The sequence below is a fragment of the Pseudoalteromonas sp. SCSIO 43088 genome (assembly GCF_023650795.1).
Classification (GTDB): Bacteria; Pseudomonadota; Gammaproteobacteria; order Enterobacterales; family Alteromonadaceae; genus Pseudoalteromonas; species Pseudoalteromonas shioyasakiensis.
This window is the reverse complement of the sequence record NZ_CP072675.1, coordinates 1,110,515-1,341,200: the sequence shown is the minus strand read 5'-3', so window position 1 is coordinate 1,341,200 and position 230,686 is coordinate 1,110,515. Positions and strand designations below refer to the sequence as shown.

Genomic DNA, 230,686 nt, shown 5'->3' with positions numbered 1-230,686 from the left:
ATTGAGTAACTTTTACCACCACCTGTAGCTCCTAAAACTGCGCAATGCCTAGCAAATAGCTTATCAGGGGTAACTGTTATGTTGACGGCACAATCGTATGGCAGCTCTGCTAAATTCAGTTTTACTTCACTTTCTTTCGAGTCTCCTTCAGCAAGGATAGATATTAATTTTGGATGAGCTGAATATATTTGGCTCCCTAGTCTAGGGTGATTTTTGATTCCACGGTAAATAACTCCTGTCGCAGGGTTAATACTTGTTAATAATTGAATAATTCCTACAGGATTATTCAAACCATTATCAATAGTCATAGCATCTACCGATAGCCTCTCAGCGCCATCAAGCCAAACTTGAACTAACCGGCCTAGTACTGCTGTTTGACCACAATCAATAAATATAAATTCATTAACTTCACCAGCACCTACGCGATCTCCTAAGTACCACCTTGCTTCTCCAGAACCTGCATCTGATAGATTGACTGTAATTTCTGCTGGCGAAATATTGATAACACTACCAACTCTTCTATTAGTATCAAAGGGTGAAAACCATTCATTAAAACTCATTATCATCCAACTTCTTTGGGTTAATATTTCCAGCAATTGATTCAAAGGTTTTAAATAACTTTTCTTCTGGAGTCTCTTTTCGACGTTCTTGTAGCAATTCGGAAAATTGCCCGAAAGTGCCATCAATTAGTGAAATTCTTTTATCCCCATGCTGAATAGCCTGATCTAACAAATCTCTTATCTCGGGATTAAATGATCCGCTTTCAATAAATAAATCTTTTGTTGCAACTAGAAGGTTAAATTCCGCATTAGTCCTTAAAGCCATCGTCACAGCATTATTAATATGCTTATCATTAAACCCAAAACCAAGGCATATTAATGCCGTTTTAGGTTGTTGGACGCTATTTAGAAATGACGACATCATATCTAAATAAGGTGAATCATAAGAGGTTTGATATTTAGAGCTACTCGGGTAAATAAAAACAGGCTCATCAATTTTTGCTTTATAGTCTACTTTTTTAACTCGTCCATTTTCACGAGTCCAATTAACAGAGCCATGCATTTTATAAAGCTGAATAACATTTGGGATATATGAATTTGGACTTTTAGAGTGCCCACTTCTATCAACAATATCATAGCGATACCAGGCAGGGTTAAAGTAACTAGGGGATGAAAAATCAAAACCGTCTACAACAACAAAACCTGTATTTGAAGCAGAATGTTCGAATGCCAAATCATAATTAGTTGTAAATAATTTAAGTCTTTGCTGCTTTGGACTTCTTCGACCTAAAGTTCGAATGAATTTATCATGAGAAAACCAATCATTTGAATTTATTTTATCCGTAAAGTTAGTTGCGTTTAAGATAACTGTTTTGGATTGATTTAAGAAAGAAGTAAGCTCTCCGGTTTTTGCTGAATCTGGAAACAAAGCAATATATTGATCACACAATGATAATAATAATTCGATATCATTCCACGGCTCATTTGTTTTTGAATCTCTTTTTTTCTGGTTTTCATCATACTTTACTGCATCAAGAACATCTTGAAATTTATCAGGATCTTGTTCTTTACATTTTTCCCATAGTTGCCCCATACTTGGAGCAATACCTTGAAATGTTAATGAGGTTCCAGAACCAGCTAAGATAACTAAGTTATCAAAATCAAGTAAGTTACTAATACTTGAAATTAGTGATAAGTAACTTTCATTTTCACCTTTTTCCGGATCATCAATACTAATTAATTCTGGATTTTTAATTCCATCTGTTCTTTTTATAAATGCCGATAGAAAATTTACTTCACTCATTTATACATCCCTATTCTTATATTTCTATTCAATAAGTAACACAAGTAACTCTAAATTTCATACACTCTATTCATAGCACTTCACTTCTTCAACAACTGACTAATCGGCATCTTGTCAGTAAACTTGGTTGCTATAAACGGATCTTCATCTTGGGCGCTTTCAGGTTTGTATAGTGAATAGCGCTCAACTTCGCTTGCTGTAATTTCTTCAACTGGCAACGTAAATAGGTTTGGTACTTCTGGGTATAGAACATCAAATGCTTTAACTAAATGCTTGGTTGTGAGGGTTTTCGCGTTATCCATTAATGGGCGTTGTTTCCTAAAAGTTTGAACTATCTTGCCAGCCTGTGATCAGATCATCTATATCCTACTAGCCTGTGCAACAACAATGAGCAAAATCACAAACTGGTCTCACTATAATCAAGCCCTCGTTAACCGCGGTAATATTCGCTTCTGGTTTGACGAAAAAGCAACGCGTCATTGGTATAACGAATGTACTCACGGTGGGCGTGGCCGCTCTAATCATTTCTCTGATCTTGCTATTGAAACTTGCTTAACACTCAAAGCTGTCTTTGGCTTATCGTTCAGGGCACTTCAAGGGTTCACACAATCGGTATTATCTTTGATGAAGCTTCCGCTTGAAGCCCCAACCTACAGTTGTCTGTGTAAGCGCAGTGCTGAGTTGAATATTAAATTTCGCAGTAAAGTCCGCACCACTGGATTTGTAGATATTGTAGTTGATAGCACAGGACTTAAGGTGTTTGGCGAAGGTGAATGGCATGCACAGAAGCACCACGTAAAGGCAAGAAAAAAGTGGCGAAAACTGCACCTTGCGGTGGATGCCAACACGCATGATATTGTGGGGGCGCAAATGACGCTCAGTAACGTCACCGACGGCGAGACCCTCCAAGATTTGATAAGACCATTACGTCGGCGTATAGATAGAGTGAGCGCTGATGGTGCTTATGATAGCCGCCGCTGCTATGCAGAAATAACTGAAAAAGGCGCGATACCTGTTATCCCGCCGAGAGAGAATGCACGCCTGTGGACTGATAAGCATCCACGCAATGAGGCTGTCATGTTGTGCAATAAGTTAGGAATCACACAATGGAAAAAGCTCAGTGGATATCATGTTCGCTCATTAGCAGAAACAGCGATGTACCGTTTTAAACAGTTGATGGGGGCTAAGCTAAATGCGCGTGATTACAATCGCCAACTGGTTGAAGCGATGATCAAAGTGAAGGCGCTAAATAAGATCAACACCCTTGGTCTGCCTAAATATCAGTAAGTTAAGTGAATTTGTTAGAGAGTTGCATTTGATCAACAAGGCCCCATTAATGCATAAAGTACGGCATCATCTAAAAAGTATTTTAATGTTCTAAAGCAACCTTTTGAAATTGAGAACAAAGCAAATGCTGTTGCTTGCTCACTTAAATTTGGTTTTTCGGTAAATGGCATTCGGTTGGCTAAGCCAATTATTAACTGCACAAAATACTTTGGGTTTTCTGATAATTTAAAATAAGGCAGCTGCCGCCGTACTAATAAACGCGATGACCATTGAGGCTCGTCTGCTATTTTTTCTACCCACGGCATACCTACCAAGACAATTGATACACCCGCTTCATCGTTAATGTATTTTAATCGATTAGCAATCTCGCGGCGTTTTTTACCTTGGTTGTGTTCAATTAGCTCCTGAAACTCATCAATAATTATAAGCTCTGTGCCACACGTCTTTAGGCATTTTATTAATGAAGTCGTTAACCGAGTACCATTTACTCGCAGTTTCCGCTCTGTGCTACCCGCTTGCCCTAAGTCCTTAAGAAGCTCGGCTAAAGTCGATTCTAGTGTCGGGTTACTAGGTATGCGGCTGACTAATACAGGGTGGTTCATCACACCATTAATAAATTGCGGTAAATAGCGTTCTTTATATTGTTTTATTAGTGCTGTTTTACCTGTGCCTGTATCGCCATTTAAAAGCATGCAGGGCTTTTCACCCACTAATCCATTACCTAGTCTTAACCTGTCGAAGTCGTTAAATACAGTGGTTATTATTGGGTATTCAATAAATACATCGCGAAATTCATTAAGCTTTTCTTCTTGTTTGTCGGTCAGCATAATTAAAATCCATCAAGGTCTGAGATAAAGTCATCCCAGCTGTCAGTTGGTTGCTCTTTAGGTGTAACCTTTTTGGGTTCTACTGGCTCGCTCTGAGCAATTGATTTCTGCGATTCACTATTTACATTTTGATGCTTAGCTAACGCTTTACCCCCTTTTACTTTTGAGTGTTTTGGTCCAGCTTTTAACTCTGCAATTTCTTCTTGTATTTTATTATGAATAAACATACGGGCTTTTGCTAAGCCAACATTATCAATAGAGCCCGAAATAAAATCGCGATGAATACGTATATTTATTTTGTGCTGATTCAAACTTAAATTTTGGGTGTAACCGTTTGGATCTATGCATGGCACTTTTATGTAATGCTCTAGCTTATCGAGGTAAACGTATATATAAGAGATATCATCTGGGTTTAATTTAATTAAAACTTCTTGAGATACCTTGTGGCTAAATTGCTTTCTATAGTCGGCAAGTTCAGTACTGTCGTAGCTTAAGTTTTCTAGCCTTATTCCACCTTTACGAAGCACCCGATGATTTGAAATACTCAGCACTACATCTAGCTGTTGAAGGTCGTCGTTACTAAGAACTGCTGGGGGTAACGTATTAAACCCTTGCTCCCACAACTGACTCGGTACGTAATTAAAGCGACTGTCGGCATCTTGATGGTAAACGTCTACTACCCATTTATGAAATAACTGCATAAAGGTCGTAAAACGCATGATTGCATCTTTTTTGGGATTGTATTCGGCCTTGTTGATCAAATGCAACTCTCTAACAAATTCACTTAACTTACTGATATTTAGGCAGACCAAGGGTGTTGATCTTATTTAGCGCCTTCACTTTGATCATCGCTTCAACCAGTTGGCGATTGTAATCACGCGCATTTAGCTTAGCCCCCATCAACTGTTTAAAACGGTACATCGCTGTTTCTGCTAATGAGCGAACATGATATCCACTGAGCTTTTTCCATTGTGTGATTCCTAACTTATTGCACAACATGACAGCCTCATTGCGTGGATGCTTATCAGTCCACAGGCGTGCATTCTCTCTCGGCGGGATAACAGGTATCGCGCCTTTTTCAGTTATTTCTGCATAGCAGCGGCGGCTATCATAAGCACCATCAGCGCTCACTCTATCTATACGCCGACGTAATGGTCTTATCAAATCTTGGAGGGTCTCGCCGTCGGTGACGTTACTGAGCGTCATTTGCGCCCCCACAATATCATGCGTGTTGGCATCCACCGCAAGGTGCAGTTTTCGCCACTTTTTTCTTGCCTTTACGTGGTGCTTCTGTGCATGCCATTCACCTTCGCCAAACACCTTAAGTCCTGTGCTATCAACTACAATATCTACAAATCCAGTGGTGCGGACTTTACTGCGAAATTTAATATTCAACTCAGCACTGCGCTTACACAGACAACTGTAGGTTGGGGCTTCAAGCGGAAGCTTCATCAAAGATAATACCGATTGTGTGAACCCTTGAAGTGCCCTGAACGATAAGCCAAAGACAGCTTTGAGTGTTAAGCAAGTTTCAATAGCAAGATCAGAGAAATGATTAGAGCGGCCACGCCCACCGTGAGTACATTCGTTATACCAATGACGCGTTGCTTTTTCGTCAAACCAGAAGCGAATATTACCGCGGTTAACGAGGGCTTGATTATAGTGAGACCAGTTTGTGATTTTGCTCATTGTTGTTGCACAGGCTAGTAGGATATAGATGATCTGATCACAGGCTGGCAAGATAGTTCAAACTTTTAGGAAACAACGCCATTGTATTCATGCTTTTGTAAAATGTTAGAAAAGGTTTTACCAGGAACTGGATCTAATAACTCAGTGTTAATTGTGCCGAACATGCGTTCTACAAACGGTTTTAACCAAGGTTTTGCGACAGGGTTATATTGAGTATTAATACCTATTTCTTCACAAGCTAGTTCAAGGCTATTACTCCAAAATTCAGCGCCGTTATCAACAACGAGTGTTTCAATTTTGCCAGCACACTTCCACTCATAAATTGTATCGGGGTATAGTTTTGCTACTTCACTTTTAGGTTTCATCGCATTTAGCATTGCTCGCCTTACTGCGTCGTAGCTAGGCTCACTGAAGCTGAAGTAATATCCAACGATACAATGGCTATACACATCTACTAACATGGTGAGTGTTGGCCGTCCAAGTGGGATATGCAGCTCATCATCTAATAAAATAAGATGCAGCGGTGTATGGTCAATTTCAACTTTTTCGAGTACTCGGGTTGGCCGTGTATGCCCTTCTACTTTATTAAAAGCAATATCAGCAAGTCGCTTACCATAACGAGCAATCATGACTTCATATTGTGGTAAGTTATCTATTCTGTTTTTAAACGCTTTGTATGTTAAAGGTTTTAGTGTGCTACCAACAACGCTGTCGTTTTCAATAGTCACTAAGTCTTTATAGAACTTGTAAGCCGAAGAGACAAAAGGCTTTTCTTTTACTAAGTAACGCTCAAGCGCTTTTTCAAAAAACTTATCAGTGGCTGTATCGCGATCCCTGTTACCCTTTTTTTGGTGGCTTGGTATTAGCGCCATTATATTTTTATCTGCATTGGTATAAGCGCTATACCACCTTGCAGCTGTTCTCCAACTGGGCTTCTTTTCCCCCTCAACTTCGGGCATTAATTTTAATATAGGTTCAAGATTTTTTTGTGTCCAACCGCCTTGAATATTTGCCTCAAGCCATTGAATATATTTAAGTCTAGCAAATGTTGTTGTTTTAATTTTTTCAGGGAGGACTTGTAAATCTTTGGCGTAATTTTGAGGTGGTTTGGTTTCGACTTTTGGTAATGGCTGGTTAAATTCATCATCAAACAGCCCGTCATTAAACATTGTTAGACCAAATTGCTGTTTCTATCGATATTTCATTTGTAGTTAAGTCGGCAAATAACTGCCCTAATGATAATAAGCGTAGCACTGTAGCAAGTAGTTCACCGGCAGTTACTTTTAAAAAGCTAACTAACTGACCCACTTTAATAGAGTCGTATTGCTTAACAAGCTTTAGCACCGATGTTTGCAGCTCTGTTAAAGACTGAAAACCAGAGTAGCGATGCAACAGCTTTAAGTTATTGAGTGTTGGATATACACGGATCTGCTTATCTGTAACCAGTATTAAATCGCGCCCACCTTGCTTAGCTATGGTTTGCTTTTCAATAAAGCGTGCACGAAAGTCTTCGTCAGCAATTTTGCTTTGTGGTTTTACTTCTATATATTTTTGCGTGCCGTCTGTGTGGGTAAGTAAAAAGTCAGGTGTGTAACGGCAAGTACGGTTATCAAACTCATATTCGTAACCTAGTGGCTGTGCTTCAAATGCGGCTATTGATGGTGAAAATTCAAAATGAAAACAAGCATCAAACTCTAAAGAGGATTCAACTAAACAGGTAGATTTATTTTTTTGACTAGCAAATTTATGGAGGTTTTTAACACGAGAGTGTTTGAGTTTTCTTCTGTGCATGTGAGTCAACCATATAACCGTTTGGTTAAATACTAGACTATGCCACCTTATACTTCCAATTTATGCCATCTTTTAGTACAAATATGTCAACTTATACTTCAAACAACACCCAAAGAAGATTTTGGGTGGCAGTCTTACCAGCCACATCTCGGCACACACGTCACACGCTGTGGCTGCTCCCTTCCGGGCCTGACCAGGTTCACCTGCTAGTGTTGCGAGAGGACCAATAAGACTACCATTGAGGGCCTTGTTTGGCGCGGGAGGGATTATCTCTACTTTTAGCCTGTTATTCAAGGGGTATTCGAAAAAGAAAGTGCGATTGCATACTTGGTATACAATCGCACTGTCATTAAGGGGGTTATTGCTTACTTTTCAAGTTCAGCTTTAATGTTGCGCAGCGCAGCTTTCACTTTTTTCATATTTTCTGGACCCATACGCAGCAATTGTTTTTGCGCATCAGGTAGACTTTCCCACTCTGAGTAAGCATATTGATACGTAACTGAGTTACGAATAAGCGGCATATCACCTTTTGGCTCAGGTGTATCAAGCAGTACGTCGATCGCCTCTTCTAGCGTGCCTGTGAATGCATCACCTTCGTAGCCAATTTCTGCATAAGCTTCGTTGATAAGTGGTTTGTATTCATCGTACATACGAATAACTTGAGCAGCGCTTAGGCTAGTAAATAGTTTTACGTACGGCGTGTAACGCTCATAGCTATTTGGGTCGATTGTTAAGATATCGCCCTCAATAACTTTAAACGACTCTTTAGGACGCTCAACAGGGGCATGGCTTAATGCCACTTTACCTTTTGCAATGTTATCAACATACACAACACCACGACGAATAAGATCATCGGTCACCATTAAGCTCATCACTTGGTCGCTTAGTACTTCATCCATACGCGCAATCACCACATCATCGCTTTCATTTAACGTTGGTAGTGGCTCAACGTCTGGAACTGGCTCTGGAGTACGCTCTGGTGCAGTATCTACAACAACGGGCTCTGGCTCAGGCTCTGTCACTTCAGGTTCTGGTTCAGGCTCTTGATACTCAACAACTGGCGCTTGTTCGCTAACAATGTCTTCTACAACTTGAACTGGTTTATCTTCGGGTTTCAATAAAATAAACGCTGCTACACCAGCTACAAGGAGAAGAATAACCACCGCAAAAATCAGGTTGTTATTTGATGAACCCTTTTGTACTTCAGGTTCTGACGAATGCTCTGACATAGACACTCCCTTAAAATAAAACAGATAAAAAATACGAAAAAAACATTTAGCCTTGAGCTAATCTTTGCTTCTTCTAGCTTAAAGACTTACAGTTGATAAATAAAGTAAAGACGCACAAGTATTTAAATGCAACCATGAGCAGTAAGTTAAAAAAAACACAGCACTCTAAAATCGCTTTATTACTAACAGGTGGTGGCGCGCGAGCGGCTTATCAAGTTGGTGTACTTAAAGCGATAACGCAAAGCATGCCTCGCACAGCACCGCTGCCCTTTACTATTATTAATGGGACATCAGCTGGCGCAATTAATTCCGCTGCGTTAGCATGTTATGCATCGTGTGCGCATTTAGCATGCAAAAAACTTGAATGGGTGTGGAAGAATTTTTCGACTTCTCAGGTTTATAAAAGCGACTTTTTAAGTGTGTTTTTGCATATTACTCGCAATATGCTCACGAGCTTTCAATCTGAACATATTAATCACCCACCAGCGAGTTTGCTGAACAATAAACCGCTGCGAAAACTGCTGCACGAAATACTCGATTTATCGCGTATTGAACGGAATTTACATAAAAACTACCTAGATGCAGTCTCGATTACTGCTTCGAGCTATACCACGGGTGACTCTGTGGCCTTTTTTCAGTCACTGACACAAAAGCCCTGGCGCAGAGCAAAACGTGAGGGGCAAGCAACTCGCATTAATGTTGATCACCTAATGGCATCCAGCGCTATTCCTATGGTGTTTCCAAGTGTGAATGTTTATAACCACTATTTTGGCGACGGCTCTATTCACCAACTTTCACCACTGAGCCCGTCGGTACACTTAGGTGCTGAAAAAATCTTTATTATTGGTGTTGATGAACCAAAAGAATTGCACCCACCGGGTTATCAGCCTCATTACCCGGGTCTTTCTAATATTGCTGGTCACTTACTCGATAGCGTCTTTACCGACACGCTACAGTCTGATTTAGAGCGCTTACAGCGTATCAATCGCACACTGAGCCTGTTACCTGCCCGCGACAAACACCAAGAGTTAAAACAAATCGAAACTTGCGTGATCAACCCATCGCAAAACTTTAATGCAATTGCTGCTCAGTTTTATGACGATATGCCCATGGCAATCAAACTGTTATTGCGCATGATCGGTGTGAAAAAACGTTCACAATCAAGTTTAACGAGCTACTTACTGTTCGAAAAACGTTATACCCAAAAGCTAATAGAAATTGGTTACCAAGACGGCCTCAAAAAATTACCTGAAATTCGTAAGTTTTTAGAGCTGGAGTAACTTATTGTTACTCCATACCATCGAGTAAAAACCGCTCGACCCGCTCTACTCGCCGGGGTTTACCTTGCAACACTAAAATATCACCTGCCAATAAAATTGTTTGTGATGAAGGCGCGTCAATTTCGCGGTCTTGTCGGCGCAGCGCTCTAACCGACACACGGCGCTGCTCAAGCTTAAGCTCACTAATTTTCTGATTTACCGCATAAGCGTGTTCTGGCAGCGCTATAACATGTAAATACTCAAGCCTGTCTGAACTTGCCTCTTCGCCATCAAGTTTATCGCCAGTGAAAAAGCCATTTAAAAACTTATAACGGTTGCGCCGCTCTTTACTTACACGGCGAATGATCCGTGTCATTGGCACGCCAGACATATACAGCACATGCGAAACCAACATTAAACTTGCTTCAAGGGTTTCTGGCACCACCTCAGTCACGCCGAGTTCTTTGAGGGTTTCAAGTTCAGTATCATCACGCATTCGTACCAGTATTTTTACTTTGGGCGCAATTTGTTTAATCGCATCAACGACTATTTGCGTTTGTTCAAAATCAGTAAAGGTAATAATGACTAGCCTTGCCCGCTCTACGCCCGCTGATTTTAAAATATCTTTTTGATTTACGTGGCCAAATATCACTGGCTCACCGGCCGCTTTTGCTTCTTGTAATAAGATGGGGTTGCTCTCAACGGCGACGTATTCGATTGCTTCTGGCTTTAAAAAGCGCGCAACAGTTTGCCCAACCCGTGAAAAACCACAAATAACGACATGATTTTGATACAAGGGACTACTAGTAGCAGGCTGTTGCCAATACTGCCCAGCATGGCTTAAAAGGCCGAGTTTTTTAAGAATGAGCGGTGTTTTCTCGATAAGATAAGGCGTTAGCGCCATTGAAAGTACGCCAACTGCAATTAAAAACGAAGCTTGCTCTGAGCTTATCAACAAGTGCTGCGAAGCAAGTGCAATTAAAACAAAGCCAAATTCCCCCATTTGCCAAAGCATAATGCCCGCCGATACGGCATCTTGCTTACGCTCCCCCATCACTTGCGCCGCAATCGCGAGCACCGCAATTTTAAATAGCAATAAGCCAACTAATACGATGATGATCCAATACCAGCTATTAAGCACATAAAGCACATCTAGCTGCATACCGACGGTCACAAAGAATAGCCCCATTAATATGTCGCGAAACGGTCTAATGTCGGCTTCTAGTTGGTGACGATAATGACTTTCACCTAACATCATGCCGGCTAAGAATGCGCCTAACGCCATCGATAAGCCAAATAGGTAAGTCAAGCCTGCGGCAAACAAGGCAACCAATAAAGTCGTTAGCATAAATAGCTCATCGGTTCTTACCAGCGCTATTTCACTAAATACTTTAGGCAAAATCCATTTACCTATACCAAACAATAAAACACACACTAAAGCGCCTTTAGTAAGTGCAAAAGCCAGTGCGCCGACAATTTCTTCAGAGCCACTTTGAGCCAGTAAAGGATAGACAATGAGTAAAGGGACAACGGCAATATCCTGAAACAGCAATACCCCTATTGCCAATTGGCCGCGGCGCTGGTTTAAGTCTCCTGATTCTTTAAGTAACTTAACCACCACAGCCGTTGAAGACAGCGCCATTAAACTGGCAATGGTAAAACTATTTAAAAGGCTGTGCTCTAGCAGCAGTAAAATAAGCATAAATACAATGCTGGTTACCACAACCTGCAAAGAGCCAAGGCCAAATACAATATTGCGCATTGCCATTAAACGCGGCAATGAAAACTCAAGCCCTAAGCTAAACAGTAAAAAGACAATGCCAAGCTCGGCAACAAAGTGCATTTCATGACTTTGTGCCATCCAGCCAATACCATGACTCCCCGCCAGCACGCCGGTGGCAAGATAAGCAAGAATAGGTGGTAAACCAATTCGTTTGAAGAACCAAACAAATAATACGGCAGCGACGAGCAAGCCAAACACTTGAATCAGCACATTTTGCAAGCAATAAACTCCCTTCTACTTGATGATAAAGCTGTACCCTACCTTAAATATAGCAACCATCTGTTTTTCAGCCAGTTTAAAAATGTGGCACAAATCTCGCTATGTAGGAGTATCTAAACACTCCGGGGGGAGAATTATCATGGAAAATGTCCATATTTTGACGCAGCGGGTGTCTGCGCGAGGCGAGTTTCTGCCGTTTTCGGCAGAGCATTACCGAATAAGTGAACCGAATAGTCCACATGACTTGGTCGCGAGGTTACAAACCACGTTATCAATCGAAGGTATTTTGACGATTTTTGCAGAGCACGCAAAGCAATTGATCAATTTATCTGGATTACAATTCCAATCTGCACTCGGAGTGTCACAAAGCGTTGGTAGCGATACCAGTCAAACGCCGTATTCTTTTGATTTAGATATCGAAAGTGAACGACTAGGGCAGCTAATTTATTTTAGCCAATTCCCTATGGGTAAAGCGATTGAAGCGAAATTAAAACAGCTACATACAGCTTTAGTTTATCCACTGCGTAATGCACTTATGTATAACCGTGTTTTACGTTTAGCGACTAAAGATGCTTTAACCGGCTTAAATAATCGTAGTCAATTTAATGACAGCTTGGCACAAAAGCTAGAACGTTGCCGCCGTCAACATCGCCCATTTAGTTTAATGCTGCTTGATTTAGATAACTTTAAACAAGTAAACGATAACTTTGGTCATAAAATTGGCGATGATGTGCTGCAAGAATTTGCCAATGTATTACGCAGTAGTGTGCGCGGTACCGACTCAATTTTCCGCTTTGGTGGAGATGAGTTTGCATTGTTAATTGACGATCCTGAATTTACCACTAATAAAGTAATTGCCGATCGCATTATGAGCTTGGTTTCTCAATCAGGTTTGATGACACAGTATGATGTTACATCAAGTATTGGTTATACACTCGCCAATAACCAAGACTGCGAAAACGAAGTGTTTGCCCGTGCTGACAAAGGGCTTTATAAGGCAAAAGCAGCTGGAAGAAATTGCGCAAGAGCATTTTAATAAAAAGAAAGCCTAGAGCGTGTATATGGTCTCCTCCAACATTGCAAGAATAAACAATGAGTTTTGACAGGGATAGGTTTGCGTTCGTATATCCGGCTTCTTAATTGAAACACTTTGGTTTCGAGCCTCGATGAACTTCGCACATATCGTCCTTATCGTTGACACGAGTTTATCAAACTCACACGCCCTATCAGGTTTTCGATATGTCGGTTTTACCTGTTTGTCATCACTTGATGTTTATTCAGCAATCCTCTGAAGTGAACTCGTTATTCATTGTTAAGCCGTTACCAAATCATCGTTGTAACGACCGCCGTGTTTTAATATCGCCCAACCAACGCGAGCTAACTTATTGGCAAGCGCAACCGCAGCTTTGTTCCTGCCTCGCGTTTGCTCTATTCGCTTTATCCATTTTGCCAGTGGCGTATCTTTGTTCGCACTGACTCGCATAACGGCTCTGGCACCGTGTATCAATAAGGTTCTTAAATACCCATCGCCCCGTTTACTGATACCCAGTAAATTTTGTTTACCGCCGGAACTATGTTGCCTCGGAACTAAACCTATGGAAGCTGATACCGCTCGTCCATTGTTAAATTCACTGCCATTGCCCACATGTTGATAAAACGCACTGGCAATCAATGGGCCAATACCCGGAATACTCTGTAATCGAACACAGGCATCATCTTTACTTAAGTCATGGATTTTTTGAGTATAAACATCCAGATGCGCTTTAAGCTCTGACAACTTTTTATAGTGTTGTTCCAATAATTCCTTGAACAACTCACTCAACCCATTATTTGCTTCTCTATCGTATAACTCAGGCAAGGCCTTATAAACATTATGTACTCCCAATGGAATGACAATCCCATACTCATACAATAAGCCTCGTATTTCATTACTATTCGCTGTTCTGTCTCGCTCACATTTCTTGCGTAGTACATGCAGCGATTGAATATCTTGTTGGGTTTGGGTTTTTGTTCTAACAAAACGCATTTCTGGTCGCACAACAGCTTCGGCTATGGCTAATGCATCATTAAAATCTGTTTTGTTACCTCTGACATAAGCCTTTACGTGTTGAGGCGCTATTTGTTTTACCCGATGCCCCAGTTTTTCGAGCTCTCTTGCCCAGTAATGTGCACTGGCACATGACTCGACTCCAACTAGGCAATCATCTAGTTGAGCAAAATAATTCAGTATTTCTTTTCTTCTCAGGATTTTTTTCTTAACAATTTTCCCTACTTGATTACAGCAAACCACATGACTCACATTCTTTGCTAAATCTAATCCAACTGTTGTAATATTCATCTCGGTCTCCTCGCTTTATTACTTGAATCGTTCAATTCCAAGTTTGGCACATTGCGATGCCGAAAGGGAGGAGACCATTTCATCGTTGATCTTTGCGGTATAAAAAACGAACGGCAAATGAGTGCGTTATAATGGTTTCGCCAAAAAACAAAACAACGAACTCAAATGCCGAGACTAATGCTAACAGATAAAACCTGGGATTTACTATCACGAGTGATGTATTTAACGGGCCGAATTTACAAAAAACCGGAACACCGAATGACCCTTGAGGGGATTTTATATCGAATGCGAACAGGTGTTCCTTGGCGGGATGTTCCGCAGGAGTTTGGTCGCTGGAGTAAGATATTCAGACGTTTCAACCTGTGGTCACGCAAAGGCGTGATGGCTGAAATATTTAAATTTCTCAGCTCTTTACATGACCCAGAGTGGGTTTTTATTGACGGTAGTATTGTCAAAGCTCATCAAGACTGCACAACTATTCGTAACAGCCAAAATGAAGCAATTGGCAGCAGCCGGGGTGGTAAAACGACAAAAATCCACTTAGCTGTTGATAGCGGCGGTTTACCAATTCACTTTGAAATATCAGGTGGCCACGTGAATGATATCGTTCATGGCGAATCACTACTTGATGGCATATCGGGTACAGCAATCGTTGCCGCCGATAAAGGATACGATAGCGAAACGCTAAGAGAATTTATTCGTTGCAGAGGCGCAAAACCCGTTATACCACGGCGAATTAATAACAAGACGGGTAACCACGATATCGATTGGAGCATGTATCACTTGAGGCATTTGGTTGAAAATGCGTTTATGAACATTAAAAAATATAGAGCCATATCAACACGATATGATAAGTTGGCGAGAAATTACCAAGCGATGGTAGCCCTTGCATTTAGCATGATGTGGCTACCAATGTGGGTTGATTGAAAAGTGAACAGCAAAGATCAACACGCTCTAGCATCCCCCGCTAGGCTTTTTTATTCATAAATTTATAACCAAGTAATACCAACCAAAAACCACAGAAAAAGCCACTTAGTAAGTAAAGTAAGGCAGCCATGGTGGTAAGGGGCGATACCATCACTAATGCCAAAGGCGTTAGCACGCCCAATATAAAGAAAATACCGCCTTTACCAGACCAGTAACCGAGTAGCAATAACGAGCAAACAAGGCCGCCAGCAAGCGCATAAAAAAGTGTGTTTATTGTCAGTTCTGTATAAGCAAAACCAGCAATAACAGCCACTAACACCGACAGCAAAAAGCCAAGTGGTGCTTTATTAACTAGTGATAAACCAACATGTGGTTGTTCACTCATAAAGTGTCTCCCATAGGATTCCATCATCAACACTGTGCTGCTCACTAACAAAGTAGCCAACAACTTGCACAAGTTTATCGTTATAAAAAATAAGTGGTGTCTGCGCACGTAACCAAGGAGCTACTTTGGCATCTTTAAACCAATGCTTTAAGGTGTTTGAGCCTGGTTTATGCAATGGTTTGATACGCGCTTGCGGCCTATTAAATTCAACCCGTACCTGCTCATCCTGCCGTGGCTTTCTAATACCCTTGCCCTGTTTCACGGCTAGCGTTCGGCCATCTGTCAGTACAATGCTCTGCAAAGTTATATCCATCGCCTCAGGTATTGCCTGCTCTTTCACAAAGTACCAATGCTGCTGATGACGACGAACATCACCGCTTTGCAGACAAATTTTTAGCTGGGCATCGGCTTTGGCCGTTAAACCTTGCTCAATAATTTGCTGTAGCTGATTTTCTGAAGGCAGTTGATGGGTAAACTGATTCAGCCACGCACGCACAAGGTTTGCTTGTCTAGGCTGGCTAAAGGGCGCAATTGCCAGGCAACTTAACCCACCCTGCGCATTTTGACACTGTGCAAGGTCACTTTGCGTATATTCATCGAGCAGTGATTGCTGCTTTTGTAACAGCCGAATACTGCGCGCTGCACTTTTTTCAAACCCTTGAAAACGCTCCGTTAAAATGGGCAGAACCTGATGACGTAAAAAATTGCGGTCAAAGCGCTCATCAACATTTGAATCATCGGTGATATGGGTAATAGCAAATTCACTGGCAAATTGTTCAATTTGCTCACGAGTGATATTAATCAGCGGTCTAAAACATACACGCCCAGACGCTAACAATCGCGTTTGTGGCATCGATGCTAAACCCTGCAAGCCAGAACCACGCTTTAGACGAAGTAAGAAGGTCTCAAGTTGATCATTTAAGTGCTGACCAAGCAGTATTACACTACCTGGTATACAGTTTTCGTCTAGTGCTTGGTAACGAGCCTCTCTTGCTTGTGCCTCAAGTGATGTACGCGAGCGCTCATAAATTTCAACATGCACCGCTTTAAATGCGACATCGAGCTCTTCACACAGCGATTGGCAAAACCCCTGCCACTTATCAGCATACTTGCTCAAACCATGATTAACATACACAGCTTCAATTTTAAGTTCTGAGTGCTGCTGTTGAGCTTGTTTTATTAAATGTAACAATACAACCGAATCAACACCGCCAGATAAGGCAACGCTAAAGCTACTTTGCTGAGCGTTCAGTAAAGGCTGCAATTGTGCTAAAAAATGGTGGTATAAATCTGATGTTTGCATTTAAAACCAATGAGTATACAAGCGTCTTTGTTATCGGCATTATAAAACAAAAAAAGCCGCAAAAGCGGCTTTTTTCAATTTTAAGCTGTGTTTAGCAATAGCCAAACGACATTAAACGTTTGTAACGCTGATCAAGCATTTCATCTAGTGAAAGGCCTTGTAAGTCAGCTAGGTCACGCTTAAGTTGGTTTTTAAGGTTACGCGCCATCGCATCGTAATTACGATGTGCGCCACCAAGTGGCTCATCAATTACGTTGTTGATTAAATCAAGCTCTTTAACACGTGCAGCTGTTACACCCATGGCTTCTGCAGCTAATGGTGCCTTGTCTGCGCTTTTCCATAAGATTGATGCACAACCTTCTGGCGAAATTACAGAGTAAGTGCTGTATTGCAACATGTTAACGCGGTCGCCCACACCAATTGCTAATGCACCACCAGAACCACCTTCACCGATAACAGTACAGATAGTTGGTACTTTTAACGCAGCCATAACTTTAAGGTTACGCGCAATTGCTTCACTTTGACCACGCTCTTCAGCGCCAACACCTGGGTATGCACCTGGGGTGTCGATAAAAGTCATGATTGGCATTTTGAAGCGCTCAGCCATTTCCATTAAGCGTAATGCTTTACGGTAACCTTCTGGCTTTGGCATACCAAAGTTGCGTTTAATTTTTTCAGCCGTGTCACGCCCTTTTTGTTGGCCAATAACCATCACTGGTTGACCTTCAAAACGTGCAACACCACCTAAAATAGCTGGATCGTTAGCAAAAGTACGGTCGCCTGCTAGTTCGTCAAATTCCGTGAAAATGCGCTCGATGTAATCACGAGTATAAGGACGCAACGGATGACGGGCTAACTGAGAAACCTGCCAAGCACCTAATTCAGAGAAAATTTTCTCTTTCATTTCAGCACTTTTCTCTTTTAATCGACTGACTTCCTCTTCTAATCCAAGGTCTAATTCGCCAGCGCGGCTTACATTTTGTAATTCTTCAATTTTTGCTTCTAATTCTGCGATTGGAAGCTCAAAATCAAGATAATTGAGGCTCATGCTCTAAACTACCTAATTAATTAAATTCTAGTTCTACATCTTGCGCCGCCATCAGCGATAACTTATGAATTAAGTCATCACTCGGCGTAACACACCATTCGGTTCCTAAGGTAATCTCAGCCAACGCATCCGGACGTTGATAGAATACTTTAATAGGACAAGTACCAAACTTATAAGGTTCCAGTACTTTTTGTAAATTATCGAAGAAGTTCGCCTCGATCTGCACCATATTCAAGGTCATTTTAATCGCTTTTATACGTTTTTCTCGCGCCTCAGCGATGGTGCATATGTCTCTAGCGGTCATTGTAATGCCACCAGAGAAGTTATCAAAGCTGACCTGTCCAGATATTACCAAGATATTGTTTACTTGCAGCAAATCTTGGTACATTTCAAACTGTTCTGGGAATAAGCGTACATCAATACGGGCACTCTTGTCATCTAAAGTTACAAGACCCCATCGATTTCCCTTTTTGTTTATCAAGGTACGGGCAGAAATCACTAAGCCTGCAGCCGTTGACTGCACATCGCGGTTAGTGGGTTGTAAATCGACCAGCCTTCCTGATGTATAATGCTTTAACTCTTTACGATACTGATTAATTGGGTGGCCAGTTAAATACAGACCTAAAGTTTCTTTCTCACCATCTAGCCACTCATTGTCGGTTAAATCTGTGGCTTTGATAAATGCTTGTTCAACTTCATCTGGCTCTGTGGCAAGTAATCCAAATAAATCTGCCTGCCCTAATGACTCAGCCTTATGATGCTGATCGGCCGCTCGCATAGCATCTTTTAAGCTTGCTAATAAGGTTGCACGGCCAGGTTGGGTTTTATCTGGGCCAAGTTGATCGAGCGCTCCGGCATAAATGAGCTTTTCAACAACTCGCTTGTTTAAACGCTTTAAGTCAACACGGGCACAAAAATCAAATAAGTCCTTAAACGGGCCACCTTCGCTACGGGCTTCTAAAATAGCTTCAACAGGCGCCTCACCAACCCCTTTAATGGCACCGATACCGTAAACAATTTCACCTTGTAGATTAACCGTAAACTTGTACTCACCGGCATTTACATCTGGCGGTAACAAGGTCAGTTTCATGTTTTCACATTCATCTACCAAGGTAACAATTTTATCGGTGTTATCCATATCCGCCGACATTACCGCAGCCATAAACTCTGCTGGGTAGTGGGTTTTCATCCACAACGTTTGGTACGATACTAAGGCATAAGCAGCTGAGTGAGATTTGTTAAAACCATAACCTGCGAACTTCTCTACCAAGTCGAAGATTTTCATTGCAAGTTCGCCGTCAACTCCGTTATTAACAGCACCTTCTTCGAAGGTTGAACGTTGCTTTGCCATCTCCTCTGGTTTTTTCTTACCCATCGCACGACGCAGCATGTCAGCGCCACCTAGCGTATAACCAGCCAGTACCTGCGCAATCTGCATTACCTGTTCTTGATAAAGAATGATACCGTAGGTCGGTTCTAGAATGGGTATCAAGCTATCGTGTTGCCACTGCACATCTGGGTAAGATAACTCTTCGCGGCCGTGCTTACGGTCGATAAAGTTATCTACCATGCCTGATTGCAATGGACCAGGGCGGAATAGTGCTACCAGTGCGATCATATCTTCGAAGCAGTCGGGCTTTAGACGACGAATAAGGTCTTTCATACCACGAGATTCTAACTGGAATACCGCGGTGGTTTCGGCGCGTAGCAGTAACTCAATACTTGGCTTATCATCAAGTGGAATAGCGTTGATATCAACTGGCTCTTTACCCTCTCGGGCTAAGCGCTCGTTAGTCATATCAATTGCCCATTGCAAGATGGTAAGTGTTCTTAGACCTAAGAAGTCAAACTTAACTAAACCCGCCGTCTCAACGTCGTTTTTATCAAATTGCGTTACCGGGAATTTACCCTCATCATCACAATAAAGGGCTGCAAAGTCAGTGATAGTGGTTGGTGATATTACAACACCACCAGCGTGTTTACCGGCGTTACGTGTACAGCCTTCAAGGATGCGACACATATCAATAAGCTCTTTGACCTCTTCATCACCGTCGTAGGCTTCTTGTAAACGAGGCTCAACATCAAACGCTTTAGCCAAGGTCATACCCGGATCGCCCGGTACTAGTTTAGAAATACGATCAACAAAGCCGTAAGGGTGACCAAGTACACGGCCTACGTCACGGATAACCGCTTTTGCAGCCATGGTACCAAAGGTGATGATCTGAGATACCGCGTCACGACCATAAAGTGCCGCTACGTGATCAATTACCTCATCACGCCTATCCATACAGAAATCGACGTCGAAATCGGGCATTGAGATACGTTCTGGGTTCAAGAAACGTTCGAATAGTAAGTCAAATTCAAGCGGATCAAGGTCGGTGATCTTCAGTGCATAAGCAACCAATGAACCGGCACCAGAACCACGCCCTGGACCTACCGGAATATTGTTATCTTTACTCCACTGAATGAACTCCATTACGATCAAGAAGTAACCCGGGAAACCCATTTGGTTGATTACGTCGAGCTCTATTTTCAGACGCTCATCATACTCGCCACGTTTCTCTTTACGCTCTTGCTCATCTGGGAATAAAAACTGTAAACGCTCTTCAAGGCCATCTTCAGAGACCTTAACCAAGAAGTCTTCAATTTTCAGCGAACCGGTTGGGTAATCTGGTAAGAAGTAAGTCCCGAGCTGTACGGTCACATTACAGCGCTTAGCAATTTCAACGGTGTTTTCTAACGCTTCAGGAATATCGCTAAATAGCTCAGCCATTTGCTCTGCTGTTTTAAGATATTGCTGCTCAGAAAAACGTTTTGGTCTACGTTTATCTTCTAAGGTGTAACCGTCATGGATTGCTACGCGGATTTCATGGGCTTCAAAGTTTTCTGGTTTTAAAAACACCACTTCGTTCGTTGCCACTACAGGTAACTGCTCTTTTGTGGCAAGCTCAACAGCTAGGTGTAAATAATCTTCTTCTAAAGCACGCTCAGTACGAATAAGCTCAATGTAATAATGATCGCTAAAATGTTGCTTATAAAAGCTAACGACCGATTCAATAAGCCCAGGGTTACCTTTTAATAGGGCTTTACCTAAGTCGCCATCTTTAGCGCCAGATAATAAAATCAGGCCATTTTTGTGCTCCACCAGCCATTCACGGTCAACCACAGGGCGGTGAAATAGATGTCCACGCTGGTACGCTTTAGAGATCAATAAAGTAAGGTTTTTATAACCTTCGTTATCTTTCGCTAAGATGGTAATTCGGCTAGGTTCATCTTCAAATTCAGGGCTTCTTAACCAAAAGTCTGCGCCGACAATAGGCTTAATACCAGCGCCATGGGCAGCGCCATAAAAACGCACCAAACCACATAAGTTCATCTGATCGGTGATAGCCAACGCAGGCATTTGCAGCTCTTCTGCTTTAGCGACAATTGGCTTAGTTTTAGCTAGGCCATCCACCATTGAGAAATCTGAGTGAACACGTAAGTGAACAAATTGTGGCGCAGGCATTACAGTTGCTCTCCTTTTAACGCCAAAATGCGCTGAACAGGTTTAAAGCTTTTACGATGCTCTGCAATAGCACCGTATTGTTCAAGTGCTGCAAAGTGTGCTTTAGTTGGGTAACCTTTATGGCCTGCAAAACCATAGTCAGGGTAACGCTTATCAAGCTCAATCATTTCTTCGTCACGAGCAACTTTCGCTAAAATAGATGCTGCTGAAATCTCTTCAACTAGGCTATCGCCTTTTACTACCGCCTGTGCTGGCACAGTTAATTGGCTAGGCACACGGTTACCATCAATAAAGACAAACTCAGGCTTTACGCTTAAGCCTTCAACCGCGCGGCTCATCGCGAGCATAGTGGCATGCAAAATATTTAACTCATCAATCTCGCTTGGACTACAACGACCAATAGCATAGCAAAGGGCTTTTTCTTTTATTTCTGCAGCTAATAATTGACGTTTTTTGTCTGATAACTTTTTAGAATCTGCTAACCCTGCAATAGGCTTATTTGGGTCCAATATTACCGCAGCGGTAACAACATCACCCACTAATGGGCCACGGCCAACTTCATCTACACCAGCAATATAATTAACATTCGGTCGTTCAATTTGCATTTAGTAACTCCGCGACTGCTGCTGCAGCTTGTTCATTGGCATTTAATCTAATGTTTTTATGTATGGCTAAAAAGCGCGCTTTTAGTTCGCTGTTATCGGTATTCAACATAGGTGTTAGCGCAGCCGATAGGTTTTCAACATTACATTCAGTTTGTAAGTATTCTGGAACGAGTTCTTCATCGGCTAATAAATTAGGCAACGAGAAATACTTAATGTTAAAAGTAAATAAGGTTTTGAAAATCCAGTAACTCAGTGGCTTAATTTTGTAGCCCACAACCATCGGCTTTTTGTACAGCATACCTTCAAGCGTTGCGGTTCCTGAGGCAAGTAAAATGGCATCAGCCGCTTGCATTGCAAGGTTTGACTGACCATCCAATAATTGCAGTTTTAGATCAGGGGCTGTTTTTTCTAAAATTTCACAAAACTGTGCTTTTCGTTTTTCATTGACTAACGGAACCACAATTTTAAGGTCAGGGTTTTGCGCTTGCAATTTAGCCGCTGTTTCAATGTAGGTTTCGCTTAAAAGCCCTACTTCAGAACCTCGGCTACCTGGTAACAACGCAAGTACTTTATCAGTTTGTGCTAAACCTAGTTGGTTACGAGCCTCGGTTTGGTCGTGCTCAAGGGCAATATCATCAGCCAAAGTATGACCCACAAAGGTACAAGGTACATCGTGCTTATCGTAAAAGGCTTTTTCGAACGGTAATAATGCCAGCACTAAATTAGTGGCGGCACTGATTTTATGAATACGTTTTTCGCGCCACGCCCACACTGATGGGCTAACATATTGTACTGTTTTAATACCCGCCTCTTTTAACGGTTTTTCGACACGTAAGTTAAAGTCAGGGGCATCGATACCAATAAATACATCTGGTGGGTTGTCGATAAAATGCTGCACCAATTGTTTGCGTATTTTTAGTAGGCGCGGTAATCGGCCTAGTACTTCAACTAGGCCCATTACAGATAATTCGTCCATATCGAATAATGTTTTACAGCCAGCCGCTTGCATACGCGGGCCTGCAATCCCTTCAAATATGGCATCCGGAAAACGGCGTTTAAGTGCTTTTACTAGCCCTTCACCTAAAATATCACCTGATAACTCACCTGCCACCAAGGCAATACGTAACGGCTTTGTTTGTTCTTTCATTCGTTGATAATTCGCAACTTTTGGCACTAATAAAAACGAGTTTACCGTGTTTTAGCAGTCGGATAAATGTCACAGAGTTAATAAATACTAGAAATCGAAATTAGCCTGCCTACTTGCTCATTGGTTGAGCATTTATTTGCGCGTGTAGCCTGCAGGTTTACTCGCTACTATCTAAAAAGAGCTTAAAAAAGAATAAAATAAGCCATAGCAAAACGGCTTTTTATAACGATTAAATATTTGAAACTTTAGAGCTTTATCTCTAATCTGTAGAAAAGGTGAGCAGGATTAATTCATCTTTATTTCGTATTTTCCTATTGACTAAAATGAATACAGGTTTAATATTTGCAAAGTTTCAATAATTACTGAAACTTCATAATCAATATTTGTCGTGTCTACCGCACCCGCTAACAAGGAGCTAAACAATGATAGATGAAACATTTGTGGATCTATCGCGATTGCAATTTGCAATCACTGCCCTATTTCACTTCCTATTTGTTCCCCTTACCTTAGGTATGACGTGGATTTTAGTGATCATGGAATCCGTTTACGTGATGACAGGTCGCGAAATTTATCGTGATATGACTAAGTTCTGGGGTAAGTTGTTTGGTATTAACTTTGCGATTGGTGTGGCAACAGGTCTAACCATGGAGTTTGAGTTTGGTACCAACTGGTCTTATTACTCTCACTATGTGGGCGATATATTTGGCGCACCGCTAGCGATTGAAGGCTTAATGGCTTTCTTCTTAGAATCAACCTTTGTCGGTATGTTCTTTTTAGGCTGGGAGCGTTTGAGTAAACGTCAGCATCTAGGTGCTACCTTCTTAATGGCTTTAGGGACTAACTTATCTGCGTTATGGATTTTAGTAGCAAATGGTTGGATGCAAAACCCAGTAGGTGCTGAATTTAACTACCAAACCATGCGCATGGAAATGACTAGCTTTGCTGAATTGGTATTTAACCCAGTCGCACAGGTTAAGTTTATTCATACCGTATCAGCAGGTTATGTTGCAGCATCTATGTTTGTACTTGGTATTAGTAGCTGGTACATCTTAAAAGGTCGCGACCTTGCTTTTGCTAAGCGTTCGTTCTCGGTTGCTTCAGGGTTTGGTTTAGCGTCTATTCTTTGTGTTATTTTACTTGGTGATGAATCTGGCTACGAAGTTGGCGAGGTGCAAAAAGTCAAACTCGCAACCATTGAAGCTGAGTGGCATACCGAAGAAGCCCCTGCCGCATTTACTTTGGTTGGTATTCCTGACTCAGAAGAACAAGTCACCCACGCCGCTGTAAAAATCCCCTATGCACTGGGTATCATTGCGACTCGCTCTATCGACGAGCAAGTAACGGGTATTAAAGACCTTGAAGAGCAGCACGAAGTACGTATTCGCAATGGCATGATTGCATACGAATACTTAGAAAAGCTTCGTGGCGGTGAAGACACACCAGAAAACATTGCAAAGTTCGATACCTTAAAAGACGACCTTGGCTATGGTCTGCTACTTAAGCGCTATACCCCTAACGTGGTAGATGCAACAGAAGAGCACATTCAAAAAGCAGTGAAAGACTCAATCCCTCAAGTCGGCCCTATGTTCTGGTCATTTAGAATCATGGTTGGCTGTGGCGTGATCATGCTTGGTGTATTCGTCCTTGCATTTTATTACAACGCACACCGCATTATTGAGCAAAAGCGCTGGTTATTATGGGCTGCGGTATGGAGTATTCCTCTGCCTTGGATTGCCATTGAATTTGGTTGGATTGTTGCGGAGTACGGCCGCCAACCGTGGGCAATTTCGGAAATTTTACCGACCTTCTTGGCAACCTCGTCACTCACGGTGAATGACTTATTGATTAGTATTACTGGTTTCTTAGTTTTCTATACAGGTCTTGCTGCTGTAGAAGGCTGGCTGATGCTTCGCTTTATTAAACAAGGCCCAAGCTCACTTCATACCGGTAAATATCACCATGAACTTGCTAAAGCGGATTCACTTGCAAGCCAAGGAGCTCAGTCATGATTTTTGATTACGAAACACTAAAACTAATCTGGTGGCTGTTAATTGGTGTCTTACTAATTGGCTTTGCAGTGACCGATGGCATGGATATGGGTGTGGCAATTTTGCTTCGCCTAGTTGGTAAAACCGATGTTGAACGCCGTACAGTTATTAACACCATTGGTGCTCACTGGGATGGTAACCAAGTTTGGTTCATAACCGCTGGGGGCGCACTGTTTGCGGCTTGGCCTATGGTTTACGCAGCCGCTTTCTCTGGCTTTTACTTTGCTATGATGCTGGTGTTATTTGCGTTATTTTTCAGACCGCTTGGTTTTGATTATCGCTCAAAAATAGATTCACCACGTTGGCGTAATAACTGGGATTGGGGCCTATTTGCTGGCAGCTTTATTCCTGCTTTAGTATTTGGTGTGGCATTTGGTAACTTATTACTGGGCGTGCCTTATCATATCGACGACCTACTGCGTGTCAGTTATCAAGGTTCATTCTTTGCGTTATTAAACCCATTTGCCATTGTAGTTGGCTTAGTGAGTGTACTGATGCTGGTTGGTCACGCTGGTATGTGGTTACAACTTCGTACTGATGCAGAGGTTGCTAAACGCTCAGCACAATATGGTCAATATGCACTGATGGCGTTTATTGTATTGTTTGCCTTAGCTGGTGTGTGGGTATCACAAATTGACGGTTATAAAATCGTTAGCATGGGCGATACTCAAGGGTTTGCAAACCCGCTTGCTAAAACAGTAACGCAGGCACCGGGTGCATGGCTTGATAACTATACAAAAATGCCATTAACCATGCTGTTCCCTGCCCTAGCATTCGTGATGGCGGCACTGGCAATTGTATTATCTAAATTACAAAAACCAGCAATGGCATTGGCTGCGTCAAGCTTAATGCTCGCAGGCGTTATCTTAACTGCGGGTATGTCAATGTTCCCGTTTGTGATGCCTTCGAGCAACAACCCAAATATTAGTTTAACTATGTGGGATGCGGTTTCGAGCCATATGACACTTAACGTGATGTTTATCGCTGCGGTTATTTTTGTACCACTTATTCTTATCTACACAACATGGTGTTATGTGAAGATGTGGCGCAAAGTAACGATTAGTGAAATTGAAAACAACACTCACGGTAGCTATTAAGGAGATTTAAATATGTGGTATTTTGCCTGGATTTTAGGTGTTCTATTAGCCTGTACACTTGGGGTGATCAACGTAATGTGGTACGAATTTCACCAACATAAAGATTCGATTGCTGATGATGAGCTAGAGCTGTACGCGAGACTCAAAAACACCGATGACAACTAAACCCCGACCAAATCGCGCGCAGCAGCAAACGCTGCGCGCTTTTTTAAAGCAGTATAGCCAGTCCGCTTCAGGGCTTCTTAAATTAAGCATTAGTTTGGGCACACTCAACGCCCTATTAATGATTGCCTCTTGTTATCTTCTTGCAAACGCGGCTCATCAAGTCATGTTTGAACAAGCAAACTTGCAAGCCGTAAGCCCATTATTATGGCCGCTGGCTGGGCTAATTTTAGTTCGTGCTTTGTTGGTTACGCTAAGTGAACGGGTGAGTAACCTCGCCGCATTAAAAATAAAAAACGTGATGCGTAATACACTGCTAGAAAAGCTCAACAAACTTGGGCCAGCCTACAGTGAACAAAAAGGTCACGGCGCAACACTTAACACCTTACATAATGGGGTGGAAGCACTGCATCAATATTACGCAAACTACATTCCGAGTGTGGCTTACAGTGCGCTTATTCCATTAGCGATATTGGTGGTGATTTTTCCAACCGATTACAAAGCAGGCCTCATATTCCTTTTAACAGCCCCGCTGATCCCATTTTTTATGATTTTAGTGGGCCATAAAGCGGAGCAGTTAAACCAAGAACGTTGGCAACAACTCGCGGTACTTGGTAATTACTTTTTTGACCGATTACATGGACTGACTCAACTCAAGCTCTTCAATGCAACCAAGCGTGAGCTAAATAGCATCAGTCAGATTTCTGATGATTACCGTGGAGCAACCATGGGTGTATTGAAAGTCGCCTTTTTATCGTCTTTCGCCCTTGAGTTTTTAGCCACCATTAGTGTGGCCCTTGTTGCTGTGATCATTGGCTTTAGATTATTTTTTGGTACGCTCGATTTTGCCACTGGATTTGTGGTGTTACTACTGGCCCCTGAGTTTTACTTACCACTTAGACAAATGGGTACTCACTATCATGCAAAACTTGAAGGGATCAGCGCTGCTGCTGATATGGTCGACATAATCAATCAAAGCGACGCTGATAAACATGTCGGGTCATCTAAGCTTGAGTTACCGATAAAAGATATACAGCTGAGTGCGCTTACCTTTCACTACCCTGAAACAAACGAAGGGGTAACTGATATCAACTTAAGCTTACCAAGCTCAGGCTTAATTGCCTTTGTGGGTGAAAGTGGTTCGGGTAAAAGTACCTTGTTTGATTGCCTATTGGGTTTTCATCATCAGGCCAATAGTGCCATTAGCATTAACGAGCAACCACTGAGTGATACTGCATTAGCTGATTGGCAAGCACAGCTGGCATGGATACCACAGCAAGCCACGTTATTTTATCGAACCGTTGCAGACAACCTGCGTTTAGCTAAACCCGATGCAAGCCAAGCAGAGCTCGATGAAGCAGCAAGTAAAGCTGGAGCACTTGAGTTTATTACTGCACTACCTGATGGCTTTGATACCTTGCTAGGTGAACAAGGAGAAGGCCTCTCTGGAGGGCAAAAACAGCGCATAGCCCTTGCCCGTGCATTTTTGAAGAATGCCCCTGTGCTGATGCTAGATGAGCCTACCGCTCACTTAGACAGCCAAACAGAGCATTTAATCAATCAAGCAATCCGCGATTATGCAAAAGACCATTTAGTACTGGTTATTGCTCACCGACTGAATACGGTAAAACACGCCGATAATATTTACGTTATGCAACAAGGTCACATTGTTGAATCTGGTCAGTACCAGCAACTGACTGAGCAAGCAGGCCTATTTGCTAAACTTGTGAGCCAAGGTGAAAACCATGCATAACTTTATACGTCTATTAAAACTGTGCAAACCTCATACTGGCATGTTGCTTTTAGGGGCTTTTTTAGCAAGCTTAACGGTACTCGCTAATGTGGGCTTGCTCGCTATATCTGGGTGGTTTTTAGCAGCCATGGCAGCGGCGGGCATTGCTGGTGTGCAGATGAATTACTTTACCCCAGCTGGAGTGATCCGCTTTTTAGCTATCGTGCGCACAGCGTCTCGTTACGGTGAGCGGATGATAACTCATAATGCTACCTTTTTATTGCTGAGCGAAATTCGCGTAAACATGTTCAAGACTCTGAGCCAACTGAACAACGTTGACTTAGCAATGAGACGTAGTAGCGATTTATTTAACCGCCTACAGAATGATGTAGATGCGCTGGATAAATTCTACCTCAATGTGCTGCTGCCGATTATTGTCGCCTTGATCAGCATTCCTATAGTAATGGCCTTCATGGCCATGTATTACGCTGAGGTTGCTTTAGTTTGCTTTACTTCACTGATGATTATTGGCGTGCTGCTTCCCGCAATGTTAAGCCATAAGCTTCACCAACAAGCGGATACTGAAACCCAACTTTCAGCCGAGTTAAGGGCTGAACTTGCCGATACACTATCAGGTGCCAGAGAGCTTGCTGTCTATCAAGCACAGGCTGCGCAATTAGCGCATTGTGACTCACTCAGTAAACAATACAACAACCAGCTCTATAATCGCCACAAAGCCGTGGCAAATAGTAATGGTTTAAGCACTTTGGTGATCCAACTTACCATGTTGGCCAGTGTATTTATGATAATTCCACTGGTTGCAATGGGGACTATGAAAAACGTTGAACTGGCGATGCTCGCGTTATTTGTATTAGCAAGCTTTGAAACCGTGCTCACCCTGCCTACGGCGTTTATTGAATTGCCACTTACTTTAAGTGCCGCAAAGCGACTGTTTGATCTTGAAGATAAACACAGCAGCTTAGCCGAAAAGCCAAACAACTTAGATGATCAGCTAGCAAACCAATTAGCGGATCAATCAGGGCTTGGTCTTGAGTTAAGCGAGGTCAATTACCAATACTTGGGGGCAAAAAGTAAAGCCCTTAGCAATATCAATTTTGCGATTACACCCGGCAGTAAAGTTGCCCTAGTCGGTGCTAGTGGCAGTGGAAAAACCACCCTAGTTAACTTACTCACGGGCCTTTGGCCGCTGCAATCAGGCTCATTAAAGCTCACCACCAAACAAGATAGCTTTGAACTTGAAAGCTTGAGCACTGCAACACGCTTTAAGCAGCTAACGATAGTTGCCCAGCAGCATCATATTTTTGATGGCACGCTACGTGAAAACCTTCGCTATGCAGCTTTTGATGCGACAGATGAGAGGCTTATTGAGGCCTGTGAACAAGCTGAACTTGGCTCTTGGCTTAGTAACTTAAAAGATGGGCTAAACACTCGTTTAGGAACCGCAGGCAGAAAGCTTTCTCATGGTCAGTCACGTCGTATTGCTATTGCCCAAGCTCTATTAAGGCAAGGTAATTTAATCATTCTTGATGAACCAACAGAGAGCTTAGATAATCACACTAAGCAAAACTTGCTGACTACAGTTGAGAGAATATGGGCAAATAAAACTATGCTGACCATTACCCATGACCCTGCAATGCTAAGTCGTGTTGATAAGGTTATTTGGTTAGAGCAAGGACAAGTAAGAGCCTTTGCGAGTCATGCTGAATTAGTGGCGAATGAAGCCGACTACGTAGAGCTTATTACCCGTTTTTAATCGAGCTGCTCAACGGTGACGTCAATCACACCTTGCTTGACTGAGGCAATTTGTGAAAACGCCTTTTTTGATAAGTCGATAATACGACCGCGGATAAATGGGCCGCGGTCATTAATAGTAACAATCACGCTTTTATTATTACTAAGATTAGTAACTTTTACTCTGCTGCCAAAACCAAGCGTTTGATGAGCCGCGCTCAATGCCCGTTGATTAAACACCTCACCACTTGCTGTCGTTCGGCCATGATATTTATCAGCGTAATAACTGGCTTTGCCTTTTTCTATTGCTCCTTTAGATACCGAAGGCACACTACTACAACCAGTTATAATTAAGCTTAATAATGCAAAAACGATGAGTTTGTTCATATTAGTAGATCCTTTTTTGCCGTGAAGATAGCAAGCACTGACTTAGCAAAACCTGAACTATATCAAGTTACCTAATTAAGCGAATGAGTATAAAAACAAAAAAGCCACCTTACGGTGGCTTTTATAGAAGTTCGCTTATGATTAGCGAATAATTCCGCGCTCAGAGCTTTTCACGAAGTCTATCATCAGCTGAACAGCTGGGTACTTCGCAGCATCTTCACTTAGCTCAGCGATTGCTTCTTCAACACCTAAGCTCTTACGATAAAGCGTTTTATATGCTCGGCGTGTTGCCATGATTTCATCGCTTTCAAAGCCACGGCGTTTCATGCCTTCAGTATTGATTGCTACAGGGCCTGCCGGTGTACCAATAGTAGTTACAAATGGCGGTACATCTTTATTAACGCCTGAGTACATACCTACAAATGCATGTGAACCAATTTTACAGAACTGGTGAACACCTGAATTACCTGCAAGGATCACCCAGTCACCTACGTGTACGTGGCCAGCAACAGAGGCATTGTTAGCAAAAATAACGTTATCGCCCACAACTGCATCATGTGCAACGTGTGTGTAAGCCATAAATAAGTTGTTGCTACCAATTTTTGTTACACCTTGGTCTTGAATCGTACCACGGTGAATTGTCGCACACTCACGGATCACGTTGTTGTCACCAATGATCAAAGTCGTTGGCTCATTCGCATACTTTTTGTCTTGGCAAGCTTCACCGACCGAAGCAAATTGGAAAATATGGTTACCAGAACCAATCGTCGATGGGCCTTTTACAACCACATGAGATTCGATGATACAGTTATCACCAATAGTTACATCGTTACCGATATAGCTGTAAGGGCCAACTGATACGTTATTTCCAAGTTTTGCACCTGGTTCGATTATCGCCGTAGGATGGATCACTATTAAAACTCTCTTCTCGCACACATGATTTCGGCAGTACACACTACTTTGCCGTCAACTTTTGCTTCTGCTGCAAATTTCCATATATTGCGGCGCTCTTTTACAAACTCTACATGCAAATGCATAGTATCGCCAGGTAATACCGGCTGTTTGAATCGCGCATTGTCGATCGCTGCGAATAAATATAGTTCGTTATCGCTACGATTTTCAACTGTCTTAAAACCAAGTAAGCCAGTTGCTTGAGCCATTGCTTCTAAAATCAACACACCTGGAAAGATAGGTTGATTAGGAAAATGACCCGTAAAAATAGGTTCGTTCACTGTTACATTTTTAATAGCATGTAACGACTCGCCTGGCGTGTAATCAAGTACACGGTCAACAAGTAGCATCGGGTAACGATGCGGAAGTAAACTCAAGATATCCTGGATATCAAGACTATTTAATTCATTTGCCAAAATAGCATCCTTATTTGTCTTCAATATTGAGTGACTTAGTCAGTGACTCAAGTGCTTTAATGCGGTCTTTCATATCGCCAAGGTTACGGATATGGGCAATACTACGTCGCCATTCTTTGTTGGTTAGATGTGGCAAGCCTGAAGAATAAATTCCAGGTTCTGTGATTGCCTTAGTCACCATACTCATGCCGGTGATTATAGCACCATCGCATACGCTAATGTGACCATTAATTGCAACCATACCGCCAATCTGACAATTCCTACCGATCACTGTGCTGCCAGCAAATACCGTACAACCAGCAACCGCTGTACCCGAACCGATCTCGACATTATGCGCTATTTGACATTGATTATCGATAATTACATTACTATGGATGATAGTATCGTCTAGCGCACCACGGTCAATCGTAGTAGACGCGCCTACCTCAACCTTATCACCGATGATTACTCGGCCAAGTTGCGGTATTTTCACCCATTCGCCACGCTCGTTAGCGTAACCAAAACCATCACTGCCCACTACCGTATTCGCTTGGAATAAACAGTCGCTGCCAATCTCTACTTCATGGTAAACGCTTACATTTGCCCAAAGCTTAGTGCCTTGGCCAATTTTTGCGTGCTCACCAATAAAACAGCCTGGGCCAATCTGCACATCGTTTGCAATTACAGCACCCGCTTCGATCACCACATTGGCGGCGATCGCGACATTATCGCCAATAGAGGCTGAATCGTGAATGACTGCACTTGGGTGAATACCGGTCACTGCTGAGCGCGGTGTGGTATCCATTAGCTGAGCAAGTTTGGCGTAACAAACATAAGGATTAGCAACAATGAGCTTATTACCCGAAAAGTACTCAGCATCTGCTGGTGATAAAATCACCGCACTTGCTTGAGTATCTTCTAATTGCGAGCGATATTTCTTGTTCGCTAAAAATGCAATATGCCCATGTTGGGCATTTGCAAGTGTAGATATTTTTTTAATCTCTGTGGCGCCGTCACCTTGAAGGTCAGCGCCCAGAAGATCCGCTATCTGCGAAAGCGTGTAGTTTTGCATATATGATTTCTATTGCTTACTTACTTTTTCAACAACTTTGCTTGATAAGTCATCGACAGTTTTAGGGTTAACATAAATCGTTGTTTCTTTAACTTTAACTTCATCGAATTTGCCAGCTTTCGCTACTTCTTCGATTGCATCTAAGATTAACTTTTGAACTTTAGCTAGTTCTTGGTTTTGACGCATTTTGATTTCTTGCTCTAAAGGACGACCTTTTTCAGCAAGTTGCTGCTGCATACCTTGGATCTTAGTACGTAATTCTTCTTTTTGCTTGTCGCTCATCGTTGTTGCTTCACGCTTGAACTTTTCAGCTTCAAAACGGATATCACCTTGAAGTTTTTCTAGTTCTTGACGACGCTCTGAGAATTCAGCTTCTAAAGTTTGCTCTACTTTCGCCATTTGTGGGATTTGCTTGTAGATTTCTTGCATATCAACGATACCTACTTTGTGCGCGAATGCGTTAGTAGATAGACCCATAGATAAAGTAGCAAGTAGTGCAAAAGCTGTTGATTTAATTGATTTATTCACGAAAAAACTCCTTTAGAATGTATTACTAATGTTAAAGCTGATGGTCTTCGTATCGTCATCTTCTTCTTTTTGCAATGGATACGCAAAACTGATCAGCATTGGACCCATCGGAGAGATCCATTGTAGAGAAAGACCGGTTGAAACCCTAAAGCGCATTGGATCTGAGTAATCATCCAATTTTGCACGTTCATCTGTTGAAAGGTTTTGATAACGGTCAATATTAAACTCTGTATCCCATACATTTGCAGCATCTACGAAGAAGCTAGTACGTACAGAGCTGGTGTTTTCTTCATCTAAGAAAGGTGTTGGAACAATAAGCTCCATCCCTGCTACCGCTTTGGCGTTACCACCAATTCGGCCTGCTGTTTGTAATTGGTCAAATTCTGATGCACCACCAATGCTACCTGTTGTCGTACCATCAGGTAACGGTGTACCAGGAATGCTTTGCGGAAAACGTGATACAGCACGAGGTAAGATCGTATTACGGTCAAAGCCACGTAGTTCCATTTCAGTAATTCTGAAGAACTCTTGGAACGGCAGTGTTTGGTCATAACCATTGGTTGTACCGTAACCATTACCGTAACCAAGTGCCGCACGCGTTGAGAACACCCAGCGGTGGTCATTACTGATTGGCCAGTAGAAACGCGAGTCATAATTTAGCTTAAAGTACTGTAAATCAGAGTTTGGCGTTGTCGCAGTTAAGTTAAGAGATTGGCGCGAACCTGCTGTTGGAAATAAACCACGGTTAACAGTAACACGTGACCAACCTGCGCTTAACTCGTACTTAGTAAAGTCAAAGCCTGCGTCTGGATTTTCAGGGTCTAAGAATGTTTCACGAATAACACGTGTTTGCTCATATTCTGCAATATCAGACAGCTCTTCTTGCACCCAACGCACACCAAAGTTAATACGGTTTACTGCATCGATTGGGAAACCAATGTTTGTACCAATACCATAACTCTTCGATTTATAGTCGATTAGGCTGAATTTACTTGCATCATAGTTACTGTAGAAGATGCTACTACCTTGCGATACACCATCCGGCGTAAAGTAAGGGTCAGTGTAAGACACACTAATACGCTCAGAACCACGTGAAGTATTGATGTTAAAACCAATTTGGTTACCGGTACCTAAGAAGTTTGATTCACTCACACCAATGTTAAATTGCAGACCCAAGTATGAACCATAAGCAAGGCCTGCGTTAAAGCTACCTGCAGATTGTTCTTTAACAGTAAAATCTACATCAACTTGGTCATCTACACCTGGTACTGGTACAACATTAAAATCAACGCTTTCCATGTAAGGTAAACGCTGGATTTGCAGTTTAGAGCGCTCAAGGCTTTGGTTTGATAACCATGCACCTTCAAGCTGTGTCATTTCACGACGAACCACTTCATCAGAAGTATTTTGGTTACCGCCCACAATGATACGACGAACATAAACACGTTTGCCCGGATTAACAGAAAGCGTTAATTGAACTTCTTTGTTTTCGTCATCAATCTCAGGGATGGTACGTACTTCAGCATTGGCATAACCAAAACGTGCTAAGTAGCTTTTGATAAACTCTTCTGATGATGTCACCACAGAGCCGTTATAAAGCTCGCCAGTTTTTAGCGGGATAACGCTCTTAATAAGCTCTTCACGGCCTAACAGGTCACCAATAAAGTCAAAGCCTTTAACTTTGTATTTAACACCTTCGGTGATATTTGCTGTTACATAAACAGAATCACGCTCAGGGCTAACTGATACTTGTGTCGAATCGATATTAAAACGTAGGTAACCACGGTCTAGGTAGTAACTGCGGATTTTCTCTAAATCGCCTTCGATAGTTTGCTTTTGATAACGGTCGCTCGACATGAACTGCCACCAAGGCAAATCTTGTTGAGACTCGGCTAACTTAAGAAGCTCTTCATCTGAGAAAAGCTCGTTACCAACCAAGTTGATTTGACGAATTGACGCTGCGTCACCTTCATCAAATGTGAATAAAAGTTTTACACGGTTACGCGGTAACTTAGTAATGCTTACATCCACTTTTGCATTGTATTTACCAATACTGTGGAAGAATTCAACTAAGCCTTTTTCAATGTTATCAAGGACTGTTTTATCAAGCGGCTCACCAGTACGGATATCTTGCTGGTCTAGCGACTCATTAAGTTGCTCATCTTTGATGTCTTTATTGCCATCAAATTCGATCATGCTGATCGTTGGGCGCTCAGTCACTCGGAAGATAACACTGTTGCCATCACGTAATGCTTTAATATTGTCAAAGTGACCTGAACGATAGAGAGCCTTTATGGTTCTAGAAATTGTGTACTCATCAATATTATCGCCCACGTTGATCGGAATATGCGTTAACGCTGCACCCAGTGCAACACGCTGTAAACCTTCAACTTTTAAATCATCTACAATAAAGGAGTTTTGGCCTAGGGCTGCAAAGCTAGCACCTAATAAACTTGAAACTGCCAAATGTTTTTTTATAGCCATTTTGTTATCTTTATCCTTTACAACTGTATTACCGCTCAACACCTTATAAATTTAACTTTTGCGGTGTTTTACAATCGTGTTCAAATTGGAATTTTTCGCTTACTTGTTATAAACGCGATACATCATTGAACAAAGCGAAACATGTTAAAAACAGAAGCAGCAAGGCCCCCACTTTAAAACCAAATTCTTGCGTCTTTTCAGAGACCGGCTTTTTGCGAAAAAGTTCAATTATGTAATACATTAAGTGCCCACCATCTAGCACTGGCAGCGGTAATAAGTTAAATACGCCAAGGTTTACACTAATTAATGCTAAAAAGCTTAAAAATGCAACCAAGCCATAGCTTACGCTAGTTCCCGCGCCAACTGCAATGCCCACCGGGCCACTTAAATTTTTAACCGACACCTGACCGGTAATTAAATTACCAATCATGTCAAAACTAAGGGTAATTAAACGCCATGTTTCTTGTATGCCCAGCACAATACTATCGACAGGGCCATAATGTCTAGTTTCAATATAGTTTTCTGGCCATGGCTCAACCACTGGAGACACACCTAAAAAGCCCTGAGCAACGCCCGCATCATTGGTTCTGCTTTGTGGCGTCACTGACAGCTCTTTTATACTATCTTGCCTTTGTACACTAAATTGTAAGGATTTGTTAGGTGATTGCTGAATTAGTGAAACTAACTGGGTCCAACTGCTGATATTTTCACCATTTACAGCAAGGATTTTGTCTTTAATCTGTAAGCCTGCAGCTTCTGCCGCCGAGCCTTTACTGATCATTGCCACTTCTAAAAGTGCTTTAGGACGAAACGGCACAATGCCAATCGAGGTTAATGGTGGTACGTCTTGTTGATCTAATTTCCAACCATCTAAGTTAAGAGTACGCACATGCTTTTGATAATTCTGATCACGAAGCGTTACCACAACACTTTGCTCACCTAAGCGGCTCATTAGCGAGAATGTTGCATCTTGCCAAGTATTGATATCGTCTTCACCAATTGTAATAATTTGCTGATTTGGCTGAATATTAGCAGCTGCGGCACGGCTGCCTTGAGACACCTCACCCACCACAGGTTTTAATGACTGAACGCCGACCATATACATTACAGCAAGGGCAAAAATAGCGAATAAAAAGTTTGCCATCGGGCCAGCAGCCACAATCGCAATACGTGCTTTTACTGATTTAGCATTAAATGATAAATGTCGCTGCTCTGGCGGGACTTCGTCAACACGCTCATCAAGCATTTTGACATAACCACCTAGTGGGATTGCTGCAATCACATATTCGGTTTGCTGTTTGTCGTACCACTTGATCAACGGCTTACCAAAGCCAATTGAAAAACGCAGCACTTTCACGCCGGCTTTTCGCGCAACCCAGAAATGACCATATTCATGCACAGTCACTAAAATACCCAGAGCAAGAATAAATGAGCCAAGATTCCAGAAAAAATCAAACATGCTAGTTGATGCCTCTTTTTAAAAACTCAGTCGCTTTTACACGTGCAGCTTGGTCGCAAGCTAAAATCTCATCGAGGGTCTGCACGTTGATATTTTGTGTTGCATTAAGCGTTTCAGCGTTAACTCGATAAATATCTGTAAAGCCGATTTGACCATTTAGAAATGCTGCAACCGCTATTTCATTCGCCGCATTTACTGTGGTGGTTGCACCTTGCCCCATTTCACACGCATCAATGGCAAGTTTTAAATTAGGGTAACGAGCATAATCTGGTTTAGTGAAAGTAAAATCTGCCATTTGTGAAAAATCGAGCGGTTTTACACCCGCATCGACACGCTCAGGAAAAGCTAAAGCATGAGCAATTGGTGTGCGCATATCTGGATTGCCCATTTGCGCAAGCACTGAGCCATCTTGATATTGCACCATAGAGTGAATAATACTTTGTGGGTGGATCACCACTTCAATATCACTGGCACAGCAGTTAAACAGCCACTTGGCTTCTATAAACTCTAGGCCTTTATTCATCATAGTCGCTGAGTCGACAGAAATCTTTTGTCCCATTGACCAGTTTGGATGTGCCACTGCTTCTGCAACAGTCACTGATGGTAGTGTCGATAAATCACGTTTTAAGAAAGGACCACCAGAACCTGTAAGCAAGATTTTACTCACGCCATTGTCGGCAAGTAGGCCAGATGCATTTTGTAATGATGCTGGCATACATTGGAAAATCGCATTATGTTCGCTATCGATAGGCAGTAAAGTGGCGCCATGTTGTTTTACTTTATCAATAAACAACTGACCCGACATAACTAGCGACTCTTTATTCGCTAGCAACACTTTTTTGCCTGCTTCAACTGCACTTAGAGTCGGTAACAGACCCGCTGCACCTACTATCGCCGACATCACTGCATCAACATCGGTATGTGCAGCAAGCTCACACATCGCATCAACACCTGCTAGCACCTGTGTGTTACACGAGCTATTTGCAAGTAAATTTGATAGCGCACTAGCGGCTTGTTGATCAGCCATTACAGCAAACTTAGGCTGATGTGCGACACACAGTTCAGCCATTTGCTCGGCATTTTTACCCGCCGCTAAAGCAAAAACCGCAAAGCGCTCTGGGTTTCTAGAAACAACATCTAAGGTGCTTAAACCGATTGAACCAGTTGCGCCCAGTACGACAAGTTGCTCTACTTTGCTCATAAACTCAGTGTCCATGCGTAGCAAAGTACAAAGATTGGCGCAGCTGCGGTTAAGCTATCGATACGATCTAAAATACCGCCATGACCTGGTAAACATGAACCGCTGTCTTTCAAGCCAACTTCACGTTTAAACATACTTTCGAGTAAATCGCCTACCGCTGAGAATAACGCGATAAATGCCGTCATCACGGCATAGATTGGCCAAACACTCATATCAACATTAGTGAAATGGCAAAAGGCTAAAACAAAAACAACCGAAGCCACTACACCACCTAATAAACCTTCAATTGTTTTATTGGGACTTACCTTTGGCATTAGTTTACGTTTACCTAAGTTCTTACCAGTAAAGTAAGCACCAATATCTGCGCTCCACACAATACCAAGTACAACTAAAATTAACATTGAACCAAAGTGAGTAGATTCGCCATAACCTGCGCTACGTAGTGTATTTAGTGCAAGCCAAAGTGGCACTAGCGTTAAAAAGCCTGCAATGGCACGCATTACAATGCCTTCATTCCAAGCCTTTGCCATAGCTGGGTAGCGCCAAACTAAATAAGTTGCCACAATCCACCATGCAAATGACAAGGTAAATAGGTAGTTTGCATCACCCACTAATTGACCATTTTGCCAAAGTGATTCAATGGGCCAATGCCAGTTCAGTAATGCCAAAAATGCAGCCGTTGCTGCAACAAATCCAAAACGTTTAACTTTATCGCATAGGCCCATAAATGCAGACCACTCCCATGCACCGAGTAAAACAATACCGGCGGCGATATAACTAAATAGTGTTAATGGGGTATAAAAAACCAAAATAAGTGCAAGTGGTGCCAACACGAGCGAGGTTAAAATTCGTTGTTTTAGCAATGTGTGTACCTTCAACTAGTAATTAGGTCTCGGCGAGTAATTGTTTTATTTGTTCGCCTGTACAACCAAATCGTCGCTCTCTGGCAACGTAACATGCGATAGCGTCAGCAAATGCAGCTTCATTGAAGTCTGGCCAAAGCGTATCGGTAAAGTAAAGCTCAGCATAAGCCGCTTGCCATAAAAGGAAGTTACTGATGCGTAAATCTCCACCGGTGCGGATCATTAAATCAAGCTCACCTTGGTCGGCCATACTCATTTGTTCAGCCATTAGCTCTTCAGTAATATCTTCTGCGGCCATTTCACCGGCTGCGACTTTTTTCGCAAGCGTTGTTGCGGCGTTAGTAATATCCCAACGTCCACCATAATTAGCTGCCACGTTTAACTGTAGACCCGTATTATTACGAGTTAATTCATGGGCTGCATCAACTTTATTGCGCAAACCTTCTGAAAAGCGTGATAAATCACCAATTATGTTTAGCTTTACATTATTTTTATGAAGTTTTTTAACTTCTTTGCCCAGTACAAATAAAAATAGCTCCATGAGCGTATTTACTTCGTCTTCTGGACGTCGCCAATTTTCGCTACTAAATGCGAATAGTGTTAACGACTGTATACCTAAGCGAGTACAAAATTGCACTGATTGACGAACCGCATCAACGCCCTTTTTGTGCCCATAAACACGTGGGCGATTTTTCGCTTGTGCCCAACGTCCGTTGCCATCCATGATTATAGCGACATGCTTAGGCAAACTTTGCTGGGAAATTTTATCAGCGTTAAGAACCATAAATATCGAGTATTCCATAAAAAAACGCCGTCTAGTATACCCTAGACGGCGTTTCAAAACTAATAAATTTAGTTGCGCCTGTTTACTTGCAGAATCAATGTCTGAAAGATAAACAGCAGCGATTAGATTTCCATTAACTCAGCTTCTTTTGCAGCTAGTTGTGCGTCCATCTCTTTGATGAACTTATCAGTAAGCTTTTGGATCTCGTCTTCTGCTTGACGTGCTTCATCTTCAGAAATGTCTTTTTCTTTCAATAAGCTCTTAATGTCGCCATTTGCGTCACGACGGATGTTACGTACAGCAACACGGCCGCTTTCAACTTCACCACGTACGATTTTAATCAGGTCTTTACGACGCTCTTCTGTTAGTGGAGGAAGTGGAACACGAATAACAGTGCCTGCAGACATTGGGTTTAAACCTAAATCTGAAGCCATAATCGCTTTTTCTACTGCTTGAGCTAGTGACTTATCGAACACGCTAATTGCAAGTGTACGTGAGTCTTCAATTGTTACGTTAGCAACTTGGTTTAATGGTGTGTCTGCACCGTAGTAAGACACTTGAATACCGTCAAGTAATGCAGGGTGCGCACGGCCTGTGCGAATTTTAGATAATTGACTGCCTAGTGCCGCAACACTTTTTTGCATACGTTCTGACGCATCTTTTTTGATATCGTTAATCACGGTTCAATCCTAATCTATTTGCTAGTTTCATCTGAGGCTTGTGAAGAGATAAGCGTTCCTTCATCTTCGCCCATAATAACACGCTTAAGCGCGCCTGATTTATTCATGTTAAATACGCTTAATGGCATGTTGTGGTCACGCGCCAGCGTAAATGCAGCTAAATCCATAACCTTAAGCTCTTTATCAATGATTTCATTGTAGCTTAAGTGGCGATATAGTGTAGCGTCTGGGTTTTTCACTGGGTCATCAGAGTAAACACCATCCACTTTAGTCGCTTTGATTACAGTATCTGCTTCAATTTCAATACCACGTAAACACGCTGCTGAGTCAGTCGTGAAGAATGGGTTACCTGTACCCGCTGAGAAAATTACAACGCGGCCAGATTTTAATAGGCTGATAGCTTCTGCCCAGTTGTAAGCATCACACACACCGTTAAGTGGGATAGCAGACATTAAACGACAATTTACAAATGCACGGTGCAGTGCATCACGCATTGCTAAACCATTCATTACAGTCGCAAGCATACCCATGTGGTCGCCAACTACGCGGTTCATACCCGCTTCTGCTAATGAACCACCACGCAAGAAGTTACCGCCACCGATAACTAAACCTACTTCTACGTCGAGCTCTACAAGTTCTTTAATTTCTTGAGCCATACGGTCAAGTACTTTTGGGTCGATGCCGAAGCCTTCGTCTCCCATTAATGCTTCACCGCTAAGTTTAAGAAGAACACGTCTAAAAATAGGTTTACGATTGATAGTCATAATATTTGGGCCAGCCTTAGTAATGAGATAAAAAATAACCGCGCTATGGTTACACATAAAACGCGGTTATTTTAAAGAATTTTCATCAGTGACGCAAAAGCTAATAGCAGATTAATTTCATCTTATTGCCCTACGTCACTAAGTTAGAAAATTACTCGCCTTTTGCAGCAGCGATTTGAGCAGCTACTTCAGCAGCGAAGTCTTCTTCTTTACGCTCGATACCTTCACCAACTTCTAAACGGATGAAGTTAGAAACAGTTGCGCCTTTCTCTTTAAGAATTTCGCCAACTGATTTTTTAGGTTCCATGATGAAAGCTTGACCAGTAAGAGAGATCTCACCAGTGAATTTCTTCATACGACCGATAACCATTTTCTCAGCGATTTCAGCAGGCTTGCCTTCGTTCATCGCGATATCGATTTGAACTGCTTTTTCTTTTTCAACAACGTCAGCTGGTACGTCTTCTGGGTTTACGAACTCAGGCTTAGACGCAGCTACGTGCATAGCAACTTGCTTAAGTGTTTCTTCGTCAGCTTCACCAACTACAACAACACCGATACGGTCGCCGTGGCGGTAAGAAGAAAGCTTGTCACCGTCGATGTACTCAACGCGACGAACGTTGATGTTTTCACCGATTTTAGCAACTAGAGCAACACGAGTTTCTTCGAATTGTGCTTTAAGTGCTTCGATGTCTGCTTTAGTTTCTGCAGCAGCGTCAAGAACTTGGTTAGCGAAACCAAGGAAGTTAGCGTCTTTAGCAACGAAGTCAGTTTGACAGTTAACTTCAAGAAGTGCAGCGAAACCGTTACCTTCTTTGATTAAGATTGTACCTTCAGCAGCGATGTTACCTGCTTTTTTAGCAGCCTTTGCAGCACCGCTCTTACGCATGTTTTCGATCGCTAACTCGATGTCACCGTTAGTTTCAGTTAACGCTTTTTTACAATCCATCATGCCAGCGCCAGTACGCTCGCGTAATTCTTTAACTAGGGCAGCAGTTACAGCCATTAGAATATCCTCAATTGAATTCTGTTATAGGGAAGCGGTATAGGCCGCTTAACAAGAATAACAAGTCTTCACCTTAAATAGATGAAGACTTGATGACAGCTAATTACTCAGCTTCTACGAAGTCGTCTTTCTCAGCTTGAGCAACGATGTTGTTCTCACGACCTTCAGTGATCGCAGCTGATACAGCGCCTGTGTAAAGTTGGATAGCACGGATCGCATCGTCGTTACCAGGTACGATGTAATCAACACCGTCTGGGTTAGAGTTAGTATCAACGATAGCAACAACTGGAATACCTAGGTTGTTAGCTTCACGGATAGCGATGTGCTCGTGGTCTGCATCGATAACGAAAAGCGCGTCAGGAAGACCGCCCATGTCTTTGATACCACCAAGGCTCTTTTCAAGCTTTTCCATTTCACGAGTAAGCATTAACGCTTCTTTCTTAGTTAATTTCTCGAAAGTACCGTCTTGGCTTTGCGCTTCAAGGTCTTTAAGACGCTTGATTGATTGACGAACTGTTTTCCAGTTAGTCAACATACCACCTAACCAACGGTGGTTTACGTAGAACTGCTCGCTTTGGATCGCTGCTTCTTTAACTGCTTCGCTTGCTGCGCGCTTAGTACCAACGAAAAGTACTTTACCTTTGTTAGAAGCTGCGTTCGATAAGAACTTAAGTGCTTCGTTGAACATTGGTACAGTTTGCTCTAGGTTGATGATATGAACACGGTTACGAGCGCCGAAGATGAAAGGCTTCATCTTAGGGTTCCAGTAACGTGCCTGGTGACCAAAGTGAACACCAGCTTGAAGCATATCGCGCATTGAAACGTTTGCCATTTGTATAATCCTCTATAATTTAGGGTTAGGCCTCCACATATCCCATAGCACCAACACCGTAGTTAAATTGTAACTTAAGTGCACCCAAGTGTATGTGACGATACGTGTGTGTGTTAAAATAAAATTGTGTTTGCCTTAAATACAAAAAATCAGTTAAGAATTTATTTGTAAAAAGACGGCGCGCTTTATACCATATTAAAATTGAAAACTCAACGTCTAGTGCAAAATTTGTGCACTAAAAACTGACCTGAAAAACAACTTTGGAGCCTCAATGAGTGCTGTGATCAAGACCCCTGAAGAAATCGAAAAAATGCGTGTTGCCGGGCGCTTAGCCGCCGAGGTACTAGAAATGATAGAACCGCATGTGGTGCCAGGTGTAACCACAGATGAACTAAATACAATTTGTCATGATTATATTGTTAATGTTCAAGATGCTATTCCAGCACCGCTTAATTATCACGGTTTCCCAAAATCAATTTGCACCTCTGTGAACCATGTAATTTGTCACGGTATTCCAAATGACAAACCACTTAAAGAAGGCGATAGCGTAAATATCGACGTAACTGTGATCAAAGATGGCTATCACGGTGATACATCGAAGATGTTCCACGTTGGTACGCCTAACATTCAAGGCAAGCGTCTTGCTGATATCACACAAGAAAGCCTTTACCTTGCGATTAAAATGGTAAAACCAGGCGTACGCTTAGGTGATATTGGTGCTGCAATTCAAAAATACGCAGAGGGCTTTAGCTATTCAATCGTTCGTGAATATTGTGGTCACGGCATTGGTGCTGAGTTCCACGAAGAGCCACAAGTAATGCACTATGGTAAAGCAGGTACTGGCGAAGTATTAAAAGCAGGTATGTGCTTAACAATCGAGCCTATGGTTAATGCTGGTAAACGCCAATGTAAGCTACTAAAAGACAACTGGACTGTCGTAACAAAAGACCGTTCACTGTCTGCACAGTGGGAACATACACTGTTAGTGACTGAAAATGGTGTTGAAATTTTAACGCTCCGATCAGATGATACTATTGACAGGATCATCGAACACTAGGAGCCAGCCCCAGTGGCATTACCCAATAAAGTAAAAAAGTTGCTCAGCCAAGCTGAGCAACTTAGCGATTATCGCGACTGTTCTAGTTATTTTTATAAATGGCTACAGAACGAATTCTCAAAACAACCCGTTAGCAACTTAATTAATGCCCGCGCTGAGTTTATCGACCGCTTATTAATTAAACTGTTTCACGATTACGATCTTGCTCACGAAAGTGATCTTGCCCTGATTGCTGTGGGTGGTTATGGTCGTGGCGAACTACACCCCTATTCCGATATCGACTTTATGTTGCTAGTAAGCGAGCAGCCAAGTGAAGCCGTGTGCGAAAAAATTGGCCAGTTCGTTACCATGCTTTGGGATCTAAATTTAGAAATTGGTCACAGCGTTCGCACTATAGAACAAGCATTAGAACAAAAACGCGAAGATGTGACATTTGCCACCAGCTTACTCGAAAGCCGATTAATTTTCGGTAACCATATCGAATTCGAAAAATTAAAAAATCATTTAATAGATACGCCTATTTGGCGCTCAGACGAATTCTTTTTGGCAAAAGTACAAGAACAAAGTTTACGCCATAAAAAATGCCATGGTACTGCTTATAACCTTGAGCCGAATATCAAAGAAAACCCGGGTGGCCTGCGCGACTTACAGACCATTATTTGGGTTGCTAAAAAGCACTTTAGAGCCGAAACATTACAAGAACTCATAAATCACGGCTATCTTACTCACGAAGAATACCAAGAGCTGTCTGAGTGTTTAGAAAACCTATGGAACATTCGTTTTGCGCTGCACATCGCTGCGGGTCGCTCTGAAAACCGCTTATTGTTCGATCATCAACCTAACGCCGCTGAAATTCTTGGCTTTGGTAGTGATGGTAAAGCCTCGGTAGAGCGCATGATGAAACGCTTATTTAGGATCATGAGCCGCGTACGTGAGCTTAACCAAATGCTGCTTTCATACTTTGAGCAAAGCATTTTACCGGGTGCCGGTGAGTTACCTGTGATTGAGCTTGACCGTAACTTTGAGCGTATTGGCCATCAAATTCGTGTTAAGAACCCATCGGTGTTCTTCCGCCGTGATCAGCTATTTGTGTTGTTCGAGCATATTGCTGATAACCCAGAGATCACCCATATTTACCCAAGTACCATACGTACAATGCGCCAAGTTCGCCGTCGTTTATTGGGTGATTTACAAGACTACGCCGCCTGTCGCGAAGCATTTTTGCGTTTAATCAAACACCCTAACGGTATGGGCCGCGCATTTACGCTGATGCACAAGCACGGCATTATTGCTGCCTACTTACCACAGTGGCGTAATATTTTTGGGCAAATGCAGTTTGATTTATTCCATGCCTACACCGTGGATGAACATACCCATAAACTCATCAACAATATTTATAAGTACTTTGATAAATCAAAAGTCAGCGAATTTCCGTTATGTAGTGAAATTGTCACTCGCATGGACAAGCCTGAGTTACTTTATTTAGCCGGTATTTTCCACGATATTGCTAAAGGCCGTGGTGGCGATCACTCTGAGCTTGGTTCAGTTGATGCAATTGCGTTTGCTAAGCTACACCGCTTCCCAGCCTCAGATGGCAAGCTGATTTCGTGGTTAGTGGCTAATCACTTACTTATGTCGGTTACAGCGCAGCGCAAAGATATTAATGACCCAGATGTGATTAAAGACTTTGCCAGTAAAGTGAAAAATGAGCGCCAGCTTGACTACTTGTACTGCTTAACGTTAGCCGATATTCGCGCAACTAACGATAACCTGTGGAACGATTGGAAAAATACCCTACTACGTGAGCTGTATTTACACACCCAGCGCGCGCTTCGTTTAGGGCTTGAAAACCCAATGGACCAACGTGATCAAATACGTGATAAAAAACAGCAAGCCAAACAGCGCTTACTGAACCACGGTTGTAACGAAGATCAAATCGACTTAATTTGGAGTCGCTTTAAAGCCAATTACTTTACCGCTTTTAGCGAGCAACAGATTTCGTGGCACACAGAGCACCTACTAAGCTGTGAAGATTTAAGCCAGCCTAGCGTTGCCGTGTCTAACACCGCAATGCATGGTGGTACACAAGTATTTGCTTATAGCCCTTACTCAGGTGGCTTATTCGCCCGTTTGGTAAGTGTAATTGGTTCGAAAAAAGCACAAATTCAACATGCGCAGGTACTGACCACTAAAGATGGCTACGTGCTATTTAGCTTTGTTATTTTAGAGGTCAATGGTGACCCGATTGCGAGTAACCGTTCGCAAGGCATTAAACGTGCTTTAGATCTTGCAATTAGCGACCCGAAAAAGAAAATTCGCCTTAAAAAGAATCGCTCACAGCGCTTCAAAGACTTTAATATCAAACCAAAAATTGTGCTTAGACCGCATGCCCGTAAAGACCGCAGCTTAATTGAAATTCAAGCGGTGGATATTCCGGGTCTATTAACAAAAATTGCGGAAGTATTTCAAGCGCACTTATTACATATTCATGCCGCACGGATCACCACAGTTGGTGAGCGTGCAGAAGATTTCTTCGTGGTATCAAATAACGAATACCAAGCATTAACAGACGAAGAACAGGCTAAAATTCATCAAGCATTGCGTAAAAAACTCAACGCAGAAACCGAATAAGAGGATCTTATGTCAGATTTAAAAACCATGATCGAAAACGCCTGGGACAACCGCGATAGCATCAGCCCAAGCACGGTATCAAGTGAAGTAAAACAAGCTATTATCGACGCGCTTGAATTACTTGATAGCGGCGCTGCACGTGTTGCTGAAAAAATCAGTGGTGAATGGGTTGTACATCAATGGTTAAAAAAAGCGGTGCTACTGTCTTTCCGTATTCGTGATAACCAACCAATGAGCGATGGTGTTAATCAGTTTTACGACAAAGTACCACTTAAATTTAGCGACTTTACACCAGAGCAATTCCAACAAGGCGGCATGCGTGTTGTGCCTAATGCTGTGGCACGTAAAGGCAGCTTCGTAGGTAAAAACGTAGTGCTTATGCCATCTTATGTCAACATTGGCGCCTACGTTGATGAAGGTACCATGGTTGATACATGGGCAACGGTTGGCTCATGTGCACAAATTGGTAAAAACGTTCACTTGTCGGGCGGTGTAGGCATTGGTGGTGTGCTTGAGCCACTACAAGCTAACCCAACTATTATTGAAGACAACTGCTTTATTGGCGCACGTTCTGAAATTGTTGAAGGTGTTGTAGTTGAAGAAGGCGCCGTTATCTCAATGGGTGTTTACATCAGCCAAAGCACACGTATCTATGACCGTGAAACTGGCGAAATCCATTACGGCCGAGTACCAGCCGGTGCGGTTGTTGTTCCTGGTTCTTTACCGTCAAAAGATGGTTCGCACAGCCTATATGCTGCCATCATCGTAAAAAAAGTAGATCAGCAAACTCGCGAAAAAGTAGGTATTAATGCCCTACTTCGCTCGATTGATGAATAACAAGACTGAGCTTTAAGCCGTCAGCCGTCAGCCGTCAGCCGTCAGCCGTCAGCCGTCAGCTTTAAGTTTTAGAGGTTAAGAAGCGCGATGCTAGCTAGTTTCGCGCTTTTTTATTATCTGTAATGCAATGATTTTTAGCTAGTTTGTTGAGATATACCCGCAAATATGTTTTAGTATAAAAAACAAACAAATCAATAGTGAAAATGTTTAAGTCTTTTCGGAGTTTTACCCACACGGAGTTATTTTATTACACAGGGTTATTCTACCTTGTGGCAATCTTGCTGTTTGTATCACGTAGTTACCTATACGAATTTTTTGTAACTGATATGAATTCACATCGCATAGAAGTTAAAGAACTTGAAGTTGCTTTAACATCGCACGTTAATAAAGATTATGTTTTTGAAGCATTGCAAACAACCTTAGATGGCCTTGCAACCCCAGATCGAGTTGCAGTTAAAATCCAGTGTTATACGGTTTTCTGTGATGTTAGTTTTACGAACCCATTTATCACCATTAACGACCACAATCACTACAGTGCAGAAGTAAAACGTGTGTTTGAGCAAAATGTGGCTTCCCTTAGCCGAAAAGATACTGCTCACTAGTTTCAGGCGCTATTACTTAATGCTTAAAACTTAAAGCGCCTCAGCTAAATTGTTACATCTTATTTCAAATACACATTTTATCGCTTAATTACGGCTATTCAGCGTTACTTCTGAAACACATTTCATTTACCTCACTGGCACTTTTTTTACATCGCACTACAATGCACACAAACTGATTTTGGAACACACACAATGAATCTGACACGTAGTTCGCTGAAAAACCCTGCGAGTGTTATTGTCATCTTGGTGTTGATTATGTTGTTTGGCATGTTGAGCATTTTTAAGCTGCCAATTCAGCTCACACCAGATATTGAGCAACCGCAGATCACTATTTTCTCTGGCTGGCGCCAAGCTGCACCTGAAGAGATTGAATCAGTGATCATTGAGCCGCTCGAGAACGCAGTAAAAAACACTCCGGGTGCTCTAGAGGTTAATACTTACATTAACCGTGGCAATGGCTCTATCACGTTGACTTTTGCTGTTGGGCAAAACATGCAACAGGCCATGCTTGATGTGTTAACTAGCCTTAACCAAGCGCCGCCCCTGCCGTTAGATGCATTTGATCCTGTGGTGTTTGCTGGCGGTAATAATGGTGAAGCCGCAGCAACGTTACTGGTCACCCCAAAAGATTTTAATAGCGACAGCCTTGATTTAGACATGGCGCAGTTCCAAAAACAAATCGATGAATTTGTTGAGCCCCGTTTGGCACGTATTCCTGGTGTTGCCCGCGTTGACTTAGCCAGTGAGCGACCAAAAGAATTACGTATTACCTTTGACCCTCACAAAGCCGCCGCACTTGGCGTCAGCCTTGACCAAATCAGTAACGTATTAGCCAGCTCACGCGATACCTCTGGTGGCCTTGCCAATGTTGGCCGTCGTCAATATACCGTACGTTTTACTGGGCAATATGATTTATCAAGCATGGCACAAATGCGCGTTGGTTATTCAGGCGATAGACCCATTTACCTTGGCGATATCGCAAGTGTAGAACGCACTTTTTCTGACCGTTTAGGAATGAGTGGTCGAAATGGTAAACCCGCGTATTACATTCGTATTTCGCGCGCTAACGAAGCCAATACCGTTGCCCTACTCGACGAAATTAACCTTGCCATTAAAGAGCTAAACGAAGGGCCGCTGGCTGAAAATGGCTTATCGATTGAATTAAGTTTTGATGCCTCAGTGCATATTCGTAATGCCTTGTCCTTGGTTAAAAGTAACTTAGGCCTAGGTGTTTTGCTGTCGTGTTTAATCTTGTGGTTGTTCTTTAGGGGCTTAAAGGCCACGTTTGTCATTGCAGCGACAATTCCTGTCTCTTTGTTAGTTGCGTTTTTAACGTTAAATATTTTTGACCGCAGTTTAAATGTTATTTCACTGGCGGGTCTTGCCTTTGCTGTTGGCTTAGTACTTGATGCCGCCATCATTGTGCAAGAAAACATCGCAAGGCTCAGAAGTGAAGGCTTTGATAGTAAAAAAGCCGCGCTAAAAGGCGCAGCTCAAGTAACTGGCGCTTTATTTGCTTCAACCACCACTAGCGTTGCTATCTTCTTGCCAATTTTATTTATGGCAGGTATTGAGGGGCAGTTATTCTCTGATTTGGCGCTCACCTTATCTATTGCTGTTATTGCCTCTATGATTTGCGCAATTACACTTATTCCGTTGGCTAACCATTTTTGGCCAGACAAAGAGCTAAAAGCGGATCCTTATCGTGAATATTGGCAGAAGCTAACTAACTTCATCATGGCGCTTACCAATACCCGCGTTAAACAAATAGTATGGATAGTGTCGTTATTGGGTGGCTCACTCGTCGCGACCATGACCATGCTCCCGAAAACTGATTTTATGCCGCGCGCACCAACCGATGGCTTTTTCTTTAACTTAAATACCCCGCCTGGCGGCAATGTGCAGTTTATGGAAGAAGAGCTGCTGATGCGTATTAAAAAGCGTTTAATGCCTTATTACACAGGTGAAAAAGAGCCGGGAATTAAAGATTTTAACTTTTATGCTTTTGGTTCGAACGCTGGCGGTTTTATTTATTCTGCCGATCCACAACGTGTTGAAGAATTAATGAAGGTTGCCCGAGAAGAGATCTTCATTGATTTGCCCGACACCCAAGTATTCTTCTTTAGAGGGTCGATGATCCAAGTTGCTAATGGCGGTGATGGTCGCAATATCAATATCGATTTAACGGGTCCGAATATGGACGAGCTAATAGCCGGTGCTAATGTGGCGCTGCAAGCTGTCACTGAAGCAATGCCGAATGCCACTGCAAGGCCACAACCACGACTCGATATGGCAGAGCCAGAACTTAGGCTCACACCTAATGACCGCCGTATAACCCAAGCAGGGCTAACTCGTCGTGATGTATCTCAAGCAGTGCAAGCCTATACAGGTGGGTTATTTGTTAATGAATACTTTGATGGCAACGAACGCATGAACGTGATTTTGCGCGGTATACCGTGGCAAACTCCAGAGGAGCTTAAAGCACTGCCCATTGTGACCCCACAATCAGGTATTCAAACTTTAGGCGAGCTTGCCAATATTGAACGCACCGTAGGGCCAACCCAGCTTAGACGTGTTAATGGCCGCCGTACCGTGAGTATTGTTGTCACGCCACCAGCAGATATGAGCTTACAACAAGCGCAAACCATTCTCTCAGAGCAAGTTATGCCGAAAGTTCGTGCAAGCTTGCCCGACAGCTCTGGCGCAATTTTGGCCGGTAACGCACAAAAGATGAATTCGGCCATGCAAGAAATGACAATCAACTTTATCTTGGCTCTGTTTATTTTATTCTTGCTAATGACCGCATTGTTTAAGTCAGCCAAAGACAGCGCGTTAGTTTTACTGGTTATGCCACTGGCAATTGCAGGCGGTGTACTGGCTTTATTTGTACTTAACTTATTTACCTTCCAATCGCTCGACTTACTGACCATGATTGGCTTTATTATCTTGCTGGGTCTGGTGGTAAATAATGCCATTTTATTGGTTGACCAAACCCGTGTCGCAATGGCCGCTGGGCTCAGTCGAGAAGACGCCGTTCGCCAAGCAGTGCTGCTGCGCGCAAGACCCGTTTACTTAAGTACCTTAACCAGCTTATTTGGCATGCTGCCACTGATGCTAATGCCGGGGGTAGGATCAGAAATTTACCGTGGCCTTGCCACTGTGATTGTCGGCGGCATGGCCATTAGCGCCCTATTCACCCTGATATTAATGCCAAGTTTATTGCAACTTGGCAGACAACTGCCGCCTGTTAATAACAAACAGCAACCAGAAAAAACGCCTTTAAGCTTAGTATCGAATCAATGAGTATTAAAACAATGAACACACCTTTTCGTAAATTAACCGCTCGCTTTTGTGCGCTATTTAGTCTTATCGCATTTAACGCCTTTGCAGTCGTGCCGGTTACTGTAGAAACCGTCACACAAGCTCCGCTGACAAGCGAAATTGAAGTTAGTGGCACTTTGTATGGCAAAGATGATGTAACCTTAACAGCAGGCGTTAGCGGCCGTTTATTATATGTTGTTGAGCCAGGTACTCTGGTTAAAAGTGGCGATACCCTAGTACGTATGGATACTTTGCCGCTTGAACTTGAAAAAGCACGCCAGCAAGAAATGCTCAATCGCGCCAAAATAAACTTACGCTTATATCAACAAGAGCTAGCTCGTTTACAAAAACTCGCCAAAGCCAGCAGTGCAGCAGCAAGCCAAGTTGATGATATGCAAAATAAGCATGACCTTGCGTTATCTGATATCGCACTGGCTAAGGTTGAATTAAAAGTGATAGACGATCAGCTTTCCCGTGCAACCGTTCGCGCCCCATTTGATGGCGTGATCAGCGAGCGTTTTAAACGCGCTGGCCGCGAAATAAATCGTGCTGATGAACTGGTCACCCTTCTCGATATTAATAACTTAGAAGTGCGTTTGTACGTGCCTGTTAAATACTTAAAGTTTTTACACAAAGGCATAGAGTTACCAATTCAAGCCGGCGACTTATCAGCCCCTGATATGACAACAGCTACCGTAACAGCGGTGATCCCATCAACCGATCCGCGTTCACAAACTGTAGAAGTACGCGCCCTACTACCAAGAGACGCCGAGCAAACATGGGCGATTGGCCAACTGGTTGATGTAGCCGTGCCACTAAAAAGCAAAGGGGATGTACTACTGGTGAATCGCGATGCGCTTATCTTACGCAAAAAAGGCACCCATATCGTCAAAATCGACAACGACAACAAAGCCCTGCAAGTTCCCGTAAAAGTAGGTAATGGTAAAGATAAACTTGTTGAAGTCACCCCGACTTCTAACATCGCTTTAAATGCGGGCGATAAAGTTGCAGTGCGCGGCGCCGAGCAACTACAAACCGGGCAAGAAGTCGAAGTTCAGGTAAAGCAATAACAGATAAGCTAGGGAATGACTGCCAGCGATTAAATATGTTGAGAACTGGCAGTTCTGATAAAGGGTAATAATGATTATCAGGTCATGTTTTTTTACTTATTAAAGTAAAAAGATAGAGCAGCCCACTTCATATACGCTTAGTTAAAAAACTAAATAAATTTAGCTGAAGTAAGATCAAATTGTGACAATGTACTTTTTCCTTTTTTATATTCAAGAATATTGCCCTTTGATATAGAAAGCTTGCCTAGATAACTATTAAACAAGAGTTCTCTTGGTAGAGTCTTAGCAATAATTAGTTGATCTGCTAATTTGCAATCCAAATAAACAAATTGAGTTAATTTAAATTCATGCATTGAGAGTGTAGCAATGACTTTAGATTCTATTGATTTCTTGGCCGATACTTTTTCAGATTGAACCCATTCATTCTCATAATTGTTAGCTTCGAACCGTTGCAATATATCCAAGCTTTGTTCAAGAGGAATTGGCATTGCAGATATAGCAGCCGACAAAGCTTTTTCTAATATCCTTATGTAATGCTGTTGAAACTGAGAATCCTTTAAATGGCTTATTTTCTCTAACGGGTAATGAACTACAACTTCGAGGAAAGGCACAACTTTCATTGGCTGCACCCTTATCTCTGTACTGCCATCTGTCACATAAACATTTATTCGTGAGTATTTAGAGGTAAACTTGAGTTTACTGATTTCCCTTTCCCAAAAATTACACAAGCAACGAGACTTAAAAAGAAACACCTTTTTATCTTCTTCCGAATAATTACCGTCAAGGTAAAGTTCTATTTGACTTAACTTTGGCATAAATCTATTGCCTCTTAGTTTTAGACTTTTTAGAAGCCGAAAGGTAGCTCCACCCTCCATTTGCTCTAACCAGTAGAGTAATTTTATTTTTCGAGAGTGGCGATTATATTAATGATTGCTAACTCACCACTTATGAATTCAGAAAGACACCAAACAGATGTATTACCCTCTATTGCAATTGGCTGCAAATCGTCCTGTAAGCTACTCTTAAACAAAGAAAGACTTCTTTCAGATGTTTTTATTTCTTCAATACTTAATTGATTTAACCAACCCTTCGTTGCTTCTTGAATATTGTCACCCCTAGACTGAGATATGAAAGTACCGCCATTCCAATCCATTAAAAATGTATACAACTTTTTACCTGACATTTATCTATTACCTTTAATTTTTTCAATCTATTGGGTTAGATTTTGCTTATGACTTTTTACTCAATAGGCACAAGACCTAAGCCTTCAAAATTAAACAATTCATTATTTTTACCAGCTACAGGGTACTAAAAAGTTAAACCTTACAATTTGTATCACCAAACTTAATTAAGTTGTTTAGTTGATGTTTTGATGCTTGGTATGGTGAGCACAAAACTTTAATGAATTGTGATTTATCTTCCTCATCCATATCAATCCAACTTCTAGTTTCTCGTATCCAATTCTTTATACATTCATAGCCATGCCAATCTTCATTTAGTTTAATTAATGACGACCAACCAATCGCTTCATCGTGCTCGCCGTTTTCTTGCAGAGCATGGACAATATCAGCAAGAATCCTTGATGATAAATCTGCAATAATCCCACTATATGGAATGGCGGAATCAAAGTGCGACTCTTTGAACTTTGCCTCGACAATGGCTCTGTGAAGGGCCATCAACTCTGATGCTTTTGTAATATTCATATTTCCCAACCTAAAGTTTTAAGAGGGCCAAGTCTTGCTTTTGCCTTATGAAAGAAAAAACAAGATCAGGGCCCTTGGGCTTCCTTACTATCCAGAGTACCTAACTTAATTCCGATGACAGTACCAACAATCGCAAAGGCTATACTCAGAGGCACTTCTACAAACCATAAAGGTGGGATAAATAACGTTTGTAATAGTATCGATACAATTACTGTTCCCATTATAAAACTCAGTAAATATACACTTAGGGCATAATTCCAAGCTTTTACAACATTGCGCTTAGCCATTACGGTAAAGATACCTGCGTTCAATAAATAAGATGGTAATAACTGGTATGTAAAATATTTGCCGAATGAGAATGAAGCTAAGTTATCACTTCCAATTATTAGAGTGATAAAAGTACTTAATACGGTATTCAAAACCAGCATGACTAACGTGTATTTTACTATCCTTAAACTATTCAATTTGTCTCCATGTGTTATGTCACAATTATGATTTAGAAATGACCAACTAGATACACTAACGCAGAACTAAGTTAACAGCTACGATTCGCGTTTAAAATACTCGCCTTATAATGCTTTAAAATAGTGAATCATTCTAATAACCTCTTTTATTTCATAGCAATAAAGAGGTTCCCAGCGAAAGCTTAGTGGCAAACACCACCAAAGCATTGAACCTGTGTAAAATTTTGTCTCTTGCTTACTAAATTTAAACTTACACCCTTTGAGGGCTGAACCAAATTTTAAGCTTTTTGGCTTTCTACCTATTGTAAGTGCTTCATTTGCTTGAGAGATAGATAGCATATTTACTTCTAAGTCAATATAACCATGGCTACAGCCAACCTTTCCTACTTTTATTGAAATAGGATCAGAGTTTTCAATATGCTCGATTACTATGTCATCTAATATAAATTTCATTATTCTCTTATGTATGTTACGTGCCTTATATAATCAGTGCCTTGCAAGTAAAACTACAGAACTCACACGAATCGCGCGATTTAATTATTTTGACCATTTCATGCTTTTTAATACAATTCCCCTATCACTTTATTGTAGAGAGCAGCCATGAATACACTAACAACAAATGATGCAAAACGTAATTTTGGTGAACGACTTTTAAACGCCCAACGTAAGCCTATTAAAATTAGTCAAAACAACAAGGACGCTGTATTGGTCATGTCTAATAAGGATTATGAAGAACTAAAAACTAAGAAAGTTGACTATATTAAGCATTGCTTTGAAAACGCAAAAAGAGACTTAGCTCAAGGTAATGTAGTTGATGGTAAAGACTTCTTGGATACTTTATAAAACATTATGCAAAAGAGTAGTAAAAAATCCAAAAATTGGGCGTAGCTGTAATGACATTTATCCAAATGGTTTTTACTTTCCTATTGGTAAACACACTGCTTATTTTATTAAAGAAGATGGTTTTATAATGATTGTTGCCGCGCGAATTCAACTCCGAAGTGCACCACTCGCTAAATTAAGCCGCCTTGCGTAATTCTTCGAATACGACTGCTGGCTGTTTATACCCCAGACATTTTCTCGGTCTGGCATTTAACGCTCGTTCAATCTCAGCAATTTGCTTGTCTGTTACCGTGCGTAAGTCAGTGCCTTTGCGTATGTATTGGCGCAGCAAGCCGTTAAAGTTTTCATTTAATCCACGTTCCCATGATGAGTATGGATTAGCGAAATAGATATCCGTTTTCAGTTTCTTTGCAACCTGTTCGTGGTCACAGAATTCACACCCATTATCTGCCGTTATGGTATGAACGTGACGGCGATAACGCCACAGCATGCCGACCATAGCTCGGCTCACATCAGCCGCGCACTTTGCTGGTACTTTACGTATCAGATACAGCTTACTTTTGCGCTCAACCAGGCTGACTATGGCTCCTGTCCCTTGCTTACCGAGAACGGTATCGACTTCCCAGTCCCCAAACCGCTTTTTCTTGTCAACAATCGCTGGACGGTGCTCAATGCCCACCCGATTCGGGATAATGACACGCTTCGCACGACGACCTTTGCGATATCGTCGATGACCTTGGCGTAAGTGCCTAAACAACTTGCCACCGCTCAATTTATCCCGTTGCACATAGCCGTAAATCCACGCATGACTCACTGAAAGCCCAATAATTCGACCCACGCCTGCAATTTGCTCGGGACTCCACTTTTGTTCTAATCCGAACTCAACAAAGGTGATGGTCTGCTTAGATAGACACGACTTTGCGGCTTGAACGCGCCTTTTGAGTGTCTTAGCCTGGGCGACTTCGGGTAGATAGTGATTTTCCCGGACCCTATTTCGTCTGACTTCTCGGCTGATAGTGCTATGACTGACTTTCAGGCGTTTGCCTATTTCACGATAACTAAAACCCTCGCGTAAGTAGGCTTCTATCTGGTATCTTTGTCCTTCGATCAACTGCTTGTAACTCATGGTAAATACTTCTGTTTGTTTGGCGACGATAGAGTACCACCAACAGGCAGTTGATCTCTTCTCACCGTTTAACCATGAGTGGTGCACTTATTATCTGAATTCGGGCGTACTAAACCAATCTCAGCTTCCTGAAAACCACTTATAATTGCAGCCTCCTTTCACAAAGCCAACACCTCTCACTGCAAACAGCCATACCCTTTTAATGAAATTTCTTGAGTATTCGCGCCGCTTTGGTTTTTATGTTGAATGATCAAACGCGAATCTTGGCTAGTAAAGGTAAAGGTTCCGAGCCAAGGTAGCTGGGCTATTGGTTGCATATGGTAAAAACCATTGGCATCAAAGCATATAAATGAGAACTCATGATGTACCGGAGCAAATACGCCATAATCAGCGGTAAATACAGCAATGTTGTCTTGCAGCATAAAATATTTCGCTTGCGTGCCCGCTACTAAATACCAAAAGCATATTGCTGTCATTATCACCACTTGTAAGCCGCCGAGTAAAAATACTGAAAATTTAAGAATACGAGTCGATTTACTAGCTTCCATATAAAGGCGCTTTGCTTTGAGTAATAACCAAAGCCCAATAGCAACCATAGTGAGCTTTACAATCATCAGTGCTACGCCTATTTGATACATCAGCTTAGGGCTATGCCATTGAATGCCAAATGTTTGCGGGATAAACAAGCTATCAATTAAGGGCAGTAAAATGAGTAGGAATGGCAGAATAAGCGCTTTGTTTTTCATTATTTCTTTTCTAGTGTTCTCGCAAAGATAAGAGTTCAATGTTAATTCTTGGACTCTAAAAAAGCAAAAAGGCGCAACCTGAGGTTACGCCTTTTATCGTTCTGGGCAGAACTTAAAATTTACAGTGCAGCGAATACATCGTCTGTTTTAGCAGCACAGATAAAATCATTTTTGTGTAACCCTTTAATAGAGTGGCTCCACCAAGTAACAGTTACTTTGCCCCACTCGGTTAACAGACCTGGGTGGTGACCTTCTTCTTCAGCCATATCGCCCACTTTATTAGTGAACTCAAGTGCTTGTTTGAAGTTTTTAAACTTGTAAACACGCTCTAATTGCATAATGCCGTCGCGCACTTCAGGAACCCAGTCTGGGATCATTTTGATCAATTCTGCTAATTCAGCATCAGATACTTTAGGCGCATCCGCACGACACGCTTCACACTTTTGTGTGCTTAATGAAGACATTATAAATCCTTAACTTGCTAATTTTTCTTTAGGAGGAAACTTTGGCTCATGTAGCCCTAATTCTTTTGCTTTACTCACCAGCGACATGATATCCATTTGTGAAATATCAAATAAGTCATTGATTGAGTTAATGGTGTAGTACACAGGCTGCATAATATCAATACGATATGGTGTACGTAATACATCAAGCACATTCATCGCATTGATTTCTGGCTTATCTGAATACACATACTGTGTTTCGCCTGGGCTTGATAAAATACCACCACCATAAATACGCAGACCTTGTTCGGTTTGCATTAAACCAAACTCAACGGTAAACCAGTAAAGGCGTGCTAAATAAACACGATCTTTCTTTTCAGCGGCATAACCTAACTGACCATATTTGTGTGTAAACTCAGCAAATGCTGGGTTGGTAAGCATCGCACAATGACCAAAAATCTCGTGGAAGATATCTGGCTCTTGTAAGTAGTCAAACTCTTCACGGCTGCGAATAAAAGTCGCTACTGGGAACTGCTTGTTTGCTAGTAATCGAAAGAACTCATCAAAATCGATCAGTGCCGGAACAGGCGCAACTTGCCAGCCCGTTGTTTCGAGTAACACTTCGTTGAGTTCACTAAGTTGTGGAATACGATCTGTTGGTAAATTAATTTTCTTAAGACCTGCTAAATATTCATCACAGGCTTTACCTTCAATGCAAGCGAGTTGGCGAGCAACTAGCTCAGACCATATTTTATTTTCTTCTTCGCTCCAATGGATAACCCCATTTTCATCAGGTTGCTTGGAGGTGTAATTACTTGCTTTAGCCATAATAACCTTCTTCGTTAAATCTTGATCAGCATTGATCAGAATCTCATTAACTTGTTAAGTCGATACTATGTAAAAGTAAGCGAAATTTTAATAGTTAAGGCTGTTTCTAAGGTTTGCAGAAACAGCCCCATCGTAAAGATATAATTACACCAAAAGATCTAAAAGTTTACATGGCACATTTTTAAAGGGCCAAAAGCAAACGCAACCGTAAACCTAAAATTACAACCTAACCAATGAATGTAAATGCAGTTTTAAGATCGTTAATAATATCGTTAACATCCTCAAGACCAACTGATAATCGAATTAGACCATCACTGATCCCAGCAGCTGCTCTTTCTTCGTGTGTATAAGGCGAATGTGTCATCGATGCAGGATGTTGAATGAGGGTTTCAGCATCCCCTAAACTCACAGCAAGGGTACAAAGTTGGGTGTTATTTATAAATGTTTCGCCATCTTCAAGGCTGCCTTTTATTTCAAAGGCAATAACACCACCAGCGGCTTTCATCTGTGAGCCAATAAATTGATGACCCGGGTGTGATTTAAGCCCAGGGTAATAAACTTGGCTAACTAACGGGTGTTGCTCTAAATATTCAGCAACTACTTGGGCACTTGCACAGTGGCGCTCCATGCGTACAGCAAGGGTTTTTAAACCACGATTAATTAACCATGCATCATGAGGGCTAATCGTTGCACCAATATCTTTTAGCACCGTCATTTTGACTAGGTTGATATGTTCCTCTGTGCCGCATACAAGCCCTGCCACCACATCACCATGGCCATTTAGGTATTTAGTTGCGCTATGAACCACAATATCAATGCCAAACGAGGTAGGTTGCTGGAGCAGAGGCGTTAAGAAGGTATTGTCGATAACGCTTATCAGCTGATGCTGCTTGGCAACATCGGCAATCAAACTTAGATCAAGCACCGCCATGGTCGGATTAATTGGCGTTTCTGCAAAAATCATTTTTGAATTGTCTTTAACCGCGCCGCGAAGTTCAGCCTCGTTGGTCATATCAACAAAAGTAACTTCGATACCAAAGCGCGGCAACATGTGAGCAAAAAATGCAAAGGTACAACCGTATAACGCGCTTGATGCGACTAGGTGGTCACCGTGTTGTAAAAAGCTAAGCACAGACGCAGACACCGCCCCCATACCCGTTGCTGTGGCAGCCGCTGCTTCACAATTTTCTAACTGAGCCACTTTTTGTTCTAGCTCTTGGGTTGTCGGATTACCTAAACGGGTATAAATAAAGCCCTGCTCTTCACCAGCAAATCGGGCTGCACCTTGGGCTGCATTAGCAAAAGAGAAGGTAGAGGTTTGGTAAAGTGGCGCACTCAGTGCGCCATGTGGATCATTTGGTTTTTCTGGACCATGAATACATTGTGTATGTAAGTGATGCTTAGTCATTGTGTGTTCTCGTTTTTATTATCAGTACTTCATACTCATAAATAAAACGTAGATACCCACAATGCACAAGCATGCCGGATGCTCAGATGGCTAAATATCACTCAGCTGTTTTTATTAACTGTACACAAAAGTTGTCATTTTGTATTTTCGGTCTCTTTGTCGCTCGTACGTGAGGCAATTTTACGGGCAATACTATTGGCGGTTTCTTTTAACAAGCTGCGCTTATGCTCTAAGCGAGGTAATGGGCGACTAAGCTCCATCGCTTTATACCCTATACGCGCGGTAAAAATACCTGCACTTAGCCCTTGCGCTGCTCGGCCCGACAATTTCCCCAGTAATTCAGCGCTTAGTGCCGTTGCAGCTAAATCTGAAACTAACTCTGCACTACCAACAAACAATACTTGTTTCACTAATAAGCGGTACAATTTAATACGGCTTGCATAACCAAAACCAATACCGTAAATACGGCCAATTTGCTCAATGAGCTTAGTGCCACGCCATAGCACCGCCATCATATCGACTAAAGCCAACGGGCTTAGCGCAACCAATAAGCCAGACTCAGTGGCAAAACGGTTAATCAGTTTTTTTGCTTGCTGATCTTGGCTTACCAATAAGCTATCGGCATATAAGGTCATGATTTCTTTATCGGTATGGTGACTTGCTATTTGTTGCTTAAACTCTTCAAACCCAGTAAGCGTTTGATGTTCATTAAGCTTTTCAAGCCAGGGTAATGCTTCACCTACTTGCTCGCTATTGAGTAAGCGGTCGGCCTCGGTACGATGCAATTGATTACGCTTTAAACTTCTTAGCATGCGGTACTCGCGCCAAATAACACGGGCAATCAGCAGCACACCACTGAGAACAGCCGTTAAATACACCGAACCTAAAATAATTGATTGCTGAAACGTTACAAACAATGACAGTGCAAACTCAAGTAACACTAACGCTAAAAAGCTAACAACAAACACCCCTTTTAGGGTTTGCCATTTCGACTTTTTATACACAGGCTCAAGCTCAATGCTATCTTGCTGATCTTCTTCAGTGTCGATAAATTCAGCGTTTTCTATGACTTTAGCAACGGTTAACTCCTCTGTAGGAGCTTCGTTACTTGCAGAGCTTGAAATACGGCGACCTGCCTGAAAGTTCATCTCCTTTGGTTGCTCACTCATGTTAGTTTATCTCCTATCAGGTACTGCATGACATGATCTAAACGAATATGCTTTAACCGTTTATCAGGGCATGGCAGTGGCGAAAACGATAAGAACTCAAAGCCCTGTTTTGGCCACTCTTGTTTGTTGAGAAGGCGTGACGGTGGCTGCGGCGGTAAATACGTTAGCCATTCTTGCTCGCCTAAAGGCTTGCCATAAATACAAGCTAACTGTTGGCCTTTCTCAGCCACTTGGCGCGGCTCTGTAGCGCAGATAGATGACATTGCCATGGTTTCGATTTGCACGCCTTCGAACTTTAAATGATTTGATTGGTCATGCACGATTGAATCAAGCAATAGCGCTAAATCTTTATGATATTGCGCACTAATATGATCTGACTTATTGGCCGCAAACAGTAGCTTGTCGATGTTTGGTTTAAACAAACGTTTAAAGAAGCTTGCTTCACCATAATTAAAGTGCGCCAACAATTGGTTAATAACACGGCTTTGCTCATGCAAGGTTTCGCTGCCTTCATTCAAGGCGCTGAGCACATCCACCAGCACAATTTGTCGGTCAAAATGACGAAAATGCTGCTCGTAAAAAGGTTTTACAACCTCTTTTACATAGGCTTTATAGCGCTTTTTAAGATGCGCTAAATTCGACCCTTCGGTTATGTCATCAGGCACATACGCAACCGGGAAAAACTGCAGTAGCGGCGCTCCTTTAAGCTCGCCTGGCATCAGCATGCGACCTGGTTGCAGCATGGCAAGTTTGGTGTCTTTTTTAAGGCCCACTAATAACTGCTGATAAAGCGCAGCGACATCAGCAAGTTTGCTCTCATCAACACTGGCTGATAAATCAAGTTCAGCAAGGGCTGTTAAAAATGGCTTCGCTTTTTCGTTGCGTGCTGTTTGCTGCAAGAGTGAGAATTGTGACTCACACCAATCAGCAAATGATTGCTCTAGCATTGGCAAATCAAGTAGCCATTCACCAGGGTAATCAATAATGTCTAAATAGAGCGTTGATTGCGGTGCGAAGTGACCGCGTAGCCCCGAGTTACTTTGGTACTTAATTGCTAAACGTAGCGTATTTATACGCTCGGTAGATGCAGGCCATGCAGGCTCACCTTCAACAGGTAATAACGCTGATAAAGCATTTGTATATTCAAATGTCGGTATTGTCAGTGCTTGCTGCGGCACTATTTTTGTGGCGATATGACGCTTTTCGCGCATCACATCAAAAAAAGGTAAGTTTTTATCGTCAGCTTGGCTGGTTAAATGTTTAACCAAGGCGGTAATAAAAGCGGTTTTACCGCTGCCACTTAAGCCTGTGACGGCTAATTTCACGTGTTGATCTAAACTACGGTGAAGGGCTTTTTCCGCTTTATTTTTTAACGAATTAAAGGTGTTCTTTGCAAATGATTGGCTCATAAAGTGTCTAGCACCTTATTTGCGCTGGGTATCACGATGCAAACAAGGTGCGTATATATCCTTTAAAGTTTGTTGATTTCACGGCTAACCGTAAATTCTGTTGATGTGACATAGCGTTCCATCTCTTGTAAACGACCATCAACTCGAGCAAGACGATCTTTTAAGTCTTGCAATGCACGGCGAGGTGGTTCCCCTTTTTGCCATACTTTAAATTTTACTTCAAGCGGGTCTTGGTGAATGCTGTCTGTGCTTTTCTCTGTTTTTTCTGCTGGTTTTTTATCTAAAATAAACCAAGCAGCAATGTAAGCAACGACAATAAATGGACCACCTGATAATAGTACTGCTGTCACGACTAAAATACGTACTAGCCAAAGCTCCATGTTAAAGTAATCGCTGATACCTGCGCACACACCTGCTATTTTGCCACGCTCTGCGTCTCTAAATAATTCGCGTTTGGTACTCATACTTTACGTCTCCACTGCGGAGCCTCTTGGTCAAGTAAGGCTTCTAATGTTTCAACACGCTCTGCCATTTTATCTGCTTTTTGTGCAAGCTCTAATAATTGGCGGTGCTCGTGTTCACTTAAACCTTGGCTCACTTGTTTTTTACTACGGTAATGTAAAATTAGCCAAAGTGGGGCAACAACCACCATAAAAACAATAATCGGTGCCATCAAAACTTCTGCGTCGAACATGGTACTCTCCTGTCAATCCGTTATGTGTTTAAGCATTGGGGGACATGCCCCCATTTATTATTTTTTATCTGCTAGTTTTTTCTTAAGCTCAGCTAGTTCATCATCAATCTTTTCGTCTTGCTGAAGACCAGCAATTTCGTCAGCTAATGATTTTTTACCAAGATCATAAGACTCTATTTGTGATTCTAGACCATCGATCTTAGTTTCGTAACGTTCGAAGCGGTTTAAAGCGTCTTCAACTTTCGAGCTGTCGAGTGCTTTTTTAACTTCAAGACGTGACTCAGCAGAGCGTTGACGTAAGATGATTGCTTTTTGACGCGCTTTTGCATCAGCTAGCTTCTCTTGTAACGTGCTGACTTCTTGCTGTAGTTTCTCGATATGAGACTCTACATGCTCAAGCTCAGTTTCAACCGCTGCGACTGCATCTGCTGACTTTTGCTTTTCAATCAGTGCTGCACGCGCTAAATCATCACGGTCTTTATTTAGTGCTAATTCAGCTTTTTCTTGCCAGTCTGCAACTTGAACTTTTAAAGTTTCAACGCGACGTACTAGCTCTTTTTTCTCAGCAAGTGTTTTTGCTGATGTAGAGCGAACTTCTACTAATGTATCTTCCATCTCTTGGATGATCAGGCGAACCATTTTTTCTGGGTCTTCTGCTTTATCTAAGATGGCATTGATATTAGAATTAACGATGTCTGCAAAACGTGAAAAAATTCCCATAACATTTACCTCTTTGGTGTTTTAACTTAATCAGTTGGTATATCTAGTATCAATATGCTTGCCAACTTTTATAAACTTAGAATAACTTAATATATTCAAACAGTTAAACTAAATTTATAAATTTCTTTAGTTCTCATAGATAATGAAATACACTAGATCTTAGTAAAAATGACTAAGAGTTAGGGAATATGAGCCAATTTCGCCAGCAGGATAATTTACTCGGCCAATCTGACAGCTTTTTAAGTGTGCTTGATCAAGTTTCGCAACTAGCCAGTTTAGAAAAGCCAGTCCTTATTATTGGTGAGCGCGGTACGGGTAAAGAACTTATTGCAGCCCGTTTGCACTTCTTATCTAAGCGTTGGGACCAAAACTATATAAAGCTCAACTGTGCAGCGCTCAACGAAAACCTGCTCGAAAGTGAATTATTTGGTCATGAAAGTGGTGCATTTACCGGTGCCAGTAAACGCCACGAAGGCCGCTTTGAACGTGCTAATGGCGGTACGCTATTCCTTGATGAATTAGCCAATACCTCGGCGATGGTACAAGAAAAACTACTACGCGTTATTGAATACGGCGAATTTGAACGCGTTGGTGGTAAGCAAACCGTTAAAGTCGATACCCGATTAGTCTGTGCGACCAATGAAGACTTACCAACCCTAGCTGAGCAAGGCGAATTTAGAAGCGACTTACTCGACCGCCTCGCCTTTGATGTTATTACCCTGCCCCCGCTGCGTGAACGCCAAGAAGATATCATGTTATTGGCAGAACAATTTGCAATTAACATGGCTCGCGATCTTGAGTGGGAGCTATTTAGTGGCTTTACGCGTAGCGCCATCGAAACGCTACAATCTTATGAGTGGCCGGGTAATATTCGTGAATTAAAGAATGTGGTTGAACGTAGTTTATATCGTCATGGTAACGAACATATTCCCGTTCACCAGATTATTTTAGACCCATTTGCGAGTAAATTTAGACCTAAACAGCGCGTTAAAGCTGCAGTTAGCAGTGCCCCTGTTGCAAACGTCGAAGCTGCGCCTATCGCCACGACACAAAATCAAGACGTTGTGACACTCAATAAGCCCGACATTCAATTTCCTTGTAATTTAAAGCAGCTGTCTAACGACTTTGAAATTGATGTCATTAAAAAAGCGCTTGAACATAGCCAATTTAACCAAAAGAAAACTGCAGAACACTTAGAATTAACGTATCATCAATTACGTGGCTATTTGAAAAAATACAATTTATTAGATCAGCAGCAATAGTTAGAGGCTAATCAGGTGTTTAAACCGTTACTTGCTTTGTCTTTGGTGTGCTTAGTAGGCTGCCTAGATAACGAAGAAAAAACCACAGAACAAAAAAACCAGGGCTTAGTCTATTGCGCTGAAGCAAACCCTGTGTCGTTTAATCCGCAAGTGACAACGACAGGTTCGACTATCGATATTATCGCCAATCAGCTTTATGATCGCCTGTTAAGTATTGATCCGGTGTCTGCCGAGTTTAAAGCAGAGCTGGCAACTGATTGGAAAATTAGCCCAGACGGCAAAGCAATTACCTTTACCCTGCGTAAAGGGGTTAAATTTCATACCACAAAATACTTTACTCCAAGCCGTGATTTTAACGCTGATGATGTAATTTTTACCTTTAGCCGCTTATTCGACGTTTATAACCCTTATCACTTTGTTGGCGATGCCAGCTACCCTTATTTTCAAAGTGTGGGTATTGATCAGCTTATTCGTCGCATTGTGCGTGTTTCTGATTACCAAGTACGGTTTGAGCTTTATAATGCTGAAAGCAGCTTTTTAGCAAACCTTGCAACCGACTTTGCCGTGGTGTTATCCGAAGAATACGCCATGCAGCTTAAAGCACGCAATCAAGAAAACTTATTTGACCAATACCCTGTGGGTACTGGCCCTTATGTATATAAAGAATATCGTCGCGACCGTTTAATTCGCTATTACCGTAACCCTGATTACTGGAAACACCCTGTAGTACTTGAGCAACTGGTGTATGACATTACGCCAAACGGCACCACACGCGTTGCGAAAATGCTCACCAAAGAGTGTGATGTTACTGCGCACCCAAGCAGCGCACAGTTGAGTATTTTATCGCAACGCGAAGATATTAAAGTTCAAAAAGAGCAAAACTTAAATATTGGTTATTGGGCCTTTAACACTGAGCGCCCGCCTTTTGATGATGTACGTGTACGCCAAGCACTCGCAAGCGCCATTGATGTCGATAAAATCATGCAAGCGGTATATTACGGTAACGGCATTAAAGCGCAGTCATTACTGCCTCCTGCTTCTTGGGCATTTGAAGCGCAAAAAGCCATGCCTGAATTTAACCCTGCACTTGCCAAAACATTACTCGCAGAAGCTGGCTACAAAAATGGCTTTGATATGAATATTTGGGCCATGCCGGTAAGCCGTATTTATAACCCCAATGCCCGTAAAATGGCTGAGCTGATGCAAAGTGATTTACGCAAGATTGGTGTGAACGTTAATATCGTCGAGTACGAATGGAATACCTTTTTACAACGAATTGGTGAACATAGACACGATAGCGTGTTACTTGGTTGGGCTGCAGATACGCCAGACCCTGATAACTTTATGAGCCCATTATTAAGTTGTACTGCGACTTTCAGTGGTAAAAACCCAGCAAATTGGTGTCACCCTGAGTTTGATTTATTACTTACACAAGCCTTAGATACAACAGATCTTGAAAAGCGTAAACAATACTACAATCAGGCACAGCGGATCATAGTGCAAGAGCTGCCTATTTTACCGATAGCCCATGGTATGCGTTTTCAAGCCGCAAGTAGTGATGTTAAAGGCATCAGCTTAAGCCCGTTTGGTGGCATTTCACTAGCTAACGCGAGGAAAGAATAATGATCCTAGATTATATTCTGCGCCGCTTAGCACTGTTAATGTTTATGATGCTGACACTGAGTATCTTTACCTTTTCATTGAGCTTTTTGTTCCCGGGTGATGCGCTAACTAACTTAAGCGGTATTACCAATAGCACCTTCTCACAAACCAGTGCACTTGAAGAAAAGTTCCACTTTACCGAAAACTATGTGGTGCAATACTTTGCCTTTTTAGACCGTATTTTACACGGCGATTGGGGTGTCTCTTTTGCATCAGGCGAAAGTGTTTTTCAGCATATTCAAGATTTATTTCCTGCAACGCTAGAGCTTAGCCTTTACGCATTGTTTGTCTCGGTTGCTGTGGGCGTACCGGGTGGTATTTTAGCTTCTGCTTACTACAAACGATGGCCAGACAAATTTATAAACTCAGGCACGCTTATTGGCTACTCGATGCCTGTTTTTTGGTTAGCGCTATTGTTGATCATGGTGTTTTCACTACAACTAGGTTGGTTTCCGATGTCGGGCCGTATGGGTCTACTTTACGAAATTGAACCAATTACCGGCTTTATTTTAATCGATATCATATTAGGTGACTTTCCGTATGATGGCATGGCATTTTTAGATGCAATACACCACCTAACCTTGCCTACTATTGTACTTGCCATGTATCCGACCACAGTATTGGTTCGCTTTACCCGCGACTCTATGCTGAAAGTACTCGATCAAAGTTACATTAAAACAGCACGCGCTAAAGGCTTAAACCGTGCACAGCTGATCCTTCACCACGCTCTGCGTAATGCGCTGCTACCGGTTATAAAACAAATAGGTTTACAGTTTAGTACCTTGATCACCCTTGCGATGATCACCGAAGTTATTTTCTCATGGCCGGGCATTGGTCGTTGGCTTATCGATAGTATTTATCAGCGCGACTATCCTGCGATTCAAGGTGGCTTACTCGCTGTTTCTATGTTCGTTATTTTAGCTACCATTATTGCTGAGCTCACTTATACATTATTCGACCCATTATCGCGGAACCAAGCTCATGGCAAAGTTTAATTTATTCTCTGAAGAGTCGAATAAATCGCCGTTAGCGCGATTTTGGAAAAAATTTAAAACCAATCACCCTGCCCTTGTGGGTTTATGGTTGTTTATTGCTTTAGTGTTACTGGCCGTGTCTGCACCACTCCTTGCACCTTATGGCGTGAACCAACAACACAGCGATGCACTGCTGTTACCGCCATCGTGGCATGATGCAGGTGACGTACGCTTTTTATTAGGCACCGACGATTTAGGCCGAGATGTGTTATCGCGCTTAATGAATGGTGCAACCTACACCTTTGGTTTGTCGGTTGTCGCCGCTTTGATCACCACAGTAATTGGGGTGTTAGTAGGTACTTTTGCTGGGATCAGCCGGGGAATTCGCTCAAGCTTTTTGAATCACTTGCTTGATATTACGTTATCTATTCCATCGCTGTTACTAGCCATCATTATTATTGCGATTCTTGGCCCGGGCTTAATGAATACAGTATGGGCGATTATTTTAGCTTTACTGCCTCAGTTTATTCACTCGGTACGTAACTTAATTGTTGAAGAGCTTAACAAAGACTACATCACGGCATTTAAACTGGATGGTGCGTCAAACTGGCATATTCTCGCCCGTGGTATCTTCCCGAATATTTACGAGCATATTGTGGTTATTTTTACCATGGCGCTTTCTACCGCTATTTTGGATATCTCGGCACTTGGCTTTTTAAAATTGGGCGCACAGCCCCCAACCACAGAATGGGGTGCTATTTTGGCTGAAAACCTTGGTTTAATTTACCTTGCCCCTTGGACTGTTGGCTTACCGGGCGTATTATTATTTTTAGCAGTACTGTCTACCAATTTAGTAGGTGACGGTTTACGCCAAGTGCTTAAAGAACGTAAGGCCGACTAATTATGCAATTACTCGATATTCGCAATCTCACGATAGAGTTACGCACCTCAGATACCGTTATTCGTGCGGTTGATAGAGTCAGCATGACCTTAAAAGAAGGTGAAGTGCATGCTTTAGTTGGCGAGTCTGGCTCAGGTAAAAGCTTAATTGCAAAAGCCATTGTTGGGGTTTTAAATAAACGCTGGCATATCACCGCTGATCGCATGCATTGGCGTGGTGTTGATTTAATGCGCTTATCTAACGAGCAACGCCGTAAACTAGTAGGTCAAGACATTGCTATGATCTACCAAGATCCGAGTCGCTGCCTAGATCCAACTGCCAAGATATTCGACCAAATTGCCGAGACCCTGCCTGCGCAAGCAACCAGTGGCTTTTTCTTAAAGCGAAATAAACAGCGTAAAGACAGAGTAAAAGCGTTAATCCACAAGGTCGGTATTAAAGATCATAAAAAGGTGCTCGACAGCTACCCTCATGAGCTCTCTGAAGGGATTTGTCAAAAAGTGATGATTGCCATGGCCATTGCGCGTACCCCAAAACTATTGATTGCCGATGAGCCAACTACCGCCCTTGAAAGCACCACGCGTGCGCAAGTATTTAGACTGTTAAAAAGCTTGAACCAGCTAAAGAACATGTCGATTTTGATGATTTCTCACGAACTTGAAGAAATTGTTGAGTGGTCTCATGGCATGCATGTTCTTTACTGCGGACAAATGGTTGAAGCTGGCCCAACTAATCGTATTTTTAGTCAGCCATATCACCCTTATACTCAAGCACTGTTAAAAAGCTTGCCTGACTACGAGCAAGGTCTGGCTCACAAAGAGCCGTTTTATGCTTTAAAAGGCACCATTCCGACCTTGCAGCATTTGCCAATAGGCTGCCGCTTGGGTCCACGTTGCCCACAAGCACAAAAAGAATGTGTGGTTACCCCAAAATTGACCAAGCATCATAGTCATAGTTATGCCTGCCATTTCCCATTAATTAAGGCGATGAAATAATGCAACCACTGCTCAAAGTTCAAGCGTTATCAAAGAGTTTTAACCTGCGTGCAGGCTTGTTTTCACGCAAACGATTCTCTGTTTTAAGAGATATTTCGTTTTGCTTAGGGCAAGGTGAAACCATTGCAATTATCGGCGAAACCGGCTCAGGCAAAAGTACCTTAGCTAAATTACTCTCAGGAGCCGATAACGCTGATAAAGGGCAAATTTTGCTCGATGGTAATATCATCGAAAATGATGGCTTGCGTGATAACGACTGTCGCCACATTCGTATGATCTTCCAAGACTCTGAGGCGTCGTTGAACCCGGGTTTAACCATTGGCGACATGCTTAACGACTGTTTACAGTACAACACTGACTTAAACAAAGAAGAGCGTGAAGATAAAATAAAACAAACCCTCGCAAAAGTGGGTTTGCTTTTAGATCATCAGCACTATTACCCGCATATGTTTAGTAGTGGACAATTGCAACGTATAGCGCTTGCACGGGCTTTAATTTTAGACCCTAAGGTTGTAGTGCTCGATGAGGCGTTATCGTCTCTAGACCCGTCTGTACGCGCACAAACGGTAAACTTATTACTGCGTCTACAAAAAGATACTGGCCTTAGCTATGTGCTTATTACTCATCACCTAAGTTTGGTGCGTCATATTAGCGACCAACTTGTGGTATTTGATCACGGTGAGATTGTTGAATACGGCCAAACTGAAGCGATTTTCCAAAACCCGCAATCAAGCGTAACGCAGAAACTGTTGAACTGCTGATAGTGAGCTCTCAGCTGTCAGCCGTAAGCTATCAGTTTGATTCGGCGTTAAAACGCCTCCTACGCGAGCGGTTTGATCACTCAATTAACTCTACTCTTGCAGCTTTACTCTTTCCCCTTGTTACTTTTCACTCGTATCAAAACTTTTTATACATCCCTTGGCTTTGTGGTGCGACAAACTTGTAGCCAAGCTTTTCGTAAAAGCCAGGTTTGTCAGCGACCATAGTGACATAACTACCTTCAAAGGCGGCAGATTCAATGTAGCGGTCAACATGTTCCATAATGACACGCCCTAACCCTTGTCCTTGATATTCAGGTGATACTGCAATATCAACCACTTCAAAATTACAACCGCCATCACCAATAACGCGGCCCATGCCAATCAACTCATCGTTTTTACGAATACAAATAGCATAAAGAGAGTTTGGTAACCCCGCCTTTGCAGCCGCTAATGAACGTGCTGATAAGCCAGCTTTGAGGCGCATATCACAGTACTCTTCTGCGCTTGGTAGCTGCTCGATCAGACTGTACTCCATAAATGCTCCTTGTAACTTGCATTACCTTTAACGGTAACAAAAAAGGCGCCAGTAGGCGCCTTTTATTTAACTCAGTTTGCTAATTATTTTATTCAGCAGCTTGAGTCGCTTGCGGTACTTGCACTTCAGCTTGTGCTTTTAGTGCTGCAATAAATACCATGTAGTTTTTATTCACTTGAGCCATAGTGATGTTTTGCTTTTGTTGCTCATTAATCTCAACTTCAGTCGCTGGATTAACTGCTTTTAACGCAACAATTGCCGCATCGCCATTGTTTAGGTCAACAACTTCAACCTCTGGTGCACCTTGTGGGTGAGCCATTTTGAAAGCTTGTTGAACAATAGCTGGTGACACTGTGTAAGCTTGACGAGCAAGTGCAGCTTCTTGGCGTACTGTTAGGCCTTCAGCTTGTGCAACTTCGTTTAGGCTCTTACCAGCTTCGATCTCAGCGTATAGAGTGCGTGCTTTTTCTTTAGCAAGCTCCGATGCTTTTTGTGAAACTAACGTCGCCTTAATTTGCTCAGAAACATCTGCTAGTGCTTTCGTAGTCGCAGCTTTGTGATCGTTTACACGAACAACAACAGCATGCTCATCGCCTACTTCAATTACTTCTGAGTTCATGCGGTCTTCTAACACTTCAGGTGAGAAAATAGCAGTAACAACTTGTGGGTTGTTTAACGGCTCAGGTAATGCATTGCGAGTAACAAGTTCTGTTTTCTGTACTTCAACGCCTGCTGCTTCTGCTGCATCAATTAAAGTATCTGAAATTTCGAACGCAAGCTCACCCATTTGAGTTTGCTTTTCATAGAACGCATTAATTTTCTTAGTACGCTCAAGTTCAGCGCGAAGCTCATCTTTTACGTCAGTATATGGTTTAACTTGCTGTGTTTGAATATCAGTAAGTTTGATGATGTGATAACCAAACTCTGATTCTACAACGTCAGAAATGTCGCCTTTGCTTTCAAGTGCATACGTTGCATCTTCAAACGCAGGGTCCATCATGTCACGTTCAATCCAGTCTAGGTCGCCGCCCATTTCTGCACTCACTACGTCATCAGAAGATGACTCAGCTAGCTCAGCAAAATCAGCACCGTTTTGTAACTGCGCTAGTAGCTCTTCAGCTTTCGCTTTTGCTGCATCGTCGTCTTCGCTGTTATCAATTAAGATGTGCGATACACGACGTTTTTCAGGCTCAACATATTGTGCACTGTTTTGATCATAGTAAGCTTTGATATCTTCTTCTGAAACACTTGAATCAAGCGTTAAGGTAGCTGCATTTAAGTCAATGTAGCTTACAGACACTTGCTCTGGTGCTAAGAATTGCGGTTGATTCAACTCATAGTAATCAGCAATTTCTTGCTCTGTTACTTCGATACCTGCTTGTAATGATTCTTTAGCAACAACTAAGTAATCAATACTGCGCGTTTGCTGTTGTAGAGCAACGCTGTTGTTTAATTCATTTTCTAAGATGAAATCTGTACCAGCAACAGCACCTACTAATTGGCTGCGTGTCATGTCTTCACGTAAATATTCACGGAAAGCATCTGGTTGGAAATTCATTTGACGAATAACTTGTAAGTAGCGGTCGTTGCTAAACTGGCCGCCTACTTGGAAGTAAGGCATTTCTAAAATTGCTTTACGAACACTTTCGTCACTTACACGAAGACCTAATTCTGCCGCTAGTTGAGTTTGCAATTCTTGTTGTACTAAACGGTCGATTACGCCTTGGCGAATTTGTGCCATGTAATTTGGATCAGCAGCGATTTGTGCGAAGTATTCACCAAATTGTTGTTCTAAACGGTTACGTTCGTTTTGGTATGCACGGCTGAATTCGGTTTGGCTAATTTTAACTCCATTTACTTCTGCAACGGGTTGCTCTGTGGTTTGTCCTAAATAACCACCGATCCCAGCTAAAGCAAAAGATAAAATCACCGCGCCTAAAATAATTTTGGCTGCAGGTCCCTGCGAACCTTCTCTGATTTTCTCAAGCATTTATCTATCTCTATTCTGATCAGGTACAAATTAACCCTGCTCATGTAAAAAAAGCGTATCTTACCAGATACGCTTTTTCACTTGAAGTAACTGGTGATAAGTTACCTAAATTCAATTTAAGTGTGATTAGGTATCTCTCACCAACTAATCTTTAATGATTAGTTTACTGCGTCTTTCAGCGCTTTACCTGCTTTGAAAGAAGGAATGTTTGCTGCAGCAATCTGGATAGTCTCACCAGTTTGCGGGTTACGACCTGAACGCGCTGCACGCTCACGTACAGAGAAAGTACCAAAGCCAACTAGCGCTACTGAATCGCCATCTTTAAGAGCGCCTGAAACAGCCTCGATGAATGAATCTAGTGCACGACCTGCAGCCGCTTTAGAAATGTCAGCGTCAGCTGCGATTTGATCGATTAATTGAGATTTATTCACAATATCATCCTCTTTCATTGTTATTATCAAGAGCGATTGTTTTTATAAAAAATAACATCACTGTTTTGAAAATTTATGAGCAAATTAAGTTTATGCTCAGTTTATTATATTTTTCTCAACCCTAGGCCACATAAGGCCTAGGCTTGAAAACTAGTGCTTAACTTATCATACCCTTTGTATTTGAAAAGCCCCTAAATGCACTTTTTTGCGGTTTTTTACTGGTTTTTTTCAGTTTCGACAGAAAAACTCTCAACTGGGTGCTTCAAAGCCAGTTTTAAAACGTCATCAATCCATGTAACTGGGTGAATTTCAAGGCCCTCTAATACGTTGTCTGGGATCTCTTTTAAGTCACGTTCGTTAATTTTTGGAATAATAACGGTTTTAATTCCACCACGATGCGCTGCCAATAGCTTCTCTTTTAAGCCACCAATAGGTAATACTTCACCACGTAATGTGATTTCACCTGTCATTGCAACATCTGAGCGCACTGGGTTACCCGTTAAGCTCGATACCAAACCAGTTACCATGGCAATACCAGCACTTGGGCCATCTTTTGGTGTTGCACCTTCTGGCACGTGAACATGAATGTCACGTTTCTCATAGAAGTCGCTATTAATGCGAAGTTTTTCAGCACGATTACGAACGACCGTCATCGCAGCCTGAATTGACTCTTGCATTACATCACCAAGCGAACCTGTGTAAGTTAGCTTGCCTTTACCTGGTACAGCTGCAGATTCAATAGTTAGTAAATCACCACCTACTTCAGTCCACGCAAGACCCGTTACTTGGCCAATACGGTCACCGTCTTCTGCTTTACCATAATCAAAGCGTTGTACACCTAAGAACTCTTCAAGGTTGTTATCGTCGATAAGGACCTTTTTAGTGTCTTTATCAAGCAGGATGTTTTTAACTGCTTTACGGCATAGTTTTGACACTTCACGCTCTAAGTTACGAACGCCCGCTTCACGTGTGTAGTAGCGGATAATGCCAATAATTGCGCTGTCAGCAATTTCAACTTCATGCTCTTTTAAACCATTGCGCTTAACTTGTTTTGGAATCAAGTGTTGTTTAGCAATGTTTAGTTTCTCGTCTTCGGTGTAACCCGATAAACGAATCACTTCCATACGGTCTAATAATGGACCTGGAATATTAAAGCTATTTGATGTTGCCACGAACATCACATCAGATAAGTCGTAATCAACTTCTAAGTAGTGATCGGCAAAATGGCTGTTTTGCTCAGGATCAAGTACTTCAAGTAATGCTGATGCTGGGTCGCCACGCATATCTGATGACATCTTATCGATTTCATCTAATAAGAATAATGGGTTCTTTACACCAACTTTAGTCATATTCTGGATTAACTTACCAGGCATAGAACCAATGTAAGTACGGCGGTGACCACGGATTTCCGCTTCGTCACGAACGCCACCTAATGCCATACGCACATATTTACGACCTGTAGAACGTGCGATTGACTGACCAAGTGAAGTCTTACCTACACCAGGAGGACCGACTAAACATAAAATTGGGCCTTTAAGCTTATTAGTGCGCTGCTGCACCGCTAGATACTCAATAATACGCTCTTTAACTTTATCTAAGCCGTAATGGTCACTATCTAAAATCTTTTGTGCGCCAGCTAAGTCTTTTTTCACCTTAGAGCGTTTTTTCCAAGGTACATTGATTAACGTATCAATGTACGAGCGCACGACAGTTGCTTCCGCCGACATCGGCGACATCATTTTTAATTTAGATAACTCAGCATTTGCTTTCTCTTGCGCTTCTTTAGGCATACCAGACTCTTCGATGCGTTTTTTAATTGCTTCGAATTCATCGGGTACATCATCAAGTTCGCCAAGCTCTTTTTGAATCGCTTTCATTTGCTCGTTGAGGTAATACTCACGCTGCGACTTTTCCATCTGCTTTTTCACGCGGGTACGGATTTTTTTCTCAACTTGCAGTAAGTCAATCTCACCTTCCATCAGTGCCATTAAGTATTCAAGACGCTCAGTCACATCGGCAATCTCAAGTACTTTTTGCTTTTCAGGTACCTTAAGCGGCATGTGTGCTGCCATGGTATCAGCAAGGCGTGCAGCTTCATCGATGCCAGACACAGAAGTAAGTACCTCAGGTGGGATCTTCTTATTAAGCTTTACGTAGCCTTCAAATTGGCTAATTGCGCTGCGAATAAAGATATCTTGTTCTTGCTCGTCGATATGGCTTGATTCGATGAACTGTGCTTCTGCCACAAAGAAATCATCGTTATCTAAAAACGTTTCAACGCTCGCACGTTGTGTGCCTTCAACAAGCACTTTAACGGTGCCATCAGGTAACTTTAATAACTGAAGTACTGTGGCAATGGTGCCAACACGGTAGATATCATCTTGCTGCGGATCATCAACAGAGGCGTCTTTTTGCGCCACTAGGAAAATTTGTTTGTCCTTGTCCATCGCCGCTTCTAGGCATTTTATTGATTTTTCACGACCAACAAATAGCGGGATCACCATGTGTGGATAAACCACTACATCGCGCAGTGCCAACACGGGGATTTCGACTCGATCTGTTCTCTCAAGCGTCATTATATTCTCTTCGCACTTCATTTATTTTAAAGATTACTCAAGTATATGGGGATATGTAAGGGAAAGTTCAACATATTTATAAAAAAAGGAGCCTTTGGCTCCTTTTTCGTGTTCAACTGCTTAACTTTTAAACTATTACAGCTTTATTCTGATGCAGCTTTGTCTTGGTTACCGCTTTGGTAAATCAAAATTGGGTCTGATTCACCTTTAATAACGGTTTCATCAATAACCACTTTGCTAACATCATCCATCGAAGGTAATTCATACATAGTATCAAGTAATACGCCTTCAACGATTGAACGTAAGCCACGAGCACCTGTTTTACGCTCCATTGCTTTATGAGCAATTGCGCTAAGTGCATCTTCGCGGAACTCAAGCTCAACATCTTCCATCGCAAATAATGCAGAGAACTGTTTAGTTAATGCATTTTTTGGTTCGCTTAAGATTTGAATAAGCGCCGCTTCATCTAGCTCTGTGAGTGTCGCAACAACCGGAAGACGACCGATGAACTCTGGAATTAATCCGTATTTCACTAAATCTTCTGGTTCAACATCTTTGAATGTTTCACTTAAGCTACGGCTACCTGATGATTGCTTAACTTCAGCACCAAAACCAATACCGGTATTTTTATGGCTGCGTTGTTCAATCACTTTATCCAGGCCAGCAAACGCACCGCCACAGATAAATAGGATCTTAGAAGTATCAACTTGTAAGAACTCTTGCTGTGGATGTTTACGGCCGCCTTGTGGTGGCACAGATGCAACCGTACCTTCAATTAGCTTAAGTAAGGCTTGTTGTACACCTTCGCCCGATACGTCACGGGTGATCGATGGATTGTCAGACTTACGAGAAATCTTGTCAATTTCATCAATGTAAACAATACCACGTTGTGCTTTCTCTACATCGTAATCACATTTTTGCAGTAGCTTTTGAATGATGTTTTCAACGTCTTCACCTACATAACCTGCTTCAGTTAGTGTCGTTGCATCGGCCATCGTGAATGGTACGTCAAGTAAACGAGCCATGGTTTCAGCAAGTAATGTTTTACCACTACCTGTAGGACCGATTAGTAGAATATTACTCTTACCAAGCTCAATATCTGCATTGATTGTTTGATTGCGTAAACGTTTATAGTGATTGTATACCGCAACCGACAGCACTTTTTTAGCGTGGTCTTGGCCAATCACGTAATCATCTAAGTGATCACGAATTTCTTTCGGCACAGGCAGTTTATCAGACGCATTATGCTTCGGCGCAATGTCTTTGATTTCTTCCCTGATAATATCGTTACACAGCTCTACACATTCATCACAAATATATACTGAAGGGCCAGCAATTAGTTTGCGAACTTCGTGCTGGCTTTTGCCGCAGAAAGAGCAGTATAACAATTTATTACTTTTGTCGCCGTCTGTAGGAGTGTCAGACATTCAGCTACCTCATTTATTACGTTGGCAGTAGCACTGGGCTACTGCTAATTCACTATGTTTAACTATATCAAAGAATATCAGTTTTCGCATAGTAAAGGGTGATAGCTAACAATACGTTATTATTAGCTATTCAGATTACTTCGAATCGCGGCTTGAAAATACTGAGTCAACTAGGCCGTATTCAACTGCTTCGCTAGCAGTCATAAAGTTATCACGGTCTGTATCACGAGAAACCACATCGAGTGGCTGGCCAGTATGTTCAGCCATTAAACGGTTTAACTTATCTTTAATTGATAAAATTTCACGGGCATGGATCTCAAAGTCAGATGCCTGACCTTGGAAGCCACCTAATGGTTGGTGGATCATTACACGTGAGTTAGGTAAACAAAAACGCTTACCTTTAGCGCCACCTGATAGCAAGAATGCACCCATGCTTGCCGCTTGGCCAACACAAATAGTGCTTACATCAGGCTTGATAAAATTCATTGTATCGTAAATTGCCATACCTGCAGTCACAGAACCGCCTGGCGAATTAATGTAAAGATAAATATCTTTTTCTGGGTTTTCTGATTCTAAAAACAGCATTTGCGCAAGAATCAAATTAGCCATGTTATCTTCTACTTGGCCAGTTAAGAAAATAATGCGCTCTTTTAAAAGACGTGAGTAAATATCATATGAGCGCTCACCTTTAGCTGTTTGTTCAACAACCATAGGGACTAGTGCGTTTAGAGGGTCTATCATACCGCTATTCATTCTTATTTAATTCCTTATCCGCTGCGACTCATCCTTACTATAAGGAAAGCACATTTATACTAATGTAAGTTAAGCTGTCTATTCAATCTTTATAACTATATAGGAACTTATCAGAACAAATTCAATCCTCGCCGAAAAAAGTTCTGAAATAACATCAGTATTGTTGGTTTTTTTGAAACTGATACCACAAACTAAAATGGCCCGAGTACGCTGTATAAATACAGGGTAACACGAGCCATTTAATCGCTAGCGAGAGCTTAAGTCAATGACTTATTAAGCACCTTGCTGTGGATTCATGATGTCGTCGAATGCTTTTTCAACGTCAGTCACGTTTGCTTTAGCTAGGATAGCTTCAACTGCTTGCTCTTCCATCGCTACGTTGCGCATTTGCTGCATAAGCTGATCGTTTGCTTTGTAGTACTCTACTACTTCAGTTGGATCTTCGTATGCAGAAGCTACAGTTGCGATTAACTCTTCAACTTTAGCGTCGTCAACTTTAAGCTCGTTCGCTTTAATTACTTCACCTAGTAATAGGCCAGTCTTAACGCGAGTTACAGCTTGCTCGTGGAATAATTCAGCTGGAAGCTCAGGCATGTTTTTAGCGTCGCCACCGAAACGTTGTGCAGCTTGCTGACGTAGTGCATCAATTTCTTGATCTACTAGCGCTTTTGGCACTTCGATTTCGTTGTTAGCTAAAAGACCTTTGATAGCTTGATCTTTAACGTTAGCTTTAACTGCTTGGTCAAGCTCACGTGTCATGTTCTTTTTAACTTCTTCTTTAAGAGCGTCAACACCGCCTTCAGCTACACCGAATTTAGTTGCGAACTCGTCGTTAAGCTCAGGAAGCTCTTGAGTTTCAACTTTCTTAACAGTGATTGCGAAAGTAGCAGCTTTACCTTTAAGGTTTTCAGCGTGGTACTCTTCAGGGAAAGTTACTTCAGCAACAACTTCTTCGCCCGCTTTTTTGCCAACGATGTTGTCTTCGAAACCTGGGATCATACGACCTTGACCAAGTTCTAGTGGGAAGTCTTCAGCTTTACCGCCTTCAAACTCTTCGCCTTCGATAGAACCAACGAAGTCGATAGTTACACGGTCGTTCTCGCCTGCAGCTGCGTCAACTTCAGCCCAAGAAGCGTGTTGCTTACGTAGAGTTTCTAGCATGTTAGCTAGGTCTTCGTCAGTTACAGATACAGCTGGTTTTTCAACAGCAATTTTATCTAAACCTTGAATTTCAACTTCTGGGTAAACTTCGAAAGTTGCATCGAACTCTAAATCTTTACCAGCTTCTAACGCTTTAGGAGCGAAAGTAGGAGAACCAGCTGGGTTAATTTTTTCAGAAACGATTGCTTCGATGTAGTTGCGTTGCATTAATTCGCCAGCAACTTCTTGACGTACTGCAGCACCGTAACGCTTGTTGATGATAGACGCTGGTACTTTACCAGGACGGAAACCATCGATACGCTGGGTTTTAGACAGTTGTTGTAAGCGTTTTTTTACTTCAGTCTCAACGTTCTCTGCAGGAACGGTGATGGTCAGACGGCGCTCAAGGCCTTGAGTCGTCTCAACAGAAACTTGCATGATTTACCTCAATCTTCAATTTTGGCGACTGTTCGCCTTCCTTACAAACAAGGTGATCTCCATGAGTGATAGCAAGTTTTAACGCTGAATATTTCAACTTAAAACGGCGCATTGTAACCATGAGATACCATTGCTGCTTTGCCCCTATGGGCACTATGTTAAACAATAGACGCGGCATTATAACCTAATATTTATGATAGTCGAGTCTGGGGGGCAATTATTTGGCGTATATAGCAGCAATCAGCGTTTAAATGCGTAAAAAACGAACGCAACAAAATAACAACGGAGAATTAAGCTGAATTAAAGGATGTATTTAGAAATTGAGAAGTGGTCGACGATGCAGGATTTGAACCTGCGACTGAATTGGATATACCCAAACCAATTGTTCTTTGACCATAAATCTTTAAAAGTGGTCGGCGATGCAGGATTTGAACCTGCGACCCCTTGGACCCAAACCAAGTGCGCTACCAAACTGCGCTAATCGCCGATACTGAGAGAAGTTTTGAAAATAAAGACCACTTATTAAAAGTGGTCGGCGATGCAGGATTTGAACCTGCGACCCCTTGGACCCAAACCAAGTGCGCTACCAAACTGCGCTAATCGCCGATATCTTAGAGTAAATTGGGGTGACTGATGGGGCTCGAACCCACGACAACCGGAATCACAATCCGGGGCTCTACCAACTGAGCTACAATCACCACGGCATTTACATATTTTCAAATGGCGCACCCGGAAGGATTCGAACCTTCGACCAACGCCTTAGAAGGGCGTTGCTCTATCCAGCTGAGCTACGGGCGCATCGAAAACTTCATAAGTTTGCCTGTAAGCACCATTTACAAAGAGTAAAGTGGTCGGCGATGCAGGATTTGAACCTGCGACCCCTTGGACCCAAACCAAGTGCGCTACCAAACTGCGCTAATCGCCGATGCTTACCGTTGTTTGCGAGTGACCTCGTTAACAACGGGGTGCATAATAGTGATTTGACCGAGTCAGGTCAAACATTTTTTTAAGAAAATAATTCAATCGGTCACTTTTAGTTCATAATGGTTAAATATTGCAAATATAAGCTAAAATTTGAACTCTTTTTTATAAAGTAGCGCTTTATATAAGATTGCATCTTGGCGCTATGATGCTTTTCTGCGAAAATACGCAACATAAATAAATATGATCAAACAAACATGATTTGTGTATCCACGCCCCCTTTATTGGATAATCATATTTAGATGTATCAGTATCAAGTTAACTAACCCCAATTAAAGGTCACCCATGACGGCAAACATCATCGATGGTAAGGCAATAGCTAAACAAGTACGCAGCAATGTAGCAGAGCGAGTTGCAGAGCGTGTAGCGAATGGATTACGCGCTCCAGGACTAGCAGTAGTGTTAGTTGGTCAAGATCCAGCTAGCCAAGTGTATGTTGGTTCTAAACGTAAAGCATGTGAAGAAGTCGGCTTTGTATCTAAGTCTTACGATTTACCTGGCGACACAACTGAGCAAGATTTACTTGCATTAATAGATCAACTAAACGAAGACAAAGAAGTAGACGGTATTCTAGTACAGTTACCTTTACCTCAGGGTCTTGATGCTGAAAAAATTCTTGAACGCATCACACCACATAAAGATGTTGATGGTTTCCACCCTTATAATATTGGTCGTTTAGCTCAGCGTATGCCGGCACTTCGTCCTTGTACACCGAAGGGTATTATCACCCTACTCGACTCTACCGGTGTCCGCTACAAAGGTATGCACGCAGTTGTTGTTGGTGCGTCAAACATTGTTGGTCGTCCTATGTCACTTGAGCTTTTACTTGCAGGCTGTACAACAACGGTGTGTCATAAGTTTACTCAAGATTTAGAAACGCATGTTCGCCGCGCTGATTTATTAGTTGTTGCGGTTGGTAAACCTGAGTTCATTCCGGGTGATTGGGTTAAAGAAGGTGCTATCGTAATTGATGTAGGCATTAACCGCCTTGAATCTGGCAAGCTTGTTGGTGATGTTGAATACGATATCGCTGAACAAAAAGCACATTTCATTACACCAGTACCAGGTGGTGTTGGCCCAATGACTGTGGCAAGCTTAATCGAAAACACCCTTGAAGCGTGTGAAAAGTACCACAGCTAAGAAGAGCTAAATTATTGCAAAAGGCTGCCAATTGGCAGCCTTTTTTGCTTTTAATTGTTTTGTAGTTTGAACTGCCTAAGCTTTAGCATCTGGGGGAGCACTGAAAACACAATCATCAAAAACATTAATAGGTATTGCCAGTCTTGATATTGTTCGTTTATGAGTAAAACAGCGCATACTATTCCTGCGATTGGGTTAGCAATAGTGCCGAATGAAAACTCAGCCACAGTCATGCGTCCTAATAACCAAACATACAGAATATAGGCGATAGCGGTATTGGGCACGATTAACCAAAATAGCGCAGAATATTGCAGCGCTGAGATAGGCTCAAATATCACTTGGTATTGTTCTGGGTGAAGTAAACTGCCATCAATAAACGCAGCCAATAATAAAATAGTGCCACCAATGATTAACTGCCAGGTAAGCACAACCCACCAATGTATATGCACCGACAAACTTTGTACTAAGGTGCTACCAATCACAATAGTCAGTAAGGCCCCAAATAAAGCGGCCACTCCCAATACATTTAATGACACATGTGCTGGGTCGAACAACAGCCAAGCCAATACCACCAGCGCTATAGCGCAAATTGCTTGAATTTTTGCAGGTCGCTGTCCTTTAGTAAGCCAAGCATATAACAAAGCCACAACTGGCACAGACACCATCCCTACCCCTGCTATAGCTGCAGGAAGATTCACTGCCATGATAAAAATAAAGGCAAAAAATAGCGCGATATTCACCGCACCTAAAGTCAATAAACTTGGCCACTGCGAACGGGTCGGCAAACTAGGTTTAAGTAATAAAAGTAATAACCCTGCAGGTAATGCACGTAATGCGCCTAATAAAAGTGGCGGCCAATCAGGTGTGGCATATTTGGTCACTGCATAGGTGGTGCCCCATAAAAAGGCGGGGATCATGGCAAGTAAAATATTCAATGTCTGTCCTTGTTAATACGAAGAGATGGCAAGGTAAAAGCTCAAGTACAGTTGAGGTCAATAGCTATATTGATTAAAAACAAAAAAGGTTGCCTCGTTGGCAACCTTTTTTATTGAGTTATGCTTCGATGAATAGTTAGGCTTTACGCCATGTTGTTTTTCCAGCTGAATCTTCAAGTACCACACCAAGCGCATTCAATGCATCGCGTGCTTCATCAGCTGCCGCCCAATCTTTGCTTGCGCGGGCTTCGTTACGTTTTGCTATTAACGCTTCGATATGTGCTACTTCGTCGTCAGCTTGGCCACCTTGTAAAAAGGCTTCTGGGTCTTGTTGTGCTACCCCTAATACCTCAGCAACACTGCGTAGTACATAAGCTAGCTTACCTGCTTGCTCTGCATCGCTATCTTTAACACGGTTTAGCTCTTTTGCTAATTCAAATAATACTGGTAGTGCTTCAGGTGTGTTAAAGTCATCATCCATCGCTTTTCTGAATTTAGCCACATATTCATTGCTAGCTAAATCGCACTCGATTGGCGTTACGCCACGCAATGCAGTGTAAATACGTTCAAGTGACGAACGTGCTTGCTCAAGGTTTTCTTGCGAATAGTTAAGCTGGCTACGGTAATGACCTGAAATTAAGAAATAACGAACTGATTCAGCATCGTATTCTTTTAAAACGTCACGTACGGTAAAGAAGTTGTTTAAAGACTTAGACATCTTCTCTTTATTAACCTGAACCATACCTGTGTGGATCCACGTATTAACGTACTTGCCGTTATTTGCACAGCATGACTGAGCAATTTCGTTTTCATGGTGCGGGAACTGTAAATCTGAACCACCACCGTGAATATCAAAGTGCTCACCTAAGTGCTTAGAACTCATTGCCGAACATTCAATATGCCAACCAGGACGACCCTCACCCCATGGTGAAGACCATGACGGCTCACCTGGCTTGGCTTTTTTCCAAAGCACGAAATCAAGTGGATCTTGCTTATCTTGTGCAACTTCAACACGAGAGCCAGCTTGTAGCATGGTTAGGTCTTGTTGTGATAAAGCACCGTACTGCTCAAAGGTTGATACATCAAACAATACATCACCGTCTGCAGCAACATACGCATGGCCTTTGGCAATTAAACGCTCAACCATAGCGATTATTTCATCCATGTGGTTTGTTACTGTTGGCTCAACATCCGGACGCAGCATATTTAAGCTGTCGAAATCTTCATGCATGGCTTTGGTCATACGAGTCGTTAAATCATTAATTGACTCACCATTTTCGTTAGCACGTTTAATGATTTTGTCGTCAACATCAGTGATGTTACGAACGTATTTTAAATCGTAACCGATGTGGCGTAGGTAACGCACAATCACGTCAAAACCAACGAAAGTACGAGCATGACCAATGTGACAGTAATCATAAATGGTGATACCACACACGTACATGTCGATTTTGCCATCAACAAGGGGTTTAAACTGCTCTTTTTGTCGCGTAAGTGTGTTGTAAATTTGTACCATTTATAAAATGTCCTTAACGGTGTTTCGAGATTCTCTATGGTAACACTTGCAAAGCCGCTGCTCTAGCGCTTTATCAATTGAATAAGCACTTTGTTAATCGTTTTAAACAAGCTCTTTGTTAATCAAAGACAACTACTATAAAATAGCCCCATTATTAAACCTGATATAGGAAACCTCATGGTTGTACTACACACAAACTTTGGTGACATCACTATCAAGATGCACGAAAGCGATGCACCAAACACAGTTAAAAACTTCTTAGAGTATGCGAATGCTGGCTTTTACAACGGTACTATCTTTCACCGTGTAATTGATGGCTTCATGGTACAAGGCGGTGGTTTTGAGCCGGGTATGGTTCAAAAAGAAGTAAACAACCCAATCGAAAACGAAGCAAACAACGGCCTTGCAAATAAAGTGGGCACATTAGCAATGGCACGTACGCCGGATCCACATTCAGCAACTGCGCAGTTCTTCATTAACGTTAACGACAATGACTTCTTAAACTTCAGCAGTGAAACATCACAAGGCTGGGGCTACTGCGTGTTCGCAGAAGTTGTTGAAGGTATGGACGTGGTAAACAAAATCAAAGGTGTTGCTACTGGCAGCGCTGGCTTCCACCAAGACGTACCTCTTGAAGATGTAATCATCGAAAAAGTAACGGTTAGCTAATTTAATCGTTTAGTCTTTTTAAGCGGGCCTTTGCCCGCTTTTTTGCGAGTAACCATGAAACAAAGTTATTTTATTGCCGACCTCCATTTAACAGAAAACCGCCCAGACATCACTGCGGCATTTTTTGATTTTCTTGATAGCAAGATTATTAATGATGACGTTGATGCACTGTATATTTTGGGTGACTTTTTTGAAGTATGGGTAGGTGATGACTATCAAACTGACCTTTCAAAGAGTGTTGCCGCACGTTTAAGCCAAGTCAGTGAAAGTGGTACTGAGGTGTTTTTTATTCATGGTAATCGCGATTTCATTATGCGAGAAGACTATGCAAAAAGCGCAAGTATGACTTTACTACCTGAACAAGTTGTTATTGATTTATACGGTACTCCAACAGTTATCTTGCACGGTGATGAAATGTGCACTCAAGATATTGAATATCAAAAGTTTCGTAAAAAAAGCCGTGGTTGGTGGTGGCCAAAACTAATGCTTGCTATGCCGCTTTGGTATCGTAAGAAGATTGCCCGCAACGCCCGCGAAAAATCAAAACAAAGCCAAGCTGGCAAAGCCTTAGAGATTTTAGATGTTACCGAAGATGCGGTTTTAGCCATGTTTGAAAAGCATCAGGTTGCTAATATGATCCACGGTCATACTCACCGCCCTAATGTGCATCACTATAAGCAAAATGGAAAAACACTAACCCGCACTGTACTGGGTGACTGGTATGAGCAAGGTTCATACTTAAGAGCTACTCCAGAGCAGCAAAAACTAGTCCATACGCCCTTTAAATAGCCGATATTTTAACTATGCTTTAACCAGTATTGTCAAAAAATGCATTATCTATGATGAGTCGGTTAAGCCTTTTATGTTGTTGTTTACTATTTAGCTTTTCAATCAATTGCCAAACTTGGCAATTGGTCACAGAGCCGTTTCCTCCTTATTTTATTGATAAGCCAAACAAGCCGGGCTGGCTGCACGAAGTCATCATCGCAGCACTGAAAACACAAAAACATCAAGCCACCATTGAATACACCCACTGGGGACGTGCTCTAAAGCTTGCCAAACGCCATAAACGTGTTGCAGTGCTAGGTGCTTTTTATACCAAGCAAAGAGCAAAAAATTTTACATATTCACCTTCATTAGCTACCGCACATACCGTGTTATTCAAGCGTGTTGATAGCAAAATTACCTACACAGGCTCTTTGTATTCATTAAAGCCATATACAATTAGCAAGGGTGAAGACTATGTGGTTAGTGAGCAATTTGAGCACCACCCAAACCTTAGCGTAGTAACAACGGGTAGCTTGGTTGAGAGCTTATTGCTATTAAAGCATGGTCGTGTTGATTTAGTTGCAGGCACAAAAGAGGTTGCCTTGTATTGGCTCGATAATAGCGAGCGCTTACAGCAAGCAAAGCAAACAGAATTAGAAATAGTTACCCCCTATCTTGCTACTCAACACTTACATGTGATTACTGATAAAAATCACCCTCAGGCTGAGTATTTCCAACAAAATTTATCTTTAGGTCTTAAAGCAATTACGGCGTCAGGCAAGCTTTTAGAGATACTGAAGCATTATGAACTGAATGAAAAAGAAATTAGTCACATTACGCAACTATATGAAAAAACCTATGCTAACTAATTTTGTTCTTTTTCAAGCGTGGCAAGGTTATCTTAAACTGCGTTGCGATTCCTTCAGGTAGGTCTTTGCTTGCAACTAGCTGGATTTTTCCGTTAAGAACACTCGTAACCCATTCATGCACAAGGTACAAACCTAACCCTGTATGACCATGGTTTCTAGATGTAGTCACGAAGGGGTCAAATAAGTTACTACGCAAAGAGTCATCAATCCCACAACCATTATCAGAAACGCTAATACAAAGGTCACCTTGTTGATTTAAATGTACATGCAATTGAATTTGTTTGTTATCAAGCTCGTCAAAGGCGTGAGAAATTGCATTAACGATTAAACTCTCAATAACCTGAGAGATAATCCCAGGGCGACTAACAATGTCTTTTTTGACATCGATTTTAGTTTCTATGGTTACTTTTGAAGCTTTAAAGCGGGATTTTAAACCAAGTAGTAGATCATCGATGACTTTTTCGATATTAAAGCTAATATATTGATCGTTTGACCGATCATGGGCCATTTCTTTAAAGCTCTTCACATGATCAATAGCCTTCTCTAAATTTACTCTTGAAAGCCTTAAATTATCGGCAACTTTTTCTACGCTTGATTCTAAAAACTGCTTAGTAAAGCCTTCATCTATTTTATCTTTGAGTTGTTGATTAATTAATTGTGCATTCGATAGTGAAATAGCAGCACCACCCAGTGGCGTATTCATTTCGTGGGCTACACCAGACACCATTAAACCGAGTGATGACAACCTTTGTGCTTCAATGAGTTCACCTTGTAGTTGATGCTGCTGTTTTATGTAGCGTTGTAACTTACTATTGGCTGTAAGCAGCTCCTGCTGTTCGTGTTCTAAGTGCGCTCTGGCTTTTATAATCTTACGTTGATCTCGATAACTGCGTTTCAGATATAAACCAGAAATTAATATCAAACTAATAGCACAAGCTAAAGCGATAATAAAAGATCGTAAGATAATCTCGTTTTGTACAGAATCATCCGCCTTTACCAGTACAATAATATCGTTTGTACCATTTGCGCTATTATTACCTAAGGTCATTTTTAAAAAACTAGTTGCATGACTGTGCGATGCAATAAGATCCTGATATTTCGGCAGTTGGGCGATTACTTGCCATAATGAGCTATCTTCATTTCTGAGTGTCAGCATAGGTTGCTCCAGCATAAACCCCCACTCTTTATCTTTGTGTGGATGTAACAACCAATAACCTTCGCCATTAATTAATTGTATTTGTGCTTGTAAGGTGCTGAGTGACTTTATTTGCTGTAAAGTTTTCGACAGGTCAAAATTGACAACCACTAACCCATCTAGAATAAAATCATCGCTTGTGGTTCGGTAAGATGCTCTTAATGTTGGTTCATACGGTGTAACAACTGCGCCACGCTCTACATTTAAATCTATTGGCGTGATATAAACTTCACCCTTCCTGTGCTCCATCCCCTCGGTAAAATAATAACGGCTACTTTTATTTTGTAACTGTTTTGTTGGTACTCGCTCCGCTTGCCCTGCTTTAAAGTTAACCCGATACCTTTCTTGGCCTTCACTATCTAGCCAACGTATTTGAGAAATGTTTTCTGCGGCTAAACCAAAGTTCACAAAATGGGTTTGTATTTGATGCTCAAGTAATGCGCTTTCACCACTTTGCTTTAATATATCATCGGCCACCAGCAACTTAACAACTTTACGTACATCACCAAGCTCCCTGCTTAGGGTATTGTGAGCGGCAAGTAAGGTATTATCTTGCAAAAGCATGACACTACTTTTTTGTATTTGGTATTGAATCACATAAACCATCAAGCTAATTAATAAGCTAACAGCAACCATGACCATAAATTTAAAAAGTAGACTTTTTTTCAGTGGCTTATATTGGCTTGTTACTTCTACCATAAAAGTTAATTAGACCTGCCCTTTAGTCACTGCAATGCATCATCATAAAACATGGGTTTTGCGTAATAGTAGCCCTGGCCTATATTACACCCCGCCTCAATAAGCCAGTTGTGTTCGGCTTCTGTTTCAATACCCTCTGCTGTTACTGCAAAGCCAAATTTTTCTGCCAGCAACATTATCATTTCGATAATGTGTTGGTTAGATTTTGACTCTTGAATATCGGTTACAAAGCAGCGATCTATTTTTATTATCTGCGCAGGAATTTCACTAATATGGGCAAGTGACGAATAGCCAGTACCAAAGTCATCAATACTAATTTTTATACCCAAGCCCGCAAAACGACATAAACATGTATTGATCTTTTCATAGTTAAAAATTGCTTGGGTCTCTGTTACTTCAAGCTCAAGTAACGAAGGTGAAATGCCATATTCCTCAATACGTGCCGCAATCTCAACAAAGTAATCATCGGCTAACAAATCAAACGTAGAGGCATTAAACGCGATTGGCAAACTAACGCCCTGCTCTGCAAATTGCTTAATCGTCTGCATTATTTTATCGAAAATAAGTTTATCTAACTCACTAATAAGTCCTGCAGTTTCGGCAAGTTCAATAAACTCATCGGGTCTGACAAATGTTCCATCACCTCTTTGCCATCGCGCCAGAGCTTCAAAACCAATGACTTCATTAGTGGTTAAATTAACCTTGGGTTGTAGGGCTACTTGGAGCTCTTTGTTGCGTATTGCGGTGCGCAGCTCTTGCATCAATTCATAGCGCCGTGTAATCGCTTTGGTATTATCTAACGTATAATAGAGAAGCTCAGCTCTTTGTGTGTTTTCATCATTAAGAGTAGACTCTGCTAAATTGAATATTTGCTCTGCGCTATGATCTTCAAAGGCGATTAATTGCATAACTAAAATACGCACATCTAAATACTGTTTTACCCCATCAATTTCAAAAGATTGACGTTTTAAAGAGTCAACAACGCTTTCATCTTCAAATGCATGGCTTGACACTAAAACACCTAAACAATCACTTTTAAAAACAGCGATACGAGGGTGATACGGCGCTAAGGCTTGCAAAATATTCTCGCGCATTTTTAGATGTGTTTTTTTACAAAATTCATGACCAAACCGAAAAGACTTTTCGTCAAACTGAAGTATCTCAAACACCACTAACTGAGTTTCAGCTTGTTCGTATTTGTTCATGTTATCGATTTCGCGCTGGAGCCAGTTCCTGTTGGGCATGTTTAGCGTTATATCGGTGTAAGCAAGCTCAGTAAGGCGGTTCATCAGTGCAATATTCGAAAAGCCTGTACTGACATTTTCACTAAATACCTTTAGTAAAAATACATTATGCTCGTCGATGGGAACATCTGATTTAACAATCGTGATGTAATAGCTAACATCAACATCAGCGGTATCAAAATAAAAAACACTGTAATGCTCAGAAAACACATGCTCTTTTTTATCTCTTGCTAAAATATACGATTGCTGTGCTTCTTCACTGAGCACATCAGTGCTGAGCTCTTTACCATCAAGCCCTCTGTAACAACCGACACTAGTAAGAACTTTTGGGTGTTTATCAACGTGCTTTTCATTGCCAACGCATAATACGCCGCCTCCCTTAGATAGATGCAAAATTTTACCTATTTCATCTAGCACCGCATGAGAAAATGCACGTATGTCGTGTTTACTATTAATGCTTCTTGCCGCATCAAGTACTAACTGCAGTCCTTGTTTGGCATTTGAGATTTGCGAAATATATTGATACGTACGAAGATGGCTACTAACGATAGATTTAAGTTTATCTACCGTCATGTCAGACTTATTCCAATATTCGTCAATATCAAGCGATTGCATTACTTGTGGTTCGGGGGCAAAGCTTGGCTGCCCTGTTAATAGCACTATGCGTATATCGTTGTTGCCTAATACGTGGCGAATAGTATTCACAAGTCGTAGGCCTGAATCATCTTCTTCCATTACCACATCAAGAAATACAATAGCGATGTCTTTGTGACGCGATAACACAGACGATGCCTCTGACACTGAATTTGCCGTTAATACCTCAAGAGACTCATTGTTATCTAGAGATATGGCATTAAAACTGTTTAGTAATGCTTGTTGATAATTTAAGTCGTCTTCAACCGTTAAAACTTTCCATGTTTTTTGAGTATGCGATTGTTCAGAAGCATCTTCTTTAAACTCGAAAGGCACATTAGAATCACGCATGACTTCTCCTTTTAACAACTTATGATTCTATCTTACGAATGTTAATAGCAACCTAGGTCAAAGGTAGTGCAAGATTTTAAAAGATACAAATTATTTACTAAAACAATAAATGAATAAGTATTAGAAAAGTAATGAGAATTAGTTAATTTGAATAGGGGTAAAACCCACTAATTTGGCAAGATAAATGAACTAGAGCGCCAAACAGGCGCTCTGATTTAATATATTATGCAGGCACACCGCTGTGAAATTTAAAGTCTTCATCTGGGGTTGAAATAAGCTCAGCTTCAAGTTGACCAAAAAATTCAACACGCTCAGTAATATCAAACTCACTGATTTCTTGCGCAAGAGTTAAATAATCTTGGTAATGACGCGCTTCAGAGCGCAGTAGTGAGATATAAAAATCACCTAAGCGTTTATCAACATGTGGGGCTAATTTAGCAAAGCGCTCACATGAACGAGCTTCAATATAAGCACCGATAATTAACTTATCTACCAAGGCATCTGGCTCGTATGTTTTTACATGGCGCAGCATCCCTTTGGCATAACGGCATGGGGTAATACTTTTATATTCAATACCATATTCATCCATGATCTCAAGGACTTGATAAAAGTGATGTAGTTCTTCTTTAATGAGCATCACCATTTTATCAATGAGATCTTGCCCATAAGGTGAGTTAGATTTTGGGATCATTGATTTAGTCAGCTTGTTTTTATCTGCAAGCTCACGCCAATCTCCTTCTCGCTTATATACAAGCGTCTCAAATGGTTTTAACCACTCAAGCAACGCATCACTACTTTCTTTATCAACCGCGTACTTACGAATTAAAAACATGGCAGACTGAGCTGCTTTTAATTCACAGATAAGGTGGTCGATTAAAACCACATCTAAGTTTTCTTTTTTGGTTGCCGCAGCAATCCACTCATCAGGCGTTTCGCACTCTAAAAAAGAATGAATGGGCGCTAATAAATCAGAATAAGGCACTGAATAACTTCTCATCTAAAATCTTAATTGGATTTTATCACATAAATTAGCCCACGTTCCATGACCCACATCAGTGCAAAGTAATTTTCTATATGCACTAAAGAGTTACATTTAATCGGCTATATCGATTATTTCAGCTTCTTGACAAGACTTAATTACTGAACCATAACTTAATCAAAGCTGTACAAAAATAAAACAGCTCATATTCCTTTTTTACAGGGGCAATGATTATGATTCTAAACCACTTATGGGGCTTATACGCTCACCCACTCGAAGAATGGCAAACAATTGATAACCGTCACGAAAGCTTGCGCTATAGCTTATCGCACATTTTATTAATCGCCTGTATTCCTTCATTAATGGGCTACTATTCATCAGTTTATTTGGGCTGGAGTATTGGCGCAGGTGAGGCTGTATATTTAACCCATGATAGTGCATTACTTATCGCGGTTGCGATGTACTTTGCACTAATTGCGGGCGTTTTTGCACTGGCATATTTAGCTCATTGGATGGCAGTGACCTTTGGTGCAAAACCCACCTTTACACAAACCCTAGAGCTTGCAGCTTATACTGCAACGCCGGTATTTATGTCTTCATTTGCGGCATTCTTACCTGAACTATGGTTTGTGGTATGTGTAGGCCTTGTAGCACTGGCCTACTCAGTTTACTTACTCTACACAGGGGTGCCAATTTTAATGCACATTCCTGAAGAGCGAGGATTTATCTATGCCAGTTCAGTAGTCACCTGTGGGCTGATCTTACTGGTAATTATTTTAGCTGCGACAGCTATTTTATGGACTAACGGAATTGTCCACCCTATGTTTACTTAAGTTCATTGTTATTTTCCTTTCTTTCCATAAACAAAAAAGGAGCTGTGAAGCTCCTTTTTTATACCAATCAAATCAAGGCTGATTAATCAGCGCTGTTTTCTTCTTGGTTATGTAACTCTAAACTTGCTGACATCGCATTTTCACGAGTTGATTTCGCTGAATCATTACGTAAACGGTCAATGTGGTTTAGGTAATCTTGGTCGATATCACCTGTGATGTATTGACCATCAAATACTGATGTTTCAAAACGGGTGATTTCTGGGTTTTCTTGGCTTACTGCTGAGATTAAATCATCTAGCGATTGATAGATAAGACCATCTGCACCAATGCTGGCGTTGATATCTTCAACTTCACGGCCATGAGCAATTAGCTCTGCTGCCGATGGCATATCAATACCGTAAACGTTCGGGAAACGAATCTCTGGCGCTGCTGATGCGAAGTAAACGTTCTTCGCACCTGACTCACGAGCCATTTCAACGATTTGCGCTGACGTTGTACCACGAACAATTGAGTCATCAACAAGTAATACGTTTTTACCTTTGAACTCACGGTCAATGGCATTCAGTTTTTGACGAACTGACTTCTTACGCATTTCTTGGCCTGGCATGATAAACGTACGGCCAATGTAGCGGTTTTTAACAAAACCTTGGCGGTATGGCAGGTTAAGAGCTGATGCAATCTCAAGTGCTACGTCACATGATGTTTCTGGGATTGGAATAACCACATCGATGTCTTTGTCAGCCCATTCACGTGCGATTTTCTCACCTAACTTAGTACCCATGTTTACACGTGTTGCATAAACAGACATACGGTCAATTGTTGAGTCTGGGCGCGCAAAGTAAACAAACTCAAAGATACACGGCGAGTAAGTTGCTTTTTCAGCACACGCTTGTGAGAAAAGTTGACCATCTTCAGTTACGTAAATTGCTTCACCTGGTGCAACGTCACGAACAAACTCAAAGCCATCTGTTTTTAAAGCAACGCTTTCTGATGCAAACATGTACTCAGTACCATTTGCAGTTTCACGCTTACCAAATACTAATGGGCGAATACCGTTCGGATCACGAAACGCAACAATACCGTGACCAATGATCATTGCAATTGTTGCATAACCACCGGTTACTTTATTATTCACTTCAGTTACCGCTGTGAAGATATCTTCAGCATCAAGTTTTAGCTTGTTCGATTTACTTAATTCATGCGCCATGATGTTAAGTAAAATTTCAGAGTCAGATGTTGTATTAACATGACGGCGAGCTTCTGAAAATAATTGCTGCTTTAATGCTTCTGCGTTTGTTAAGTTACCATTGTGCGCAAGTGCGATACCAAATGGCGAGTTAACATAGAAAGGTTGCGCTTCAGACGAGCTAGAAGAACCAGCTGTCGGGTAGCGAACATGGCCAATACCAATTGTACCTTGCAGACGTTTCATATGGCGTGTATGAAATACATCTTTTACAAGGCCATTGGCTTTACGTAAGCTAAACGTGTTGTTTTCAATGGTAATGATGCCAGCTGCATCTTGACCGCGGTGTTGCAAAACAGTTAAGCCGTCATATAACGCCTGATTAACAGGAGAAGTTCCGACTATGCCAACGATACCACACATTAAATTTATCCTCGCCGATTAACGGTTTACAGAATTTAAAAAGCTCGAGTTGTTTTCGAGGTACGAGAAGAACCACTCAACAACAAAGCCAAATTCTGGAATCAAAATAGAGTTGCCCCACCAATGCGTATTAGGTGCACCGGTAAAAGCATCAAGAAAGAAGAGTAACGCGCTTACGACCAACACGCCACGAAGAGCACCAAACACTATGCCGAAAACACGGTCTGTGCCAGATAAACCAGTACGTTGTACAAGTTCACCTAAAATATAGTTTAGTAACCCACCCAACAGGAGTGTCGCAAAGAATAATATGGCTATTGCGGCTGCATTTCTTAAAAGGGGTTCTGAAATACTTGTTAGGAAGGATGCTAAATATTGGTAAAACAAACTAGAGATGATAAATGCGCCAGCCCATACAGCTAATGACATTGCTTCTTTTACAAAGCCACGTATTAAGCCGATGATAGTGGATAGTGCAATAATGCCAAGTATGGCGTAATCAACCCAGATCATAAGAACCAACTAGTCGTTAATTTGGGGCGCATTCTATACCCAAACCACCTGTGGATGCAAGAATTCAGCATGAGATAAAACGCATTTAGGCAAGGCATTGATTGTAGGGAGTGGTGTCCCCTTGTGAAAATCAATAACGCAGAATAAATGCGTTTTAGCCATGCCCTTCGGGCGCTTCACAGGGCTTCCACTACTGTGTTGTGGCAATTTGAAAGGTACCTACATTCCTGCATCGCCACGCCTTGTATTGAAAACCCTGTGATAGCGCTGAATCATGGATCTACAGGTGGTTTGGGTATTTGGATGCCAGATCATTTTGTAATTTCAAACTGAGTAACTTTGCCGTTTAACTTGGTTAACTGCTTTAACTCAGGAAGCTTACTTTCTAACTCTTTCTTGCTAAGTGAAGGACCTACAAAGACTTTTGTCAGTGTGCCGTTCGGGGTTTTAATTGGGCGAGTGAAGGTTTTGAAACCATTCGCTTTTAATTTTTCTTGTAGTGATTTCACATTAGGTGCGTGAGAAAAACTGCCCAGTTGAATAACATAAGCCATTTGTGTGAGGTTCTCTTCTGGCTTACGGGTTGGCTCAGGCGTTTTAGCAGCTGGCTTGGCAGGCTCTTGCACTGCAACTTTCGGCTCAGCTTTGTTAATTACCGGCTCATCAGTTGAAGCTTCAACCATTTGCGGTGCAGTATCAATTTGCTGGGTTTCATTTGCGACAAGATCAGCATCGTTTGCTTGCGTATCTTCAACCGGGATTTGCGAAGGTTGCTCGGCAGAGGCGACTTTATTATCAATCACCTCTTGCAAGTCTATCGTAGTGAACTCAGGGCGTTCAGGAATAGCTTTAAAGCCTTCTTTATAATGAACCTTCTCACCATCCAAAATGTTTGGAATGAAGACAATAGCCGCCACAACCACAATCGTGGTGCCTACTAAGCGATTAATAAACCCTGCGTTCACCGATTTCCTCTCTATTTTTTAAAGTAATTGATGGCTGCAGCCACAGTTATAAACGAACCGAACACAATCACTAACGTGTTTTCATCAACATTTGGTAATAACGTATCTAGCGCAGTTTCAACACTCTCATAGTGCGTACTAGGCGCTGTTGATGTGGTTTCGGCTAGTGCTTTAGCAAGATTCTCAACTTTGTCGCCACGAAAACAATCTAAGCTTGCTAACGACCACTGGTCAACAACATTTGCCACGGCCGACATTGCAGCCACTTTATCTTTATCTGCAAGCATAGCGACTAATGCATGAATTTTAAACCCTTGATCTTTATACACGCTTAATTTGCGTGCCAAATATCGAGCTGACTCAGGATTATGTGCAACATCGGTAAAAACAAGCGGCTGCTGACTTAAATGCTGAAAGCGCCCTTCTACAGTTAGATCCGCCAAGCAATCACGCACTTGTTGCTCACTTGGCAATAGCTCAAGTTTTGCAAGTAGGGTCAACGCGGTTGCTGCATTTTGACAAGGGATAGCGGGCTTAGCTAAGCGCCAATCGTTACCTTGGTACTGCCAGTTAAAGCCTTCATTATCTTCTGTGAATATGAAGTCTTGGCCCGATAGCACCATATCAGCGTTAATTTCATTACCATAATCAGTCACTGTATGCGGAATCGCTAAATCGCCAACAATAGCGGGTGTATTGGTACGGAAAATACCGGCTTTATCATACCCAACAAGTTCACGAGTATCACCTAGGTATTCTTTATGGTCTAAATCTATGGTGGTGATCACACAAGCATACGGATTCACGATATTAGTCGCATCAAAACGGCCACCCAGCCCCACTTCTAGCAGCACATAATCAACAGCGTGACGTTTGAAAATAGCCAGTGCGCCTAAGGTACCGTACTCAAAATAAGTAAGCTGCGTGTCACCACGGCCTTTTTCAAGCATATCGAAAGCATCAACATGGAATTGATCGTCAAGCTCTTGGCCATTAATACGTACACGCTCGTTGTACCGAATAAGATGCGGCGAAGCATAAGTACCGACACTGTAACCCTGTGCAAGTAATAAGCTTTCTAGGCAACGGGCTGTGGTCCCTTTACCGTTGGTGCCTGCAATTAGGATTATTTTGCTTGATGTATCGAGTAAGCCGACTTGGTTTGCCACGCGTTCTACGCGCTCTAAACCCATTTCGATATTAGCAGGGTGGACACTTTCTAAATAACAAAGCCAATCATCAAGGCTTGATGATTGGCTAGGAAGGATTTCTGTCATAGCGTTTAATCAGTTAAGCTGAAATTTACGCTACTCTATGCTCTTGTTCAGTAGAAGGCAAGTTCATAAATTTCGCTAAGATACGTGCAAGGGTGTCACGCATTTCACGACGGTCTACAATCATGTCGATTGCACCATGCTCTAGCAAGAATTCACTGCGTTGGAAACCTTCAGGAAGCGTTTCACGAACTGTTTGCTCAATTACGCGAGGACCCGCAAAACCGATAAGCGCTTTTGGTTCAGCAACGTTTACATCACCAAGCATTGCCAGTGATGCAGATACACCACCCATTGTTGGATCAGTTAATACTGAAATAAACGGTAAGCCTTTTTCGCTCATTTTTGCAAGTGCAGCACTTGTTTTAGCCATTTGCATTAATGACATAAGAGCTTCTTGCATACGTGCGCCGCCTGATGCAGAGAAACAAATAAGTGGCATGTCGTGCTCTAAACATTGATCTACAGCTTCAACAAAACGAGCACCTACTACTGACGCCATTGAACCACCCATAAACGAGAACTCAAAAGCAACAGCAGCAACAGGAATGCCTTTTAGGCGGCCTTTCATTGCTACAAGTGCGTCTTTCTCGCCACTTGCTTTTTGTGCTTGGGTAATACGGTCAGAGTATTTTTTAGAATCTTTAAACTTTAATACGTCTTTTGGTTCGTGCTCTGCACCAATTTCTTGCCGATCAGCATCATCTAAAAAGTTTTCAAGACGTTTACGGCCACTTAAACGCATGTGGTGATCACACTTAGGACACACGTTGAGTGCTTTTTCTAATTCTGCTTTATATAAAATTGAATCACAGTCTGTACACTTAGCCCAAACCCCTTCTGGGATTTCTTTACGACCTGACGATTTAGTCGTTTTAGGTAAGATTTTTTCTAACCAACTCATTTGCAACTCTCTTAATGCTGTTCTGTGTCGCAGTCTGTTTAATTGGAAACACTCGCTTGTGTTTCTGATAACAAATAAACAGACAGATTTTTTCAATTAAAACATGAATTACCCGCAGACGATATAAAAAACTGGTCTTAGTAGTAGTCTACTAAAGTCTAATTGTCTGAATCAGGTAAAAACAAAGGCCCTAATGGTGTTTTAGGAATGCCAAAATGTTCTGGGTAATCCACATCAACTAAGTAAAGGCCAGCGGCTTTTGCTGTTGCACTTGCCTTAGCGCGCTCTTTTAAATCGAGTAATTCTTTTAACCACACAGGTTCATGCTTATGAAGACCAATGTCCATCAAACACCCGGTGATGTTTCGTACCATGTGATGTAAAAACGCATTGGCTTTAATATCAATGATCACATAATCACCTTGGCGTTTTACCGATAAATGGTGAATAGTACGATTAGCTGTATTTGCTTGGCAGTGTAGTGCTCTAAACGAAGTAAAATCATGCTCACCTATTAAATACTGACAGGCTTCTTGCATTTTAGTTTCGTCTAATGGGTGATGAAAATGGGTCACCCCTTCACTCATGATAGCGCCGCGATAGGTGTAATTATAAATCACATAACGATAGCGACGTGCTGTGGCACTAAAACGAGCATGAAAGTCTTCGCTTACAGGCTTGGCAAAGCGAATAGCAATATCTTTTGGCAGTAAGGTATTCATACCCATCGTAAACGCGACCATTTCACGCTCAGCGTGAGTATCAAAATGGATCACTTGCCCGGTGCCATGTACACCCGCATCGGTGCGGCCTGCACAAACTATTTCGACTGGATGATTACAAATACGCGACAACGCCGTTTCTACTTCTTGTTGTACGCTATTGACGTGTGATTGACGTTGCCAACCACTGTAACGCGCGCCGTTGTACTCTACTCCAAGTGCTACTCGCATAATGCTCTATTTACCTACTGTACTAAATGACGGGGCATTTTATGCGATCTACGAGCGCAATAAAAGCCACTGTAGTAGATCACATTGTTCTGGTTACTCAGATATCACACCAATTCGCTTAACTATTATTGCGAGCTGGTATTAATCTTCTTCGATGTTATCGAGGCCCTTGGTGCCATCTTTAGCACGAAGCTTGTGGTGGATGGCTGATTTGATCAGCATATAGCCACTAATAGGTGCGGTGATCAGTAAGAAAATCGAAATCAAAATTTCTTTCACACTGATGCCATCGTGGGTGTAGCTAAAATACACCATGGCAGCAATTAGCAATGATGCCATGCCAAGCGTTGTTGCTTTAGTTGGACCATGTAAACGCATAAAAAAGTCAGGCATTTTCACAAGTCCGATTGAACCTATAAGAATAAAGCAACCACCAATTAATAATAAGATTGATACAATCCATTCACTCATCATTCGTTACCTTATTCAATAATATCGCCACGCAGCAGGTATTTACATACCGCTACAGTGCTCACAAAGCCAAGCATGGCGATTAATAATGCGGCTTCAAAATATAAATCGGTGCCCATGCTCATGCCATATAGAATAATTAAAGCAATGGTATTTATGAACATAGTATCTAAAGCCAATATACGATCAGGTACCGACGGCCCAACAATTAAACGCCATAGGTTTAACAGTAACGATATGGCTATCATTGCAAAAACAATTAGAAAAACGGTATCTAGCATCGAAAAATCTCCTTAAGCGGTGCTTCGTAGCGCTGCTTAATAGTATTAATTAACGCTTGTTCATCAGCTAAATCGAGTACATGAATCAATAAGTAGCGCTGCTGAATTTCTTCGCCCTCTTCGAGTGACTCAGGAATAGGATAAACCTCTGCGCTCACTGTACCTGGTGTTAAAGATACTGTGCTGGCCAAAATAGTGATTGGCATTTCATGGCTTAAATCCAATGGTACTTTAATAAAACCTGGGCGTAACTTTTTCGTTGGTCCAAGGATCAACAGAGCAACTTGTAAGTTAGCAGTGACAATATCGTACAGCACTAACAATAAGTGCCTAAACGCAAGACCTGGCCTGACAATAAGAGGCTGTGGATCACGAAATGGGAATGTGATCCACGGAATAGTAATAGCAAAAAATGCAGCTAAAAACAGATGTCCTGGCGACACACTATTATTTAACAACAGCCATACAATGAATAATAAAACACTGCGAAATGGTGTTGGCAACCAACGAAAGCGAGATTCTAAACGCATTATTGGCCTCCTTGTAATACAGCGTTGATACTAGTGTTGATATCAAACAACTGCTCTGACGTTGCTAACATATAGTCTGAAATCGGTCCTGCAAATACAACCATTAATGGTGAACACGCAAGTAATGCAACTACAGCTATCACTTTAACAGGGTGTGCTTTAGTGCCATCAATTGCTTCACTGTCTTTATGGGTGTGATCCCAAAATAAGCTGGTACCGGCTCGTGAAACCGCCACTAATAACGCTAAACTAGAAACTAGGTAGATTGGCCAAAACAACATGGCTTTTTCGCTATCTAACGTGCTCTTTAAAATCCATACTTTGCCGACAAAGCCAGATAACGGTGGCATACCAACAACAGCAAGTGCAGCCACTACAAAACAAGTACCAAGTAAATATGGCTGTGCAACGGCGCGCCCTGCAACTAACCGGTCAGCAACTTTACCACGTTGCTGAGCAATTAAATCCGCAATTAAGAATAGTGCAGCGCAAATAATGGTTGAATGCACTAAGTAGTAAAGTAATGCAGCTGTTGCTGAGACATTCTGAATCGCAACCAATGCCACTAAAGTACCCACAGATACAACCACCAGATTCGCAATAAGCTTTCTAAAATCTTGACTCGCTAATACACCAATACCACCCATCACTATGGTCGCTAGTGCTAAGCCCCATAACCAAGGCTGTGCCATGTGAGCGAGTTCGCCAGCATTATCACCAAATATTACGGTATACACGCGCAACATGGCATACACACCGACCTTGGTCATAATCGCGAATAATGCAGCAACTAATGGCATTGCACTGGCGTAGGTATTCGGTAGCCATAAATGTAACGGTAATAACGCGCCTTTTAACGCAAATACCACGATTAACAGCAAGCCACCAATTTTAGCAAGGTAAACATCATCACCCGTCAGCTGTGGTACTTTTTGCGCTAAATCAGCAATGTTCAATGTGCCTAACACACCATAAAGTACACCCAGCGCAATTAAGAATACGCTTGAACCAATCAGGTTTAAAATGACGTACTGCAGTGCAGCTCGGGTACTATGTTTGTTGCCGGCATGCATCAATAATGAATACGAAGCAATCAACAGCACTTCAAAAAATACGAACAGGTTAAATACATCGCCAGTTAAAAAGGCGCCATTTACACCTAACACTAAAAAGTGCACTAACGGATGGAAAAAGCTCCCTTTTTTATCATCGCCTGCACAGCTATAAAGCACCACAACTGCACCAAGGAAACTGGTAAGTAGCACAAGTAGCGTTGCTAGCCTATCGGCAACCAGCACAATACCAAATGGTGCAGACCAATCACCGATTGCGTAAACAAGCGGTGCGGTACTATTTACGTGAAATAATAAATAAGCACTGACCAATAGTGTGACAATCGACAAAATAACCGACGAAACACGACGAATATGTAAGTTTTTACCACATGGCGGCATGAGTAAAATCACCCCTGCCAACATCGGAATTAAAATTGGTAAAGAAGCTAAATGCTGAATCATTTTTGCTCCTTCGATGACTTAACAAGGTGACCATCAACATGGTCATTACCCAAGTCAGCACGGCCACGAATCGCTAAAATAACCACAAAAGCGGTCATCGCAAAGCCAATTACAATGGCGGTTAAAACCAGTGCTTGAGGGAGTGGATCGGCATACTCACTGCCTGTACCAAGTACAGCCGCTTTGTTAATAGTTAAACGACCTGAAGAGAATAAAAACAGGTTAACTGCATACGACAACATAGTCAGGCCGAGTACTACCGGGAAGGTACGAGCCCGTAATATTAAGTAAATTCCGCATGCAACCAGCACGCCGACGCATGATGCGTACAATACTTCCATTAAATATTTACCTCTTGCTTGGGTGTATCAGCAGTTAATTTACCTAAACTTGCTAAAATCATCAGCGTTGCACCTACAACAGTTAAATACACACCTAAATCAAATACGATAGCACTAGCAAGTTCTGTCTTGCCGACTAGCGGAATATCAAAATAATCAAACCAGGTTGTTAGGAATGGACGTTCGAAGAACCAACTTCCAATACCTGTAAACAATGCAATAGCAATACCTGACGCAATAATCTTACGATAATTCACGTCAAATCTGTCTGCAATCCAGTGCGAACCATTAGCCATATATTGCAAGATAAATGCAATCGCAGTGACCAGTCCTGCAATAAAACCACCACCTGGTAAGTTATGACCACGTAAGAAAATATACGCTGACACAAGTAATGCAAGTGGTAACAAGCTTTGTGAAATACTCGATAGTAGGATTGGATAACGCTCTCTTGCCCATGGGCGCCCTTCACTATCACTGGCAGGCATAAACAGCGGCAAGTTAATAAGAAGCTTATAAATACCTAACGCAGCAATACCCAATACGGTAATCTCACCTAGGGTATCAAAACCCCTAAAGTCAACGAGGATAACGTTTACAACGTTAGTACCACCACCGCCAGTTTTTGCATTAGCAACAAAGAAGTCAGAAATTGACTCAAGTGGTCTTGTCAGAAGTGCATAACAAATACTCGCCACAACCACACCAATTGCCGATGAGATACCTAGGTCACGCAAAATACGCAATGAGCTTGATTCTTTCGGAGTACGCTGTGGTAAAAAGAACAGTGCAAGCATCAGTAGCATTACGGTGACAACTTCAACCGTTAACTGAGTCAGCGCTAAATCTGGCGCCGAGAATCGAGTAAATGCAACAGATACCATCAGGCCTACGATTGAAATCATAATCAAAGATATCATTCGTGAGCGATGCCAAATAACCGTTGCCAGCGCACCTATTATTAGTAAGCCAGCACCAATAGCATTATGGAAATCGATTGGCGTTAACTCACTTGCTCCTGCTAACTGGCGCATTTCAAATAAAGGCCAGCCCGCACACATAAGCACCACAGCAATCATCACAAAGGCATAGCGCTGTAACGAGCCATTTTCGATTCGTTTAATCTTTTCTTGTGACCACTTAATTAAGCTATATAAGCCACGCTCAAAGCCTTTTTTAGCATTCAAAGTTGGCAATGAAGCTTGGAAGTGGAACAGGTGCTTACGCTGCACATAAATCATCACACCCACGCTTGTTGCAATAAAGCTCATTAACAGCGGTAAATTAAAGCCATGCCATACAGATAGCTTATAATCTGGGGCTGCATCGCCAAGCACTGCGAAAGATGCCGAAGCTAAAATATCACTTACAGCGAAGTGCGGGAACATACCGACGAGTAAACACAACACAACCAAAATTTCGATTGGTACACGCATATAGCGTGGTGGCTCATGAGGCTGTTTTGGCAAATCGATTGGGTCGCCGTTAAAAAACACGTCGTGAATAAAACGTGCTGAATACGCAACAGAGAGTGCACCAGCAATAGTCGCTAACACTGGAATTAACCAAGACATAGAGCCAAGCACTTGCTGATGCAGTGTTTCGGCAAAGAACATCTCTTTCGACAAGAAACCATTTAACAGTGGCACGCCCGCCATGGCTGCCGCTGCTACCATAGCAAGTGTGGCGGTATACGGCATAAAGCGCCACATCCCATTAAGTTTACGCATATCACGGGTGCCAGTTTCATGGTCAATGATACCCGTTGCCATAAATAACGACGCTTTAAAGGTTGCGTGGTTAATAATGTGGAAGATAGCAGCCACTGTAGCAAGCTCAGTGTCTAAACCAAGCAGTAAGGTAATTAAACCTAAATGGCTGATTGTTGAATACGCCAGCAAGCCTTTTAAATCATGCTTAAATAACGCGATATAAGCGCCAACCAATAAAGTCGCCAGACCCGTCATTGCCACTAAGATAAACCATGTATCTGTGCCTGAAAGCGCAGGATAAAAACGCGCTAATAAAAAGATACCTGCTTTAACCATGGTTGCAGAGTGTAGGTAGGCACTGACTGGTGTCGGTGCTGCCATGGCATGTGGTAACCAAAAATGAAATGGAAATTGTGCAGATTTGGTAAATGCACCTAAAAGCACTAATACCAACGCAGCCTCATAAAGTGCATGAGATTGAATAAGCGCTTTGCTTGCTAAAATCACATCAAGATTATAACTACCAACAATATCACCAATTAGTAATAAACCTGCTAGTAACGCAAGACCACCGGCACCTGTAATAGCAAGTGCCATACGCGCGCCTTTGCGAGCTTCTGACTTATGCCACCAATAGCTAATCAATAAGAACGAGCTAATACTGGTGAGCTCCCAGAAAAACCACAGCTGGATCACATTATTCGACATCACGATGCCGACCATTGCGGTCATAAATAGCATTAAATAGCAGTATAGCTTTGGCATTGAGTCGCTACTACTTAAGTAATAACGCGCATAAAAAATCACCAGGGTACCGATACCCAAGATCATATATAGAAAAAGTAACGTTAAACCATCAAGTCGAAACGAAACTTGCATGTTTAAAAGAGGGATCCACTCAGCAGTGTAGCGAATTGTTTCACCAGAAAAGACTGCAGGGGTATACGAAAATACAATTCCAAGGGCAATCAAAGGCGCTAACATGGTCAAAGCAGTGCTTTGGTTACGTGTTAGTTTTGAAGTGCAGGATGAAATAACACTGCCGATTAAGGATAACAGGGGTATCCAGAGCAAAGTCATAATTAGGAGCCTTTTAGTGTCATAAGAATATCAATACCGCTCTAGTTTTAATTAGTTGCGTACTGTTCATTTGGATGGTTAAAAGTTGGCTTCAAAAAAAGCTTACAATGCGTATAGTTATACTGATCAGGTGCTATTTTGTCTATAGGAGACACACCTATTTGCACAACATTTAACCGCTTTGCATACTAAAATAGCAATAAATAGACTATTAGTCAGAAAATTTCTGCTCTTTGGAAGCTGTTGTAAACACTGGCTTTAAGCCTAAAAAGGCAAAATATTCAGAAAACCGAATCGGCTTTGTTAAGGGCTGGTTAATTTGTTTTTGCCAAAGCTCACGGTATTGCTCAGACAAGCTCATTGTTTGGTACTGCATAATCGACCAATTAGGGCTTGGTTTATAGGCAAACTGATTGCTACAAGCGATACTTTTTTGCCAGCCTTTTGGTGGGGAAACCTTATTTGCAATAAACAGATTTGGTGCAACCAGCCCCTGTTGCTTACACAGCCACTGTTGTTTTTGCTCTGGTAAAGCATACTCATCTTCAAAGCCATTGAAATGCATTAGCTCATGTAAAAATACCGCATAAGATTGCGATGAATTGATATGCATAATCCCGCCAAGCACATTAGCAGCCCCTTGCTTTGACATCATCACAATAAAGTCAAAACCTTCAGGCCACGGATGCGCTGCCGCATTTTGCCAGTTACACTTAAGCGCCCCACTACTATCATCACAACTAAACTTATCAGCAACATAAACAACGTCAGTAAAACAAAAGCTTCCTTTTGCAGGCTCAGGCGCTTTACTGTATTGCTGCTTATACTGCTTTAAAGTATCAATGCCCTTGTAATGATCTGTCATCATTAAAATATTAAATTGGCACTGGCTGCTTGCTTGTACACTTGATGTTGATAAGGCTAATTGCTGTTGCTGCGCATAAGCTGGGTCAATTTGAGCTGGCGGCATTTGTTGCTGCAACAGCCAAGCTTGCTTGGCATTTCCCTCTGGTAACTTGCCAGCTTTACCTAGGTAACTTATATCGAGCCACTGGTTTGCTCTGACTAGCTGCTCCGCTAAGGTTTGTTGCTGAGCTGAATTGAATTTAGCAAAGTAAGGCTGCCACCATAATTTTGCTGCGGTGTAATCATGTTGCTGCAAAAACCTGAGCGCAAGCTGATACGCCGCATTGCTATCATTAAGCGTTGCCAACTGGCGAAGCTGTGAGTTACTCAGCACTAAATGCTGCAAATTAATGGCACTGGGTGCCAAATGATAGATAGCTGTTGCTTGTGAAGGAATAGTATTTGCGTAATAAGCGTAAGCGGGAATAAAACGAGACACTGAGCTTGGTACGAAACCCAAGCTCAGTAATAGAATAGCAGTAAAAAAAACCTTAGCTTGCGTTTTCACCAGCCATTAACTCAAGCTCTAAACGGGCATATTTGTATTCAACAAACTCATGCACATTGGTGGCAAGGGCAAGTCTAAAGTAATCGGCAGCAAGATAGTTATCACCCGCCGCTTGATGCATCTTCGCTAGGTAGAAATAGGCTTCGCATAAGCGGTGCGCATACTCTTGCTCTGAAGTTACACCTTCAATAATGCCAGATAAAAACTCAAACTCACTGATGTCACCTAAATAAAGTGCCAACAGTTGGTAACCCCATTGAGACTCATCAACACCCTGCGAGTTAGCTTTTAAATCAATTAAGGCCTGCGCTTTATCAGCTTCTGATTGGGCTAAATAAAGCCATAACACACGATAAGGATCGCTCGGTGAACGATTTAAAAACTGCTGTAAATCATCTTGTGCAAGTGATGGACGGTCACCATAGTAAAGGGCAATACCACGATTTAAATAGGCATACTCGTGTTGCTCGTTAAGCTCAAGTGCCGAATCAAAGAACTCATAAGCTTGTTCATACTGCTGCATTAGTGTGTGATGAATGCCTAAGAAGTTATACACTTCTGCTAGGTCTGGTTTGAGCTTAATCGCACGGTTAAAGTCAATACGCGCCAAGGTCGACATACCTAAGCTGTCAAATAATACACCGCGATCATAATAAAGTTTGGCTTGTTGCTCTGCACTTAAATCAGCACGATTTAGTAGTTCAGAATAACGAGCAATCGTAATTTCGTTACGAAAATCAGGTGCTAATGGTGCAGTAAAAGGCACATTAACAATAGGGACTGACTCAGGTTGTGAAGTTGTTTGACATGCACTTAAAGAAAAAATAGCCACAGCGGTCAATGCTAAGTGTTTAAAAATCATTAAATTCCTTAATACCTGAATTCTCTGTAGACAAAGGCGAAGCGGATAGGTTTCATTAAAGCATAAAAAAAGGGGCTAAACAGCCCCTTTTTCTTATATCCAGCAAATAACTGGTTATTCAATCATCATTAAGCGTCTTTAGACTCTTCTGCTTTTTCCTCAGCAGCTGGTTCCATTGCTTCTTTGATGCTTAGACGTACACGACCTTGGCGATCTACTTCAAGAACTTTAACTTTAACTTCTTGGCCTTCGCTTAGGTGGTCAGTTACGTTGTTAACACGCTCTGTGCTGATTTGTGAAATGTGCACTAGACCGTCTTTACCCGGAAGGATATTAACGAACGCACCAAAATCAACGATACGTACAACTTTACCAGTGTAGATAGTACCTACTTCTAGCTCAGCAGTTAATTGCTCGATACGCTTGATTGCATCGTTTGCGCTGATGCCATCAGTTGCAGCGATCTTGATTGTACCGTCATCTTCGATTTCGATCGTTGTGCCAGTTTCTTCAGTAAGTTGACGGATAGTTGCGCCACCTTTACCGATAACTTCAGCAATTTTCTTCGCAGGGATCTGCATAGTGTAGATGCGAGGTGCGAATTGAGATAACTCTTCAGAAGGTGCTGCAATCGCCTCGTCCATAACACCTAAGATGTGTAAACGTGCTGCTTTCGCTTGTTTAAGAGCGATTTGCATGATTTCTTTAGTGATACCTTCGATCTTGATATCCATTTGTAGTGCAGTGATACCGTTTGAAGTACCCGCTACTTTAAAGTCCATGTCACCTAAGTGATCTTCATCACCCAAGATATCTGAAAGAACAACGAAATCGTCGCCTTCTTTAACTAGACCCATCGCGATACCAGCAACAGATGCTTTAATTGGAACACCTGCGTTCATAAGTGCTAGTGACGTACCACATACTGATGCCATAGACGATGAACCGTTTGATTCAGTGATTTCTGAAACAACACGGATTGAGTATGGGAAGTCAGTAAGTGTAGGTAGTACCGCAGCAATACCACGCTTAGCTAGGTTACCGTGACCAATTTCACGACGCTTAGGAGAGCCTACAAAACCTGTTTCACCTACGCAGAACGGAGGGAAGTTGTAGTGAAGCATGAAGTGATGCTTGTTAGTACCTGTTAAGTCGTCGATTAACTGTGAATCACGCTCAGTACCAAGTGTTGCAGTTACAAGTGCTTGCGTCTCACCACGCGTGAAGATTGCAGAACCGTGAGTACGTGGTAAAACACCCGTCATTACGTCTAGTGCACGAACCATATCTGGTTCACGACCATCGATACGTTTTTCACCAGCGATGATACGACCACGAACGATTTCTTTTTCTAAAGAACCGAATAGTTTGCCAACTTCTTGCGTATCTAGCTCTTCGCCTTCAGCAAGTTCAGCTGTTAATGTAGCAACAACTTCTTCTTTCGCTGCACCTAGTGCTTCTTTACGCGCTACTTTGTCAGTGATGCGGTATGCTTCACCTACTTTATCAGCAGCAATTGCAGAGATTTTCTCAGCAAGTGTTACGTTTTTCTCTGGTGCAGTCCAATCCCAAGCTGGTTTACCCGCTTCAGCTTTGAACTCGTTGATTGCGTTGATGATAGCTTGAGATTGCTCATGACCATAAACAACCGCACCTAACATCACGTCTTCAGATAGTGTTTCAGCTTCTGATTCAACCATAAGTACAGCGTTATCAGTACCTGCAACAACTAGGTCTAATTGGCTTTCTTCAAGCTCAGCTAATGTTGGGTTAAGTACGTATTCACCGTTGATGAAACCAACACGTGATGCACCGATAGGACCATTGAATGGAATACCAGAGATAGCAAGTGCTGCTGAAGTACCAATCATAGCAACCATGTCAGGTTGGATTTCTGGGTTAACAGAAACAACTGTCGCGATTACTTGTACTTCGTTTACGAAGCCGTCTGGGAAAAGTGGACGGATTGGACGGTCGATTAGACGAGCGATAAGTGTTTCGCCATCGTTAGGACGACCTTCACGCTTAAGGAAACCACCAGGGATACGACCCGCAGCGTACATACGCTCTTGGTAGTTAACTGTTAGTGGGAAGAAGTCTTGACCTGGTTGTGCATCACGCTTACCAACAACTGTAACTAATACTGAAGTATCGCCAATGCTTGCTAGTACTGCGCCGTCAGCTTGACGAGCGATAGCACCTGTTTCTAGGGTCACAGTGTGTTGACCTAGTTGAAATTCTTTAATAATTGCTTGCACTTAAAAATGTCCTTTAAATGTAAAAGCAACTCAGAGCTGTGCTCCGAATTGGTAAAAAATAGTCCATCAAAGTACCAATTACAGTACTTAATTGTGCTTATGAAAACACGATTAAGTACTACAATTGGCAATGATGTTTTTTAATATCTAAGCAGTATCCACTACCTAGGTGTGCGCTAGTATACCTTTCATGCGCGCACAAAAAAAGGGGCTAAATAGCCCCTTTTCTCGTAATCTAGTTCTTAGCGACGTAGGCCAAGCTCTTGGATTAACGCAGTGTAACGTGCAATGTCTTTACCTTTAAGGTAGTCAAGCAGTTTACGGCGTTGGCTTACTTTGCGAAGAAGACCACGACGTGAGTGGAAGTCGTGCTTGTGGCTAGCAAAGTGACCTTGAAGCTTGTTGATATCGAAAGTTAGAAGTGCAACTTGTACTTCAGGTGAACCAGTGTCGCCTTCAGCGCGTGCAAATTTAGCGATGATTTCAACTTTTTCTTGATTGCTTAGTGACATAGTAACTCCAAAAATTAATTTAAATTGTGTTTTAGCCGATCACTAATTCAGCCAAAACGATTGAGCGGGGCGTATTCTACCCAGCTTTGCTAATAACTACAAGGTAATCTTTACTCAGGCAGTTGATTTGATAAGCCACGCTTTGATTTTAAATGACCGTCTTTATGACGCTCACCGGTACCAATGAACACCCCATCAGCCATTACCTTTACCACACCATCTGGTACAGGCTTACCAATCACGACTGTTTGACCATGACTAAATGCCACGCCCTGCTCTTGAGTAATCTCAATCACAGGTAAATCAACCAAAGCAGTATCCATTGGCAATAGTAGCTCATCTAGGTAGCTTGAAGGCGCAACATCGTCTGCTTTTGCTTGCTGTAGCTTTTCTTCAAGTTGCTCAAGAGTGACCATTTTTTCACTTGGATAATGGCCAACTGCACTGCGATGTAACATGATGACATGCGCACCACAGCCGAGCTTTTCACCTAAGTCGTCAACAATAGTACGAATATAAGTGCCTTTAGACACATGTGCCGTCATTTGTACTTCGTTATTAGCTTCATCAAACTCATCAAGCGTTAAACTAAATACATTAATTTTTCGACACTTACGCGGCACTTCGATACCTTCGCGAGCATATTTATACAAAGGCTGACCTTGGTATTTAAGCGCAGAGTACATCGAAGGGTATTGATCCGACTCACCTAAGAAACTGGCAATTTGCTCAGCTAATTGTTCACGGGTGACCGATACGTCGCGCGTTTCAACCACTTCACCATCTGAATCAGAGGTCGTGGTTCGCTCACCAAGTTTGGCGCGTACAACATAGGTTTTGTCAGTATCAAGCAAGAACTGGGTAAACTTAGTCGCTTCACCAAAACAAATAGGCAGCATACCCGTCGCGAGCGGATCAAGCGCACCGGTGTGGCCTGCTTTTTGAGCAAAGTAAATTCCCTTTGCTTGCTGCAATGCTTTGTTTGATGAAATACCTTGCGGCTTATTAAGTAATAAGATGCCGTCAATAGCACGACCTTTACTGCGTCTAGCCATTAGTCTTTAGTGCCTTCTTCGCTGTCATCTTCGTCTACATGCTTGGCATTGTCTTCACGAATAACTGAGTCAACCAAGTTTGAAATACGCATACCTTCCATAAGTGAGTTATCGATCACAAAGCGTAACTCAGGCATGATGCGCGCACGAATACGTTTACCTAATAAAGAACGAATATAACCCGTTGCTTCATTTAAGATTTTAGCGCTTTGCTTGGCTTTATCTTCATCATCAGTATTAAACACTGTGATAAATACTTTTGCGTAAGATAAGTCGCGAGATACCTCAACCGCAGACACTGTCACCATACCTAAGCGTGGATCTTTGATTTCGCGTTGCAGAATAACAGCAATCTCTTTTTGAATTTGCTGTGCAACACGATCAGTGCGAGAAAATTCTCTCATTTCATTTCACTCTAAAATAATAACTTATTGATGTTAAAGAATAAGTTAATTTAATTACGAATACACAAATGGGGGCTAGGCCCCCATTTAAAGCAATAACTTAAACGAAATTAAAGTGAACGTTGTACTTCAACCGTCTCGAATACCTCGATTTGGTCGCCAACTTTAACATCGTTGTAGTTCTTAACGCCGATACCACATTCCATACCGTTACGAACTTCTTGTACGTCATCTTTAAAGCGACGTAGTGACTCAAGTTCACCTTCATAGATAACCACGTTATCACGAAGTACACGGATAGGCGCGCTACGCTTAACGATACCTTCAGTAACCATACAACCTGCGATTGCACCAATCTTAGGTGACTTGAACACGTCACGAACTTCAGCAAGACCAATGATCTCTTGCTTGAATTCTGGTGCAAGCATACCTGACATCGCTTGTTTAACTTCTTCAATCAGGCTGTAGATTACGCTGTAGTAACGTAAATCTAGGTTTTCTGACTCAATTACTTTACGAGCTGATGCATCAGCACGTACGTTAAAGCCAACAACGATTGCGTTAGACGCCGCTGCAAGCGTTGCATCAGTTTCAGTGATACCACCTACACCTGAACCAACAATCTTCACTTTAACTTCATCAGTAGAAAGCTTAGTTAATGAATCAGCAATTGCTTCAATTGAACCTTGTACGTCAGCTTTAAGAACGATGTTAACTTCTGAGACATCACCTTCAGCCATATTCGTAAACATGTTTTCAAGCTTCGCTTTTTGTTGACGAGCAAGCTTCACTTCACGGAACTTACCTTGACGGTAAAGTGCTACTTCACGCGCTTTACGCTCATCTTTAACTACTGTTGCTTCATCACCAGCAGCAGGGATACCAGATAGACCTAAAATCTCAACTGGGATAGATGGACCCGCAGACTTGATGTCTTTACCGTTCTCATCTTTCATCGCACGTACACGGCCATATTCAAGACCACAAAGTACGATATCACCTTGGTTAAGCGTACCAGACTGAACTAGGATTGACGCAACTGGACCACGACCTTTATCTAGACGCGATTCAATTACAACACCTGCAGCCATACCTTCAGCTGGCGCAGTTAGCTCAAGTAGCTCAGCTTGCATTAATACCGCTTCAAGTAGGTCATCAATACCTAAACCAGTTTTCGCAGAGATGTGTACAAACTGTGTTTCACCACCCCACTCTTCTGGGATAACGTCTAGTTGTGCTAGCTCGTTCTTAACGCGATCTGGGTCGATGCCTTCTTTATCCATTTTGTTTACTGCGATGATTAAAGGAACGCCTGCAGCACGCGCGTGCTGAACCGCTTCTTTAGTCTGTGGCATTACACCATCATCCGCAGCAACTACTAGGATTACGATATCCGTTGCTTTAGCACCACGTGCACGCATTGATGTAAACGCGGCGTGGCCTGGAGTATCTAAGAAAGTAATCATGTTGCCATTCGTTTCAACGTGGTATGCACCAATGTGCTGAGTAATACCACCGGCCTCACCAGAGGCAACTTTTGCTGAACGAATGTAGTCAAGTGTTGACGTTTTACCGTGGTCAACGTGACCCATTACTGTTACAACCGGTGCACGAGGAATCGCTTTACCTTCTTCGCTACGGTCGTTTAGAACTTTCTCTTCTAATTCGTTTTCTTTAACGATAATAACCTTGTGACCCATTTCTTCAGCAACAAGCTGCGCTGTTTCTTGGTCAATCACTTGGTTGATGGTAACCATGTCACCCATCTTCATCATCGTTTTAACAACTTCAGCACCTTTAACTGCCATGCGTGATGCAAGCTCAGCAACAGTGATTGTTTCACTGATACGAACTTCGTTTTTCACGTCAGCTGTTGGTTTTTGGAAACCATGTTGTAAAGACGTTGGTGCTTTAAGCTTGCCTTTCTTACCTTTAGGACCGGCAGCCTGTTTATCTTTTTGAGGTCCTTTTTTCTTTTTCTTACGACGAGCGCTATTCTCTTCACGTGCATCAGATTCATCTTCTGCTTCACGTGCGTAAGTTGAAGTCGTAAGGTGGTGATCAGCGTTTTCTTCACGCTGCTTACGCTCTTCTTCTTCCTTTTTCCAGCGAGCTTCATTTTCTTCAGCTAGCTTTCTTGCCTCTTCTGCTTGACGTTTCGCTTCTTCTTCAGCTTTTCTCAATGCGGCCTCTTCTGCTTCTTTTTGCAGACGCTCAGCTTCGGCGCGATCTTGTTCAGACTTAGCACTTTGCTCTGGGGTCATCTGCTTCTGTTTCGCTTTACGCTCAGCTTCAGCTTTACGTTTAGCCTCTTCTTTGGCTTTACGCTCAGCTTCTTCTTTCGCTTTGCGCTCTGCCTCTTGTTTCGCTTTAAGCTCCTCAGCTTCTTGCTGGGCTTTAAGCTCTGCTGCTTTACGTGCAGCTTCTTCTGCAGCTAAACGCTCTTCTTCTTGCTGTTGCTCAATGGCGCTTTTCTTAACGTAAGTACGTGTTTTACGTACTTCAACTTGCACAGACTTCGCTTTACCTGTAGAGCCAGTTACGCTTAGCGTACTTTTGCTTTTACGTTGCAAAGTCATGCGAGCTGGGCCTTCTGAGCCCGTGCCGCCGTGCTGCTTGCTCAAGTGATCTAATAACGTCGACTTTTCAGACTCAGTTACCATATCACCTGCTTTTTTAGAAATACCGGCTTGTTCTAGCTGCTGTAGTAATTTATCAACAGTTGTACCAATATCTCCGGCTAGTTTTTCAACATTTACTTCTGCCATAGTGTGTAATACCTCCGTTAATAAATTACTCGTCTGCGAACCAACAAATGTTACGCGCAGCCATAATCAGCTTGCCAGCTTCTTCTTCTGAAAGTTCAGTGATGTCTACTAACTCATCAATGCCTTGCTCAGCTAAGTCTTCAAGTGTTACTACACCTTTACTTGCCATAACAAATGCAAGGTGACGCTCTAAGCCTTCAAGCGCTAGTAGGTCTTCTGCAGGTTCTGCACCTTCTAGGCTTTCTTCAGTTTTAAGCGCTTTCGTTGTTAATGCGTCTTTTGCACGTGAACGTAAGATATCAACTGTTTCTTCATCTAAACCGTCAATTTCTAAGAATTCTGATGCAGGTACGTAAGCCACTTCTTCAAGTGTTGAGAAACCTTCGTTGATAAGTAAAGTTGCAAACTCATCATCGATATCTAAGTATTCAGTGAATAAGTTGATTAGCTTATCTGATTCAGCTTCGTTCTTCGCACGCATGTCATCAACTGTCATTACGTTTAATTCCCAACCAGTTAACTGGCTAGCAAGACGAACGTTTTGACCATTACGACCGATTGCTTGTGCTAGGTTATCGGCTTCAACAGCGATATCCATTGAATGTGTATCTTCGTCCATTACGATTGACGCAACTTCTGCTGGTGCCATTGCATTGATAACGAATTGCGCTGGGTTGTCATCGTAAAGAACGATATCAACACGCTCACCACCAAGCTCAGTTGAAACTGCTTGTACACGTGCACCACGCATACCAACACACGCACCTACTGGGTCGATACGTTTGTCGTTAGATTTTACCGCGATTTTTGCACGAGAACCTGGATCACGTGCAGCTGCACGTAGTTCAATCATCTCTTCGCCAATCTCTGGCACCTCAATGCGGAAAAGTTCCATTAGCATTTCTGGCTTAGAACGCGTTACAAATAACTGCGCGCCACGTGCTTCTGGCTTAACTTCGTAAAGAAGACCACGGATACGGTCACCTGGACGGAAGTTTTCACGCGGTAACATATCATCACGGTAGATAACCGCTTCAGCATTGTTACCAAGGTCAAGTACGATTGCATCACGGGTTGCTTTTTTAACAACACCTGTTACTAATTCGCCTTGTTGATCTTTGTATTCTTCAACCACTAATGCACGCTCAGCTTCACGTACTTTTTGTACGATAACTTGCTTAGCCATTTGTGTTGTAATACGGTCAAACTTGATTGACTCAATTTGTTCTTCAACGTAATCACCTAATTGTAGGCTTTCGTCTTCAACCTGAGCCGCTTCAAGTGTGATTTCGCTGTAAGGGTTTTCTAAAGAACCATCTTCAAGAACTTCAGCAATCTTCCAACGACGGAATGTGTCGTAATCACCTGTTTTACGGTCGATTGATACGCGAACTTCGATTTCGCCATCGTGTTTTTTCTTTGTTGCAGTCGCTAATGCGAACTCTAACGCTTCAAAAATCTTTTCTTTTGGAACCGCTTTCTCATTGGAGACGGCTTCAGCAACCAATAATATTTCTTTTGCCATGGGTTATGCCTCGCTTGCCCTATTCCTTCGCACTCGAATTAAAACTTTGCGATGATGTTCGCACGTTCAATGTTACTAAGCATAATCATATGCTCAGCGCCATCTGCTGAAAGTGTGATCATATCACTGCTAACTGATACTAAATCGCCTTTAAAGTTACGACGACCATCTTGCGGAAGCTTTGTACGCACGCGTACTTCTTCTCCTTGCGCCTTCTCGTAGTGATCTTGTTTGAATAATGGACGATCAACACCAGGAGACGAAACTTCCAAATCATATTCATTTGTAATTGGGTCTTCGACGTCTAAAATTGCGCTAACTTGACGACTAACGTCGGCACAATTGTCAACCGTAATCCCTGCATCGTGATCGATATAAACACGTAATGTAGAGTGGCGACCAGCTTGCACAAACTCAAGACCATGTAACTCAAAGCCTAACATTTCAACGGCCGGTGAGAGCATGGCTACTAAATCTTGCTCAAGTTTTGTCACGAAAATCCTCCATACAAACAAAAAAAGGGCATATAGCCCTGAAATACTGAGTTTAATAATGATTTAAAATCACCGCCAAGCAGATACAACAACGCCCCGAACCAAGCGGGGCGTCACACCTAAAGCATAAAACTGTGTGGCCTAGGGCCAAGCTTGGTTGCGAGTCAGTCACCTGACTAAATTAAACTAGATAGCCTAAACGCAAAACGCGCATTACCAGAATGCGCGACTTCATACAGTAAAAATTACTGTGCATACTAAGTACACTTACAATGCCTTAGCATGTATTTGGTTGCGGGAGCCGGATTTGAACCGACGACCTTCGGGTTATGAGCCCGACGAGCTACCAGGCTGCTCCATCCCGCGCCAATAGATATTAAAAGTAACTTAATATCATTTAATCGAGTGTTAAACACCTCAATTCAATGGCGGCTATTATAAGCATGTAGCGCTCAATTAGCAACCTTCCTACATGAATTAGTTAGACTATTTTTTGCCTAAAAATTTTATGACAACCTTGTCATAAAATTTCCCATAACTGAAAATTCTCGTCTGTATTTAGTCATATAATAAGAACAACCTATAGCCTTGGCTATTAAGCGATTTACTATGAGTCTATCTTCATTTCAAAAAAGACTGTTACTACAAGATATTGAATTGCTAAAACCGGATTTCCATCAGTTTACAAGCGCATATCATCGCAGTCTTAGTACTCGTCAATTAACCATGACAGTGCCTGAGCAAGAAAGCATAACTAAGCGCAGCTATATTCTTTACTGTGCGCTCAACAAAGTAGTAAGCCACCTCGATGACTTACAGCAAGTCACGCCGTTTATTCATTATTTAGCGAATAATTTGAGCTTTTTAAACGTGTCATTTGAAGATATCGATACCCTTTGCGATGCCTTTATTGATACGCGCAAATCGTATATTCACCACATTAGTACGCAATTACATCAAGCTTGGCTGCAAGCTACGAGAATATTTGCCAACATCGTAAAAAGTTACTTTTTTGCTTATTCAAATGTGGTGTCGTTTAGCGCCTATTGCCCAGCACGCTTAAGCTCATAGTTTGGTCAATTCGCTGTTGAGCCTATCTATTTGTTTTTGTTCAATGGCGATTAAGGTGTTAAAACGACTCGTTAAAGCTGTCATTTTGTCAGCTAGTGCGTTATCGCTATTCGCACCAGCTAAATTACGAGGGCGGCTACTTAGTTGTTGCTCAAGCTCTGACATTTGCATGTTTAACTCACTTTGATAAGTATCTATTTTATTTTCATGCTCTGAAATTTTACGCATAATTTGTTTTGAGCGAATAAAACTAGCAACCTCATTATTAGCAACCGTATTTGCAGATGAAGTTAACGTGTATTTTTCAGCCGTGAGTCTATCAATACTGCGCTGCTCACTGTCGATAAGCACGCCGTAACGCTCAGATACTGCTGTCATTTGTTTGGCGATTGCAGCTTGTTTTTTAGCCCCCACCAAGTTACGTAGCTGAGCATCTGATTGCTCAGTTAAAGCCACTATCTCCCTGTCCATTTTGAGCTTGAATGTGTCAATTTTATTGTTATGTTCTGCTATTTGCGCATCGATTTGCTTTAAGCGGATATAACGGTCGACCTCTGCGGTATCTTTACCTGCTGATGCTTGTGCAGCATTATCTGACGCGCCCGAAAGGTGTGGATTTTGTTCTTTAATGGTAATCAACTTTGCATCTTTGCCACAGGGCTGTTGGCTAAATTCAGCAACACCGTTTTTCTCACAGTGATAAACAGTGCTGTGGCCCAAAGGGCAAACTAACAGGCTTATAAATAGTAAATGTAAGTTAATTTTCATCTCGACCCTTCCTTAGTAGTGACTCATTAAAAATGCCACTAATGTACCTTTTATAGACTATATTTATCGATCTATCTTTGTGATTGCTTCGTAGTTACCTAGATTACTTGCGGCAAAGGCTATTAGAAGTGCAATACACCACCTTAAGATTTATTTTTGGCGATCAACTTAATGCAAGCCACAGCTGGTTTAAAGAAAAATCACAACCAGACACGCTGTATGTCATCGCCGAATTAAAACAAGAAACCAACTACGTAAAGCACCACCTGCAAAAAGTGGTCGCCTTCTTTGCTGCAATGGAAAACTTTGCTAATGCACTGACAAAAGCGAATTTAAACTGCCTGCATCTGACACTCGATGACACACAAGATGATGACTCACTACCAGAGCTACTTACCCGGTTAGCTAAGCATTATCAATGCCAGAACATTGAGTACCAATACCCAGACGAATATCGCCTTAAAAAGCAACTTGCAGACTTTTCACAGCAGAGCGAATTTGATGTCAATGCAGTTGATTCGGAACACTTTCTACTACCTTTTAATGATATTGACCAGCACTTTAAGCCAAATAAGCCGGTAAAAATGGAGTTTTTTTATCGTGCTATGCGCAAACGTTTTAATATTTTAATGGACGATGATAATCAACCTCGTGGTGGCAAATGGAATTTTGATCAGCAAAATAGAAACAAGTTAAAACCCAGCGATCTTAAAGAAATCCCAGAACCTTTATGTTTCGGTCACGATGTTAGCAACATCCTTAAACGAGTAGAAATGCACAAACTAAACACCTTTGGTGAGTGCAGCGATACGTTAATTTGGCCAACCACACGCGCTGAAGCAAAGCAGTTACTCGATTTTTTTTGCGATCATTTACTGGTTCATTTTGGTCAGTTTCAGGATGCTATGACATGCCAGTCCCAGTACCAATGGTCTTTGTATCACAGCCGTTTATCGTTTGCCCTTAATACTAAAATGCTGCACCCGATGCAGGTCATCGAGCAAGTGTTAACTAGCTTTGATAAGCAACCTATTGATATTGCGCAAGTTGAAGGTTTTATCAGGCAAATTCTCGGTTGGCGCGAGTATGTACGTGGTATTTATTGGCAAAATATGCCTGATTACGCCAGCAAAAATGCCTTAAATGCAAAGCGCCCCCTACCCGACTATTTTTGGCATGGCAAAACAAACATGAATTGTATGCACCATGCCATTACACAAAGCCTGCAGACAGCTTATGCACACCACATACAACGTTTGATGATCACGGGTAACTTTTGCTTATTAACCGCTATTGAGCCAAGTGAAGTAGATGAATGGTATTTAGGTATTTATATCGACGCCATAGAATGGGTAGAAATGCCCAACACTCGGGGAATGAGCCAATTTGCTGACGGGGGCTTAATTGCCACTAAGCCCTATGCAGCCAGTGGAAATTACATCAACAAAATGAGTGATTACTGCAAACATTGTAGCTACAACATAAAAGAAAAAGCCACTGAGGATGCTTGCCCATTCAACAGCCTATATTGGCATTTTATGTTAGAGCACGAACAACAGCTATCACAAAACCCACGTATCGGTATGATTTATAACAACTGGTATAAACAGGATGAATCTGTACAGCAAGCCACTCTCAAACGGGCTAACTGGTGCTTGGATAATTTAGAAAAGCTTTAACTACAAAAAAGCCGCCTCAAATGAGGCGGCAAAACTAACTAGGGGAAACAATGCTGTTGGTAATTACTTGTTTTCGAGTAATTTACCATTACCGATTTCGATTTTACGTGGTTTTAAAGCTTCTGGAATTTCACGCTCTAAATCGATACTTAGTAAACCATTTTCAAGGTCAGCGCCAAGCACTTTAACGTGGTCACCTAATTGGAACTTACGCTCAAAGTTACGCTCTGCAATACCTTGGTGAATGAACTTACGTTCAGCATTATCTTGTTTATCAGCTTTAGTACCGCTGACTTTCAATGTGTTGTTTTCTGACTCAATGGTCAATTCACTGTCACTAAAACCTGCTACAGCCATAGTGATACAATATTTGTCTTTATCGAGTGCTTCGATGTTGTACGGAGGAAAACTTGGCTGCTTGTCTGTGCGAGCTGCCGCATCCATTAATGATGCTAAATGATCGAAACCGATGAATGAACGATAAAGTGGTGATAAGTCTACTGTACGCATAATTATATCCTCATATTTAAGCGATATTTTGTTAGTACTCTTCTATTGAACCAGTGCTAACAAAGTTAAATTAATACTATATATTTCAATTACTTTAGTTTGTTTGGGACCCATCAGGCGTCCTCACTGAACTATTTATGGGCGGGTAAAATCTTTTCAAGATTTTTAGCAAAAAAAATTGTAATTTTTTTAAATCAATTGAAATTTTAACCCCCTCAAACTGGTCTGAATTAGTTGATTTTAAAGGGCTAACAACGTACAAAATAACAATGAAAAAAAATCCAACTTTTTTAAAAAAATTTATCAATGTGCTAAAAAATGTCGTGTTAATGGCAGTCGTTGTGTATGCCGTGACCGCATTTCAGCAACGTAATTTACTCTCAACTGATAAAACTCCTGCCCCCTATTTTAATTTAGCCACGCTAAAAAACCCGACAGAGCGGATGACCATTGCACAATTACAAGGAAAGCAAACAGTGGTATATTTCTTTGCGCCTTGGTGCTCAATTTGTCGTTACAGTATGCCAAATTTAGAAAAGGCTCATCAGCAAGGTAAGTTAAATGCCATAGCAATTGCCCTTGATTACCAAAACATTACTGAAGTTAAACAGTTTACCGATTCACTCGAATTAATAATGCCGGTGTTACTTGGCAGTAAAAGTACAGGTCAAGATTATAAAATCAGTGCCTACCCAACTTATTATGTTATTGATGAGCAATTGGCCATTACTGCGCATTCTATGGGTTACTCAACAGAACTTGGCCTTAGGATGCGCACACTTGATTAGCTCAATCGCTTTTAGTGAGAAAAAACAGAATAGTGCAATCGATTTTATGCGCTGTTTTTATTCATTTAATCCGTTAAGATGATAAACACATTCAAATCGAGGAGAGCGATATGTTAACTGTAATTTTTGGCCGTGAAGGCTGCCCATACTGTGTTCGTGCAAAAGACGTTGCTGAAAAACTAGCAAATGAGCGTGACGATTTTAAATACCGTTATATCGACATCATTAAAGAAGGCATCAGCAAAGCAGATTTAGAACAGTCTGCAGGCAAACCTTGCCCAACCGTACCACAGATTTTTATTGACCAAGCCCACATTGGTGGCTTCACTGAATTCGAAGCATACGCTAAAGAAAATTTAGGGTTATATCAATAAATTGTAAACGTGGTTGATTTTGGCAATTTTAAACTGATTAAATTATGACCAACATCAACCACATACAAATTAGTTGTAATTTATACAAGCAATTGCATTGTATTTCCTATACAATGCGCGCCTCTTTAAATTCGTTGAGGCGTATTAATGTCAGAACCAGTCACGTTTGAATCTCTAAATCTTTCTCCTGCAATCCTTAAAGCAGTTGAAGAGTTGGGTTACAAGACTCCATCTGAAATCCAAGCTCAATGTATACCGTTATTGCTAGAAAGAAAGGACGTACTGGGACTAGCGCAAACGGGTACAGGTAAAACAGCAGCATTTGCACTGCCGTTACTAAATAATATTGACCCGTCTGTGAAGCAGCCACAGATCCTTGTTTTAACGCCTACGCGTGAACTTGCGATCCAAGTAGCTGAGGCATTCGAACAATATGCTAAGCATACTCGTGGTGTTGAAGTTTTAGCCCTTTATGGTGGCCAAAGCTATAGCATCCAACTAAGTGCACTTCGTCGTGGCGCGCAAATCATTGTTGCAACGCCGGGTCGCTTAATTGACCACATTAACCGTGGCACAATCAAGTTTGAGAGCTTACAAGCCCTTGTTCTTGATGAAGCAGACGAAATGTTACGCATGGGCTTCATTGATGATGTAGAAAGCATCATGGAGAAAACGCCACGTGAAAAGCAAACATGTCTTTTCTCTGCGACCATGCCTAAGCAAATTCAAAATATCAGCAGCAAGTACATGAATGAGCCTGAGCAAGTTCATATTTCTGCGCGTAACTCAACTGTATCAACGGTTGAGCAAGTATTTTGGAATGCACACGTACACAAAAACAAAGCAATCGTTCGCTTCTTAGAAGCAGAACAATACGATGGTGCAATTGTTTTCGTACGGACACGTAACGACACGGTACAGTTAGCTGAATTACTTGAGCGCGAAGGTTTCTCTGCGGCACCACTTAACGGTGACATGAACCAACAAGCACGTGAACGTACAGTAGATCGTTTGAAAAACGGCCTAGTTGATATCGTTATTGCAACAGACGTTGCTGCACGTGGTCTTGATGTAGACCGTTTAAGCTTAGTAATTAACTACGATATTCCACAAGATTCAGAAGCCTACGTTCACCGTATTGGCCGTACTGGTCGTGCGGGTCGTCAAGGTAAAGCGATTCTTTTCGTAAAACATAACGAGCGTTATTTACTTAAAAATATCATTCGTCATACGAAATCTGATATCGCACAAGTTGATTTACCAACAGCTAAAGTTGTTGAAGAAAAGCGTATTAAAGCGCTTCAAGACAAGCTTACAATTGCTCTTGAAAACAAAGACATCACTTTCTTTAATCAAGTTGCTGCTAACATGGCAGAGAAACTTGAGCTAAGTACTGAAGATTTAGCAGGTGCATTACTTTGTTTAGCGCAGCAACAATCACCAATCAAGGTTGAAGAAGTTAAAGTTCAACCACGTGGCGAACGCAATGAGCGTCGTCGCAATGAACGTGGTGATCGTGGCGACCGCCAAGGACGCGAGCGTAAACCTCGTGAGCCGCGTGAGCGCAACAGCCGTAACATGGGTCCTATGGACACTTACCGTATCGAAGTAGGTCGTGAGCACGGTGTACAAGTTAAAAATATCGTTGGTGCGATTGCTAACGAAGCTGATATCTCAAGCAAGTTCATTGGTGATATTCGCTTACATGATAATCACAGTACGGTACAGTTACCACAGAACATGCCAAAAGGTGTGCTTGATCACTTCCAAAAGGTATTTATCTGTAAACGTCCGATGAATATGACGCTAACGCAAGACCAAGGTCCTGCGGCTCCTCGCTCTGAGCGCCCAAGTGGTGATCGTGGTGATAAGAAGCGTAACTTCAAAGACCGTGGCGAAAAACGTGGTGGCCCTCGTAAAGAGCGTCGTCCAGTGAGCTTCACTGCGAACTAATCGAAGCTGTAAGCTGTAAGCTGTAAGCTGTAAGCTGTAAGCTGTAAGCTGTAAGCAATAAAAAACCTTGTCATGAGAGTGACAAGGTTTTTTTGTGTTTGTAGTAAAGCTGTCAGCCGTCAGCTATCAGACTTCAGTTTTTTAAAGCCTCAGTTGGATGACTGAGGCTTTGTTACTCTAATCGTTATGAGCCGATGGCTGGGTATGCGTAGCTTGATTGAAGACCTAGTGGAATGCCTAAACCCCAGTACGCGAGTAAGAAGATACTCCAACCGATTAAGAAGGCGATTGAATACGGTAACATCATCGCGATTAAGGTGCCGATACCGGTGCCTTTAACATACTTTTGGCAGTACACAACAACCAGTGGGAAGTATGGCATCAGCGGCGTGATGATATTCGAACTAGAGTCACCTACACGGTACGCAGCTTGCGTTAAATCAGGTGAAATACCCAGTTGCATCAGCATGGGAACAAAGATTGGCCCTAATAGCGCCCATTTTGCTGAGCTTGAGCCAACAAATAGGTTCACGAACGCCGTTAAGAAGATAATACCTACCACAGTGACTGAACTTGGCAGAGCCATTGCTTTTAATAGTTGCGCCCCTTCAATTGCAAGTAATGCACCTAGGTTTGACTTACTAAATGCAGCAATAAATAACGCACAGAAGAACGCCATAACAATATAGTAAGCCATGCCGCTCATCGCTTTACTCATTGCATCGATCATATCTTTAGAGCTTTTAAAGGTACCCACGGCAAAACCGTAGACGGCACCAGGGATCCAAAACAGTAAGAAGATAAGTGGCACAATTGATTGCATTAACGGTGAGCGGAAATTAGTTAACGAGCCATCACTGCTTCGCATTGCTGAGTCGGCTGGCGCTGAGACAAACCAAAGTAGAGCAAGGCCTGCAATCATCACTGTGCTTGCAATATAGAACGCACGTTTTTCATCACTGCGTGCTTCATCAAAGGCAGGTAGGTCTTCTGTATCACCATCAAGTGGTGTGTTCTGTAAACGCGGCTCGATGATTTTATCTGTAATATACCAGCCTAATAAGATAATAAATAAGCTCGAAGCTGAGGTGAAAAACCAGTTATTGAGCGGGTTAATCGCCATATCTGGGTTAATAATTTGCGCCGCACTTTGGGTAAAGCTTTGCAGTAACGGGTCAATCCCTGACGGAATAAAGTTTGCGCTAAAGCCACCACTTACCCCAGCAAACGCAGCTGCAATACCTGCAAGCGGATGACGCCCCATCGCATAGAAAATAACCCCAGCAAGAGGGATAACTAGTACGTAACCGGCATCAGTTGCGGTATGGCTGACAATCGCCACTAAAATAATAGATGGTGTTAAAAGCTGCTTAGGCGTTACTTTTAACATTAATTTAAGGCCGGTATTGATAAAGCCAGAATGCTCAGCAACACCAACACCTAACATAGCAACCAGCACTACACCAAGCGGCGCAAAACCAGTGAAGGTTTTAACCATCGAAGATAAGAAGGTGGCAAGGGAGTCCCCTGCTAATAGGTTATTTACAACGATGGCTTCGCCAGTGCGCGGGTCGATTGCATCAAATGTAGTGCCCGAGAAAAGCCAAGATAAAAACCAAATAAGTAGCATGGCGACTAAGAATATAATCGCCGGATCAGGTAGCTTGTTACCTACCCTTTCTATGGTATTTAGAAAACGTGCGATTGCACCACTTGGTGCCTGCACATCATTATTGTTATTCATTTTCAAATTCCCTGGAAAAATATCTCATTAACCTTAACGTATCTAACTACTAAGGTAAATTTTAAGTTAATGGGATTACCTGATAAAGGTAAAGTGATTATGTAAAAAAAGCGACACAGGTCGCTTTACAGAGTTTTATTTAATTAGATTAGGCTGCAAGTGCTTTAACTTCATCCCATAAGCGTACAACAAGCTCTTTATCTTCTTCGTTTAGCTCACCGTTGCGATAAGCTTTAACTAGGCTAGATTCAACTTGATTGTTTAACTCATCAATCGATAAGTTTAATTCTTCTACTTGTGCATAGCCTACAGCTAAGTCAAAGTGACCACGTAAATAACCACCAGCAAATAGCTCGTCGTCTGTTGCTTTATCAACTAAATCATCAAAATATTGCTGCGCTGCATCAATATAACTTACTAAACTCATTGTTACTTCTCCTCTGGGTGCAGCCCATCTTGATGACCCACTGCATACATAATATGGTCATTGAAACCTGTGGTTACGCGAATATAACCACTTAATTCATCGTCTAAGTCACTGTCACCAGTATCGGCAATCAGTGGTCGGCCATTTAAAGCCTGTAATTTAGTTTTAGTGGCTACAACAATAATGTTATCACGGCCAATAGCACGAATAAGTGCAGGGCTTAATTGCTGATTACCTCGGCCGAAGATATGGCCTTGGCCACCAATTAAGGTGATCACCAATTTGGTTTCTTTACCTTGTGTGAGTTCAAGTAATTGCTGAGCAGTTAAATCCTGCGCGATAAGCTCTTGGTCTGCCACTAAGTCTACACCTAGCAAGGTATTTTCAAGACCCATTTCTTCCATAATTGCCGCGACTGTAGAACCACTGCCCATCACATATAAGCAGTCTTCATCCATTTCACTAACAACATAGGCAGCTATATCGGCAAGCACTAATTCATCGGTTTCTTTACCGCCATTTTTCACTGCCTGTACATATCGTACTTCACTAGGCACTTGCATTTCACCATAGCGCTTAGCTTTTACCGTGCCTTCGCGAAATGCTTCTTCGTCGATATCCATCACATCAGCATCGCCAAGGCTTACAAGTTCACCTTTAACTAGCATCTCAACAACACGCCCAGCAGCTTTTGGGGTAATAGCATAAACCCCAGAATGAATTTTACAGCCTGCAGGAATACCTAATACAGGAGTGCTATCGCCAACCGCATGGCAAATATTGCGGGCAGTACCATCGCCCCCCGCAAATAAAATAAGGTCAACACCTTGCTCAACTAATAGCTTGGCAGCCTGCTCTGTGTCATCTGGGGTGGTGATATCGTTTGTTTGGTAAATAACTTGGCTTTGAAAGCCTAGTTGCTTTGCCGTTTGCTCGCCCATTTCACCGTTTACAGTGTAAATGATTAAGTCATCTTGATGGGCAAGCAGCACTTCAAGTGCCGCTCGGGTGCGTAAGTTTGCTTTTGGCTCAGCACCAAGTTGCATTGCTTTTGCGGCGGTATCTGCGCCATCACTGCCCTTTAGTGCGACACTGCCACCTAAGCCGGCAACCGGATTTACAATCAAACCTAATTTAAACTGCATCAGATAAAGCTCCTGGGTTGCCATGAAAATCGCGCTGCCACGTAAACTGAGCAGCCGATAGTGGCCATGGGGTTTTATAGAAATCACTCAATGCTTTAAGAAGTGCTGTCGTGCGCTGATTAAAGCCAGATGCTAAAAAGCTCAACACTTGCTGGTGAACTCGCGCTTGAAAATCGAATCGACAGGTTTGCTCGCCATTTAAATTATCAACCGATACATTAAAATCAAAACCTGCTGCAGTACTGAGCGCCCACTCTATAGCTTGGGGCTTTACTTCAACTGCTTCAAATTCAGCTTGCTGGTGCTTATCACGACCATCTGGGCAATACCAATAGCCATAATCTTCTTTTAACCGACGTGCCTCACCAGCCACCAGCCAATGGGCAATTTCGTGTAAAGCACTGGCATAAAAACCGTGGGCAAACACAATTTGGTGATAAGGCGTTTGCTCATCAGCAGGCAGGTAAATAGGTTCATCATCACCCTTTATCAAACGCGTGTTATGGCTTTGATAAAAGGTGCTTTCAAAAATAGCGATTAAGTCAGCAATCTGATGCATACGGCTTGAATTCATCTCGTTAAAAGCGTCACTAAAAACGAGGCGAATTGTACGGACTTTTCACTCTAAAGTAAAAGCAACCGCCCTCAGTTACAGGTATTTTGCGATATCAACATCATCGATTTGCTCTGGGTTTAAATAGCGTTTTGCATATTCAAGGTAAATACCTGATGTTAAAAATAATTTGAACACATCTTCATCAACATGCTGATCGGCTACCATCTTGGCTAAAATATCAATGGCAACACTGAGTGGCTTGGCTTTTTTATAAGGTCTATCGGCAGCGGTTAATGCTTCGAAGATATCAGCCAGCACTAGCACACGCTCAGGTATCGATAAATCATCTGCAGATAACTTACGCGGATACCCCGTGCCTTTTAGAGTTTCGTGATGGGTCGAGGCATAACGTGGCACCCGTGCTAACTCTTCAGGGAACGGCACATTATCGAGCATTCGAATGGTACTGATAATATGCTCATTAATTTTAAAGCGATCTTCATTTGTTAACGTACCGCGCTGAATTTGCAAGTTATACAGCTCACCTAGATTATACTTGTATTCAGGAATGCTTACTTTAATGCCTAAGCGCTCGTCATACTCAATAGGTTTATCATGGGTGATCAGATGTTCTGGCTTATCTGAAAGTAGCTTTTCAGTAACAGGCAACTGCTCATCATTACTATGAACGCGTAGTTCTTCAACTGGCGAAAGGCCTATTTTATCGTCAAAATGTCGCTGCCACGTTATGTTACTGAGCGCCTCTAAACGCTTAAGGCTTGCTTCATCCATAAACTCGCCACCCACATTGCACGCAGCTATAAACGAAAAATCACTGCGTAATTGTGCTTGGCGTTTGCCAAGCTCGGCCTCAAGCTCAGGTTGCTTTTCTGGTGAGCTTTGCAACGCTTTTAAATAAGCGATTTCTGCATCTCGCCATAGCACTTCAAAACGTGTGCGCACTTCATGAATACGGTTATAAATGGTTTCTAACTTAGTGCCTTTGTCGACGATATGCTCTGGGATGGTGATTTTACCGCAGTCATGTAGCCAAGCCGCGAGGCTAAACTCTCTTAACTCGTCTTTATTTTTAAAGGCAAACTCTTTAAAAGCGTGTTCATTGGAACTTGAAGCCGCTTTGGCCAACATAATGCCCAGTTCTGGTACTCGTTCGCAGTGCCCTGCTGTATAGGGCGATTTATCATCGATGGCCTGCGCAATAAGCTCAATAAATGATTCCATTAAGGCTTTTTGATTTTGCTCATGCTGCTGAATAGATTGACTCATTTGCACCATAGAGGTGGCCAGGTTATTGATTTCTTTAATACTGCTTTTTAACGTTGAAACTTGGTCAAACTGACGCCGCTTTATCTTTAAGTTTTCGCCCTCTAAGGTCTTAATAGGTGCAACAATGGGTGAGGCAAAAAACCACGACACCGGCAATACCATAATTAAGCATGCGGCAGTGATAAAAATAGAGAGCTTAATTTTCTCACGGGTAGAGCTTAGTACCCCCTCTTTCGGCACTACTATCGCTAAGTAATCGCTATTAATGCCCCCTTCTGAAAGCGGAGTGATATACACGTACTTTTCAATGCCATTTAGGGTCATCAAACGTAAATGGGCAAAGTTTGTTTCATCTGTAATTAAAGTTAAAAACTCAGGATATGGCACAGTGCCAATAACTTGTGTTTGCTGACTGGCATCGCTCCCTAACCATTTTCGCTCGAGTGCCGCAATGTACGAATTTGGCAACTGAGTAATTGCCATATCAATTAAGTCTTTAAGCGCTGCATCCTCTGGATGAAACAATAAATGCAGGGTATCGGGTAGTAGATCGTGGCTATAACTATCAAGCTGATTGTACTGAATACCATCAATAAAAAACTGCTTTTGGGTGTACTTGAATACCGCCTCGTTATCTAAACCAGCATAGACGCGCCCTTGGCTTACTGCATCAAGCACCGCTTTAGTACTCGGTAGCTCAACAATATCGATGTCGGGAAAGTGCTCTTTGATCACTTTAATCACCGACCAGCCCTCGCCTATAGCCAACTGTTTGCCTGCTAACTGCTTCATAGTAACAATTGGTGTGGACCCTTTTGCTGTAATGATACTGAACGGTAAGGTCGCCATAGTTTGGCTCATAAGACCAAGCGGCTCATTGGCAGGCGTTTTAAAAATAGGCTGAATAATGTCTATTTCATCTTTTGCAAATTGGCTTAAAAACTCAGCCCAGGTAAAGCCATTAATAAAAGTCACCTTAATTCCAAGTAACTCAGCCAAACCATTAATATAATCAATGCTATAGCCTTTTGGGTTTCCGCCAACACTAAAGTCCATTGGTGGCCAATTGGTTTCGTTAGAAACACTTAAATAAGGGTACTTCGCCAATACACTTTGCTGATCTTCAGTAAGAGGCAGTTTTTCAAGCCTTGGCAATAGTAAGCCATTTTTTTGTTGGTTAGAGGCAACAATTTCACCTTCTTTATTGTAAATATACAGCTCACTTAAATACTGACTGCTCATTTTACTTTGCTGTTTACTTAAATACTCAGAGATGCTCGATAAGCTCACGTCTAACGCCAATACACTGTTTTCTCTTGCCGACTTTATCGAATAGGTTTGCCCGGGAGCTTGTAGGTGGGTGAAAAAATACGGCTTGGTTTTATTGACTCGGGTCGAGTTTGCTTGCTTAAACCACAAACGCTCTCGCGGATCATAGCTGGTACTCTTTGTTTGAGAGATACGCAAATTAAATTGCTGATCAAAGTAATGAGTATGCTGAACACGCTCAGCCCCTTCGCCGGTAATGTGGATCACGACCCAGCGATCTGCTTCGATGGCTTGCAACTGCTGGCGAACAATTTCACTACTTTCTAAATTAATTAATTCATAAAAGTCACCATTTTCATAGCCGACATATAAGGCATAAAACAATGGATTGAGCTGCATGATTTCGCTCATGACATCTCTCAGTTCACTTTTATCTTCGCTGTCGGCGCTGATAAGGCTGCTGTTTTGTACCATCACACTTAATGTGTTTTCTGACTTTTCATTCACCCCAGTAAGGTAATCAGCAACGGAGCCGGTGGCTAAATTAAAGTTTTTAACACTGGCTTCTAAAGCCATTTTTTCACTGAAATAATATTGCAGGCTAATTGCAATCAGGGCTGTTAATGAGGTGGCTAATACGAACACCGCGACAACGGTAAGACGAATCGAGAAACGAATTTTTTGTTTAAGTTTTTGAAAAGCAGATACCAGCACTTATGCATCTCCTTGCAATGCTTTGTTCGTAAATAATATTAGCTTGTATAATCTTTATACACCAATAACTTTGTATTACAAACAAAAACACTGCAATATTAGCCTAAAGCATAAGCAAATAATTATCTTAGATATTTTTGAATATCGACCGAATCGATTTGCGACTCATGTAAAAACTGTTTTGCATATTTTAGGTATATGCCTGAAGTTAAAAAGAGCTCAAATACGTCACGGTCAATGTGATCGTCATCGACCATTTTCGCTAAAATATCAATAGCAACACTCAGAGGTTTCGCTTTTTTATAAGGTCTATCTGCTGCGGTTAATGCTTCGAAGATGTCAGCAAGTACTAACACACGTTCAGGTATTGATAACTGCTCAGCGGTTAATTTTCGTGGATAACCGGTGCCTTTTAAGGTTTCGTGGTGGGTTGACGCATAACGCGGAACTCTCGCTAATTCTTTAGGGAATGGCACACTTCCAAGCATACGAATTGTGCTGATCACATGCTCATTGATCTTAAATCGGTCTTCCGCTGTTAACGTGCCCCGTGCAACCGACAAGTTATACACTTCGCCAAGGTTATATTTATACTCAGGAATGACCATATTAATGCCCAAACTCTCTGGGTACTCAACGGCTTTTTCGTGTGGAATTAAATCACTTGGCTTATCGCTTAGCAGTGACTCTTCGACAGGTAAATGCTGATTCTTCAAATCAGCCATACGCATTTCTTCAAGGGGCGATAAACCTAAACTAGCGTCAAAATGACGCTGCCACTTAATGCTAGCAACCTCATGTAAACGAGACAGCTGCTCTTCATCCATAAACTCACCACCAATATTACAGGCAGCAATAAAGCTAAAGTCTGCGTGTAACTTTTCAGTTTGTTGCTCAAGCTTTTGCTCAAGCACAGATTGCTGCTCTGGGTGCGCTAATAGTTGCTCATAGTAAGCAATTTTTGCATCACGCAGCAGCACTTCAAACCGGGTGCGTACTTCATGAATACGGTTATAAATGGTTTCGAGCTTAGTGCCTTTATCAACAATATGCTCTGGTGTGGTGATTTTACCGCAATCGTGCAACCACGCTGCTAAACGAAACTCGCGTCGCTCATCAGGGGTTTTAAAGCTGAACTCAGAAAACGCCTCATCTGTTGAACCAGATGCTGCATCAGCAAGCCAAATACCCAGCTCTGGCACCCGCTCACAATGCCCTGCCGTATAGGGAGATTTATCATCAATGGCTTGCGCAATAAGCTCAACAAAGGACTCCATCAGCGCTTTTTGAGAATCTTCATGTTGCTCAATGGAGCGACTCATATCGACCATCGAACTAGCTAAATAATGAATTTCTAAAATATGGCTCGAAAGCGTTGATACCTCATTGTAATCGCGCTGTTGAATTTTTTTATTCTCACCCACTAGTTTAAGTATTGGATTAACGATTGAAGAGGCAAAAAACCAAGAAACGGGCAGCAGCAAGAGTAAAAATAAACCCGTGACTAAAATTGAAATTCGTATTTTTTCTTTAATTACCGCTAACACATCATCTTTAGATACCAGTACTGTAAAATAATCCACTTCATCAGATTGCATATCGCTACTGAGCGGCAGAGGCAGCACAAACATGTACTTTTCTATCCCCTTTTCATGGACGCTCAGCATTTTACCAAATTGATGCGCTTTATTGGCAAGCCCTGATTGCTGCTCATCTAATTTAACTAACTGGGATAAATCAGCAAAACTATGCTGATGGCTTTGATTTTTACTGCTCGCAATAATCTCGCCATCACCCCGATAAACATACATTTCACTTTCAACTAAGTGCTTCATTTTAGTTTGTTGTGCGGTTAAGAAGTGATTCAAACTTGCACTGGCAATATCAATCGCTAATACATCGCCTGTTTGCGCTGATTTAATTGCATAGGTATAACCTGGTACATCAAATACGTTAAACACGTACTGCTCAGTTTTCGTCACCGAAGTACTGATTGCATCCTGAAACCAAACACGGGTGCGCGGGTCGTAATCTGTCGCTTTAATGTCTCTTTTACGAACGTTGAGCGACTCGTCTAAATACGTGGTTACTTGCTTACGATCGCTACCCTGCCCTGTAATTTGATACACCAGCCAATGATCGTCTTCATCAAGTTGAAACGATGAAGGAAGCTTGGCATAGCCTTTTAAATTAATAACCTGTAATAAGTCGCCATTAGCATGACCAAGAAAAAGCGAATAAAAGTCTGGATGGCGCGTTAAAATTTCGAGCAATACATGCTGTAAAATCTCTTTATTATCTTGGCTATTCGAAAATAATCGCGTGTCGTGGATCATCACGCTCAAGGTATTATCGGCACGCTCATTGATTCGGGTGATGTGATCGGCTATTTGTTGGCTAGTTTGTTTAAATTGCTCAGATTTAGTTTGCAGTATCAGCTTTTCACTAAAGTAATAATGCAAACTAATCGCCACCACGGCTGTGAGTAAGCTTGCAAGGACAAATACCAGCAGAACACTAGCCCTAATTGAAATTTTATACCCTTTATCGTGGCGTGTTAGCATTCGCGACTCCTTGCTTGCTAATCTAAGAAAATAATCTGATTAAAGATTATACCGAAATGACTATAAGGTACATGTTTTAACTCATATTAAAGCTGTTAAAGTTTAATAACTAATTGATTACGCCCAGCATCTTTAGCCTGATATAGCGCAGCATCAGCCCTTGCAATTACTAACTTTTGTTCTTCTTCTCGCATCACAGTCAAACCAAAACTTGCTCGGATCGGTAGAGATAACCCCTCAACTTGGAACATCTCAGCATTCAGCCGTGAGATCATACTATTAATAATGACAGTAGCATCTGGCACTGAACATAATGGCAACACAATAACAAACTCTTCACCACCGAAGCGATATACATCATCTGAGGTACGCAACGACTGCGTTAAAAATGCAGAAAAATATTGTAATACCACATCTCCTACCTCATGACCGTGGGTATCGTTAACACGTTTAAAATAATCAATATCTGCCAAAATGACGCACACCTGTTTTGACTCACCCTGTTGCTGCTGAGTGAGCCTTTGGTACTCTGGGTAAGCATTATCAAAAGCGCGTCTGTTTGGCAGTTGAGTGAGTGAGTCTCTAAGTGCTTGGGTTTTCATTTCGTGAGCAAGTTGCGCAAGCTGAGCATTTCTGACAAATAGCTCCCTACGGATAATATGTTCGTGAGCAGCCATGATCATGCCTGCTAAGTTAGCCGCCAGATGCGCTAAAATGACCATATAAAGAGAGTGGTTAGAAATTTCTTTATTAAAATAGATAACAGAGATAGCAAGTGCACTATATAAAGTACTTAAAAATACAGATAACTTAATTGATACTAAGGTCGAAAAGTAAAATGTAATCAAAATGATTAAATCAAAAAACATATGCAGAATGTAAAAACGTTCATAAGTAATAGCCATAAACTGCATATTCAAAAATAAGAACAGCATAAATACAGATATCACCAAACGAAATAACTGGATAGTTTTGATATAACTCAGACCAAAAGCACTAAGTACGCATACTGAAACCATAATAATTCGGCCAGTTAGAGCAATATCAGGCCAAAATGAAGCTTGAATAATCATCTTATCGAAGAAGGTTACAAGCGTGGTAACTAAAGCAATTATGCAGCAAAAAAATTGCGCTATTTTTTTATCTTGTGCAAATTTACTTTGTAAAAATATTTGCTCTACCTGCAGCGACTTAAATTGACAGGCATAGCGATCTATCGTCATATCTTGATTAAATAATTTTGCTGCAAAAGCGCCCATAAATAAATGCCTACTACGAAAGGGGGGTGTTCGATTAAAGAGCAACTACTCTAGTATAGAGTGTATATTCACTAATTAAACTAGTATTTTTGTATAAAAATACTACAAAAAACCCTAAATAAAAGTATAGTAGACAATAAATTAAATAGGAAAATATTCTAAATTTCAGTTAGTTGATTTCTTCACCCGCTTCATCACAGTCTACAATATCGGTTTCTTTAAGGGCTTCGCTGATCCAGCTTTGCATTACCGGGCAACTAAGTACGTGCTGGCAATAAGCTTGTGCAGCATGCGAAAGCTCCACCTGATACGTTTTGAAGCGCAGCACCACAGGTGCAAACATCGCATCAACAATAGAGAACTCACCAAATAACCATGCATTAGGGTAACTTTGCTGCTGAGCAGAAAATATCTCATCGATACGCGCAATGTCTTTTTTAGCTTGCTCTGATAATTCAACATGCCTGTTAGCGCGAATATTCATTGGCATTTCACTGCGAAGTGCAGCAAAACCAGAGTGCATCTCAGCCGCTAGACTGCGCGCTTTTGCTCTTTGGGCTATTTCACTAGGCCAAGCAGCACCATTTAGATAAGCATCATTGATGTATTCACAAATAGCGAGTGAATCCCACACGATAAATTCAGCATCAATAAGGGCCGGCACTTTTTGCACGGGAAACTTACTTTTTAATGCTTCATAAAACTCAGACGTATCTAAAACTAATTGCAGCTCTGTAAAAGAGATATTGAATTTACTCAGCAAATACCACGCCCGCAATGACCAAGTTGAGTAGTTTTTATTGCCAATAAATAATTGCATTGTGCTTCCTTTAACGTTTAGATTAGGCTCACTATAAAACAGCAATTGGGTAATTACTCGCCAATTGTTTTTATGCTACCTATAAGAAAAGCTGATACATTATGGATATTGATGCCCTCAGAACTTTTTGTGCCTTTGTTGATACAGGCAGCTTCACCCGCGCTGCAGCACAAATTTGCAGAACCCAATCTGCGGTAAGTATGCAAATGAAAAAGCTTGAACAAGACCTCGCAAGTCCGCTATTTGAAAAGCAAGGCCGTCAGTTGGTGCTAAGCCATCAAGGCCACCAGCTAGCAAGCTATGCAAAGCAATTGATAGCGCTTCATGATGAAGCCTTTAAGCAATTAAAAGCAGGCACTGGCAATATACGTGTGCGCATTGGTTGTCCTGATGACTATGCCCACTCTTTACTACCAGAGCTTGTTGATGCTTTACACCAACAGTTTAATGCACTGGATTTACAAATAAGCTGCGCCCCTAGTACTGAGCTTAGAGCCAAACTAGACCAAGGTATGCTCGATTTGGTGATTGCCACTCGCTCGCCAGACAGCGAAGAAGGCTACTTATTGCAATCAAGCCAAGGCGTGTGGGTGAAAAGCCCTGCTTTTGAGATTATCGATTCAACCCCACTTCCTATCGCCTTATTTCAACGAGACTGTAAGTTTCACCAAGCCAGTATTGAGGGTCTATTAAAAGCCGAGCGTCGTTTTAATATTATTGCCTGTTGTGGCTCAGCTGGAGCGTTACATGGTTTGATTAAACAGGGACTGGCAATTGGCAGTATGGCGCGAATAAGCATGCAATCGGGTGTGGAAGAGATCAGCGATACCTCACTTCCGGTACTGCCTGTCATTGATATCGTGCTGCTTTACGGTAATCATGCCCACAACCCACTAAGTCATGAGCAACTTAAGCAGCTTGTGGATTTGATTAATACGTAAAAAACATATCAAGCTAAAGAAGCTTTACTAACTTACGAGTTCTATTAGGCTCTGTAAGGTATAAAAACTCTGTTAAATCATGGGCACTGTTGATCAGCATATGTTGCTTAGGTTGAGTTAATTGCCAACTTTCTGTTGCAGCGGTTGCCAAATCAATACGTTGGAAATTAATGGTATCAGCATACTCCATAGTGACCGCTAATTGCTGGTTACTTACAGATATACCAATGATGTCATTGTTAGCAGCTTGCCAAACAGTCTCAGTATCTCCTCGGCTATTAACTCGAAACACTTCGTTGCTATTTGAAAAATAGATCTGATCTTGCTCATCTAAATCCATGCCATAGCAGCTTAAACGTTTCCCTGAGCCTGTGAAAGGTGTCAAATTTAGGCTTGTTAAATCGAATTTTGCCGGATGAAACGTCTGTCCATCCTCCGCTCGATATGAAACTAAAATCGCGTCTTGATTGTGATACATTTCTCGCAAGTAAAAAGAGTGATTTCCATGGGGAATTGTTTCATAAGTGCCACTGCTTAAATCAATTTTAAACAATGTATCTTTACTTGCGGTGTAAACCTGCCGTGCGTCTTGGCTCCAAACAATACCAAATAACTCATGGTTATCAGGGTTAGCAAAAATGCGCGTTTGCTTACCATTATCGTATAAAAATAATTGCTTTAATCCAAAACGATGAGACTCAAAAACAAATTTAGTTGAGTCTGGCGAAAACACGGGTAGAAAGTCGATCGATGAGGTATCTACGAGTTTGGTCAATTTGTCAGGGGTGGCACGTGTTTGGCTAACAATATCTACATCAACATTCACTAGCTCCATCAAAATGGCTTCAGCGTCTGGTGTGTACTGGGCATCACGAATTATTTGATAATTATTAAATGAAATTAACTGCTGCTCACCATCAAGCTCTAAATTAATAAGCTGATTTCGTTGGCTAATCAATAGTGCTTGATTATTCGGGTGCCAACTTAATCCTTGAATACCGTTTTCTATAATGGCAATAGTTTGTATTTTTTTACTGGCTAGGTCGAGTACATCAATACGGTATTTGTTTTGCCCCGCTTCAATCCCCATTGCGACTATACGGCCGTCTTTCGATAACGCATTAACAACTAACCAATCTTGCTGTGTGGCAGCTAGTAAATGTGCCTTTTGTTTAGATTCTAAGTTAAGTGAAACGAGTCGAGTATCGTTGTGTAGTTTATCCTTTTCTATGTAATAAAGCTTATCAGCATGCCAATCGATGTGGTGACTGGTTACAACGGTGTCATCAAAAACACTCACCGTCGCTTGTTCTAATGGCTGAAATTTAGATAAATCAATGCTTATAGTGTTTAGATGTTGTTTCTGCTCTGTACTTTTCACAAACGCAATCGCATTATCGGAGGTCGACCACCCCAAAGCATAGTAGCTTGCAGCATCTTCAGTCAGCCTCACTTCTCGCTCTGTCGCAAGCTCTTTAAGCCAAATTTGCTGACTTCCTTTATCACCTCTAACAAAAGCAAGGTACTTACCACTATGTGAAAGTGACAAATTAGCTTCATTTAGTTCACTCGAAGTGAGTGGCATCAGCTGGGTAAAGTGAGCAGTATCTTGCTGTTTAGGGATTAGTTGCCACGCAGTAGCGATAAGGCTTACTAGTAAAAAAAACAGCAACCCAAGATTTTGCGCTTTTAGTTTTTTGCTCTGCCCCTGTGTTACTTTTTCAAGGCTATAACCGCGCTTAGGGTGTGTAATTATATACTGCGGATTTTTGGCATCTTCTTGGAGTGCTTTTCGTAGTAATGCGATACAACGCTGTACCGAACTTGGGTTGTAGGTAGCATTAGGCCACACATTTGCAAAGATTACTTCTTGGCTTACAACTTCACCTTTATTTAAATAAAGGGTATGTAATACATCCATGACCTTTGGCTCGACTATTTGCTCATAATCTTGCGATGAAATTAAACATCGACTATCATCAATTGCAAATTTGCCGATTCGATAACGCGCCACTGACTTCTCCAATAAATATTTACGAATCAAAGATTAAGGTTTTCTTAAGAGAAACTCAAGCGTTACTCCATTGTCACTTTAATCTGGCTAATAGATTGTTTTTGCTATCTCAAAATAGGTAATAAAAACAATGTATAAATATTTATCAACGCTCACTATTTTCATCAGTGCTTTTTTAATTTTTCAAATTCAGCCGATGCTTTCAAAGCAACTTCTACCGCAATTTGGTGGTGGTGCCTCTATCTGGTCTGCGAGTTTAGTGTTTTATCAAGTCATGTTACTTATTGGCTATTTCTATGCGCATAACATAGGGCGCTTTCATATTAAGTTGCAGGTAGTCACCCATATAGTTTTAGTCACCTTTGCCACACTCATTGTTGTGACAGAATTTGCAGCCCCAAATCTCACAAATTGGCCACCTGCGCTTGCGGTGTTTGTTAATTTATTTATAGAAATTGGTCCAATATTTATTCTACTGAGCGCTACCAGCGTACTTTTACAAAGATGGTATGTGCAAACTGCTTCAGCACAGGTGCCTTACCATTGGTATTCCATCTCAAACTTGGGCTCTTTACTGGCGTTAATGAGCTACCCACTCGTTTATGAATTACTATTTTCTTTAGAGCAGCAAACTACATATTGGCTATTTGGACTTATCAGCTACTGCTTGTTATTAGCACTTCTAGTAATATTTTTACTCAAAAAAGCACCCGATTTATCAAAAGCATCTATTCAAACTAGGCCTTTCACGCTTTTAAAAGGTAAAGGTCAATGGCTGTTATTAAGTGCCTTAAGCTCAGCCATGTTGGTATCTACCACGCATATGATCAGCACTAATATTCCACCCATGCCATTACTTTGGTCGTTACCTCTTGTAATTTACTTGCTCACCTTTAGTTATACGTTTGCCAACAGAGCTAATTATCAGCGTCATGTGTGGGCATATGTGTTTATATTCTCGGCTTTTGCAGGTCTGCTGATGTTTTATTTTGGCAGCTTATTCAATGCCCTAGCCCAGCTTATAATTTACAGCCTGATTCTATTAACCGCCGGTATGGTTTGTCATGGTGAGCTGAGAAACAAAGCCCCTGAAAACGAGCAATTTACCATTTTTTATTTTTATATCGCCCTTGGTGGTGTGTTAGGGTCGCTTTTCAGTACGCTCATTGCCCCATTGCTATTTGTCCAGATTGACGAGTATTTACTTACATTAGCGGTTATTTTTAGTTTTGTGTGCTACTTCCAATTAAATGCTAAAACAACGACAAAACAGCTCAAATTCACTCTCGCAACCAGCTCCATCGCTTGGTTAGCATGCTATTGCTTTTTAGCAGTAAACTTTAACCAATATAACGTTGCCACTAGCCGCAACTTTTATGGCTATTTAGCGGTAAAAGATATAAACACTCAATCAATAAAAGAAAGGCGCTTAATTGACGGCACCACGATTCATGGCTCAGAGCCACTAAATCCAAACCAACAGTTTGAGCAAAGTTATTACCATCAGCATACTGGTGTCGCTAAATCACTTGCCATACTAAAGCAACACAGCGCACTAAACATTGGCGTCATTGGTTTGGGTGCAGGCGTTTTAGCGCGGTTTGCAGACCAACAGGATAGTATTCACTTTTTTGAGTTAAACCCTGCTGTGGTCGAGATGGCAAAGCGCTATTTCTCATATTTAGAAAACAGTAAAGCCAAGCTCACAGTCAGCTTAGGGGATGGTCGTATTGCGCTAAAAAATAATGCGGACGAAGTATTTGACGTCTTGATTATTGATGCATTTTCAAGTGATGTAATTCCTGCGCATTTGCTAACCCAAGAAGCAATGTCACTTTATTGGCAAAGGCTCAATGAAAATGGCGTATTGATTGTGCATATTTCAAATAATCATATCGACTTACTGCCTGTATTACAGGCACATAGCCAACATTTTAATAAAGCAATGTTAAAGTTTAGCTATCAAGGCCATAGCCCATCAGGCATAGGCTCAGACTGGGTAGTGCTAACTGATAATCAGGCTTTTTTAAAATCGTGTATCTATCAGTGATTTGTCGCCCATTAAACGCTACCCATTTAGCGAACTGACCATGTGGACTGATAGCAAACACAGCCTACTCCCCTTATTAAAATTCTAACAGGCATAAAAAAGCGCGATGATAATCATCGCGCTCATTAACTGCGTTTACTTTATTTAAGACTGCGCTTAAATCGAACCTTTGATTGGTCCATGTTCGTGGCTTACATGTGGGTTTTGACCACGTTGGCGCAATAAGTGATCCATTAAGGTAATCGCCATCATCGCCTCAGCAATAGGAATTGCACGAATACCTACACATGGGTCATGACGTCCTTTGGTGATCATCTCTACCGCTTCGTTGCTGGTATTAATGCTGTTACCCGGAATGGTAATGCTTGAAGTTGGCTTAAGTGCGATAGAGGCAATGATGTCTTGCCCTGTCGAGATACCTGCAAGTACACCGCCCGCGTGATTTGATGTGAAACCATCAGGAGTTAACTCATCACGGTGCTCAGAGCCTTTTTGCTCAACCACATCAAAGCCATCACCAATCTCAACGCCTTTTACCGCATTAATGCTCATTAATGAGTGTGCAAGCTCTGCATCTAGGCGATCAAATACTGGCTCACCAAGACCAACAGGCACATTTTTAGCAACCACTTTAACTTTAGCGCCTACCGAATCACCTTGTTTTTTTAGGTCGCGCATGTACTCATCAAGCGCTTCTAGCTTGCTGGTGTCTGGAAAGAAAAATGCATTGTTTTCCACTTCATCCCAGTTGTAATCTTCAGCTTTAATTGGCCCAAGCTGGCTCAAACAAGCACGCACTTCAATACCATGAAATTGTTTTAGATATTTTTTTGCAATTGCACCCGCCGCTACACGAATCGCAGTTTCACGGGCAGAAGAGCGACCACCACCTCGGTAATCACGGATACCGTATTTATGCCAATAAGTATAATCACCATGACCTGGGCGAAATACCTCGGCAATTTTGCCGTAATCTTTTGAACGTTGATCGGTGTTTTCAATCAGTAAACCAATGCTAGTACCAGTAGTTTTACCTTCGAACACACCTGAAAGAATTTTTACTTCGTCACTTTCGCGGCGCTGTGTTGTATAACGACTTTGCCCCGGCTTACGACGGTCTAAATCTATTTGTAAATCGGCCTCGCTAATTTCAAGGCCTGCTGGTGTGCCATCAACAACGCCACCTAATGCAACGCCGTGGCTCTCACCAAAGGTGGACACTTTAAATAGTTGCCCGATGCTATTACCTGCCATTAATTTTCCTCATTCCTAATGACTACTGAGACCGAGCCCTCAGGCTCGGCTTTTAAAATCTGCTGTTAATCTGCGAAATATTTAACAAGCTGCTGTTTGCTGATCACAAACACGCCAAGACCACCTTGTTCAAATTCAACCCACTCAAATGGTGCGCCTGGGTACAGCTCTTCCATATGTACCATAGAGTTACCAACTTCGACAAATAACAAACCGTTATCAGTTAGATGCTCTGCGGCTTCAGCTAAGATGGTACGAGTAACATCAAGACCATCATGACCCGATGCTAAACCAAGCTCTGGCTCGTGATGGAATTCACGCGGTAAATCAGCCATATCTTCAGCATCAACATACGGTGGGTTAGCTACTATCAGGTCATATTTTTGACCCGGAACGCCACTAAACACGTCTGACTGAATTGGCAGTACACGGTCATTTAGCATGTAATCGCTAATATTAATATCAGCAACTTCGAGCGCTTCATATGAAATATCAACCGCATCAACCTGTGCATCTTCAAATGCTTGTGCAAGTGCAATAGCGATACATGCAGAACCGGTACATAAATCAAGAATGCGCGTTACTGAGCTTGGCTCTTCTAACCAAGGCGCAAAGCGATTGTTAATTAACTCAGCAAATGGCGAACGTGGAATTAACACGCGCTCATCAACATAAAACGGCATACCTGCAAACCACGCTGTGTTGGTCAGGTACGGTACTGGCGTACAATCATTAATACGCTCTGCAATTAGTTCAGCTAAACGGTTTTTCTCGGTGCTGGTTAAACGCGCATGCATTAACTCTTTTGGCGCATCTATTGGCAAACTTAATGCAGGTAATAGTAAGCTAACTGCTTCATCCCACGCATTATCTGTGCCGTGCCCAAAGAAAATACCACTGCTGGCAAATTGACTGGTTGTCCAACGTAACCAATCATGCAACGTTGAAAGTTCTGCAATTGCCTCGTCTAAAATTGCGTCTTCTATCTGGAAATGGTTCATGTATGTTCCTTAACTTTCAAAGTCTGTTCTGACGCGTATTGTACCGTCTTTTCAGTTGGTTTTTACTCGATTTTTAGCGTTTTTTTGTTTAGACTGCCGCCATGAAAAAAGATCCCCACGCCAACAACCACATTAGCACTGACGATATTGAATTATTTCGTCAGAGTATCAGTGGTGCCAAAGCATTTAAACAAGACACTATTCGATTCACCAATAAGCCTAAAGTGTCACAAGCGAAGCAATTTTCCCAGCAAAAAAAGCAACATCAGGCAGAATTTTTCTTTTCTGATGAATATGTACCAGACATCGACACTCATGGCACCGTAAGTTATGTCAAACCAGGTCACGATAGCTTTTTAGCAAAACAACTTCGCCGTGGAGATTACCCACCAGATTTAACCCTTGATTTACATGGCTTAAATAAAGAATTAGCCAAAGATGAGTTGGCAGGTTTAATTCATGAGTGTAAAAAACAGCATTACTATTGCGCTTGTGTTGTGCATGGCATTGGTGAGCGCATACTTAAACACAAGGTACCGCAATATTTAGTTCAACACCCTGATGTGATTGCTATGCACCAAGCGCCTCTTGAATTTGGTGGTAAAGGTGCAGTACTTATTTTAATTAATCTTCCACAAAGTGATGAGTTCAGACGATAACGTCTTCTTATCATAAGGCCTAAAGTGCATATTTTTTCGATTATCTTTCCACTGATTTTTATCGTGTTAAGTGGTTACATCAGCTCGCGAAGCAAGTTTTTATCGAAAGAGCATATAGCAGGTTTAAGTAAGTTTACTTTTTATATCAGTGTGCCTGCTTTTCTATTTTTAAATATGGCCCAAGCCGATTTACAAAATAGTGTGTCCATTGCGGGGTTTTTGAGCTTTTACATCCCGGTATTGGCCATTTACGCACTTGGCTATGTTCTTGACCGCTACCTTATTAGCAAGCAGTCTGCGCCGTCACGTCATGCTGTCTTTGCCCTTGGCAGTAGTTACTCAAATACGGTACTGGTAGGTTTACCTATAATTATTGCTGCACTTGGGCAACAGATGGTCGGCATTGTGTTTATGATCATCACTTTTCATAGCGCACTTTTGTTTACCCTTACCTTTTTGCTCAGTGCTAAGTCGCAGCAAACATTCTCTTGGCGAGCATTTGCTAAAAACATGCTGCTGAATCCAGTCGTGTTAAGCATCAGTAGCGGCTTGGCTGTTAACTTACTTGGCTTTACACTTTTTGATAATTTAGCAAATGGCCTGAGTCTACTTGCCAAACCTGCCATTGCCTGTGCGTTGTTTGTATTAGGGGCGAACCTTGCGTTTTATAAAGTGGCCGACAACTTACAAGCCTCAATCATCGCAACCATCATCAAGCTAGTTGTATTACCGTGCGGGGTCTACTTTTTTGCAGGCAGCGTATTCAATCTAGAGCAATCATTACTGAACGTGTTAGTACTTTTAAGCGCCTCTCCTTTAGGGGTCAACGCTTATCTAATCGCCAATCAAATTAAGCAACACCAAGCGACACTGGCAAGTAGCGTCGTGCTTTCAACAGTATTGAGTGTGGTGAGCTTTAGCATCTGGTTAAGTATTTTACTTTAAACATCCTCGCACTTGTTTTTGCTGAACATTTAATGGCGAAATAAAGTTATCTTCACGCTGTTTTTGCGTTAAGCAGTTGCGTCTTTTTGGCAATGCATTTTTCGCAGCATCATTAATTTCACGACTCAATGCGGGTAAGCTAAACAACTTGCCTTGATTAGCTAATATAATTAAGCGGTCAGCATGCTCATCAAACGCTATTTTTTGCTGTTGATAATCATCAACCTGATAAAACAGCTGACCCGTGTCAAGATGATAAATACTAGGCTTGCCTTGATTAATTATTAAATATTCTGCTGATGCTGATAAGCTTAAATCCCCAGCTTCTTCAGTGGTGTTAAATCGATAAAGTTCTTGCAAGCTAACAGTGTCAACAACCACAACAGCTTTGTCTTTTAATCCAATAACCAGCTCACTCCCCTTAACAAGTAGGTCTGCAATATCAGACTGGAAGGTCAGTTGTTTTAAAACCTCACCGGTTTGCAAATCCAAGATACCCACTTTACGCTTGGCTGCTTTTATTACCAAACGTTTTGCTTGTGACACAAAGTAGGCATCAAGAACTCGGGCTATTTTAGTTGTATTAAACTGCGGCTTTTTCGCTTGTAAATCATAAAGCATCACCCCTTTTTTATTATTACCTAGCAATAAATAACGCCCATCAGCACTCAGCCTAGGCTCGGTCATTATGGTATCTTCAATAAGGGGGATTTCGGCGATGCTTTGTTCGCTCATCAAGTCAACTAAGTAAAGCGCTTTTTTGTTCCAAGAATCTTCAATAAATAAAACAAAATGCTGTGCTTCATTTAATAACACCACCGAAGACGAATCATATTTGTCACCAAACTCAATTAAGCTGTTCTTTTCTAGATCAAATACTTGGTGATTGCCATAACCACATTCCACACTTATAAAGCGTTTTGCATTGGCTACATCGGCGATATTAACACGATGTCGTTCACACAAATCTATGCGTCGAACAAGCTCACCACTCAAGCTATTAAACATATAAAGCTGGTTTTTATTATCAAGGCTCTGTGCTGTTAGAGTGTGCCCGTCAGTGCTAAATTCAGCGCCCCATAAATTAATTTTTTCGCTAAGTGCTATGCTAGGGCTATTTTTCAGTAATGACCAAATTGAAATACTTTTGTCATCACTCGAGGCGTTAACCAACTCACTGTTTGTTAAAACAAGCTTTGTGCGCTGATTAATTTTAAAGTTATTAACTTCAATACCAGTTGCGACATCCCACACACGCACATTTTTATACGCTAATGTGATCAAAAGCTTACCGTCTGGTGTAAATGCGCCATCTTCAACATTTGAAAAATGGCTAAGCTGACTACCTTGATTTGTTTTGATATTCCAAAGTGTCGGTGCCTTTTCTAAACTACGAATAAAATCAGCATTTTCGGTTGTCGATTGCACTTGGTTAACAGTGGCCATTGCATAAACGTATTCTCCATTTTTACTCATCAAGGTATGAATATGCGGAGTAACTCCTTGTTGCTCGCCACTTTCAACTGCTTCAACACGGGTACCATTTAGATCGTAAATAACGAAGCCTTGGCTATCATTGGTAAAGCCTGTTTGTCGAGCTAAGCTATTTTTAGCTGTAAAATCATAAGCTAAATCCAATGAGCGTATTTCATTTCCATTTTGAGCGTTGAAGAGTTTAAGTGGCCCCACGAGCTCAGGAGTCGTTAAAATATAGTGACCATTTGGGCTAATTTGAATGTCTGCCAAGCCGTATTGTTGAGAATGTTTAACATCGTATAAAAGCGCATTATTAGTGACATCCCAAGCAATGAGCCGGTCAAAATGACTGCTCATATAAAGGGTTTTGTTATCAGGACTAAATACTAGGTTTTTTATCTCGGCTTTAATTTCGGTGCTTTGTTGTTTGGTTAAGGTATCACTATCCCAAACACTGACTTCGCCCTCACGAGTCGCTATAGCAAGTTGTTTGTTATCACGGCTCAGACTAAAGCCTTGAACAAACTGTTCAGTTTTAAGCAGTTTATCTTCGTCACTGTCTGTTATTGATAAACGCTTAACTTTGCCATTTGAAAGTACAAACAGCTGTTCATTTTCAACATATTGGTACTGTTCAATTTTTTCTTGTGCTTGATAATAAAAGTGTTTGTTATTGGCATAAATCGCCCGACGCAATTGCCCTATTCCACCGGGCATTGGACGCTCTCCGCCATATAAACCGGGTAGTGCATTGAGGCCTAATAGCAACGCAGTATCATGCTCTCCATCATCGTTAGCTTGACGGGCCCTATCAAGCAAAAAGCGACTTTGATTTAACAATGAAGCATCACGCTGCTCAGTTGCTATTTTAGTTTGCTGTTGCGCAAGCTGTTCATTTTTAATGGCTTGTTGCTGTTTAATATAAGCAAAAACACCCGCTACCACTGCAATAACAGCCAGCATAGCGACGGCGCTTAACCATTGGCGCAAACGCTTTGCCTTTTGCTTAGCAAGTTCTAATTGATAAGCTTGGTCGCGCTTAGTTAATGCCCCAAGTGGCACACCTAAAATGCCTGCGATAATTTTTAACAGCATCAATTTTTGTTGAGCTTGGTATTGCTCAACATATCGAGCTAAATCTTGGCTTGAAAATTCAGTGCGCGATTTTAAATACTGTTTATATGCTTCAATTGAGGTCCAGCCTTGTTCAAGCTTGCCATCATGATTAACCCGAAAATCAGCCGCTAGAGGCTCAGCTAATTGTGTTGTTGGGTTGCCCTGTGCGTCGTAAGCATATTGTAAGGGCTTTGGAAAACATTCATCCTCTGGCGTAACCCCTTGCGATTGCTTTGTTTTATCCCAGCTTGCATTTGGTTCACCGTCAATCATTGCGGCAATAATTTGATCGCTTCGGCCTAACTTTTTGAAGTAATCGATTTCATCTGCAACATAAGTAGATGCCACTGCGTTAGGCGAACATAACACAATAAGCAGTTGAGTATTATCTAGTGCACGTGTAATTGCATTGCCAAGATCAGCATCGGCTGGGAGCTCTTCTTCATCGCGAAAAATGGGGAAAATACGCTCAGGGATCAACTCGCCACGGGCGTTTTTTTGACCCACTAAATCTTTTGGGATTTCATAGGTTTCGATTGCTTGATGCAACCAGGTTGCCCACTGCCGTCCAGTTTGCTTATTATCAGCGTGACGATATGAAATAAACGCCAAGTATTGATGCTTAACTAACTTCTCACTCATTAGCTAATCTCTCTTAAAGTCTACAATACGCACTTCAGCTTTAAGTCCCTTACTAGTAAACGGGTAATGGCGCTTAAACTGTTCAGGCACACCATGCTGCCACCAGTTTACAACATCAGCTGTACCGCCAATTCCTCTGCTAGGTTGAGAATCCCAAACAGCTATCAGCTCGTCGGCCATAGCAACCAAGTGCGCTGCTAAAGAGGCATATTGCAAAGCACGAGACTCATTAGCTGTATCTTCCATCTCGGCTAAACTTCGATAAACAGGGGGGATTTCTGCAAACCACTGTGCTTTGGCGAGCAACTGTTCAAACTCACTATCTGGTTTACTAAAATCCAATTTATACAGTTCGTAAGCCATGGGCAGTAGAGCAATAAAACTAGCGTCTAAACGGGTTAGCGCTCGTTCTATTACTAATCTATCAGCTCCTTCAGCCAGACCAGAAACAAACTGAAAATGACAATTTGGATGAGCCTGCTTAAGCGCATCTAACTGCTGATCAATGTCTCGAACCAAAGTGTCATGTTGCTGGCTTTCAAGGTTTGTGAAGCGATGGCCTGTGACTGCCACGGTGACCACTTTTTCAATGCCAAAAGGTTGCGTTGTATCTTTTGCCAGTAACAGTAAATCGTTAACAGCTGCGGCAAAAAAATCACTATTACCTTGCTGCTGTTGTTGTGTTAAATCATGCCAAGGTTTTATCAGTGTATGGCGTTTTGCAATATTTGAGCGAGTACTAGAAAACTGCCAGCCATCAATTTTACGCTCAGCGCACCAGCGAGCATGTTCCATCGACGACATAATATTGAGCTCGTTATCTGATAATTCAATGCTGTTTGAGTGGCTGCTAAAACGTGCATTTACCATCGCCAGTTTTTCACGCCAACTCAGCGCAAAAGCTCTATTGGCTTCCTTTAAACTATAAGGTAGGTCTTGCCATGAAGTAACATTATCTTGATTTGCTTGATAGCTTTGTTCGTGAGCTCGCTTAGCTAACACAGAGCCACGAGGCTGAGTCACTGCGCTAATATTGATATCTTTACTGTTATCATTAAAAGCCACCAAGTTATCAGGTATTTGCCTTGTTTTAGCTTGTTGTTGTTCACTAAATTCGGTGTAGCTAGTCGCGTAGTAAATGGGTGCCATAAATAAGCATTCAACTAGCATCTTATTGCGAAGTGTCAAAGCGATTGAGAAACAGTTTAATTGCTGTGTATCGAAAATATAAATTTGCGTTGCATTAGAAATGATATCGAGCAGCAGTTTATTATCTGCGATTAATTCATGAACTTGCTTATTAATAACATTAAGCTCAGCGGCAGCGTCAATAGCTGTAAGCTCTGCACTCAACTCTGCATTAGATTCGGTAGTGATTAAAGTGATTTTTACCGGCTTTAAACTACTGTAGATAGCACTTTTCGCGTAAGTTCTTGCTAAATCTAACGCCGCGTCATTACTACCAAAAATAACCAAATGAACTTGGTCTTTTCCTTGAATATTAAGCAGTGGTAACGGCGAATGCTTGGCAAAAAGCTGCTCTGCTAGTAACTGGCTTTTACGCCAAAAGCGTAATTCGGTGCTGGTATTCTCAATAAATCGAGGGAGTTGTTTAAGTTGATCCGCTAATACCCGACTATGCAGATGTACAAAAACGGGCGCTTTCAAGTTGGGTAAGTTAGTAAGTACTTGCTGAGCAATAGTAATGTTATGGCTATCATCGCCACAACAGAAAAATACCGCCTCAGCATGCTGTAAATGAAGCTTATCAGCAACTGATTGATTAATATCACCAACATGCACAATCGCACCTTTTTGTTTCAGTAAGGCAATATGACTATTTTCAGGGTTACTTTCGATTGCTATAACTGATTTATTCGCAGCCAATGCAGATAGAGCAATGGCAGAACCTTTATTTCCCAAACCCACAACAAGCTGAAAGTCAGAGCGAGGCCTCAGTAAATATACAATGAGCTGCTTTGCACCATCAAAAATTAGATAAAAGAAAATTAATGCTGTCGTTAAGGGGGCTGCAAATCGAGCAAATTCAATGAACGGGTTCATTTGATTGGTTTTATAAAGCTCTTGTGTCCAATCACCACTAAAAGCAAACAGGCCCGCAATTGCATATATATTGTTAGCTAAAGGTTCACTCCAGCGTGTTGTTTGCGATACACCAAACAGCCCCACCAACATAATGAACATAAATAAGCCGAACAGAAATAAAGTCGATTTCTTTTGTGAATCCATGGGCTACCTTGGGTTATTTTTATGGTTTATATTAGGAAATAATAACCCCTCAAAGCAGTTACCACCAGCAAGGCTTACTAAAGCCCACCCGATACGTCTATAAAACTGCCCGTTGTGAATGAGGCTTGCTCACTTGCCAAAAAGTAAATCGCTGAGGCAACCTCGTCAGCTTCACCACCTCGCCCTAGCGGTAACTTAGATTTTAACCTATCAACTCGGTTTGCTTCACCGCCATCACGGTGCATATCGGTATAAATAAGGCCTGGCCTTACCGCATTAACTCGAATACCTTTACTCGCGACTTCTTTGGCAAGGCCAATCGTGAAAGTATCAAGCGCTCCTTTAGATGCAGCATAATCTAAATATTCATTTGGCGAGCCTGTTCGCGATGCACCCGATGAAACATTGACAATACTGCCTTTGTCCATACGCTTTATTGCTTCTCGCGCGCACAAAAATGCCCCTGTAACATTACAACTTAAAATAGCGTTGATACGCTTAGCATCCATCTCTAATAACGGCATTTGCGGCATCATCATCGCTGCGTTATTAACTAACACATCTAACCGCGAAACCTGAGCATCTAATTTGGCGAACATGGCGAGTACTTGCTGCTCATCGGCAATATCGGCTTGCAACAAATAAGCATTCACGCCAAGCGCTTTAATCTCATCAGCGACCTGCTCTGCACTTGCGTGATCTGACTTATAATTAATACACACATCATAGCCATGTTTAGCAAATAGTTTTGCTGTTGCTGCACCTATACCGCGGCCGCCTCCGGTAATAAGAACCACAGGATTCGTGCTCATTCTGACTCCTTGAAAACTAACTTAAACTGCTCACACACCAACGGCATCTCAGGGTGACATTGATACTCTGTGTCCGCGAGCTCTCGCTGATAATAATCCCAATGCACACGCTGCCAGTACTCAAGGCTCTTGTCGCCCTCGCCTTCTAATGCGGCGTAATCGGCGCTTATTTGATTATATGGGGTAATAGTTACAGAGACGGTTTCAATTATGCCGAGTGGCTGTCCCTGCCAATTGGTAAAAATGGCTAAATCACCAACTTCAGGAAGGGCTTCATTATTGGCTTTAAACCAATAAAGTGAAGGGGTTGTTGCTTGTTTTACGCCATTTAAAACCAGCAATGCGCAGTCATTGGCATCTTGCTCATTGTCGCAAAAATGCCAATGTGGCAGTTCAATCAGTTCGCGCCCTGATTGCTCATTAAAGCGAGCAATCATCTGCGCAATACGCTGCTCGTTACTTAACGGCTGCAACGACAGAAATCTCAACTAATAATGCATCGCGCGCCATTTTTGCCTCAACACAAGCGCGAGCTGGTGCATGACCCTGTGGCACCCATGCATCCCAAACAGCGTTCATCTGTGCAAAGTATTCCATGCTCTTCAGGTAAATTGTGGCACTTAGCATGTGCTCTTTGCTACTACCTGCTTCAATAAGTAGCGCTTCGACCTTATCTAGCATGGTTTGAGTTTGTTCGGTGATATCTTTTTCGGCATCAGCACAAACTTGGCCGCATAGGTATACTGTGCCGTTATGCTTAACGATGCGGCTCATACGCGCACCGGTTTGTAAACGTTCGATTGTCATAGTAAGAACTTAAAAAATTAACAGTGGCGCTAATTTAGCAAATCCACTGTTAGATTTCGACGTTATTTGGCGAGTGAATACTGAGGTACTGACTGCGCTGTTTGTGTTCATCATATTCGATAACAGCAACCGCCCCTGTATTGAAGATTGGCATATGACCAGGGCTTAACTGATCAACTAAGTAGCTAACGATGGGCATATGGGCAACGACCAACCAGGTATTGCAGTCTGGATGCATAGCAATCAAGGTTTCTAGGTAATCAGCAGCAATTTGCGGTACACCATCGGGGGTAATATCACTGCAAGTTTCGTTAAATTGTAACGAAATATGTTGCGTCGCATCCAAAGCAGTTTGTTGTGCGCGAATGTAAGGGCTTACCAACAGAGCATCAGGTTTATGGTGTGTCGCTAACCACTGCCCCATTCGACTGGCTTCTTGGTGACCGGTCTCGGTCAGTTGTCTTGCTGCATCATCTGCTTGCATTGGCGTAGCTTCGCCATGGCGCATGATTAAGATTGTTTTCATAAAAAATCAACCGATTAAAGAATATAAAACAGTAGCCAGTTTGCTTGATTGTTCGCTATATTAGAATATCATCACTAGATACATTAAACATCCGCTTATGATATTCAGGTAGATTTTCGTAGCTCTGTCTTTTTTAGCTTTCCTGAAAATATCATCTGTTGTTAGGACATTAACGCACTCTTTCAGGAGCATCTTTTGAATATCAGCCGCAATGATAACAGAACATATCAACCCCTAACACTGGACAATGGTCTAAAAGTACTTTTAGTGCAAGACTTAGAGTCAACAAAATCAGCGGCTTCAATGGCTATTAACGCAGGCCATTTCGATGACCCCCTTGATAGGCAAGGTCTCGCGCACTTTTTAGAGCATATGCTTTTTTTAGGCACTGACCTGTACCCGGAATCGGGCGGATTTTCTAATTTTGTATCGCAATCTGGTGGCAACACCAATGCCTGGACTGGCACTGAGCACACTTGCTACTTCTTTGATATTAATAACCAACAGTTTGCTGAAGCACTGGCACAATTCAGTCGTTTTTTTATTGCCCCACTCTTAAATCCTAAAGAGACAACAAAAGAACGTAATGCTATAGACGCAGAATTTAAACTAAAAATAAAAGATGACGGCCGCCGTATTTATCAGGCTCATAAAGAAACGGTTAACCCAGCACACCCTTTTGCAAAGTTTTCTGTCGGTAACCAGCAAACCCTCGCGGATCGTGAGGGATGTATCAGTGATGAGCTACGCGCTTTTTTCGATAGCCATTATCAGGCTCAGTGGATGACACTTGTGATATGTAGCAATGAAGATATTGCGACCATGACCACCTGGGTAAAACGGTTATTTAGCGAAATTAAAGGTCAGCCAAAAAGTAAAGAGATCATAGAACAGCCACTTTACCGTAAACAAGACTTAGGTAAGGTGTTACACATTGAGCCACATAAACATATGCAAAAGCTCATTATTAGCTTTGCGATGCCAAATATAGATGACTTTTATCGTCACAAAACCGTTAGTTTTATTGCCCACTTACTCGGCTACGAAGGCAAAGGGTCGCTGTACTCTATTCTAAAAGAGCAAGGCTGGATCAATGCCCTTTCAGCGGGTGGTGGCATTAATGGCAGTAATTTCAAAGATTTTAACATCAGTATGGCGTTAACTGATGAAGGTATTGAATACTATGAAGATATCGTTGAAATGGTGTTTGAGTATATCTGCTTAATTAACCAAAACTGCGATAAATTGCCGCGTCTTTATCAAGACAAAAAGAACCTATTACAAATCGCCTTTGATAACCAAGAAAAAGCGCGCTTAATTGATTGGGTAAGTAACTTAAGCATTAATATGCAGCATTACGATGAAGCCAACTATGTGCAAGGCGATTATTTAATGGAAGGCTTTAACCGTTGTGCCCATGAAATTGCTATGCAATGGCTAACACCTGATAACATGCGCTTAGTACTCATTCATCCAGGTGTTGAGCCTGAGCACACCACTGCTTGGTACAACACCCCATATAAAGTAGAAGACATCTCAGCAAGTTGGTTAGAAGCGCTTAGTGAAATAAACACGCCATTACCACAGATGTGCTTACCAAGTGCTAACCCATACCTCACAAAAGATGTTGAACTATTACCATTAGACGAGCCAAATAAATCACCTGAGCTTTTAGTCACACGAGACGGCTTTGATTTTTGGTTTAAACAAGACGCAACTTTCAGAGTAGCTAAAGGGCATTTTTACTTAGCAATGGACTCAACCTTTGCAATTAAAGATGTTAAACACATGGCCCTTACCCGCTTATTTGCAGACCTGTTTATGGACAGTGTTGCTGAGCAATTTTATCCAGCAGAATTGGCTGGTCTTAGTTATCACTTAACCTCTCACCAAGGTGGCTTAACCCTACATACTGCGGGTCTTTCATCGAGTCAGTTAGAGCTGGTTAATGAGTTACTTGAAGCACTCTTTAATGTTGAAATCTGCGCAAAACGCTTTGCTGAATATAAAAAGCAGCTCGTTAGACACTGGCGAGACAGCAATCAAAACAAACCTGTTAGTGAGCTATTTAGTATTTTGGGTGCGCAAATCATGCCATGGAACCCAGAGCCTAATGCCTTAGCACAAGCTTTAAAGGATACTAGCTTCCATCAATTTAATTGCTTTAGAAATGAGTTTTTTAAAGCCTTGCACGTTGAGTCTTTTTTACATGGTAACTGGCAACGTAGTGATGCGCTTAAGTTCCAAAAGCAAGTGACTAAACACCTAGCTGACAGCACCACAATTATTGATTTAACGCGACCACTTAACGATATAACCGAAGTAGATCAACAGCGCTTCACGTTAAATTGTAGCGATCATGCGATGGTGCTGTACTATCAAGCACAAACGGATGACACTTCCGAAAAGGTGCAAATGATGGTACTTAATCATTTAATAAACCAAGATTATTTTAATGAGTTAAGAACCAAGCAACAGCTCGGCTACTTAGTTGGTGCGGGCTATGCTCCTTTTAATACCCGTGCTGGTATTGCTTTTTACGTGCAGTCACCTATGCATAGTGCTGATGAGATACTTCAGCGTCACCAGCAATTTATTAATAATTATGTGGCACAAGTAAACAACATTTCTGAGCAGCAATGGCTCGATACCAAAGCAGGTCTTGTTACACACATTGCTGAAAAAGATAAAAATTTACGCTTACGTTCACAGCGCCTATGGTTAGCTATTGGTAATCGCGATACTGAATTTAATATGCAACAACAGCTTTTAGAGGCACTTGATAAGTTAAGCCTTACTCAAATGCAGCAGTATATTACCGAAACGTTCAGTGAAAACAGGCCAAGAATAGAACTTTTAAGTGAGCCAAAGGCTAAAAAACAGCCAAAAGCAAGCCTTTCTTCGCATTCTCTTTGACTCGAACGCGAGCTTAGATTAGATTAATTGGTGCGAATTACGGTAATGCATTAATGATAAAAATAATAAAAATGATTTCTGCTTTTTTAACAATAAGTATGGCTGGGATTTTTTCAGCATCCGCCAGCCCCATAGAGCTTGAACAGAGCACATTGCTGCTTATTCCAAGTGCTATTATGATGCTGTTATTGCCGTACCTATTATTTATAATTTTCAAATTAAAGCGCTCTCGAAAACAACTGCGTATTTCAGAACATCGCTTAAAAAGTACCGTAGAAGGCAGTGGCGATACCCTCTGGGATTGGAATATTAAAACCGGAGAAGTGCTGCGAATTAACGATAAATACACCTCAGATACAAACAGTAGCAGCGGCTTTCCCCCTAACCGCGAATTGATTCACCCACACGACTTACAACACGTTGAAACAGCACTAAAAAAACACTTTGCCGAACACACCGCCTTTTTTGAAGCAAGTTACCGGATTAAAGACAGCCTCGGTCGTTGGCATTGGGTACTAGATCGCGGCAAAATCATCGAAAAAGACGCAAACCTCAACCCTTTGCGTATGACAGGCACTGTAAGAGATATTTCTCAGCTTAAATCAACAGAAGCCCGTTTAAACCTATTCGCTAAATGCGTTGAGTCGCTAACTGACGCCATCGCCATTTTCGATAAAAACTTTAAGCTGGTTGACTTAAACCCAAGCTTCTTAACGCTATTTGGTGGTACCCGAGAGCAATATTTAAAGAAAGATTTTACCTTAAATGGCTATGACCAAAGCTATGTGGATGAAATTAAAGCCACCGTAAAAGCCACGGAGCATTGGCAGCAAGAGGTTAAACTTCGCAATGCGAAAAGGCAGCTGTTACCGATTGAAATTTCAATTGATGAAATCAAAAATGAGCATAACCAAATATGTAACTATGTCGTTGTGTTTTCAGATCAAACTGAGCGTAAAAAAGCCGAATCACAATTACATAACTTATCGAACCGAGACCGCACAACGGGCTTACCTAACCGAAACTTATTTTTCACCAACCTGAAAAAGCTCGCTAAGCAAGATAACCATCAAGCTTTATTAGTGTTTGACCTAGATAACTTTAAAAAAATTAACGACTCTCTGGGTCACCAACTTGGGGATAGCTTGCTATCTAAGCTTGCGATGCGCTTGAATAAGTTAACCCGCGAAAAAGATGTGTTTTATCGCCTAGGCGGTGATGAGTTTGCACTGGTCATGTCGGGTACCAACGATATTCATACCATTACTCGCATGGCAAAACTCTTTTTAGCCGCCATTGCCACACCTTTTAATATGGCGGGTCACGAACTAGTGATCACCTCAAGTGTCGGTATCGTGCTGTTCCCTGAAGATGGCAATACCCCAGAACTATTACTTAAAAATGCGGATACAGCCATGTATCACGCTAAGAAAAAAGGCAATAGCTATCTGTTCTTCAACGACACTATGAACCGTGAAGCAGTTAAACGCTTACAAATCGAAAACTTAATGCGTTACGGCTTAAAAGAAGATCACTTTGAAGTGTATTACCAACCGAAAATGAATATTCGTACAGGTAAACTCGATGGTATGGAAGCTCTTGTGCGCTTTATTACCCCGAAAAAAGGTGTGATCAGCCCAGGAGTGTTTATTCCTATCGCTGAAGAAACTGGGCAAATTATCGAAATTGGTGAAGTTGTTTTAAACAAAGCATGCCGCGATGTAAAAGCATGGATAGATCAAGGCTTATTCAACGGTCGTGTTGCTGTGAACTTATCAGCTAAGCAGTTTAGCTTACCTGATTTAACCACTCGTATTGATGTGATTTTGCAAAAGAATGAATTGCCCTCTTACTTCCTTGAACTGGAGATCACCGAAGGTACGGTTATGGACGACCCTAACGAAGCAATTGCAGTAATGCGTTCACTCAGTGCTCGGGGTATTCACCTTGCGATGGATGACTTTGGCACGGGTTACTCATCTTTAGCCTATCTTAAACAGTTCCCGCTTAATACCTTGAAAGTTGATAAAGCCTTTATTGACGACATGCAATCAGAGCGTGGCCGCAATATGGTTGACTCAATTGTGACTATTGCCCATAACCTTGATTTGCATGTGGTTGCAGAAGGGGTTGAACAAGCCGAACAGGTTGTGATGTTAGAGCAGTTAAAGTGCCAGACGGTTCAAGGCTACTACTACTCTAAGCCACTGTCTCAGCCTGAATTTACCGCCTTCCTACAAAAACAACTCGATAAATCTGCGCCGAGCCTGTTAAAAACAGCAAAAGTTTAAGGGCGCCAGCCACAAGATTGGCGGCCAACATGGCGCACAAATGCGCGGCGATAATGCACGTTAAATAAACACCAAGCGATAGGCCCAAGCATTCCACCTAGCAGCATCCAACGCTTTACCGGCATCCCTTTAGACAAAGACTCTAAATACATCACCAAAATAAATACACAGCTCAAAAATACAAATAACACACAGCACCTCATTAAAATCTGCGGCAGTGTACATAAATTCAGCAACCTTTAAAACTTCACTCATGCTATACCCTCTATAAGGCTTATTTATACTGACCTTTATGGTAGTTAACCTTACTTTCTAGGCTGTTGAAATGATGTACAAAAACCAGCCTCACTGCTATTATCGGTACGTGCAATTTGCACAAAGGAATATACAAAAATAATTATGAGGAATCGTTATGTCTGAAGAATCAGCTAACATCTATGAAGCGCCAGAAGCTGAGCTTACACAGCAAAATACCAGCGGTAATAAACCTATTTTAAACTTTGACCGCTTTTCTGCTTGGGGCGTGTTCTTTTTATGTCTTTTCACATTTGGTATCTACGCCGTATACTGGCTAGTAAGCCGAACCAATAAAGCCAATGCATTAGCAAAAAACCAGGTAAGCCAAGGCTTAGTTTATGGCTATGTTGCTTTGTACATTGTGAATATTGCGTTGTCTTTTACAGGAGTTTCACCTGAAATTGGTGGTATTGTGTCACTGATTTCGTTTGTTGTTGCCATTGTATTAATTTTCTCTCTTCGTACATCGATTAAAGAGTTGATTAATGAAGGCAGTAATGAACCAGTTCATTTAGGTGGTATTTTAACGTTTTTCTTTAACGTTATTTATTTCCAATACAAAATTAACGAAGCTATTGATAATCAAAAATAATCGTTTCGTTATTTAATAAAAAAGGCATTGAATTCAATGCCTTTTTTATTGCTAGCTGGTCTTACAATGCCCCGGAGTGCTTCACATTTAAATAGGTGTTAAGCACATGCGGTAGCAGCTGCTCAGGGTTACAGTCAATGGCTATTACACCTTGTTTTTTCAGCTTCGCCATATTGGCTTTATGTGAATTTAGTAGTGCTAATGCTGCACAGTAACTGGTTGCATCTTCGTACTTTTCAATAGGCTCATCGAGCACCTCATTTACAGCACGGTTATTAATATTAATAAGTGCCACTAAGTGGTGTTTTTGTAATAGCTTAATTGCAGGCATTAACTCATCAATGCTTTGCTCATCAAGGGTGGTAACTAATAACACTAAAGAACGTTTACTGCGTTTAGCGATTAATTGGTTCACAGCCACTAAATAGTCACTGCTGCTCTTATCTGGGTATAGATCATAAAAGTGATTCATTACCCGTGATACATTCTGCGCACCTTTTACATCAGGTAACCAACGCAGATTTTGGTTAAAGCTTTGCATGCTAAACCAATCACCTTGCTTTAAAACTGTGTGTGACAGCAGTAGCAATGCATTTAAAGCATGATCAAAGTGGCTGCCTTCATTGGCTTCTATGGCCATTTTTTTAGAAGCGTCTAGCATCACTATGACATGTTGGTTTTGCTCTTCTTGATACTCACGAGAAATGAGTTTTCGACGCTTACTGGTCGCCTGCCAGTCTATTTGCCTAACACTATCACCTTGGCGGTATTCGCGTAGTTGCTGAAATTCGATACCATCACCGCGCTTTTTAGTGAGCTTTAAGCCTGAAATAGGCTTATTCACTACGCCATTTAAATGCTGCTTTGAAGTAACCCGGCTAAAATCGGGATACACTTTTAATTGAATTGCTTGCTCAGCTAACCAGTTTGTTTGCCAAAGGCCAAATGGCGACCCTACCCTAACTTCAATGGCACTGATCTGCGCATCACCTCGTTTGTGAGCGCGTAAGCTAAAGCTCTGCTTTGCTTGTTGCATTGCATCTATAAACACCGTTTGCTGTGGCTTTTGTAGCTCAATTGCATTACTTAAATGAACACTGACATCTAGCATGGTCGCATGCTTCGCTTTATTTTTAATCACTAGCTGCAATGCTTGGCGGCGATACAAAGCCATGTTGAGACTCGTTTGTGCACTTACTTCAAGTAAAGGCTCTGACTTCGCCGCTATGTAATCTACAAATGCGAGCAATAAAGGCACTAAGAGCAAGGCCGTTAGCACTAAGCTGTCAACTGATGCAATGGCACAGACAAGCAACAATAACAACAACAAAGCTGTTAATTGTACTAAGCGTTTTGCAGGTCTATGCTTAATGCGATTCATGAGCGTGGTGCTTCAACACTGGCTAAAATGGCATTGATCACTTCATCAAATGACACCCCTTCCAGCTCCAAATCAGCCGATAAAATTAATCGGTGTCTTAAAATATTCACAGACACTGACTTCACATCATCAGGAGTTACAAAGTCACGGCCATTCATTAATGCCATTACTTTTGCCGCTTTAATGATATTAATTGAGGCACGTAACCCTGCGCCGTGGAGCACACCTTGCCAAGTTCGTGAACTACGCACGATATCGACGGCATAATTCAGTATTTGTTCGTCTACTAAAATATCTGCACAAAGCTGTTTAATTTCAGCAATTCGCTTAGCATCCAATACCGCAGGGAGCTGCTCTACTTTGGTTTCATTAGAGACAATTTGTGTATTCAGTTTTAAAAGCTCAACTTCCGATTCATGAGAAGGAAAACCAAGCTCCACTTTCATCATAAAACGGTCTAATTCAGCCTCAGGTAGTGGGTACGTCCCTTCTTGATCTAATGGGTTTTGAGTGGCTAATACCATAAACGGTGAATCAATAGATAATGACTCGCCATCAATGGTGATTTGTTGCTCTTGCATCACCTCAAGAAGAGCTGATTGCGTTTTAGCTGGTGCACGGTTGATTTCATCAGCCAGCAAAATATTAGTAAATGCTGGGCCTTTTTTGATATTAAATTCACCTGATTTCATATCATACAAACTATGACCAACAACATCTGAAGGCATTAAATCCGGTGTAAACTGCACTCGCGAAAAGTCTACATTTAAGCTTTTTGCTAAGGCTCTAACCAGTAGCGTTTTACCAAGCCCTGGAACCCCTTCAAGTAATACATGACCACCCGCAAAGAGCACCGTAAGCACATCTTCAACAATAGCATCTTGACCAACTAACACACGCGAAATATTATGCTTTACTTGTTTTACTGCATCAGCTGCCTCAACTAAGCTCATGCGATTAGTGTCTAATTCCGTGCTCATAAGGCATTCCTTAATTGTTTAAATCGTTTTATATATTCTGTTCGTTGTTCTTTGGACTCAGGCAACTTGCTAGCAAGCAACTCAGCCACCTGTTGTTTTTCAAAATGAGTTAAATTAGCGATGATCTGCGCCTGCTTTTCAGCACTAAGCATCTTAAAGTTAGGCACTCGCGACTCTACTTTGGCGTAAAAATCTTTCTTGAGTGCAGTAAATAACACGGCTTCGTGACCATGCTCTGAATAAAAGTTTGCTACTGCTCGAATATGCTGATTAAAGCTGGTTTTTATATCGAAGTCAGGAGCATAAGAGCGGCCGATACGACTACTGATATGCCACACTGCAAGCACAATTAATAACAGCAACGTCACCACAAATTGCCAGCTCCAGTGCCATAATTTAGCAAACCAGTTTGGGTAAGTCAGATAAGGTACATACGTTACTTTTTCAGCCCCTTTACTTAACCAAAGCAATAAACTGCCATGATCCAGATGGCGAAGCCGGTAATTGGTAAAAGGTAACAGCGATGGCATCACAATGACCCTACCTTGACCAAATGCAAAGTCACACATCAAGGTATCGCCGTTATCATTATTTGTACTCACACCGGGGCAGTTTTCAATAAAAAAGGCACGGCTTAGCTCAAGGTCAAGCTGAGTGTTTTCATCAATTAATAAATTACTATTTTTATTCCCTTCTTTGAGCATCGCAAAATCATATTCAAAAACATCTTCTTGGCTTTGTACATTGATGCCAAGCTGACTAAAAAATACGGTGCTATCAATCGCCAGCTCATCACGTTGCCTGTTTAATACATAAATTAAACGTCCGCCATCAGCGACCCAATCAGCAAGCTGTACATCTAATTGGTAGGAGTCAGCAAGCACCGCCTCATCCAAAATTAAGATACTTTGTGGGTCTATGTTTAACTCATCACTTTGTGCTTGCTCTGCCAAGCGTTTGTTTTTATTCCAATCGATACCATTGACTTTAAGTAGCCGCTTAGCCATCGTGAAGTTATCTTTTGCCACATCACTATGAAAGCCAATTTCTATTTCTTTTTTCTGCCAATCTAAAGAAGCAATACCAGCAATAACAAATAAGCTAAACACCACTAGCACCGCTATGAGCACAACCTTAAGCTTCATGGGCTTGCTCCTTAGTCTCTGTTGTCATTGCCGTAATTTGCTCTGTCAGCTCGATAAAGTCGATATCAGGGGTTTTATGGCCCCAAGCAACCGTGACCCACGCAGAAAATAAGCGGGCAAAAATTGCTTGTCCTTGATTTGGCACCCTAGCATCAATTGCACGTTTACATTCGCGCTCAGTCATCGAGCGGTGCAAGCGCACTTCATGTTGTTGCTGCGCCCAACTCAGCGCATGATGAAGCAAATACGCCAGCGCCAAGCGGTGCTCACCTTGCTCAAAACATTGCTTTGCAGCGGCAATTAAATCTGCTGGTAAATCCTTACTTTTAATTTCTGCAAATAAGGTTGGGATAACTGGCTCTTCATTTACTTTTGTACGTTCTGGTAAGCTTAAATTTGCAAAAAAACCGCGTTTTTGCATTAGGTAATAAACCAACCAAATAACTAATAAACCGACCAGTACCCAAACAAATATGCCAAACACTTCACCAATGGCAGTAAACACATCGATAAGCCAAGACCAATCACTCTCTGATGAGCTACCTTTTGCTTCGATATTTGGCACCCACGTGGTCTCAGTTTCAATGACATTAGGCTCATTATAAAGAGCCGTAACTTGATCTTTTACCGCTTGCTTATCGATTTGCTCTGCATAGCTTGTTGATGGTTGCAGTGTAAACGTTGTAAGTATAAGTAGTGCTACAGCACTGACTACGCCTGCAAGACGGGTGCGAATATTTTTAAATGCCAGCTCGATATCCCAGCCTTCTAGTTCAACTCGACGGTGTAAATAAGCAAGGAAACCACCTGTTACAAATAACGGTGCGACTAACGAGATACTGATGATATAAATAAAGTTAAACGCTATCTCAACCCAGATTGGCGCTTCGAATATTTGGTACATGGCTTCTTGTGCAGAGAATGAATGGGGCACAAGTGCAATTGTCAGTGCCGATATTCCCATCAATAAGATAAACTCAAAATGTACACAGAACAGCATCCACAATGTCTGCTTAGGCTTAGTTGAAGCAAACAACACCTGCTTACGCTTAGTTTTGCGCTCACCTGATAGTCGTTCAAGTTGTTCTACAGGGGCTAAAAATGCTCTGTTTGGGCTAAGCCTAAAAACGGTTAAATGCGCTAACATATCAGCGATTTTTAACTGCTTGAGTGACTTTAAGCTACTCATTATGTTGACTGGCTGATTGAAAACCGCTTTTGACATGTAATCGAGTAAAGGTCGCTCAAATACAGGTTTAAGCCACCAAACAACAAAGCCACCTATGCCCCAGCTTAATAAAAGGCCAACAATCAAAAATACGGGTACTGCCATCATCAAATACAAAGAAACCAACGCTAGAGCATGCTGCTTAACTAGCAACACTGTTAAATCAAAGGTTTCGTAAGCACTGCGCTTGCGAGGATTGAAGCTAAGTCGATTAAGCTCCATAACGCATTCCCCTGTATAAGCGAAAAACGACATAAGCCCAACAACCGCTGCCAACTAAATATTTAACTTCGTTAGCAATATCACGGGGTGACCAAAATGCTTCGATAAAAGCGGCAATGACTAACATTAAAAATGCGCCAACAATCAGTGGAAGCGCTTTTTGTGCAGCCTGTTTCATCGCATATGCGCGAGTATACTGCCCAGGATTTAACAAGCCATAACCTATTTGACACCCGGCCGCTGAGGCAATGATGATAGCGGTTAACTCAAATGAGCCATGGGTTATTACAAACGAAAAAAACGGCCCTTCAAATCCAACATTCACAATGTGAGCTGCAACAGCACCAAAATAAAAACTATTGAACAATAGAAAAAAAGCAGCGCCAACACAGAACAATACGCCACCTGCAAACATCTGAAATGCGATACCAATGTTATTGTAGATATAGACCCCGAACATCATCAGATCTTGCGATGCGCCGCGCTCCGCCGATTGAACGCTACCACTAGGGTTATACATTTGTTCGATATTAAGGACAGTGCCTTGCCCTAAAAATGTATACGCAGCATCAGGGTCGATAGTTACCCAAATAAAAGCAATTAAGGCCAATCCCCAAAATGCCAATAAGTTAATACCAAGCATTAAACGATTTTCATACAGTGCACGCGGAAATGCCGTGCGGGCCACATGCCATATTTCAGAAAATTGATTGCTTCGAGATAAATAAAGGCGCTTTTGTCCTAACTGTACCAACCTGTTTATTTGCTCAATCAACACCGGGCTGTATTGACGACTTTGCGCAATGGCTAAATCATTACAGACTTTGCGATACAAGTTAGGGAAATTAACAGGTAAAGACTCCGCACTACTTTGCTCGCAAAGCGCTTTAAACTCATCCCAACTGACGCTATTTGATTTTACAAATTGAGTTTGCTTCATTGCTTACCCTCCTGCTGCGGGTAATCGCTATCGTGTTGAACTTGACCTGCAAAGTGGCGTGCATAGCTAACGAGCTGCGCCTCAATCTCATGCTCTTCAGCAAAAAACGGTGTGGCTAAAATAGCTGCCAACTCACGGCGCCTTGCATCAGATAATTCATCATGACGCTCTGCAAAAGCAAGCACCGCTAATTGCTCTTCGGTGGTTAAGCTAATGGTAGGAATATGCACTTCACCTTGAGATAATTCAGGGCGCGTAGCTAACTCATCGTCGTAAATAACCATGGTGCCTGCAGCCCAATCACCAATGCGTTTAAAACGGTTGTTAAACAACATAACCACAAGGCCTAAGAAATAGCCTATAGGTAGCATATCGGCTGGGCGTAGTAAGTTACGCACTACAATTTGCGAAAAGCTTGCCGGTAAACCGTTGTCTTGCACAACACGGATTTTAAGGCGTTTTTTACCCGGCGTTTGGCCACTTTCCATTTCAAACAGGATGTTATAGCCCCATGAAATTAAAAAGTAAGCAATTAATATAAGTCCCTGCCCAGCATCGCCAAAAAAGGCAAATACAGTACCTACAGCAAGTAAAACCAAACTACGGATAATAAAATCGATAATGTAGGCATAGCTTCGGGCAACAACGCCAGCGGGAGTTATGGCGATATCAACGCCTTCGGGGAGTTTGATGTATTCTCTGTTTTCCAATCCGTGGTTCAACATTAATCTACTACTGGTATTTATTATTGTTTTCGTAAGCCAATAATAATGCGCGTTTTTCGTTCCTTTTTCAATGAATTTTGTTATGAGCGCGTTACAAATAAAACAAAAAAACCGGCTATAAGCCGGCTTTCAAAGGGGTTACAGAATTATTTTTCTGCGCGACCCATAAATTTATGCTCAACGGTATTAATACGAATACGGTCGCCTGTTGAAATATGCTCAGGAACTTGAATCGTTAAACCCGTTGTTAAACGTGCAGGCTTCGAACGTGCACTTGCTGAAGCGCCCTTGATTGAAGGGTCAGTTTCTTCAACTACAAGCTCAACACTCGATGGTAAATCTAAGCCAACTGGCGAGCCATCAATCACAATAACGTGAAGACCTTGAGTTTCTTCATTAACGAATAAAATCTCTTCGCTGATCGCTTCTTTATTTAGGTTATATGGCGTGTAGTCTTCGTTATCCATGAAAACATACTCTTCACCGTCAATGTAAGAGAACATAGCTTCACGACGAATGAGATCAGCAAGCTTTAGCATGTCGCTGTCTTTAAATGTTTCATCAACTTTACCGCCTGTTACCACATCGTATAAACGCATACGGTATAAACTGCCACCAGCACGACCTTGTGGTACTGAACGTTGAATATCTTTAACTACTAAAACACGGCCGTTATGCTCGATAGCGGCGCCTTTTTTAACTTCACTTGCCTTAGGCATGGGTGTATTCCTATCGTTTTTTGATGACAGAAATTTACCACGTAATGGCTTTTGTTCAATAAAAATTTACAGTTTTGACTCGCAGCCGTTATTTATTCGATTTTTCAGCAAATTATGACAATAGTTGTCTCAAAACTACGAAAAAGCTGCTATCTTTATAACTACGAAAAATGACTTCAAGGATTGGATCATGAATCAACACACAGTACACGAGTATTTAATGAAAAAGCCATTGGTGATGATCACCCAACCATTTGGCCAAGATGTCGACGTTTACAAGGTGAATCATAAAATGTTTGCCACCCTTGCCGAGGGCAAAGAAGGCCAAACAGACGATGAGGGAAACCTTGTATGGTGGCTAAATCTGAAATGCGATCCAGATGAAGCCCAAGCACTGCGTGATATTTTCCCGTCGGTGATCCCGGGTTATCACATGAACAAACGTTTATGGAATACGGTTATTTTAGACGGCACCGTACCACAAGGAGAGATTGAACGAATGATTGATAATTCGTTTGATTTAGTGGTTGCGAATATGCCAGAAAAAGACAGAAAAGCGATTGAGCTTCATCTGTAAAATTGCGCACTGATCACGCTCTGTGATCAGTGCAACTTAAATGAAAATGATGATCGGTATACAAAACACCGCCAATAGCATACGCATCTAGCTGCCTATCGACTAACTGAAAACCACATTTCTCAAGTACTTTTTCTGAACCGATATTACCCTCGGTGACAACCGCTTTAAATTCACGTACAGCATGTTCTGATTTGGCGTAATCAAGCACTGCTTGCAAAGACTCTGTGGCATAGCCACGACCATGAAAATTAGGCAGCAACAAATAACCGACTTCTTGACTATCAGGCACTGTTGATGACGTAAACCCAGTTACCCCCACCTCTTTGCCAGTACTGGTTTCAACAATAACTAAACAAAGTGGTGAATTCGAATTTGGCTGCCAAGGCTTTAAGCGTTCATTAAACTTAGCTCGCAGCTGCGCCTCTGAGGGCTTATCGAAGCATTTAGCTATAACTTCGGCATCATTATGCAAAGTATAAAACAATGGCCAGTCATCGGCATTTAACAGCCGTAATGTTAATCGCGCAGTGGTGAGAGTCATGGTGATTAATCGCTTTGTAAATAAACCTAGTTATAACAAACTGATTTCGTGAGTTAAATACCACTTATGGCCAATATAGAAGAAAAAAGCCCCGCTCAATGAGCAGGGCTTTTAAAATTAACTAATTTAAAGAATTAGCTCTTAGTCGTTTCTGTATCAGCATCTTCTGACGCTTGCTCGTCTTCAACCACTTCTTTGGTTACTTCAACCGGATCGACAGGCGTAGCTTCAACTACTGCCGGCTCTTCGCTTTCTGCTTGGTAAAAACGACCACCTTTTTCAGCCATTGCTTTTAACGTATCGCAAGGTGTGAAAATTGGGTTGTAGTTAGCAAAAGTCGCCATTTCAGAGCTCACTTGTGCTGCACCCAGTTTATCCATATAGCTAAATGGACCGCCTAAGAATGGTGGGAAACCAATACCAAAAATAGCACCAATATCACCATCACGCGGGCTTGCAATAATGCCATCATCTAAACAGCGCACCGCTTCATTTAGCATTTGCGCAACACAACGTTTAGCAATTTCGCTCTTGTTTAAACGAGGTGATGGCGTAACACCAAGTAGCTCGTATACTGACTCATCCACTTTTTTATCTTTCTTGTCGTAAAGATAAAAACCACGGCCAGTCTTACGACCTAAACGCTTAGAATCGATTAAGCGATTAAAGGCATCCGGGGCTTTAAAGCGCTCGCCCAATTCTTTTTCAAGGATTGGCGCAATTTTAGAACCGATATCAATCCCTACTTCATCAAGAAGCGCTAAAGGCCCTACCGGGAATCCAAACTCAACCAATGCTTGGTCAATCTTTTCAATTGGCTCACCTGCTAGCAGTAAATTAGCCGCTTCATTGACATAAGGCGCTAAGATACGGTTTACATAGAAACCAGCCATATCTTTAACCACAATTGGTGTTTTACCTTGCTTACGGGCGAAGTTAACAACGCGTGCGATAGTCTCTTCAGACGTACCTTCATGTGGAATGATCTCAACAAGTGGCATTTTCTCAACAGGTGAGAAGTAATGCAGACCAATTACATTTTCTGGGCGTGCTGCATCAGCAGCAATTTGTGCAATTGGTAATGATGAGGTATTACTTGCAAAAATCGTGTTGTCTTGGCACTCACGTTCTACATCAGCCACCATACCTTGCTTTAAAGCAAGATCTTCAAACACGGCTTCGATAACGATATCAATGTGTTTAAAGCCGCTGTAATCGGTGGTACCGGTAATGCGGTTCATGGTTTGTTGTAGATCAGCTTTAGATAAAATACGACGCTTTTGCTTTTTATCTAAAATCTTATAGCTGTAGTTCATTGCATTGCTGATGCCCTTTTCAGCCACATCTTTAATGCGCACTGGAACACCCGCTTTTACAGCACTAACATGGGCAATACCTGCGCCCATGAGGCCGCCGCCTAATACTGCCGCTTTAGCGATTGCTGGCGCATCATCATTACGCCACTCTTTTTTCATTTCAGTGGTTGCAAAGAAAATACCGCGTAATGCTTTTGACTCATCACTCATTACCAGCGTGGCAAAGCCTTCAGCTTCAGTTTTGTATGCTTTTAACTGATCAAGTTCAACACTTGCACGAACAGCTTTAATAATGGCTAAAGGTGCCGGGTAGTGACCGCCTGTTTTCTTCAGCACGTTTTCTTGTGCTTTTTTGAAAATAATATTGCGACCAAATGGGTTTGACTCAAGTAATTGACTTAAACGGTCTAGCTTAGGTTTAGTAGCCTTCGCCTTACCTTTCAGGGCAAACTCTTTAGCAACGTCAAGTAATACACTGTGTGGTACACAGTCATTTACTAAGCCTGTTTTCTTCGCTTGCTTAGCACGCACTTGCTTACCTGTAAGCATCCACTCAAGTGCTTTTTGCAAGCCAACTAATTTTGGTAAACGTTGAGTACCGCCACCACCAGGTAATAAGCCTAACTGTACTTCTGGCAAACCAAGCTTAGTGATATCGCTGTCTGAACACACGCGATAATCACACGCTAAAGCAAACTCTAAACCGCCACCCAATGCAGCACCATGAATAGCACTTACTGTTGGGAAAGGCAGCTTTTTCATATCGAAAAATGCTTGCTGACACATTTCGCTTAACGCTAATGCATCTTCACGGCTATTGGCGCTATCAAGCATTTTAATATCAGCACCGGCGATAAAGTTATCGCTTTTACCACTAATAAATACCATGCCTTTTACTGCTTGCGCTTGTGCGTCTTTGAGTAAGGTTTTTAAATCTTCTGCAAAACTGCTGCGCAGGGTGTTCATTTTCTCACCCGGCACATCAATGGTTACAACGGCTACGCCGTCATCAGCCACTGATAAACTAAATACTGAATCTGTCATTACGCACTCTCCAATACAAAGGCTGCGCCTAAGCCACCCGCTGCACACGCAGTCGTAAGCGCTAAGCCGCCACCGCGACGATTAAGTTCATGTAAGCTTTGCGTGATCAGGCGCGCACCTGTTGCCGCAAATGGGTGACCGTATGCAAGTGAGCCACCTAATACATTGAACTTGTCCATGTTAATTTCGCCGATCGCTTTGCTGCGACCTAGCTTTTCTTGTGCAAATTTATCTGACGCAAACATCTTCATATTAGCCAGTGTTTGCGCTGCAAATGCTTCATGCATTTCGATTAAATCTAAATCAGCTAATGTGATACCTGCTCTATCTAGGGCAATTGGCGTTGAGTGCGCCGGACCCATTAGCATATCTTCATGTACACCAATTGCTGAGAAAGCAAAACTGCGTACATAACCTAGAATGTCGTAACCCAATGCTTTTGCTTTACTCTCACTCATCATTAATACCGCAGCGGCACCATCAGTTAATGGCGTTGCGTTAGCTGCGGTCACTGAGCCATGTTGACGGTCAAATACTGGTTTTAATTTCGCGTAGCCTTCAACTGTTGAGTTATGACGAATGTTATTGTCTTGCTCAATAAAGCTCTTATAAGGTGCAACATGTGCAGTCATTACTTCATCTTTAAGTTTACCATCAGCCCACGCCTGACTTGCAAGGGTGTGCGAACGATGTGCTAAGGCATCTTGATCTTCACGGCTGATGCTATGTGTTTTCGCCATTTGCTCTGCTGTTTGACCCATAGATAAACCAGTAGAGTACTCAGCGACCGCAGGCGGAACAGGAAGTAAATCTTTTAGACGTAGTTTAGAGAAAATCTTTAATCGCTGACCAAGCGTACGTGCTTTGTTTAAATCAACAAGGCTACCCGCTAATTTTTTACTAACACCAATAGGTAATACAGACGATGAGTCAGCACCACCAGCAATACCTACTTGCACTGAGCCTGCCATAATTGACTCGGCTACGTTAGCAATGGCTTGGAAACTTGTTGCACACGCACGCGAAACAGAATATGCATCAACAGAAACAGGCATACCCGTACCTAATACGATTTCACGGGCAATGTTTGGCGCTTCTGGCATTTGCACTACTTGTCCAAATACAAGTTGGTCAATTTCAGATTTATCAAAGTTAAGTCGTTCAAGCATTTCGTTGACAACTAACTTACCCATATCAAGGGCTGGTACATGATGGAATGCTGTGGCTTGCTTTGCGAATGGCGTTCGCAGGCCGCTAACGATAGCGATACGATCGCCTTTTGCTGTTTTAAGTATATTTTGCTCAGACATTTATGCTCTCCCGCTGACAGGTCTGACCTGTTTGTTTTTCCTGATTCTAAAACAACCCGTGTACGAATGCCAATAGTAAGTTTTCAACCATAGGCTTTTTTCGGCCTATTTACAAAAAAACACCGTATTTATATGGTAGGCTAAAAATCCTTAAAAAATAACGAACTATTTGAGGATTTTGTGTCTAACACTTGTGTTATAACTTTTGAATCCTTATAACTTGTTAATAGCGCCCCACCACGGTACCGCGCAAATAATTTATCGGTACTGAATATAACGCATTGGCGCATAACAAAAACAATTTTTGACTCACGCTTTTAGGACAGTCTTTTTATTATGGCAGTTAACGCATTTTCACAATTAAAATCATATCTAGACACGCAAATTATCGGCCAACCACAATTAACTCAAGCACTGTTAATCGCAATTTTGGCAGATGGCCACTTATTAGTTGAAGGCCCTCCGGGTCTTGCGAAAACGCGTGCAGTCAATGCCTTAGCGAAAGGCGTTGAAGGCAGTTTCCAACGTGTACAATTTACCCCAGACTTATTACCTGCAGATGTAACTGGTACCGATATTTATCGCCAGCAAACCAGTGAGTTCGTATTTGAAAAAGGCCCATTATTTCATAACCTAATTTTGGCAGATGAAATAAACCGTGCTCCTGCTAAAGTGCAATCAGCCCTACTAGAAGCCATGGCTGAACGCCAAGTAACGGTAGGTAAAAACACCTATCCACTGTCTGATCTATTTATGGTTATGGCAACCCAAAACCCGCTAGAACAAGAAGGCACTTATCCACTTCCAGAAGCTCAGCTTGACCGCTTCTTATTGCATTTGAGCATTGATTACCCGGGTGCTGAACACGAATTAGATATCCTACGCCTAACCCGTGGCGAGGCTATTTCTGACAAGCAAGCAACGACACAGCAAATTAGTCAAAGTGAGCTATTTGCTGCCCGTAAAGCGATATTAGGTTTGTATTTAGCTGAGCCGCTTGAGAAATACCTAGTACAGTTAATTGTTGCCACTCGTGAAGCAGCAGAGCTTGATGAACAACTTGGACGCTGGATTGAATATGGCGCAAGCCCACGTGCAACCATTGCCCTTGATAAGTGTGCCCGCGCGCATGCTTGGCTAGAAGGCCGTGACTTTGTTGCCCCAGATGATATTCAAGCAGTGCTGCATAATGTATTGCGTCACCGTATTATCTTAAGTTACGAAGCACAGGCCGATGGCATCAGTAAAGACGATGTGATCAGCCGTATTTTAGAATTGGTGGCAGTGCCATAAGCTATGTCGAGCCAATTTGATACAGCGGCGTGGTTAGCAGCGAGTCATAGTCAAGGCGTCAATTTATCACTCAAAGAGTTGATGTATTACAAAGCCAAAGCTCGTTTGCTAGAACTTGCGCCCAAAGTAAAAATCAAAAACAGCTTAGCTGGGCAATACCTTGCACCTCATAAAGGGCGCGGTATGGAGTTTGCCGAGGTGCGTCATTACCAAGCCGGTGATGATATACGCTCTATCGACTGGCGTGTTACCGCACGCACTGGCGAAACCCACACTAAGCTGTTTCAAGAAGAAAAAGAACGCCCTGTTTTTGTCTTTACCGACTTTTCTAACTCGATGCTTTTTGGCTCAAAGTTACTGTTAAAGTCGGTGCAAGCAGCGCACATTAGCGCACTGGTTGCTTGGTCGGCGTGTCAACGAGGTGATCGCATTGGTGGCTTGGTGTTTAACCAGCAAGGTCATCACGAATTAAAACCGACCTCACGAGAGAAAGCAGTGTTAAAGCTTTGTCACAACTTATGTGATATTCACAGCCAAGCTCTGACTAATATCGATCAAACAGCCACCAGCTTATTTAGCGAAAACCTTAAACGTCTTAATCATTTAGCAAAACCAGGAAGCTTGGTTTATATCGTCTCTGATTTTAGCGCCCTTGATGAAGCAAGTTTCAAACAACTTGAAATACTGAGCAGGCACTGTGAATTGATTGGCTGTCATATAAGTGATCCGTTCGAGCACCAGCTACCTGCTTTTAAACAAACGGTGACAGTGTCGGCAAATGGCCAAGAGCTTGCTTTACCATTAATGGATAAGCAATTTCGCGAGCGCTTTGCTAAGTCTGCCGAAGAGTCGTTTTCTAACAGATTAAAACGCTTACAAAAATCTGGGCTTAGTTTAATTTCATTCAGTGCAGCCACTCCTCTTGAGCTGCAATTAGTGAGAAAGTAACAATGCAAAAAAATCCGCTAGATGGCTTACATGATGTCATTGCACCGACCGAGGTTGCATGGTGGCCACTTGCTCCAATTTGGTGGCTAATTATCGCCTTAGTTGGTTCGTTAATAATTTTCGGCTTAGTGCTTTTATATAAAAACCAGCAATTTAAAAAAGCCAAAAAACAAGCCATTAAATTAAGTAAAACCCTTAGTGATGATGACGCGCAAGAGCTACACATTATTTTAAAACGCTTAACTCGTCATTATTACAGCAGTCAGCTTGCTTCTCAGCCTTTGGCTAAGTGGTCTGAAAGTTTATCTAAACTCAGTGGCGACAACTTTAGTTACGACGAGTTGATGCCGCTTTATCAACAACAAAGTAATAATGCTGAGCTCGGGGCTAAATTACGCAGTGCTATTAGCAACTTTAAACTCAAGGAGCCAATTAATGTTTGAGTTTAGTTGGCCATGGTGTTTTGTGCTTTTACCCTTACCTTGGTTATTAAGCCGCTTTATGCCGTTAAAGCAACAAGGGCAGTTACGTTTACGTATTCCTGGCTTTGCTAAGCTTGGCTTAAATAATCAAGCAGTACAGCAACACAGCCGAAAAGTTTCATTGCTTGAATGGGCTGTTTGGATCTCTTTAGTTGTCGCTATTGCAAATCCAACTTGGCTTGATGAACCTATCACACTGCCTAATGAAGGCCGCGATATTATGCTGGCGGTGGATTTATCTGGCTCGATGACAGAGCAAGATATGGCCTACCAGAATCAGTATGTTGATAGGCTTACCATGGTAAAAGCCGTACTCAGTGACTTTATTGAACAGCGTCAAGGTGACCGCCTTGGTCTTATCTTATTTGGTGATACCGCATTTTTACAAACACCTCTTACTCGTGATGTTAAAACCGTAAGCCAAATGCTCAGCGAAGCGCAAATTGGTCTAGTAGGTAGAGCAACAGCCATTGGTGATGCATTAGGTTTATCTGTAAAGCGTTTTGCTAATAAAGATGAAAGTAACCGTATCGTTGTACTATTAACCGATGGCCAAAACACCGCCGGTAACCTTGATCCAGAAGATGCCCTGCTGTTAGCCCGCGAAGAAGGCATTAAGGTATATACCATAGGTGTTGGCTCTGATAACCCTCGTGGTTTCAGCCTATTTAATATGGGGGGTATGAGTGGCGGTAACTTAGATGAAAACCTACTCAAGCGCATTGCCGAGCAAACTGGCGGCTTATACTTTAGAGCAAAAGATGTGGCTGGTTTACAGCAAATTTATCAAGAGCTCGATAAGCTTGAGCCAATTAGTAGCGATGAACAAACGTTCCGCCCACAAATTTCATTGTTTTATATTCCACTGCTTGTGGCGCTAGGCTCAATAAGCTTAGCAATGCTCGTCAGTTTTATTCGCCAATTTAAGCAGGAGAGCTAGTATGGATTTTGAATTTATTCGCCCTGCCCTACTTTGGTTATTAATCCCCGCGCTGATTATTTTTAGTGTGCTGTTGGTACGCAACAAAAAAAGCGCCCCCGCTGATTTAATTGCCCCCCATTTGGCACAATTTGTAATGAGCGATAACCATAAAAAACAAAGCCAACCGCTTTGGTTAGTTGCGGTGTTTATCCTGTTAGCCATCGTTTTTTCAGCAGGTCCAAGCTTTGAGAAAAAACAAGTTCCCGTGTTTCAAGCAAAGAATGCGCGGGTCATTGTGATGGATATGTCGTACTCCATGTTCAGTACCGACATCGCACCAAGCCGATTAGTGCAGGCTCGCTTTAAAGCACTTGATATGATTGAGCTTTTCAAAGAAGGTGATACGGCATTAGTGGCTTATGCAGGCTCTGCATTTACCATTTCGCCGCTAACCAATGACGCTAGCACTTTGGCTAACCTTATCCCAAGCCTAAGCCCTGATATCATGCCGAGCAAAGGTTCAAATGTTATTGAAGGCCTAGAAAAAGCCGACGACTTACTTAAACAAGCTGGCTATTTAGATGGTGATATTATTTTAGTCACCGATGGAGTTGATAGCCTAGATCAAGAAGATATTAGCCGCTTTACCGCTCAGTCTAATTATCGTTTAAATGTCTACGGAGTTGGCACAGAGCAAGGTGCGCCGATTAAGCTACCTGAAGGAGGCTTTTTAAAAGACATTCAAGGACAGATTGTGATTCCAACGCTTAATGTCAGCCGCTTAAGTTCGCTTGCACGCAACAGCGGTGGCAAATTTGCACTGTATCAAACCAGTAATCAAGATATTCAAACATTTGCCCCAACAGCCAATGCTGAAGTACTCAAAGATGAGAAGCAAAGCCAAGCGTTATGGCGTGTTGATGCAGGTATTTACGGCCTGATTATTTTATTGCCGTTAGCGCTCTTTTTAATTCGCCGTAGTAGCCTAGTAGTTGGCTTTTTGTTTGTTATGTTCCTACCTCAGCAACAGGTTTACGCCGCCGAATTACCTGAGGTGTTTAAAAACCAAGACCAACGTGCTCTTGATGCCTATCAGCAAAATCAATTTGAACAAGCCGCCCAAGCTGAAAACACACAACTTAAAGGCGCAGCTCTTTATCAGCAAGGTAATTACCAAGCGGCCATGGATGCGTTTAGTGAAGATAAATCCGCAACGGGTTTGTACAACTACGGTAATGCCCTTGCTAAGGCCGGTGAGCTAGAGCAAGCCATAGAAGCTTATAAGCAAGCCCAACAGCTTAAAAATGACTTCACTGAGGCAAAAGAAAACCAAGCCCTCGTAGAACAGTTATTGCAGCAGCAAGAGCAACAGCAGCAGCAACAAGATCAACAGCAAAACAATGATCAACAAAACTCTGATGGCCAGCAAGATAACCAGCAAAAGCAACAGGGTGAAAATTCACAGCAAGGCGAAAACTCTGAGCAGAGTGAGCAGCAAGATGGCCAACAACCTTCAGACCAAGGTGAGCAATCAGATCAAAAAGGTGAGCAAAGCGAGTCTGAAAGTGACCAGCAAAACAAACCTGAAATGCAATCTGAAAAAGACACGTCGTCACAATCTGGAGAACAACAGCCAGAGCAAGCTCCTGAGCAACAAGAGGCCCAGCCACAGCCTTCGCAAAGTGATGAACAAGCTAAACAGCAAGCAGAGCAACAAGCCATGCAGGCACAAGCGGCTGAACTGACTAATGAAGAGAAAGAAAAAGCCCAGCAACTTAACCAGCTGCTGCGTAAAGTTCCCGATGATCCAGCGATCTTATTAAGAAATAAAATGCAATTAGAAGCACAAAAACGAAACTACCAACGTCGTCCACGAGGAGCCGAAAAATCATGGTAATGCGATTATTATGTTGTTTATTGCTAATCGCGGCAGCGCCGCTTTGGGCTGCCACCCAGTTACAGGCAAGTGTTGATAAAAATCCTGTCCTTGCCGGTGAGTTTTTTGTTTTAACCATCTCAGCAGACGACTCTATTAACAGCGAACAACCAGACACTTCGGTGCTATTAAAAGACTTTGTTGTTGGGCCGACCAGTGTTAGCTCGCGCACTAATATTATTAATGGTGAAATCAGTAAGCAAACTAACTGGTCTGTAAAGCTGATGACCCGCAAAGAAGGCACTTATACCATCCCAGCATTTACTGTAGCTGGTGTCAGTTCAAAACCCATTGAGCTAACGGTAGCTAAGCGCAGTCAAACCTCAGAGCAAAATAAAGAAGCCTTCATTAAAACAAGCATCAAGCCAACTAGCTTATACGTGCAAGAAGCCGGTGTTTATACAGTTAAATTGTATTTAGACAACAACAAAGAATTGCTTGATGGCAACTTAACTACGCCAGAAATGGAAAACGCTGAGCTAACCCCAATTAACAAGCAATCTGAAGACTATGAGTTAATTGATGGCAAACGCTATTTAGTGATCACCCGTGAGTACTTAGTGCAGCCACAAAAAAGTGGCGTAAATACTATTACGGCACCTGTGTTCAACGGCCGTATTCGTCAAAACTATCGCCAAATGGCTGTGTCAGCGATGGGCGAAGATGTTGATGTTGAAATCAAGCCAATTCCAGATAACTACACAGGTGCATGGCTACCAAGTGAACTGGTTAACCTTGATGAGCAATGGCAACCAAAAGACGACACCGTTGAAGTTGGCACGCCAATCACTCGAACTATCACCTTAACCGCATTGGGGGTTACTAAAGAGCAACTTCCTGATATCGATATGCCGCAGGTGCAAGGTTTTAGAAGTTACCCTGATGAAAAAGAGAGTAATCATCTGGTACGTGATGGCCGTGTTATCTCACAACAAACGGCTTCTTATGCTTTATTACCGCAAACACCGGGCACTTACACATTGCCTGAAATAAAGCTGCCTTGGTTTAATACTAAAATCAATCGTATTAGCTATGCGACCATACCTTCACGCACACTAACGGTAGTACCAAGTACAAATCCACTCACACCAACAGCTCCAGCTATCGCAGAGCCGCAAACCGCAAGCTCCAATGAGCTGAGTGATACGCCAACTAATGTACAAACAGTTACGCAAGTTACAACCCCTGTGTGGCTTATTATCGTGGCAGTTGCCGGCTATGGGCTTTGGTTAATCACCTTAGTGCTTTACATTAAAAAGCGCCCTCAACAGTCGGCAGCTGAGCCATTACCTACCAGTGGTTCACCAGCATCGTTGAATGAACTTAAGCAATTTGCAAAGCAAAACAACAGCTCAGGGTTTTATAACGCATTGAACCTTTATGCAAAACAGCAGACAGGTAAAAATGCTGCAGCAATCGAGTGTTTACTAGCATCACTGAAAAATACACAACTTAATAATGAAATTGCTAAATTACGCACTAAACTTTATAGTTCAGCAGATGAACAGGTTGATTTAAGCTTAATCGTCAGTTTGCTAAGCCAAGCAAAAAAGCACACTAAATCGACAAGTAATGATACTGAATTAAAAAATCTTTACGATTAACTATTAGAAAATAAACGGCTAATCTTGAATTAGCCGTTTTTTTAAGAAAAAAATAATAATCTCAGAAAGTTTTTTTCTGATAGGCAGGTCTTAGTTACTATGACAGAAAAACAAAAGCGATATGAAGCGCTGGTTCATGTCTACCACAGTGAGCTTTTTCGCTTTGCGTATTGGTTGTGTCGTGATCAGAACATTGCTGAAGACTTAGTGCAGGAAACCTTCCTGAGATCTTGGCGTGCCTTGGATTCACTGCAAGATCAACAAGCAGTCAAACCTTGGCTGTTAACTATTTTGCGCCGCGAGAACGCACGCCGCTTTGAACGTAAACAATTTGATTACGCCGATGTTGAAAACGACACCCTTGTAGATGAACAAAGTACAACCCTTGATGCTGAAATGGAACAAACAGTGATTCAACGACAAATAGGAAAGTTATCACAAGAGTATCGAGAGCCATTGCTATTACAAGTAGTAATGGGTTGCTCTGGCGATGAAATTGCCCAGATCCTCGATTTAAATAAAAATACTGTCATGACACGACTTTTCCGTGCCAGAAACCAGCTTAAAGAGGCTTTAAGCAGTGATGATGATCAACTTAGAGGAGCATCAAATTAATGGATGAACTCGAGTTTCGCCGCCGCATCCTCGCCGAGCCAAGCACTATTGATAAGGAACTTGAAGCGTTTGCCGAGCAGGACACAGATAAACAGGCGTTTATTGATGATGTGCGCGCTTTAGATGATGAACTAAGTAATGCGCTTAACATCCCCGTGCCTGAAAATTTAGCAAAGCGAATTATTGATAATACCTATGCCGCAGAAGAAGCGCCTTCAGAGCAGCCGCTAGACACCATTATTGAAGCTAAGTCGCGCTTTGCCTTTAATCGCTTGTATTTAGCCGCTGCAGCGTCGTTTTTAGTAGCAATTAGTGTGTTCTTTGTCACTAACAAACAACATACGTTATACAGCGTGGGTGAGCATGCCTTTGCGCACCTATACCATGAGATAGGCTCGCTAGATAAACATGAAGCGATAGATCTTGCCTATGTGAACGAAAAGTTTGCCACCATTGGCGGACATTTAGATGAGCTACCAGGTAAAGTAACCTATTTAATGTTTTGTGACTTTCAAGGCAAAAAAGGTCTGCACTTGGTATTTGAGTCTGATTTTGGCCCGATGACGGTATTCATTGTGCCTTCTGACGAGCAACCATTTGGCACTGGCTCTGACGATTTCAATGATGAGCGTTTCGCTGGCCACATCAACCGTGGTGAGCGAGCGGATACTATCTTAATAGCGAGTATTGGCGCTCCACTTGATAGCTACAACAGTATGATCAATGACGCCATTCGCTGGCTGCATTAATACCTACTCGTAGTAACACATATTACAGGCATAAAAAAACCGCAGTCACTGCGGTTTTTTTATCGCTATAAAGCAGGTTACTTACAAACGTCTGCTACTGCATTTGCAAAGTAATCAATGTTTGCATCACTGATACCAGCAACGTTTACACGGCTAGAACCCACAATGTAGATAGAGTACTCTTTTTGTAAGCGCTCGATTTGCTCTTTATTAATACCTAGGAATGAGAACATACCATTTTGACGGTCAATAAATGAGAAGTCTTGCTCAATGCCTTTCGCAGCTAAGCTTTCTTTAATTAAAGTACGCAAACCATTAATGCGATTACGCATTTCATCAAGCTCGTCGTGCCACATTTGCGTCAGCTCAATGCTGCCTAAAATCGTGCTAACAATATCAGCACCATGTGCAGGCGGCATTGAATAGATGCTACGTACAACACTTAATAATACAGAGTTAGAGATATCAGCAGTTGCTGCATCTTTAGCAATGATTGAACATGCACCGATACGCTCGCGGTATAAACCGAAGTTTTTCGAACAAGAAGAACAGATGATTAACTCGTCTACCGCTGCTGCTAATTTACGAAGACCCGCTGCGTCTTCTTCAAGGCTTGAACCAAAACCTTGGTAAGCAATATCAACCAGAGGCGTGAAACCAACTTCAACAGCAAGATCAGCAACGGTGCTCCATTGCTCAGCATTTAAATCCATACCGCTTGGGTTGTGACAACATGCGTGGAATAACACAACATCACCTTTAGGCACTTGCTTAAGGGTATTAATCATGTCATCAAATAAAAGGTCTTTATTTTCGTAATCGTAGTAAGGGTATTCTTTTACTGTTAAGCCCGCCGCTTCAAATAAGCTGATGTGGTTTGCCCACGTTGGCGTAGTTACCCATACAGTCGCATCTTTGTTGCAACGCTTGATGAATTCAGCTGCAACACGTAATGCACCTGTACCACCTGGTGCTTGTGCAGTGCGAACACGGTTAGCTAAAAGTGCTGGATGCTCACCCAGTAATAAGTTTTCCATTTTTTGACAGTAATCTAGGTTACCTGCCAAGCCAATGTACGATTTACTGGTTTCGTTTTCTAAACGAAACGCTTCCGCTTTTTTAACCGCTTTTAATACAGGCGTATTGCCTTGCTCATCCTTATAAACACCTACACCCAAATCGATTTTCTTTGGGTTTGTATCTTGTTTAAAGGCCGCCATTAGGCCAAGAATAGGATCTGTTGGTAATGGTTTTAATTCTGAGAACATTGACTATCTCTTTTTATAGGGGTTAGCGTTGCCACTAGCTTAACATAAAAACCCAGCCTGATTACTAGTTAAATTAGACCAAGAGTTGAGGAATTTTAATACAACAAGCCACAAGTAATGCAAGGGTTTGCTGATCAAAGAAATCATTATTAAATGCTTCTGCATCTATAATACCTAAGCATTCATTTTTGTCTGATAATAATGGTAAACAAGTCTCAGCTTTCACCTTCGGGTCGCAAGTATAATACTCACCACCTTGTGCAAGGTAATCGGCTACGTTATTGATCACACGCCCTTGCTTAGAAAGCGCAACTTGAACATTGTTACTGCCTTTAGCAAATGCTTCAGTTAACGGGAATAATGGACGGCTCGGTGCACCATGATAAACCAGCTTTAATAACTGAGAACCTTCATTAGTCTCTGTCGCTTGATAAATACCAAACCAATCAACTTGAGTTTGGGCAACAACAAAATCGATAATTTGTTGAAGCTTAGCCAGTTTTTCAGTATTGGTAGCATCATCGGCAACATAATCATTTAATTTGAATGGTTCATCTTGTAAGTAGCCAAACAAGCTACACGCACCACCCTCGCCTAGCTCAGGAATTTGATACTCCCAACGCACTGCTGGTAAAGCTGACTCTGCAAGATAATGTTCAAGGTTTGATAATTGCTCAGCAACCAAATTTTCTGGTAATTTAAGCTGAGCTGTCGATAAGTAGTTAGAAATCATTTAGCCATCCAAACATCTATAATGCCAGAATGATAACATGCGATTTTAGTGTGAGCTAGTACTGCTTGCTGTTAATTGATAATAAATTTCGACTTGGTTGCCTGCACTATTGAAGGTCACTTTTGAAGCTACTTCCCCAAGCAAGCACAAGCCTCTACCATGCTCTCTTGCAAGGCTTTGTTGATTTGCCTGTTCTTTACTAAAACCATTTCCTGAGTCGCAAACAGTAAAATATAAAGCAAGTTCTTCTGGGCAATAACGAATATCAATAATGATTAAGGCATCGGTTAAATTTGCGAGGGCCTCTTCACGTTGTTGATAATAAATTAAAAAGCCATCTTCCTGATTTTTGACCTCTGAGTCGAGACCTAACACCCCATGATCTAAAGCGTTGTTATACGCTTCTGAGAGTATCAAAAAGATATTAGCGCGATGTGCATTTAACCCCGCTACTTTGCTTATTACATCAACAACTTCCAGCACCGGATCGGTACTTTTGATTTGCTTTGAGTTCAAGCTCAATGAAAAATTAAAAGGTAATGCGGATAGCGGCTCTGATTTTTGCTCAGGCTCGCGCATTGGTAAGCAATTTAATAATACGAGGCTCAAGTCGTCTTGTTGTTTACTACCACGGGCAAATTTATTGACTCGTTCAAGTACTTGCTCAGTAGAAATAGCAGGTTTTGAGGCTAGCACTTTTTTAAAGCGATGCTCACCAAAGTACTCGTCATGTGGACTAGTCGTTTCAATGATACCATCGGTTGCCATGACAATACGGCATGTGTCTTCTACTTCAATGTGAATAAGTGCACGCTCGAATTCATCTTCTTCTAAAATACCCAGTGCCATGTGTTGAGATTCAAGGGTACGAATAACTTCACCGCTTTGATTGATGATATAGGTATCGGGTAAGCCCCCTAGCCATGCCGAGATACTTTTTCCGGTACTGCTAAGCTCTATGATGGTTGCAGCACAAAACATGTGGCCTGGTAATAACTTACCTAATACTGAATTGATTTCTGCGGCAATATCACTCACAGACATGCCCTTACTCACCATGGTATAAAATACTCTTGAAGCAGGGAGAGCTCCGACTGCAGCGGCTAAACCATGACCAGTAAAATCACCAAGCATGCAATATAAGCTACCTAATGGGCTTTGTGCGACCAAAAACATATCGCCATTAAACATAGCCGCAGGCGATAAATGAAAATCTAAATGCTTTGGAAAAGATTGCTGGTTCTCAAGAGCATTATTAAAAATATGTTCGACAATTTCATGTTCACGCTCAACTTGATTTTGATGATATTCAAGTTGTAGATTTTGCTCTCTTGCCTTTTGGCTTAAATTACGGATCCGGCTATGCGCTTTAATTTTCGCGTTAAGAATCACTTCTTGAAACGGCTTATGTAAAAAGTCATCGCCGCCAACCGCTAAGCAACGCTCAAAACTCGCTTCGTCTTCTAAAGAGGTAATAAAAATAATCGGTAAGTAAACTTGGCTAAAGCGCTCTTTGATAATAGCAGCGGTTTCAAAGCCGTCCATCACAGGCATAATGACATCGAGTAACACAATATCAATGGTGTGTTCTTCGAGCAGGTTTAAAGCAACAAGACCGTTTTCAGCGCTATAAACACGGTAGCCCTGCTGCTCTAACATCACGGTTAATAAGCGACGATTTAAGGCAAGATCGTCTACAACCAGAATATTAAGCATCAATCAATATCGAACTTTTTATCAAAACGTGATATTTGCAGGATTTTTTTCAGTTGCGGTTGGCAGTTACTAATTTGAATTGTTTCAACTTTGCCTGTTAGGTTTTTTTTCATGTTCAGCAACATACCTAACGCTGAGCTGTCCATGTAATCTGTTTCTCTGAGATCTATAACCACTTTATCGATATTGTCGTTGAGATCGGCGTACGCCTGACGAAAAGATTGCACCAAATTAAAATCAAATTTTCCTTTGATTTGTACGGTTAATATAGCGCCATCAGCAGAAGTGCTGCGCGTTAAACTCATAATAAACTCCTAATAAACAAATCTTTCCTGATACTTAACTAAATATAACCGCTTAAAACAAATAAGCCAAAAATTAAAACACTTAGGATGAAATTTGTTATCATTTAGCCAAGCTTTTATAAAGAGATCTACCATGAGCGAAAATAATCTAGTTTATTCAACTGCTACGGGTCGCATTGAGCAACCTAAAGAAAGTAAACCAAGCAAAGGTAAAATTTTTAAAGACGGCTTTTTACGCATTGAACGTCAAACCAAAGGACGCAAAGGTAAGGGCGTGATGTTAGTTGTTGGTATCGACAGCGAGCAGCATGACTTAAAAAAATTAGCCAAAACCATTAAAAGTAAAATGGGCCAAGGCGGTGCAGTAAAAGACGGTATCATCGAAGTACAAGGTGATGACAGAGATAAGCTAAAAGCGATTCTCGAAGGACTAAAATTTAAAGTTAAAATTGCAGGGGGCTAATCGCCCCCTTTTTTTGCGTTCTGTATTTTATGAATTCAACGAGTTGAGCTGTTCATAAAGTGCTGGCAACTCATCTTCAGGGATAGGCTTGCTATAGTAGTAACCTTGCACAATATAACAGTTGTTGTTTTGTAAAAACTCAATCTGCTCAATAGTTTCCACCCCTTCGGCAACAACGTTAAGCTTCAGCTTTTGTGCCATAGCAATAATCGCAGCGGTAATTTCCATATCATTACTGTCTTGTGGAATATCTTTCACAAACGAGCGATCAACTTTCAAAATATCCACAGGGAAACGTTTTAGGTAACTCAGTGAAGAATAGCCAGTACCAAAGTCGTCGATTGAAATTGATACACCCAAGGCTTTTAACTGATGCAGTTGTAAAATAGCGGCTTCAACATGCCCCATTAGCATACTTTCTGTTAGCTCAAGGTGTAAGCGTTTAGGCTCAACACCTGTTTGCTTGATGATCTTATCCAGTGTCGACACCAAGTTCGCATCTTTAAATTGACGTGCCGACAGGTTGATTGAAATATTATTCTTTAAGTCTTGGCTTGCTAAACGTGCAGCAAACTCACACGCTTCTTGCAGTATCCATGCGCCTAATTCAACAATTAAACCAGTTGCCTCAGCAATAGGAATAAACTTAGTTGGTGGGATCATTCCTTCTTTAGGATGGAACCAACGAATAAGTGCTTCGTAGCCAACCACTTGGTTATTTCTACAATCAACTTGTGGCTGATAATAAACCCTAAACTGCCCTTCGCGAATACCAGTACGAAGCTCATTTTCAATGAATAAGCGCTCGTTTGCTGCAGCATTGAGCTCTTGGCTATAGAAGTGGAAAGTATTACGCCCTTTCGCTTTTGCTTCATACATCGCAAGGTCGGCATGTTTAAGTAGCTGATCTTCTTCTTGGCTATCAAATGGTGCCATTGTGATACCAATACTGGCACTGATGATCACTTCATTGTTACCTAATTTGATTGGCTCATTAAGTGTGCGCTGAATCGTATTAGCCACTTCCATGGCATGTGTTTGATGCTCAATACCACTTAACAGGACCGCGAATTCATCGCCGCCTAAACGCGCTATTGTATCTTCCGTACGCAAACGCTTTTTCAAACGGTTAGCCACTTCAACTAATAACTGATCCCCTGCATCATGCCCTAGTGTATCGTTGATACGTTTAAATTCATCTAAGTCAAAATAGAATAAGGCAAATGCATAATGGCCACGTTCAGCCAGTGCCATTGATTTACGCAGCTGCATTCTGAAGAAAGTACGGTTAGCAAGCCCCGTTAAGGTATCAAAGTAAGCCAATTGCTCCATCTTACGCTGGCTTTCTTTTACAAACGAAATATCTTGAGCTGATGCCACATAACTGGTGATCTCACCACCATCTTCACGAATTGGTGAAATACTTAACGAAACCCAAACTGATTGGCGCTCATTCCCTTGTAATAAGGTATCCCCGCGCCAATAATTACGGCTACGCAAATCGATATCAATATCATCGACTAAAATCGCCATTTCTTGTGAAATGATATTCAGCAGCGGCGAGCCAATAAAGTGACGCTCCTCAAAACCGGTCATTTCAACCATTTTCGGATTCACGTATTTGATCTCAAAGTCTTGATTGGTGATCACCACACCGGTACCAGAGAAAGCCACAGCTTTAGATAAACGATTCGCCGCTTTTTCCGCTATTTCTTTTTCACTAATGCGCTGGTTTAAGCCATCGATCAACTTACGAATTTCAATAGCCATATCTCTAAACGAGCCATTTAGCGTGCCAATTTCATCTTTATTAGCCTTTGGAAACTCAGTTTGTAATTGCCCTTTGCCAAAACTAACTACCGCATTAACCAACGAATGAATGCGACGCAGTACTAATTGATAAAGTGCTTGATGCAATAACAAAGCAACTAAAATAGCGTACAAGATAAACAAGCCAAAGAATTTTACTTTTAACTCTTCAAGCGCAGAAAGTGCCGACGAACGTTTTTTATAAATTCCAATATACCAATTTAGATTCTCGACTTTACGAATATTGATAATGTGAGTTTCGCCATCTTGTACGAATGAATTTGCCGACTCAGGTAACTTTAAACGAATGGTTTCAGACACTAGTTTTTGCAGATCAGGGTTTACAAAATCTTCGGTGAGTAATTTTTTACCTTCACGACCATATTGCTCAAGCGTGGTTTTATCTAAATCAGGGTGAGCTAATAGCTGACCTTTTGCATCAAACACTAACAGATGCTGCTCACGGTCACCGATAGGTAGCTGTGCCAATAAGGTTTCAAGCGCGATATCACTGCCCGTGACACCAAAAAAATCGTTATCAAGGTAGATTGGCACAAGCACACTCACCACCCACTTATGCCAAATAGTATCGTAATACACTTTTGACCACACCGCTTCTCGGCTTGGGTTAGTTGCAGCCTGAGCGTAATTGAAGGTTTCGCCTTTAGTAAAATCAAAGTCACCAGGTACATTGAGTGCCCAGTTTGGTGGCGCGATCCGAATAAAGTTATCTTTGGTGACAAGGTAAAAATTAAAGAAATCTTGAATTAAGGTCGGTGAAACGATTTTCCATAGCGATTCAGAATCGTTTATAAGCTGTTTATAAAATTCAGAATATTTATCTTGAGGGAGAAATGCAGCCGATAAGCCATCTTCTGAGGTACTACGGATACTGCCATCGAGGGCAAATTTGAGTTCTGCGCTGCGTTTACTTTGTAAATGCGATTCGTTGTGAAGGAGCTGGCTGCTTACGACGTTATTCGCCTGCTCAGCAATATTGATTTTGGTTTTGATCAAGCGGTTAAATTGACGACTCAAGCGTTCACTAGAGTGCTTTAAAAGTTCGTGCTCTTCAAACACAAGCTGTTTTTCTTCAGATTTAAGCATCAAAGCCGCAGCACATATACCTGCAATCAAACAAATCGCAGAGATCAGCAGCGACAATTTCATACTTAATGAATTCACACCAAAACGTGATGGCGGTCGTCGATACACCACAGGACTACCTTATTAATAATTGTTATTATTTATTGTGCAAAAACAAATATACCAGATTCATTTTTATATTTATAAATTTTTTATAAATATAAATGAATTTTCTGAGTAAACACCGATGTTTTCTAAATTAGCTGCGATAGGCAGTTGACTTTACATACAAGTGTTTTTACATTAGTTCAATGAAACAAATTATCTCTCGCACTTATTTTTCGTTTTTTAGCTTCTTTAGATAGAGGAGGCTTAACTGTTTGCGAGATAAATTCACCGAATAGCTAAAGCCTCCCACTTGGGAGGCTTTTTTGTTTGTGCACTGTTTTGGAATGAGGAAACCAACATGAGCATTGATACATTAAATGCGTTACGACACGATATTAATGAAATAGATTCCGACTTATTGGTGTTACTGGCTAAAAGACGCCGTATTAGCCACAGCGTAGTTGAATATAAAATTGCCAATAACAAACCAATTCGCGATGAAGCCCGCGAACAAGCATTACTCGAAAAGCTTATTAATTATGGTAAGTCGCTAGGTCTAGATGCGTACTACATCAATAATGTGTTCCAAACTATTCTTGAAGATTCTGTTTTGAATCAACAAGCAATGCTACAAAAGAATCTAAACCCTGAAGCAATGAGCGAAAGTCATCGTGTTGCATATTTAGGTGGTCAAGGTTCTTATAGCCAATTAGCCTGCCATAAATATTTTAGCCGTCGCCCAGGTAAGCTGATTGAGATGGGCTGTTCGAGCTTTGATCAAATCACTGGTAAAGTTGAAAGTGGCCAAGCTGATTTTGGCTTACTGCCAATTGAAAACACCAGCTCAGGTAGTATTAATGAAGTGTTCGATTTATTACAACATGCACAAGTATCAATTGTCGGTGAGGTCACTCACAGCGTTGAGCACTGTTTATTAGCAATGCCAGGTACTGAGCTTTCTCACATTAATAAAATCTTTGCTCACCCACAGCCTTTTGCTCAATGTAGCCGCTTCATTCAGGGTTTAGGTGATATTCAACATGAAACCTGTGACTCAACCTTCCATGCATTACAATCAGCGGTTGAAACTACAAACAGCGCCGCTATCGGCTCAGCACAAGCAGGTAAAAATGTAGGGTTAGAAGTCGTTAAATCAGGCCTTGCAAACCAAAGCGAAAACCATAGCCGCTTCATTGTCGTCGCGCGTAACCCGTTGCAAGTATCTAAGCAAATTCCAACAAAAACCAGTTTGATTATGGCGACCAAACAACAAGCGGGTTCATTGGCTGATGCCTTGATGATTTTTAAACAACATCAAATTAACCTAGTAAAATTGGAATCTCGTCCAGTACCTGGAAACCCATGGGAAGAGGTGTTTTATGTTGACCTTGAAGCAAACCTTGATGACTTACATGTTAAGCAAGCGCTTGAAGAGCTAAAAGAACACACCCAATACACCCGTGTATTAGGCTGCTATCAAAGTGAGTCTTTGCAAGCTGTTAGTGTGTAATAGCCAACCTAGGTATGATTAATGAAAAGGAGCTCGTTGGCTCCTTTTTCGTATAATTTCATCTTAGATACTTGCACCCACTGCCCTGTCTGAGCATAATCTTGAAAACAATTTGAAATTGGAACTTTCATGAATTGGTTAGCAGAATTAGCAACTAAAAGAACACCTTGGTTATTATTAGCCGTTATTTCCCTCGCATTTGAAATCACTGCGTTATTTTTTCAATACAACATGGGCCTTGAGCCATGCATCATGTGTATTTATCAAAGAACTGCTGTTTTAGGCTTACTTGCGGCGGGTGTTATTGGTGCAATTAACCCACAAAATATGGTTGTTCGCTTAGTCGCATTTGCCACTTGGGGTGTCTCTGCAATTTGGGGTTACTTTATTGCCAAAGAACACATTGCAATGCAAAACAATACTGACCCTTTTGCATTTAGCTGTGCATTTGAACCTAACTTCCCAAGTTTTATGCCTTTGCATGAATGGATCCCTAGCTTCTTTGCCGCTACTGGTGATTGCGGAAATATCGATTGGCAGTTTGCTTCTATGAGTATGCCTGCATGGATGGAAGTGATTTTTGCAGCATTTTCAGTGGTATTTGTGGCTGTTCTAGTTAGCCGATTAGTGAGCAAAAAGTCGCTATAATGATTTATTTTTTTACTAGCCAAATCCCTGCTTTAAAAAGCTTTAAAGTAAGGCAACGCCAGCAAATTATTGCCCTTGCTTTGGCTCATTTAAGCCCAAGCAAAAAGATCATTTTATCAGTATGTAAGCTTGCCTTTTTAGCACCATTATTTTTAGGCTTGGCCTACTTTGAAGGCTGGATGCTTATTCCTTGGTTATTGTTAGCAGGCTTAAGTTACCCACTCATCACAACACCTATCGAAAACATGTTCGCATTTGCGCATTTAGACAAAGCTATCGATGAATTTAAACAGGGCGAATAACGCCCTGTTTAGGTGTATAGCCCGCTATTTATAATGTAATTTTCCCCTCAAGTTTAGCAAATAGCTTATCGCCAATTCCTTTTACTTCTTTTAATTGCTCTACCGACTTAAACGGACCTTGCTTTTTACGGTGCTCAACAATCGCTTTAGCTTTTGACTCTCCAATACCCGGTAATTGAGTAAGTTGATCTATGCTGGCTTTGTTTATACTGAGCTTTTGCATTTTAACTTGTGTTGCTTCGGTTGGTTTAACGGCGAATGCCGATGTAGCAGGTAGTAACGCAATGCTTATGGCAAGTAAAGTACTTGATAGTAATTTCATAATTTCCTCCATGATGTCCATCTTGGACAGGTAGTTAGCTATTACCCAACACTCACTCCATCGCTTGTGTTTAACCTTGGGTAACAATTTAAATAAAGCCAATGTCCCTATTATTGTCAAATTTGCTGAATAAAATTTTTCTCAAGTTACTTGCAAAGTAAGCCCCGAAGCATTACTGTATATAAAAACAGTAATCAAAGTAGCGGTATTACGCTGCAAATGCCACGCTTAAATGCAGGAGAAATCATGGCTGTTGTTGTTAAATATGTTGTAGAAAGAAACGGAGTCGAGCGCATGACGTTTACTACTAAGAAAGAAGCTGATGCGTATGACAAAATGCTCGACATTGCTGAGTCATTAGAACTAATGCTTGAAAAAGTTGATGTACCATTAAGCGAGCAACAAATTGAGTCACTGGCGCTTGAAATGGCAAAAGAAAAAGACCAATTTATGGCGGTACTTAAAGGTGCAAAAGACGCCCCAGCTAAGCCTAAAAAAGCAAAGTCAGACGACAACGTTGCTGATATAAAAGAAAAAGCGGCAAGCTAAACGCAAATTTAGATCATAAAAAAGGGCAACAGATGTTGCCCTTTTTTGTGTTTAATCAAAAACTACAGTGACGACTCAACTTCATCAAATAAGTCTGTAATTTCTTTTTTCGGCTCAGCAGTTGTAAGGCTAACAACAACAATAGCAATTGTTGATAAAATAAAGCCTGGGACAATCTCATAAATGATTGCACTTAATGCTTGGCCATCAATTGTAATTGGCGCGTAAATCCAAAACAGCACTGTTGCAGCACCAACAACCATACCACTAATAGCGCCTTGTAAGTTCATACGCTTCCAGTAAAGGCTCAGTAATACGAGTGGACCAAATGCAGCACCAAAACCTGCCCATGCATTACTCACTAAGTCTAAGATAGAGCTATTGCGGTCATAGGCTAGGTAAATAGCAAATAGAGCAACCAAAATAACACTAATACGACCTACTAAAACCAGCTCTTTTTGCGATGCACTACGGTTTAAGTAAATCTTATAAAAATCTTCGGTTAGTGAGCTTGAACAAACTAATAACTGTGATGAGATAGTACTCATAATCGCCGCTAAAATAGCTGCCAATAAGAAGCCGGCAATTAAAGGATGGAAGATAAGCTCAGACAACACTAGGAAAATCGTTTCTTTATCATCAATTGGCATTTGGTTTTCAAGCATATAAGCAGCACCAAATAGACCTGTTAGCACAGCACCAATAGCTGAAAGCGTCATCCACGACATACCCACACGGCGCATAGTCGGCATATCTTTCACAGAGCGCACAGACATAAAACGCACAATAATATGTGGTTGACCAAAATAACCAAGGCCCCATGCCATTGCAGAGATAATCGCTATCGTTGAACCACCTGCAAACCAATCCATCATATTAAGTGCATGAATTTCTGATTCTTTTGGTGAGCTTAATAATAAGTCATAGCGTGCATTTGCAAGTGTATCCATAACTGGCTGATCAAGCATGGTAAACGTTGCAATTGGCACAGCCAGCAACGAGATAAACATGATACAGCCTTGTACAAAGTCAGTCAGGCTCACTGCTAAGAAGCCACCAAACAAGGTATATAACACGACAACACCGGTTGTGATGTACAGACCCATTTCGTAGCTCATATTAAATGAGTTTTCGAACAACTTGCCGCCTGCAACAACACCTGATGAGGTATACAAGGTGAAGAAAACAATGATTACAATCGCAGAGATCACACGCAGAATATTTTTATTATCATCAAAGCGGTTCGCGAAGTAATCTGGAATGGTGATTGAGTCATTCGCCTTTTCTGTGTAAACACGTAAACGAGGCGCGACTAGGAAGTAGTTAGCCCAAGCACCGAGTACTAGACCTATGGCAATCCAAACCTTGCTTAAACCAAACAAATACATTGCACCCGGTAGACCCATTAGCAGCCAACCACTCATGTCTGATGCGCCAGCTGAAAGCGCAGCAACACTTGGTGATAAATTACGACCACCTAGCATATAGCCTGATACATCGTCGGTAGATTGCTTATAAGCATACAGCCCAATCCCCAGCATGACGATGAAGTACATTGCTAACGAAATTATCATTCCTGTTTCCAAATTAGCCTCCAAAAGTTGTTTAATGTTGGCTTTTAATCCGAATAATGACTCGCAAGTTATTTAATTTTAAGACATTATTGGGGTAAAAACCGATATCACCCATGACTATAACATGCTTCCCCCCTACAACTCCAATCAAGCAGTTCAATGGCAGGGTTTACAATTTCAACCTTTTCATAACAAAAATATGATATTTAATCGCAAGTTATAGAATTCAATTGCAATTTATCCTAGTCTTAAGATCAGAATAAAATCAGTATTTATCCTCAAATACTCGCATTTAATTAATGCTATTTCAGGCACAATGACATATATTGCTGATGGATAAATGAATTAACCGAAGTGGACATGCTAGGACTATGTATTTTTACGCTGCACGCCAACCTATTTTAGATAAGGAAAAGAAACTTGTCGGCTACGAACTCCTTTTTAGGGATGGCGTAGATAACGTGTTTCCAGACATTGATGGCGATGAAGCAACATCACGACTCATTGAAGGTAGTCAGTTCAATTTTGGTTTAGAAGATTTAACGGATAACAAACCAGCTTACATTAATTTCACTTTAGAGACACTCCAAAAAGGCTACCCTTTATTACTGGGTAAAGAACAAGTCGTTGTCGAAATTCTTGAAACTATTCAACCAGGTAAACGTTTACTTGCTCTGGTTAAAGATTTAAAAGAGCGTGGTTACACACTGGCCCTTGATGATTACATTCATCAACCTGTCTGGCGTCATTTTTATCCGTATATCGATATGATCAAAATTGACTTTTTAACCACAGACAAAGAGTCGATTGAAGCGGTTATTGAAGCGATAAAACCCCACCCGCACATCAAGTTGCTTGCCGAAAAAGTCGAAACTTACGAGAAATACCAACTTGCCCTAGAAATGGGTTTTAGTTACTTTCAAGGCTTTTTCTTTTCAAAACCGGAGATGGTACAAAGTAAAACTTTGCCACCTTCTGAGATGGCTCTTGCCGAGCTCCTATACGAAACATCAAGTATTGATTTAAACCTTAGAAAAATCACTGAGGTGTTTGAACGTGACGTTAACTTATCTTATAAGCTATTACGCTATTCAAACTCCGCGGCATTTAAACGCCGTGCCGAAATCAGCACAATCAAGCAAGCGCTTATCGTATTAGGAAGCGAAGAAATTAAACGTTTCTTGTCGCTGTTATTTGCAGCTCAAGTATCTGCAGATAAACCTGCTGAGTTAATACGTTTATCATTAACCCGCGCCCGGTTTGCTGAATTACTGGCAATTAGTCATGGTAAGTTACGCGATACAGGTATGGCTTTCTTAACAGGCATGATGTCATTAATGGATGCTATCTTAGATGAAGATATGCCAAGCGTTATGAATAAGTTACCGCTGACCAACGAAATTAAAGACGCTCTACTTAAAGATGAAGGCTTACTCGCTACCTATCTAAACCTTGTAAAATTCTATGAGCAAGCAAATTGGGAAAAAGCGAAAGAAATCCAACAACAGTTGGGCCTTAAGCCAGAAGAAGTACCGGACGCTTACCACGACGCATTAAGTTGGTCTAATGACCAAATGAGTGTGTTTGGAGACTGATGAATATCAATCTATTAATGCTATAAAAAATGCCAGCAATTGCTGGCATTTTTATTTGAATAATCTTAAAGATTTTCTAAGAAGTCTTCGTCAAAATCATCAGGCTCTTTTTCTACTGGCGGATTACCATCATGTAGCTCATATAATTGACGCTGGAAGTAAATATCCTTCATGAAGATATAAGGGTCTAGCGACTCATTTAATAGGCTCTCTTGTGGCATTAATGAAGCACGGGCCTCAACCGCTTTCAGCACGAACACTAATATTGTCTGTGGTGTTGTTAACGTGATTTCAGGTAACACAAAGTTATCTACCACATCACCTGTTAGGTTTCGTGCTGTACTTGGCCCCATACCTGGGATCATCAAGTATGCGCCATCACCTACACCCCATACACCTAAGGTTTGACCAAAGTCTTCATCGACAATTTCTAAACCCAGCGATGAAGCGACATCAAAAAAGCCGAGTAAACCTACCGTAGAGTTCACTAAAAAGCGCGCTAGGCTAATACCCATATTACCAGGTTTACCTTGCAGGCCAGCATTAACCATATCTGTTGGTGCGGTGATGTTATCGGTAAAATTAACAATGCTACGTCTTACCGGTGTTGGCGTGACTGTAACGTAGCCAACAGCTGCTGGGCGAAGAATATAAGCGTCAAGCACGTCCATATTAAAATCATACATAGGACGGTTAAACGACTGTAATGGGTCTCGCTCATCCGCTTTTTCTTCAGGTATTTGTGCGCATCCTGCAAGCACTACAAAAAAGATAAAAAATATACTGTGCCTAAACATCGGCTATCCTTAAGGTATTAACTCATTAATTAGCAACGAATATTCTTTTACGTTTGCGCGCTCTAAAACATCCGACTTGCCTTCCAACTCGCCGCTAGAAGTTACCACAGTTGCATCTTTTGATAAACGCGCAGTTAAAATAATTTTATCGACACTTGATAGATTCAAGCCTTCTACCATGGCATTGCTATCACTCAACGTCACGGTTAGCGGAAAGCTATATTCGGTCATTTTTACCACAGCTAATGGCATTTGTGGACCACTGGCTGCTTTTGCAAAAACAAATAACGTGCCGTTTTGTGGCTGCGAATCTGCAAGTGCAGAGTCTAAATCAACCGTGATGCTAATTTCACTGTTTGAAGCTTCTGCGAGTTTTGTATTTGTAACTTGCTGCTGATTATTTAAATGAGCATCAATTTCAGCAATTCGCTCTGCAATCATGCTATAACGCGGGTCGTTTTGCTGCATACTTGCAAGCAGTACTTCAAACGCAGTTTTTGCTTGCAGCCAATCTTTACGCTCATAAGCAATTAGGGCTAGCAATGAGATAGCATCAATATTGGTCGGCTCTGCTTTTAACACTCTCGATAACATAGTCGCTGCACGTGACATATTCGCATCACTGCCTTCCATTAGCAGAACTTGCGAGTAACTGATCAGCACTTGCTTGTTATCTGGGTTCATTTTAAGAACCTTATCAAATGACTGCATTGCCATATCAAATTCATTTAATGACATCGCAACACGACCTAGCAGCATCCACGCCACTTCATCATCACCACTTTGATCAAGCTTGGTACGCAATGCTAAAGCAAATGCTTGCAGCTCATTCGGTGTTAACGGCTCACCATCTTGCATTACGGCACGCTCACCATACGACTTAAGGTTTGCCATCGCGTCATGCCAGCCTTTAATTTGCTGCTGACTACCCGTGTAACCGTAAAAGATAGCCGTTAAAACAATTAAAAAGCCAGCGCCAGTAAGGGCAAAAATACGGTTGTTACCTTTACTATTTAGCGCTTTTTCTGGAGACAATTCATTGAGTAAACGACGCTTTTGTTCGATAACTGACTCATCGTGCATTTGTGCATCAATACGCTGGTTATCTAAGTCAGCTTTAAGCTCGTCTAAACGTTGATGATAAATTCGGATTAACTCCGAGTTTGCATTGTGATCAAGGCGTTGAATACGTTCGCGTTTAAAAAACGGAACGACAACAAATAGCAATGCAACCAGTGTGAGTAAAACAAAAGAAGCCCACATTAATGCCATCTAGCTTTGCTCCTGACGTTGATTTTGTTCAATTAACTTTGCAAGCAGCGCCTCGTCTTGCTCTGTCCATGTTTGTTTTACAGATGCCTTACGTTGGCGTAAAACAATAAAGCCAAAGCCAAGTACCACAATTAATACTGGCAATACCCATAACACTAAGGTTGCTGGTGTTACTGGTGGATCGTAATGTACGAAGTAACCGTAACGGTCAATCATATAATCGATGACTTCATCTTTGCTTTTGCCATCTTTTACCAGCGTTAACACTTTGTCACGTAAGTCTTTGGCTACAACGGCGTCTGAATCGGCAATGTTCTGGTTTTGACATTTAGGGCAACGCAGCTCTTTGGTAAGTTCACTAAAGCGAACAGCTTGCTCTTTATCATCAAATTGATACTTGTCTTGCTCTGCAAATGCGCTAAACGTGATAAGCAAACTTGCTAAAAAAATCACGAGTCTCATTACTGTAACTCCTGCATTAACGGTGCGAATTTGGCTCGCCACACACGCGGATTAATATCGCCGGTATGGTGCAGCAAAATAGTGCCTTGTTTATCGACTAAAAAGGTCTCTGGTGCGCCAGACACACCTAAATCAAGGGCTAATGTGCGTTTTAAATCTAAGATATTAAATTGATATGGGTCGCCAGCACGATTAAGCATGCTAGTGACATCTTCGCGTAGTGCGTTAATATCAAACTGGCCATCAAAGTCAGGGTCGTAGCCTTGCTCGTAGTATAAGCCAACAATCTTAACGCCCTGCTCTCTAAGCTCGGTTAAATAGCCTAACTCAGCTAAACAGGTCGGGCACCATGTGCCCCACACATTAAGTAAGTAAACTTCACCTTTTAAATCTGCATCAGTCCAACGCTTTGACTCATCCATCAAATCTGGCAGGTTAAAAGCTGGCATAGCCTGCCCAATACGCCCTGTTTGCAGCTCACGCGGGTTAGCAAACAAACCTTGATATAAAAACACACACAGTAAAACGAAAACCAGTAAAGGTGCTAGTGCGAGTAGTTTACGGTTCATGCTGAAGCCTCCTGCTTAGTCGATTTTTGACGATAGCGTTTATCACCAAGTACTAAAAAGCCTGCCAGTGAAATCAAGATACCACCGAGCCACATCCAACGAACATAAGGCTTGTGGTAAATACGTAACGACCACGCACCTTGGCTTAATTGCTCACCAAGCGCTAGATATAAGTCACGTGTGAAGCCTGCATCAACAGCCGCTTCAGTCATAAACTGCATGCCAATGTCATAACGGCGTTTTTCAGCATGTAAAACGGTTACTTGTTTATCGTTTTTCAGCACAGTGACAACCCCAGCATGGCCGCTATAGTTAGCGCCGCGAATAGATTTAACACCATCAAAGCGGTACTGGTATTCATTTAACGCCACAGTGTCACCCGGCTTCATTGATACATCACGCTCTACTGAATAAGCAGAGGTTAACGTTACACCTGCAATCACGAACGCTAAACCAACGTGGCCTAAAACCATCGCCCAATAGCTTAGCCCTAAACGTTTAAAGCCTTCGCCTAAGGTTTTGTGAATAGTTACTTTTGCCGCTAAATCAACCAGTGTTGTAACAACAATCCATACCGCTAGCGCAGTTGCAATAAAGGTAATTGGCGCAATTACATCGTAACTTGAATATAACCACGCTGCCGTAGCCACGAGACTAACTACAGCCGATAGTGCAAACTTGTTTTGCAACATCGACCACTTATTTTGTTTCCAGCGTAACAGCGGGCCCATACCCATTAAAATGGCAAACGGTACCAGTAAAATAGCAAACATCTTATTGAAGAACGGCTCACCAATCGAAATGCTACCTAAGCCAAGTTCTTTGTGGATCATAGGCAGTAATGTACCTAGCAATACAATCAGCGTTGCCACAACTAAGAAAATATTATTTAACCAAAGCGCAACTTCACGTGAGGCAAACTTGTAACGGCCCTCACTTTTCACCTGTGATACACGCAGTGCATAAAGCGATAAACCACCACCAACTACAATGGCTAAGAAAGCTAAAATAAACATACCGCGGTTAGGATCTGAGGCAAAAGCGTGCACAGATACTATGATACCCGAGCGAACAATAAAGGTACCCAGTAAGCTTAACGAGAATGCTGCAATAGCCAACAATACGGTCCACGACTTAAACACACCACGCTTTTCGGTGGTTGATAATGAGTGCAGTAATGCTGTTGCCACAAGCCATGGCATTAATGATGCGTTTTCAACTGGATCCCAGAACCACCAGCCACCCCAGCCAAGTTCTGAGTATGCCCACCAACTACCAATGGTAATACCGAGTGTTAAAAAGCCCCATGCTGTCATGGTCCAAGGACGAGACCACTTAGCCCAGGTATTATCAAGCTTACCTGTAAGTAACGCTGCAATAGCAAATGAGAACGACACAGATAAACCCACATAGCCCATGTAAAGCAATGGCGGGTGAATAATCATACCAGGGTCTTGCAATAACGGATTTAAATCGCGCCCTTCAACAGGGAAATAAGGCAATAAGCGCTCAAATGGGCTCGACATTAATAAGGTGTATAACATAAAGCCAACACCTAAAAAGCCTAGTACACCCAGTACACGAGCACGTAATACCCAAGGTAATGATTGCGAACGCATAGCAACTACAGCGGTCCAACCCGCTTGCATTACTAACCAGAGTAAAATTGCCCCTTCATGACCACCCCATGTCGAGGTTATTTTGTAGTACCAAGGTAAGGTGCTACTTGAGTGATAAGCAACATACGAAACAGTAAAGTCGTCGGTTAAACTGGCATAAACAAGTGCAGCAAAAGACAAAAGTACAAATACGAATTGTCCAATTGCCAGTGATGGGGCTGCACGCATTAAACGTAAATTGCCGGTATGCGCGCCCCACAAAGGAAAAATACACAATAGAACACTGAGCACCATGGCCAGTGTTAAAGAAAAATAACCGAGTTCTGGGATCATATTAATTGCCGTTATCTAAGTTATACGTCGGTTTTTCGTGTTTGATACCCTTCACAGCTTCAGCAACTTCTGCAGGCATGTATTCTTCATCATGCTTTGCAAGTACTTCAAAGGCATCAATTTCATTGGCTTTAACTAACACACCCTGCGCCACAATCCCTTGGCCTTCACGGAATAAATCCGGCAAAATCCCTTGATAATTAATTGTCACCATAGGGCCTTTATCAATCAGTTTAAAGCTTACCTTTAAGCTTGATTCGTCACGAACAACTGAACCAGGTACAACCATGCCACCAATACGTAACTTTTGGCCAATATGCGGTTTTTCTTTGTTTGGTCCTTTACCCTCAACAAGTTCACTTGGGGTATAGAATAAATTAATGTTTTCTTGCAGTGCGTACAGCACTAAACCAATCGTTGCACCCACACCAAAAATAATGGCTACAACTGCTAATAAACGTTTTTTACGTCTTGGATTCATTGCCCTGCCTCTTGCTTCGCTTTCTTAATGCGCTCTTCACGTTGTGCTTGCTGCTTTACTGAAGAGAAAATACGTTTTGTATCGTTTAACGAACTAAATAAAATACCGAGTAAAATTAATGCACAGCTACCAAAAGACAACCATACATAAAAGCCATAGCCACCCATGGCAATAAAATCTGCAAAAGAATCAAACTGCATGATTAACCTCGCTCAACCATATCACGCACCCAAGGGCGATGCTTTTCACGTTGGAGAATTTCGTTTTTAAGGCGGATTAACGTCACCACACCAACAAAACCTGCAAACGCAACAATGTTAACCATTAATGGCCAAAACATGCTTGGATCAATGGCTTTAGTATCAAACTTTGTAATGGTTGCACCTTGATGCAAGGTATTCCACCACTCCACCGAGAAGTGAATAATCGGTAAGTTGATAACACCAACAATGGCTAAGATACAAGCAGCACGCCCCGCTGCTTTTTTATCTTCAAAAGCATGATAAAGCGATAACACACCAAGGTATAAAAATAACAGAATTAACTCAGAGGTAAGACGTGCATCCCACACCCACCATGCACCCCACATAGGTTTACCCCATGCTGCACCGGTAATTAATGCTATCGCTGTCACACATGCCCCGACAGGTGCAATTGCAATCACTGCAAGTTCTGCATTACGTAATTGCCATACTAGTGCGATCACTGCTGCAATCGCCATAGAAGAGTAAGCGCCCATAGATAAAATAGCTGAAGGCACATGGATAAAAATAATTCGGTAGCTGTCTTTTTGTTGGTAATCGGCTGGGGCATAAGCAAGCCCCCAGACCCATCCAACAATCATACAAACCACCGTAACGACGGCGAAATAAGGCAGTAAGGTGTTACACAATTGGTAAGCACGATCTGCTTTTGCGTAGGGATGTAACCACTTCCACATATTAACTTACACTCACTTTCAATGCTGACGATATGGCAATTGGCGCCGCTATAATCGCTACGATTAGCATGGCACCAAGGATTGCAAGCTGTCCGCTATAGGCAAGCTCCATAGAGCTGGTATCAATAGCCGAGGTTGCAAAAATTAGTACAGGGATATACAAAGGCAAAACAAGCAAACTCATTAAAATGCCGCCTTTTTGTAGCCCCACAGTGAGTCCAGCGCCAATTGCGCCAATGAAGCTAAGCAATGGCGTACCTAACAATAAGGTCAGAACGGTTGCTAAAAGCGCTGAACTTTCTAAATTCAATAACAAAGCAAATACCGGAGTCATTAACACTAAAGGCAACCCCGTGATCACCCAATGCGCTGCCACTTTTGCAAGGACAGTTAACGGTAATGGGTATGATGAAGCAATTAATTGCTCTAGTGTTCCGTCGTGATAATCATCACGAAATAGCTTATCTAGGCCTAACATGGTCGACAGTAACGCAGCGACCCAAATAATGCCCGGAGCCATACGAGCAAGTAGACCGGGTTCAGGGCCAATTGCTAACGGAAAAAGTGTAATAACAATAAGAAAAAACAAGATAGGGTTAACGATTTCAGCACGCTGACGAAACGCTAATTTAAGATCTTTAGAAAAAACCGCAGAGAATAATTGCCAATACGAATGCTGTTTTACCATCAGTGGCGATACTCCAAAGTCACTGTTTGTAAGTCACTAAAATGTGTCGTTAAATCTTGGTGGGTAGTTAAAAGAATCGCGCCGCCAGCATTTAGGTGCTCAACAAAGCGTTCTTGTAAAAATGCCACACCGCTTTTATCAAGGGCTGTAAATGGCTCATCAAGGATCCATAGTTTGGCGCTGTTTAACCACAGTCTTACTAGGGCGACACGACGCTGTTGCCCTGCTGACAACATACGAACAGGCACATCCTCAAGACCCACCAAGCCTATTTTTGCTAAGATCGGATACAAGTCTTGTTTGCTATCGTAGCCATTAATTTTTAGCCAAAATGCGACATTCTCAAGGGCAGTAAGTTGTGTATTTACCCCTGTTTTATGGCCGATGAATAATAACTCTTGTGCATATTCATCATAGTATTTTGTAATCGAGCGTTCTTGGAACAAAACATCGCCTTCATCCGCCATAGCGAAACCCGCGATAATACGCAATAATGATGTTTTACCAGCCCCATTCGGACCAGCTAACTGCATAATTTGTCCCGATTTCAAGCTGAAATTAAGATCCGCAAACAAACAACGATCTTGCTTGATGCAGGTGACGGCCTTAATGTGTAACAAGATGACGATTCTCTATACCCAAAATTAGGCGTTAGTCTACCATAATGATAGGGTAATACGAATATTGCTTTAAAACGATTAACTTATATTTGATCTAAAATAATGAATAAACAAAGCCAGTTGACTCTCAGCACTCAGCTTAATCTAGACCCAAAAGCAATCAGCAGTGCATCACAGCAATCACCTAATGATGCATTGAAAATGCTGGCTGAGCAGAGCCTAACTGCCCGTAATATCGTGATTGGTAAGCACAGTGTGCAAATGGACGTGCTAATCAATAACTCATGGCAAACATTACGCTTATCAACAGAGCAAGAAAACCTTAAAACTGAGCGCTTTTTAGCGGCCAATATTCAATTAAGTAGTGATGGTAAACAGCTGACTATCACACCAGCACCGCTGACGATTACACTTGGCAAAAGCCAGCAATTACAAGCACTACTGAACTTGCTAACGCAAGGGAGTGCAAATACAAATATGCCGCACCCGGCTCAGATTGCGCCAAGTAAACCTTTACTACAACTACCGGCATTAAAAGCTGAGTTTGCTCTTAACAATAGCCTGGTTGCTCTTTTAAAAGCTGAAGCACCACTTAAAGCCATTTTGCTGCCTGCTACCAACCAACAAAATAGCTTTAATTTAAACATTATTAATCGCTTTGGGGATTCTCTCCATCAGCAAAGTGTTAGCCAACAAAAAGTAGCTGAGTTGGTGGCTAAGCTAACCCCTGAAATGAATTTAAAATTAGCTGGGCAACAAGTACAGTTAAGCGTTGCAAACAAGCAAAGTAATGAATTAACTTTACCGCTACCGGCAATATCGCCAAAACAAGCTAAGCAAATTCAAGCGCAGTGGCAATTTCATCCTCATGCATTAAAACTAATACCCCAGCAAGTTAAAAATACTGTTGAACTTATAAATAAAGCACCTGTGCAACAAATACTGTTAAAGAACTCTCTGTCAGAGACATTCAATCAAGCATTAAAAAGCCAAGCTGTTGAACCTAAGAGTACGTTGATAGCGCCATCGAGCAGCTCAAATTCCCCCATTAGCTCTTGGCTAAAAGACAGTTTTGCTGATTTAAAAACGCGTATTAGTGATGCAGTGCGCTATTTTGAAAAGCTCCCCGCTACCACCAAAGCGGCTGTTAACCAGTCAACGCATCAGCTGATTGAAAGCAAAAATACAATTAGCCAACTGGGCTTTAATGCTAATAAAATCAATATAGTAAAGTTTGCCGCTATTCAACAAAGCGCGCCACAACACGCCGTCCCCCAAGTATCGCAAAAAACCAGTGGACCAGTTTCAGCAAATACGCCATTACCTGCGACTAAACAGACAGAGCCATTAACCGAAAGTCAGTCTACAAGGCAAGTTAGCTTACCCGTGAGTTATAACAAGACTCCACCTTTAATACAGTTACTGCAACGGATAAAAGTCAGCTTAGAGCCGCTTGTTAGCGTGCAGCGCCCTGCCACTCAAATAGCAATCAATAGTAAAGCGCAAACTCCTGCTTTGAATAAAGATACGGCTTTACAACAAACACCTGTAGACAACAAAGCAGTTAGCGGCGCTGTTACTACCATGAAATCTGACAAACCAGCCTCAGAGCAGCTCGCCCAAGCTAAAAGTAACCTTGCTAATTCAGTAGTTAAAAACCCGAGTGAGCAGGTTACACAAACTAAACAAGCGACATTAAGCACAGACCCAAATTCTTCTGCGCTAAATGTAAAGCCTGATTTAAAAGGAGCACCTGCCCCTTTGCAACAACAGGCTGTAAAAACAGTGGTTAAAAACCTTGTAGCGGCAGAGCCTAACGAGCAAGTAAAACAAAATAATCTAGCGACTCGAACACCAGCTGAGCAAACAGCAGGATTACAAAAATTTGCCCAGCAGCAAACTCAATTACATGCCCCCTACTTAGCTTTGAAAGAACCCAACTTGAGTCAGCCATTGTTGCCGATAAGACCGATTGAGGCTGCACTGATTGCGAAGCTATTACCGCTTCCTGAAAGCAAACCTTTAGCAAGCACACCTATACCAGTGCAATTAACAGAAAAACTTGTAGCTCTGAGTGAGCAAAACACATCGTCTTCGGTAGATTTGAATCGACTCGTAAATCAAGCATTTAATCGCATGATCTCGAGTCAAAACATGCACCCTACTACGATTGAACGAGAGCTTTTAAGTATCCTCAGGCCAACAGCATTACCCAGCCAGACTCAGCAAGCGAGCTTTAGCCAAGGGTTAGAACAATTAGCTGTGGCTTCACTTGCCGCGCCAATTATTAATCAAGCACCAACCAACCTTAGTTTTAATAATCAAACAGGTCTTGATGCCTTACTGCAAGTGTTAGTGCCCAACTTTAAAGCCGTTAACGGTAATAAATTACTCGAGCAGCTACAGCAGCCTGCGATACAAGCCATGGCGGCTGAAGCTTCACAACTAAAAAACACTTTGGCTCAGGTGCAAACAACACCTATCAATCAGCAACAAGATAACAGTGCTTTAGCGCAATTTTTCTTGCCGATGAAATTACCTCCTGAAACAGGGCAAACAGAAATCAGCTTAGGACAGTATAAAAAGCCAAGTAAAAATAAACTCGAAGCGAAAAATGTCTGGTTTGTGCGCTTGAACTTTGATTATGCACAGCTTGGCAAGTTACAAATTACCGCAGAGGTGATGGATAAAGCAGTTGATTGCCAGTTGCTCGCTTCTTCACAAGAAGTGACAGCGCTTGCTCATCCGCATTTAGAAACACTGCGTCATAAATTAGCAGGCCATGGCTTAAATGTAGGTGAGTTAAACTTGCAACAAGGAACGTCAAGCCACCAAGCTTTTTATAAATCCCATGCGATTATTAACATTTACATAGGCGCATAGTAAGGGTCATCCTGAACCACATGATGATTTTGCGTTGTCATACAACCACCCAGCATTAATGCTGCCGATGTGACTAAGATAATGTTACGCATGCTGCCTCCTACCCATTAAAGCTGTTGATTGATGTAACTAAGCATTTCATCAACCGCTGAAATCACTTTTGAATTCATTTCATAAATTCGTTGCGTTTCGATCAAGTTAACAAGCTCTTCTGTTACATTCACATTAGACGTTTCAAGTGAACCTTGAACCACAGTACCTAAACCATCGATACCTGGGTTCCCTTGCACAGGTGCGCCACTCACAGCGGTTTCTGTGTATAAGTTTTGCCCCATAGGCTCAAGACCTGATGGATTAATAAAGTCACTAATTGTTAGCTGACCAATGACCACGTTCTCTGCTTGTCCTGAAATACGTACCGACACTTCACCGTCTTGCGAAACAGTAATTGATTGTGCATCGTCTGGTACGTTCATTTCTGGCTGTAATGGAAAACCCGCACCAGAAGTTACAATGCGACCATCTTCGTCAGTGGTGAATTGACCATTACGTGAGTATGCAATGTTGCCATCTGGTAATTGCACTTCAAAAAAGCCAGGACCTGAGATCATCCAGTCCAATGAATTTTCTGTGGTAAGCATGTTACCTTGTGAAAAGTTCTTTTGGTTAGCAACCACTTTTGCACCGGCACCAAGCATTAAACCCGATGGCATTTCAGTGTCTTGCGATGAACGACCACCTGGTTGATTTATATTTTGATATAGTAAATCTTCAAATACGGCGCGGCTTTTTTTGTAACCGACCGTGCTGGCATTTGCGAGATTATTTGAGATCACCGAAATATCGGTTTGCTGGGCGTCAAGCCCGGTTTTACTGATCCATAATGCAGGATTCATAACTCTACCCTCTCAGTCATCTTAAACAATGCGTAACAGCTGATCTTGACGCTCGTCGAGCTCTTCGGCTGTTTTCATTAATTTAACTTGTAATTCAAATTGGCGTTGATTGCTGATCATGTCGACCATTTCATGCACTGGGTTTACGTTCGACATTTCAAGCGTACCCGACAGTACTTTTACGTTTGGTGAAATATCACAAAAGCCACAAAGGTCATTGACCAACATATCTTCTTTTGGTCGAAATAAACCGTCATTACCTTTTTCAAGCTGAGTGTTATCAGCCTCAATCACTTTTAAGCGATCAACCACTTCCAAAAAGTTAGCTGGCGCACCTTGTGGGCGAACCTGAATAGCACCGTCTTCACTAAACTCAACTTTCTCGATAGGTAATGGCAAAATGATTGGACCACCTTCGCCAATTACTTGACGGCCATGGCTAGTGATCAACGCGCCATCTGGAGTAATGTTTAATGTGCCAGTTTTGGTGTACGCCTCATTGCCTGATGCATCTTGTACACTCAACCAACCACGGTCACTCATCGCGATATCAAGCTCGCGGCCAGTTTCAACAAAACCACCCGATTCCATATTAGATCCAGGGCGTTCTTGCATTGCAAACACCCTAGATGGCAGACCTTCACCGAAGGCTTGCATAGAGCGAGCTTGTGCAAAATCAGCTTTAAAGCCAGTGGTGTTAGCATTCGCAAGGTTGTTGGCCTTGAGTTCAAGACCTCGCAAACTTTGCTTAGCACCCGACATGGCAATGTAGACCATTTTGTCCATAACATTGACTCACTAAAAATACGATAACTAAGAAATGCAATAAAAGTGCCAAAGTAAAATTGACGCTAAAATAGAAGAGAAAAATGAATAATTAGAATGAAAAAAGGCTGCCAATAGAGGGAGCAGCCTTCGTGTCGGATTAAGCTTAGAGCCGTTAAAATTAACGGATCTGTAGGATGTTTTGCTGTAGTGTTGAGTTAACCTCAAGCGCACGTGAATTTGCTTGGAAGTTACGCTGCGCACTAATCAAGTCAACAAGTTCGTTAGTTAGGTTTACGTTTGATTGTTCAAGCGCAGATGAGTTAATTGAACCCAAGGTACCTGAACCTGGTTCGCCAGCAATAGGCTCACCTGACGTTAAACTCTTCTTCCAAGAAGTATCACCCACTTGTTGTAACCCCTGTGAGTTCGAAAAGCGTACCATCGCAACTTGACCTAAGAATGAAGTGTCACCATTACTGTATGAAGCAACAATTTTACCGTCAGAACCGATATCGATACCTGATAGACGACCTACAGTCGCACCATCTTGTTCAAGTGCTTTTACTTCAAAGTTACTAGCATATTGAGTAGGTACTTTGTTCGCTGTTGCCGCTTCATCACGCCAGTTCATCGTTACATCATCAGGGAAACTAGCACCATTAGATAGTAAGTCAGATAAACCTGTCGCAGCGCCTGCGCCATTTGGTAAAGTTAATGGGTTAAATGATGCATCAGTATTAGCAACACCATCCGTGTTAAGTGGTAAACCACTTGAATCAAATTGGAATGTAGTTAGTGGTGTATAAGGCGTTGTTGTTTGCTCTACACCACTTGCATCAAATGGTTTTTCATCCAGTGTGGCGTATACTTGCCACTCATTGTCATTACCTGTCACAGCTGCATCAGTTTTAACGAAGAAGAACTGTAAAATATGTGGCTCACCTAATGAATCATACACAGTTGTTGATGTTGAACTATTATATGTAGCACTTGATTCAGGATCAAACGGTGTCACTGTTGGCGCAGAGGCACGTGAATCTAGGTTAAATGATGAATAAACATTCGTGGTTGCACGCGGTGAACCTGACGCATCAGGAATTTGTAACGCCGAAGATGTACTTAAGCTTACAGAAGTGGTATCACCGGTTGCTTCATCAACAGGGAAACCTTGTAAGTAGTTACCGCTTGCATCAACAATGAAGTTATCCTGGTTTAATTTAAACGCACCTGCACGAGTATATGTGAAGTCTTGCGCACCTAGGTCATTCGCCATTGCGAAATAACCTTCACCAGTGATCGCTAAGTCAAGAGAGTTATTTGTGAAAGATAACGAACCTTGGTGGAATTGCTGTGCCACCATTGTCGTTCTTACACCGTCACCATTTTTTGTTTTACCAGAACTAAATACTGATGATGCGTATACATCAGCGAACTCTGCACGAGACTCTTTAAAGCCCGTAGTATTAACGTTAGCAATATTATTTGCTGTAACGTCTAAATCTTTTTGCGCGGCTGCTAAGCCTGTTAATGCAATATTGAAGCTCATAACTCACCTCTAACCTATCTCTTAGCCTAAGCTAACCCAAACCTTTTTTTACTTATGCGATTTCAGCTATATCAGTTAGCCTAACCGCACCCTCTTTTGTATTTACGATAATGCCGCTTGCGCCATTAATATTGACACTTTCAATATTCTTAAAGGTCGCCATAGGCATACTGCTGTAGTCTCCATTGACAAAGCCTTCAGCACTGATGTCATACTCACCTTCTGGGAGTACATTGCCATCGTTATCTTTGCCATCCCACTCAAAACGAAGTGCACCCGCTGATTGCGAACCAAGTTCCATGGTGCGTACTAACTGACCCGATGAATCCGTGATCCTCAACGTTAAAGATTCAACAGCAGTCTCTGCAACCACAGAGCCTTTTGCGAGATTTTCACCGTCAAAATCAATGGTGTCAGACTCAAGTAACGCTTGCTTACCAACGAGCGTTGAAGCCTGTAACGCAGAGTTAGATGTCATTGATGCAGTCAGTGATTCAAACTTCTCATTTAAGTTTGAAATACCCTCAGCCATAGTGAAATTCGTCATCTGCGCAATCATTTGATCGTTGTCAGCTGGCTTGCTTGGGTCTTGAAACGACAACTGTTGTGTTAAAAGTGAGAAGAAGTCTTCTTGCGTTAAAGTATCATCTTTCTCTTCTGTTTTATTTTGATTGTCTTGCCAACGTAAATTATCTAAATACGTGGATGACGCACTGCTGATGTCGTTACTCATAACTTATCCTCGGTTACCGCTGCCCAAGCAACAGTGTTTTACTTAACATTTGCTTAGCTGCATCAGCAACTTGCACATTTGTTTGGTAAGAGCGAGAGGCTGAAATCATATTTGCCATTTCTTCTACAACATTAACGTTAGGTTTGTAGATATAACCATTTTCATCCGCACTTGGGTGGTTCGGGTTATATTCAATTTGAAGAGGTTTATCGCTCTCTACAACACCTAATACTTTAACGCCAACAGAAGAGCCCTGAGGATTGCTTTGTGATGATGACGCTTTAGTCAGCTCTGCAGCAAAAACAGGATGGCGCGCTCGGTATGTCTGATCTTGGCTAGAACTAATCGTATTCGCATTCGAGATATTACTGGCTGTGGTATTTAAGCGAACATTTTGCGCACTCATACCGGTTGCTGAAATATCAAAAACATTATACAAACTCATGATTAAGCTCCTTGACTACCGAGGGCTTTTTTAAGGCCTTTAATTTTACTACTCATAAATTGCAGGCTTGCCTGATACTCTAATGAGTTCTGTACATACAAGTTTCGTTCCACTTGTATATCGACTGAGTTACCATCACCTGTATCTGCTTGATTTGGCGTACGAAACATTTCTGCACTGCCAACAAAACGACTGCCCCCGACAATATGTTTAGCATCGGTTCTTACCATGCTATTGCCGCCTTGTTGGTTGCTTTTTGCCGCTTTTAATGCCGAGGCAAAATCGATATCTTTCGCTTTATAGCCCGGCGTATCAGCATTAGCGATATTTGTCGCTAATAACTCAGCGCGTTGTGAACGGATCAACATCGCATGAGGATGAACACCAAATGCTTTATCAAAACTGATAGCCATAACCATCTCCAAAAAATTGACTCTGTAGTGGTTAATGCAAAAGCTAAGCCAAAAATTTAGGAGTAATTTGATTTATATAAGAGACTGAAAAATAAGTAAATTTAGCAACCTAAGGACTAGGTTGCTAAGGAAAGTTTACTTTTTTTGATAGATAATACCAGGGTTACAACGAACCATGTCAAAGCTATCACTTAAGCCGGCCATTGATTCTGACGCACCTAAAAACAGGTAACCTTTCGGGTTTAATGCTTGAGCAAATTGCGAAATGATTTTAGCTTTTACTTCTGGTGAGAAATAAATCAACACATTACGGCAAAATATAATGTCAAACTTGCCCATTAGGGCATATGAATCGAGTAAGTTTAAGTGTCTAAAGCTCACCATTTTACGTATAGGGTCAACTACCTGAGCCATTCCATTACCGCTGTCTTTAAAGAACTTTTGACGACGCTCCATCGACAAGCCACGAGCAAGTGCTAGCGAGTCATATTCAGCATTCTTACACATATCAAGCATAGTATTAGAAATGTCAGTGCCAATAATTTGCGCACCCATCTTCAATACACCTGGATTTTTTGACTGGAATTCGGCAACAGACATGGCAATTGAGTACGGCTCTTGTCCTGATGAACTTGCCGCTGACCATATTTTTAGTGGCCTACGTACATCTTTAAGTTCAGGAAAGAGTTTCGTTTTCAATAACTCAAACGGATATTGGTCACGAAACCAAAGCGTTTCATTGGTCGTCATCGCATCAACCACAGCGGCACGAAGCTGCCTCTCATGAGGACTCAGTGTTTTACTTACCAACTGTGATAAAGACTCAACATTAAAACGAGCCATAAGTGGCGCAAGGCGGCTTTTAACTAAATAAAGTTTATTATCGCCTAGCACAATGCCACATTGCTGCTCTAAAAAAGAGCGGAATTGATCGTATTCGCTTTGTTGTAAATGCTTATTTTCCAAAGTAATACCACCTATAAATAATTAATCACAATGAACCCACTTTTTCACAGCTGTCGCTAATTCATCTGGGTTAAATTTTGCAATAAAATCATCAGCACCCACTTTTTCGATCATTGCTTGGTTAAACACCCCACTTAAAGAGGTATGCAAGATCACATGCAAAGGTGATAATTTTGGATCTGCCTTAATTTCAGCGGTTAGTGTATAACCGTCCATTTCTGGCATTTCTACATCAGATATTAAGAGGCCAACGCGTTCGGTAATATCATTTTGACAATCAAGTTTAGCAATCTCTCTTAAACGTAATAATGCTTCTTTACCGTTTTTAGCAAGCTCAGTCTGAACCCCAAGCGGCTCGAGTGCACGCTTGACTTGATTTCGAGCTACCGCAGAGTCGTCAGCAATAAAGACAATACGCTCACCTAAATCACGCTGAATTTCGCCTTCGCCAACTACTTCAGCGCTCACTTCAGTGTTAACCGGGCAAATTTCATTCAAGATTTTTTCTACATCGAGAATTTCAACTAACTCGTTTTCAATTTCAGTGACTGCAGTTAGGTAAGAATAACGTCCGGCTCCCGAAGGCGGCGGCATTATTTTTTCCCAGTTCATATTCACGATGCGTTCAACACCACCAACTAAAAACCCTTGCACTGAACGGTTGTACTCAGCAATGATGATAAAACTGTCTTTAATATTCTCAATTGCAGGGCCACCTACAGCCATCGATAAATCAATAACAGAGATAGTTTGACCACGGATATGCGCAACACCGCGAATGTACGCATTTGATTTAGGCATGTTAGTAAGTGGTGGACATTGCAGAACCTCTCTTACTTTAAACACGTTAATACCAAAGCGTTGTCGCCCTCTGAGTTTGAATAATAGTAATTCAAGGCGGTTTTGCCCAACCAACTGAGTACGCTGGTTAACTGAGTCTAAAATGCCTGCCATTTCAATCTCCTAAAGATAAACAATCAGAGCTGGAACAATAATTGCCTTCTTTGTGTTAAAGCTACATAAGGTTACAAAGCGTCTGTTTTTTGACGCAAAATATTTATACCTTGTTTTCAACCATAAGCATAGTCGAAACAATATGAGTTTGTTAAAAAAAAGCCGAAGATACAGTGTTTTTTATTTTCTTACTAGCCTGTTGTTTACAACACAACTACAGGCAGAAGTTTATAATACCGAGCAACTTCAACAAATCGCCATCGATTTTGTTAGCGAGCAGCTCCCTGATCTGGACACCACACCTCAAATTAGTGCTTTACCATTAGATAGTCGCATTCCTGAGAGGTTATGTGAGTCACCAATTAACAAAGAGTTACCAACTGAGCCTCCTTTTAATCGGCAGGTAACTGTACAACTTAAGTGCCAAGACTTAAATAGTTGGACCCAATACGTTCACGTGCGCATTATTGAGCTCGAACCTGTGGTTGTTGTTACCACTAATTTAGCCCGCGGAGAGGTCATTCGCCCTGAACATTTACGCCTAGAAATGAAACCTAAGCAATTTGTTAGAACGCAATATGTTCAAGATGAGGCTATACTTATTGGCAGTCGCAGCAAGCGTAACTTGCGTGATGGTAGTCCGATTGTAATGAGCCAAGTGTGTATGGTTTGTAAAGGCGATAATGTAACTATCTATGCGTCATTACGCGGCTTAAGAATTAAAACCACCGGAATTGCTCTAGAAGATGGCACGTTAGACGAATTAGTACGTGTAAAAAACAAAAAATCAGGTAAAGTATTAAATGCACGTGTGGATGGGGTCGAGTCTGTACAAGTAAATATTTAATTTTTTATATTTATGCTAAAGTATCCGCTGTGCCCGCCGATATAAAGGCATATGTTGGGTAATGTATAGGTCAAAATTATGGTAAGCAATGTCAATAATGGTCAACAACAGCCTTCTGTGTTGACAAATACCAAGCAAAAAAAGCTTGATTTACAAAAAGATAATGCTAATGCAGCCGCTGCAAAATCGGCCGCACCAAAAGCAAGTGCAGATTCTGTGAGCTTAACTCCTCAAGCTAAACAGCTAAAATCTTTGCAAGAAAAAGCAGAGCAATCATCTGGCTTTGATAGCAATAAAGTGGCTGAGCTGAAAAAAGCAATCAGTGAAGGTAAATACCAAATTGATGCTGAAAAGCTAGCAAAGAACATCGCTGCATTCGAGTTTGATGTCTATGGCTGATCATAATCATTTAATAGCTAGCAAATTAACACAACAAGTTTCGTGCTTGGAGTCTATTGCTGCGCTATTAGATGATGAGTTGACAGCCATTGCTGCAAAGCGTGGTGACGGATTAAAGAGTATTGCCCAACAAAAAATCTCTTTGCTCCAACAAATTCAAACCATTGATAAAGAAGTGCAAAAGCTTGTTGCGCACAACGAATCGCAAGATGACGAAGTAAGTGCACTCATTAAGCAAGTAAATACTCTCCTAGCAAGCTGCAAGAAGAAAAATGATGTAAACGCTCACGCGGCCCATCAAGCACAGTTGAGTGTAAAGCAACTTAAAGATATTTTAATCGGTGCACCATCATCGATGACCTACGACCAAGGCGGCAGCGTGATTCAAGGCGATAAGAAAATCGTTCACAACTTGAAAGCCTAAATACTATTTCATTAAAAAAGCGCGATAACTAAGTTATCGCGCTTTTTTAATGCTTGCAGAATTTGCTGAACTTATGCGGCAAGCCAGTAGGTTACAACTAGACTAAGTTGCACCTAATAATATGTTACTTTTTTCACTTGGCGCGGTTTTACTTCGCCGATGTATAAATCGTGCACTCGCTTCATATCAAGCTGTAATTCAGTTGCGTAGGTATCCCCTACTGCATAGGTTTTAATAACCTGTGCACCTTTGATTACACCTTGTACTTGGCTTTGTAATTGATCATTATGAGCAATGCTGTTTTGCACTGTAGTGCCTGCGGAAATTCTTTGCCCGTAAACTTGCTCAGCAAGCTCCCGGTAAGCTTCAAGCTTTGAGGCTTTAATCGCAAGTAGAGTACGCTGCGATTCATTGCTACCTGGTTGAGCACTAATTGGCGCATAACCCACGGCTTTTAGCACTGGGTAGCTATCTGGCTCAATGTAAGTGTATTCTACATGTTTATCAAAAATACTACTGCAGCCGGTTAATGCTGCGCAGGCAACCAGCCCACCGAATAGAAGTGCTCGCATAATTTGCTTCCGCTTAAAACTCTTTGGCTACAAATATGCACGTTTAATGCCACTGTGGTACAGTCCTTGCTCATTTAGGTTATTCATTGGTTTTAATGCTAGGTGTCAGCATGAAAAATAAAACAATAGCCAGCTTAAAAGGCCTTGGCTTAGCCTTTACAATTTTGTTTTCTAACAATAGCTTAGCGCAGTGGTTTGAATCTACAGGCCATGCAGTTGTAAAAAATGGCGATACGAGCCAAGCCAAATCTGCCGCCATTAAAGACGCCATAACTCAAGCTTTAGTGTTTTCTGGCGCTCGAGTAAGCTCTGTACAGACACTAGTTGACGGGGTTTTGACGCAAGATCAGCTAAAAATAAGCAGCCATGGTGAAATCCAGAAAATAGAATTGATCAGCGAAGATCGCCATAACGACACCTATGCCATCACGCTTCGCCTCGATATTTTTGCTCAAGCAGAAGAATGCCCTGCAAACCAATACACCAAATTTATTGCCGTGACACAAAGCCAACTCGCCAATCGCGAGCAAGCGCGTATGGGCCAAATTTTTGACGTAAACAAAGCCATTAGTGAACACTTATATGCCAGCTTAAGTAATACGCAAATGGCAGCTAAACCGACAGCCTATTACAATATGCCGTTGCGAGTAGATCATTTTTTCACTCAGCAATACGATTACAGTAATGCGCTACTTGAAGAGATCACTAGCCGCAGTAACTCGCAATATGTATTACTGAGCCGTATTCGTGATTTATCGGTTAACCATAAGATCAATAACGATTATGCATTTTGGCAAGATGATAGTTTCAAGCGTGCATACAAAGTAGATTACGTCTTATTTGATGGCACCACTTACGAAAAGCTCTGGCAAAAAAGCTACCAAACAGAAGGTATTTGGCCGTATAAAAAGACTGAGATCATCGATGTATATAGCGACCGATTTTGGGCAACTGACTATGGCCAAGCTATTAGCGATATAAACCAAACCCTAACCTATGACTTACAAGCAGCCATGGCCTGCTTACCCACCCAAGGTAAAATACTGCATATCGAAAACGACAGACTAATCATCAACTTGGGTAAGGCGCATGGGCTTGAGCAAGGGCAAATTTTAAATATAGCCCATCATAATTACCTAACGGATGCACAGGGTAATAAGCTTCCGCACAAAATCACCACACTTAATCAAATAAAAGTGACTCAGCTTTATCAGCAATCAGCGGTTGCCATGAGTATAGATAAGCAACCACTACCTAACATTCAAATTAACGATATTGTTGAATTAGCTGCTAGTGAGTAAATGAGCTTGTAGGCCTTCATGAGCATTTAGCCAGTTAGCTAATTGCTCAACACCAGCTATATGTGGGTAGTGCTTACGAGTTGCAATGACAACTTGGCGTTGCTGGTTTGGTGTTATAGCTAAATACTTCACTCCTTCACGTGGTGTACATGCAAGCTTAGGAACAAAGGTTACCCCATCATCCATTGCCACCAGCGCGAGTAAGGTTTCAATACTGTTACCTTTATATTGATTCGAGACTTCAACCCCAGCTGAAAAGCAAAATTGCTCAGCTTGCTCCTTAAAGCAATGCCCTTCGTTTAACATTAATAAGTCACATTCATGTAATTGAGCCAACGCAACTTCAGTATGTTGTGCTAAAGCGTGTTGCTCAGAAACCGCAACTAAAAAGTCTTCTTTATAAAGCGGTGACACATGATAAGGCGCTAAATCGGCAACATCAGCAACAATTGCAATATCAATCTCACCATTATCAAGGGCCACCAGCGTTTGCGCTGTTTGCATTTCTATAAATGAAAACTGGGTTTCACTAAATGCCTGCTTCATCGAAGTTAAGAGTGTTGGCAGTAAATAAGGTGCAATGGTAGGAATAATACCTACATTGATTTTACCCTTTAGTGGGTCATGTGAGCTGGCAGCTATTTCTTTAAGCACTTGGGTTTGATCTAGGATCAGTGTGATCTGCTTAAGAAGTTGTTCACCTTGCACAGTCAACGTTACTTGCTTTGTTGAACGGTCAAAAATAACAACTCCTAGCTCTTGTTCAAGCTTTTTAACTTGTCCGCTTAATGTCGGTTGGCTGACATAGCAAGCATCAGCTGCTTTTCTGAAGTGCTTATATTGTGCAACCGCTTTTACGTATTCAAAGTCTTTTAAATTCATATCACACCACCAATAGCTTTTACCTATCATACTAATACAAACAAACGATTGGAGCTATCATAAATTAAATCGCATAATGACACTCAACAAATCAAGAGGAATCAAAACAATGTTAAACAATATCGAAGGCCAAAAAGTACCAAACGTTACATTCGCAACACGTGTAGACGAGCAGTGGAAATCAATGACCACTGACGAAATTTTTAAAGGTAAAACAGTTGTGCTATTTGCATTACCAGGTGCCTTTACACCAACATGTTCATCAACTCACTTGCCACGTTATAACGAGCTTGCGGCTGTATTTAAACAAAACGGTGTTGATGACATTGTCTGTATTTCTGTAAACGATACCTTCGTAATGAATGCATGGGCACAAAACCAAGAAGCGCAAAATATCACTCTATTGCCAGACGGCAACGGCGAATTTACCGACGGCATGGGTATGCTAGTCGATAAAAACGACTTAGGTTTTGGTAAGCGCAGTTGGCGTTATTCTATGTTGGTAAAAGACGGCGTTATCGAAAAAATGTTTATCGAGCCACAAAAGCCTGGCGACCCGTTTGAAGTATCTGATGCAGATACCATGCTTGAGTACATTAACCCAGCACAGGTAAAACCAGAATCAGTGAGTATTATTACCAAGCCTAATTGTCCGTTCTGTACAAAAGCTAAAGCGTTACTAGAGACGAAAGGTTATGTGTACGAAGAAATCGTATTAGGTCAACACGCTTCATTAACTAGTTTAAAAGCGATTTCTGGTCGTGAGACAGTGCCGCAAGTATTCATAGGCGGTGAGCACATTGGTGGCTCTGACGATTTAGAAAAACACTTTGCATAATTTTCAAGTTGGGGCTGCTAATTGCAGCCCTTTATTACTTTAAAACCTCAAACCATTGATTAAGTTATAAATTATATAACTGGTCTGCTCTCGCCATCACCCGTATTTATATTCAAAATACCAACATCTTAGTTACCAATTTGTTACATAAAGCAAAGAATGAATCTAAAATGTCTGCAGCTACATTTACTTAAACCGTAACGAAATTAAGATGATTTAATTGGAATATACAATGAAAAAACTAATACAAGGATTGCTCCTTTCCTTGCTATGTTTCGGTGGCCAAGCTCATGCTGCGTCAACTGGTACTATCGATTTACTCACCCATCCTGTTGGCATTATATGCCTTGTTATTTTTATCTTTGCTTATGTGCTCGTCATACTCGAAGAAAAAATTCACTTACGCAAATCAAAACCCGTATTGGTTGCAGCCGGGATTATTTGGACCCTTATTGCTTGGCAGTACAGTGCACAAAACTTATCTGATCTTAGCACCGACGCATTTCGTCACGCCTTGTTAGAGTTTTCGGAGTTAATGCTATTTTTGCTCGTTGCGATGACCTATATCAACGCCCTAGAAGAGCGTCGTTTATTTGATGGCCTAAGAAGCTGGCTGGTTGCTAGAGGCTTTAGCTACAAGCAATTATTTTGGATAAGCGGTGTACTGGCATTTTGTATTTCACCTGTAGCCGATAACTTAACTACTGCCCTACTTTTATGTGCAGTGGTAATGAAGGTAGCAGCAAATGATAACCGCTTCATTGCTATGTCGTGCGTCAATATTGTAATAGCCGCAAATGCCGGTGGCGCATTCAGCCCATTTGGTGACATCACGACACTGATGGTTTGGCAAGCCGATGTTGTTGCCTTTACTGAGTTTTTTGTTTTATTCCTACCAGCTTTAGTCAGCTATATTATTCCTGCATTTGTTATGTCTTTATTTATCAATAACCGTCACCCGGATACGGCCGATGAAGATATTGAACTTAAACGCGGTGCGCTTCGCATATTGTGCTTATTCTTACTGACAATACTCACCGCGGTGGTGCTAAAAACCGCCTTTGGTTTACCACCGGTTGTGGGCATGATGATGGGTCTTGGCTATTTACAGTTTTTTGGTTACTTCTTACGCGTGACACTCCCCGGCTCTCTTGCCAGAAAGCGCGCGATGGCAGAGCGTGAAGGTGACAAAGAACGCTTATCTCGCTTAGGTAACGTTGTTCCTTTTGATGTATTTAGCCGTGTATCGAGAGCCGAGTGGGACACGCTCTTGTTCTTCTATGGCATCGTTATTTGTGTTGGAGGCTTAGGGTTTATCGGCTACTTAGCGCTGCTTTCTGACTTACTTTATAACAACTGGTCTGCTACCGGTGCGAACATTATTCTTGGTTTAATGTCAGCGGTAGTCGATAACATTCCAGTGATGTTTGCAGTGTTACAAATGATGCCTGATATGTCGCACGGTCAATGGCTGCTTATTACGCTAACAGCAGGAATTGGTGGCAGCCTGTTATCAATTGGCTCTGCGGCAGGAGTTGCACTAATGGGTCAAGCGCGAGGGATCTACACATTTAATAGCCACTTAAAATGGTCGCCGGTCATTTTACTAGGTTACTTTGCTGGAGTATTAACTCATTTATACCTCAATACAGCCTACTTCGGCTAAGACTTAATAAAGTAAAAACCCTTATCACTTTGAGGGTTTTTACTTGAAATATTCCACAATGAGCAGTTTATAAACAGACATGTCGTAATAAGCTGTGTTTTTGTCGTAAAAAGTCAAGATTAAGGCAGGCGCTTTACTTTAGTCTAATAATTCACAAATAAGGTGAATTGAGGACACACATATGAGCCAAATGAATTCTGTTGCCATGCAAAATGGCAAGCTGCATGTAAAACAAATTGATATTCCTACACCTGGACCCGGCCAAGTACTGGTAAAAAGCCTAGCTTGCGGCATTTGCGGTTCTGATATTCATATTACCCGCCACACCAGCGATGTATTCGATATATATAAAAACCTTGGCATCATGGCTAAAGATGCAGGCGATGACCAAGAAGTGTTATTAGGCCATGAGTACGCGGCAGAAATTGTTAGCTACGGTCCAAATACTAAAGGCGAATTAGCTAAAGGCACCCGTGTAACCTCAGTGCCTATTTTACTTTCTGCTGGCGGCGCTGGCGTAGGTGTAACCCCAGGACTATATGGTGCCTATTCTGAATACTTTATTGTTGATGAAGCCTTGCTATTACCTATCCCTGATGCTGTTCCATCAGAAGCGGCAGCCATTACAGAACCACTTGCTGTTGGCCTGCATGCAGTGAACCGCGCACAAATGAATAATGATGATGTTGCCATTGTGGTTGGCTGTGGCCCAATTGGCCTTGCCGCGATTGCCGCGTTAAAGCTTCAAGGCGTAAAACACATCGTTGCCTCTGATCCACAAGAGAGCAAAAAACAAATTGCCCTTGAATTTGGCGCCACAGAATATGTTAACCCTATGGCGGATGATGAAGTTGCTACAGCCGCAGCGCTTGCGGGTAACAACAAGGTCGTTATTTTTGAATGTGCCGGTGTAAGCCGCTTATTGAACGACTACATTTTACGTGCACCAGCAAAAGCAAAAATCATTGTAACTGGTGTACATACCGCGCCGCTAAACGTTAACTTTGCCTATGCCACAGTGAAAGAGCTCGACCTTATTTTCTCTTATTACTACCAGCCAGAAGAGTTTGCAAAATCACTTGAGAACATCGCGTCAGGCAAAATTGCATGGCAAAAAATGCGTACTGGTAAAGTCGGCATAGACGGCGTACAAGGTGCATTTGATACCTTATTTAAACCAAACGACCATATCAAAATCATCATTGAACCATGGCGCACAGGCGAGCTTGAAAAAGTAACGGGTTAATTTAGTTTAAAAACGAGTAATAACTCTGCAGCTTAGAAATTAACAATCAAACGTTAATTTCTAAGCTATAAACTATAGTTCGATATCAGGGATTACATTTGCCTGTTCAAGAAAGTGATCACAACGTGTATTAACTATATCAAAGTAATGCTTTAGATATGACACTTGTGATTCTGAAGGGCTATCAACAAGCGATATTGCCTGTTGTAAATTATTTTTAATACTTGTCGCTATTTTAGTTAGATGGCTTTGTAGTAACTTATTTGAAATTCCATTTTCATCTGCAAAGTCAACTAACTGATAGGCATTAATTGCATCAGGGTCAAACTCATCTCATATACTCATAGCTAGATCCTGTTCAAACTCTGGATACATTTTAACGTTTACTAAATCATATAATGGCGCTGGGATCAGACTTGATTTTGTTCAAAAAAGTTCATTCTGCTATCTGTTGCACTGTTTTTTTTACTTTTAAATAACAAGCCACAACTGCTATTAAACCAAAGATATAGCCCGCCGCAATTTAATGTAAGGAGTCAATTGTCATTAAAAAATGAGATTGAACTTTATGCATTGCTCAAAAAACAATCTAATATTAAAATTATCCCACGTAGCATGAAACAAAGCTTAGCTGTTGGATGGGATAGGAACTATTGAAAAGGATAGAGTTATGGAAAAACCAGTAAAACTGAAGGAATCGGATTTTAATCTTTCCAATGATTTTGTGATTATCATACATGGTATGGGAACCCATGAGAATGGAGCCACTAAAAATGAAGTGAAAGATGCACTTAATGTGGCTGCAAAGGGGATGGGTATTGAGAATTTTGATTTCTCAAAAAGCCTTAACCTGGTGGAGTTCAATTACAGTGAGTTCTTTGACCAATTACGTAAAAAAGATGGATCACATGGGGACAGTCTTGTCACTCACATTCAATTTCTGCGTGGGCATGGCTTAGGTGCTAAACTCGCATCTAAACTCATCAACACTCTCTCCGGTTTTGATGAAGATAAAGCATTTTATACGCACTGGATGGATGTCTTATATTACGGTGAAACGTATTGGGGTGAAAAGGTTCGAGTCGACTTGGCATACCTGTTGATTCAGATTCTCAAAATTGCCAATAAACATGCCAGAAAAGTACACGTTGTTGCACATAGTCTCGGTACCGCAGTGCTACATGACACGTTAGCGGAATTGTATGACCCAGATGAACCATTAAGACGGGATATTCCCAATTTGCCTACCAACTTACTTGCCCTTGATTCTATTTATCTATTGGCCAATGTAAGTCGGTTGGTTCATTTGCTTAGTGAGGTGGATGATCCGAACCGATCGATTGTGAACTCTGATGGAAGTGCTGCTTGCCATTTATTGTATAGCGTTCGTAACGCATATGATCCCTTTACCTGGTGTAAAACCTACAAGCGCCCTACTGTAAATGGGGGATTGCTGCGTTTAGGGACTGTAAGAAAAATCAATACTCATGATTTGACAGAGTATGTGCTTGCGCCAGCTGTTGCACGTTCGATGTTAGGTACGATTTGTCAGGAATTGATTTATGATGATGCCTATGAGGCTTATGTTGCTGAACATGCAAAGTCTTCGATTACCGACAAATTTGATGAACTTAAAGAGACGTTTGAACAACTTAAATTAACTGCTTTTGAGTTAGAAGATGCAACCATTACCGATAAAGTTAAGGCGTTAAAGGTGTTCTTTAATGTGGCTAATGAGTTTAAAAAATTAGCTGAAAGCATAAAAGAAACAGAATAATTCAAGGATTGAACAATGAAAAAATTAGCTTTTTTACTAATAAGTTTTCTAATGTTGCCCAATTTAACATTAGCGAGTGATGAACCTGAGTATATCCCATGTTCTGAATCTTTTTTTGCTGATGGGCCTACACCCTTACCTCAATTGAAAGAATATAACGAACTTGCTAAGTCTGTTGGTATTCAAGTTTGTCGAAATGTTCTTCAGATAACAGATACCGAGAAAAAGGAAGTTGCTAAAGCGGTTAATGAATTTACCTCAATGACAAAAGCAAGCTTTGGACAAATGTTCAAGGGAAATGAGTTTAACTTTATGCATGATACTGTTGATGTTTGGGCTTCGTTAGTGAATAAGCATTACAATAATCCAAACTACCTTGGGTTTATACAATCAACATTAGACGTTGATGGAGGTAATCAGTGGCAGGTATTTGTCACTAAGTATCATACGATTAACCGGCCTTCAATTTCTCTTGATAAGGCTTTAAATGACCAGTGTAAGACAGTCATTAAGAGCAGTAACGGCTGTTTAGAGAATTTTCGCTTTATAAGTGATGCAGTGAACCCTTTTGTTTCATTGGTGAAGGATAACATTTTAACGACTAACGCTGACTTACTCAGAAATATGCAAGCGGATTGGAACTTATTCATCGAGGAAGCTCGGTATCAAACACCTTTAGATGTTTGGTTAACAACGAAACTTTCGGATGATTTGTTCGAAGGAAAAGGATTATCAGGCCCTCCAACTGCCCAGTATTTTTTATTACACCCATCTATTGTGTATGAACGCATTGGTAATTTACCTGATGGTGATCAGGATGAAGTTGCATTAGCTGTTGAATGGTTCGGTGTGAATTTATGGAAATACAAGATGGGGGTATCAATAGTCAGTACTTATCAAGATATTGCTGAAACCAGTGATGTGGGTACAGGTTTAATGTTTCATGTTGATAATGCCTATAGCTTTGGATTTACTCACCGAGGTAAGAATGACAATAGCGTTTTTATCAATTTTGATTTACTTCAATTAATTGGTGATAAAAAAGACATGTATAAGGCCTACAAGGCTAACATGTTTAATTAAGTATTTAATCTGTTCTATCACTCAGCCATAGTTGATTTCTTCAAGCGCCTTCAACTATGACTGAGTAATTTCTTCAATAAATTCTGGTGGTTCACCTATGAAGGTTCAAGCAATGTTATGAACTATGTTGCTGCAAAGTCAATCAACTTAGATTGTTGATTTCATTATTGGTAGCCCCTACAGGAATCGAACCTGTAACTGCCCCTTAGGAGGGGGCCGTTATATCCATTTAACTAAGAGGCCACTCAAAAGCTGAGGTAAAGCTTGTAGCTTGTAGCTTGTAGCTTGTAGCTTGTAGCTTGTAGCTTGTAGCTTGTAGCTAAAATTATAACGGTCTAAGGCTTTGGTAATCAAGAGAATAAACCAATCGACTTGTTAGTAAGTCGATTGGCAAAGTAATTAGGCTAGTTAATGCTAGCCGTTGCTGATTTGATTGATTCATTCTTTAGCACAAAATAAGGGATCACTTTTTGTGCGCTGGCAATAACCAGCTTTGAGTTTAAATTAATTACTCGAGCATTCACTTCAACACCATTTGGGCGATATATAAGCGTGCCAGTAAGAACATGGCTCGCGATGCGACGCTCTGCCAACTCTTCTACATCACGCGACATCACAAAATCACCACGTGAGGTCACACTAATGATATCCATCGCTTTAAAATCAACAACGCCAAAACCAAATTTTTGCAGCTGGTGCATCATTGTTTCAGAGAGTTGATTACCAAGTTGAGAACTATTTTTTAGGCTCGCATCTAAATCAACAAAGCTAGTAATGGCTATTCCTAACTCGCTTTCTTGTTGCATGGTATCCACTAATTCAAGGGCCATTTGCTCGACATAATTAACAACGGTTTTATGATGTTGATAAGGCACAAATAAACGATGGTTAGCGTTATCTTGCTGCATATCTTTTTGCTCAAGCGCTTGTAGCATAGCAACGTAATCGACTTGAGTATTTGCTGATGCAGGCATATTTTGAGCTGTATTTTGCGGCTCTGCTGATTGCTCTGGCAACAATTGGCAGCCAGATAGTGCGAGCGTTAACGATGCTAAGACAAAACCTTTCATAGCTTACTCACTTGCTTGTTTAAGTGTAATGCCATCACTGCGGTTGGTACTATCAAGGGCATCAACCACTGATTGCGGGATAAAACCTTGCGCTGACCCTACAACTGCTTTGCTTGCTAAACCAACAATACGCGCATTCACGAGCACACCACTTTGATGATTAACCAAAGTACCTGCCAATACATAATTGAAGTTTTGGTCTTGGCTAAGCTCTAAATAATCACGACTGAAAACATAATCACCAGTTGGCGTGACACGCATATAATCCGTGGTTTTAAAATCAATGACAGGCACACCAAACGCATGAAGTTCATGAATAAAACTTTCGGCAATTTGATTACCCAGCAAATTTGTTGAGTTGTAATCTGCATCAAGGTACACAAAGCTTGAAACAGCAACTGGTGTGTTATCACTAACATATTGCAAGTTTTCAACTAAATCCTGCATGATACCACGTACATAGTGATTGATATTTTTACGCGTTGGGGCTGCTGTAAAAGTGCTGTTATTCATTACCGCCTGATTGGTTTGAAACACACTGTCATTACTATGCGGCGCGGCAACTTCTCTTTGCGCAGCTAACTGAGGATCATTTTCGTGTTGTGTTGCATCACCAGTTAACATTGACGAGCAACCAAAGCCAAACGGCAAACATAAAGTTAAAATTAAACGTTTCATTAAATGAGTTCCTCTTAATATTCGCTTCGATACAACTGGCCATCACGTTGCTGAACTTTTTCAGCGCCCCACATTACATTGATAGGGATCTCAGTGCTTGCTGCTGACACAATTCGCAGATCTTTGGTATTCACTAATCGGGCATTTACTATGTAGGCATGTTGTTGCCGCGTCAGTGTGCCGGTAATAACAAAGTCAATATTCTGACGTTGACGTAAGGTATTTACATCACGACTAAGTACACTATCGGCCGATTGCTGCAAATTTAAAGTATTTTCTAATCGATACTCAATGGTATGAAAACCAAGCTGAGTAAATTGCGTTAATAAACTTTCTTGAATTTGCTGACTCAAGCCACTGCCCTGATCTTCAGCTAAATCAGTACCTAAGCCATCAGCCATATAAAAACTGGTCACAGCAATACGTGCATTGCCTTTGTAAGGGCCTTGAATACGGCTCAGCTGACTACTTAAATCAGCAACGTATTGATGCACCGTATAAGGTGCCATCGGCGATTTTGGGGTTTCTCTAGGGGGCGTTTTTTGTGGCTCTTCAGTTAAGCTACAACCCACCAACACTAAAAAAACTGAATAAAATAACAGGCGCATAATTGCCATCCTCACTAAATTTAGTAAGTACAAAGCAATAATTATGCCTAAGTATTATTGTTGATGGGATAAATCAAGCGGATTCTGTACATAATGTGATACCAAGCATGCCACCCCGACTGATGCTAACTTTTTACAATCATTAGCTGCTTGCTGCTTTTGTTGATATGCACCAATTTTCAAACGATGAAAAGTGCTGCCATTCACTGTTACTGACTCTACATTAGCAATAAACTGGCCATTAAATAGCGCCGGCGCTTGTTTTTTAATTTCAGCAAGGCGAGCTGTTAGTCTAGGTAATTCTGTTACGGAAGCAAGTTGTAGTGCAAATTTGGCTGAAGGCTCAGCTATAAACTGAGGTGCGGTTACAGATGACTTTTTAGTCTTTTCAGGCTCAGTTTGCTGCGCATTTAGCAAAGTAAGTTGTTCAGTGAGTAAGGTTAACTCACTTTCTATTGTCAGCAAGCGCTCAAGCTTTGGCTTCATCGCTTGGAATTGTTGATGCGACTGCCTCAGCTCTATAAGCTCTTGCTGGCTAATTTTTACTAAGTTTTCTTCACTCACTTGTGGCTTTGACATGCTTTGGCAACCAATGATAGGAGTAACCAGTAAGACTAGCCATACTTTCTTCAGATTTTGAAAAGTCGTAAAAACCATAATTTGCTCCTTGCTAGTGTTGAACATGCTGCTCTGTTACATGGCATTTAATTGCTTGTGATATTAGCTGCACACATTGCTGCTCAAGCTTGTTTGCAGACTGTGGGTCAAAGCCAATCGCAAGCGTGTAGTGTGCATTTGCTTTATCGTGTATATAAAAAGCGTTATGTAACCCTTGCTGTAACAAACGCTGCTTCACCAATGAGTAATACACCTTTAAAATTTTCAGTGAATTAAACTTGCCAATACTCGCTAAATATCCCTGGCGCTTTTCGAGTGGCCGCAAAGTAATATCAACCCCCACCAGCACATCACCTTTAGGCGATAATTTTATTTTGTGTGTTTGAGCACTGGTCAGTGATTTTTGCTCTTGGTATTGCTTATCAACTACCGCCTTATACTTACCGGGTTTAATATCAGTAAACAAGTAATAGCCATCATAAGCCGCTTGCGTAGTAGCTACATCATTACCTTGTTCATCCACTAAAGTAATTTGGGCATAAGGTTGAACATTAGAGCCTTGCTCTGTTTGCTGATAAACAGTACCTTCTATTTCGCTGGCATTATTTACTGGGTAATCCATGTACTCAACAAAACCTGCTCGTGGTGTTATGGAGAAACCATCGTGGGCGGGGATCATAAAAGGGTCAGCAAAACTGTCACGATCTAGCACTATATCTGTTGTGCGATTAGCTGGCATAGCTGAAAGAATCGCAATACCTTGTTCATCGGTAATAGCTTGGCGATAATTTTGTAAGCCTTTTACTTTAACACCCGCCAAGCCCTTTTCATTGTAGTCTTTAAGGCCATTATCATTTTCATCTAAAAACACATTAACCATCAAACTACCAGTATTGGTCAATGTTCGATTACTCATAAATGGCTGATTATATTGACTATCAAAGCCAAAACTAAATCGACTATTTAAGCGAATCTGCCATTGATCATTGCTGTCGTAATTAACATTACTGCTTAAGTTAATCCTGTCATTTTGCCACGTTAATCCTAATTCGGCAGACTGAACATCGTAATCTAGAGAATCCCTTAACGTTAGTTCTGTTTGTAAGCTTGGGCCTAAACTTCTGCTAAACTCAGCTTCATAACTCACTATTTCACTAACCGGAGAGAGTCGATAATTAACCCCAAATCGACTATACACTCTACCTAGGCGTGTTTGTAAACGCGTCGTACCATCAACACTTTCTTGCCCAACACTTAAGTCTTGCCACTGCAATAAATTATTTATAGAGACGTTTGCATAGCTGTAATTTAAACGGTTATAAATTTGCTTTAAATCACCACTTTGTGCATGTTGAATCAGAAAGTTGTTCTGATAATTAAGCCGCCCAAAATCATTTTTCATCAGCTCACCAGACATATCAAACTGATAGCTTTTCAGCGTTATATCTCGACCATTTTGATTATCAGTACGGTTCGTTGCGCTGAATAGCAAAGACTGATCAGCCAATTTAGTTCTTGTAGTTAATTCAAATTCTCTTTGTTGTTGATTATTTTCTTCATATTCCAGATTAACCAAAAACCTGTCTAACAAGCTAAGGTTCGTTCCTAGAGCAACATGATATAGCTCATTTTGCTCTCGTTTTTGCGCCATGAAGCCTGAATACATGGCAATGTTATCACTCACACCATATTGGTATCGCCCTGCAGCAACCCAGCCCTTGTTGGCACTGTAGTTACTGCTGCCAAGTAACTGCTCACCTTGCTCTGAAACAGATAGCTCATAAACAGCTTCCCCTTGCTCAAGCTGCGTGCCATCAATGTAGTAATATTCAGTTTTTCGCTCTACTTGTCCTTGTGGGCCATAAAAGATCAACTCAAAGCTGTTTTCACCAAACAGTAAATCTATATCAGCAAAAACATAGCGACCATCAGTCAAGCTCAGCTGCTGATCAATTAAAATGCCATTACGATATAATTCAACATCCCAACCTGGCTGTACTGCACCAGTTAGATTCACCCGATTATTATCAATAGCTTGCCCTAGTTGATAATTCGAAATTTTAACCCCGCGACCGTATTGGTTGTTATAACGGCTGCCAACTTGCGTAGCTGTGACATCACCTACTTCAATAAGACTTGCAGCAAGTGGACCTAACAATTGATTATTCACATCTTGCTTGGAGAAAGTTAGCCTTGAGTTATTCAATAAATCACTTTCACGACCCGATAAAAAGTATTCCATCGTTAAATATGCAAAATCTTGCGAGCCAAGTAATGAGTAACTAGCCTGACTGCCATCATTATCTTGGGTATAATTCAATTGTAAGTCAGCCACAGGGACAGATAAGGCCTGATATGGGCTTGGTTTCCAAGGTAAGGTTGCTTGTTTTTGAGTACTATAGCTTTGCAGTTGTTTTTTATGACGCTGCGCTTGGGCGACAACTGGATAAACAGACTCAGTTTCAATATGTAGCTCTAAGCTTGCGTAGTCAGAGCGGTGCTTAAATTCTAAAGCCTCTGCAAGTACTGCTGCCTCAATATAAATATCATCGTCAACACTAATTTGTTGCTCAGTAAGCTGCCACTTTTTGTTATCTGTAATCAGCTCTTTTTGAGCTGTTAATTGAAATGTTTTATTTGTGTTGATGAACCAACCTTCTGCCCTCTCGGCCGATAAATCGACATTGATTGCTAATTGTAAGATATCAACTAGCCCTGAAAGCCCCAGCAATATGTCTTGATCAGACTTAAGGGCAAAAACCTCACCTAAATAATTTTCATTTAAATAAATTGAAAATAGCAAAAACTCCCCAGTCGCAATTCGCTGCTGGGTGTCTAAGGTGTCTGCAGAATGATTGACAGCAGGTGTATGCTTTGATTGTGGAGCATGAAGCTGTTCGCCATTTAGCTTAGCCTTTATGGCATTGAGTCTAGCTAGTACATCCTCTGTACTCACAGTCGAATTAGCAAAGCTAATAGGGCTTAATAGCATAAGCCCTAACGCAAATAAGCGATTCATAAATTTTTTCGCATTAATCCCTAATGTCGAATAGGCAATGAATATGAGCCAAAATCGACGCCTTCATACTCATCGGCACCTTGATATTTAAGCTCAATGTTCCCTTGTTTTGGCATCTGTTTACCAGAGAATAAATCTAATAATACAGTCGCTTGTTCAATTTCAGGGTATAAGCTTAGATTCCCGATTTCTGCGATTTTTTCTTGTTTACCTGCAGAGTTAGTAACATACGCGCTAAGTCGACCGTAACTACTAAAACCTTGTTCTTCTGTTAATTTAACGGCAATTTTTGGTTTTTTGTTTAGAGAATCTTCAACTATTTCTGCAGTTTGAAATGTAACTTTTGGTAGCTCACCTTGTTCACGATATATAACTGGAATACTAAAACTCAAAATCATGTTTACTTTAAGCCCAGCCTTAGCTGCTTTATCTTCATTTGGTAAGGCTTGAAATAGTAAATGAGAACGATATTCCCCTTTAGCCAAATTCTTAGGCTTTCTAATTGCTATTTTAATCGTTTGCCTTTCGCCCGGTGCTAAGCGAATTTGCTTTGGAGATAAGCGTGCCATAGGAGAAAGGCTCGTGGTTTCTGGCTCACTCAATGTTTGATAACCACCTGCGGGGAGCGCTAATTTTTCGCTCCATACCACGCGGTATGTACGGTACTCTTCTGAGCTATTAATAACGGTGACTTTTGCGCTACGTTGGCGCTCATCAAATGAAACCCGCGTTGGTGAAATAAGTAAATTTGCCGTTGCGTATTGACTGAATAAAACAAAAAAGAGTCCACATAAAAGACGTTTTGCGAACATATCTATCCTTAGTAATCGACCGATATTTCTAAATAAGTTGAAGAAGAGTAATGACCATCTGCGTATGGTTTAGCGCTGCGATCTGTTGTTAATGTACCGCCAATAAATACTTTTGCCTCACCGAACTCATTGCTAATCACAAATTTGGGAAAACCATTTAGACGTACAGAAAATCCAGCACTTGTACTGCCATCTACATCATGTATTAGCTGAGCTGTAGAAAGTGGCTTTATCTCTAACTGAGTTCTGGCTGGTAAGCCAGTGAGTAATAACTCTGCTGGGCGGCCATTTTTAAGTACATAAACAGAGCCCTGTGTATTGATACTGCCATCATCTTTGACAATTACAGAGCTGGTATTTGTATTAGCTAAAATAACCAGAGTGCCAAAATCAAGCGCTTGTTGCTCTGAGCTCGCTGCTTGTAGAGGCAAAGAGAAAACAGAAAATAGCACAGTGGCTAATAGCAAGAAGCGCATGATAAATTGCCCAAACTAATAATTAATAGGCAACTTCTAGTTGAAAAGTTCCTGTATACTCAACATCACGATAAGGCTCAGATGATGATGTATTTGCGGTAGATAAATTGGCACCAATGTTAAACTCAACACTGCCGTCAGCATCTGCTGTTAAATTTGGGCTGCCAGGAAGATAGTAAGCGTTGGCATTTGGGCCAGAAGTAATAAAATATCTCCAACTATCAACAATAAAGTTTGGCTCATTTAAACCTTGCCCATCAGAAGCTAAAGTATTAGCAGTGGGATCAGTAATCGACAAACGCGCATTTGGCACCGCTTCCGATACCGTAAATGAAGCAGGAGACCCTTGCTCAATAATTGAAATAATCGCAGGAGATACATCTGTTCTTGTTGAAACAGGGCTTGCATCAGGTTCTGGGTTGATAGTTAAAACAGCTTGCGCAACACCTAAAGGATCGGCTACGGCACGAATAGTACCAAAATTTAGATCATTTCCTTTTGTTAAAACAACTGAGTTTTGAACCTTTACTGTTGCACTGAAAGATTCAGTAGTGGCATAAGAAGAAAAAGCAGAAAATGCTAATGAGCATGCAATTAGAGAAAGAGGTAATTTCATATTAAGTCCTTATAATTAAATGGCTAAGCCATTTTTCTGTATCTTAAGCTTTATCGACCTCTAGAACAAATACTTTAAGATTAATTACCTAATTTTTAAGAGGAAAGATGCTTAAAGCATCTCTCCAATAAATGGTGCCGTCACACAGGTTTGCCCCATTCTTTTGGCTATCTCACAAAATGCAGTAGCCTGAGTATAATTTGCAAATGGACCAGCCCTCAATCCATACAAGGTTACGCCTTTTTGCTCTCGTGTTTTAAAACGAAAATCAAGGTCATTTAAAACAGCAGGATAATCACGTTTAAGCTTTAAGACCTGATGACTAACTTTTTTCGGCGTTAAATATAAACCTAATTGCACGCCCGCTTCAGCCGCTTTATTTGCTGCAATAATCGCCTCAAGTGAGTCTGTGGATGATGCTTGCTGTACTTGCGTTTGTTCGCTTTGATGAATAATCACATCATTTTGTGGCTCAAATTGTGATGGTTGTGCGGTTAAATCGCTATTGGCTGAAAGCACTTCGATTAACAACGCAAGGTCTTTTTCCATCAACGCAAGACGTTCAATACTAGGTTGTTTATTTTGCCACTCGGCAGCAAATTGCTGTACTTGCTGCTCAGTGTAAGCTGGCTGGGTTTGCTCTTGGCTCATCATACATGCTGTTAGAGCAGTTAAGCAGATGGTTATAAATAGATATTTCGAGAAAATAGAAAAATGCATGGTGACGTCAATTCTAAAAAACAGACTTAAATCTTAGCAATAAAAATGCCATCTTTAGAGTGAATATTTGACGCTAAAAATAAATTCGGTTGTCAGTGTAGTTACTTACCCAGCAATCAATGCCTTGTCGTTTAATCGCTTCACAATCAGCTTTCGCGTTTTTCAAATACTTATAGCCACCAAACTTAAGTCGATAGTAGGTATGCTCATTTACATCAGCGACTTCAACATTAAGTATCGGCTTTCCTTGAAAAATGCTGGGTGCTCGTTTAGCCATTTTCTTTAATGTATAAGCTAGATCTTGTTCCGTATTAACAGACGCTAATTGCAAAGCAAATGCATAGTCAGGTTTAACAGAGTCTTTAGAGTCGCTTGATAGTGCTTGAGAAGTATCAGCCTGATCTAACACTGTACTGACAGGTTCACTTTGGGTTTGCGCCAACAAAAGTGAGTTTGGCATTAGCGTTACATCGCTAAGGTACTGAACAACATTGAAAACAGGAAGCTTGTTAAAAGAGATATCAGGAAATGCCTTATTACTGCAACCAGACACAGTCAATAACACCAACAGGTATATACTGTAACGCAAAGGTTTTGAGCAATATTTCATAAGTAGGATTCTTAAACGTACCATTAAAAATTTGCTTCTTTTTAAAGAAGTCTATCTGTTAGCACTTACCTATACAAAAACCATAAAAGTGATTTACGGCATTGCATAAGAAAACTCTAACACATTATTTGTTATTATAATATTTTCAGTACAATGCTTAACTAACTGCAATAAAAACTTAATGACACCCTAATACTTAAGTTTTCATATTAGACAACCTAAAGCAATAAAAATCCGTCTTTACATAGGTATTTTTATAAGTATAGCTGAGTTTAACTATCCTACAGGGGTAAATAAGCATCTCACTGATCTTTAATCTTAACAATGCGTTAAGACTTAGGT

Annotated in this window: 208 protein-coding genes, 7 tRNA genes, 1 other RNA gene and 2 pseudogenes (1 of these 218 only partly in view); 64 read left to right on the top strand and 154 right to left on the bottom strand. The window is 41.6% G+C overall.

The features are described from left to right. The 3 genes from J8Z28_RS06135 to J8Z28_RS06125 form a co-directional block, all read right to left on the bottom strand. Positions 1–560: the 5' end (the start) of an ATP-binding protein gene (locus tag J8Z28_RS06135; RefSeq protein WP_250660077.1), read on the bottom strand. It extends 1,420 nt beyond the left edge of the window; 560 of the gene's 1,980 nt are visible here — the first part of the coding sequence; it begins with the start codon at positions 558–560; its stop codon lies beyond the left edge, outside the window. Then, a complete protein-coding gene (locus J8Z28_RS06130; protein WP_250660076.1) occupies positions 550–1,803 on the bottom strand; it encodes an SIR2 family protein in 1,254 nt (417 codons plus the stop codon). The genes J8Z28_RS06135 and J8Z28_RS06130 overlap by 11 nt, the downstream gene beginning before the upstream one ends. Before the next feature lie 80 nt (positions 1,804–1,883). Beyond that, a complete protein-coding gene (locus tag J8Z28_RS06125) occupies positions 1,884–2,105 on the bottom strand; it encodes a hypothetical protein (protein ID WP_250660075.1) in 222 nt (73 codons plus the stop codon). Positions 2,106–2,190: 85 nt separating this feature from the next. On the opposite strand from J8Z28_RS06125, the gene J8Z28_RS06120 reads away from it, so the two are divergent. After that, complete coding sequence (locus J8Z28_RS06120; RefSeq protein ID WP_250659373.1) at positions 2,191–3,090, top strand: IS5 family transposase; 900 nt, start codon at positions 2,191–2,193, stop codon at positions 3,088–3,090. A 32-nt stretch (positions 3,091–3,122) separates the two neighbouring features. Here the strand turns inward: J8Z28_RS06120 and J8Z28_RS06115 are convergent, their stop codons facing one another. The 7 genes from J8Z28_RS06115 to J8Z28_RS06085 all read right to left on the bottom strand — a co-directional run bounded on the left by J8Z28_RS06115 (position 3,123) and on the right by J8Z28_RS06085 (position 8,626). After that, entirely contained in the window at positions 3,123–3,917 is a 795-nt protein-coding gene (locus J8Z28_RS06115) for a TniB family NTP-binding protein (RefSeq protein ID WP_250660074.1), read from the bottom strand. Positions 3,918–3,919: 2 nt separating this feature from the next. Further along, positions 3,920–4,636: a Mu transposase C-terminal domain-containing protein gene (locus J8Z28_RS06110; protein ID WP_250660073.1), complete on the bottom strand. Its 717-nt coding sequence runs from the start codon at positions 4,634–4,636 to the stop codon at positions 3,920–3,922. A gap of 70 nt (positions 4,637–4,706) precedes the next feature. After that, positions 4,707–5,606 (bottom strand): IS5 family transposase, encoded by a 900-nt coding sequence (locus J8Z28_RS06105; protein ID WP_250659373.1) that lies wholly within the window; start codon positions 5,604–5,606, stop codon positions 4,707–4,709. Positions 5,607–5,671: 65 nt separating this feature from the next. Further along, entirely contained in the window at positions 5,672–6,775 is a 1,104-nt protein-coding gene (locus tag J8Z28_RS06100) for a TnsB C-terminal domain-containing protein (RefSeq protein WP_250660072.1), read from the bottom strand. Beyond that, entirely contained in the window at positions 6,768–7,397 is a 630-nt protein-coding gene (locus tag J8Z28_RS06095) for a TnsA endonuclease N-terminal domain-containing protein (protein WP_250660071.1), read from the bottom strand. The genes J8Z28_RS06100 and J8Z28_RS06095 overlap by 8 nt, the downstream gene beginning before the upstream one ends. A 132-nt stretch (positions 7,398–7,529) precedes the next feature. After that, an RNA gene (gene ffs, locus J8Z28_RS06090) (signal recognition particle sRNA small type) lies at positions 7,530–7,626 on the bottom strand. A 136-nt stretch (positions 7,627–7,762) separates the two neighbouring features. Then, complete coding sequence (locus tag J8Z28_RS06085; protein WP_250660070.1) at positions 7,763–8,626, bottom strand: DUF3014 domain-containing protein; 864 nt, start codon at positions 8,624–8,626, stop codon at positions 7,763–7,765. Between the two features lie 134 nt (positions 8,627–8,760). Here J8Z28_RS06085 and J8Z28_RS06080 point away from each other — a divergent pair, with 134 nt between their 5' ends. Then, positions 8,761–9,906, top strand: a complete 1,146-nt coding sequence (locus J8Z28_RS06080) for a patatin-like phospholipase family protein (protein ID WP_063706888.1) — start codon at positions 8,761–8,763, stop codon at positions 9,904–9,906. Positions 9,907–9,913: 7 nt separating this feature from the next. Here J8Z28_RS06080 and J8Z28_RS06075 read toward each other — a convergent pair whose 3' ends face one another. Continuing rightward, positions 9,914–11,887 carry a monovalent cation:proton antiporter family protein gene (locus tag J8Z28_RS06075; RefSeq protein ID WP_138624638.1) on the bottom strand — a complete coding sequence of 658 codons (1,974 nt, stop codon included), beginning with the start codon at positions 11,885–11,887 and terminating at the stop codon, positions 9,914–9,916. A gap of 139 nt (positions 11,888–12,026) precedes the next feature. On the opposite strand from J8Z28_RS06075, the gene J8Z28_RS06070 reads away from it, so the two are divergent. Beyond that, positions 12,027–12,923 carry a GGDEF domain-containing protein gene (locus J8Z28_RS06070; protein WP_105181533.1) on the top strand — a complete coding sequence of 299 codons (897 nt, stop codon included), beginning with the start codon at positions 12,027–12,029 and terminating at the stop codon, positions 12,921–12,923. Between the two features lie 276 nt (positions 12,924–13,199). Here the strand turns inward: J8Z28_RS06070 and J8Z28_RS06065 are convergent, their stop codons facing one another. Beyond that, positions 13,200–14,225: an IS110 family RNA-guided transposase gene (locus J8Z28_RS06065; protein ID WP_250659740.1), complete on the bottom strand. Its 1,026-nt coding sequence runs from the start codon at positions 14,223–14,225 to the stop codon at positions 13,200–13,202. Between the two features lie 165 nt (positions 14,226–14,390). Here J8Z28_RS06065 and J8Z28_RS06060 point away from each other — a divergent pair, with 165 nt between their 5' ends. Next, complete coding sequence (locus tag J8Z28_RS06060) at positions 14,391–15,152, top strand: IS5 family transposase (protein ID WP_057788733.1); 762 nt, start codon at positions 14,391–14,393, stop codon at positions 15,150–15,152. A gap of 40 nt (positions 15,153–15,192) precedes the next feature. Here the strand turns inward: J8Z28_RS06060 and J8Z28_RS06055 are convergent, their stop codons facing one another. The 6 genes from J8Z28_RS06055 to lpxB form a co-directional block, all read right to left on the bottom strand. Next, positions 15,193–15,537: a hypothetical protein gene (locus J8Z28_RS06055; protein ID WP_105175187.1), complete on the bottom strand. Its 345-nt coding sequence runs from the start codon at positions 15,535–15,537 to the stop codon at positions 15,193–15,195. Continuing rightward, a complete protein-coding gene (gene tilS / locus J8Z28_RS06050) occupies positions 15,530–16,840 on the bottom strand; it encodes a tRNA lysidine(34) synthetase TilS (RefSeq protein ID WP_250660069.1) in 1,311 nt (436 codons plus the stop codon). The genes J8Z28_RS06055 and tilS overlap by 8 nt, the downstream gene beginning before the upstream one ends. 91 nt (positions 16,841–16,931) lie before the next feature. Next, complete coding sequence (gene accA / locus J8Z28_RS06045) at positions 16,932–17,888, bottom strand: acetyl-CoA carboxylase carboxyl transferase subunit alpha (protein WP_054553102.1); 957 nt, start codon at positions 17,886–17,888, stop codon at positions 16,932–16,934. Positions 17,889–17,904: 16 nt separating this feature from the next. Further along, positions 17,905–21,396, bottom strand: coding sequence for a DNA polymerase III subunit alpha (dnaE, locus tag J8Z28_RS06040; protein WP_130166723.1), 3,492 nt, complete (start codon positions 21,394–21,396; stop codon positions 17,905–17,907). Beyond that, positions 21,396–22,001, bottom strand: coding sequence for a ribonuclease HII (rnhB, locus tag J8Z28_RS06035; RefSeq protein ID WP_054562034.1), 606 nt, complete (start codon positions 21,999–22,001; stop codon positions 21,396–21,398). The genes dnaE and rnhB overlap by 1 nt, the downstream gene beginning before the upstream one ends. Further along, complete coding sequence (gene lpxB / locus J8Z28_RS06030) at positions 21,991–23,148, bottom strand: lipid-A-disaccharide synthase (protein ID WP_054553105.1); 1,158 nt, start codon at positions 23,146–23,148, stop codon at positions 21,991–21,993. The genes rnhB and lpxB overlap by 11 nt, the downstream gene beginning before the upstream one ends. Positions 23,149–23,570: 422 nt before the next feature. Here lpxB and J8Z28_RS06025 point away from each other — a divergent pair, with 422 nt between their 5' ends. The 5 genes from J8Z28_RS06025 to cydC are packed head-to-tail and all read left to right on the top strand — an operon-like array spanning position 23,571 to position 29,961. Next, the gene (locus J8Z28_RS06025) at positions 23,571–25,157 is read left to right on the top strand and encodes a cytochrome ubiquinol oxidase subunit I (RefSeq protein ID WP_054562035.1); all 1,587 of its coding nucleotides are present in this window, start codon (positions 23,571–23,573) and stop codon (positions 25,155–25,157) included. Further along, positions 25,154–26,293 (top strand): cytochrome d ubiquinol oxidase subunit II, encoded by a 1,140-nt coding sequence (gene cydB, locus J8Z28_RS06020; protein WP_055021939.1) that lies wholly within the window; start codon positions 25,154–25,156, stop codon positions 26,291–26,293. The genes J8Z28_RS06025 and cydB overlap by 4 nt, the downstream gene beginning before the upstream one ends. 12 nt (positions 26,294–26,305) lie before the next feature. Next, positions 26,306–26,458 carry a cytochrome bd-I oxidase subunit CydX gene (gene cydX, locus J8Z28_RS06015; protein ID WP_054553108.1) on the top strand — a complete coding sequence of 51 codons (153 nt, stop codon included), beginning with the start codon at positions 26,306–26,308 and terminating at the stop codon, positions 26,456–26,458. Then, entirely contained in the window at positions 26,448–28,208 is a 1,761-nt protein-coding gene (gene cydD / locus J8Z28_RS06010) for a thiol reductant ABC exporter subunit CydD (RefSeq protein ID WP_250660068.1), read from the top strand. The genes cydX and cydD overlap by 11 nt, the downstream gene beginning before the upstream one ends. Then, positions 28,201–29,961, top strand: coding sequence for a thiol reductant ABC exporter subunit CydC (cydC, locus tag J8Z28_RS06005; protein WP_054562038.1), 1,761 nt, complete (start codon positions 28,201–28,203; stop codon positions 29,959–29,961). The genes cydD and cydC overlap by 8 nt, the downstream gene beginning before the upstream one ends. On the opposite strand, the gene J8Z28_RS06000 is transcribed toward cydC, so the two are convergent. The 14 genes from J8Z28_RS06000 to rpsB all read right to left on the bottom strand — a co-directional run bounded on the left by J8Z28_RS06000 (position 29,958) and on the right by rpsB (position 43,342). Continuing rightward, complete coding sequence (locus tag J8Z28_RS06000) at positions 29,958–30,326, bottom strand: septal ring lytic transglycosylase RlpA family protein (RefSeq protein WP_054562039.1); 369 nt, start codon at positions 30,324–30,326, stop codon at positions 29,958–29,960. The genes cydC and J8Z28_RS06000 overlap by 4 nt on opposite strands. Positions 30,327–30,467: 141 nt before the next feature. After that, positions 30,468–31,238 (bottom strand): acyl-ACP--UDP-N-acetylglucosamine O-acyltransferase, encoded by a 771-nt coding sequence (gene lpxA, locus J8Z28_RS05995; RefSeq protein WP_054553112.1) that lies wholly within the window; start codon positions 31,236–31,238, stop codon positions 30,468–30,470. A 2-nt stretch (positions 31,239–31,240) separates the two neighbouring features. Continuing rightward, on the bottom strand, positions 31,241–31,693 hold the full coding sequence (fabZ, locus tag J8Z28_RS05990; protein ID WP_054562040.1) for a 3-hydroxyacyl-ACP dehydratase FabZ: 453 nt from the start codon (positions 31,691–31,693) through the stop codon (positions 31,241–31,243). A 10-nt stretch (positions 31,694–31,703) separates the two neighbouring features. Beyond that, complete coding sequence (lpxD, locus tag J8Z28_RS05985; protein ID WP_054562041.1) at positions 31,704–32,744, bottom strand: UDP-3-O-(3-hydroxymyristoyl)glucosamine N-acyltransferase; 1,041 nt, start codon at positions 32,742–32,744, stop codon at positions 31,704–31,706. A gap of 9 nt (positions 32,745–32,753) precedes the next feature. Continuing rightward, positions 32,754–33,272 (bottom strand): OmpH/Skp family outer membrane protein, encoded by a 519-nt coding sequence (locus tag J8Z28_RS05980; protein ID WP_054553115.1) that lies wholly within the window; start codon positions 33,270–33,272, stop codon positions 32,754–32,756. Positions 33,273–33,284: 12 nt separating this feature from the next. Beyond that, complete coding sequence (bamA, locus tag J8Z28_RS05975; RefSeq protein WP_054562042.1) at positions 33,285–35,756, bottom strand: outer membrane protein assembly factor BamA; 2,472 nt, start codon at positions 35,754–35,756, stop codon at positions 33,285–33,287. Between the two features lie 106 nt (positions 35,757–35,862). Next, positions 35,863–37,215: a sigma E protease regulator RseP gene (gene rseP, locus J8Z28_RS05970; RefSeq protein WP_250660067.1), complete on the bottom strand. Its 1,353-nt coding sequence runs from the start codon at positions 37,213–37,215 to the stop codon at positions 35,863–35,865. 1 nt (position 37,216) lies between these two features. Beyond that, positions 37,217–38,416 (bottom strand): 1-deoxy-D-xylulose-5-phosphate reductoisomerase, encoded by a 1,200-nt coding sequence (ispC, locus tag J8Z28_RS05965; protein WP_055021936.1) that lies wholly within the window; start codon positions 38,414–38,416, stop codon positions 37,217–37,219. Next, complete coding sequence (locus J8Z28_RS05960) at positions 38,413–39,279, bottom strand: phosphatidate cytidylyltransferase (RefSeq protein WP_054553119.1); 867 nt, start codon at positions 39,277–39,279, stop codon at positions 38,413–38,415. Before J8Z28_RS05960 ends, ispC begins: the two co-directional genes overlap by 4 nt. A 22-nt stretch (positions 39,280–39,301) precedes the next feature. Next, a complete protein-coding gene (gene uppS, locus J8Z28_RS05955) occupies positions 39,302–40,081 on the bottom strand; it encodes an undecaprenyl pyrophosphate synthase (protein WP_054553120.1) in 780 nt (259 codons plus the stop codon). Positions 40,082–40,185: 104 nt separating this feature from the next. Continuing rightward, the gene (gene frr / locus J8Z28_RS05950) at positions 40,186–40,743 is read right to left on the bottom strand and encodes a ribosome recycling factor (protein WP_054553121.1); all 558 of its coding nucleotides are present in this window, start codon (positions 40,741–40,743) and stop codon (positions 40,186–40,188) included. Positions 40,744–40,757: 14 nt separating this feature from the next. Next, positions 40,758–41,507: a UMP kinase gene (gene pyrH, locus J8Z28_RS05945; RefSeq protein WP_054553317.1), complete on the bottom strand. Its 750-nt coding sequence runs from the start codon at positions 41,505–41,507 to the stop codon at positions 40,758–40,760. A 151-nt stretch (positions 41,508–41,658) separates the two neighbouring features. After that, entirely contained in the window at positions 41,659–42,510 is an 852-nt protein-coding gene (tsf, locus tag J8Z28_RS05940; RefSeq protein WP_054562045.1) for a translation elongation factor Ts, read from the bottom strand. A 103-nt stretch (positions 42,511–42,613) separates the two neighbouring features. Next, on the bottom strand, positions 42,614–43,342 hold the full coding sequence (gene rpsB, locus J8Z28_RS05935) for a 30S ribosomal protein S2 (protein WP_054562046.1): 729 nt from the start codon (positions 43,340–43,342) through the stop codon (positions 42,614–42,616). A 247-nt stretch (positions 43,343–43,589) separates the two neighbouring features. Here rpsB and map point away from each other — a divergent pair, with 247 nt between their 5' ends. From map to J8Z28_RS05905, 6 genes are all read left to right on the top strand, one after another. Then, positions 43,590–44,399 (top strand): type I methionyl aminopeptidase, encoded by an 810-nt coding sequence (gene map, locus J8Z28_RS05930; protein ID WP_228482666.1) that lies wholly within the window; start codon positions 43,590–43,592, stop codon positions 44,397–44,399. 12 nt (positions 44,400–44,411) lie between these two features. Then, complete coding sequence (gene glnD, locus J8Z28_RS05925) at positions 44,412–47,030, top strand: [protein-PII] uridylyltransferase (RefSeq protein WP_054562048.1); 2,619 nt, start codon at positions 44,412–44,414, stop codon at positions 47,028–47,030. A gap of 9 nt (positions 47,031–47,039) precedes the next feature. Beyond that, positions 47,040–47,867, top strand: coding sequence for a 2,3,4,5-tetrahydropyridine-2,6-dicarboxylate N-succinyltransferase (dapD, locus tag J8Z28_RS05920; RefSeq protein ID WP_054562049.1), 828 nt, complete (start codon positions 47,040–47,042; stop codon positions 47,865–47,867). A 326-nt stretch (positions 47,868–48,193) separates the two neighbouring features. Then, positions 48,194–48,469, top strand: a complete 276-nt coding sequence (locus tag J8Z28_RS05915; protein WP_160316765.1) for a hypothetical protein — start codon at positions 48,194–48,196, stop codon at positions 48,467–48,469. Between the two features lie 192 nt (positions 48,470–48,661). Further along, a complete protein-coding gene (locus J8Z28_RS05910; protein WP_054562051.1) occupies positions 48,662–51,772 on the top strand; it encodes an efflux RND transporter permease subunit in 3,111 nt (1,036 codons plus the stop codon). 11 nt (positions 51,773–51,783) lie between these two features. Next, a complete protein-coding gene (locus J8Z28_RS05905) occupies positions 51,784–52,860 on the top strand; it encodes an efflux RND transporter periplasmic adaptor subunit (RefSeq protein ID WP_054562341.1) in 1,077 nt (358 codons plus the stop codon). Between the two features lie 149 nt (positions 52,861–53,009). On the opposite strand, the gene J8Z28_RS05900 is transcribed toward J8Z28_RS05905, so the two are convergent. From J8Z28_RS05900 to J8Z28_RS05880, 5 genes are all read right to left on the bottom strand, one after another. Next, a complete protein-coding gene (locus J8Z28_RS05900; protein WP_152966947.1) occupies positions 53,010–53,675 on the bottom strand; it encodes a hypothetical protein in 666 nt (221 codons plus the stop codon). 83 nt (positions 53,676–53,758) lie between these two features. Beyond that, a complete protein-coding gene (locus J8Z28_RS05895) occupies positions 53,759–54,043 on the bottom strand; it encodes a hypothetical protein (protein WP_054562053.1) in 285 nt (94 codons plus the stop codon). 133 nt (positions 54,044–54,176) lie between these two features. Continuing rightward, a complete protein-coding gene (locus tag J8Z28_RS05890) occupies positions 54,177–54,563 on the bottom strand; it encodes a hypothetical protein (RefSeq protein ID WP_054562054.1) in 387 nt (128 codons plus the stop codon). A gap of 65 nt (positions 54,564–54,628) precedes the next feature. Next, the gene (locus tag J8Z28_RS05885) at positions 54,629–55,027 is read right to left on the bottom strand and encodes a hypothetical protein (protein WP_250660066.1); all 399 of its coding nucleotides are present in this window, start codon (positions 55,025–55,027) and stop codon (positions 54,629–54,631) included. A 105-nt stretch (positions 55,028–55,132) separates the two neighbouring features. Next, positions 55,133–55,480: a hypothetical protein gene (locus J8Z28_RS05880; RefSeq protein WP_250660065.1), complete on the bottom strand. Its 348-nt coding sequence runs from the start codon at positions 55,478–55,480 to the stop codon at positions 55,133–55,135. A 147-nt stretch (positions 55,481–55,627) separates the two neighbouring features. Here J8Z28_RS05880 and J8Z28_RS05875 point away from each other — a divergent pair, with 147 nt between their 5' ends. Continuing rightward, a complete protein-coding gene (locus J8Z28_RS05875) occupies positions 55,628–55,870 on the top strand; it encodes a type II toxin-antitoxin system prevent-host-death family antitoxin (protein WP_250660064.1) in 243 nt (80 codons plus the stop codon). 175 nt (positions 55,871–56,045) lie between these two features. Here the strand turns inward: J8Z28_RS05875 and J8Z28_RS05870 are convergent, their stop codons facing one another. The 10 genes from J8Z28_RS05870 to pspA all read right to left on the bottom strand — a co-directional run bounded on the left by J8Z28_RS05870 (position 56,046) and on the right by pspA (position 64,413). Further along, on the bottom strand, positions 56,046–56,996 hold the full coding sequence (locus tag J8Z28_RS05870; RefSeq protein WP_250659387.1) for an IS30 family transposase: 951 nt from the start codon (positions 56,994–56,996) through the stop codon (positions 56,046–56,048). A 176-nt stretch (positions 56,997–57,172) separates the two neighbouring features. Next, on the bottom strand, positions 57,173–57,742 hold the full coding sequence (locus tag J8Z28_RS05865) for a hypothetical protein (protein ID WP_250660063.1): 570 nt from the start codon (positions 57,740–57,742) through the stop codon (positions 57,173–57,175). A gap of 119 nt (positions 57,743–57,861) precedes the next feature. After that, a complete protein-coding gene (locus tag J8Z28_RS05860; RefSeq protein WP_036969771.1) occupies positions 57,862–58,206 on the bottom strand; it encodes a 4a-hydroxytetrahydrobiopterin dehydratase in 345 nt (114 codons plus the stop codon). Positions 58,207–58,215: 9 nt separating this feature from the next. Continuing rightward, positions 58,216–59,013 (bottom strand): phenylalanine 4-monooxygenase, encoded by a 798-nt coding sequence (phhA, locus tag J8Z28_RS05855; protein ID WP_054553132.1) that lies wholly within the window; start codon positions 59,011–59,013, stop codon positions 58,216–58,218. Between the two features lie 226 nt (positions 59,014–59,239). Beyond that, positions 59,240–60,421: a methionine gamma-lyase gene (gene megL, locus J8Z28_RS05850; RefSeq protein WP_250660062.1), complete on the bottom strand. Its 1,182-nt coding sequence runs from the start codon at positions 60,419–60,421 to the stop codon at positions 59,240–59,242. Positions 60,422–60,555: 134 nt separating this feature from the next. Next, positions 60,556–61,590, bottom strand: a complete 1,035-nt coding sequence (locus J8Z28_RS05845) for a TIGR01620 family protein (protein ID WP_250660061.1) — start codon at positions 61,588–61,590, stop codon at positions 60,556–60,558. Continuing rightward, complete coding sequence (locus J8Z28_RS05840; RefSeq protein WP_250660060.1) at positions 61,587–62,999, bottom strand: YcjX family GTP-binding protein; 1,413 nt, start codon at positions 62,997–62,999, stop codon at positions 61,587–61,589. The genes J8Z28_RS05845 and J8Z28_RS05840 overlap by 4 nt, the downstream gene beginning before the upstream one ends. A gap of 62 nt (positions 63,000–63,061) precedes the next feature. Further along, entirely contained in the window at positions 63,062–63,463 is a 402-nt protein-coding gene (gene pspC, locus J8Z28_RS05835) for an envelope stress response membrane protein PspC (protein ID WP_054562063.1), read from the bottom strand. Beyond that, the gene (pspB, locus tag J8Z28_RS05830) at positions 63,460–63,693 is read right to left on the bottom strand and encodes an envelope stress response membrane protein PspB (RefSeq protein ID WP_036969793.1); all 234 of its coding nucleotides are present in this window, start codon (positions 63,691–63,693) and stop codon (positions 63,460–63,462) included. Before pspB ends, pspC begins: the two co-directional genes overlap by 4 nt. Before the next feature lie 57 nt (positions 63,694–63,750). Next, positions 63,751–64,413, bottom strand: coding sequence for a phage shock protein PspA (gene pspA, locus J8Z28_RS05825; protein ID WP_054562064.1), 663 nt, complete (start codon positions 64,411–64,413; stop codon positions 63,751–63,753). 188 nt (positions 64,414–64,601) lie between these two features. On the opposite strand from pspA, the gene pspF reads away from it, so the two are divergent. The 6 genes from pspF to J8Z28_RS05795 are packed head-to-tail and all read left to right on the top strand — an operon-like array spanning position 64,602 to position 70,968. Next, complete coding sequence (gene pspF / locus J8Z28_RS05820) at positions 64,602–65,675, top strand: phage shock protein operon transcriptional activator (RefSeq protein WP_054562065.1); 1,074 nt, start codon at positions 64,602–64,604, stop codon at positions 65,673–65,675. 15 nt (positions 65,676–65,690) lie between these two features. Further along, entirely contained in the window at positions 65,691–67,298 is a 1,608-nt protein-coding gene (locus J8Z28_RS05815) for an ABC transporter substrate-binding protein (protein ID WP_054562066.1), read from the top strand. Then, the gene (locus J8Z28_RS05810) at positions 67,298–68,332 is read left to right on the top strand and encodes an ABC transporter permease (protein ID WP_054562067.1); all 1,035 of its coding nucleotides are present in this window, start codon (positions 67,298–67,300) and stop codon (positions 68,330–68,332) included. Before J8Z28_RS05815 ends, J8Z28_RS05810 begins: the two co-directional genes overlap by 1 nt. Then, entirely contained in the window at positions 68,319–69,212 is an 894-nt protein-coding gene (locus J8Z28_RS05805; RefSeq protein WP_054562068.1) for an ABC transporter permease subunit, read from the top strand. The genes J8Z28_RS05810 and J8Z28_RS05805 overlap by 14 nt, the downstream gene beginning before the upstream one ends. A 2-nt stretch (positions 69,213–69,214) precedes the next feature. After that, entirely contained in the window at positions 69,215–70,207 is a 993-nt protein-coding gene (locus J8Z28_RS05800) for a peptide ABC transporter ATP-binding protein (RefSeq protein ID WP_054562069.1), read from the top strand. Next, a complete protein-coding gene (locus J8Z28_RS05795) occupies positions 70,207–70,968 on the top strand; it encodes an ATP-binding cassette domain-containing protein (protein ID WP_250660059.1) in 762 nt (253 codons plus the stop codon). The genes J8Z28_RS05800 and J8Z28_RS05795 overlap by 1 nt, the downstream gene beginning before the upstream one ends. Positions 70,969–71,104: 136 nt before the next feature. Here the strand turns inward: J8Z28_RS05795 and J8Z28_RS05790 are convergent, their stop codons facing one another. The 12 genes from J8Z28_RS05790 to J8Z28_RS05735 all read right to left on the bottom strand — a co-directional run bounded on the left by J8Z28_RS05790 (position 71,105) and on the right by J8Z28_RS05735 (position 81,183). Further along, the gene (locus J8Z28_RS05790; protein ID WP_054562071.1) at positions 71,105–71,503 is read right to left on the bottom strand and encodes a GNAT family N-acetyltransferase; all 399 of its coding nucleotides are present in this window, start codon (positions 71,501–71,503) and stop codon (positions 71,105–71,107) included. An 88-nt stretch (positions 71,504–71,591) separates the two neighbouring features. After that, positions 71,592–73,493, bottom strand: coding sequence for a peptidylprolyl isomerase (ppiD, locus tag J8Z28_RS05785; protein ID WP_250660058.1), 1,902 nt, complete (start codon positions 73,491–73,493; stop codon positions 71,592–71,594). A gap of 158 nt (positions 73,494–73,651) precedes the next feature. Further along, on the bottom strand, positions 73,652–73,942 hold the full coding sequence (locus J8Z28_RS05780) for an HU family DNA-binding protein (protein ID WP_175580427.1): 291 nt from the start codon (positions 73,940–73,942) through the stop codon (positions 73,652–73,654). Positions 73,943–74,139: 197 nt separating this feature from the next. After that, entirely contained in the window at positions 74,140–76,500 is a 2,361-nt protein-coding gene (lon, locus tag J8Z28_RS05775; protein WP_054553146.1) for an endopeptidase La, read from the bottom strand. A 143-nt stretch (positions 76,501–76,643) separates the two neighbouring features. After that, complete coding sequence (clpX, locus tag J8Z28_RS05770) at positions 76,644–77,927, bottom strand: ATP-dependent protease ATP-binding subunit ClpX (RefSeq protein ID WP_054562074.1); 1,284 nt, start codon at positions 77,925–77,927, stop codon at positions 76,644–76,646. A 135-nt stretch (positions 77,928–78,062) separates the two neighbouring features. Then, a complete protein-coding gene (clpP, locus tag J8Z28_RS05765; RefSeq protein WP_054562075.1) occupies positions 78,063–78,680 on the bottom strand; it encodes an ATP-dependent Clp endopeptidase proteolytic subunit ClpP in 618 nt (205 codons plus the stop codon). Between the two features lie 273 nt (positions 78,681–78,953). Then, positions 78,954–80,258 carry a trigger factor gene (tig, locus tag J8Z28_RS05760; protein ID WP_054553149.1) on the bottom strand — a complete coding sequence of 435 codons (1,305 nt, stop codon included), beginning with the start codon at positions 80,256–80,258 and terminating at the stop codon, positions 78,954–78,956. Between the two features lie 410 nt (positions 80,259–80,668). Further along, positions 80,669–80,745, bottom strand: a tRNA-Pro gene (locus J8Z28_RS05755). A 42-nt stretch (positions 80,746–80,787) separates the two neighbouring features. Beyond that, positions 80,788–80,864 (bottom strand) — tRNA-Pro (locus J8Z28_RS05750). Between the two features lie 16 nt (positions 80,865–80,880). After that, positions 80,881–80,956 (bottom strand) — tRNA-His (locus J8Z28_RS05745). A 23-nt stretch (positions 80,957–80,979) separates the two neighbouring features. Further along, positions 80,980–81,056, bottom strand: a tRNA-Arg gene (locus tag J8Z28_RS05740). Between the two features lie 50 nt (positions 81,057–81,106). Further along, positions 81,107–81,183 (bottom strand) — tRNA-Pro (locus J8Z28_RS05735). A gap of 341 nt (positions 81,184–81,524) precedes the next feature. Here J8Z28_RS05735 and folD point away from each other — a divergent pair. Continuing rightward, complete coding sequence (gene folD / locus J8Z28_RS05730; protein ID WP_054553151.1) at positions 81,525–82,379, top strand: bifunctional methylenetetrahydrofolate dehydrogenase/methenyltetrahydrofolate cyclohydrolase FolD; 855 nt, start codon at positions 81,525–81,527, stop codon at positions 82,377–82,379. Positions 82,380–82,429: 50 nt separating this feature from the next. Here the strand turns inward: folD and J8Z28_RS05725 are convergent, their stop codons facing one another. Beyond that, positions 82,430–83,314: a DMT family transporter gene (locus J8Z28_RS05725; protein WP_055021713.1), complete on the bottom strand. Its 885-nt coding sequence runs from the start codon at positions 83,312–83,314 to the stop codon at positions 82,430–82,432. Between the two features lie 136 nt (positions 83,315–83,450). Beyond that, on the bottom strand, positions 83,451–84,830 hold the full coding sequence (gene cysS, locus J8Z28_RS05720) for a cysteine--tRNA ligase (protein ID WP_055021714.1): 1,380 nt from the start codon (positions 84,828–84,830) through the stop codon (positions 83,451–83,453). Between the two features lie 177 nt (positions 84,831–85,007). Between cysS and J8Z28_RS05715 the strand changes: the two genes are divergently transcribed. Genes J8Z28_RS05715 through J8Z28_RS05705 form a run of 3 tightly spaced genes read left to right on the top strand, consistent with a single transcriptional unit; the run spans position 85,008 to position 87,136 of the window. Then, a complete protein-coding gene (locus J8Z28_RS05715) occupies positions 85,008–85,499 on the top strand; it encodes a peptidylprolyl isomerase (protein WP_054562080.1) in 492 nt (163 codons plus the stop codon). A 54-nt stretch (positions 85,500–85,553) separates the two neighbouring features. Further along, entirely contained in the window at positions 85,554–86,288 is a 735-nt protein-coding gene (locus J8Z28_RS05710; RefSeq protein ID WP_054562081.1) for a UDP-2,3-diacylglucosamine diphosphatase, read from the top strand. A 50-nt stretch (positions 86,289–86,338) separates the two neighbouring features. Continuing rightward, a complete protein-coding gene (locus J8Z28_RS05705) occupies positions 86,339–87,136 on the top strand; it encodes a type 2 periplasmic-binding domain-containing protein (protein WP_054562082.1) in 798 nt (265 codons plus the stop codon). Here J8Z28_RS05705 and J8Z28_RS05700 read toward each other — a convergent pair. From J8Z28_RS05700 to miaE, 3 genes are all read right to left on the bottom strand, one after another. Further along, positions 87,129–89,030 (bottom strand): sensor histidine kinase, encoded by a 1,902-nt coding sequence (locus J8Z28_RS05700; RefSeq protein WP_055021715.1) that lies wholly within the window; start codon positions 89,028–89,030, stop codon positions 87,129–87,131. The genes J8Z28_RS05705 and J8Z28_RS05700 overlap by 8 nt on opposite strands. Positions 89,031–89,056: 26 nt before the next feature. Then, positions 89,057–91,258 carry an EAL domain-containing protein gene (locus J8Z28_RS05695; RefSeq protein ID WP_250660057.1) on the bottom strand — a complete coding sequence of 734 codons (2,202 nt, stop codon included), beginning with the start codon at positions 91,256–91,258 and terminating at the stop codon, positions 89,057–89,059. A 223-nt stretch (positions 91,259–91,481) separates the two neighbouring features. Further along, positions 91,482–92,240 (bottom strand): tRNA isopentenyl-2-thiomethyl-A-37 hydroxylase MiaE, encoded by a 759-nt coding sequence (gene miaE / locus J8Z28_RS05690; protein WP_055198063.1) that lies wholly within the window; start codon positions 92,238–92,240, stop codon positions 91,482–91,484. 230 nt (positions 92,241–92,470) lie between these two features. Here miaE and J8Z28_RS05685 point away from each other — a divergent pair, with 230 nt between their 5' ends. Continuing rightward, positions 92,471–93,070 carry a Yip1 family protein gene (locus J8Z28_RS05685; RefSeq protein ID WP_054553157.1) on the top strand — a complete coding sequence of 200 codons (600 nt, stop codon included), beginning with the start codon at positions 92,471–92,473 and terminating at the stop codon, positions 93,068–93,070. Between the two features lie 82 nt (positions 93,071–93,152). On the opposite strand, the gene purF is transcribed toward J8Z28_RS05685, so the two are convergent. From purF to J8Z28_RS05575, 22 genes are all read right to left on the bottom strand, one after another. Next, positions 93,153–94,679 carry an amidophosphoribosyltransferase gene (gene purF / locus J8Z28_RS05680; RefSeq protein WP_054562087.1) on the bottom strand — a complete coding sequence of 509 codons (1,527 nt, stop codon included), beginning with the start codon at positions 94,677–94,679 and terminating at the stop codon, positions 93,153–93,155. Positions 94,680–94,697: 18 nt separating this feature from the next. Then, positions 94,698–95,192: a CvpA family protein gene (locus tag J8Z28_RS05675; protein WP_036969851.1), complete on the bottom strand. Its 495-nt coding sequence runs from the start codon at positions 95,190–95,192 to the stop codon at positions 94,698–94,700. Positions 95,193–95,503: 311 nt separating this feature from the next. Further along, the gene (locus J8Z28_RS05670; RefSeq protein WP_054562088.1) at positions 95,504–96,157 is read right to left on the bottom strand and encodes an SPOR domain-containing protein; all 654 of its coding nucleotides are present in this window, start codon (positions 96,155–96,157) and stop codon (positions 95,504–95,506) included. An 11-nt stretch (positions 96,158–96,168) separates the two neighbouring features. After that, entirely contained in the window at positions 96,169–97,434 is a 1,266-nt protein-coding gene (folC, locus tag J8Z28_RS05665) for a bifunctional tetrahydrofolate synthase/dihydrofolate synthase (protein WP_054562089.1), read from the bottom strand. Between the two features lie 25 nt (positions 97,435–97,459). After that, positions 97,460–98,335, bottom strand: coding sequence for an acetyl-CoA carboxylase, carboxyltransferase subunit beta (gene accD / locus J8Z28_RS05660; RefSeq protein WP_055021719.1), 876 nt, complete (start codon positions 98,333–98,335; stop codon positions 97,460–97,462). A gap of 158 nt (positions 98,336–98,493) precedes the next feature. After that, complete coding sequence (truA, locus tag J8Z28_RS05655) at positions 98,494–99,288, bottom strand: tRNA pseudouridine(38-40) synthase TruA (protein WP_055198038.1); 795 nt, start codon at positions 99,286–99,288, stop codon at positions 98,494–98,496. A 141-nt stretch (positions 99,289–99,429) separates the two neighbouring features. After that, positions 99,430–99,762 carry a Na+/H+ antiporter subunit G gene (locus tag J8Z28_RS05650; RefSeq protein WP_054553163.1) on the bottom strand — a complete coding sequence of 111 codons (333 nt, stop codon included), beginning with the start codon at positions 99,760–99,762 and terminating at the stop codon, positions 99,430–99,432. Between the two features lie 8 nt (positions 99,763–99,770). After that, positions 99,771–100,040 carry a K+/H+ antiporter subunit F gene (locus J8Z28_RS05645; RefSeq protein ID WP_054553164.1) on the bottom strand — a complete coding sequence of 90 codons (270 nt, stop codon included), beginning with the start codon at positions 100,038–100,040 and terminating at the stop codon, positions 99,771–99,773. Next, the gene (locus J8Z28_RS05640) at positions 100,034–100,570 is read right to left on the bottom strand and encodes a Na+/H+ antiporter subunit E (protein WP_054562091.1); all 537 of its coding nucleotides are present in this window, start codon (positions 100,568–100,570) and stop codon (positions 100,034–100,036) included. The genes J8Z28_RS05645 and J8Z28_RS05640 overlap by 7 nt, the downstream gene beginning before the upstream one ends. Beyond that, on the bottom strand, positions 100,570–102,087 hold the full coding sequence (locus J8Z28_RS05635; RefSeq protein WP_239963908.1) for a monovalent cation/H+ antiporter subunit D: 1,518 nt from the start codon (positions 102,085–102,087) through the stop codon (positions 100,570–100,572). Before J8Z28_RS05635 ends, J8Z28_RS05640 begins: the two co-directional genes overlap by 1 nt. Continuing rightward, positions 102,084–102,428 (bottom strand): Na+/H+ antiporter subunit C, encoded by a 345-nt coding sequence (locus tag J8Z28_RS05630; protein WP_054553167.1) that lies wholly within the window; start codon positions 102,426–102,428, stop codon positions 102,084–102,086. The genes J8Z28_RS05635 and J8Z28_RS05630 overlap by 4 nt, the downstream gene beginning before the upstream one ends. Then, positions 102,428–105,220 carry a monovalent cation/H+ antiporter subunit A gene (locus J8Z28_RS05625; RefSeq protein WP_054562093.1) on the bottom strand — a complete coding sequence of 931 codons (2,793 nt, stop codon included), beginning with the start codon at positions 105,218–105,220 and terminating at the stop codon, positions 102,428–102,430. Before J8Z28_RS05625 ends, J8Z28_RS05630 begins: the two co-directional genes overlap by 1 nt. 211 nt (positions 105,221–105,431) lie before the next feature. Then, a complete protein-coding gene (locus J8Z28_RS05620) occupies positions 105,432–106,634 on the bottom strand; it encodes a hypothetical protein (protein WP_250660056.1) in 1,203 nt (400 codons plus the stop codon). After that, positions 106,618–107,496, bottom strand: a complete 879-nt coding sequence (nlpI, locus tag J8Z28_RS05615; protein WP_055021724.1) for a lipoprotein NlpI — start codon at positions 107,494–107,496, stop codon at positions 106,618–106,620. Before nlpI ends, J8Z28_RS05620 begins: the two co-directional genes overlap by 17 nt. 128 nt (positions 107,497–107,624) lie before the next feature. Beyond that, the gene (gene pnp / locus J8Z28_RS05610; RefSeq protein WP_054562096.1) at positions 107,625–109,754 is read right to left on the bottom strand and encodes a polyribonucleotide nucleotidyltransferase; all 2,130 of its coding nucleotides are present in this window, start codon (positions 109,752–109,754) and stop codon (positions 107,625–107,627) included. Between the two features lie 242 nt (positions 109,755–109,996). Continuing rightward, entirely contained in the window at positions 109,997–110,266 is a 270-nt protein-coding gene (gene rpsO / locus J8Z28_RS05605; RefSeq protein WP_054553172.1) for a 30S ribosomal protein S15, read from the bottom strand. Between the two features lie 110 nt (positions 110,267–110,376). Then, a complete protein-coding gene (gene truB / locus J8Z28_RS05600) occupies positions 110,377–111,321 on the bottom strand; it encodes a tRNA pseudouridine(55) synthase TruB (RefSeq protein WP_054553173.1) in 945 nt (314 codons plus the stop codon). Next, complete coding sequence (rbfA, locus tag J8Z28_RS05595; RefSeq protein ID WP_054553174.1) at positions 111,321–111,725, bottom strand: 30S ribosome-binding factor RbfA; 405 nt, start codon at positions 111,723–111,725, stop codon at positions 111,321–111,323. The genes truB and rbfA overlap by 1 nt, the downstream gene beginning before the upstream one ends. A gap of 110 nt (positions 111,726–111,835) precedes the next feature. Next, the gene (gene infB, locus J8Z28_RS05590; protein ID WP_054562097.1) at positions 111,836–114,493 is read right to left on the bottom strand and encodes a translation initiation factor IF-2; all 2,658 of its coding nucleotides are present in this window, start codon (positions 114,491–114,493) and stop codon (positions 111,836–111,838) included. Between the two features lie 25 nt (positions 114,494–114,518). Further along, the gene (nusA, locus tag J8Z28_RS05585; RefSeq protein WP_054553176.1) at positions 114,519–116,018 is read right to left on the bottom strand and encodes a transcription termination factor NusA; all 1,500 of its coding nucleotides are present in this window, start codon (positions 116,016–116,018) and stop codon (positions 114,519–114,521) included. 38 nt (positions 116,019–116,056) lie between these two features. Continuing rightward, positions 116,057–116,512, bottom strand: a complete 456-nt coding sequence (gene rimP, locus J8Z28_RS05580) for a ribosome maturation factor RimP (protein WP_054562099.1) — start codon at positions 116,510–116,512, stop codon at positions 116,057–116,059. Positions 116,513–116,801: 289 nt separating this feature from the next. Next, positions 116,802–116,878, bottom strand: a tRNA-Met gene (locus J8Z28_RS05575). Positions 116,879–117,121: 243 nt separating this feature from the next. Here J8Z28_RS05575 and J8Z28_RS05570 point away from each other — a divergent pair. Then, positions 117,122–117,583: a globin family protein gene (locus tag J8Z28_RS05570; protein ID WP_250660055.1), complete on the top strand. Its 462-nt coding sequence runs from the start codon at positions 117,122–117,124 to the stop codon at positions 117,581–117,583. Here the strand turns inward: J8Z28_RS05570 and J8Z28_RS05565 are convergent. Beyond that, entirely contained in the window at positions 117,578–118,351 is a 774-nt protein-coding gene (locus J8Z28_RS05565) for a DUF4124 domain-containing protein (protein WP_054562101.1), read from the bottom strand. The two genes, J8Z28_RS05570 and J8Z28_RS05565, sit on opposite strands and share 6 nt — an antisense overlap. Before the next feature lie 128 nt (positions 118,352–118,479). Between J8Z28_RS05565 and J8Z28_RS05560 the strand changes: the two genes are divergently transcribed. After that, on the top strand, positions 118,480–120,030 hold the full coding sequence (locus J8Z28_RS05560; RefSeq protein ID WP_239963784.1) for a cryptochrome/photolyase family protein: 1,551 nt from the start codon (positions 118,480–118,482) through the stop codon (positions 120,028–120,030). Positions 120,031–120,093: 63 nt separating this feature from the next. Here J8Z28_RS05560 and J8Z28_RS05555 read toward each other — a convergent pair whose 3' ends face one another. Beyond that, on the bottom strand, positions 120,094–120,540 hold the full coding sequence (locus tag J8Z28_RS05555; RefSeq protein ID WP_250660054.1) for an Hsp20 family protein: 447 nt from the start codon (positions 120,538–120,540) through the stop codon (positions 120,094–120,096). Between the two features lie 329 nt (positions 120,541–120,869). Here J8Z28_RS05555 and J8Z28_RS05550 point away from each other — a divergent pair, with 329 nt between their 5' ends. The 3 genes from J8Z28_RS05550 to J8Z28_RS05540 all read left to right on the top strand — a co-directional run bounded on the left by J8Z28_RS05550 (position 120,870) and on the right by J8Z28_RS05540 (position 123,655). Continuing rightward, positions 120,870–121,328 (top strand): TlpA family protein disulfide reductase, encoded by a 459-nt coding sequence (locus tag J8Z28_RS05550; RefSeq protein ID WP_250660053.1) that lies wholly within the window; start codon positions 120,870–120,872, stop codon positions 121,326–121,328. A gap of 110 nt (positions 121,329–121,438) precedes the next feature. Next, positions 121,439–121,702, top strand: coding sequence for a GrxA family glutaredoxin (locus tag J8Z28_RS05545; RefSeq protein ID WP_054553185.1), 264 nt, complete (start codon positions 121,439–121,441; stop codon positions 121,700–121,702). A gap of 147 nt (positions 121,703–121,849) precedes the next feature. Beyond that, complete coding sequence (locus tag J8Z28_RS05540; protein ID WP_250660052.1) at positions 121,850–123,655, top strand: DEAD/DEAH box helicase; 1,806 nt, start codon at positions 121,850–121,852, stop codon at positions 123,653–123,655. Between the two features lie 184 nt (positions 123,656–123,839). Here J8Z28_RS05540 and J8Z28_RS05535 read toward each other — a convergent pair whose 3' ends face one another. From J8Z28_RS05535 to J8Z28_RS05500, 8 genes and pseudogenes are all read right to left on the bottom strand, one after another. Beyond that, positions 123,840–125,399: an AbgT family transporter gene (locus J8Z28_RS05535; protein ID WP_054562105.1), complete on the bottom strand. Its 1,560-nt coding sequence runs from the start codon at positions 125,397–125,399 to the stop codon at positions 123,840–123,842. A 148-nt stretch (positions 125,400–125,547) separates the two neighbouring features. Beyond that, entirely contained in the window at positions 125,548–125,826 is a 279-nt protein-coding gene (locus J8Z28_RS05530; RefSeq protein ID WP_054553188.1) for a YfcL family protein, read from the bottom strand. Between the two features lie 2 nt (positions 125,827–125,828). Next, entirely contained in the window at positions 125,829–126,971 is a 1,143-nt protein-coding gene (locus J8Z28_RS05525) for an ATP-NAD kinase family protein (protein WP_054562106.1), read from the bottom strand. Then, positions 126,961–127,530 carry an elongation factor P hydroxylase gene (locus J8Z28_RS05520; protein WP_054562343.1) on the bottom strand — a complete coding sequence of 190 codons (570 nt, stop codon included), beginning with the start codon at positions 127,528–127,530 and terminating at the stop codon, positions 126,961–126,963. The genes J8Z28_RS05525 and J8Z28_RS05520 overlap by 11 nt, the downstream gene beginning before the upstream one ends. A gap of 90 nt (positions 127,531–127,620) precedes the next feature. Continuing rightward, positions 127,621–130,797: an HD domain-containing phosphohydrolase gene (locus tag J8Z28_RS05515; RefSeq protein WP_250660051.1), complete on the bottom strand. Its 3,177-nt coding sequence runs from the start codon at positions 130,795–130,797 to the stop codon at positions 127,621–127,623. Positions 130,798–130,919: 122 nt separating this feature from the next. Next, positions 130,920–132,512: pseudogene (locus J8Z28_RS05510) on the bottom strand (HD-GYP domain-containing protein); the annotation flags it as partial. A gap of 944 nt (positions 132,513–133,456) precedes the next feature. After that, on the bottom strand, positions 133,457–134,620 hold the full coding sequence (locus J8Z28_RS05505) for a GGDEF domain-containing protein (RefSeq protein ID WP_054562109.1): 1,164 nt from the start codon (positions 134,618–134,620) through the stop codon (positions 133,457–133,459). A 169-nt stretch (positions 134,621–134,789) separates the two neighbouring features. Then, entirely contained in the window at positions 134,790–135,440 is a 651-nt protein-coding gene (locus J8Z28_RS05500; RefSeq protein WP_250660049.1) for a glutathione S-transferase family protein, read from the bottom strand. Between the two features lie 101 nt (positions 135,441–135,541). On the opposite strand from J8Z28_RS05500, the gene J8Z28_RS05495 reads away from it, so the two are divergent. Beyond that, positions 135,542–136,381, top strand: a complete 840-nt coding sequence (locus J8Z28_RS05495; RefSeq protein WP_055198014.1) for a LysR family transcriptional regulator — start codon at positions 135,542–135,544, stop codon at positions 136,379–136,381. Positions 136,382–136,394: 13 nt separating this feature from the next. Here the strand turns inward: J8Z28_RS05495 and J8Z28_RS05490 are convergent, their stop codons facing one another. After that, a complete protein-coding gene (locus tag J8Z28_RS05490; protein WP_250660048.1) occupies positions 136,395–138,395 on the bottom strand; it encodes a winged helix-turn-helix domain-containing protein in 2,001 nt (666 codons plus the stop codon). 130 nt (positions 138,396–138,525) lie between these two features. Between J8Z28_RS05490 and J8Z28_RS05485 the strand changes: the two genes are divergently transcribed. Continuing rightward, positions 138,526–140,445 carry a fused MFS/spermidine synthase gene (locus J8Z28_RS05485; RefSeq protein ID WP_250660047.1) on the top strand — a complete coding sequence of 640 codons (1,920 nt, stop codon included), beginning with the start codon at positions 138,526–138,528 and terminating at the stop codon, positions 140,443–140,445. Between the two features lie 156 nt (positions 140,446–140,601). Here the strand turns inward: J8Z28_RS05485 and aroC are convergent, their stop codons facing one another. Both aroC and prmB read right to left on the bottom strand, forming a co-directional pair. Beyond that, a complete protein-coding gene (gene aroC, locus J8Z28_RS05480; RefSeq protein ID WP_239963925.1) occupies positions 140,602–141,699 on the bottom strand; it encodes a chorismate synthase in 1,098 nt (365 codons plus the stop codon). Between the two features lie 65 nt (positions 141,700–141,764). Continuing rightward, positions 141,765–142,700 carry a 50S ribosomal protein L3 N(5)-glutamine methyltransferase gene (gene prmB, locus J8Z28_RS05475; protein ID WP_175079220.1) on the bottom strand — a complete coding sequence of 312 codons (936 nt, stop codon included), beginning with the start codon at positions 142,698–142,700 and terminating at the stop codon, positions 141,765–141,767. A gap of 101 nt (positions 142,701–142,801) precedes the next feature. On the opposite strand from prmB, the gene smrB reads away from it, so the two are divergent. Then, entirely contained in the window at positions 142,802–143,359 is a 558-nt protein-coding gene (gene smrB / locus J8Z28_RS05470; protein ID WP_250660046.1) for an endonuclease SmrB, read from the top strand. A gap of 24 nt (positions 143,360–143,383) precedes the next feature. Beyond that, a complete protein-coding gene (locus J8Z28_RS05465; RefSeq protein ID WP_055020736.1) occupies positions 143,384–144,304 on the top strand; it encodes an AEC family transporter in 921 nt (306 codons plus the stop codon). Here the strand turns inward: J8Z28_RS05465 and J8Z28_RS05460 are convergent. From J8Z28_RS05460 to sixA, 6 genes are all read right to left on the bottom strand, one after another. Beyond that, positions 144,296–147,538, bottom strand: a complete 3,243-nt coding sequence (locus J8Z28_RS05460) for a toll/interleukin-1 receptor domain-containing protein (RefSeq protein ID WP_250660045.1) — start codon at positions 147,536–147,538, stop codon at positions 144,296–144,298. The genes J8Z28_RS05465 and J8Z28_RS05460 overlap by 9 nt on opposite strands. Positions 147,539–147,541: 3 nt before the next feature. After that, on the bottom strand, positions 147,542–149,788 hold the full coding sequence (locus J8Z28_RS05455; protein WP_250660044.1) for an NAD-binding protein: 2,247 nt from the start codon (positions 149,786–149,788) through the stop codon (positions 147,542–147,544). Positions 149,789–149,865: 77 nt separating this feature from the next. Further along, on the bottom strand, positions 149,866–150,600 hold the full coding sequence (locus tag J8Z28_RS05450) for an SDR family oxidoreductase (protein WP_250660043.1): 735 nt from the start codon (positions 150,598–150,600) through the stop codon (positions 149,866–149,868). Beyond that, a complete protein-coding gene (locus tag J8Z28_RS05445) occupies positions 150,597–151,073 on the bottom strand; it encodes an ASCH domain-containing protein (protein ID WP_250660042.1) in 477 nt (158 codons plus the stop codon). The genes J8Z28_RS05450 and J8Z28_RS05445 overlap by 4 nt, the downstream gene beginning before the upstream one ends. Next, positions 151,057–151,407, bottom strand: a complete 351-nt coding sequence (locus tag J8Z28_RS05440; protein WP_054562122.1) for a RidA family protein — start codon at positions 151,405–151,407, stop codon at positions 151,057–151,059. The genes J8Z28_RS05445 and J8Z28_RS05440 overlap by 17 nt, the downstream gene beginning before the upstream one ends. Positions 151,408–151,456: 49 nt before the next feature. Continuing rightward, positions 151,457–151,933 carry a phosphohistidine phosphatase SixA gene (gene sixA / locus J8Z28_RS05435; protein ID WP_054562123.1) on the bottom strand — a complete coding sequence of 159 codons (477 nt, stop codon included), beginning with the start codon at positions 151,931–151,933 and terminating at the stop codon, positions 151,457–151,459. Positions 151,934–152,128: 195 nt separating this feature from the next. On the opposite strand from sixA, the gene J8Z28_RS05430 reads away from it, so the two are divergent. Continuing rightward, positions 152,129–154,849 carry an insulinase family protein gene (locus J8Z28_RS05430; protein WP_250660041.1) on the top strand — a complete coding sequence of 907 codons (2,721 nt, stop codon included), beginning with the start codon at positions 152,129–152,131 and terminating at the stop codon, positions 154,847–154,849. Between the two features lie 176 nt (positions 154,850–155,025). Continuing rightward, positions 155,026–157,140 (top strand): sensor domain-containing protein, encoded by a 2,115-nt coding sequence (locus tag J8Z28_RS05425; protein ID WP_502934619.1) that lies wholly within the window; start codon positions 155,026–155,028, stop codon positions 157,138–157,140. On the opposite strand, the gene J8Z28_RS05420 is transcribed toward J8Z28_RS05425, so the two are convergent. Continuing rightward, on the bottom strand, positions 157,137–157,331 hold the full coding sequence (locus tag J8Z28_RS05420; protein ID WP_055020727.1) for a hypothetical protein: 195 nt from the start codon (positions 157,329–157,331) through the stop codon (positions 157,137–157,139). The two genes, J8Z28_RS05425 and J8Z28_RS05420, sit on opposite strands and share 4 nt — an antisense overlap. Before the next feature lie 221 nt (positions 157,332–157,552). Between J8Z28_RS05420 and J8Z28_RS05415 the strand changes: the two genes are divergently transcribed. Beyond that, positions 157,553–158,029 carry a DUF4234 domain-containing protein gene (locus J8Z28_RS05415; protein WP_054562127.1) on the top strand — a complete coding sequence of 159 codons (477 nt, stop codon included), beginning with the start codon at positions 157,553–157,555 and terminating at the stop codon, positions 158,027–158,029. A gap of 61 nt (positions 158,030–158,090) precedes the next feature. On the opposite strand, the gene J8Z28_RS05410 is transcribed toward J8Z28_RS05415, so the two are convergent. The 7 genes from J8Z28_RS05410 to efpL all read right to left on the bottom strand — a co-directional run bounded on the left by J8Z28_RS05410 (position 158,091) and on the right by efpL (position 165,369). Then, positions 158,091–159,410 carry a DUF58 domain-containing protein gene (locus tag J8Z28_RS05410; RefSeq protein WP_250660039.1) on the bottom strand — a complete coding sequence of 440 codons (1,320 nt, stop codon included), beginning with the start codon at positions 159,408–159,410 and terminating at the stop codon, positions 158,091–158,093. After that, the gene (locus tag J8Z28_RS05405) at positions 159,407–160,390 is read right to left on the bottom strand and encodes an AAA family ATPase (protein WP_054553208.1); all 984 of its coding nucleotides are present in this window, start codon (positions 160,388–160,390) and stop codon (positions 159,407–159,409) included. Before J8Z28_RS05405 ends, J8Z28_RS05410 begins: the two co-directional genes overlap by 4 nt. Further along, the gene (locus J8Z28_RS05400; protein ID WP_239963813.1) at positions 160,387–161,535 is read right to left on the bottom strand and encodes a DUF4350 domain-containing protein; all 1,149 of its coding nucleotides are present in this window, start codon (positions 161,533–161,535) and stop codon (positions 160,387–160,389) included. The genes J8Z28_RS05405 and J8Z28_RS05400 overlap by 4 nt, the downstream gene beginning before the upstream one ends. After that, positions 161,525–162,985 (bottom strand): hypothetical protein, encoded by a 1,461-nt coding sequence (locus J8Z28_RS05395; RefSeq protein ID WP_250660038.1) that lies wholly within the window; start codon positions 162,983–162,985, stop codon positions 161,525–161,527. The genes J8Z28_RS05400 and J8Z28_RS05395 overlap by 11 nt, the downstream gene beginning before the upstream one ends. Then, a complete protein-coding gene (locus J8Z28_RS05390) occupies positions 162,975–163,925 on the bottom strand; it encodes a stage II sporulation protein M (RefSeq protein ID WP_054562132.1) in 951 nt (316 codons plus the stop codon). The genes J8Z28_RS05395 and J8Z28_RS05390 overlap by 11 nt, the downstream gene beginning before the upstream one ends. Then, positions 163,922–164,650: an RDD family protein gene (locus J8Z28_RS05385; protein ID WP_250660037.1), complete on the bottom strand. Its 729-nt coding sequence runs from the start codon at positions 164,648–164,650 to the stop codon at positions 163,922–163,924. Before J8Z28_RS05385 ends, J8Z28_RS05390 begins: the two co-directional genes overlap by 4 nt. 146 nt (positions 164,651–164,796) lie before the next feature. Next, positions 164,797–165,369 (bottom strand): elongation factor P-like protein EfpL, encoded by a 573-nt coding sequence (efpL, locus tag J8Z28_RS05380; protein WP_055020721.1) that lies wholly within the window; start codon positions 165,367–165,369, stop codon positions 164,797–164,799. A 190-nt stretch (positions 165,370–165,559) separates the two neighbouring features. Between efpL and J8Z28_RS05375 the strand changes: the two genes are divergently transcribed. Continuing rightward, positions 165,560–165,946, top strand: coding sequence for an MmcQ/YjbR family DNA-binding protein (locus tag J8Z28_RS05375; protein WP_054553214.1), 387 nt, complete (start codon positions 165,560–165,562; stop codon positions 165,944–165,946). Positions 165,947–165,959: 13 nt separating this feature from the next. On the opposite strand, the gene J8Z28_RS05370 is transcribed toward J8Z28_RS05375, so the two are convergent. The 3 genes from J8Z28_RS05370 to fadI form a co-directional block, all read right to left on the bottom strand. After that, positions 165,960–166,490, bottom strand: coding sequence for a GNAT family N-acetyltransferase (locus J8Z28_RS05370; protein WP_054562135.1), 531 nt, complete (start codon positions 166,488–166,490; stop codon positions 165,960–165,962). Positions 166,491–166,624: 134 nt separating this feature from the next. Further along, on the bottom strand, positions 166,625–168,850 hold the full coding sequence (fadJ, locus tag J8Z28_RS05365) for a fatty acid oxidation complex subunit alpha FadJ (RefSeq protein WP_054562137.1): 2,226 nt from the start codon (positions 168,848–168,850) through the stop codon (positions 166,625–166,627). Beyond that, positions 168,850–170,160, bottom strand: a complete 1,311-nt coding sequence (fadI, locus tag J8Z28_RS05360) for an acetyl-CoA C-acyltransferase FadI (protein ID WP_054553218.1) — start codon at positions 170,158–170,160, stop codon at positions 168,850–168,852. Before fadI ends, fadJ begins: the two co-directional genes overlap by 1 nt. A gap of 336 nt (positions 170,161–170,496) precedes the next feature. Here fadI and J8Z28_RS05355 point away from each other — a divergent pair, with 336 nt between their 5' ends. The 8 genes and pseudogenes from J8Z28_RS05355 (at position 170,497) to J8Z28_RS05320 (ending at position 178,709) form a co-directional block, all read left to right on the top strand. Next, on the top strand, positions 170,497–171,453 hold the full coding sequence (locus tag J8Z28_RS05355; protein ID WP_054553219.1) for an AAA family ATPase: 957 nt from the start codon (positions 170,497–170,499) through the stop codon (positions 171,451–171,453). Between the two features lie 3 nt (positions 171,454–171,456). Further along, entirely contained in the window at positions 171,457–172,401 is a 945-nt protein-coding gene (locus J8Z28_RS05350) for a DUF58 domain-containing protein (RefSeq protein WP_054562138.1), read from the top strand. Between the two features lie 2 nt (positions 172,402–172,403). After that, positions 172,404–172,844, top strand: coding sequence for a DUF4381 domain-containing protein (locus tag J8Z28_RS05345; RefSeq protein ID WP_054562139.1), 441 nt, complete (start codon positions 172,404–172,406; stop codon positions 172,842–172,844). Continuing rightward, positions 172,837–173,823, top strand: a complete 987-nt coding sequence (locus tag J8Z28_RS05340; protein WP_250660036.1) for a vWA domain-containing protein — start codon at positions 172,837–172,839, stop codon at positions 173,821–173,823. Before J8Z28_RS05345 ends, J8Z28_RS05340 begins: the two co-directional genes overlap by 8 nt. 1 nt (position 173,824) lies before the next feature. After that, positions 173,825–175,702: a vWA domain-containing protein gene (locus tag J8Z28_RS05335; protein ID WP_250660035.1), complete on the top strand. Its 1,878-nt coding sequence runs from the start codon at positions 173,825–173,827 to the stop codon at positions 175,700–175,702. Next, the gene (locus J8Z28_RS05330; protein WP_250660034.1) at positions 175,696–177,345 is read left to right on the top strand and encodes a BatD family protein; all 1,650 of its coding nucleotides are present in this window, start codon (positions 175,696–175,698) and stop codon (positions 177,343–177,345) included. Before J8Z28_RS05335 ends, J8Z28_RS05330 begins: the two co-directional genes overlap by 7 nt. Before the next feature lie 66 nt (positions 177,346–177,411). Then, positions 177,412–177,960, top strand: a pseudogene (locus J8Z28_RS05325) (sigma-70 family RNA polymerase sigma factor); the annotation flags it as partial. Then, entirely contained in the window at positions 177,960–178,709 is a 750-nt protein-coding gene (locus tag J8Z28_RS05320; protein ID WP_055197974.1) for a DUF3379 family protein, read from the top strand. The pseudogene J8Z28_RS05325 and the gene J8Z28_RS05320, both read left to right, overlap by 1 nt. Before the next feature lie 77 nt (positions 178,710–178,786). Here the strand turns inward: J8Z28_RS05320 and J8Z28_RS05315 are convergent, their stop codons facing one another. The 4 genes from J8Z28_RS05315 to J8Z28_RS05300 all read right to left on the bottom strand — a co-directional run bounded on the left by J8Z28_RS05315 (position 178,787) and on the right by J8Z28_RS05300 (position 182,731). Then, the gene (locus J8Z28_RS05315) at positions 178,787–179,977 is read right to left on the bottom strand and encodes an amino acid aminotransferase (RefSeq protein WP_250660033.1); all 1,191 of its coding nucleotides are present in this window, start codon (positions 179,975–179,977) and stop codon (positions 178,787–178,789) included. 73 nt (positions 179,978–180,050) lie between these two features. Continuing rightward, positions 180,051–180,710, bottom strand: a complete 660-nt coding sequence (locus tag J8Z28_RS05310; RefSeq protein WP_055197972.1) for a GAF domain-containing protein — start codon at positions 180,708–180,710, stop codon at positions 180,051–180,053. A 45-nt stretch (positions 180,711–180,755) separates the two neighbouring features. Then, the gene (locus tag J8Z28_RS05305) at positions 180,756–182,426 is read right to left on the bottom strand and encodes an ATP-binding SpoIIE family protein phosphatase (RefSeq protein ID WP_055020715.1); all 1,671 of its coding nucleotides are present in this window, start codon (positions 182,424–182,426) and stop codon (positions 180,756–180,758) included. After that, complete coding sequence (locus J8Z28_RS05300; protein ID WP_054562148.1) at positions 182,426–182,731, bottom strand: STAS domain-containing protein; 306 nt, start codon at positions 182,729–182,731, stop codon at positions 182,426–182,428. Before J8Z28_RS05300 ends, J8Z28_RS05305 begins: the two co-directional genes overlap by 1 nt. A 133-nt stretch (positions 182,732–182,864) precedes the next feature. Between J8Z28_RS05300 and J8Z28_RS05295 the strand changes: the two genes are divergently transcribed. Next, complete coding sequence (locus J8Z28_RS05295) at positions 182,865–183,194, top strand: SUI1 family translation initiation factor (RefSeq protein WP_250660032.1); 330 nt, start codon at positions 182,865–182,867, stop codon at positions 183,192–183,194. 27 nt (positions 183,195–183,221) lie between these two features. Here the strand turns inward: J8Z28_RS05295 and J8Z28_RS05290 are convergent, their stop codons facing one another. Then, positions 183,222–186,221 (bottom strand): bifunctional diguanylate cyclase/phosphodiesterase, encoded by a 3,000-nt coding sequence (locus J8Z28_RS05290; RefSeq protein ID WP_105181454.1) that lies wholly within the window; start codon positions 186,219–186,221, stop codon positions 183,222–183,224. Between the two features lie 334 nt (positions 186,222–186,555). On the opposite strand from J8Z28_RS05290, the gene J8Z28_RS05285 reads away from it, so the two are divergent. The 3 genes from J8Z28_RS05285 to J8Z28_RS05275 all read left to right on the top strand — a co-directional run bounded on the left by J8Z28_RS05285 (position 186,556) and on the right by J8Z28_RS05275 (position 188,657). After that, positions 186,556–187,707 carry a chorismate mutase gene (locus J8Z28_RS05285; RefSeq protein WP_054562150.1) on the top strand — a complete coding sequence of 384 codons (1,152 nt, stop codon included), beginning with the start codon at positions 186,556–186,558 and terminating at the stop codon, positions 187,705–187,707. A gap of 129 nt (positions 187,708–187,836) precedes the next feature. After that, entirely contained in the window at positions 187,837–188,355 is a 519-nt protein-coding gene (dsbB, locus tag J8Z28_RS05280; protein WP_054562151.1) for a disulfide bond formation protein DsbB, read from the top strand. Further along, entirely contained in the window at positions 188,355–188,657 is a 303-nt protein-coding gene (locus J8Z28_RS05275; protein ID WP_250660031.1) for a DUF6170 family protein, read from the top strand. The genes dsbB and J8Z28_RS05275 overlap by 1 nt, the downstream gene beginning before the upstream one ends. A 28-nt stretch (positions 188,658–188,685) precedes the next feature. Here the strand turns inward: J8Z28_RS05275 and J8Z28_RS05270 are convergent, their stop codons facing one another. Continuing rightward, positions 188,686–188,979, bottom strand: a complete 294-nt coding sequence (locus J8Z28_RS05270) for a ComEA family DNA-binding protein (RefSeq protein WP_250660030.1) — start codon at positions 188,977–188,979, stop codon at positions 188,686–188,688. A 246-nt stretch (positions 188,980–189,225) separates the two neighbouring features. Between J8Z28_RS05270 and J8Z28_RS05265 the strand changes: the two genes are divergently transcribed. After that, a complete protein-coding gene (locus J8Z28_RS05265) occupies positions 189,226–189,528 on the top strand; it encodes a YebG family protein (protein WP_054553324.1) in 303 nt (100 codons plus the stop codon). A gap of 62 nt (positions 189,529–189,590) precedes the next feature. On the opposite strand, the gene putP is transcribed toward J8Z28_RS05265, so the two are convergent. Further along, the gene (gene putP / locus J8Z28_RS05260; protein WP_062566820.1) at positions 189,591–191,102 is read right to left on the bottom strand and encodes a sodium/proline symporter PutP; all 1,512 of its coding nucleotides are present in this window, start codon (positions 191,100–191,102) and stop codon (positions 189,591–189,593) included. A gap of 371 nt (positions 191,103–191,473) precedes the next feature. Between putP and J8Z28_RS05255 the strand changes: the two genes are divergently transcribed. Beyond that, complete coding sequence (locus tag J8Z28_RS05255; protein WP_054562155.1) at positions 191,474–192,697, top strand: EAL and HDOD domain-containing protein; 1,224 nt, start codon at positions 191,474–191,476, stop codon at positions 192,695–192,697. A gap of 65 nt (positions 192,698–192,762) precedes the next feature. Here J8Z28_RS05255 and J8Z28_RS05250 read toward each other — a convergent pair whose 3' ends face one another. Genes J8Z28_RS05250 through ccmA form a run of 10 tightly spaced genes read right to left on the bottom strand, consistent with a single transcriptional unit; the run spans position 192,763 to position 200,478 of the window. After that, positions 192,763–193,494 (bottom strand): MlaA family lipoprotein, encoded by a 732-nt coding sequence (locus J8Z28_RS05250; protein ID WP_250660029.1) that lies wholly within the window; start codon positions 193,492–193,494, stop codon positions 192,763–192,765. A gap of 9 nt (positions 193,495–193,503) precedes the next feature. After that, positions 193,504–194,766, bottom strand: coding sequence for a c-type cytochrome biogenesis protein CcmI (gene ccmI, locus J8Z28_RS05245; protein ID WP_250660028.1), 1,263 nt, complete (start codon positions 194,764–194,766; stop codon positions 193,504–193,506). Continuing rightward, complete coding sequence (locus J8Z28_RS05240) at positions 194,767–195,228, bottom strand: cytochrome c-type biogenesis protein (RefSeq protein WP_054562158.1); 462 nt, start codon at positions 195,226–195,228, stop codon at positions 194,767–194,769. It lies immediately after the preceding gene. Continuing rightward, entirely contained in the window at positions 195,228–195,797 is a 570-nt protein-coding gene (locus J8Z28_RS05235; RefSeq protein ID WP_054562159.1) for a DsbE family thiol:disulfide interchange protein, read from the bottom strand. Before J8Z28_RS05235 ends, J8Z28_RS05240 begins: the two co-directional genes overlap by 1 nt. Beyond that, positions 195,794–197,749: a heme lyase CcmF/NrfE family subunit gene (locus tag J8Z28_RS05230; RefSeq protein WP_054553242.1), complete on the bottom strand. Its 1,956-nt coding sequence runs from the start codon at positions 197,747–197,749 to the stop codon at positions 195,794–195,796. The genes J8Z28_RS05235 and J8Z28_RS05230 overlap by 4 nt, the downstream gene beginning before the upstream one ends. 1 nt (position 197,750) lies before the next feature. Beyond that, entirely contained in the window at positions 197,751–198,230 is a 480-nt protein-coding gene (gene ccmE / locus J8Z28_RS05225) for a cytochrome c maturation protein CcmE (protein ID WP_054562161.1), read from the bottom strand. Then, complete coding sequence (gene ccmD, locus J8Z28_RS05220) at positions 198,227–198,430, bottom strand: heme exporter protein CcmD (RefSeq protein ID WP_054553244.1); 204 nt, start codon at positions 198,428–198,430, stop codon at positions 198,227–198,229. The genes ccmE and ccmD overlap by 4 nt, the downstream gene beginning before the upstream one ends. Before the next feature lie 2 nt (positions 198,431–198,432). After that, positions 198,433–199,170 (bottom strand): heme ABC transporter permease, encoded by a 738-nt coding sequence (locus J8Z28_RS05215; RefSeq protein WP_054553245.1) that lies wholly within the window; start codon positions 199,168–199,170, stop codon positions 198,433–198,435. A gap of 1 nt (position 199,171) precedes the next feature. Further along, positions 199,172–199,858, bottom strand: coding sequence for a heme exporter protein CcmB (gene ccmB, locus J8Z28_RS05210; RefSeq protein WP_054553246.1), 687 nt, complete (start codon positions 199,856–199,858; stop codon positions 199,172–199,174). Continuing rightward, the gene (gene ccmA / locus J8Z28_RS05205) at positions 199,858–200,478 is read right to left on the bottom strand and encodes a cytochrome c biogenesis heme-transporting ATPase CcmA (RefSeq protein WP_095209716.1); all 621 of its coding nucleotides are present in this window, start codon (positions 200,476–200,478) and stop codon (positions 199,858–199,860) included. Before ccmA ends, ccmB begins: the two co-directional genes overlap by 1 nt. Positions 200,479–200,580: 102 nt before the next feature. Here ccmA and fliK point away from each other — a divergent pair, with 102 nt between their 5' ends. Beyond that, positions 200,581–203,361 carry a flagellar hook-length control protein FliK gene (fliK, locus tag J8Z28_RS05200; protein ID WP_250660027.1) on the top strand — a complete coding sequence of 927 codons (2,781 nt, stop codon included), beginning with the start codon at positions 200,581–200,583 and terminating at the stop codon, positions 203,359–203,361. Positions 203,362–203,468: 107 nt separating this feature from the next. Here the strand turns inward: fliK and flgG are convergent, their stop codons facing one another. From flgG to J8Z28_RS05160, 8 genes are all read right to left on the bottom strand, one after another. Further along, entirely contained in the window at positions 203,469–204,257 is a 789-nt protein-coding gene (gene flgG / locus J8Z28_RS05195) for a flagellar basal-body rod protein FlgG (protein WP_054553306.1), read from the bottom strand. Between the two features lie 21 nt (positions 204,258–204,278). Further along, the gene (locus J8Z28_RS05190; RefSeq protein ID WP_054553307.1) at positions 204,279–205,043 is read right to left on the bottom strand and encodes a flagellar basal body rod protein FlgF; all 765 of its coding nucleotides are present in this window, start codon (positions 205,041–205,043) and stop codon (positions 204,279–204,281) included. A 160-nt stretch (positions 205,044–205,203) separates the two neighbouring features. After that, positions 205,204–206,571 carry a flagellar hook protein FlgE gene (gene flgE, locus J8Z28_RS05185; RefSeq protein ID WP_058586421.1) on the bottom strand — a complete coding sequence of 456 codons (1,368 nt, stop codon included), beginning with the start codon at positions 206,569–206,571 and terminating at the stop codon, positions 205,204–205,206. Positions 206,572–206,623: 52 nt separating this feature from the next. Further along, positions 206,624–207,304 carry a flagellar hook assembly protein FlgD gene (locus J8Z28_RS05180; protein ID WP_058586422.1) on the bottom strand — a complete coding sequence of 227 codons (681 nt, stop codon included), beginning with the start codon at positions 207,302–207,304 and terminating at the stop codon, positions 206,624–206,626. Positions 207,305–207,317: 13 nt separating this feature from the next. After that, positions 207,318–207,749, bottom strand: coding sequence for a flagellar basal body rod protein FlgC (gene flgC / locus J8Z28_RS05175; protein ID WP_058586423.1), 432 nt, complete (start codon positions 207,747–207,749; stop codon positions 207,318–207,320). A gap of 2 nt (positions 207,750–207,751) precedes the next feature. After that, complete coding sequence (flgB, locus tag J8Z28_RS05170; protein WP_250660026.1) at positions 207,752–208,162, bottom strand: flagellar basal body rod protein FlgB; 411 nt, start codon at positions 208,160–208,162, stop codon at positions 207,752–207,754. A gap of 135 nt (positions 208,163–208,297) precedes the next feature. After that, positions 208,298–209,128 carry a CheR family methyltransferase gene (locus J8Z28_RS05165; RefSeq protein ID WP_054562221.1) on the bottom strand — a complete coding sequence of 277 codons (831 nt, stop codon included), beginning with the start codon at positions 209,126–209,128 and terminating at the stop codon, positions 208,298–208,300. A gap of 21 nt (positions 209,129–209,149) precedes the next feature. Further along, the gene (locus J8Z28_RS05160; protein ID WP_058586424.1) at positions 209,150–210,082 is read right to left on the bottom strand and encodes a chemotaxis protein; all 933 of its coding nucleotides are present in this window, start codon (positions 210,080–210,082) and stop codon (positions 209,150–209,152) included. 142 nt (positions 210,083–210,224) lie between these two features. On the opposite strand from J8Z28_RS05160, the gene flgA reads away from it, so the two are divergent. From flgA to flgN, 3 genes are all read left to right on the top strand, one after another. Further along, positions 210,225–210,929: a flagellar basal body P-ring formation chaperone FlgA gene (gene flgA / locus J8Z28_RS05155; RefSeq protein WP_058586425.1), complete on the top strand. Its 705-nt coding sequence runs from the start codon at positions 210,225–210,227 to the stop codon at positions 210,927–210,929. A 78-nt stretch (positions 210,930–211,007) separates the two neighbouring features. After that, positions 211,008–211,328: a flagellar biosynthesis anti-sigma factor FlgM gene (flgM, locus tag J8Z28_RS05150; protein ID WP_054553314.1), complete on the top strand. Its 321-nt coding sequence runs from the start codon at positions 211,008–211,010 to the stop codon at positions 211,326–211,328. Beyond that, positions 211,321–211,752: a flagellar protein FlgN gene (gene flgN / locus J8Z28_RS05145; RefSeq protein ID WP_054562224.1), complete on the top strand. Its 432-nt coding sequence runs from the start codon at positions 211,321–211,323 to the stop codon at positions 211,750–211,752. Before flgM ends, flgN begins: the two co-directional genes overlap by 8 nt. A gap of 113 nt (positions 211,753–211,865) precedes the next feature. On the opposite strand, the gene J8Z28_RS05140 is transcribed toward flgN, so the two are convergent. After that, a complete protein-coding gene (locus tag J8Z28_RS05140) occupies positions 211,866–212,324 on the bottom strand; it encodes an LPP20 family lipoprotein (protein WP_054562225.1) in 459 nt (152 codons plus the stop codon). A gap of 110 nt (positions 212,325–212,434) precedes the next feature. Here J8Z28_RS05140 and J8Z28_RS05135 point away from each other — a divergent pair, with 110 nt between their 5' ends. After that, a complete protein-coding gene (locus J8Z28_RS05135) occupies positions 212,435–213,625 on the top strand; it encodes a flagellar assembly protein FlgT (protein WP_055020695.1) in 1,191 nt (396 codons plus the stop codon). Here J8Z28_RS05135 and J8Z28_RS05130 read toward each other — a convergent pair. After that, on the bottom strand, positions 213,608–214,507 hold the full coding sequence (locus J8Z28_RS05130) for a LysR substrate-binding domain-containing protein (protein ID WP_054562227.1): 900 nt from the start codon (positions 214,505–214,507) through the stop codon (positions 213,608–213,610). The genes J8Z28_RS05135 and J8Z28_RS05130 overlap by 18 nt on opposite strands. 109 nt (positions 214,508–214,616) lie before the next feature. Here J8Z28_RS05130 and J8Z28_RS05125 point away from each other — a divergent pair, with 109 nt between their 5' ends. The 5 genes from J8Z28_RS05125 to J8Z28_RS05105 all read left to right on the top strand — a co-directional run bounded on the left by J8Z28_RS05125 (position 214,617) and on the right by J8Z28_RS05105 (position 221,117). After that, positions 214,617–215,345: a glutathione peroxidase gene (locus tag J8Z28_RS05125; protein ID WP_054562228.1), complete on the top strand. Its 729-nt coding sequence runs from the start codon at positions 214,617–214,619 to the stop codon at positions 215,343–215,345. A gap of 232 nt (positions 215,346–215,577) precedes the next feature. Next, entirely contained in the window at positions 215,578–217,011 is a 1,434-nt protein-coding gene (gene nhaD, locus J8Z28_RS05120; RefSeq protein ID WP_055197939.1) for a sodium:proton antiporter NhaD, read from the top strand. Positions 217,012–217,192: 181 nt separating this feature from the next. Beyond that, positions 217,193–218,257, top strand: a complete 1,065-nt coding sequence (locus J8Z28_RS05115; protein WP_250660025.1) for a zinc-binding dehydrogenase — start codon at positions 217,193–217,195, stop codon at positions 218,255–218,257. 670 nt (positions 218,258–218,927) lie between these two features. Further along, positions 218,928–220,034, top strand: a complete 1,107-nt coding sequence (locus tag J8Z28_RS05110) for a hypothetical protein (protein ID WP_250660024.1) — start codon at positions 218,928–218,930, stop codon at positions 220,032–220,034. 15 nt (positions 220,035–220,049) lie between these two features. Next, on the top strand, positions 220,050–221,117 hold the full coding sequence (locus J8Z28_RS05105; protein WP_250660023.1) for a hypothetical protein: 1,068 nt from the start codon (positions 220,050–220,052) through the stop codon (positions 221,115–221,117). Positions 221,118–221,285: 168 nt separating this feature from the next. Here the strand turns inward: J8Z28_RS05105 and J8Z28_RS05100 are convergent. From J8Z28_RS05100 to J8Z28_RS05050, 11 genes are all read right to left on the bottom strand, one after another. Further along, positions 221,286–221,360 (bottom strand) — tRNA-Arg (locus J8Z28_RS05100). A gap of 161 nt (positions 221,361–221,521) precedes the next feature. Next, a complete protein-coding gene (locus J8Z28_RS05095; RefSeq protein WP_250660022.1) occupies positions 221,522–222,187 on the bottom strand; it encodes a FlgO family outer membrane protein in 666 nt (221 codons plus the stop codon). 3 nt (positions 222,188–222,190) lie between these two features. After that, positions 222,191–222,865 (bottom strand): FlgO family outer membrane protein, encoded by a 675-nt coding sequence (locus J8Z28_RS05090; RefSeq protein WP_055020685.1) that lies wholly within the window; start codon positions 222,863–222,865, stop codon positions 222,191–222,193. Positions 222,866–222,879: 14 nt separating this feature from the next. Next, positions 222,880–223,473, bottom strand: a complete 594-nt coding sequence (locus J8Z28_RS05085) for a FlgO family outer membrane protein (protein ID WP_055020737.1) — start codon at positions 223,471–223,473, stop codon at positions 222,880–222,882. Positions 223,474–223,527: 54 nt separating this feature from the next. Continuing rightward, positions 223,528–224,130 carry an SPOR domain-containing protein gene (locus tag J8Z28_RS05080; RefSeq protein WP_250660021.1) on the bottom strand — a complete coding sequence of 201 codons (603 nt, stop codon included), beginning with the start codon at positions 224,128–224,130 and terminating at the stop codon, positions 223,528–223,530. 13 nt (positions 224,131–224,143) lie between these two features. Then, positions 224,144–227,110 carry an MSCRAMM family adhesin SdrC gene (locus tag J8Z28_RS05075; RefSeq protein WP_250660020.1) on the bottom strand — a complete coding sequence of 989 codons (2,967 nt, stop codon included), beginning with the start codon at positions 227,108–227,110 and terminating at the stop codon, positions 224,144–224,146. Positions 227,111–227,130: 20 nt separating this feature from the next. Beyond that, positions 227,131–227,922, bottom strand: a complete 792-nt coding sequence (locus J8Z28_RS05070; protein WP_055197927.1) for a fimbrial biogenesis chaperone — start codon at positions 227,920–227,922, stop codon at positions 227,131–227,133. Between the two features lie 8 nt (positions 227,923–227,930). Beyond that, the gene (locus J8Z28_RS05065) at positions 227,931–228,398 is read right to left on the bottom strand and encodes a DUF4402 domain-containing protein (protein ID WP_055197925.1); all 468 of its coding nucleotides are present in this window, start codon (positions 228,396–228,398) and stop codon (positions 227,931–227,933) included. Between the two features lie 22 nt (positions 228,399–228,420). Beyond that, positions 228,421–229,014: a DUF4402 domain-containing protein gene (locus J8Z28_RS05060; RefSeq protein WP_250660019.1), complete on the bottom strand. Its 594-nt coding sequence runs from the start codon at positions 229,012–229,014 to the stop codon at positions 228,421–228,423. Between the two features lie 111 nt (positions 229,015–229,125). Then, on the bottom strand, positions 229,126–229,668 hold the full coding sequence (locus J8Z28_RS05055) for an SPOR domain-containing protein (protein WP_250660018.1): 543 nt from the start codon (positions 229,666–229,668) through the stop codon (positions 229,126–229,128). Positions 229,669–229,807: 139 nt separating this feature from the next. Continuing rightward, a complete protein-coding gene (locus J8Z28_RS05050) occupies positions 229,808–230,344 on the bottom strand; it encodes an SPOR domain-containing protein (RefSeq protein WP_250660017.1) in 537 nt (178 codons plus the stop codon). Positions 230,345–230,686: the final 342 nt, after the last annotated feature.

What these genes read in the sequence shown, in the direction of transcription:
- J8Z28_RS05535 (WP_054562105.1), bottom strand. Translation starts at nt 125,399, where the DNA reads ATGAATAACAATAATGATGTGCAGGCACCAAGTGGTGCAATCGCACGT.
- J8Z28_RS05635 (WP_239963908.1), bottom strand. Translation starts at nt 102,087, where the DNA reads ATGATTCAGCATTTAGCTTCTTTACCAATTTTAATTCCGATGTTGGCA.
- J8Z28_RS06125 (WP_250660075.1), bottom strand. Translation starts at nt 2,105, where the DNA reads ATGGATAACGCGAAAACCCTCACAACCAAGCATTTAGTTAAAGCATTT.
- cydD (WP_250660068.1), top strand. Translation starts at nt 26,448, where the DNA reads ATGACAACTAAACCCCGACCAAATCGCGCGCAGCAGCAAACGCTGCGC.
- accA (WP_054553102.1), bottom strand. Translation starts at nt 17,888, where the DNA reads ATGAGCCTCAATTATCTTGATTTTGAGCTTCCAATCGCAGAATTAGAA.
- J8Z28_RS05305 (WP_055020715.1), bottom strand. Translation starts at nt 182,426, where the DNA reads ATGCTTAATATTCTGGTTGTAGACGATCTTGCCTTAAATCGTCGCTTA.
- J8Z28_RS05410 (WP_250660039.1), bottom strand. Translation starts at nt 159,410, where the DNA reads ATGAATCGCATTAAGCATAGACCTGCAAAACGCTTAGTACAATTAACA.
- J8Z28_RS05890 (WP_054562054.1), bottom strand. Translation starts at nt 54,563, where the DNA reads ATGAATATTACAAAAGCATCAGAGTTGATGGCCCTTCACAGAGCCATT.
- J8Z28_RS05135 (WP_055020695.1), top strand. Translation starts at nt 212,435, where the DNA reads ATGAAAAATAAAACAATAGCCAGCTTAAAAGGCCTTGGCTTAGCCTTT.
- J8Z28_RS05530 (WP_054553188.1), bottom strand. Translation starts at nt 125,826, where the DNA reads ATGAGTTTAGTAAGTTATATTGATGCAGCGCAGCAATATTTTGATGAT.
- J8Z28_RS05240 (WP_054562158.1), bottom strand. Translation starts at nt 195,228, where the DNA reads ATGAGACTCGTGATTTTTTTAGCAAGTTTGCTTATCACGTTTAGCGCA.
- flgE (WP_058586421.1), bottom strand. Translation starts at nt 206,571, where the DNA reads ATGAGCTTCAATATTGCATTAACAGGCTTAGCAGCCGCGCAAAAAGAT.
- J8Z28_RS05355 (WP_054553219.1), top strand. Translation starts at nt 170,497, where the DNA reads ATGGCAGTTAACGCATTTTCACAATTAAAATCATATCTAGACACGCAA.
- J8Z28_RS05055 (WP_250660018.1), bottom strand. Translation starts at nt 229,668, where the DNA reads ATGATGAGCCAAGAGCAAACCCAGCCAGCTTACACTGAGCAGCAAGTA.
- J8Z28_RS05405 (WP_054553208.1), bottom strand. Translation starts at nt 160,390, where the DNA reads ATGAGCACGGAATTAGACACTAATCGCATGAGCTTAGTTGAGGCAGCT.
- J8Z28_RS05095 (WP_250660022.1), bottom strand. Translation starts at nt 222,187, where the DNA reads ATGAAAGGTTTTGTCTTAGCATCGTTAACGCTCGCACTATCTGGCTGC.
- J8Z28_RS05270 (WP_250660030.1), bottom strand. Translation starts at nt 188,979, where the DNA reads ATGAAATTACTATCAAGTACTTTACTTGCCATAAGCATTGCGTTACTA.
- J8Z28_RS05645 (WP_054553164.1), bottom strand. Translation starts at nt 100,040, where the DNA reads ATGCTAGATACCGTTTTTCTAATTGTTTTTGCAATGATAGCCATATCG.
- J8Z28_RS06070 (WP_105181533.1), top strand. Translation starts at nt 12,027, where the DNA reads ATGGAAAATGTCCATATTTTGACGCAGCGGGTGTCTGCGCGAGGCGAG.
- J8Z28_RS06065 (WP_250659740.1), bottom strand. Translation starts at nt 14,225, where the DNA reads ATGAATATTACAACAGTTGGATTAGATTTAGCAAAGAATGTGAGTCAT.
- J8Z28_RS05540 (WP_250660052.1), top strand. Translation starts at nt 121,850, where the DNA reads ATGTCAGAACCAGTCACGTTTGAATCTCTAAATCTTTCTCCTGCAATC.
- ccmI (WP_250660028.1), bottom strand. Translation starts at nt 194,766, where the DNA reads ATGGCATTAATGTGGGCTTCTTTTGTTTTACTCACACTGGTTGCATTG.
- ppiD (WP_250660058.1), bottom strand. Translation starts at nt 73,493, where the DNA reads ATGCTTGAGAAAATCAGAGAAGGTTCGCAGGGACCTGCAGCCAAAATT.
- pspA (WP_054562064.1), bottom strand. Translation starts at nt 64,413, where the DNA reads ATGGGAATTTTTTCACGTTTTGCAGACATCGTTAATTCTAATATCAAT.
- J8Z28_RS05520 (WP_054562343.1), bottom strand. Translation starts at nt 127,530, where the DNA reads ATGCATCAGATTGCTGACTTAATCGCTATTTTTGAAAGCACCTTTTAT.
- J8Z28_RS05335 (WP_250660035.1), top strand. Translation starts at nt 173,825, where the DNA reads ATGGATTTTGAATTTATTCGCCCTGCCCTACTTTGGTTATTAATCCCC.
- ccmD (WP_054553244.1), bottom strand. Translation starts at nt 198,430, where the DNA reads ATGCAGTTTGATTCTTTTGCAGATTTTATTGCCATGGGTGGCTATGGC.
- J8Z28_RS05495 (WP_055198014.1), top strand. Translation starts at nt 135,542, where the DNA reads ATGGATATTGATGCCCTCAGAACTTTTTGTGCCTTTGTTGATACAGGC.
- J8Z28_RS05340 (WP_250660036.1), top strand. Translation starts at nt 172,837, where the DNA reads ATGTTTGAGTTTAGTTGGCCATGGTGTTTTGTGCTTTTACCCTTACCT.
- efpL (WP_055020721.1), bottom strand. Translation starts at nt 165,369, where the DNA reads ATGCCTAAGGCAAGTGAAGTTAAAAAAGGCGCCGCTATCGAGCATAAC.
- J8Z28_RS05500 (WP_250660049.1), bottom strand. Translation starts at nt 135,440, where the DNA reads ATGCAATTATTTATTGGCAATAAAAACTACTCAACTTGGTCATTGCGG.
- J8Z28_RS06105 (WP_250659373.1), bottom strand. Translation starts at nt 5,606, where the DNA reads ATGAGCAAAATCACAAACTGGTCTCACTATAATCAAGCCCTCGTTAAC.
- J8Z28_RS05385 (WP_250660037.1), bottom strand. Translation starts at nt 164,650, where the DNA reads ATGTTGAACCACGGATTGGAAAACAGAGAATACATCAAACTCCCCGAA.
- flgM (WP_054553314.1), top strand. Translation starts at nt 211,008, where the DNA reads ATGGTAAGCAATGTCAATAATGGTCAACAACAGCCTTCTGTGTTGACA.
- smrB (WP_250660046.1), top strand. Translation starts at nt 142,802, where the DNA reads ATGAAAAAAGATCCCCACGCCAACAACCACATTAGCACTGACGATATT.
- fadI (WP_054553218.1), bottom strand. Translation starts at nt 170,160, where the DNA reads ATGTCTGAGCAAAATATACTTAAAACAGCAAAAGGCGATCGTATCGCT.
- truA (WP_055198038.1), bottom strand. Translation starts at nt 99,288, where the DNA reads ATGCGAGTAGCACTTGGAGTAGAGTACAACGGCGCGCGTTACAGTGGT.
- rbfA (WP_054553174.1), bottom strand. Translation starts at nt 111,725, where the DNA reads ATGAGAGAATTTTCTCGCACTGATCGTGTTGCACAGCAAATTCAAAAA.
- J8Z28_RS05485 (WP_250660047.1), top strand. Translation starts at nt 138,526, where the DNA reads ATGTATAAATATTTATCAACGCTCACTATTTTCATCAGTGCTTTTTTA.
- J8Z28_RS05715 (WP_054562080.1), top strand. Translation starts at nt 85,008, where the DNA reads ATGGTTGTACTACACACAAACTTTGGTGACATCACTATCAAGATGCAC.
- phhA (WP_054553132.1), bottom strand. Translation starts at nt 59,013, where the DNA reads ATGGCTAAAGCAAGTAATTACACCTCCAAGCAACCTGATGAAAATGGG.
- J8Z28_RS05845 (WP_250660061.1), bottom strand. Translation starts at nt 61,590, where the DNA reads ATGAGTGAGCAACCAAAGGAGATGAACTTTCAGGCAGGTCGCCGTATT.
- J8Z28_RS05875 (WP_250660064.1), top strand. Translation starts at nt 55,628, where the DNA reads ATGAATACACTAACAACAAATGATGCAAAACGTAATTTTGGTGAACGA.
- J8Z28_RS06000 (WP_054562039.1), bottom strand. Translation starts at nt 30,326, where the DNA reads ATGAACAAACTCATCGTTTTTGCATTATTAAGCTTAATTATAACTGGT.
- J8Z28_RS05910 (WP_054562051.1), top strand. Translation starts at nt 48,662, where the DNA reads ATGAATCTGACACGTAGTTCGCTGAAAAACCCTGCGAGTGTTATTGTC.
- J8Z28_RS05190 (WP_054553307.1), bottom strand. Translation starts at nt 205,043, where the DNA reads ATGGACAAAATGGTCTACATTGCCATGTCGGGTGCTAAGCAAAGTTTG.
- J8Z28_RS05860 (WP_036969771.1), bottom strand. Translation starts at nt 58,206, where the DNA reads ATGTCTTCATTAAGCACACAAAAGTGTGAAGCGTGTCGTGCGGATGCG.
- ccmE (WP_054562161.1), bottom strand. Translation starts at nt 198,230, where the DNA reads ATGAATCCAAGACGTAAAAAACGTTTATTAGCAGTTGTAGCCATTATT.
- lpxD (WP_054562041.1), bottom strand. Translation starts at nt 32,744, where the DNA reads ATGCAAAACTACACGCTTTCGCAGATAGCGGATCTTCTGGGCGCTGAC.
- J8Z28_RS05915 (WP_160316765.1), top strand. Translation starts at nt 48,194, where the DNA reads ATGAATTCACATCGCATAGAAGTTAAAGAACTTGAAGTTGCTTTAACA.
- J8Z28_RS05865 (WP_250660063.1), bottom strand. Translation starts at nt 57,742, where the DNA reads ATGAAAAACAAAGCGCTTATTCTGCCATTCCTACTCATTTTACTGCCC.
- pspB (WP_036969793.1), bottom strand. Translation starts at nt 63,693, where the DNA reads ATGTTCGACGCAGAAGTTTTGATGGCACCGATTATTGTTTTTATGGTG.
- J8Z28_RS05230 (WP_054553242.1), bottom strand. Translation starts at nt 197,749, where the DNA reads ATGATCCCAGAACTCGGTTATTTTTCTTTAACACTGGCCATGGTGCTC.
- J8Z28_RS05375 (WP_054553214.1), top strand. Translation starts at nt 165,560, where the DNA reads ATGAATCAACACACAGTACACGAGTATTTAATGAAAAAGCCATTGGTG.
- J8Z28_RS05085 (WP_055020737.1), bottom strand. Translation starts at nt 223,473, where the DNA reads ATGCGCCTGTTATTTTATTCAGTTTTTTTAGTGTTGGTGGGTTGTAGC.
- J8Z28_RS05525 (WP_054562106.1), bottom strand. Translation starts at nt 126,971, where the DNA reads ATGCAGTTTAAATTAGGTTTGATTGTAAATCCGGTTGCCGGCTTAGGT.
- tilS (WP_250660069.1), bottom strand. Translation starts at nt 16,840, where the DNA reads ATGCAAACATCAGATTTATACCACCATTTTTTAGCACAATTGCAGCCT.
- J8Z28_RS05070 (WP_055197927.1), bottom strand. Translation starts at nt 227,922, where the DNA reads ATGTTCGCAAAACGTCTTTTATGTGGACTCTTTTTTGTTTTATTCAGT.
- J8Z28_RS05695 (WP_250660057.1), bottom strand. Translation starts at nt 91,258, where the DNA reads ATGCGTGATTCTAATGTGCCTTTCGAGTTTAAAGAAGATGCTTCTGAA.
- J8Z28_RS06120 (WP_250659373.1), top strand. Translation starts at nt 2,191, where the DNA reads ATGAGCAAAATCACAAACTGGTCTCACTATAATCAAGCCCTCGTTAAC.
- J8Z28_RS05565 (WP_054562101.1), bottom strand. Translation starts at nt 118,351, where the DNA reads ATGAAAATTAACTTACATTTACTATTTATAAGCCTGTTAGTTTGCCCT.
- J8Z28_RS05235 (WP_054562159.1), bottom strand. Translation starts at nt 195,797, where the DNA reads ATGAACCGTAAACTACTCGCACTAGCACCTTTACTGGTTTTCGTTTTA.
- J8Z28_RS05780 (WP_175580427.1), bottom strand. Translation starts at nt 73,942, where the DNA reads ATGAAAGAGGATGATATTGTGAATAAATCTCAATTAATCGATCAAATC.
- J8Z28_RS05395 (WP_250660038.1), bottom strand. Translation starts at nt 162,985, where the DNA reads ATGGAGCTTAATCGACTTAGCTTCAATCCTCGCAAGCGCAGTGCTTAC.
- J8Z28_RS05350 (WP_054562138.1), top strand. Translation starts at nt 171,457, where the DNA reads ATGTCGAGCCAATTTGATACAGCGGCGTGGTTAGCAGCGAGTCATAGT.
- tig (WP_054553149.1), bottom strand. Translation starts at nt 80,258, where the DNA reads ATGCAAGTTTCTGTTGAGACGACTCAAGGCCTTGAGCGCCGTCTGACC.
- J8Z28_RS05110 (WP_250660024.1), top strand. Translation starts at nt 218,928, where the DNA reads ATGGAAAAACCAGTAAAACTGAAGGAATCGGATTTTAATCTTTCCAAT.
- uppS (WP_054553120.1), bottom strand. Translation starts at nt 40,081, where the DNA reads ATGGAATACTCGATATTTATGGTTCTTAACGCTGATAAAATTTCCCAG.
- J8Z28_RS05650 (WP_054553163.1), bottom strand. Translation starts at nt 99,762, where the DNA reads ATGATGAGTGAATGGATTGTATCAATCTTATTATTAATTGGTGGTTGC.
- J8Z28_RS05080 (WP_250660021.1), bottom strand. Translation starts at nt 224,130, where the DNA reads ATGGTTTTTACGACTTTTCAAAATCTGAAGAAAGTATGGCTAGTCTTA.
- J8Z28_RS05800 (WP_054562069.1), top strand. Translation starts at nt 69,215, where the DNA reads ATGCAATTACTCGATATTCGCAATCTCACGATAGAGTTACGCACCTCA.
- infB (WP_054562097.1), bottom strand. Translation starts at nt 114,493, where the DNA reads ATGGCAGAAGTAAATGTTGAAAAACTAGCCGGAGATATTGGTACAACT.
- J8Z28_RS05555 (WP_250660054.1), bottom strand. Translation starts at nt 120,540, where the DNA reads ATGCGTACAGTAGACTTATCACCACTTTATCGTTCATTCATCGGTTTC.
- J8Z28_RS05105 (WP_250660023.1), top strand. Translation starts at nt 220,050, where the DNA reads ATGAAAAAATTAGCTTTTTTACTAATAAGTTTTCTAATGTTGCCCAAT.
- flgB (WP_250660026.1), bottom strand. Translation starts at nt 208,162, where the DNA reads ATGGCTATCAGTTTTGATAAAGCATTTGGTGTTCATCCTCATGCGATG.
- J8Z28_RS05700 (WP_055021715.1), bottom strand. Translation starts at nt 89,030, where the DNA reads ATGGTAGAAGTAACAAGCCAATATAAGCCACTGAAAAAAAGTCTACTT.
- truB (WP_054553173.1), bottom strand. Translation starts at nt 111,321, where the DNA reads ATGGCTAGACGCAGTAAAGGTCGTGCTATTGACGGCATCTTATTACTT.
- J8Z28_RS05255 (WP_054562155.1), top strand. Translation starts at nt 191,474, where the DNA reads ATGTATTTTTACGCTGCACGCCAACCTATTTTAGATAAGGAAAAGAAA.
- J8Z28_RS05065 (WP_055197925.1), bottom strand. Translation starts at nt 228,398, where the DNA reads ATGCGCTTCTTGCTATTAGCCACTGTGCTATTTTCTGTTTTCTCTTTG.
- J8Z28_RS05390 (WP_054562132.1), bottom strand. Translation starts at nt 163,925, where the DNA reads ATGAAGCAAACTCAATTTGTAAAATCAAATAGCGTCAGTTGGGATGAG.
- J8Z28_RS05400 (WP_239963813.1), bottom strand. Translation starts at nt 161,535, where the DNA reads ATGAAGCTTAAGGTTGTGCTCATAGCGGTGCTAGTGGTGTTTAGCTTA.
- folD (WP_054553151.1), top strand. Translation starts at nt 81,525, where the DNA reads ATGACGGCAAACATCATCGATGGTAAGGCAATAGCTAAACAAGTACGC.
- accD (WP_055021719.1), bottom strand. Translation starts at nt 98,335, where the DNA reads ATGAGTTGGTTAGAAAAAATCTTACCTAAAACGACTAAATCGTCAGGT.
- J8Z28_RS05250 (WP_250660029.1), bottom strand. Translation starts at nt 193,494, where the DNA reads ATGTTTAGGCACAGTATATTTTTTATCTTTTTTGTAGTGCTTGCAGGA.
- J8Z28_RS05675 (WP_036969851.1), bottom strand. Translation starts at nt 95,192, where the DNA reads ATGATCTGGGTTGATTACGCCATACTTGGCATTATTGCACTATCCACT.
- flgN (WP_054562224.1), top strand. Translation starts at nt 211,321, where the DNA reads ATGGCTGATCATAATCATTTAATAGCTAGCAAATTAACACAACAAGTT.
- J8Z28_RS05805 (WP_054562068.1), top strand. Translation starts at nt 68,319, where the DNA reads ATGGCAAAGTTTAATTTATTCTCTGAAGAGTCGAATAAATCGCCGTTA.
- lpxB (WP_054553105.1), bottom strand. Translation starts at nt 23,148, where the DNA reads ATGAAAGAACAAACAAAGCCGTTACGTATTGCCTTGGTGGCAGGTGAG.
- dsbB (WP_054562151.1), top strand. Translation starts at nt 187,837, where the DNA reads ATGAATTGGTTAGCAGAATTAGCAACTAAAAGAACACCTTGGTTATTA.
- J8Z28_RS05840 (WP_250660060.1), bottom strand. Translation starts at nt 62,999, where the DNA reads ATGAGCCAATCATTTGCAAAGAACACCTTTAATTCGTTAAAAAATAAA.
- J8Z28_RS06025 (WP_054562035.1), top strand. Translation starts at nt 23,571, where the DNA reads ATGATAGATGAAACATTTGTGGATCTATCGCGATTGCAATTTGCAATC.
- J8Z28_RS06100 (WP_250660072.1), bottom strand. Translation starts at nt 6,775, where the DNA reads ATGTTTAATGACGGGCTGTTTGATGATGAATTTAACCAGCCATTACCA.
- J8Z28_RS05905 (WP_054562341.1), top strand. Translation starts at nt 51,784, where the DNA reads ATGAACACACCTTTTCGTAAATTAACCGCTCGCTTTTGTGCGCTATTT.
- J8Z28_RS05425 (WP_502934619.1), top strand. Translation starts at nt 155,026, where the DNA reads ATGATGCTGTTATTGCCGTACCTATTATTTATAATTTTCAAATTAAAG.
- nhaD (WP_055197939.1), top strand. Translation starts at nt 215,578, where the DNA reads ATGAAAAAACTAATACAAGGATTGCTCCTTTCCTTGCTATGTTTCGGT.
- putP (WP_062566820.1), bottom strand. Translation starts at nt 191,102, where the DNA reads ATGATAATTTCGTTAGCAATGTACTTCATCGTCATGCTGGGGATTGGG.
- cydB (WP_055021939.1), top strand. Translation starts at nt 25,154, where the DNA reads ATGATTTTTGATTACGAAACACTAAAACTAATCTGGTGGCTGTTAATT.
- nlpI (WP_055021724.1), bottom strand. Translation starts at nt 107,496, where the DNA reads ATGATTTTTAAACACTTAGCATTGACCGCTGTGGCTATTTTTTCTTTA.
- J8Z28_RS05345 (WP_054562139.1), top strand. Translation starts at nt 172,404, where the DNA reads ATGCAAAAAAATCCGCTAGATGGCTTACATGATGTCATTGCACCGACC.
- J8Z28_RS05810 (WP_054562067.1), top strand. Translation starts at nt 67,298, where the DNA reads ATGATCCTAGATTATATTCTGCGCCGCTTAGCACTGTTAATGTTTATG.
- J8Z28_RS05330 (WP_250660034.1), top strand. Translation starts at nt 175,696, where the DNA reads ATGGTAATGCGATTATTATGTTGTTTATTGCTAATCGCGGCAGCGCCG.
- pspF (WP_054562065.1), top strand. Translation starts at nt 64,602, where the DNA reads ATGAGCCAATTTCGCCAGCAGGATAATTTACTCGGCCAATCTGACAGC.
- J8Z28_RS05180 (WP_058586422.1), bottom strand. Translation starts at nt 207,304, where the DNA reads ATGAGTAACGACATCAGCAGTGCGTCATCCACGTATTTAGATAATTTA.
- J8Z28_RS05705 (WP_054562082.1), top strand. Translation starts at nt 86,339, where the DNA reads ATGATGAGTCGGTTAAGCCTTTTATGTTGTTGTTTACTATTTAGCTTT.
- J8Z28_RS05625 (WP_054562093.1), bottom strand. Translation starts at nt 105,220, where the DNA reads ATGACTTTGCTCTGGATACCCCTGTTATCCTTAATCGGCAGTGTTATT.
- J8Z28_RS06080 (WP_063706888.1), top strand. Translation starts at nt 8,761, where the DNA reads ATGAGCAGTAAGTTAAAAAAAACACAGCACTCTAAAATCGCTTTATTA.
- J8Z28_RS05415 (WP_054562127.1), top strand. Translation starts at nt 157,553, where the DNA reads ATGTCTGAAGAATCAGCTAACATCTATGAAGCGCCAGAAGCTGAGCTT.
- J8Z28_RS05075 (WP_250660020.1), bottom strand. Translation starts at nt 227,110, where the DNA reads ATGAATCGCTTATTTGCGTTAGGGCTTATGCTATTAAGCCCTATTAGC.
- J8Z28_RS05265 (WP_054553324.1), top strand. Translation starts at nt 189,226, where the DNA reads ATGGCTGTTGTTGTTAAATATGTTGTAGAAAGAAACGGAGTCGAGCGC.
- J8Z28_RS05050 (WP_250660017.1), bottom strand. Translation starts at nt 230,344, where the DNA reads ATGAAATATTGCTCAAAACCTTTGCGTTACAGTATATACCTGTTGGTG.
- rpsO (WP_054553172.1), bottom strand. Translation starts at nt 110,266, where the DNA reads ATGTCACTAAGCAATCAAGAAAAAGTTGAAATCATCGCTAAATTTGCA.
- rpsB (WP_054562046.1), bottom strand. Translation starts at nt 43,342, where the DNA reads ATGGCAAACGTTTCAATGCGCGATATGCTTCAAGCTGGTGTTCACTTT.
- cydX (WP_054553108.1), top strand. Translation starts at nt 26,306, where the DNA reads ATGTGGTATTTTGCCTGGATTTTAGGTGTTCTATTAGCCTGTACACTT.
- fadJ (WP_054562137.1), bottom strand. Translation starts at nt 168,850, where the DNA reads ATGACAGATTCAGTATTTAGTTTATCAGTGGCTGATGACGGCGTAGCC.
- J8Z28_RS05300 (WP_054562148.1), bottom strand. Translation starts at nt 182,731, where the DNA reads ATGAGTTTAACGCGCAGCACTTCTGCTGATGGCGCTATATTAACCGTA.
- rnhB (WP_054562034.1), bottom strand. Translation starts at nt 22,001, where the DNA reads ATGCAAATTGAACGACCGAATGTTAATTATATTGCTGGTGTAGATGAA.
- J8Z28_RS05550 (WP_250660053.1), top strand. Translation starts at nt 120,870, where the DNA reads ATGGCAGTCGTTGTGTATGCCGTGACCGCATTTCAGCAACGTAATTTA.
- J8Z28_RS05505 (WP_054562109.1), bottom strand. Translation starts at nt 134,620, where the DNA reads ATGGGCGCTTTTGCAGCAAAATTATTTAATCAAGATATGACGATAGAT.
- flgC (WP_058586423.1), bottom strand. Translation starts at nt 207,749, where the DNA reads ATGAGTTTGTATAATGTTTTTGATATTTCAGCAACCGGTATGAGTGCG.
- J8Z28_RS06060 (WP_057788733.1), top strand. Translation starts at nt 14,391, where the DNA reads ATGCCGAGACTAATGCTAACAGATAAAACCTGGGATTTACTATCACGA.
- J8Z28_RS05370 (WP_054562135.1), bottom strand. Translation starts at nt 166,490, where the DNA reads ATGACTCTCACCACTGCGCGATTAACATTACGGCTGTTAAATGCCGAT.
- J8Z28_RS05630 (WP_054553167.1), bottom strand. Translation starts at nt 102,428, where the DNA reads ATGGAAGTATTGTACGCATCATGCGTCGGCGTGCTGGTTGCATGCGGA.
- J8Z28_RS05440 (WP_054562122.1), bottom strand. Translation starts at nt 151,407, where the DNA reads ATGACAATCGAACGTTTACAAACCGGTGCGCGTATGAGCCGCATCGTT.
- J8Z28_RS05320 (WP_055197974.1), top strand. Translation starts at nt 177,960, where the DNA reads ATGGATGAACTCGAGTTTCGCCGCCGCATCCTCGCCGAGCCAAGCACT.
- nusA (WP_054553176.1), bottom strand. Translation starts at nt 116,018, where the DNA reads ATGGCAAAAGAAATATTATTGGTTGCTGAAGCCGTCTCCAATGAGAAA.
- J8Z28_RS06095 (WP_250660071.1), bottom strand. Translation starts at nt 7,397, where the DNA reads ATGCACAGAAGAAAACTCAAACACTCTCGTGTTAAAAACCTCCATAAA.
- J8Z28_RS05570 (WP_250660055.1), top strand. Translation starts at nt 117,122, where the DNA reads ATGAGTCTATCTTCATTTCAAAAAAGACTGTTACTACAAGATATTGAA.
- J8Z28_RS05115 (WP_250660025.1), top strand. Translation starts at nt 217,193, where the DNA reads ATGAGCCAAATGAATTCTGTTGCCATGCAAAATGGCAAGCTGCATGTA.
- J8Z28_RS05215 (WP_054553245.1), bottom strand. Translation starts at nt 199,170, where the DNA reads ATGTGGAAGTGGTTACATCCCTACGCAAAAGCAGATCGTGCTTACCAA.
- J8Z28_RS05140 (WP_054562225.1), bottom strand. Translation starts at nt 212,324, where the DNA reads ATGCGAGCACTTCTATTCGGTGGGCTGGTTGCCTGCGCAGCATTAACC.
- J8Z28_RS05880 (WP_250660065.1), bottom strand. Translation starts at nt 55,480, where the DNA reads ATGAAATTTATATTAGATGACATAGTAATCGAGCATATTGAAAACTCT.
- ispC (WP_055021936.1), bottom strand. Translation starts at nt 38,416, where the DNA reads ATGAGCAAAGTAGAGCAACTTGTCGTACTGGGCGCAACTGGTTCAATC.
- J8Z28_RS05795 (WP_250660059.1), top strand. Translation starts at nt 70,207, where the DNA reads ATGCAACCACTGCTCAAAGTTCAAGCGTTATCAAAGAGTTTTAACCTG.
- J8Z28_RS05900 (WP_152966947.1), bottom strand. Translation starts at nt 53,675, where the DNA reads ATGCCAAAGTTAAGTCAAATAGAACTTTACCTTGACGGTAATTATTCG.
- folC (WP_054562089.1), bottom strand. Translation starts at nt 97,434, where the DNA reads ATGACAGAAATCCTTCCTAGCCAATCATCAAGCCTTGATGATTGGCTT.
- J8Z28_RS05460 (WP_250660045.1), bottom strand. Translation starts at nt 147,538, where the DNA reads ATGAGTGAGAAGTTAGTTAAGCATCAATACTTGGCGTTTATTTCATAT.
- purF (WP_054562087.1), bottom strand. Translation starts at nt 94,679, where the DNA reads ATGTGTGGTATCGTTGGCATAGTCGGAACTTCTCCTGTTAATCAGGCG.
- J8Z28_RS05455 (WP_250660044.1), bottom strand. Translation starts at nt 149,788, where the DNA reads ATGGATTCACAAAAGAAATCGACTTTATTTCTGTTCGGCTTATTTATG.
- J8Z28_RS05285 (WP_054562150.1), top strand. Translation starts at nt 186,556, where the DNA reads ATGAGCATTGATACATTAAATGCGTTACGACACGATATTAATGAAATA.
- fliK (WP_250660027.1), top strand. Translation starts at nt 200,581, where the DNA reads ATGAATAAACAAAGCCAGTTGACTCTCAGCACTCAGCTTAATCTAGAC.
- lon (WP_054553146.1), bottom strand. Translation starts at nt 76,500, where the DNA reads ATGACGCTTGAGAGAACAGATCGAGTCGAAATCCCCGTGTTGGCACTG.
- J8Z28_RS05790 (WP_054562071.1), bottom strand. Translation starts at nt 71,503, where the DNA reads ATGGAGTACAGTCTGATCGAGCAGCTACCAAGCGCAGAAGAGTACTGT.
- clpX (WP_054562074.1), bottom strand. Translation starts at nt 77,927, where the DNA reads ATGTCTGACACTCCTACAGACGGCGACAAAAGTAATAAATTGTTATAC.
- J8Z28_RS06055 (WP_105175187.1), bottom strand. Translation starts at nt 15,537, where the DNA reads ATGAGTGAACAACCACATGTTGGTTTATCACTAGTTAATAAAGCACCA.
- J8Z28_RS05060 (WP_250660019.1), bottom strand. Translation starts at nt 229,014, where the DNA reads ATGAAATTACCTCTTTCTCTAATTGCATGCTCATTAGCATTTTCTGCT.
- J8Z28_RS05685 (WP_054553157.1), top strand. Translation starts at nt 92,471, where the DNA reads ATGATTCTAAACCACTTATGGGGCTTATACGCTCACCCACTCGAAGAA.
- J8Z28_RS05640 (WP_054562091.1), bottom strand. Translation starts at nt 100,570, where the DNA reads ATGCGTTTAGAATCTCGCTTTCGTTGGTTGCCAACACCATTTCGCAGT.
- J8Z28_RS06115 (WP_250660074.1), bottom strand. Translation starts at nt 3,917, where the DNA reads ATGCTGACCGACAAACAAGAAGAAAAGCTTAATGAATTTCGCGATGTA.
- J8Z28_RS05895 (WP_054562053.1), bottom strand. Translation starts at nt 54,043, where the DNA reads ATGTCAGGTAAAAAGTTGTATACATTTTTAATGGATTGGAATGGCGGT.
- megL (WP_250660062.1), bottom strand. Translation starts at nt 60,421, where the DNA reads ATGACTAAGCATCACTTACATACACAATGTATTCATGGTCCAGAAAAA.
- J8Z28_RS05130 (WP_054562227.1), bottom strand. Translation starts at nt 214,507, where the DNA reads ATGAATTTAAAAGACTTTGAATACGTAAAAGCGGTTGCACAATATAAG.
- J8Z28_RS05295 (WP_250660032.1), top strand. Translation starts at nt 182,865, where the DNA reads ATGAGCGAAAATAATCTAGTTTATTCAACTGCTACGGGTCGCATTGAG.
- rseP (WP_250660067.1), bottom strand. Translation starts at nt 37,215, where the DNA reads ATGTTTGATTTTTTCTGGAATCTTGGCTCATTTATTCTTGCTCTGGGT.
- ccmB (WP_054553246.1), bottom strand. Translation starts at nt 199,858, where the DNA reads ATGGTAAAACAGCATTCGTATTGGCAATTATTCTCTGCGGTTTTTTCT.
- aroC (WP_239963925.1), bottom strand. Translation starts at nt 141,699, where the DNA reads ATGGCAGGTAATAGCATCGGGCAACTATTTAAAGTGTCCACCTTTGGT.
- sixA (WP_054562123.1), bottom strand. Translation starts at nt 151,933, where the DNA reads ATGAAAACAATCTTAATCATGCGCCATGGCGAAGCTACGCCAATGCAA.
- J8Z28_RS06130 (WP_250660076.1), bottom strand. Translation starts at nt 1,803, where the DNA reads ATGAGTGAAGTAAATTTTCTATCGGCATTTATAAAAAGAACAGATGGA.
- flgA (WP_058586425.1), top strand. Translation starts at nt 210,225, where the DNA reads ATGAGTTTGTTAAAAAAAAGCCGAAGATACAGTGTTTTTTATTTTCTT.
- pyrH (WP_054553317.1), bottom strand. Translation starts at nt 41,507, where the DNA reads ATGACTATCAATCGTAAACCTATTTTTAGACGTGTTCTTCTTAAACTT.
- J8Z28_RS05160 (WP_058586424.1), bottom strand. Translation starts at nt 210,082, where the DNA reads ATGGCAGGCATTTTAGACTCAGTTAACCAGCGTACTCAGTTGGTTGGG.
- J8Z28_RS05275 (WP_250660031.1), top strand. Translation starts at nt 188,355, where the DNA reads ATGATTTATTTTTTTACTAGCCAAATCCCTGCTTTAAAAAGCTTTAAA.
- clpP (WP_054562075.1), bottom strand. Translation starts at nt 78,680, where the DNA reads ATGAATAGCGGTATGATAGACCCTCTAAACGCACTAGTCCCTATGGTT.
- J8Z28_RS05710 (WP_054562081.1), top strand. Translation starts at nt 85,554, where the DNA reads ATGAAACAAAGTTATTTTATTGCCGACCTCCATTTAACAGAAAACCGC.
- J8Z28_RS05545 (WP_054553185.1), top strand. Translation starts at nt 121,439, where the DNA reads ATGTTAACTGTAATTTTTGGCCGTGAAGGCTGCCCATACTGTGTTCGT.
- J8Z28_RS05125 (WP_054562228.1), top strand. Translation starts at nt 214,617, where the DNA reads ATGTTAAACAATATCGAAGGCCAAAAAGTACCAAACGTTACATTCGCA.
- bamA (WP_054562042.1), bottom strand. Translation starts at nt 35,756, where the DNA reads ATGGCTATAAAAAAACATTTGGCAGTTTCAAGTTTATTAGGTGCTAGC.
- cydC (WP_054562038.1), top strand. Translation starts at nt 28,201, where the DNA reads ATGCATAACTTTATACGTCTATTAAAACTGTGCAAACCTCATACTGGC.
- J8Z28_RS05870 (WP_250659387.1), bottom strand. Translation starts at nt 56,996, where the DNA reads ATGAGTTACAAGCAGTTGATCGAAGGACAAAGATACCAGATAGAAGCC.
- dapD (WP_054562049.1), top strand. Translation starts at nt 47,040, where the DNA reads ATGTCAGATTTAAAAACCATGATCGAAAACGCCTGGGACAACCGCGAT.
- J8Z28_RS06110 (WP_250660073.1), bottom strand. Translation starts at nt 4,636, where the DNA reads ATGCGTTTTACGACCTTTATGCAGTTATTTCATAAATGGGTAGTAGAC.
- J8Z28_RS05090 (WP_055020685.1), bottom strand. Translation starts at nt 222,865, where the DNA reads ATGAAACGTTTAATTTTAACTTTATGTTTGCCGTTTGGCTTTGGTTGC.
- J8Z28_RS05310 (WP_055197972.1), bottom strand. Translation starts at nt 180,710, where the DNA reads ATGATTTCTAACTACTTATCGACAGCTCAGCTTAAATTACCAGAAAAT.
- J8Z28_RS05450 (WP_250660043.1), bottom strand. Translation starts at nt 150,600, where the DNA reads ATGAGCACGAATCCTGTGGTTCTTATTACCGGAGGCGGCCGCGGTATA.
- J8Z28_RS06085 (WP_250660070.1), bottom strand. Translation starts at nt 8,626, where the DNA reads ATGTCAGAGCATTCGTCAGAACCTGAAGTACAAAAGGGTTCATCAAAT.
- prmB (WP_175079220.1), bottom strand. Translation starts at nt 142,700, where the DNA reads ATGAACCATTTCCAGATAGAAGACGCAATTTTAGACGAGGCAATTGCA.
- J8Z28_RS05315 (WP_250660033.1), bottom strand. Translation starts at nt 179,977, where the DNA reads ATGTTCTCAGAATTAAAACCATTACCAACAGATCCTATTCTTGGCCTA.
- dnaE (WP_130166723.1), bottom strand. Translation starts at nt 21,396, where the DNA reads ATGCCTGCGCCACAATTTGTTCACTTACGTGTTCACTCAGATTTCTCA.
- pspC (WP_054562063.1), bottom strand. Translation starts at nt 63,463, where the DNA reads ATGAGTACCAAACGCGAATTATTTAGAGACGCAGAGCGTGGCAAAATA.
- flgG (WP_054553306.1), bottom strand. Translation starts at nt 204,257, where the DNA reads ATGAATCCTGCATTATGGATCAGTAAAACCGGGCTTGACGCCCAGCAA.
- cysS (WP_055021714.1), bottom strand. Translation starts at nt 84,830, where the DNA reads ATGGTACAAATTTACAACACACTTACGCGACAAAAAGAGCAGTTTAAA.
- tsf (WP_054562045.1), bottom strand. Translation starts at nt 42,510, where the DNA reads ATGGCTGTAACTGCTGCCCTAGTTAAAGAATTACGCGAGCGTACTGGC.